Origin of the sequence: Caloramator mitchellensis (assembly GCF_001440545.1) — a bacterium.
Taxonomy (GTDB): Bacteria; Bacillota; Clostridia; order Clostridiales; family Caloramatoraceae; genus Caloramator; species Caloramator mitchellensis.
This window is the reverse complement of the sequence record NZ_LKHP01000002.1, coordinates 1-230,686: the sequence shown is the minus strand read 5'-3', so window position 1 is coordinate 230,686 and position 230,686 is coordinate 1. Positions and strand designations below refer to the sequence as shown.

The following is a 230,686-nucleotide window of genomic DNA, read 5'->3' as shown; positions in this document are numbered from 1 at the left end:
AATCCAGGATGAGATTTTAAGACTTTTAGATTTGCTTGTTAGAAACGATAGGATAGATGATTTTAGGTATATATATAAGGACTATAGAAAATTTGCACTTGAACACAAGGGGATAAAAATTGCACTTGTTAAAACAGCAGTTCCCTTAAATGATGAAGAAAGAAATTTAATAAAAGTAAAATTTTCAAAGATATATGATAGCGATATAGAAATTGACGAGATAATAGATGAAGAAATAATAGGTGGAATATGGGTCAGAGTTAAAGATGATGTTTATGATGGAACAATAAAGAGCAAATTGGATACGATGAAAAAGACGCTTCTTTCAAATAGCGAGGTGGAAATAGGATGATTAAAGTTGATGAAATAAGCTCAATAATAAAAGTTCAACTTTCAAAGTATAAAGATGAGATTCAAACAGCAGACACTGGAACTGTAGTTCAAGTAGGTGATGGTACATCAAGAATTTATGGGCTTGCAAATGTTATGGCTGGAGAACTTTTGGAGTTCCCTAACAATATTTTCGGGATGGCTTTAAATCTTGAAGAAAACAATGTAGGAGCAGTTTTGTTTGGTTCCGACCAAGGAATAAAAGAAGGCGATATTGTTGTTAGAACTAAAAAGGTTGTTGAAGTTCCAGTAGGTGAGGAACTTATAGGCAGGGTTGTAAACCCACTTGGTATGCCAATTGATGGAAAGGGACCGATTAAGACCTCAAAAACAAGACCAATTGAGAGGAATGCACCTGGAGTTATAGATAGAAAATCAGTTAAGGAACCGCTTCAAACAGGAATAAAGGCGATAGACGCCATGGTTCCAATTGGTAAGGGACAAAGAGAGTTAATAATAGGAGATAGGCAAACTGGGAAAACGGCTATTGCGATAGACACTATAATTAATCAAAAGGGAAAGAATGTTATTTGCATATATGTTGCAATTGGACAAAAACAGTCTACAGTTGCAAATATAGTTAATACCCTTGAGAGCTTTGGAGCTCTTGACTATACGATTATTGTATCAGCAACTGCCTCAGAGCCTGCACCGCTTCAATATCTTGCACCATATGCTGGATGCACGATGGGCGAAGAATTTATGGAAAATGGAAAGCATGTTTTAATAATTTATGATGATTTATCAAAGCATGCAGTTGCATATAGAACCATGTCACTACTATTAAGAAGACCACCAGGAAGAGAAGCTTATCCTGGAGATATATTTTATATTCATTCAAGGCTTTTAGAGAGAGCTGCAAAACTAAGCGATAAATTAGGTGGGGGTTCTATGACGGCGCTTCCAATAATAGAAACGCTTGCAGGTGACGTTACCGCATATATCCCAACAAATGTTATTTCAATAACAGATGGACAGATATTTTTAGAGGCTGACCTATTCTCATCAGGGGTAAGACCTGCTATAAATCCAGGTATTTCGGTATCAAGAGTTGGAGGCTCTGCACAGATTAAAGCTATGAAGCAAGTTGCTGGTATGTTAAGACTTGAACTTGCACAATATAGGGAACTTGCAGCCTTTGCACAATTTAGCTCCGACCTTGATAAGGAAACAAGACAGAGAATTGATAAAGGAAAGAGGCTTGTTGAAATTTTAAACCAAGCACAATATAGTCCAATGCCTGTTGAGGACCAGGTAATAATACTCTATGCTGCCATAAACAACTATATAAACGAGATACCGGTTGAGATGGTTAAGGATTTTGAAAAGGAATTTTTAGAATACATGAGAACACATGAAAATGATTTAAGAAAAATGATTATAACTAAAAAGGAACTAGATGATGAAATAAAGACAAGACTAAATAGCGCAATTGAAAAATTTGCGTCTTCCTTTAAAAATAAGGAGTGATGTGAATGTCAAAGGGAGAGTTGCTTGAAATAAAGCGAAGAATAAAGTCTATACAGAACACACAAAAAATAACAAAAGCCATGGGACTTGTAGCAACTGCAAAATTCAAAAGGATAAGAGAAAATGCAGAATATGTAAAAGTTCTTAGTGAAGCTACAAAAGATACATTTGAAAAAACACTTTGCGAAGAATCAGTTTACACTAAATATTTTACTGTAAACGATGCTAATAGTGATTTGTATGTAATAATTACATCAAATACAGGTCTTTGTGGAAACTATAATTCAAGCGTTATAAATAGCACTTTAGAATTTTTAAAAAATGAAGATAGGCTTATAACTATAGGAGATAGAGGAAGCAATTTTTTTAAACGGAGAGGATTTAATATAGTTAAGTCTTTTCAAATGAGTAGGGTTCCAATATTTGAAGAGGCAAGTGATATTTTTAATATAATTGAGGAATGCTTTTTGCAGGGAAAAGTCAAAAATGCATATATAGTATATACAAGATTTATTAACCCTGTAAGACAGGAGATTGAAAAAATAAGACTTCTTCCTTTTACAGATATCAAGAAGAATAAAGATATTCTGATGGAGCCTTCTAATTTACAGGTTTTTGAACATAGCGCAAGATATTATTTGATAACAACTATTTTTGATTGTTTATCTTCATCATTAGCATCTGAATATGCAATGAGGATGACTGCGATGGACAATGCTACTAAAAATTCAGGTGAGCTCTTAGAAAAGCTTCAATTGAAATATAACCGAATAAGACAAAGCTCTATAACGCAAGAGGTAACGGAAATCGTTAGCGGTGCTGAGGCATTAAACTCACAATAGTGGAAGGTGAAAATATGAACAAGGGTAAGATAGTCCAAATAATAGGACCAGTTGTAGATATTAGGTTTCAAGCTGGAAAGCTTCCAGAAATATATAATGCAATTCATATAAAAAATGGAGATAAAATATTAGTCTGCGAGGTTATGCAGCATCTTGGAGATGAAATTGTAAGAACTGTTTCAATGGAATCTACCGATGGACTTGTAAGGGGGATGGAGGCTATTGATACTGGAAATCCAATTATGGTTCCAGTTGGGGAAAAGACGTTGGGTAGGCTTTTTAATGTTTTAGGACAGCCTATTGATAATAATGAAGAAATTGGAGAAACTGAATTTTATCCTATTCATAGGCCTGCACCAAAATTTGAAGAACAGGCAGTTGAGCCTGAAATATTTGAAACTGGTATTAAAGTTATAGATCTTATTTGCCCATATCAAAGAGGTGGGAAGATAGGTCTTTTTGGTGGTGCCGGTGTTGGCAAAACAGTTTTAATCCAGGAGCTTATTAATAACATTGCAAAGGAACACGGTGGGCTCTCGGTTTTTACAGGAGTCGGAGAAAGAACAAGGGAAGGAAATGACCTTTATTATGAAATGAAGGAATCAGGAGTTATTGAAAATACTGTTCTTGTTTTTGGACAGATGAATGAGCCTCCAGGAGCTAGAATGAGGGTTGCTTTAACGGGTCTTACAATGGCGGAATATTTTAGAGATAAGGGAAACGATGTTCTTTTGTTTATAGATAATATATTTAGATTTTCACAGGCAGGCTCAGAGGTTTCAGCCCTTCTTGGAAGAATCCCTTCAGCCGTTGGCTATCAGCCAACTCTTGCAAATGAAATGGGGGCGCTGCAGGAGAGAATTACATCAACCAAGAATGGCTCAATTACATCTGTTCAGGCGGTTTATGTTCCTGCGGACGACTTGACTGACCCTGCACCGGCAACCACATTTACTCACCTTGATGCCATTACGGTTTTATCAAGATCGATTGCTGAACTTGGAATTTATCCTGCAGTTGACCCACTTGAATCTTCATCAAGAATACTTGATCCAAGAATTGTTGGTCTTGAACACTATGAAGTTGCACAGAGAGTAAAGAGTATACTACAAAGATATAAGGAACTTCAGGATATTATAGCAATACTCGGAGTTGATGAACTTTCTGAAGAAGACAAGCTAATAGTGTCAAGAGCCAGAAAGATACAAAGATTCTTATCACAGCCATTTAACGTTGCGGAGCAATTTACAGGTATGAAGGGGAAATACGTTCCAATTAAAGAAACTGTAAGGGGATTTAAGGAAATATTAGATGGACTTCACGACGAACTACCTGAATCAGCCTTTTATATGGTTGGTAGTATAGATGAAGCTGTAGAAAAGGCAAAAACATTAGTATAAGAGGTGATTTTGTGGCTTTTAAATTAGAAATTTATACACCTCAGGAAAAATTTTTTGATGAAGAAGTTGAGTCTATTAATTTGGATACTATAGGTGGTAAAATTCAAATATTATCAAGACACATACCTGTTATAGCAGGAGTTAAACCCTGCATTTTGAAGATTGTGCAGGGTGAAACTTTGCTAAAGTTTAAAATATCTGATGGAATAATGGATTTTGAAAAAAACAACTGCAAAATATTTGTTTCAAAAGCTGAAAAGGTGGAGGTTTAATCTCCACCTTTTTTCATGGGAATTAAATATTAATGATGAATAAAAAAGAAAATACATGGTAATAATTGAAAAAAGAGGGGTGAAATAGCATGAAAAGAATTATTTTGATAATTTTATTTGGAATATTTTGCATATATGCAACTCAAATAAAAATTGACGCTCAGGATAGAATAATTAGGTTCTTTAATGAAAATGGGATTGAGTACTTAGAAACAAATGTAGAATATATTTTTACTATAAAGTCAAAAATAAATTTAGAGGATATCGAATATATTATTTTATCAAAAATTGGTAAAAATGCAACTGAGACTGTTAAGGGAAATGATTATATTTCTGCCAAATTTGATAATGGAAATATTAATATTTCAATTAATAAAAGCGACGATTTGCAATTGCTAAGGATTTTTTATTCACAACAATCAAGGGATATGAATATTATAGAATATATAAGAAGGTCTGTTGATGATTTGAATTTGGTAAATGAAAAAAGACCTTCATTTTATAGTTTAATAGAAGGGAAAATCAGTTATAAATTAAGTAAAAAGGAAAAAATAAATTTGGCAAGGCAGATTCTTAAAAGATTATATGGAAGAGAAATAAATTTAATTGAAGATGACAGATATATTAGCTTAATCGGATATTCTAATTGTTATAACAATAATTTGAAAACAAATGGCAAGGTCTTTAATGTTAATATAGCAGTTAGGGATGGCAGCGATGGCTGCACTTACATACTTATTGGCAATCCTATTATAACAGTTGAGTATTGATGAATGGAGGAATTAGAATGAGCAAGATAGTTATTCAAGGCGGCAATAGATTGAATGGAAGAATTAAAATAAGTGCAGCAAAGAATTCTGTATTGCCAATTATTGCAGCATCGCTACTTACATCTGAAGAATGTGTATTAGAGGATATTCCATTTTTAGAGGATGTTAATGTAATTCTAAATGTTTTAGAATCATTGGGAGTTGGACTTTCAATATACAATAACAAAGGAAAGGTTAGGATAAATGCAGGTGAAATAAATTCATTTGAGCCATCCTATGATTTAGTTAGAAAAATGAGGGCATCATTTTTAGTTATGGGTCCAATTCTTTCAAGGCTTGGGAGGATAAAAATAAGCCTTCCAGGTGGTTGTAATATAGGCTCAAGGCCAATAGATTTACATCTTAAGGGTTTTAGTCAATTAGGTGCAGAAATAAATCTTGGACATGGATATGTTGAAGCAAGTTGTAAAAGGTTAAAGGGGGCCAAAGTATATCTTGATTTCCCTTCAGTTGGTGCTACAGAAAATATCTTGATGGCTGCGGTATTGGCTGATGGAGAGACTATAATTGAAAATGCAGCCGAAGAGCCTGAAATTGTTGATTTGGCAAGCTATTTAAATAAAATGGGGGCACAGATAAGCGGCGCAGGGACAGATACTATTAAAATACAAGGTGTAAAAGAGTTAAAGGGAACAGTTCATCAGGTTATTCCTGATAGGATTGAAGCTGGAACATATATGGTTGCTGCTGCAATTACAGGAGGAGAAGTGATTGTTGAAAATGTTATACCTGAACATGTTAGAGCTGTAACTGCAAAACTGCAGGAAATAGGTATACATGTTAAAGAAGAACAGAATAAGATAAAGGTTAAGGGCGGTGGAATAATTAAGCCTGTGGATATCAAAACAATGCCTTATCCTGGTTTCCCAACGGATATGCAGGCACAGTTTATGGCTCTTTTGAGTATTGCCGATGGTGTTTCTATAATTACTGAAACCGTTTTTGAAAACAGATTTATGCATGTTACAGAACTTAAAAGAATGGGAGCAAATATTAAAATAGATGGAAGAAGTGCTGTTATCGAAGGAGTTGAAAAATTAAGCGGAGCAGAAGTAAAGGCAACTGATTTAAGGGCAGGTGCAGCATTAGTTCTTGCTGGGCTTATATCAGAAGGAACTACAGAAGTTTCAGAAATTTATCATATAGATAGAGGTTATGTTGACATGGTTGGGAAGCTACAAAAATTAGGTGCTGATATTCAAAGGGTATAAAACCTTTGAATATTTTTTTTATTTTGATAATAAAATGTAGTAGGCTTTTTTGTGGGGTGAGGGATTTGAAGCACGTAGGATATTATATTATTTTAATTGTTTTTATTTTGATTTTTATTCCTCTTTTGATAATTGGAGGAATTGGTGAAGGAATAAAGATACCTGGAGTTTTTAATAAATTTACAATTCCAATAGAACGTGTTGAAAGGGAGGAGCCTGATAAAAAGGATATTACTATTAAGATGTTCGATGTTAAAAAGGGAAAAATTGTAGATATAGAGCTTGAGGAGTATGTTGCAGGGGTTATTGCAGCTGAAATGCCTGTGTCTTTCAATATAGAAGCTCTAAAGGCGCAGGCAATTGCAGCAAGGACATTTGTACTTGCAAATAAGATTGAATTGGGCGGAGGTGGTTGCAATAAACATCAAGGTGCAGATGTTTGTTCAGATGTCCATTGTCAGGCATGGATTTCAAAGGAAGATAGATTGAAGCTCTGGGATGCAAGGTTAGCAGTTGATAATTGGAATAAAATAGTTGAAGCCGTAAATTCAACTAAGGGTATTGTTATTACATATAATAATCAAATTGCAAGGCATATTAAATATCACTCGACTAGCGGAGGTAAGACTGAAAATAGCCTTTATGTTTTTGGCTATCAAGAACCATATCTTGTAAGTGTTGAGAGCCCGTATGAAGATGAAGCCCCTAATTATACAACAAAGGTTGTCATGAGTAAAAAGGAATTTATAAATAGAATTAAGACATTGAATTCTGCTGTTAAGATATCTGAAAAGGGACTTGCAACTCAAGTTAAAATATTGGATTGGACAGAAGGGGGAAGGGTTAACAGAATTAAGGTAGGAGATAAGGAGTTTACTGGAATAGATATAAGGTGGGCTATGGGCCTTAAGAGTGCTGCCTTTTCAATAAAGATTGACACTAAGAATGTTACTTTTACTGTTAAAGGTTATGGTCATGGAGTTGGGATGAGCCAGTGGGGAGCTAATGAGATGGGGAAAAGAGGTAAAAAATACGATGAGATAATAAAACATTACTATAGGGGTGTTGAATTAAATAGTATTGAAGAAGTTATGAAGAACAAATAAAATTTTTTATTTTTCATAAAAAAATTAGGGCAAAACCCTAATTTTTTTTTATAGACATGTATAAAATGGGATAATTTGGACAAAACTATTTTACAGGAGGTGTAGATATGGGATTTAAAGATAATTTAAGAAAAACGGTTCAAAGGGAAATGTTTTATGTGGTGCTCTTTATCTGTCTATGCGTGGTAGCTGTTGCTGCTGTTTATTTTACAAGAAATAATGCAAATATTGATAAGAACCTAGCAAAGGCTCCTTCTCAAACAGAACAAAAGGCTACAGAACCAAACAATGAGCCAACCTTGGTTGAAGAGAAGAATGTTGGTGAGGCACCTGTAGCTCAGGTTCCACAATCTACGGTTAATAAAAACGATTCTAATACTTCAGATAAAGGGCAAGCCAAGCAGGACAAAGCAACTTCAAAAAGCGATAACGCACAACCAACTATAAAAATGATAATGCCAGTAGATGGAGAAGTTACAAAGAAATTTGATAAGGAAAATTTGCAGTATTCGGCAACTCTCCAACAATGGGAAACACACGAAGGAATAGACATTGCGTGTGATATAGGAACGGAAGTTAAAGCTGCCGCTGACGGAAAGGTAGTAGATGTTATTACAGACGACAAAGTAATAGAAGGACTCAATTTAAAAACAGGATATGGAGTAACCGTAATCATAGAACATAATAATGGAGTGCAAAGCATTTATGGCAATTTAGCAAGCGATTTAAAGATTAAAAAAGGAGATAGGGTTAAAAAAGGAGACATTATAGGATTTGTTGGAGATACATCAATTAGAGAAGCAAGCAGCATCGAAGGAAGCCATTTACATTTTTCACTTATAAAGAAGCATGGTAAAGACGTTACAACTTTGAACCCACTTGATTTTATTAAGTAATCGCAAAAGGCTTGCAGAATAAGCCAATGTTTTGCAGGCCTTATTTTTTTAGATTATATTTGTTCTAATTTATTCATATATTTAATTAAGTGCTAAAGGGAGGTCGTCTGATGAAGGATTATATAGAAGAAAGGGTTTTGGAGGTTGCACAGTATATAATAGAAACACGAGCAACTATAAGAAAGGCAGCAAAAACATTTGGCGTTAGCAAAAGCACCGTTCATAAGGATATAACCGAAAGGCTTCCTAAAATAAATCCTCAAGTTGCAAAGGAAGCCAAGGAGATACTGGATGTAAATAAGGCAGAAAGACATATAAGGGGTGGAAAAGCCACGAAATTAAAATATAAACCAGCAAATGCATAAAAATTTTCCCTACCAAGCAGGAATTTGTTATTTTTTATCGAATATTATATATGCAGTATATAGGTAGGGAGTGAAAATATGTGGTGGTTTGGTGGAACAGACCTTGGAATTGATTTAGGAACAGCAAGCGTATTAGTTTATGTTAAGGGCAAAGGAATAGTTTTGAAGGAACCTTCTGTTGTTGCAATAGACAAGAATACAAACAAGGTGCTTGCGGTAGGAGAAGATGCAAGGCAGATGATTGGAAGGACTCCAGGAAATATTGTAGCTATTAGACCTTTAAGAGATGGAGTTATTTCTGATTATGATGTAACAGAAAAGATGCTTAAGTATTTTATAAAAAAAGCATATGGGTATAAGAAACTATTAAGACCTAGAGTTGTTGTATGTATACCCTGCGAGGCAACAGAGGTTGAAAAAAGAGCAGTTCAAGATGCAGCATATAATGCAGGGGCAAGAGAAGTGCATTTGATAGAAGAGCCTATTGCTGCCGCTATAGGAGCAGGACTTGACATATCGAAGCCAACAGGGTGGATGGTAGTAGATATCGGTGGCGGAACAACAGATATAGCTGTTATTTCTTTAAGCGGAATTGTTGTAAGAAATTCAATAAAAGTAGCTGGTGATAAGTTTGATGAATCCATAGTTGCTTATATGCGAAAAAAATACAAGCTTATGATAGGTGAAAGAACAGCAGAGGATTTAAAGGTGAACATTGGTTGTGCGTTTAAGAGGGACGAGGATATATCCATGGAGATAAAGGGGAGAGACCTTATTAGTGGCCTTCCAAAGAATATCCTTATAACATCAGAGGAAATAAGAATGGCATTGCAGGAACCAGTTAACGCTATAGCAGATGCTGTTCACCAGGTATTGGAAAAAACACCGCCGGAACTTGCAGCTGACATAAGTGATAATGGAATTTTAATGACTGGAGGAGGTTCACTTCTTTGGGGACTTGATAAATTTATAGAGGAGAGAACGAAAGTGCCTGTTAAAGTTGCAGAAGATGCTATTTCATGTGTTGCAAAGGGGACAGGCGTCTCATTAGATTACATAGATGTTTTGGAAGATAGCTCAATAAAAAGAAGAAAAAAGGCATGAAGTCATGCCTTTTTATTTATGCTCAAAATTATGCTTTCGGCAATAATTTTTGCCATTTCCCAAATGAAATGTAACCTTATGTTTTTTAACATATAACTATCTGGATTATCTATTGAATCTACAACTCCAACGATTGAGATGTCTCCAATCGATGGAAGTATTTTCCCAACTCCTTTTCCTGGATGAACTGGGCCTAATTTTACTTGTATGTCCCCAATTGTGTCATCAAAACCTAAACAAGCATCTATAGCTATTATAAAGTAGTCAAAATAATCAAATGATATATCTAATATCACATCTTCGAGATTAACAGCATGTGCGGGAGATTCTAGTGTGCCTATTACTGGAATAGGGCAGCAAGATTCCTTTAAAAATGTTCCTACCAATGGACCGAGGCTATCACCAATGCATTTGTCTGTTCCTATACAAACTATAAGTGTTTTCTCTTTAATAAACTTTGAAATGTAGTCCGAAAGCCTTTCCTTTGCATTATTATCCATATAATTTACAACAAGTCCGACAATTTCGAAGTTTTTTGCTGACAATAAACCACCCCCTTTAATTCATATATACAAGGTAGGGGATGCTTTTATTACTTTTTTGAATAATTTTTGGAAATACATGAAAAAATATAAATGATATTGAAAGGGGTGGTTAAATGAAGAAATATTTTGAAATGATATTAGTTTTAATCGTCACCTTTATGACTCTTGTTGCTATGTATACATTGAGACCTAATTATTCCCAAGCTACATTATATACTCTGGATGACGAGATGCATAACTATGATGATGAAGCAAAATTTATTTTTGACAATTATTATGATGTAAATTTAAAGTTTAAGTAATTGTGCTTTTTATTTTCATAAAGAACTGTTGCAGAGTTTTGCAACAGTCATATTTTTTTATTATCGCAAATCTTTCTTATAGCATCTTTATCCCAGACATTTAACTGCTGCAAGTTAGTTATTGCGCCTAATATATTGTCTTTGATTCCTGGAATTTGTTTTTCAAGTTTCCAAATCAATTCCTTCATGTTTTGTCTTTGGGTATTACCATTAGCAGGACAAGGGTTTTTGATTACAGGCAGATTGTTCTTTTTAACTAAACTTCTTATATCCTTTTCATATACATAAACAAGAGGTCTTATTAAATAAATATCCTTTTTTTCAAGGTGAGTTACTGGTGAAAATGTGCTAAGTCTCCCCTCAAAGAACATCGACATTAAAAAAGTTTCAATAACATCGTTCAAGTGGTGGGCGAGCGCAACTTTGTTGCAGCCTAAATTTTTTGCTGCATCATGCAGAGCTCCACGTCTCATTTTTGCGCAAAGGGAACATGGATTTTTTTCTTTTCTAATATCAAATATTATTTCAGCTATACTTGTTTTTACAACATAGTGGGGAACATCAATTTTTTTAGTAAATTCGATTAGAGGGGTAAGGTCTAATTCCTTTAAACCCATATCTATTGTTATAGCGCAAAGCTCAAAAGGTTGAGGACTAAATCTTTGGTATTGCTTTAATGCGTATAATAAAAGATTGCTATCCTTACCACCAGAGAGACCAACCGCAATCCTGTCACCATCCTGTATCATATTAAAGTCCTGGATGGATTTTCTGAGTTTGCTCAAAAGTTTTTGCATAGGGCTCATCCTCCAAGCATTAAATATTATCCATTAGAATTGTTATAAATTATTTTGTATAGTGAAATACTAATATAAGATATAATAACAAATAAGGCTGAGAGAATCTATAAAATTATATTAAACTGCTAAAACATTTAATAAAATAATTTTGATATCAGTAGCTATTTAGAGAATAATGCAGAATAGACGGATAATAAAGAGATAATCTCTTATAAACGACAAATACGATGGTTGAAATATTGAGTAGATTTATGTATACTTAATAATGTCGCTGGTGAGCGATGAGAGAAAACAAAATAAAGTATATGGGCGCATAGCTCAGCTGGGAGAGCATCTGCCTTACAAGCAGAGGGTCATAGGTTCGAGCCCTATTGTGCCCACCATATACGCCGGCTTAGCTCAACCGGTAGAGCAACTGACTTGTAATCAGTAGGTTGTAGGTTCAAGTCCTATAGCCGGCTCCACATGGAGTGGTTCCCGAGTGGCCAAAGGGGGCAGACTGTAAATCTGTTGGCAGACGCCTTCGGTGGTTCGAATCCACCCCGCTCCACCAAAAAGACGCAAATTGCGTCTTTTTTATTTTGTAAATTTGTATTGACATCGACATACTATTGTGCTATTATCTTTTATTGTCAAGAAAACAGAATATGATAAGTAAAACTTATCCAGAGAGGTGGAGGGACGGGCCCAATGAAACCCGGCAACCTGCATAATGCAAGGTGCCAATTCCTGCAGAATGATTACATTCTGGGAGATGAGGATAGAAATTGTGCCTCTTCTTGTCAGAAGGGGTTTTTTTAATGTAAAAAAGTAATATACATATCGATTTTAGAGAAATATAATAATGTAAACTTATATTAATCCGGTAACAACAGTTACCTTTATATAAACAATAACATAAAGAAGGAGGTTTCAAAATGGTAAAAAGATTATTTACATCAGAATCAGTTACAGAAGGACATCCAGATAAGATTTGCGACCAGATTTCAGACGCAGTTCTTGATGCTATTTTAGCAGAAGACCCAGAGGCAAGAGTTGCTTGTGAAACAGCCGTTACAACAGGTATGGTTTTAGTTATGGGAGAAATCTCAACTAAATGTTATGTAGACATTCCAAAAATAGTTAGAAAGACAGTAGAAGAAATAGGATATACAAGAGCTAAATATGGATTCGATGCTGACACATGTGCAGTTTTAACAGCTATAGATGAACAATCACCTGATATAGCTATGGGTGTTGATAAGGCTCTAGAAGCAAAAAAGGGAGAGATGGATGCTATTGAAGCAATAGGTGCTGGAGACCAAGGCATGATGTTTGGATTTGCTTGCACTGAAACACCAGAATTTATGCCACTTCCTATTGCACTTGCACACAAACTATCAAGAAGACTTTCAGAAGTTAGGAAGAATGGAACAGTTGATTACTTAAGACCAGATGGAAAAACTCAAGTAACTGTTGAATACCATGATGATAAGCCAGTTAGAGTTGACACTATAGTTATTTCAACACAACATAGCCCAGAGGTTACAAGGGAACAAATCGAAAGAGACATGATTGAACATGTTATAAGAAAGGTTGTTCCTGCTAATCTTTTAGATGAAAACACAAGATACTTAATAAACCCAACAGGAAGATTTGTTGTTGGAGGACCACACGGAGACTCAGGTTTAACTGGAAGAAAGATAATAGTTGACACATACGGCGGATACGGAAGACACGGCGGTGGCGCCTTCTCAGGAAAGGACCCAACAAAGGTTGACCGTTCAGCAGCTTATGCAGCAAGATGGGTTGCTAAAAACCTTGTAGCAGCAGGACTAGCAGAAAAACTTGAAATTGAAATTGCATACGCTATAGGTGTTGCAAGACCAGTTTCAATAGAAGTTGAAACATTTGGAACAGGAAAACTTCCTGATGATAAGATTGTTGACATAGTAAACAAGGTATTCGACTTAAGACCAGCTGCAATAATAAAGAATCTTAACTTAAGAAGACCAATCTACAGACAAGTTGCAGCATATGGCCACTTTGGAAGAACAGACCTTGACCTTCCATGGGAAAGATTAGACAAAGTTGAAGAAATCAAAAAAGCAGTAGCTGAAATGTAAATAAGCTGCCTCATATGAGGCGGCTTATTTTTTTTTAGGGACGGTTCTCAATTTTTTTACATCTGCAACAATTTAAATGTGTAATATTATTTTCTACCCCCTATTTATATGGTGAAAGGGGGTGAGAGAATGGCAGTTAGTGCATTACAACTTACTTCAAATGTAGTTTTAAGAGTTAAAATTGGAGTTGACCAGAACGGAAGCGACATCGAAAGAGCTATAACTTTAAGAAAAGTTAAGGCCAACGCTACAAATGATGATGTGTTTGCAATAACGCAAGCGTTAGCAGGGATTTTAGAAGGACCACTTAACAACGTTATAAGACAGGATTTTGCAGAGCTTGTAAATCTATAATTTAAATTTAATCTAAGTGGGAGGTGAGTAGATTGAAGACTCTTCAAATGGTTTTTCAAAACCAGGCAGGAAAGAACGTATCCGTTAACATACCTTATGTAAAGGATGGAATTACAGTTGAAGAGATACGAAGCCTTATGCAGCTTATAATTTCAAAGAATATATTTGAAACAACAGGAGGAGATTTAATTGCAGCAATGAGTGCTAATGTTGTTGCAAGGGATGTTACTGAATTTAACGTAAGATAGAAGGTGATTGAGTGGACACCATAATGAATCAGATAGCTAATTTTGGATTTCCTATAGTTTTATCGATTTACCTTCTTGTAAGGGTTGAGGGTAAATTGGAAAAATTAACGGATAGCATAAATGAGCTATCAAGAACAATTGAAGGATTTAAGAATTAAAGCTCAGGGCAAATGCCTTGAGCTTTTGTTTTGTCGAAATTTTCGTGGATTAAAATAAATTGAGAACCGTCCCTAAGAAGATAAAATTGAGAACCGTCCCTAGGTGATTTTGTGGCGGTGGAGGAATACTAAGCCAGAGAGTATTCTTAAAAAGCCTACTATAATGAAAGCGGTTTTGATGGATGTAATATGGGAAAGTTGCATCCCAATCCAAGGAGAAATAAAAAGGGTTATGTTTGTAACCAGGTTGTAAAAGGCGATGTAGGAGGTTCTGTTTTCCCTTGGAGCAACTTCGTAGAGTGAGTTTATAAGAAGAAGCAGAACTCCTGAGACACTAAAGCCTGTAATTGCTACAAAATATGTTACATGGTAAATCTTAGTAGAGATTGAATATAAAAATGGTGCAAGTGAAATACCGATTGCAGATATAGTTAGAGCAATTGAATTTCCCTTATTTCTTGAGAACCGTCCCCAGAATCTATATCCAAATGCCATTGCAAGTCCGTTTATAGTCGAAATAATAGAAGTCCAAAATTCATTTGTATGAAGATAATCGACTTCGTAGGTTAAAAATAATGGCCATGCCATTTGCCATGTGAAATGGAATATAATGACGCTTATTATAAATATAAGATATTCTCTTTGATGCTTAAGATTTTTAATAAAGTCAATTGAAATCCTGTTTTGTTCGGTTGAAATTTCTGCAAACTGCGAGTGCTTGCTATCTCTGTGCATTAAAAGGGTAAAAACCTCTATAATTCCAAATATAAATGCGATTATAAATACAACCTGGTAAAAGCTAATGAGCTGGGATTTTGATTTGGAAAGAGAAGATAGCAAAAATCCGGCAATAAGGGTAGTAGCTGTTCCTGCAATTGTTGCAATGCTATTTCTTGATGATAGGCTCTGTTCCCTTTCTCCAGGTGGGAATATATCTGCTATGAAGGATTGCCATAGGAAAACAGCAATTGAGTTAGGAAAGCTCATTGCACTGTATAAAATTACAAACAAAAGCGCCCTATAATTTTGATTTAGAAATGGAACAAGCGCCATTAGAAGATAAAATGACCTTGTGGTTAAAAAGGCATATGAGGTTGCCTTTTTTTTATTTTTTGTCGAGCTTAAAACCATTCCACCGATAAAAATAGCCAGTATGCTGAAAAAGGCAGGCAGAGAATTAAAAAGCGATACAAGCTCATCCCCTGCGTTTAATCGCTTCAAAAACAATCCAGCAAATCCCGTGGCTAAATTAACTGCAATTATTTGCAAAACTCCATTTAAATTATTGAGAAAATAGTTATTCTTAAATCTTGTCAAATTAACACCCCCGTCCCCTAATAAAGATTATAACAAAAAATTAAGTTTTAGCCACCCTGAAAAATTAATTTTATGGATTTGACACCGAACACATGTTCGTATTATAATTTTGTGTAAGATAATGGAAGGGGTGGGAATATGTTATTGTATGTTATACCTCAATATATGAAAAACATAGGCGATGGATGCATAGTAAAAGAGGATGGTGTTGAAAAAATGTATGAAATTAAGATAAATCAGGTATTGAAAAATATATGCAGGGAAAGGATGCTGGATTTTAAAGAAGTTAAAAGAAAAAGCAGAAAAACTGTTGGGCAAAGCAATATTATTCCTCTATTATTTAGTAAAGATGAAATAATGTTTCCAATTAAAATTAGAAAACCAAAAGTTTCAAGAGATGAAGTTTATGGCTATATTAATTTCAATTTTATTGATAAAATAGAAGAGGGACATATAGTTTTAAAGGATGGACAAAAAATATATTATATAGAAAGCCAAAGGGCTGTTTTGAAAAGAACAAATTTGGTAAGAATCTTAAAAAGGGAGATTAAATCAAGTGATTTATGCGTAAACTTTGACCTTAAACTTCCTGCAACTAAAGAAGACGTATATTTACTTTTAAGGGAGATTTACGATATCAAAAAGTTATTAGAATAGGTGATGCTATGGTTGAAATTGAAGGAACTGTCGAGAGCGTTATTTTTAGAAATGAAGAAAATGGCTATACTGTTATAAAGCTAAGATATGACAACGACCTTATCTCTGTGGTTGGAACTATGCCCTATATAAGCGAAAACATTAGGATAAAGGTTCAAGGGGAGTGGGTAGTTCATCCTACCTTTGGGCAGCAGATTAAACTTACAACCTACGAAGAGATTAAGCCTAACACGATAGAAGGAATAGAAAAATATCTTGCATCAGGTCTAATACCTGGGATTGGTCCTGTTACTGCCAAAAGAATAGTTGAAAAATTTGGCAAGGACACGCTTGATATAATGGAAATGAACCCTGAAAGGCTTACAGAAGTAGAGGGAATTGGCGAGAAAAAGGCGCAAAGGATTGCCGAATCATTTGTAGAACAGAGGGAATTAAGGAGCGTTTTGATTTTTCTTCAGAGCTATGGAATAACAACAAACCTTGGAATAAAAATTTACAAAAGATACGGAAACGAAACTGTGAAGGTCGTTAAGGAAAATCCATACAGGCTCTCGGATGAAATTTCAGGTATCGGATTTAAAACAGCAGATAAGATTGCAAGAAACATTGGAGTTGATTTAACTTCGGTTTATAGAATAAGGTCAGGTATAAAATATGTCCTTGCAAGCTGCATTTCAAATGGACATGTTTACCTTCCAAAACTTGAACTATTAGATGAATGCAGCAAACTACTAAATATACCTTCAGAGCTTATAGAAAATCAACTTGCAAGCTTAGAGGAATCAAAGGATATAAGATACGATAAAATAAACGGTTCTGACGCATATTATCTAAGTTCCTACTACAATGCAGAAACAAAAGTTGCAAGAAAAATAATAGAATTATCGCTTCAAACGGTTGAAGAGGATGAAGAATGGATAACGAATGAAATAGCTGAGTTTGAAAAGGAAAGCTGCATTAAACTTGCTGATGAACAAATTGATGCTGTTAAGGAAGCACTGATAAATGGAGTTTGCGTAATAACAGGAGGTCCTGGAACAGGAAAGACAACTATTATTAAGTGCATTATAAGGCTATTCAAGAAAAAGGGAATGGAGGTTGCACTCTGTGCACCAACTGGAAGGGCGGCAAAGAGGATAACAGAAGCAACAGGAGAAGAGGCTAAAACACTTCATAGACTGCTTGAGATGGAATTTTTAGAATCCGATGATGGACCAATCTTTTCAAGGGATGAAAAAAATCCACTTGATGAGGATGTAATAATAGTAGATGAGGCTTCTATGGTTGATATTCTTTTGATGAACAGCCTTTTAAAGGCAATTACGATTGGCAAAAGGCTTATAATAGTTGGGGACGTTGACCAGCTGCCTTCAGTTGGACCTGGAAATGTTTTAAGGGATATAATCGATAGCAAAGGTATTAAAGTAAAGAGGCTGAATAGGGTATTTAGACAAAAAAATGAGAGTCTTATTGCAATCAATGCGCATAAAATAAATAGTGGTGAAATGCCATATCTGAATGAGAAGGACAAGGATTTTTTCTTTATATCAAAAAGCAATCCTCAGGACATATTAGAAGAAATATTAAACCTCGTTGATAGAAGGCTGCCTTCCTTTAAAGAAGGCTTTGACCCGTTAAGGGATATACAGGTCCTATCCCCTATGCGGAAGGGGGAGAATGGCATAATTAATTTAAACAAAGAACTTCAAAGGATACTGAATCCTCCATCCAGCACGAAGGAAGAGAAGGAAGTAAGGGATATAATATTTAGAGAAGGCGACAAGGTCATGCAAACCAAAAACAACTATAACATAGAATGGACCAGCTTAGTTTCATTAGAAGGTGAAGGACAGGGGATAGGGGTTTTTAATGGTGATATAGGATTTATAGAAAAAATTGATAATGAAGAGCAGAAGGCAACAGTTATATTCGACGATGAAAAAAGGGTAACCTATGATTTTACTAGCCTTGATGAGCTTGACCTTGCCTATGCAATTACTATTCATAAAAGCCAAGGAAGCGAATTCCCTGTCATAGTCGTCCCAGTAAGTTTCGGACCTCCTATGCTGATGACAAGAAACCTAATATATACGGCTGTGACCAGGGCTAAAAAACTTGTTGTTCTTGTTGGAATGAAGCAGGCACTTCAATTTATGATTGAAAATGAAAAGATTGCAGATAGATATTCAGGCCTGAATGAAAGAATAGTTAAGATTATAACCGAGCTAAAATGAGGTGGTATTGTGGAAGTTTACCTGTATAGGGCAGATGGCAGCAGAGGGACTGTATATGATTTTTCCTTTAATCCACTCGTTGATTATGAAATATTAAAGAAAACAAGAAGGATTGATAATTTTGAAGTTTTAGGGTTGATGGACATCGATAAGGCAAAGGAATCGATTGAAAACATGTATTCAACGAGGTTGTTTGATAAAATTTTTAAGATAAGTGGAAAAAGAACAATCCCTATGCTTCAAAAACAGTCCATAGAAATGTGGAAAAGAAGGTTAAAGGAAGGGTATAATCTGCCTTCTAAAAAAGATGTTGAATTAGTTGAAGGCGCTATAGTTGGTAAAATACTTACATTTAGAGAATTGGTTGAATTTGCAAAGCAAAATTTTATTCAATATGAAACTCTTTTGGATATAGTCCAAATGCTATACTGCGAAAGAAGAATACAAATATCACCTGCATTTTTAGAAAACAAGGGCAAACCGCAATGTTATTTTTGCAAGAGAAAACCATGTGAAATGTGTCTGTTTGGCTTTAAACAAGATGATGTTCTACTATATGCGGCGGACAATTACAATTATTTGATGCTAAATGATTTTTCATACAAAAAACCGTCATTGAACTTAATTGAAGAAGAGGCTTCACAGGAAATATTAAAATTTACAAAATCAAAAAAAGTTAGCAGCATTATTTTTAGTGCTCCACATTCATTTTCTATTAAGATGCTTTTTTCATCATTTGCTGAAGTATTTAAAAGAGGCGGAAGGGTTTTATACGTTACAAGTTTTAATGAAATAAATGAGGTTTATACTATACTGTCAAATACATTTACTAAAAAAAGAATAGGAATTGCTAACAAAAATATAGAGGACTATAGAAATTTTGATATAGTTATAGCCTATAAATCAAATTTAATTAGGTTTTATAAATCATTCGACCTTGTAGTATTGAACGATTTAAATAGTGCTTTTGAAGAAAATATTGACTTTGGCTATGTTGTAAAAAGGTCAGCTAAGGATAAGGCAAAATTTATTTATATTTCAGCAAACCCACTAAGAAATAAAGAACATTTCAATGAATTAATATATATTCCATTTGCACATGGGAGCCATCTTATATCCGAACCTAGAGTGGAAACTGCAAGATTTTTAAGCGAATTTGAAGTTTTTGTCCCTCAAATGGCTGTAGATGTTTTGAAGTTTTCGATTAAAGAGGGAACAAAAACTGTAATATTTTACCCGGATGAAAGTAGGCATCAGGAAATATTAAATTTTTTAGTCTCCTGTGGAATTGATATGGATTTAATTGAAAAAGATATTAAATACGACGACTTTGCAAGGGCTTTAAGAAGCAGCAAAAACGTTTTTATAACGAGCGACATAAGATGTTCAAGACAATTGGTTGAGGACATAAATGTTATAGTTTTAAATGCACATTCAAATTATTTTAATGCAGAAAAATTAATCTATATTTCAGCAATGGCGTCAACGGGAAGGAACAAAAGAATAGGGGAGGTTTTATTTGTTGCCGAAAATGAAACGGAGGAGATATCCTTAGCAAGGAAATGTATACGAAGTTTAAACAAAGTTTCCTGGGAAAAGGAATATGTGAAGCTATAGATGGGCTTTTAGAGATAATTTTTCCGTCAGAAAGTGTTTGTGCAAACTGCGGAAGGATTGAAGTTTATGATTATGGATTATGCAAAGAATGTTATTTTGAGGTTTTAAACAAATCAATATTTTCCAAGGTGCAAAGAAATTATCCAATCAAAGTAGAATTTGACGAAGTTTATTCAGTATGCAGATACGAAGGACTACCAAAGGAAATGATTAGAAGGTTAAAATACAAGGAAAAGGTTGAACTTGCAAATGTATTTGCAAAATTTATGGTGGATGTTATAAATAATTTTAATATAGATTTTGACATAATAGTTCCTGTTCCATCTTCTAAAAAAAGAATAAGAATAAGGGGCTATAATCAGGCAAGTTTAATTGCCAGGAACATATCCAATTTAACAGGAAAAAAAGTTTTAGAGTGCGTTGAAAAAATAAGGGATACTAAATCACAAACACTATTCAAAGACCAAAATAGATGGTATAATGTAAAAGGAGTTTTTAAGTGCAGCACTGATTTGTCTGGTAAGAACATTTTGCTTGTTGATGATGTATTTACAAGCGGTGCAACAGCCCACTTCAATTCAGTAGCTCTTAAAAAATCAAATGCAAAAAAAATAATAGTTTTAACATTTGCAACATAAAGGATATGGCGCTGATTAGGTCTGTGGTTGAAAGTCGATGCCAGCCGCAGGCGAAACGATCCACGTAAGTCAGATAAGGTCTGATGAGCATGGTGCGGTTTAGAAGTAAGTCCTGCCGGGAAAACCGAGAGAAGGATTAGTGAGAGGCATACCACCTTGAGCAAAACTTCCAGCAGGCGAGTGTGGGGTCAAAGACCAGGTCAGCTAATCAGTGCCATGTCCTTTTTGTATTTATTTTTTTAATTTGCATAAAATAATATCAATAATCATAATTTTTACTACTAACAAATGCTGTGGATACAAAACCATTGAAATTCAAGTTATGCACAAAGTTATCCACACTATCCACAGACATTTATCAACATATTCACATATTTCACATTTTGACAAAAAATACTTGATTAAATTGTCAGAAAATATTAAAATTATTATAAGAAAAATATTTTTCCCTTATCTTACTTTGAAAGGGGTAGATCTTATGAAATTCATGATCACTGGGAAGAACATAATGTTAACAGACGCTTTAAAGGACACAGTGGAAAAAAAGCTTGGCAAACTTGAAAGGTATTTTAGTCCAGAACAGGAGGCTCACGTTTTCCTTTCAGTTCAAAAGAACAAACAGATAATCGAAGTTACAATTCCATTCAATGGAATGATTTTAAGAGGTGAAGAATCAACAGGTGATATGTATTCATCTATAGATAATGTAGTTGAGAAGATAGAAAGACAAATTATAAAGCAAAAGACAAAGCTTCAAAAGAGGGTTCACAATGGTGAAACTTTAAGATTCTTAGATATTCCAGAATACAGGGATAGAGATGTTGATGAGGAAGAAGGAAAGATTGTAAAGAGAAAGAGATTTTCAGTTAAGCCAATGGACCTTGAAGAAGCAATGCTTGAGATGGAACTTTTAGGACACAGCTTCTTCGTATTTAGAAATGCAGATACTGAGGAAGTCAATGTAATTTACAAGAGAAAAGATGGAAATTACGGCATAATAGAACCAGAAGTATAATAAAGGCACCCAATCGGGTGCTTTTTCTTATGTAAATTTTCAAATTAATTGTTTAATTGATGAAATTATGCTAAAATATTAGTATTGTTTTGAAGGAAGGTGGTAGTGTGGGTTTACTTGAAAAAATATTCGGTAGCCATAGCGAAAGAGAAATTAAAAGGCTTATGCCGCTTGTTGATAAAATAGAAAGTTTGGACAGCAAAATGCAAAGCCTTTCCGATGAGGAATTAAGAAACAAGACATTTGAATTTAAAGAAAGACTTCAAAGGGGAGAGACACTTGATGATTTGCTTCCCGAAGCATTTGCAGTTGTTAGAGAAGCTGCATGGAGAACTTTAGGAATGAAGCACTTCAGGGTTCAGCTTATAGGTGGAATAGTCCTACACCAAGGAAGAATAGCTGAAATGAAAACAGGTGAAGGTAAAACTCTTGTTGCTACTTTGCCTGCCTACCTTAATGCGCTAACTGGCAAGGGAGTTCATGTTGTTACAGTTAACGACTATCTTGCAAAGCGTGATAGGGAATGGATGGGAAAGATTTATGAATTCTTAGGGCTAACTGTTGGAGTTATTACACATGATTTAGACGCAGAGGAAAGAAAGAAGGCATACAATAGCGACATAACATACGGAACTAACAACGAATTTGGTTTTGACTACTTAAGAGACAACATGGTTATATACAAAGAAGAAATGGTTCAAAGGGATTTACATTTTGCAATAGTCGACGAAGTTGACTCAATACTTATCGACGAAGCAAGAACCCCGCTTATAATATCCGGTCAGGGAGAAAAGTCAACTAAGCTTTATTCAGTTGCGGATATGTTCGTAAAGACTCTAAATAAAGAAGGGGACTTTGAAGTTGATGAAAAGCAACATGCAGTAACTCTTACTGAAAAGGGTATTGAGAAGGCTGAAAAATTCTTCAATATCGAAAACTATGCTGACCCTCAAAACATGGAAATACAGCACCATGTTATTCAGGCTCTAAAGGCAAACTACCTTATGAAAAGGGACATAGACTATGTTGTTAAGGACGATGAAGTAATAATAGTTGACGAGTTTACTGGAAGACTTATGTATGGAAGACGTTATTCAGATGGTCTTCATCAGGCAATTGAGGCAAAGGAAGGAGTTAAGATTGAGAGAGAATCAAAGACTCTTGCTACAATAACATTCCAGAACTACTTCAGATTATATGAGAAGCTATCCGGTATGACAGGAACAGCTCTTACTGAAGAAGTAGAATTTAGAGAAATATATGGTCTTGATGTTATTGTAATTCCTACAAACAGACCGATGATTAGAAAGGACCTTCCAGATATAGTTTTCAAGACTGAAAAGGCAAAGTTTAATGCGCTTGTTGATGAGATAGTTGAAACATACAGAACAGGTCAGCCTGTATTGGTTGGAACTATCAGCATTGAAAAATCAGAACTTATTTCTGATATGCTAAAAAGAAAGGGAGTTCCTCACCAGGTTCTTAATGCTAAGTATCATGAAAAGGAAGCTGAAATAGTTGCACATGCTGGTGAAAGGGGCATGGTAACAATAGCAACTAATATGGCAGGTCGTGGAACGGATATTAAACTTGGCGAAGGTGTTGCTGAACTTGGCGGTTTGAAGATAATAGGAACCGAAAGACATGAATCAAGAAGAATCGATAACCAGCTAAGAGGTCGTGCTGGACGTCAGGGAGACCCAGGTAGTTCAAGATTTTATATATCCCTTGAGGACGATTTGATGAGACTATTCGGTTCAGATAGAATTAAGGATATAGTTTCAAAGCTTGGGCTTCCAGATGATGAACCTATCGAGAGCGGAATGGTTTCAAACGCTATAGAGCAGGCTCAAAAGAGAGTAGAAGCCAACAACTTTGAAATAAGAAAATCATTACTGCAATTTGACGACGTATTAAATAGACAAAGAGAAATAATATATAATCAGAGAAGAAAGGTTTTAGAGGGTGAAAACCTAAGAGAGAGCATAAGAGATATGATAAAGGATGTTGTTACATCCATAGTAAATGCCCACGCTACTGACGACAGGCATAGAGAAGAGTGGGATATCAAGGCGCTTATAAGATATATAGAAGATGTATTCATGTTGAATCATGAATTCGATGCAGCCGAACTTGAAAAGCACTCAAAGGATGAGATACTTGAAAATATATTGAATCATATTTATGCTGACTATGAAGAGAAGGAAAAGGAATTCGAAGAAGACATGTTCCGAGAAATTGAAAGGGTTGTTCTTTTAAGGGCAGTTGATACAAAGTGGATTGACCACATCGACGCCATGGAACACTTAAAGCAGGGAATTGGATTAAGGGCCTACAGACAGCAGGACCCTGTTCGTGAATACCAGATAGAAGGTATGAACATGTTTGATGAGATGATTTACAGCATAAAAGAAGAAACTGTAAGATTCCTATTTAGAGTAAGACCGGAAAGAAAGGTTGAAAGAGAAAGGGTTGCTGAACCTACTTCAACTAACTATGACGATTCGGTTAAAAAACAGCCAGTTAAAAAGAGCGACAAAATAGGAAGAAACGACCCTTGCCCATGCGGCAGCGGCAAGAAATATAAGAATTGTTGCGGAAGAAACATGTAAAGGAAGGTGATTAGGATGCATTTACAATTCGAAGAACATTATTCAGCGATTGAACCAATGAAGAAAATCCTAAACGAAGTGGGGGCTTCTCTTTGACATCGCTAAGTTAAAGGAAGAACACGCAAAGCTTGAGGAAAAAATGCAGGACGCAGACTTCTGGGGCAATGTAGAAGAGGCTCAAAAGGTTGTTCAAAGAGCAAAGAGCATTAAGGATAAGATAGACAGGTATGAGAGCCTTCTTAAGAGGGTTGAAGACCTTGAGGTTCTTATTGAACTTTGTGATGAGGAAGAGGATTATTCACATCTTGAAGAAATAACAAATGAGAGAGTGGACATAGAAAAAAAGATAGAAGCATTTAGAATTGAAACAATGCTCTCTGGTGAATATGATAAAAACAACGCAATATTGACTATTCACGCTGGTGCAGGCGGAACAGAAGCCTGCGACTGGGCATCGATGCTCCTTAGAATGTATACAAGGTGGGCAGAAGGAAAAGGATACAAGGTTGAGACAGTGGATTTTCTGCCTGGTGACGAAGCAGGGGTAAAGAGCGTTACTCTTGAGATAACAGGAGAATATGCCTATGGTTATTTAAAGGCAGAAAAGGGAGTTCACAGGCTTGTTAGAATTTCTCCTTTTGATGCAGCAGGAAAGAGGCACACTTCCTTTGCATCAATTGAAGTTTTGCCTGAAATTACAGAAGAACAGGATATAGAAATAAGGGATGAGGATTTAAAGATTGATACCTACAGGTCAGGCGGTGCAGGTGGTCAGTATGTAAACAAGACTGAATCTGCGATTAGAATTACCCACATTCCAACCGGAATAATTGTATCCTGCCAGACAGAAAGAAGCCAGCATTCCAACAGGGAAATGGCTATGAAGATGCTAAAGTCAAAGCTCATTGAAATGAAGGAAAGAGAAAGAAAAGAAAAGATTGAGGACTTAACAGGTGACCAGAAGGATATAGGATGGGGAAGCCAAATTCGAAGCTATGTATTCCAGCCATACACCCTTGTTAAGGACCACAGAACAGGCGTTGAAATAGGTAACATCCAGGCAGTAATGGATGGAGAAATAGATGAGTTCATAAACGCATATTTAAAATCCGAAAGCCAGAAGTAATTTAAGCCTCTATTGGGTGAAAAAGATATCCCAATAGAGGCTTTTAAAGTTGTAATTGATTATGCTATATATTATAATTGAAATATATGGAAAATAATGGTGGTGAAAAAATGAAGTTTACTTTTGTGATAATAGCTTATGGCTTATTTATTTGTATAATGACTATTCCGAATCTATTCATTGGCTTTCTGAATAAAGATATAGACATATATAGTCTTCTGATTTTTATATTTGGGCTTATGACTGCAATTAATGGGGTAGGAATTTATAAAAGAAAAAGCAGGGCATTTTTTTCTTTGCTTTCAATGAATGTTTTAGTATTGGTATTGCTTATATTAATACTTGTTCTAAATTTTCTTGCTGAGGGTATAAATGTAGTTACAATTTTAAGAGCAATACTAATTTTGTTGCCACAAATAATAGTGTTGTATTATCTATGGAGAAATAAATGCAAGTTATATTAAATAATAAGCTATATTTGAAATTTTTTTCTATTGATACCAATATATACACCTGCAGCAAGAATAGGGATTAGTGCTACATAAATCAAATATGTGTTTTTAGCATTTTCCTGTTCTTCAGGTTTCGTCAATAAGATGCCTCGCTCTAATAAATATTTTTCTATAGTTTCGAATGCCTCTTCTATTTTCTTAACATCTATATTTTCAATGGTATCAAATGTTGTATGAATCTTTTCCATATCGTCATGTATGAGCGTAACAGCGCTTATGTTTCTCATGTTGAATGGAGCATGGTCGCTGTTGTCTTCGTATAATCTGTTAAGGTTTTGCTCATTAACAAATGCACTAAGTTCATCGCTTCTTTGGCTGGAGCTCAGGGCAGATAGAGGAATTTCCTTTGGAGAGCCAATCATATCAAAGTTTATACATTCTGCATTTTCAATGTTTATTGGTGGCCTGTTAACAAAATAATATGAGCCGATAAGTCCTTCCTCTTCAGCGTTAAATGCTATAAAAATTATATCTCTATTAGTTTCAACGTCCTTTAAAACGTTTAATATTTCAAGCATGAATGCAACACCTGAGGCATTATCAAGGGCACCAGGGTATATTCTTCCTCCTGCATCGTATCCCACATGGTCTATATGGGCGGAAAAAATTATAGGTGGTTTTTCAGAGGATGCAGCTTTTTTAACTCCAATTATATTTTTTGTTTTAACTTTTTTAACTTTTACAGGGCTTTTTATTTCAAATATGTATCCCTTATCTGAAAAATCTCTTATTTCTTCATATAACCTTGAATCAATCAATAGCTTAATGAGCCCTTCTTTATATTCATTTTGAATTTTATATGTGCTTTTAAAGTTCATAGGCCTTTCAGAAAAATAGAGTGCAGCTTTAATTCCCTTTCCTGCAAGGGTCTTATCAAATTCATAGGTCGACATCGTTTCATAGGGATAATCCACTCCAATATAAATCTCACCCTTTGAGGTTTCATCTGAATATAATTTGCCTCTTACAAACCCTCCAACGGATGCCCCTGTATATATTTCCTTATAATCAATACCATAGGCGTATTCCTTAACTAATTTTTCACCATTAAAAACTTTGAAGGAAATATCCCCCTCAACAAAAGGAACATATGCGGTAAAATATTGATAGAAGGATTTATTATCCCCAAGGGGTTGCAATTTAGCTTCTAAAAATTTTTTATTCACATATTCACAGGCAAGTTCATTTCCTTTATCCCCAGCAAGTCTTCCAGCATACTTATCCTGGGTTAGTTCTCTTATCGTGTTATACACATTCTGTGGATTAAATGCATTTGCATATGCAATGCTTTGGAAAAACAGCATTAGGGTAAATATTAAGCTCAAAATGTTCTTCATTTCCTCACCCCATCATTTACATATATTACTATTATATTCCAATATCAACAAGTTTATCAACAGTATGTGGATAAACTTGTTGATTGTTTTGTGGGTTTTTTGTGAATTTTAATAGAAAACCATTATTCGTTAATAGTTTTGAGATTTATAAATGGCTTGTATTTTTTGTTTCATTGTTGTAAAGTAAAATTAGTGAAAATTTTTTGCATATGAGGTGTTATGTATGGATGATTTACCCGTCAGGAAGAAGAAATTAATATAGAGTTCTCTAAGGCTTCCTCGAGCCTTAGAGGCTCGAGGAAGGAGTGGGAGAATGTTAAAGATATACAAGACCAATGTCGATGGTCAGACATTTGAAATCGATGGCATCGAAAACGGCTGCTGGGTTAGCCTTACAAATCCAAATGAGACTGAGCTTGAGTATGTATCGCAAAAGACTGGTCTTTTGATTGAATTTTTAAGAGCTCCGCTTGATGAAGAGGAGAGCTCAAGAATTGAAATCGACGGAGACCAAACTTCAGTCATAATCGACATACCTGTTATGGATGTTAAGGATAAGTCTTTGCAATATTATACTATTCCATTAGGTATTGTTTTAAACGATAAGTTCATCGTAACTATCTGCTTAAAGGAAAACAAGGTGATTGATGATTTTGTGGCAAAAAAAGTTAAGTCATTCTATACGTTTAAAAAATCAAGATTTATACTTCAAATACTTTATAAAGTAGCATCCTATTATCTATGTTATCTTAAGCAGATAGACAAAACAAGCCATATTATAGAAGCAAGGCTTCACAAATCAATGAAGAATAAAGAGCTTATACAGCTATTATCTCTTGAAAAGAGCCTAGTTTACTTTTCAACTTCTTTAAAATCCAACGAAATAACTCTTGAAAAGATGCTTAAACTTGAGATGATGCAAAAATATCCAGAGGACCAGGACGTTTTAGAAGAGGTTATCATTGAGAACAAGCAGGCTATTGAAATGGCAAATATATATAGCAATATATTGAGCGGAACTATGGATGCATTTGCTTCGATTATTTCAAATAACCTGAATATAGTAATGAAGTTTTTGGCTTCAATTACTATAGTTCTTTCAATTCCAACTATGGTTTCTGGACTTTTTGGAATGAATGTTCCTGTTCCATTTGGAGATAATCCGTTCGGTTTTTACCTTGTATTATTGATTATTGCTATCATGTCTGGTGGCGTAACATACCTTCTTGCTAAGAAGGATATGTTTTAATACTAAAGGTTAGGAAGGATGTCTATGGAGATTGCTGCTGCAATTATTGCGATATTGTTTGCGATATATTTAATCGTAAATAATATGAAACTTAAAAGTGAATACCAAAGGACTGAAAAAATAAAAAATACTCTTATCGACGTTGCAAAGGAAATAGAGGATTTTAAATCAATTGACGATTTGTATCAAAGGATTCTAGAGTATACGATTGATTTGATTGAAAATGCTCAAAGGGGTAGTATTTTAATCTATGATAGAAATAAAAATCACATGGAATATAAAGCGGCAGTGGGTTTTGACATCGAATCTTTAAAAAATGTTCATCTTAGAAAAGAAGAGTTGTATTTATACAGGACGACAAAACTTAAAGAGCCAAGCATAATTAAGAACCCAAGGGTATTTGATGATGAGCATTTAAGTAAAAAAAGTTTTAAAAAACTTGTTGAATCAAATGCTCTGGATATTAAATGCACCATTTCTGCACCTATTTACATCGATGGAGATTTTTATGGCGTTATAAATCTAGATAATAATATTAGAGAAGATGCGTTTAATAAGAGGGATATCATACTATTAAAATATATAGTAATACAGCTCGAGGCAGCTATTAAAATTGTAAAGCTTATGAATGAACTCAAGTTTATCTCATCGTATGACCATTTAACGGGGTTATTGAACAGAAGAAAATTTGAGGAATTATTAAATGATTTATTGAGCACAGGGGAAACATTATCTATTTGCCTTATAGATTTAGATGATTTTAAATATATAAATGATACCTTCGGACATAAAAAGGGAGATGAAGCTTTAAAGCACTTTACAAATGCGATAAGGAAGCAATTTGATGATAATGCGTATATCTGCAGATATGCTGGGGATGAATTTGTAATTGTATTTAAGGGAAGTAAAAAAATATTAAGAGAAAAAATAGATGAGATAAAGGAATTTTTAGACACAAACCCTGTGGATGGAATTAATGTTAAGTTTAGTGCAGGGTATAGCAGCACATTTGAAACAAGAAACGCTGATAAGCTTATAACAATTGCAGACAATGAGATGTATGAGCAAAAGAAAAAAAACAAGCTTGAGGTGAGATGATGGATATTATAAGTATTTTAGCACGCGAGCTGAATATTAGAGAAAATCAAGTTAAAAATACAGTAGAGCTTATAGACGAGGGAAACACTATTCCTTTTATAGCAAGGTATAGAAAAGAAGTTACCGGTGGACTTGATGATGTTACACTAAGACAGCTCTTTGATAGGTTAAATTATCTAAGAAACCTTTTTTCTAAGAAGGAAGAAGTTAAAAGGCTTATTGATGAACAGGGCAAGCTTACGGATGAAATAGTTAAGGCTATAGATGAGGCAAATACTATAACTGAAGTTGATGATATTTATAGACCGTTTAGACCAAAGAAAAGAACAAGAGCCACGATTGCAAAGGAAAGAGGACTTGAGCCGCTTGCTAATATAATACTTGAACAAAATTACGAAGGGGCAATTTATGATATTGCAAAGCAATTTGTCGATGCTGAAAAGGAAGTTGCAACAGTTGAGGACGCTATTTCGGGGGCACTTGACATTATTGCCGAGGAAATATCAGACAATGCCGAATTTAGAAAATATATTAGAAATATAACTTTCAAAGAAGGAATTATACTTACAAAGGCCCTTAAGGAAGAAACTTCACCCTATGAGATGTATTATGATTATAAAGAGCCGGTTAAGAGCATACTTCCGCACAGGGTTCTTGCGATTAACAGAGGCGAAAAGGAAGAATTTTTGTCAGTCAAGATTGAGGCACCTGTCGAAAGGATAATTAGCTTTTTAGAAAATAAGCTCATCAAAAGGGAATATGAAAAGGAATATATTCAAAGGACGGTAAAGGATAGCTATCAAAGGCTGATATCCTCTTCGATTGAAAGGGAAATAAGAAACGAATTAACTGAAAAGGCGGAAGAGCAAGCTATTAAGGTTTTTGCAGCAAATCTCAAAAATCTATTGATGCAATCCCCGGTTAAGGGTAAGGTTGTTTTAGGTTTTGACCCTGGATTTAGAACCGGATGCAAGGTGGCGGTTGTCGATGAAACTGGAAAGCTTCTTGATACTGCAACTGTTTATTCAACAGCTCCTCAAAACGATATCGAGGGCAGCAAAAAAGTGTTGAAGCAGCTTATTTATAAGCATGATGTTGATATAATATCCCTTGGGAATGGAACTGCTTCGAGGGAATCGGAAATATTTATTTCAGAGCTTATAAAGGAAATACAGGATGAAAAAGGCAAAAAGATTTATTATGTTGTAGTTTCAGAGGCAGGTGCTTCTGTGTATTCAGCATCGGAGCTTGCAAGCAAGGAATTCCCAGATATAAACGTTTCATTAAGGGGAGCGATTTCAATTGCAAGGAGACTTCAGGACCCTCTTGCGGAACTTGTTAAGATTGACCCTAAATCAATAGGGGTTGGGCAATACCAGCACGATGTGTCTCAAAAGAGGCTTGATGATACATTAAAGGGAGTAGTTGAGGATGTTGTTAATAGCGTTGGAGTGGATTTGAATACTGCTTCGGTTTCGCTGTTATCATATGTTTCGGGAATAAATTCTGCGATAGCTAAGAATATAGTTGAATACAGGGAGCAGAATGGAAAGTTTAAGGATAGAAGGGAAATTCTAAAGGTAAAGAGGCTCGGAGAAAAGGCGTTCGTGCAGTGTGCAGGATTTTTAAGAATTCCAGAGAGCAGCAATCCTCTTGACAATACTGCAGTTCATCCTGAGTCCTACGATGTTTGTAAAAGTTTTTTGGAAAGATTAAACCTATCTTTAGATGATGTTAAAAATAGAAAACTTGAAAATTTGGATGCTTTAGTTGAGAGAAATGGAGGAGTTGAGAAAATAGCAGATGAGATAGGCTGCGGCATTCCAACTTTAATGGATATAATTAAGGAAATTAAAAAGCCTGGAAGGGACCCAAGGGAAGAACTTCCGCCACCAATATTTATGTCAACAGTTATGGAGATGGAACACTTAAAACCTGGAATGATACTTAAGGGGACTGTTAGAAATGTAGCAGATTTTGGAGTCTTTGTCGATATCGGAGTTCACCAGGACGGTCTCGTTCATAAGTCGGAGCTTGCGAATTTCTATGTAAAACATCCTATGGAGGTTGCAAAGGTTGGAGATATAGTTGACGTTAAGGTTCTTGATGTAGACTTAAAGCGAAAAAGAATAGCACTTTCAATGAAGGATTTGAAGTAAAAGGTTATATTAGAATATAAGTATCTTGAAAGCCCCATGATTTGATTTTTAAAAGCGCATTTCATAAACCATAGTAATTCTTGCTTTTCGAAAACAAACAAAAGTTTAGAATTACTTGGCAAAATGAGCGAAACCAAGGAAATCAATCATGGAGCTTTAATTTAATGTAAACTTTTTAGTGTAGAGGTCGATAAAATTAGTGATAGAACACTATAAAGGGGCAATTATTTATGAGCGTTTTACAAAAAGAATTGCTTTTCATCAAGATGGGGGAGAGCAATAACTATAGGAAACTATTTGATAAGGAATTAAAGGGACACTATAAAAAAATAATATATTTTAAGGGCGAAGATATAATAAAAGAAGGTTATAGGGATGAATATATATATTATCTTGACAGCGGGAAGGTAATCATAATAAAAAAGGACAAAAAGGGTGATGAATATTCAATTGGATATGTTATGCAAGACGAGTTTTTTGGATATTCGTCATACTTTGAGCTTCCTGAAATAGCTACGTATAAGGCGTTGAACGGTTGTATTATCTACGCTGTTGATGCAATATACCTACGAAGAAAAATAGATGAATCTAAGGAGTTGCGTAAACTAGCTGCGCATATAGTTATGAATTCGGTAAGAACTCAGGGAAATAGAAATTCAATGTTGATGCTCAATGATGCAAAGGAAGTATTATTAAATTTTGTCCTTGAAAATGTTCAGAAGTTTGGAAGAATCGAGGCAAATGGAGATGTATCTGTTGAATTTGATGTGAATATGGGAGATATTTCAAAGGCATTAAACTTAACTAGAGAAACTGTTTCAAGGATTTTTTCTAGCCTTAAAAGAAAAGGAATAATCGAAACTCAAAGAAAATACATTAGAATTAGGGATATGAATGGTTTTTTAAAACAATTTAGGGAATAGATATTGAATATTTGTTGATAATTTGATAACATATATTTAGATATCTTCAGGGCAGGGTGAAATTCCCGACCGGCGGTAAAGCCCGCGAGCCGAAAGGCAGATCTGGTGTGATTCCAGAGCCGACAGTAAAGTCTGGATGGAAGAGGATATTTATTTATTCTCCTGCCCTGAAAAAAAGGGGAGGTTTTTTTATGGAAAAAATTAAATCAAAAAATCTATCAAAGACGATCAAAGTTTCACTTCTTTCGGCTTTTGCACTAATTTTAATGTTCTTTGAATTTGCATTGCCAATTTTCCCGGACTTTTTAAAAATCGATTTAAGCGATGTTCCTGCACTGATTGGTGCATTTGCATTAGGACCAATGGCGGGAATTATGATTGAGTTTGTAAAAAATTTAATTCATTTTGCTGTTAAGAATCAAACGGCTGGAATAGGTGAGGCGGCAAATTTTTTAGTTGGTGTATCTTTTGTATTGCCTGCTGCATTGATTTACAGAAAGAATAAAACGAAGACAGGTGCAATTTATGCAGTGATTTGTGGAATTATTTCAATGGGAGTTACAGCTTCACTTTTAAACTATTATATATTCCTTCCATTATATGAAAAAGTATTACATTTTCCTATTGATGCTATTGTTGGTATTGCAGCAAAGGTTAACCCTGCAATTAAGGATATAAACACTCTTATCGTTTATAGCATATTGCCTTTTAATCTCGTAAAGGGTCTTATAGCATCCGCAGTAACAATTTTAATTTACAAAAGGGTTTCGCCTATATTACACAAATAAAATAATCAGTCCCAAGATATATTTTTTAAAAATTTATCTTGGGACTTTAAAGTGTAATGGCTTAATAAATTAAATGCTTCTAGATAAAGGCAGCTTACAAAACTTTTTTCAGATATTCAAGCGCTATGGGGCAGACTTCATTTAAATCTACCATCTTCTTAAGTATTTCAATTGCTCTGTCGTTTGACATACCTTTTCTGTAGGGTCTGTCCGATGTCAATGCTTCATAAATGTCGCAAACAGCCATTATTCTCTCTTCCATCGAAAGTTTATCAGCGGATAAGCCTAAAGGATAGCCATGTCCATTTAATTTTTCGTGGTGGTTTGACGCCCAATCTGTTATATCTTCAAATCCTTTAATTCTTGATAAAATTAACCTTGTATAATAAGTATGGCTTTTCATTATCAATACTTCCTTTGGATTTAATGGACCTTCTTTATTGAGGATAGAATTGGGTATTGCAAGTTTTCCAACGTCGTGCATTAGAGCAGCTATCTCAAATCTTATCTTTTTGTTTTTATCAAAATTTAAGTAATCGGCAATTCTCAATGCTATTTTTGTAAGGTTTTTCGAGTGTGTATAGGTAAATGGGCTTTTCTTGTCAATTATGTCTGCAAATACATAGGCAATTTTTCTTATTTCCTGCATTGAGAATGTTTTAGTTATTTCAGGCTTTATTGAATCGTATATTTCTGGAATATGACCTATGTTTTCAACATCCCACCAGAATTTTTCCTTTGATTGCAATTCGAAAAGTATGTCGATAAGGTGGGGGTTAAAGTAAATACCCTTATGTGTTTTAAAAAATTTGGATATAAAGTCCCTCTGGATATAATTTGGGATATTTTCATCATATATAAGCTCAAATGAATCTGATATCCTCAAAACTTGAGAGATTAGTGGAATTTCATCATTTTTTAAACCAAATGGACCAGTTCCGTTATAGTTTTCATGATGATATTTAATAGCCTGTGAAATTTTATAGTCCATAGGTAATTTATCTATTAGGAAACTTCCTTCTTCACTATGCCTTAATATATATTCACTTTTCAAATGTGCATCTAAAAGGTCTGCAGTTCCAGTAACGCCTATGTCATGAAGAGCGGCGCTTATAAATAAAAATTTCAAGAATGATGTATCATTGGATATATTTTTCCCAATGCTCATTGCAACATAGGTTGTCCTCTTAGAATGGTTTATGAATTTGTGCTGAGATAAATTTATATTAAATGTAGGTTCATAATATTTTTCCTCACAATGTGAGCTGCATTCAGATAAATCAATTGCCAAACTTAAAGCTGAAAGTAAATCGTGAGAATCAAGTTTAATCATTTAATCACCCTTTTTCTTTTCTTAATATTATTATATTGCAAAACATTGTTAAAATCTACACTAAGAAAAAGTGTTTTAAAAAAATTAATCAAATCATGTCAAAGATAATAATTATCTGTTGAAAGGTGGTATAATATATTCTATAATTGAATTGGGGGTGTTAAAATGAAAGGAACTGCGGTTTCGACATGGATTAGAACATGCAGAAAGATTACTAATGATGATATAGTCAATAGAGCTCTTGAAGAAGTTGGGTTCAGCAAAGATAAAATTTTCTCGCCTATCGAGGATGTTGAAGATAATAAAATATTTAAAATAGTTTCAACAATAGCTTCGCTTTCAGGTAAACCATATGATAAACTTTGGAGAGAGATAGGGATAGATAATGTGTTAACATGGTCAAAGGACTATCCGGCATTTTTCAACCATGATTCACTTTACGGTTTTCTAAAATCAATGAACGATGTTCATAAGCAAGTTACAAAAAGAATACAGGGTGCAAAGCCACCTGTTCTTGACCTAGAGCCTATATCTTCACATGAAGCTACTTTCACTTATCGTTCACACAGAGGGATGTTTGACTATTTCTTAGGACTTTTAGAAGGGGCAAGCAAGCATTTTAAAGAGGATATAAGCGTAGAAGAACTTGAAAAGAAACCAGATATGTTAAAGCTTAAATTGACTTTTAAGAATGAGATTTATTATAAAAAAAGTTATGTGCTTAATAGGGCATTAGGCTTTGTTAAGAATATAAACGCAAAAATTGCAATACTTGCATTCTTTATATTTGCAATTTTAAATGGAGCAACATTGTTTATAAATAAAGAAATTGCATCATATGCATCATTTGTATATGCATTCATTTCTCCAATGGTAGCTTCTATATTGTTAAACAGACCATTTGAGTCAATTAAAAGGGAAATTGAAAATTTGAAAAAACTTAATTATGCAGAAAAAGGAAAGATTTTAACAGGCGATATATTTGAGGACATATTCAATGAAATAAACGATTATAAAAGAAGAATAAGAGAGGATTTTGTTTCATTTAAGGGAATGACTGATGAGATGAACACCTTCTCAGGCAAGTTGAACGAAATTGCCGGCAAGATGAATGTAACTTCAAATGAAATATCCCAGGTTGTAGAACAAGTTGCTCAGGCTGCTATGACTCAGGCACAGGAGACTGAAACCTCTGTTTCATTGTTAAATGACAATGTTGAGTCAATAAAGCAGGTGGTTGAGATTGAAGTAGAAAACAAAGAGGAACTTGAAGGTGCTGTAGGAAAAATCGAAGAAACGTTTAAGGATGTATCAAGAACAGTAGAAAAATTAAACGATATATTAACAAAATTTGCAGACGTTATGGACCATAGCCAGGAAATGCAGAAAAGAGCTAAAAATATTACAGAAATTGTTTCAATGGTTTCAAACATCGCAGCACAAACAAATCTATTGGCTCTTAATGCTTCAATTGAGGCTGCAAGGGCAGGAGAGGCAGGAAGAGGCTTTGCTGTTGTTGCAGATGAAGTTAGAAAGCTTGCAGAACAATCACAAAAGGCCGTTGATGACATAAACAATAATCTAAATAGTTTTATATCTGATATTGACAACCTTGTCATGGGAGTTGGGACACAGTTTGATGACTTAAATAACGAGAATATAATACTTCAAGAGGCAATAGAAAAAAGTGGAGTTGCAAAGGACAAGATAGTTCAAGTTGCAAATAAGATGATTGAAACCTCCGTAAAACTTGAAAGGGAAACAAATTCCATTGCAACTATTTATGAAAAGATTGAGTCTTTGGCAGCGATTGCTGAAGAAAATTCGGCGTCATCAGAAGAGGTAAGCGCTAATGTTTCAACTTATGCTGAAGAAATTAAAAAACTTACAAACAGCATAACCGACTTTAAAAAGATAACTGAACAATTTAAAGAGGATATTGGAGTATATAAGCTTTAATCAAAACCCTGCGAAATTTCGCAGGGTTTAATATATTAATTGACTGAAATGCAACTTGTGATAAAATATAAATGAAATTTACTAAAGGATGTGGCCATATGAAGATTATTACAAATTCGCCAGAAGAAACAATGGATATTGGATTTAAAATAGGGAAGACATTAGCGAGAGGTGATATAATAAACTTAAATGGGGACTTAGGAGCAGGAAAAACCCATCTTGTAAAGGGTATCGCTAGGGGGTTGAATATATATGATGATATCACAAGTCCTACTTTTACGATAGTAAATGAGTATATGGGAGACATACCTTTATATCACTTTGATGTTTACAGGATAGATGATTTATTTGAATTATACGAGATAGGATTTGAAGAATATATATACGGGAACGGGGTTTCTATCATCGAATGGGGGAATTCAATTAAGGATATCCTGCCTAAAGATGTGATAGATATAGAAATGAAGGTTGTGGGTGAAGAAAGAAGAGAAATTGAGATAATAAATTTTAACAGGGAGTTGATTTAATGAGGGTTTTGGCTATTGAATCGTCCTCAACTGTAGCTTCGGTTGCTGTTGTTACAGATGAAAAGGTTGAAGGTGAAGTTTACATAAACAATAAATTGCAGCACTCTGTTCTGCTTTTCCCAATAATAGAAAATCTATTTAAAACTTTGGGGATTAAGGTTGATGATTTGGATGCTGTTGCAGTATCAGGAGGGCCGGGGTCATTTACAGGACTTAGGATAGGCGTTTCGGCTGCAAAGGGAATTGCTCAGGGCAGAGATTTAAAATTTATTGGAGTATCAAGCCTTGATGCCTTGGCTTTTATGCAGAACAGTTTTGATGGGGTGATAGTTCCAATGATGGATGCTTTGAGGGAAAATGTTTATACTGCAATTTATAAATTTGAGAATGATGAATTAATAAAATTACATGATTATGATGCGCTTCATATAGATGAATTGGTAGAAAAGCTTATAGAATATGACAAAGTATTATTCTGTGGCGATGCTATTAAATTGCATGCAGAAAAACTGAAGAATATTTTAAAAAACATTTATTTATCGAAAAATATTTCAACATATCCAAGGGCAGCAGCTATTGGAGAAATTGCACTGAAAAGGTTAAAGGATGGTATATCTGATAATATAAATACATACAGTCCTATTTATATTAGAAAGTCCCAGGCTGAAAGGGAATATGAAAAGAGGGTGGGGATAATTGAATGATTTTGTTATTAAGGATATGCACCTTGGGAACATAGATGATGTCGTCAAAATAGAATATCTAAGCTTTAATACCCCATGGACTTATGAGGCATTTATATCCGAACTAACTCGTAATAAGGTTGCAAAATACAGAGTTCTTTTAAAGAATGAAAGAGTTATTGGATATTATGGACTCTGGCTTTTATATGGTGAGGGGCATATAACAAATATAGCAATTCATCCTGAATTCAGGGGAATTGGACTTGGTAAAATGCTGCTTGACGATATATTGTCGGTTTCAAGAGAAAACAAAATGCACGCATTAACGTTAGAGGTCAGGGTCAGCAATCATATTGCTATCAAACTTTATAAAAAGTATGGCTTTATTGAGGTTGCTAGAAGAAAAGGATATTACTCAGATACCGGAGAAGATGCTATTATTATGTGGAAGTATGATATCTAAAGTTGTTTTAAGCCCCATGAATGATTTACAAGGCTTTGCTCATTTTACCAGTAATTTCTTTGTTTTTTGTGAGAGTCTTTTAGAAATCATTCATTGGGCTTTTATAAAAATGAGTCGACTAAAGACATATGAAATTTTGTTTTTTAAATAAAATTTCATATGTCTTTAGTTTTTTTATGTTGAAATAAAATATAAGCTGTGATAAAATAAAATTGAACATATGAACAATTATTCATATATTGAGGTGATGACATGGAATTTGAAAGCTGTTCTTGTAATGTAGTCCATGAAGATGTGGTAGAAAAGGTCAAGCATTTGATGCCACAGGAGGAAATTTTATATGATTTAGCAGAATTATTTAAGGTTCTTGGAGATACTACAAGGATTAAAATAATATGTGCGCTTTTTGAATCTGAAATGTGCGTTTGTGATTTAGCAGCAGTATTGAACATGACGCAATCAGCAATTTCTCATCAATTAAGAGTTTTAAAAAGTGCAAGGTTGGTTAAATATAGAAAGGAAGGAAAAGTTGTTTATTATTCCCTAGATGATGAACACGTTAAAAAGATATTTGATTTAGGTCTTGTTCATGTTAATGAGAAGTAGGGGGGGTTAACTTGATTAAAAAAATATATATTTTGGATGGTCTTGGTTGTGCAAGCTGTGCTTCAAAGATGGAAGGGAAGATAAATGAGCTTGAGGATGTTGAGAACGCTAATATTGATTTTGTAAATAAGACATTAAGTTTAGAACTGTCAAAAGATGCTTCTGTTGAAAGTATATTGGATGAAGTTAGCAGGATTGTCAAATCTATAGAACCAGATGTAGTTTTAAGCGAGAGAGTTGAAGATGATTTGGATGTTAAAACGATGGAATATAATAAAAAGGAGTTAATACCAACTTTAGCTGGATTATTAATTTTTATAGCTGCTTATATGTTTAAGGGTCTTTCAAGTTCAATCCTATTCATTGTTTCTTATTCAATTATTGGATATGATGTAATATTTAAAGCAATAAGAAACATTAAAAACAGAGAGGTTTTTGATGAAAACTTTTTGATGACAATAGCTACTTTAGGGGCTTTTAGTATTGGAGAAATGCCAGAAGCCGTTTCAGTTATGCTGTTTTATAAGATAGGGGAATATTTGCAGGATTTAGCTGTAGAAAAATCAAGGCGTTCTATAAAGGCACTTTTAAATATAAGACCTGACTATGCAAATTTGTTAGTTGGTGGAAAAGAATTTAAGGTAGAGCCAAGGCAGGTTAGGGTAGATAATATTATAATTGTAAAACCTGGAGAAAGAATACCTCTTGATGGCGTTATAATTGAAGGTGAGTCTACAGTAGATACCTCAGCATTGACTGGTGAATCCATTCCGAGAGATGTAGAAGTTGGAAGCGAAGTATTAAGTGGATTCATCAATAAAAATGGGCTTTTAAAAATAAAAGTTACAAAGAATTTTAAAGATTCAACCGTGAATAAAATACTTGAACTTGTTGAGAACGCAAATAGCAAAAAATCTAGAACAGAAAATTTTATTACAAAGTTTGCAAAAATATACACTCCAATTGTAGTTGCTATAGCTGCATTAATAGTAATTATTCCAGTTGTATTTTACGATGGTAGTTTTCAAGTGTGGCTGTATAGAGGATTAATATTTTTAGTAGTATCATGCCCATGTGCTTTAGTTATATCTATTCCATTAGGATTTTTTGGCGGTATTGGTGCTGCTTCGCGTAGAGGAATTCTAATTAAGGGAAGTAATTATCTTGAAGCTTTAAAGGATGTATCAACTGTAGTATTTGATAAAACAGGAACTTTAACGAAAGGGAAATTTAGGGTTAATAAGGTTATAAGTAGTGAAAATTGGAATGAAGCGTATGTATTAGAATTTGCAGCTTTAGCTGAAAGCTATTCCAATCATCCTATAGCAATTTCAATATTAAATGAATTTAATAAAGAGGTTGATAAATCAAGGGTAAAAGATTATAAAGAAATTTCTGGCTTTGGTGTAAGTGCAATAATAGATAATAAGAAGGTTCTAGTTGGAAATGCTAAGCTTATGATACAAAATGGAATAAAAATCAATGAAAGTTCTGATGTTGGAACGTTAGTATATGTGGCAATTGATGATGAATTTGCAGGATGTTTGGTAATAAGCGATGAAATTAAAAATGAAGCAATTGTTGCAGTTAAAACATTAAAAGAAATGGGAATTAAGACTATAATGCTCACAGGTGATTCTAAGGAAATTTCAAAAGATGTTGCAGAAAAGGTATGTATAGATAAATTTTATTATGGTTTATTACCTAATGACAAAGTAGAAAAGTTAGAGGAACTTGAGATTGAAAATGAAAATGGAAAAATACTATTTGTTGGAGATGGAATAAATGATGCGCCTGTTATCGCAAGAGCTGATGTAGGTGTAGCTATGGGAGCATTAGGCTCAGATGCAGCTATTGAAGCAGCAGATGTAGTCTTAATGGATGATGACATTAGAAAAATAATAACTTCAATTGAAGTTGCAAGAAGAACTAGAAAGATAGTTTATCAGAATATAGCTCTTGCAATAGGAGTTAAAATAATCGTTATGGTGATAGCTACCTTTGGAGTTGCAACAATGTGGGAGGCCGTTTTTGCAGATGTTGGAGTGGCACTTTTAGCTGTTTTAAATTCTATAAGAGTATTAAAAACAAAACCTTAAGTGGAAGCACTTAAGGTTTTGTTTTAGCAATCTCTGTTATCTCGCCTTGCTTCGATTAAGTCTAATATATTTTGAAATTTAAAATCAAGGAGCATTTGTTGTTTGATTACATCATCCAGTATTTTACTCACTTCCCTGTCGAGCCTAATCATATCGTCTATATTTGCAGGCCCTCTTGCTGCGAGCAATTCTTCGATTTTACTAGCTTCAGCACTTAGTATTTGTGCAAGGCTTATTTCTTCTAATGCAATTGAAGCTAAAAGTAGGTTAATAATATCTCTGTTTTTTAGGTCGATAACTGGAGTAATATTAGGAATAGTAGGTGAATTAGCTGACACATTAGAATTTACCACGGTTTTCTCCCCCCTTAGTATTATCATATGAAAAACAAATCAAATTGTTCGATAAGTTTCAACATAAAATAATTGTTTAGACCTATTCAATATTTGTAATATTTTTAAATAAATATAAATATAAATTTAGTAGCCTGATAGGCATATATTAAGGGGGTGGAAAGATTGAAAAAAATTATCAACAACCCTGAAAGGGTTGTAGAAGAAATGATGGAGGGTATAGTTGCTGCTTATCCTCAATATGTTAGAAAACTTGAAAATTATAATGTTCTTGTAAGAAAGAACTCTCCTGTTGAAGGCAAGGTTGCTCTTGTTAGCGGCGGAGGAAGTGGACATGAACCTTCGCATGGTGGATTTGTTGGGGAAGGCATGCTTGATGCAGCTGTTGCGGGTGCGGTTTTTACATCACCAACTCCTGATGCAATTTATGAAGCAGTTAAGAATGTCGCATCAGATAAAGGAGCTCTGTTGATAATAAAAAATTATACAGGGGACGTTATGAACTTTGATATGGCAAAGGAAATGGCAGAAATGGATGGAATTAGGGTTGAAAGTGTTATAGTAAATGACGATGTAGCAGTTGAAAATAGCACATGGACTGTCGGAAGAAGAGGTATAGCAGGGACTGTATTTGTCCATAAGATAGCTGGGGCAAAGGCGGAAACAGGTGCAGAGCTTGATGAGGTAAAAAGGGTTACTGAAAAGGTCATAGCAAATGTAAGAAGCATGGGAATGGCCTTGACACCTTGCATAGTTCCAGCAGCAGGTAAACCTAATTTTACATTGGACGAAAATGAAATGGAAATAGGTATGGGAATTCATGGTGAGCCTGGAACGCATAGGGAAAACTTAAAAACTGCGGATGAAATAGTTGAACATCTAATGTCAAAAATTCTTGGTGATATTAACTTAGAGGAAAAGGATGATGTCGCAGTAATGATAAACGGTCTTGGTGCAACTCCTCTTATGGAACTTTTTATTGCAAATAGAAAAGTAGATGAGATTTTGAAAACAAGAGGAGTTAGAGTATATAGAACATTTGTTGGTGAATTTATGACTTCACTCGAGATGGCAGGATTTTCGATTTCTATATTAAAACTTGATGATGAACTAAAGGAACTTTTAGATGCTAAGGCTGATACACCAGCACTTAAAGTTTTATAAAAAACAAGAAGGTGACAAGGTATGAGCCTCAATGTAGAACAAACCTTAAGAATTATTTATAAAATTGGAGATAAAATTGAAGAAAACAAACAGTATTTAACTGAACTCGATGCTGCGATTGGAGATGGCGATCATGGAATAAATTTGAGCAAGGGTTTTAGAGCAGCAGTTGAAAAACTAAGGAATACTCAAGTAAAGGATATAGGAGAAACAATGAAAATAGTTGGTATGGCGCTGGTCTCAAATGTAGGAGGTGCTTCAGGCCCGCTTTATGGGACAGCATTTATGAAGTCTGGACAGGCTATGATAGGAAAAACAGAAATAGATATAAACGACTTTTATAAAATGTTATATGAAGCGCTTTCGGGAATAAAACTAAGGGGAAAAGCAACTGTAGGTGAAAAGACTATGGTAGATGCAATTGAGCCTGCTTTAAATGAACTTAAGAATGCTATAGATGAAGGATTTGGTGCTATTTCAGCACTTGAAAGGGCTAAGAATGCCGCACTTAGTGGGATGCATTTTACAAAGGAAATTGCAGCTACAAAGGGTAGGGCTAGTTATTTGGGAGAAAGAAGCATTGGACATCAGGATGCTGGTGCTACTTCAAGTTATATTATATTAGACTGCATATATGAAGAAGTAAAAAATATTTTAGAGGGAAAATAATATGATAGGTTTGGCGATTATTTCCCATAGTGAAAAATTAGCTGAAGGGGCAGCAGAGTTAACCCGCGAAATGGCACAGGATGTCCCGGTTTCTTTTGCGGGTGGAACTGTCGATGGTAGGTTGGGCAGCAGTCTTGAGAAAATTATCTGTGCTATTGAAAGTGTCTACTCGGATGATGGCGTAATAATATTATTTGATTTGGGAAGCAGCGTAATGACAGCTGAAGTTGCAATTGAAAATATGGAAGAATATAAAAGAAGTAAAATTCATATTGTTGATGCTCCCTTAGTAGAAGGTGCGATAGTTGCGGCAATAGAGATTAGCAGCGGTAAATCTATACAAGAAGTTTTGGATACTTTAAAGGCCTATAAACTAAATAAATATTAAAAAGCTCTGGAAAATTCCAGAGCTTAATTTAGTCCGTTTTTAGTCCGTTTTTATTTTTAAAAGTGGCAGGGGCAGAGGGACTCGAACCCCCAACCAACGGTTTTGGAGACCGCTACTCTACCAATTGAGCTATACCCCTAAGACAATATATATTATATAATGATTATTTATAAAATGCAATACCTAATTTATGACATTATAAACAAATCTCCAAGCAACATATGCCTGGAGATTTGTTTATATAAAATTGGCTAGTTTGAGCTCATTTTTGAAACAGCTTCATCAAACAATTGCTGTATAATCTCTCTAAATTTATCTTTACTGATAATTAGTTTAATGAAAACAGGCAGTTTATCGTATTGCGAAACTACCCATTCAAATTTTTGCTTGCCTTCATTTATTGCTAATTCCTCGGCCTTTTTTTCAACGTAGAACATAAACTCAAGTGTAAGTTTTTTGGCATATTCTTTATTGATATAGTAATAGGCAATGATGATGATTATGAATAGTCCAATACCTAAAAATACCATAGACGTTCCCCCCTTCTAACATTAATATATGTCAGATTATTAATAGGGGATACAAATTATTTAAGTCTAGCTCCGCAGTGTGGACAATAGTTGAAGTCGTCATATAATACAGATTTACAATTCGGACATAAGAACCTGTTGTATCCATATTTGACTTCATTAAGTTTTGAATCATCAATTACTGAATCTTTTTCTTTTTGAAGCCTTGAAGCATATTCTTCTGAAATTTCAAAGACAGCATCGCAACAACGCGAAACAAGATAATACTTTTTATTCCATTTATATATTGGTATAAAGAATAAGTGAAAAAAATTATACTGACACATAAGTCTATAAGTTGATATTCTTCCACACGATTTGCAGATTGTATTATATATGTCCTTAATAACTTCTTCCTTTGTTTCAACTCCTAATATTCCAACGAAGAACATATCTCTCCCCCCTAAAGTTAACTATAAAAAATTTACTGTAGTCACCTGCCATTTATCATCTAATAAATTATATGATAGTTTTTTTGTTATGTAAATATAGTAAAGTATTATTTAAGTGCATTAAAGGTATTTCATCATTTCCAAAAATTTAATATAATATACATAATTAAATTAATCTATATGAGGGGAGAATAAACATGAGCTGCGTTGAAAAAAATATTAAAGGATGCACTTGCACATATACGGCTTGCTTAAGGAGAGGGAAATGTTGTGAATGCGTTGCATACCACAGGGATAAAGGCGAAATTCCAGGTTGCTTCTTTACAAAGGAAGGAGAAGCTATGTGGGATAGAAGTGTGGCTAATTTTATAAAAGACAGAGGTTAGATTATGAAATTAATGATTATATTGGAGGTATAGATGATTAACAGGGTTAAGAAATTTTTAGGTATTTCATTTGGCTTGATTTTTGTGGTTTTAGGTTTCATAGGAATTTTTTTACCAATACTTCCGACAACTCCATTTTTACTATTAGCAGCTGCTATTTTTTTAAGAACTTCAGATAAACTATATACATGGCTGATTAACAATAAATATCTTGGGGAATATATAAAAAATTATCAGGAGAAAAAAGTGATACCTAGAAGGGTAAAGGTTATAGGTATTCTTATACTCTGGTCATCAATTATTTACTCTTATATTTTTATTGTGAAACATGTTTTTCTGCAAATTGTTTTAATCATAGTAGCAATTTTTGTATCCTATCATATTTTATCTCTTAAAACTCAAGAAAAAGATGAAGAAATAGAAAACATATAAAGTTTATATAGACGGTAATGTATATAAAATTCCGGGCTGCCTAAGTTTAAGGCAGCCCGGATATATATGAAGTCTGTAATTTAAATCGTTCACTTGATTTTTGAATTGTCAAACAACTCAAGAAGTCAAGAAATCAAGTGAATGTCACTTAACGGCAGCAAGGACCTTTAATAGGTAATTCCACATTCTTTGAACAGATGAGATGCTCATGTGTTCATCTGGAGTGTGGACATCAAATAGATTTGGTCCAAAGGATATCATGTCAGCACCGCCAAGTTTTTCTCCAAGAAGACCGCATTCAACGCCTGCGTGAATTGCATAAATTTCTGGTTCACTTCCAAACATGTCTTTATATATTTCTATCATTACGTCTCTAATTTTGCTATCTGGGTTGTATTGCCATTCTGGGTAATCAGAATCTGCGATTAGCTGTAATCCAAGAACCTTTGCAACCATTTCAGCTTCGTTAAGTATAGCGTATTTTAAGCTTCTTACTGAACTTCTAAGGGCGCTTTCAAATCTTATTGTATCGCCTTCTGTTGCAACAACGCCAAGGTTTGTTGAACTTTCAACAAGGTCCTTTATATGCATTGACATTGTTTTTATTCCATTTGGAATTAAAACAAGTGCTGCTATTGCCTTTTCCTTAGTTTCTTTTGAAAATACCTTTTGGATTTTGTTTTCTAATTTGCTGAATAGAACAGAAACTCCAGCATCTGAAGCCCTAAGTTCATTTTTTAGAATTTCATCCCATTCCTTTATTTTTGCTTCAAAGTTTGTTTTATCTTCTTCGTTGATTAACACAACTGCGTCGCATTCTCTTGGGATTGCATTCATCTTTGAGCCGCCGTTTATTTCAGCGATTTCAAAGTCGAAGCTGTTTGAAAGGTCATTAAGTATTCTTCCCATTATTTTGTTTGAGTTTCCTCTTCCCTTGTCAATTTCCATACCTGAGTGACCACCCTTTAGACCTCTTATTGCAATAACGTATGGAACAAGGTTTGAAGGTGCATCCATCCATTCGATGTTTAAAAGGTGTCTTGTTCTAACACCACCGGCGCAACTTACAAGTAGCTTTCCTTCTTCTTCAGAGTCCATGTTTATCATTATTTTACCATTTAAAAGTGAACCATCGATAGCCATTGCTCCACCCATACCCGTTTCTTCTTCAACTGTAAGAAGAACTTCAAGCGGTGGGTGTGGAATATCCTTTGATGCAAGTATTGCAAGGGCATATGCCATAGCTATACCATTGTCTGCACCAAGAGTTGTTCCTGTAGCATATATGTAATCTCCTTCGATTCTAAGCTTTAGTGGGTCTTTTTCAAAATCATGTGATGTGTCCTTGTTTTTTTCACAAACCATGTCCATATGGCCTTGTAGTATAACTGTTGGAGCATTTTCGTATCCTTGAGTTCCACTCTTTTTGATTATGATGTTATTTGCTTTGTCTTGAATAACTTCAAGATTGTGTTCATTTGCAAATTTCACAAGCCAATCGCTTATAGCTTTTTCATTGCCTGAACCGTGTGGAATCTTTGTTATTTCTTCAAAGTAGTAAAAAACGTCCTTTGGTTCTAAATGTGATAAAACACCCATTTTGGTCACCTCGCTATTTATTTTCAATATTATTATAATCCAGCTTAAAATAAATTAAAAGTTTTTTATTAATTAAAATTAACTTTTGTCATTTGAAATTTTTTTGTATTTATATAAAATCATACTCAATAAAAATCTTATCACTAAATCGAATGCCATGACAATCCAAATATAAACTATTGGAAGCTTAAAAAAGCTTGAGATTAGAATTACACCAGGGACTCTAATACCCCAAAGTCCGACAAATGCAACATACATAGGGATTTGAGTAAATCCTGCACCCCTAAGTGCACCAGTGAAAACCATGGCAGTGTTTTGAGGTATTTGAACAAGTCCCATAATGAATAGATAAAGTGCACCTATTTTTATAACTTCAGGTCTGTTCGTCAGCATCATCATTATTTTATTTGGGAAAAATACAAGTAAAGCAGTTGTAAAACTTGTTATAAGAATGGAGCCCTTCAATATTTCTTTGAGGTAAATTTTTGACGACTTAAAATCCTTTGCACCTACTGCCTGTCCAATAAATGAAGTTGCAGCTATTCCAAATCCAATTGCAGGCATATATGAGATTGATTCTGCTTGGAGCCCAACCTGATATGCTGCAAGGCTTGTTTCACCGTATTTTAGGACCATCCTTGTTAGTATTATCGCAGCTACCTGCCAGAAGACTGATTCAAATGAAGATGGCAAGCCTAATTTGTATATATTGAGTGTTAACTGTTTATCAAGTTCAGGTTTTAATGATAATCCCTTTACTATATTTGTTTTCTTGAAAAGTATGAAAAGTCCAATAAGTGATGCTAAGAAGTATGATAAAACAGAAGAAATAGCAGCACCTATAAGTCCTAATTTTGGAAAGCCAAAATGTCCGAAAATCAATATGTATCCAAATATTATATTAAATGCGTTCATGGATAAAGTTACATACATAGGCGTTTTTGCGTTTCCCATTCCCTGCATAATCCCTGCGATTAGAAGTATTATTACCATAAAAGGAAGGCTCAAAGTGGTGATTCTAAGATAAAGATTGGCATGACTTAAAAGATTATCTTTAGGGTTAAAAATCATTAGCAATGGTTTTGAGTTTAGTAGTATTATTATTTGGAACATCAAGACAAAAAATATTGAAGTTATAAAGGCTTGCTTAACGCTTTTTCTTAATTTTTCAAAGTCTTTTGCTCCAAAACTTTGGGCTATTATTACAGTAACTCCAGTTGCAACTCCCTTAAAAAGTGCCCATATTAAATTATAAATTCTGCTTGAAAGTCCTATTGCAGAAATTGAAACCTCATCAATTCTACCTATCATTGCCATGGTTATAAGTCCAGCCGTCATTTGAAGAATATTTTCAAATGTTATAGGCAATATCATTGATATTATTTTCTTTCTAATATTTTTTATATCGTTCATAATTACCTTCCTTTATTTTTCTATAGAATAATTTAAAGCCATCAAGTATAATTATAATACAAATAGTTTAATTTGATAGCTTATTTTAAAAATTTTTAAGGGGGATGGAATTTGAAGAGAAGAGAATATGCTCTATTAATTTTAGTGAATCTATTCTTTTTTGTAATTGCCTTTTCATTTGATTCATTGAGGGAAGTAAGTAAAGGAATATTAAGCATTATCAATCAATCGGATTTGTTAATTACAGATTATATAGCTGTTGGAGGAGTTGGTGCAGCATTTTTCAATGCAGGTCTTGTCGGAGCAGGTATAATTTTTCTATATTTTATTAATAAACTTGAAATAAATGGTGCACTTATTGCAGCCTATTTTACAACAGTTGGATTTTCTTTGTTTGGGAAAAATATAGTCAATATTTGGCCAACTATAATAGGGGTATATATTTTTTCGCTGTTTAATAAAGATAAGTTTAAAAACTATATTTTGATTGCTCTTTTTGGAACGACATTGTCCCCTGCTGTAGTGGAATTGGCATTTTTAAATATACTTGGCAAGGTTCCAGGACTTATGCTTGGAATTGGGATAGCAGGATTTATAGGTTTTATACTGCCACCTATAGCAAAATATTCATTAAAGCTTCATCAAGGTTACTGCCTATACAATATGGGACTTGCAGGCGGATTGATTGCAACGATGATGATGTCAAAGTTTAGGGCTTTTGGAATTGATTTTGAGAGAAGGCTTATATTATCTACAGGAAATAATCAAATGTTCACATTTATATTTTTAAGTCTTTTTGTTTTGCTTGTTGTATTCGCATTGATAATTGATGAAGAAGCTATCAAGCAATACACTTGCATATTGAAAACTACAGGAAGACTTTATATGGACTATTACACTGATTTTGGAGTAGGGGCTACTCTTTTTAACATGGGAACAATGGGAATATTATTTGTTGTTTATGTTTTGGGTATAAAAGGAGAGCTTACAGGACCTGTTTTAGGGGCTATTCTAACAATTGTTGGATTTGGAGCTTTAGGGAAACATTTAATTAATACTATTCCTGTTTTGATTGGAACATATATATCAGCATATCTAAATATTTGGGAAATTAATTCTCAATCTATAATATTAGCATCTTTGTTTGGGACTAACCTTGCTCCTATTGCTGGAGAGTTCGGATGGTTTGCGGGAATAATAGCTGGATTTTTTCATGTATCCGTAGTTATGAATATGAGTTATCTACATGGAGGATTAAATTTATATAACAATGGTTTTGCAGGTGGTATTGTAGCAATAGTTTTGGTACCAATACTATCTGCAATAATGAGAAAAAAAGTTGAGTATAAATATTAAGTTTGTTGTATTTTTTGTTTTTATAAGCAAATAATAAATGTATAAAATATTATTTTTATAAAAACAATTTTAAGGGCTGTCGCAAAATATATGCAAAGCATTAGCTTAAGGAATCATAGGTAATTTTGCGGCAGCCTTTTTATATCGTGTATAAATATGCAAGTGCTTTTGCAAAATTGTTTGAATATTTATAAATTTTTAACGATTTTTAAAGCATACTAAAGAATAAGAGACTTTAAGGGATAAAGCTTGAACTAAAATCATAAAACGACCGCTTTTGACAAAATTTTAAATTTTCTAACAGTTTGATTTATTATACATTCGATGTATAATGTATATGTAGTTTAACGACTAGGAGGAGTTGGGATGAACCAGTTTGTTAATGTAACTTCCGAAATTGGAAAGTTAAAAAGAGTTATGCTCCACAGACCTGGATACGAAGTTGAAAATTTGGTTCCAGAGTATCTTGGGAGACTCCTTTTTGACGATATTCCTTTTCTTAAGATTGCTCAGCAGGAACATGATAAATTTGCCCAGGTTTTAAGGGAAAATGGAGCAGAGGTCTATTATCTTGAAGAACTTGTAACAGAAGTTTTGAAGGATGAAAAAATAAAAAATGAGTTTTTAGATGAGTTTTTAAATGAAAGTGAAATAACCTCGCATTCTTTGAAGGAGGCTTTAAAGGGATACCTTCTCGGGTTTGATACAAGAGGAATGGTTGATAAGATAATGGCGGGTGTTAGAAAGAAGGAAGTTGAGATTAAAGAGCCTACTTCATTGGTTGAATTGATGTTTGATGACTATCCATTTTATCTTGACCCGATGCCTAATCTTTACTTTACAAGAGACCCAGGGGCATCAATTGGTAATGGTATAACATTGAACAAAATGAGGATGGATGCAAGAAAAAGGGAAACTCTTTTCTTGAAGTATGTAATTAAATATAATAAGCTATTTAATAATCCTGAAACTCCTCTGTGGTATGAAAGGTCAATGCCTTTTGCCCTTGAGGGCGGGGATGAACTTGTTTTATCCGACAAGGTTGTAGCAATTGGCTGCAGTGAAAGAACATCAGCAGAGGCAATTGAAATTGTTGCAAAAAATTTATTTAATTCAAATACAAGTTTTGAAAAGGTTTTGGTTTTTGAGATACCAAAATGCAGAGCATTTATGCATCTTGACACTGTATTTACTATGGTTGACTATGACAAATTTACAATACACCCTGGTATTCAAGGACCTCTTAGCGTGTATGAAATAACAAAGGGTGCAAATAATACTCTTAAGTTTAAACACAATACAAGCCCTGTAGATAGAATTTTGGCTGATGCTCTAAATTTATCATCTGTTGAACTCATACAATGCGGAGGCGGTGATTTTATAATTGCAGGAAGGGAACAGTGGAATGACGGTTCAAATACTCTTGCAATTGCACCTGGAGTAGTAGTAACATATGAAAGAAATTATGTTACAAATGAAATACTAGATAAGAAGGGTATTAAAGTTATTTCAATACCAAGCTCAGAATTATCAAGAGGACGTGGCGGTCCAAGATGCATGAGTATGCCGCTTTACAGAGAAAAAATTTAATTTTAAGGGAGGAATAAATTATGCCAGTTAATTTAAAGGGAAGAAGCTTTTTGACACTAATGGATTTCACACCAGAGGAAATCAGATACATGCTTGATTTATCACACGATCTAAAGTCAAAGAAGAGAGCAGGAATAAGAAATAATCTACTTGCAGGAAAGAACATAGTATTATTATTCGAAAAGACTTCAACAAGAACAAGATGTGCATTTGAAGTTGCAGCACTTGATGAAGGAGCACACGTAACATTCCTTGATTCAAACAGCTCACAAATGGGTAAAAAGGAATCGTTAGAAGACACTGCAAAGGTTCTTGGAAGATATTATGATGGTATCGAATACAGAGGATACGAACAAAAGGTAGTTGAAGATTTGGCAAAATACTCAGGAGTTCCTGTATGGAACGGTTTAACTGACGTTGACCATCCAACTCAAATACTTGCAGACCTTATGACAATAGAAGAACATGTTGCAAAGCCTCTTAACAAGGTAAAAGTAGTATTTGTAGGAGATACAAGAAACAATATGTCATATGCTTGGATGTATGGATGCGCTAAGATGGGAATGCACTTTGTAGCATATGGTCCAAAGGAATTATGGCCAGATTCAAAGATTTTAGCAGAAGTTAATGAAGTTGCAAAACAAACAGGTGCAGTTATTGAAGTTTCAGATAACATAGAGAGCTTAAAGGGAGCAGATGTAATCTATACTGACGTTTGGGCATCAATGGGAGAAGAGGCAGAACTTCCAAAGAGAGTTGAACTTTTAACTCCTTTCAGGGTAACTATGGATATGTTAAAGGCAACAGGTAATCCAGATGTTATATTCATGCACTGCTTACCATCATTCCATGACTTTGAAACTAAGATGGCAAAGGATGCTAAGGAAAAAATGGGTCTTGATATCAGAGAAGTTACTGACGAAGTATTCAGAAGCAGACATTCAGTAGTATTTGATGAAGCAGAAAACAGAATGCATACAATAAAGGCAGTTATGGTAGCAACATTATAATTTGAATTACATAGAAGGCTGTCTCAAATAATAAATTTTTAGAGGCAGCCTTTTAAAAAATAATGAATTAACAAGGGAGGCAAATTTATGGCAAGAATTGTAGTTGCTTTGGGGGGAAATGCTCTTCAAGCAAATCCAAAGGATATATCAGCTGAAGCGCAGCTTTTAACAGCTCATCATACAGCAAAGGCTATAGTTGACCTTATAGAAGATGGTCATGAAGTAGTTATAGCGCATGGTAACGGACCACAGGTTGGCCAAATAGTTGCTACATATGAAGCAGCAGCTACTGTTAACGAAAACAACCCGGTTATGCCATTCCCAGAATGCGGTGCGATGAGCCAAGGATATATTGGCTATCACCTACAACAGGCAGTTAGGGAAGAAATGGTTAGAAGAGGTTTAAATAAGAGTATAGCAGCTGTTGTAACTCAAGTTGTTGTTGATAAGAACGACCCTGGATTTAAGAATCCAACAAAACCAGTAGGCTCATTCTTCACAGAAGAACAAGCTAAAAAGCTTATGGCTGAAAAGGGATATGTTATGAAGGAGGATGCAGGAAGAGGATGGAGAAGAGTTGTTGCATCACCTATGCCTATAGATGTTGTTGAAAAGGAAGTTGTTAAGACTTTAGTTGAAGCTGGCCACGTTGTTATAACAGTTGGAGGTGGCGGCGTTCCTGTTGTTCAAAAGGAAGACGGTTCATTAGAAGGCGTTGCAGCAGTTATAGATAAGGACCTTGCTTCAGAAAAGATTGCTGAGATACTTGACGCAGATGAGCTTATAATATTAACTGCAGTAGAAAAAGTTGCTATAAACTTCAATAAGCCAGACCAGAAGGAACTTGATACGATGAATTCAAAAGAGGCTAGAAAATATATTGAAGAAGGTCACTTTGCGCCGGGCTCAATGCTTCCAAAGGTTAAGGCAGCTTTAATGTTTGCTGAATCTAAGGAAGGAAGAAAGGCAGTTATAACTTCACTTGAAAAGGCAAGAGAAGCTCTTAAAGGTTTAACTGGAACTGTTATCACTAAATAGGTGACATTCACTTGATTTCTTGAGTTCTTGAATTGTTTGACAATTCAAGAACTCTTTTTCATACAAAAAACTTAATCTTAAGTGCCTGGCACTTAAGATTTTATTTGTCTGCTTTTTTTTCATCCTTATACTGTTTTTCTATTACATCTAATATTGAATTATCAATCAAATTTTCATCCTTTAGCTTTTTAAGTGCTGCAAGTCCTATTATTTGAAAAATTGCTGTGTATTTTCCAATATCTAATATATTTTTGTTGCTGTTTTTTACTTCATCTGCATCCTTTTGAACTAATAAAATCCAACCTGTGTCATTTATATCGAAGTAGCATCCATATACATCCTTGCCCCTGTAGTCCTTGTAGGGAATTGTTTTGGAAAAATCAATGCTCGTTTTAATCTTTTGGATATCGATTTTAAGATTTCCAATCGCGTCAGGGTAGTATCGTGATTCGGTTAAAAAAATACCATCTTTACTTACTATAAACGATTCTATCCCATCATCCTTTTCGATTGCTTTCATCAAGATACTGAGATACATTAGGTCTATTCTTGCACATATTGCTCCAACAATTTCTTCTTCTTTAAATATTGGTGTTCCAACGTCAAAATATAGTTTGCCGTCTGATTTAAAAACATCTGATATTTTTTCCACTCCCCCGAGGGCGTTTCTAACTACAAATGAATTAATGAATTCTTTTTTATTATTTATATATCCATATATAAAGTTTCCATTTTTATCGATAACGTAGATTTCTCGAAAAACTGGTTTGTTGAATTTGACATATTCAAGCACCTTAGATATATCGTCTTTTTCAAGATTAATAAAACAATCAACGTGGGCAAGCGTGTTTAAATCATAAAAAAATTCTTCCTTCCATTCAATTATTGTAGATACCTGCCTTCGTCCAATCATTTCTAATGTCTTTGCAATGCTTTCTGAATCCGAGTTGAAATTTATTTTATAGAAAGTGAAACTTGTTATTACAGTTGGTATAAGTGAAATAAGCAGCAGTATTACATAGCGGATTAAACTTTGTTTTTTAATTTTTTTCTTCATATTTCAACACCTCTAGTATATAATATTTATTAGATACGATTATTGACATAAAATGGGACTATTTGGGGGTGCGCTATGAAAAATATTAATATTAGCGAAGTGAATTACAAAAATTTCGGGCGTTGTGTAAAAATTTCAAATGGCGTTGTTGATTTGCTTGTAACCATCGATGTTGGACCGAGAATTATAAGGTTTGGATTTGAAGGAAGGGAGAATATGCTCTGTGAAAACACTGACTATAAAGTTAAGTCTGGCGATGACTACTGGTATATTTACGGAGGCCACAGGCTATGGCATGCTCCTGAGGCAAATCCAAGAACTTATTACCCTGACAATTCTCCTGTTAGTTACGAGATTATTGAAAATGGGATAAAGGTTACGGGAAATGTTGAAAAGTGGAGACAGGTGATAAAGGAAATTGAAATTGTTCTAAATCCAGAGGATAATAAAGTTAGAGTATTGCATAGAATAACAAACAAAAATGCCTGGGATATTAAACTTTCTGTTTGGGCGCTTACTGTTATGGACAAGGGTGGAGTTGAGATAATTCCTGTTAACACTCAGCAGACAGACCTTTTGCCGAACATGAATTTAGCTATTTGGCCCTATACTAGATTAAATGACAAGAGAGTTAACTGGGGTGAAAAATATATTGTTATAAAACAGGATGAAAATGAGAGCCAACCATTTAAAATTGGGATTAGCAATAATGAAGGATGGGCTGCGTATGTCAACAAAGGAGTTACATTCATTAAAAGATATAAACATATTGAAGGGGCAAATTATCCCGATTATGGTGTTTCATATGAGACTTATACAAACTATTTTATGCTTGAGATGGAGACTCTTTCACCCTTAACAGAGATAAAGCCTGATGAATGCATCGAACATATCGAGGAATGGGAATTAATTGATAACGATTATATGATGAGAAACTTAATCTAAAGTGCCAGGCACCATAACTTAAGTTGACAATTTGTCAACTTATTTATTATAATGATAATAGAAAAGGTTTTCTATAAGGGGGAATAATATGTCAGAGTTAAGGTGGAATCCGCTACTAAAGACGTGGACTATGGTAGCTTCAAATAGACAGGCAAGACCAAATATGCCAAAGGATTGGTGCCCATTTTGTCCTGGTTCAGGCAGGGTGCCGGATGATTATGATGTTTATAAATACGATAACGATTTTCCAGCTCTAAAGCAAAATCCTGATGTTCCAGACTTAGAAGGAACAGAGCTTTATAAAGTTGCGGAAAATTACGGAAAGTGTGAGGTTATTTTATATTCTCCAGAGCATACTAAAACTCTTCCTGAACTTTCAGTTGAGCATATTTATAAGCTTGTAAATCTTTGGACTGAAAGATTTAGGGAGCTTTCAAAGGACGAGAGGATAAAATATATTTTTGAGTTTGAAAATAGAGGAGAAGAGGTAGGGGTTACAATGCCTCATCCTCACGGACAGATTTATGGGTATTCCTATGTTCCACTAAAGCTTAAGGTTGAGCTAGATAGTTGCAAAGAATATTATCAGGATAGTGGAAAGTGCATGATTTGCCAGATGAATCATGAGGAAATAAGTTTTAATAAAAGAATAGTAACAGAGAACGATAGCTTTTTAGCATATATACCTTTCTTTACTGATTATCCTTATGGTGTATTTATAGTCAGCAAGAATCACAAGGGGAATTTTACTGAGTTTACAGATAAGGAAAAATGGGACCTTGCGGAAATATTAAGAAACGTTACGGGGGCATTTGATAATTTATTTGACAGGTTATTCCCATATATGATGTGCATTCATCAAACTCCGGTCAATTCGGAAGAATATAAGGATTCAGACAAATACTATCATTTTCATATAGAATTTTATCCTCCGCTAAGGGACAAGGATAAGATTAAATTCTATGCATCGTCTGAGATGGGAGCATGGGCTGCGGCGAATACTATGGCGGTTGAGGATGCTGCTGAAAGGTTAAGAGAGGCACTTGAAAAGTTTAAGGCAAAGATAGGGAGATAAGCACAGAGGGGTGAGCATTTTGGATATTAACTTATTGAAGGAAGAATTTAATAATGCATTTGGTTATTCTAATGATTTAAATTATTTTTTCTCTCCGGGAAGAGTTAATTTAATCGGAGAGCATATAGACTACAATGGAGGACTTGTTTTTCCATGCGCCTTATCAATAGGTATTTATGCAGCGGTAAGATACAGAGACGATGATATTGTAAACTTAAGGTCAAAGAACATGAACAATATAGTTAGCTTTAAACTTGATAATATTAAATATGACGATAGCGATGGATGGGGTAATTATCCTAAGGGAGTTGTAAAGTATCTATTAGACGGAGGATATAATCTTAAAGGTGCTGATGTATATTTTGTAACTACGCTGCCTGATGGAGCAGGGCTTTCAAGCTCTGCTGCGCTTGAGGTTTTAACCGGCTATTTAATGCTTTATCCGAGCCTTGGAGAGAAAATAGATAGAGTTGAGCTTGCGAAGCTCTGCCAAAGGGTTGAGAATGAGTTTGTCGGCGTAAACTGTGGTATAATGGACCAATTCTCAGTTGCGATGGGCAAAAAGAATAGTGCAGTTTTATTGGATTGCAATACGCTTGAGTATGAATATGCGCCGCTCGAGTTAAATGATTACAGCCTTGTTATTATGAACACAAACAAGAGAAGGGAGCTTGCAGATTCTAAATATAACGAAAGAAGAAGTGAATGCGATAAAAGTTTGGAAATTATAGGACAGCATAAATCAATCAGGAATATTTGTGAAGCGGACATTGATGATTTAAAGTATTTGAACGATGAGGTATTAAGGAAAAGGGCAAGACATGTTATTACTGAAAACGAAAGAGTTAAAAAAGCTGTTGAAGTTTTAAAAACAGGAAATGTAGAGGAATTTGGAAATCTTTTAAAACAGTCCCACGATTCATTAAGGGATGATTATGAGGTAACAGGGCTGCACCTTGACGCGATAGTTGAGGAGGCTCTAAAATTTGACGGCTGCATAGGTGCAAGGATGACGGGAGCAGGATTCGGAGGTTGTGCCATTGCACTGGTTGAAAAAAATAAAATAAAAGAGTTTACAGATTTTGTAGGCAAAAATTACTTGTATAGAACGAATATAACTCCAAACTTCTATATGTGCAGCGTAGAGGACGGAGTTAAAAAAATAGGGTAGAGGTGGAAATATATTGTAAACTATTAAAAGGATAATTAGTAAATTTTATATTTTAATTTATTAATTAAAATAATATATTATTAGAAAAATTTTCTTGAAATTTGCATATAATTGTAATAGAATAGTTATAGAAAAGGTTTTCTATAATCTTTATATAATCTACACAAGGGGGGATGAATTGAGATTGGGTTAATATTATTCTAAAATAAATAAAATTTAGGGGGGTCCTTATGAAAAAGTTATTAGCAATGTTAATGACTTTAATTTTGATTGCTGGATTATTTGCAGGTTGTTCTAAGTCAACAAGTAATAAGCCTACTGAATTTAAAAATGTTCAACTTGAATTCTGGAATGGGTTTACTGGTCCAGATGGAAAAGGAATGCAAAAGATTATAGACCAATTCAACAAAGAATATGAAGGAAAAATCAATGTTAAAACTCAAGTTATGCAGTGGGGACAATATTATGACAAGATTATAACTGCAGTTGCAAGTGGAAATGCTCCTGATGTCGGTATAATGCATGTTGATACATTGCCAAAATATGCAATGAAGGGCGTTATAATTCCACTTGATGAGCTTGCTGCTAAATTGGGATTGCAAGAATCAGATTTTATTTCTGCAGTTTGGAAGGCTGGAATTTATGAGGGTAAAAGATACGGAATTCCGCTAGATGTTCATCCACTCGGTTTATACTATAATGTTGACCTTTTAAAACAAGCAGGATATGACCATCCTCCAACAAATATGGAAGAATTCTTGGAAATGGCTAAGGCTATGACAAAAGATACAGATGGAGATGGAAAAATTGACCAATGGGGATTTGCAATGCCAACTCTTTGGCCAAGCCATCAAATTTATTGGACAGTTCTTCATCAGTTTGGTGGTAAAGCAACAAGCGATGATGGAACAGAACCTTTATATACATCACAGGAGGCTGTTGACGCACTTCAATTTTTAGCAGATACAATATTTAAGTATCAAATATCACCTAAAAATATAACTCAAGATGGTGAAGTAACTTTATTTAAGCAGGGTAAACTTGGATTCCATTTAAACGGAATTTGGATGATTGCTGGATTTGAAGAACAGCAAGGTTTGAATTTTGCAACAGCACCAGTTCCTCAATGGGGTAAACAAAAGGCTGCATGGGCTGGTTCACATCAATTTGTAATCTTTAAGCAGAAAAATGAAGACCCTGTAAAAGTTGAAGCTGCTATGGTATTTGCAGACTATATTACAAAACATAGTATGGAATGGGCTAAGGCAGGCCAAGTTCCTGCAAGAAATTCTGTAAGAGAAAGCGAAGAATTCAAGGCATTAAAGCATCAAATGGGATTTGCTGAACAGGCAGATTATCTTGTATTCCCTGTGTCTTCGCCATATTTCCCAGATGCATGGGGTCCAAGTGGTGAGGCAGTAACTAATGTTATGTTAGGCAAGGATACACCAGCATCAGCGCTTGAAAAGGCTGCTGATAAGGGAAGAAAGCAGGTTCAGGCTAATAAACAGTAATAGAAGGAGGCTTTTTGCCTCCTTTTTGTAAAGAGAGGTGTTTATATGGACAAAAAACTTGACAAAATTCAACCATATCTATTTATACTGCCACAGTTTGTTTTCTTTTTAATTTTTATGATAATTCCAACAGTTTTAGGAGTTTGGATAAGTTTAAACAGATGGGATTATCTAACGCCACCAAAGTTTGTAGGCTTAAAAAATTATATGGATTTATTTTCAAAGGATACAATTGATTATCTTGAATTTTGGAATTCGTTTGGAAATACATTTAAATTTGTGATATTTAGTGTTCCATTCTTGATTATTATAGCGCTAGCCTTGGCACTTTTAGTAAACTCACCAAACTTAAAACTAAGAAATTTTTTCAGAGGAGTTTTTTATACATCAAATGTTCTTTCAGTCTCATGCGTGGGTTTAATATGGCTGTGGATGCTCGATACAAATGCTGGGTTAGTAAATTATTATTTAGAAAAGTTAGGTTTTGATAGAATACCGTGGCTTGCGGAGCTTCCATGGGCATGGATATCCCTTGTATTAATGACTGTATGGTGGACTATTGGTGGAAATATGATTTTGTTTTTAGCTGGATTACAGGATATACCTCAAGTTCTTTATGAAGCAGCAGATATTGATGGCGCAAGTGCCTGGCAGAAATTTAAATATGTGACATTACCAGGACTTAGAAGGCCTCTTCTTTTTATAATTATTATGACAACACTAGCTCAATTTAATATTTTTGGACAACCATATATGGTAACAAGGGGTGGCCCAGGAAATGCGACTAAGGTTCTTTTGATGTATATTAGGGACGTTGCTTTTGGACAATATAGAATGGGCTCGGCATCGGCTATGGCCATAATGATGGGACTCGTTATGATTACCTTTAGTATTATTCAATTTAAGTTGTTGACACCAAAGGAATAGGGGTGATTTTATGCAGGAATTGGTAAAGAATAAGGAAGTAAAATACAGTATTTTTAAAAGCTATAAAAATAAAAAACAGATTAAACAGATTTTGATATTTTCAGTAGCAGTGATTTTAGCCATTATTTGGCTCGTTCCATTATTGTGGATAGTATCTACTGCATTTAAGCCAGAAAGTGACGTTATTGATAGTGTGGTAAGATGGATTCCTAAGAGAGTAACCCTAGACAATTTTAGGCATATATTCAGCGATAGAGAAAATGCACCTATAATTAGATGGTTTTTTAACAGCCTTTTTATTGCAACCTCTCATACGATATTAATTCTTTTATTTGATTCTCTTGCAGCGTTTGCTTATGCCAGGTTGAAATTTAAGTATAAGGAAACAATATACTGGATTATGATGGCTACAATGATGATTCCGACGATAATTAATTTTATTCCTGTATATGTCATAGTTGATAAGTTTGGGTGGATTGATACTCCGGCTGCTATGATATTTCCAGGTTTAGGTGGAGTGTTTGGAGTCTTTTTATTAAGGCAATTTTTTGAAGGTATACCTAGGGATTTAGATGAAGCTGCCAAAATAGATGGTGCTGGATATTTTACAATTTATTTTAGAATAATACTGCCTTTAGCAAAACCAGCATTAATGACGCTTGCTATTTTTACATTTATGGGCAATTGGAACGATTTTCTTTGGCCGATACTTGTTACAAATAATGCGGCAAATAGAACGTTGCCAGCAGGTCTTGCAATCTTTCAAGGAGCATACATCCATAATTATGGTATTTTAATGGCAGGTGCTCTTATGTCTGCTGTTCCACCTATTATTTTATTCTTGGCAGGTCAAAAATATTTTGTCAAGGGAATTGCATTGAGTGGTTTGAAGGAATAATCCTACAGGAGTGATTAGTTTGAAAAAATCATTGATTTTGTTTTTTGTAGCGATTATCGTAACAGTTTTTAGTTACTACAATTGGTCGAAACAGCAAAGCACGAATTCTGATACAATTTCTATGGATGTTAATAAATATAAGAATCCAGTTTATGTCCCAGATGGAGCCAGCGTTATCAATATAGCAGACCCAACAGTAATTAAATATAACGGAGAATACTATCTTTATGGGACATCTGATATTCCAGGATTTAATGTATTTAAATCAAGGGATTTAGTAAATTGGGAATACAAAGGGGTAGCATATTTAGGGCCTCCTGCCAATGGGATATTTGAGGGCGTTTGGAATCTCGATTGGTTCTGGGCCCCAGCCATTTACTATGATAATGGTAAATTTTATATGTATTATTCAGCTGGAGACCCCTCAAAGGGTGCAGAAAGCAGGAATATTGGAGTTGCAATTAGCGATAATCCATTAGGTCCATTTAAGGATTATGAAAAGAACCCCATAATTACGGATGTTAATTCAATAGATGGATTTGTTTTTAAGGATGAAGATGGAGAAAAATATTTTTATTATAATCAGGTAGGTGCTGGATTTAACGGTATTGCTGTAAGACATATGAAGGATATGTTTAGTTTTGACACCGAAGAAACAAGGGTTATTTCAATATCCGAGCCGTGGGAAGGAGTTATTAATGAGGGACCGGTCGTTTTAAAAAGAAACGGTAAATACTATTTGATGTTTTCTGGAGGAGATTATGCAGATAAAACATATGCTGTAGGGTATGCTACTGCAGATAGGCCTATGAGCGATTTAGGAATGGCTGATAACGTTACCTGGAAAAAGTATGACAAAAATCCAATTATAAAAACAACTGATAAAGTAATATCTCCAGGTCATCATGATTTAGTGTTAGCACCTAATAATTTAGCTTATTATATTATTTATCACACTAAAAGATACGAAGAAATAGGCCCTCAAAGGCAAATTGCAATAGATAGACTGTTCTTTAATTATGATAAATTGTTTACGTTTGCTCCTACCTCTACTGAAATGCCTTATCCCGAAAAGCCTGACTTTCAAGATTGGTTTGACGGTGATGAAAGTTATGCAAATGAAAATTGGAGAATAGTTAAAGGAGAATTCAGAGTAAAAAACGATGAACTCGTTTCAAAGTCTGAAGAGGGTTTTATATTAAATAAAAAAAGCTATGGAAACAACTATATTTATGAAGTAAATATGAAAGTAAATGAATTTAAAGAAAATTCTACCGCAGGATTTGTTGCTTCTTATATAGATGCAAACAACTATATTAAATTTTATTTAAAACCTTCTGAAAATAATTTTGTTTTAGAAATTATTGAAGGTGGCAACAGAAAAATTATTAAGTCAAAAATCAGCAAATATTTTAATTTAAAAGCTTATCACCAATATATTTTAAAGAAAAATGGAAAGCGAATTGAAATTTATGTTGACAATATAAAGTATTTTGAAGATGAATGTCAGTTAGATAACGGTTCATTTGGATTATGCAGTAAAGATATTGAAACAGCATTTGATGGAATTGCTTTTACATCTTCATTTGAGGATAATTTTGAAGCAGATACAGGAATTTTCAATGGGATGCAAAGGCAAAACGGTGAATTAATATTAAATAAAGATTATAAAGCAATTTTTGGAGATAAAATTAAAAATTATGAATTTGGTTTTGATTTTAAGTTTGAGAATTTAGGAGGGCATTCTTTTTACTCATCATATGAAGATGAAGAAAACAACGTAAAAGTTTCAATTGAGGGTAAAAAATTAAAAATCGAAAAGCTTTTGAATGGGAAAAAAGAAGTGAAAAAATACCAAATCAATAATTTGTCATATGGTGACTTCAACCCGACGGAATATAATAGCTTTAGAGTTGTAAAGTATAATGATATCTTTATTTACTATATAAATGGCAATGAAATTGCGATTGATAGGGCTGACTTACAAGAATCATGTGTAGGTTTTATAAATCAGGACAGTAAAATATTAATAGACAATGTTTATTTGTTTGGACTTAATTATTAACGACGGGAGGATTTTGTATGAATATATTTAGAAATGAATACCCAAGACCAAATTTTAAAAGAGCTAATTGGACAAATCTTAATGGTGAATGGGATTTTGAATTTGATGATTTGGATTTAGGCGAAAGAGAAAAATGGTATCTGGGAAAAAAATTTAGCAAAAAAATAAATGTTCCATTTTGTTATCAGAGTAAACTATCGGGAATTGGTGACAAGTCAATTCATGATGTTGTTTGGTATCACAAAAATTTAAAATTTGATAAAAATAATTTAGATAAAAGAGTATATATAAATTTCGGAGCGGTTGACTATTTTACTAAACTTTATGTAAATGGTAATTTTGCCGGAAGCCATAGGGGCGGGCATGTAGCATTTAGGTTTGATATTACTGATTATTTAGTTGAAGGTGATAATGATATATTCTTAAGAGTTGAGGATAAGAGTTTTGACTGTTCTCAACCGAGAGGTAAACAAACCTGGAAAAAGGACAATTTTGCATGCTGGTATACAAGAACAACTGGAATTTGGCAAACTGTTTGGTTAGAATTTTTAGATGAATTTCATTTAGAACGAGTAAAGATAACACCTGACATAGATAATAGATTAATAGATGTTGAGGCATATTTTAACAAGATAAGCGATGGCGGTTTATTAGAGGTTGAAGTAAGCTTTGAAGGGAATTTGGTTAAAAAAATTTGGACAGATATTAAGCATGAAAGAGAAAGATTTTCCATAGATATTGCCTCTGATGAAATTCAATTTAAAGTATACTATTGGTCGCCCGAAGAACCAAAACTTTATGATATCAAATTTAGAGTTTTATATAATGGGGAAGTAAGAGATGAGGTAGAATCTTATTTTGGAATGAGAAAAATTAGCATTAGAGAAGATAGGATATTGCTAAACAATCGTGAATATTATCAAAAATTGATTTTAGACCAGGGGTATTATTCAGATGGGTTATTAACTGCACAAAGTCAGGATATGTTTATTGAAGATATTAAAAAGATTAAATCAATGGGATTTAATGGTATTAGAAAACATCAAAAAATAGAAGACCCCGTTTTTTTATATCACTGCGATAGAATGGGTCTTTTAGTATGGGCAGAAATGCCATCGACGTATGAATTTAATGATAATGCAATTGAAAATATTATTTATGAATGGAAGCAGGCAATTAAACAACAGTATAATCATCCATGCATTATAACATGGACATTGTTAAATGAATCATGGGGAGTAAATGAGATATATAACAATATAAAGCAGCAAAGTTTAGCTAATGCACTATATTATTTAGTTAAATCAATGGATAGTTCGAGACTCCTGATTTCTAATGATGGATGGGAACACACAATTAGTGATATATTGACTATACATGATTATATTGAAGATGGTGATTTGTTTTATAAAATTTATGAAGATAAAGAAAAGATAAGCAATGGAGCACCATCTATAATAAATCCAAAATACAATTACGCAGAAGGCTATGAATATAACGGACAACCTATTATCATAAGTGAATATGGTGGAATAGCATTTTCGAACGTTCATGGATGGGGATATGGAAATAAAGTTAAAAACGAAGAAGAGTTTTTAGAAAGATTTAAGAAAATAACCAGAGCTATAATGAATACAAAATATATATGCGGATTCTGCTATACACAGCTTACAGATGTAGAGCAAGAGATGAACGGACTCTTGGACTGGAACCATAATCTTAAGTTCGATGTTGATAAAATAAGAGAAATATTAGATTAATTTAATGTCTGTTTTACTATGCTAATTTTTAGGGAGGCTGAAATGATGTATTATAAAAACCCACTGACTATTAAGGAAATAGGAGACCCGTTTGTATTAAAGGATATAGATGGAAAATATTATTGTTATGCCACATCTGCAAGCGATGGATTTAAAGTTTGGATTTCAAAGGACTTAGTTAACTGGGAGTTATTCGGTTATTGTTTTAAAGCAGATGAAGACTTTTGGGGATACCAGGATTTCTGGGCGCCAGAGGTAGTTTTTTATAACGATAAATATTATATGTTTTATACAGCAAGATGGAAAAAGAATGATAGCCTTAGAATAGGTGTTGCTATTTCAGACAAGCCTTATGGTCCATTTAAAGATATGTTTAATGGGCCAATGTTTGATTTTGGATTTGCAGCAATAGATGCACATGTCTTCTTTGATGATGATGGAAGAAAATTTATGTATTTTTCAAGAGATTGTTCTGAAAACATAGTAGAGGGAAGACATGAGAGCCATTTATATGGGGTAGAATTAAACGACGACCTTGTTAGTTTTAAAGGAGATATAGTTTTATTGACAAAGCCTGAACAGGACTGGGAATTAAAATCTGGACCAGAATGGAGATGGAATGAAGGACCTTTTATGCTTAAGAGGAATGGGATATATTATTTAATGTATTCGGCTAATTTTTATGCAAGCAGAGATTATTCTGTGGGGTATGCAACCTCTAAAAGTCCGCTTGGTCCCTTTAAAAAGTATGAAAAGAATCCTGTATTATTTTCAAATAAAGATGAAATTTCAGGACCGGGGCATCATAGCATAACTAATTCTCCTGATAATAAAGAGATGTTTATAGTATATCATACCCATACTTACCCTGATAATCCAAGTTCAAACAGGCAGGTATGTATTGATAGAATTGGATTTGACGATTCTGGAAATATAATCGTATATGGGCCTACTAATACTTTGCAACCATATCCTTCTGGTGTAGAAATTTGATGACGAAAAAACAAATTAAGTGTATAATAACATTATAGATTTTGTCTTTTTGGAGGCCTTGTTATGAAATATACTATTGAGGACGTTGCAAAGGAAGCTGGAGTATCAATAACAACTGTATCAAGGGTTATAAATGGGAACTATCCTGTTAAGAAGGAGACAAGGGAAAGGGTTGAAGCTGCAATAAAGAAGCTTAATTTTCAACCAAACCTTCTTGCAAGAAGCCTTATAAATAAAAAGACTTTTAGCATTGGTGTTGTTATACCTGGCCTTACTAATATGTTCTTTACTGAGGTTGTCCAGGGGATTGAAAGCTATATGAGAAAATATGATTATGATGTGTATATAAGTGACTCAAGAGGCCGAGTTGATTCTGAAAAAAGAAGAATAAATAAGTTTATAGACAGATATGTTGACGGAATAATTCTTATTGACCCTCAAACAGAAAACATGAAGAATGGATTCATTGAAGAAGTATCAGGAAAAATACCGATTATGTGCATAAATGGATATCATGTAGGAGTTAGGACTAATTTCGTGTTGAGCAATGAGGGAAACGGAACAAGGCAGGCGCTTAAATATTTATCTGAGCTTGGTCATGAAAATATAGCATTTATAAGAGGAGAGAGCAGTTTTTCCTATGATTTAAAGGAAGAAATATATAGGGAATTTTCAAAGGATAAGGAACCTCTTGTATTTTTTACACAAGATGGGAACAACATAGATGTTGTTGAAAACACTTCTAAGCTATTAATGGAGATTTCAAATGCCTATGAGATTGGGAAAGAAATAACAGCTTTTTTTGCCTGCAACGACCTTATGGCAGTAGGTATTTTAAACGGTTGTCGTGAACTTGGAATTAATGTTCCAGAGGATGTGTCTGTAGTTGGTTTTGATAATATAATATTATCCCAGATGGTCAATCCAAAACTAACAACAGTTGACCAAAACATGAGACTGCTTGGGGAAAAGGCAGCTGAAAATTTAATCAACCTTATACAAAATGGCAGTTTAAGCTGCAATGTTGAAACAATAGATACAAGGCTCATAATTCGAAGCAGCGCTAGTAAATTAAATTATTAATATGCTGTAGATTTGATTTTAGCGAGTCCCGTGAAATATCTCATGGGACTCGCTTTTGCGCTTGATATAATTTCTATTCATTACTTGCTTTTTACTATCTTAAATTCCTTTACCAAATTAACAAATAGATTCTTTTCAAGGTCGCTGATATTTTCAAAACCATATCTTGCCTTGATATAAATTTCGCGTATTATTGCATTTTTTTCTTTGTCTACAAAATTATCTGATTTAGACTTAATCGATAATGATGTGTCATATGGCATAATTTCTATACTTCTTTTAAGTTTTGATATATATTTTGAGTAATAATATCGTATCAATTCGTTATTATTTCTTGGTTTTAGAAAAGATGATAACTTATTTATATACTTTTTATTTGAATCAAACAAAAATTCTCTCTCTTCCCTATAAATCTGACTGTTTGAAAAATCAACTTTATTTTCTTTAAGAATTAGCTTATAAATGATATACATAAATAGTGCAAAAACTAAAATTTTTGCCGTAAAGGCTAATGCAAAATTTACCGTGGTATTTTGCATAACATCCTGTGCTACTTTTTTTGCATCCTCAGAGCCCATTTTTTGTGTGATAATATTTATATTCTCGCTGCTAATGGCTCTATAAAGTAGTCTTCTTACTTGTTCGAGTAAAATTGCTATAACAAAAAACAACCAGTAGAACAAATAAAAAAACAAATCTATAAACTTATTATAAATAAAAGTCAATGAGATTAATAAATATCTTCTAAAACCTTCTATGCTCAGTATTATAGATAAAAATATTATCGATAAGTTAAAAAACATATTATATCTTGATGGACGCTTAGCTTTTTTTTCTGTTTCTTCATACCTTAACGTTCTTAATAAAATGGTTCCGGTTGTTAAATAAACAATAATAAATCCCGATATAAAGCTATTTAGAATGTTAAAACTAAATGTTATTAAAAATACAGCAACGATTCCGGAAATCATCTTAATTCCATTTTCGAATTTTTCAGTAAATAAGCTATAACTTGTCATTTCTTCTTTTTGAATTTTAGTCATTAAAAATGAAAGAATTATGAATATTAACGCCTCGAAAAAAGACTTGGACGATATTGCTGGGATAAATAGTAAAGCAATGAAAAAAATATTTTTACCATATTTTTTAATTGCAATCTCTGAAATAAAAAGAGCTATGATATAATAAAAAAATTGAACTTGTCCTATTGATCGTGATAGTATAATTGAAATTGTATTAAAGGTCATATATAGAAGGGATAATCTATTAAGCAAATAAACATATCTCATTTAATCATTCCCTTCAAAATAGATTTCTATATTTTTCATTAATTCAACATTGTTTTTTTCTAAAGTTATTAATACAACTTTTTGATATATATCTTTTAATCTATTTATTTCAGCGACATATTCATTAAATATAGATGGTGTAATCACAACAGCAGTTGTATAATTCATTGACCTATTATTTTTCAATATTTCTTCAAATGGTGTAAATATGCTGTAATCGATTCTTCCAAGCGATTCAAGTATGCTCATATAGTGTTTTTTCCCAAGTCCAGTGTTTGAAAGATTTATATTCATGTAGTTTTGCGCATTGCATTTTATACCATAAGGAATTTTTTCACTCTCTAATTTATCAATAATTGCTCGAGTTATTGAAATAACTTTTTCTATTTGTCGGCTATCGATTTTTTCCCAGAAGGGTTTGCTTGTTTCAATGTTTAGATAAAGCAATATATTGTTATCTGTCGTGTAGTCGAATTCTTTAACCATCAACCTCTGATTTTTCATGCTTGTTGGCCAATGAATATATTTTAATGGCTCATTTCCTGTATATTCACGAAGTCCGACTGTTAATATAGGGTCCTCGATTATCCAACGTTTTACAGATAAATCTCCCAGAAATGAACCGATTGGTTTTAATTTGTTTTTTAAATCATATGGCTTTGGCAAAACAATTATTTCCCTACTAAATTCAAAATCCCTTGAAAACTGTTTTAAACCTAACAAATCTCCGCATATTAAATTTGCATTGTATAAAAGATATCTTCCTCTACTACTGCACTTTACTAAAAAAGAACGTTTTATCCTCTGGTAGGGTAAAATCGATAGTGTAGTCTTAAAAACATTTACATCGCTGTCTATATTAATGAATTGAAACTCTTTGGGATAATTTTGATTAATTTGCAAATATGTTATGGGCAATATTTTTTTGTTTTCAATAATAAATGAAATCTCAAATTCCTCATGGCATTCGAGCACGGATTTAGAAAATTTAATGCTGTAGAATAAATTATAAAATGAATATTTTTGGGATAGGTTGTTTATATACAGGGCTAATACAACAATCAATAACAATGCTAAAAACATAATAGCACCTCAAATTTTTTCTAATGGAACGGGTATTTCATTTAGTATTGAATTAATCAGACTAAAATTATCGGAAGCATTCTGTTTTGATATTATCCTGTGATTTAAAACATATGGAGCTAAGAATTTTACGTCTTCTGGAATTATAAAATCCCTTTTATTTATTGCAGCATATGCCTGACAAGCTTTAAATAACGCTAAAGTTCCTCTTGGGCTTACACCTAAATCTATTTTATCGCTTTTTCTTGTTGCTTCAACTATATCCATTATATAGCTGAGAACATCCTCAGTAGCCTTGACATGCACATAATTTTTCTTTACATATTCAATTTCGTCTATATTGACTACTGATTCTAACTCATTTTCAAAAAATCCTTCTGAAAATCTATTTATTATTTCGATTTCTTCATTTCTAGCAGGATAACCCATGCTTATTTTCATCAAAAATCTATCAAGCTGTGCCTCAGGAAGAGGGAATGTCCCAAATGTTTCAACGGGATTTTGAGTTGCAAGGACCATAAATGGGAATCCAAGTCTTCTTGTAACTCCATCAACAGTAATCTGTCGCTCCTCCATTGCCTCAAGAAGGCTTGATTGAGTCCTTGGAGTAGCTCTGTTTATTTCATCTGCAAGGATTATGTTTGAAAATAAAGGTCCCTTTCTAAACTCAAAGTCGCTGATTTTAGTGTTGTAAAAGTTAATACCTGTAATATCTGACGGCAAAAGGTCGGGTGTAAATTGGATTCGTTTAAAATCAACCCCTACGCTCCTTGCGAATGATTTAACAAGGGTGGTTTTACCAACGCCCGGCACATCCTCGATTAGTATATGTCCACCGACGATAAAGGATACTATTACTAGTTCTATCTCTTTTTCTTTGCCTATAATGACCTTTGATATGTTTTGCTTAATTTTATTATTAAAGTTTGAAAAAATAATAACGTTCATAATTAATCCTCCAAAATGTTTACTACAAGTAATTATACTACAAATTATTATATTTTAAAAATTTAAAAAATTCTATATATCCAAATTATACTATATTTTGACAATAAAATCACATAAAGGTTAATATATTGTAATATTCAAAATATTTACAAATATTTCATAAAGTTTTATAATGTTATATACATCGATAAAACCAAAATTTTCTAAGGGGGGATAGCTTTGAAAAAGCACTTTAAAATTTTGACCTCATGGTTATTGACGTTCTTGATGATTTTAACAATTTTAGGACCTGTAAGTGTAAGTGCTGATTCTAACACTGTGGAAATTCAAATCCTTGCAACAAGCGATTTGCACGGAAAGTTCCAGGCGTATGATTATGCAACAAACTCAGTATCAAAATCGGGTAGTTTAGCTCAAATATCTACAGCCATAAAAAAATTCAAAGCCCAGAATCCAAATACATTAATAGTTGATAACGGCGATACAATTCAAGGCAACAGTGTCCAAATATTTAACAATGAAGATAGTCATCCAATGATAACAGCAATGAATGAAATTGGATATGACACCTGGACATTTGGAAACCATGAATTTAACTATGGCGTTCCAACTCTTGAAAAGATTGCAAAACAATTTAAAGGGACGGTTCTTGGAGGTAATGTTTATAGACCTGATGGAACAAGACTTGGAGCTCCATACGCTATAATCGAAAGAGGCGGAGTAAAAATAGGTATAGTTGGTATGGTAACTCCACATATAACAAAGTGGGATGCTGAAAATCTTAAAGGATATAAAGTAACAAGTCCAATCGAAGAAACAAGAAAAGCAGTAGACGAGATTAAGGATAAAGTTGATGTAATAATAGCTGTTGAACATATGGGTCCCACACCGGAATACGGTGATGATGGTGCAGACCTTCTTGCTAACAAGGTTCCAGAACTTGCTGCAATCGTTGCAGGCCATGCCCATATGAAAGTCCCAAAGAAGGAAGTTAATGGAGTAATAATAGTTGAACCTGCAAATGCGGGAACTCAACTTGCAAGAATAACAATCAAATTGACTAAAGATGCTAAGGGTAAATATAAAATAGCTAATAAAGCCAGCGATGTTAACTCAGAACTTATAGATATGGCAACTTATGAAGAAGACCAGGAGCTATTAGCTAAATTAAAGCCATTCCACGACAAAGCTCTTGCTGATGCTAATACAATCATAGGAAAACTTGTAGGTGGAGATTTAGCACCAGCAAATGAAATCAACGGAATTCCTCAGGCGCAATTGCAGCCAACTGCAATGATTGAACTTATTAATAAAGTTCAGATGCATTATACAAAGGCTGATGTTTCAGCAGCAGCTCTTTTCAATGCTAAATCTAACATTAAAGAAGGGGACATTAAAAAATCAGATTCATCTTTAATTTATCAGTATGACAATACCCTTTATATGTTAGAGGTTACAGGAAAGCAACTTAAAAAATACATGGAATGGTCGGCTAATTATTATAACACATTTAAACCAGGAGATTTGACAATTTCATTTAATCCAAATATAAGAATGTATAATTATGATATGTTCTACGGAGTTAAGTATGAAATAGACATATCACAGCCAGAAGGAAGCAGAATAAAGAATTTAAGATACATGAACGACGTTCCTGTAAAGGATGATGACATAATTAAGCTTGCTGTAAACAACTACAGAGCAAACACGACGCTTTTAAACAAAGACACTGGTTTGTTTAAAGGTGAAGACGTAAAGGTATTATTTAATTCAGATCTTGACTTTAAAGAAGCTCCACAAGTTAGGGACATGATTGCTAAGTATATAAAAGAAGTTAAAGGTGGAGTAATTTCCCCTGAATGCAGCTACAATTGGAAATTGACAGGATATTCATGGGATTATGGAAAACACTCAAAAGTTGTTGAGATGATTAATAGTGGTTTGATGAGTCTACCAACTTCTGCTGATGGAAGGACACCAAATGTAAAATCAATAACTTGGGATATGGTTCCAGATATAAAAAACACTATTAATGTTTTATCATTTAACGATTTCCATGGAACATTAAAATTTGAAGGTAAAAATCCTGGAGCTGCTAAATTTGCTGGATTTGTGAAGAAATATATTAAGGAAAATCCAAATTCAGTAGTCGTTTCAGCAGGAGATATATATCAGGGAAGTGCAATGTCTAATCTTTTATTAGGAAAACCTGTTTCAGAAATGTTAAAATCAATAGGTATCGCTGCTTCTGCAGTAGGCAACCATGAATTTGATTGGGGTGCAAATAATTTTGAAACATGGTCAAAAGAAGGTGGATTTGAATTCCTTGCTGCAAATATTTATGACAAAAAGACTGGTAAACCAGTTTCTTGGGCAAAGCCATATAAATACGTTACTATAAATGGAAAGAAAATTGCATTTATTGGTATTGCTACACCTGAGACGTTATATAAGACAAAACCTGAAAATGTAAAAGATTACGACTTCAAAGACCCATATCAAATCGCTTTACCTCTTGCATATGAATTGAAGATGGGAATGGTTCCAGAAGGTAGAGCAGATATAGTAATTGCACTTACTCACCTTGGTTCAGATGTTGACGCATCAAAGAATATTATTGGCGAATTTGAACCTCTAACCAAGATTAGTTATATTGATGCTATAATTACAGGCCATTTACACAAGTCCGTTTCGGGATACTTAAATGGGAAACCAGTAGTTCAAGCTTATTACAATGGAAGAACTTTAGGAAGATTAGCTTTGGAATTTAATTATGATGGAAAGTTTATTGGGGCAAGACCTTCGTTGATAAACGTTCCTATTACTGGAAGTGAAGTAGTTGAGGATGCTGAGGTTAAAGCAATGTATGAAAAATATGAAAACCAATTAAAGCCTATACTTGAGGTTGTTGTAGGAAAAACAACTGTTGAACTTCCTCATGATAGATTTGCTGGACCTTCACTCCTTGGTGAATGGGTAAGCGATGTTATGAGAAAAAGAGCAGGAGTTCAAATTGGTATTACAAACGGTGGGGGACTAAGAACTTCTATTCCAGCTGGAGATATTACAATGGGCAAGATGTATGAAGTAATGCCGTTTGACAATACTCTTGTTAAGATGGAACTTACAGGTGCAGACCTTAAGAAGGTTTTAGAAAACGGTATAATGAATCAAACAATTGGCTGGGTTCAAGTTGCAGGTGTAAAGGTTTATTATAATCCTAAGGCAAATGCTGGTGAAAGAATCACATCCATGAGACTTAATGATGGAACTAAGGTTGAAATGGATAAATATTATACAGTAGTTACTAACGATTTTATGTTTACAGGTGGAGATAACTATGATTTCAAAGGAGCAAAAAATGCCGTAGACACTAATATTCCAATAAGAGACGCATTAGTTGAAGAGCTGAAAAATGTTAAAACTATTTCGCCTGTTAAAGTAGGATATCTAATCGAAGGAGAGGACCCAGTAAAGGACACAAATAATAATAATTCTAATCCTCAGGTAAAGAAGTTTGTTACGGTAACTGCAAGCAGCCTTTATGTAAGAAGCTCATACAAAAAGGAAGCCAGGGCGATCGGTTCACTTAAGAGAGGAACAAAGGTTGAAGTTGTGGGTCAAGTTGGTAACTGGTTAAAGATTAAGTATAAAGGCAAGGATGGTTATATTTACAAGGCTTATACAAAATAATTTATTTATATTAAAATAGTTGGGATGGGCAAATGATAAAAAGCCCATCCCTTTTTAATAACTACAAATTACTTAATAAGCTTAACAACATCTTCAGAGAAAAACCAATAGTTTAAGTCTGATACTTTTTCGAGATTTGTGCAGATAGTTATTCCAGATAATTTGATTTCTTTGTTATTTAATATAGCATAATCTTTATAAACTGGTAATATAATTATCTTGTTTGAATTAGTAGTTATTTTCAATACAGGATTATTTGCATCAGTTGTATCGATGTTGACGCTTACCACTTTATTTTCTATAGATTTAGCTGAAACGAATAATTTTTTAGAAACGGAATCTAGACTAACATTCATAGCTTCGGCTATATATTTTGCAAGGTCTGTATTTTGAACTACTCCGGAAAGTCTGACATTTCTTGGGTGATAAACATATAATGGAACATCTTCTCCAGTATGACCAGTTGTTGTCCATCCAATACAAGCACGTTTACTAATCATTGGACCAACAATGTTTTCGAAATATACACCTTTGGGAGGCGATTTCAGGTAATCTAATATCTTGTTTGCTTCTTCGTCGGTTAAATCTATGATACCATAGTTTTCTCCTACTATTGTTTTTATTTCTGAAATGGACATATCTTTATTCAACAATTCATAAAGTTTTGTTGCAGTTATCTTTGCTTTTGTTAACGTGTCAACCACGTCACTAAGAGGCATTTTGTCATATTTACTATTGCTTTCAGAACTACCAATAGATAGACCACCATTTCCGTGATCAGGAGCTACAATAACTAAAGTATTTTTATCTCGTTTTGCAAAATTCAAAGCATATTCAACAGCTTTATCAAATGCTAAAAATTCACTTATGACTCCTATTGGATCATTACTATGAGATGACCAGTCAACCATACTGCCTTCAACCATTAGGAAAAAGCCATCCTTATCTTTTGACAATATTTCAATAGCTTTCTTAGTCATATCATATAAAGAAGGTTGCTTACTTGGATCCCTATCAAAATCCCTATTAAGATTTACAGGTGCAAATAATCCCCATAGTTTTTGTGATTTAGCATTACTTAATTCTTCAGGAGTAGTTACGACCTGATATCCTCTTTTCTTTAGAATATTTAATAAATCTTCTTTATCCTTACGCTTTGCTGGATCAAGAAAATCTAAACCTCCACCAAGAACAACATCAATATTTTGATATACTTGTTGTTCTACTAAAGTATATTCATCGCTTCTTGAGTAATAATGGCTTGAAAATGAAGCAGGGGTAGCATGTGGAATTTCGCATGTAACTACTAGGCCGGTAGATTTACCAGCCAATTTTGCAGCTTCTAAAACAGTTGCTATTGGCTTTTGAATATCATCAGCTTTAACAGCCGGAATGCCAGGCATTGATATTTTTTCGGGAAGAACGGAGATATATTTATTGTAAGTTTTAAATCCAGTCGCCATGGCTGAACCAGCTGGAGCAGAGTCAGTTATTATTCCATCTGACCAATATGTTTTTACTAATCCAGTTGCAATTTCATCAACTGCAAGTTTATTTTTACCATACTTAGCAAAGTTATACCAACGAGTTAATGTAATGTGAGAGATTGAAGTTCCATCAGGGATCAAAAATATTACATTTTTAACTAATTTGGGGTTAACAGTTTGCGGAACAACAATTGGTTTCTTTTTAATTTTGCTTGGAGTAGCAATTACTGTTGAAGAATAAGCAAATATTAAGACTGCAGAAAGAAGTAAAGAAAGAACTTTTTTGAATTTGGACATAAAATCCCTCCCGAATATAATTTTTACAATAGCAATAATATCATAAAATTGGAAATATTACAAATATTTAGTTTAGACAAGTTTTTTTGCAAAGCTGTCTTGTTCTTATCCCTTGTTAAAATAAGTCGAATTTGACAAAAAAATTTGAATTGAAAAAATTTAAAATTTTTTGTATAATTATATTGTTCAAACGTTTTCACAACTTATGAAGTTGTGAAAAATTTAGGACGGTGTCGTCCAAGCTATAAAACTTTTAAAAGGGGGATCTTTATGAAAAAATTATTAAGTGTCTTGTTGGCACTAACATTAGTAGTGTCATTGTTTGCAGGATGCTCAAAGAAACAAACAGAACAAACATCAAATGAGCAAACTCAACAACAGGAAGAAATTAAGCCAGAAGAAGGTGCAAGCCTTGTTGTTTGGGAAAGCGATGGACCAGAACTTGAGTTCATGAAGTATGTTGCTCAAGAATTTGAAAAGAAATACGGCGTTAAGGTTAAGGCTGAGCCAGTTGGACATACTGATGCATCAGGTAAGATTCAGCAGGATGGTCCTGCAGGTGTTGGTGCAGACGTTTTCGCAGCTCCACATGACCACGTTGGTAAGATGGTAGCAGCAGGATTGATTCAACCAGTCGGAAATCAAGATGATATTAGAAATAGATTTGTTCAAGCGGCTATCGACGGTGTTAGCTATGAAGGAACAGTATATGGTTACCCAACAGGTATTGAAACATATGCTTTATTCTATAATAAGGCAATAGTTAAGGAAGTTCCAAAGACTTTTGAAGAAATAGTTGAATTTGCAAAGACATACAACAATGCTAAGGAAAAGAAATATGCTCTTATGTGGGATGTAGGAAACTTCTATTTCACATATCCTTTCTTAACTGCATTTGGTGGTTATGTGTTTGGAAATAACGGAACAAACAAGGATGATATTGGTTTAAACAATGACGGTGCAGTTGAAGGTATGAAGTATTATAAAGAATTAAGAAAGATTTTTGATGTTATGCAAAAAGACGCTAACTATCAATTTATGGATGGACAATTTGCTGCAGGAAAGGCAGCTATGATTATAAACGGACCATGGGCAGTAGCTGGTTATCAAAACGCTAAGGTAGATTTTGGTGTTGCACCACTTCCAACAATGAACGGTAAGCAACCAATAACTTTCTCGGGTATTAGAGGACTTTATGTAAGCTCATTTACAAAGTATCCAAATGCAGCAAGATTATTTGCTGAAATGGCTACATCAGATGAAATGCTTGCAAAGAGATTTGAAATAACTAAGCAAATTCCACCTGCAAAGGCTGTTATGGAAAGACCAGAAATTAAGGATGACCCAATCGTATCAGGATTTATGGCACAAGCTCAAAATGCAGTTCCAATGCCATCAATTCCACAAATGGGTCTTGTTTGGGACCCAGCAGCTGCAGCACTTTCAACTATTTGGGATGGAAAGGCTGAACCAAAGGCAGCTCTTGACAAGGCAGTTAAGACAATTCAAGATGCAATAGCAGCACAAAAATAATATGCAAAGAGGCATGGGGAATTTCCCCCATGCCTTAAGTATAATTTTTATTTTTAACAAGCATTTAGGAGGGGGAAGGATGGAAAAAAGTAAAAAGGCGATGCTGCTATCCCTTCTGTTTATGGGAATAGGACAATTTTATAATAAACAGTATATAAAGGGAGCAATATATGCACTAATAGAAGTCATAACATTAATCTTTGGTATTCCTTATTTTAAAAAGTCAATTTGGGGACTTGTAACTCTAGGTGAAGTAAAATTTCATTATGTGAATGGAAAAGCTGTTTTTGACCATTCATTGTTTTTAATGTTACAGGGTATTATTGCTTTATTAATTTTGGCAATTATTATAATCGCTTATATATCTAATGTTTATGATGCAAAGAAAAATGCAAACAGAATGGAATATAAAAAAACTACAATACATGATGTTTTAGACAGAAATTTTCCTTTTATAATTTTAGCACCTGCAGCTGTTTTTGTAATGTTCATTGTTTTGTTTCCAATTATATTTTCAATTTTGATTGCATTTACTGATTTTTCTGGTCCTTATCATTTACCGCCAAGGGCGCTTTTAAATTGGGTTGGTTTAAATAATTTTAAGGATTTGTTTAAGCTTGAAATTTGGAGTGGAACGTTTTACGGTGTATTTGTTTGGACTGTAATTTGGGCAATTCTCGCTACAGTAACAACCTATTTTGTAGGGTTGTTTTTGGCGTTACTTATAAATTCTAATGAAGTCAAATTTAAAAAGTTTTGGAGAAGTATAATTATATTACCATATGCTGTTCCAGGATTTATTTCACTATTAGTTTTAAGACTTATGTTTTCAGGCCCTGGACCTATCAATGACTGGTTAGAAGCTATAGGACTACAAAGAGTTGGCTGGCTAACTGAACCAGGTCCAGCAAAATTTGTTTTAGTTCTTGTAAACATGTGGCTTGGAGCTCCATATTTTATGGCGCTTATGTCAAGCGTGTTGACAAATATATCAAAGGAACTTTATGAATCGGCTGATATAGACGGAGCAACTGGAGTTCAAAAATTTAGATTTATAACATTGCCAATGGTCTTGTATGCAACAGCTCCATTACTAATAACAAGCTTTGCATTTAATTTCAATAATTTTAATATTATTTATTTCCTTGCAGATGGGGGTCCTGTTAACCCTGAATACCAATACGCAGGTCATACTGATATATTGATTAGCTGGATATACAAATTGACATTAAATCAACAGCAATATCATATGGCATCTGTTGTTTCGATTATTATATTTATTATAATTGCGTCAATTTCTGCTTATAGCTTTACTCAGACCAGATCCTTTAAAGAGGAGGACTTGATACAATGATGAGTGCACCTAAGGTTGTAATTCCAACTAAAAAGAATAAAATATCCATAGGAAGAATTTTGGGAAAGATTGTTTTATATGCTATGCTTATTACTTCAAGTATAGTTGTTCTTGTTCCTATATTATGGATTATAGGCTCGTCACTAAATCCAGGGGACAGCTTATATACATCAACGATGTTTCCTAAGAATCCTACCTTTATTCACTATAAAGAATTATTTACAAAAACTGATTTTCCAATCTGGTATAAGAATACTTTAAAAATAGCATTTGCTAACATGATTTTATCAGTTATTCTAACAACAAGTTCATCCTATGTTTTTTCAAGATTTAAGTTTAAAGGAAAAAAACAAGGATTGATTACAATACTTGTTTTGCAAATGTTCCCAAGCTTTCTTGCTATGACAGCGCTTTATGTTTTATTGATGCAAATTAACCTGTTAAATACTCATTTAGGTTTAATACTCGTTTATGCAGGCGGTCAAATACCCTACAACACTTGGTTAATAAAGGGCTACTTTGATTCAATTCCTAAGAGCCTCGATGAGGCAGCAAGAGTTGACGGAGCCTCGAATTTCACTACTTTTACAAAAATAATACTTCCGCTTGCAAGACCTATTATAGTATTTATAGCCCTTACAAATTTTATAGGACCATGGATGGATTTTATATTCCCAACTTTAATATTAAGAACAGCAGAGAAAAAGACATTGGCCATGGGATTATTTGCTATGGTTACGGGTCAGACTAATACAAAATTTACAACATTTGCTGCTGGAGCCATTTTAGTTGCTGTTCCAATTACACTACTTTTCGTTTATCTACAAAAACATATAATAGCTGGACTTTCTTCAGGTGCAGTTAAAGGTTAAAAGTTATGCACCCTACAAGGGAAACCTTTTAGGGTGTTTTAAATTTTGCAGAAGGTGGTGGCGTTATGAATAAATGGTGGAAGGAAGGCGTGGCCTATCAAATATATGTCAGAAGTTTTAAGGACACTAATGGTGACGGAGTTGGGGATTTGAAGGGCATAATAGAAAAATTGGATTATCTTAAAGATTTGGGAATAGATATAGTATATCTAAATCCAATCAACAAATCCCCTAATGATGACAATGGGTATGACATAAGCGATTACTACGATATCATGGATGAATTTGGAGGGATGCACGATTTTGAACTTTTAATTGAAGAACTACATAAAAGGGGCATGAAAATTATAATGGACATGGTTATAAATCATACTTCGGATGAACACCCTTGGTTTGTAGAGAGCAGAAAAAGCAAGGATAATCCGTATAGAGATTATTATATATGGCATCCTGGTAAAAATGGAGGACCACCTAATAACTGGGGTTCATTTTTCGGAGGAAGTGCATGGGAATTAGACGATACAACAGGTGAGTATTATCTTCATATATTTTCTAAAAAGATGCCGGATTTAAATTGGAGAAATCCAAAACTAAGAGAAGAAATAAAGGATATGATAAGGTTTTGGATGGAAAAGGGAGTTGACGGATTTAGATTTGACGCTATTAACCACTTAGAAAAGAATTTTGATTTTCCAGATGCTGAAATTAAAAACGGACAGATATACGGAGACTTTATTAAACACGTTCAAAATCTTCCAAAAGTGCACGACTATATTAAGGAAATAAGAAGAGACGTGTTTAATAGGGATTATCATGTTCTTATAGGTGAAACAGGCGGAATTAGCTATCACAATGCATATATTTATACCGGTCTTGACAGGCAGGAGCTGGATATGACATTTCATTTTGATATGCATAGCGTAGGTAGAGGTGAAAATGACTGGGAAAGAAAAAGGATTGACCTTGTTAAGGATATTAAAGAAAAGATGAGCGGATGGCAATTAAGGGATGAAGGACAAGGCTGGTGCCCTTTATTTTACTCAAATCACGACACAACAAGGACGGTTTCAAGGCTTGGGAACGATAGCCGATACCACAGAGAAAGTGCAACGATGCTTGCAACACTGCAGCTTACCCAAAAGGGAACTCCTTTTATTTATTATGGTGACGAGATAGGAATGACAAATGCCTGGGATTACAAATTAGAAGATTACAGGGATGTCGCTGTATTTAACAAGTATAAGGATTTTGTTGAAACTGGGCTTGTGAGTGAAGAGGATTATTTAAAGGGGCTTCACTACATGTCAAGGGATAACTCAAGGACACCTATGCAGTGGAATGATGACAAAAATGCAGGTTTTAGTGAAGCTGAGCCCTGGATAAGAGTGAATACAAATTACAAAACTATAAATGTTGAGTCACAACTTAAGGACGAAAATTCAATCTTAAATTACTATAAGAAACTAATACAGATAAGAAAAAACAATAAGGAACTTATATATGGAGATTTTATAGAGATAAACAGGGAGCACGATGAAATTTATTCATATATAAGAAGAATGGAGGATTCAGCATTTTTAGTAATTGTAAACTTTTTTGATAAAAATCCAGAATTTATTCTGCCTGGGGATATTAAATTAAATGATGTTAAACTTGTGTTGTCAAATTATGAATGCGATGATGCTGATAATATCAAAAAAATAAAATTGCGTCCATATGAAGCAAGGGTATATAGAGTCAGATTATTAACTTGCTAAAATAAATTGTAGAATTATTATTATCTGTTGTTCTAACGAAACTGAATCAAATATATTAAAAACACAAATATAAAGCCCTATGATTTGAATTCATATCATAGGGCTTGTTTGTGTCATAGAAAGCGAAATATTTTATTTGAGACAGTTCAAACAAAATGACATGTCTGTATTGAATATTTTACCTATATTATGTAATATTAAATTAAAAGTTTTAGGGAGCTGATTTTATGGGTGAATCTGCGAAAAAAATTGATAGGAAGTTTACCTATAGAGACTATCTAAACACCAAAGAAGGGGAGAATATTGAAATAATAGATGGCATTATATACAATATGGTTGCTCCATCAAGAATACATCAGGAAGTTTCAATGAATTTTTCCAGGATAATTTCTACTTACTTGTTGAATAAAGAATGTAGGGCATATGCTGCACCTTTTGATGTAAGATTTATTAAGGAAGGGCAGACTGAGGATGAGATAGACTGTGTTGTGCAGCCAGATATTTCTATAATATGTGATAAAACAAAGCTCGATGACAAGGGATGCTTAGGAGCCCCAGACATGATAATTGAGATAGTTTCACCATCAAGTGCCTCCGTAGATTATATTAGAAAATTGAACCTTTATGAAAAACATAAGGTTAAGGAATATTGGATTGTCAATCCTGTTGATAAAATAGTAATGGTCTTTATTTTAAGCAAGAATGGGGAATATGGAAAACCTTTTATATATAGTGAAAATGATTTAGTAAAGGTTAATATATTTGATGACTTGAATATTAATTTAAAGGAAATTTTTAATTTTTGAGGGGGAACTATGAAAAAAAGAATATTTGAAATAGATATATTAAGGTTTATTGCAATCGTTTTAATGGTTTTATATCACCTAGCATATGACATAACATACTATCTCGATAAGAACATAAATTTTGAGGGATTAGGATGGACAATTGTAGGAAAGACGGCAGCATTTTTGTTTATTTTTGTATCAGGAATTTCAAGTGGTTTTAGCAAAGATACATTTAAAAGAGGATTAAAGGTTTTTGGATTTGGAATGATAATTACATTAGCAACTTTTATTTTTATAAGAGGTGAGTATGTCAGGTTTGGGATACTTCATTTTCTTGGCGCTTGCATGATGCTGTATCCATTACTTTATAGATTAAACAATGGTGTTTTGCTTATACTTGCTGTTTTTTCATTCTTTATGGGATTAGTATTTGACAAAATGTTTGTTGATACGTTTTTATTGATTCCATTTGGGCTTTATTACAGGAGCTTTGCTTCGATAGATTACTATCCAATTTTCCCATATATATCAATTTTCATTGTTGGAATTTTAGCATACAAGTTATATTATTATAAAAAACAGAGCATATTTAAAATGTATTTTGATTTAGTATTTATTAACTTTATAAGCAGAAATTCATTGGTTATTTATTTGATTCATCAGCCAATACTATTAGCTATAATTTTTATTATTAAATTGCTATACAAATGATTTAGGAGGTCGGATGATGATATATTTTGACAATAGCGCGACAACTAAGCCATATAAAGAAGTAGTAGACGAGGTAATGGATTGTTTGACTAATTATTTTGGAAATCCTTCGTCGGCACACAGATTAGGAATTGAAGCAGAAAAAAAGCTGAGCAGTGCAAGGGAAAGAGTAGCGAGGATTATTAATGCAGGTCCTAATGAAATATTTTTCACATCTGGCGGAACCGAGGCAAATAATACAGTTATCAAAGGGCTTTTGAAAAAAGGCGACCATGTTATAACGACTAAAATAGAGCATAAGAGCGTCATTCAGGCCGTTAAACAGTTAGAAGAAGATGGGATTGAGGCTACATATTTATCGGTCGATAAGGATGGAATAATAAATTTAGATGAACTGAAAAATTCTATAAAGGATAACACAAGGCTTGTGACCATTATGTATGTTAACAATGAAATAGGGTCAATTCAACCAGTTGAGGATATAATCAAAATTGTAAGAGAAAAGAGCAAGAAGGCAAAAATACATTTTGATGCTGTTCAAGCATTGGGGAAGATAAAAATAGATGTAAAGAAACTGGATGCCGACTTTTTATCCTTAAGTGCCCATAAAATACATGGACCTAAGGGAGTTGGTGCTCTGTATGTAAAAAAGGACTTGAAATTGAAATCCCTTTTAACAGGGGGCGGACAGGAGAAGGATTTGAGGTCGGGAACAGAAAACGTTCCGGGGATATCTGGTTTTGGTGTAGCCTGTGATTTTGCATATAATAATATTGAGAAAAATATAGAAAAAGTTAAAGAAATTAAAATGCATTTCATAAAGAGGTTAAGTGAAATAGATGATTGTATAGTCAACAGTCCATTTGATGATAAACATATAAACAATGTTTTGAGCGTTTCGTTTTTAGGGGTAAGGGGAGAGGTGCTGCTTCATGGGCTTGAGGATTATAAAATTTATGTTTCGACAGGCTCAGCATGTTCTGCAAAAAAAGCAGGGCATAAAAACTATGTTCTCCCAGAAATAGGACTTAATGAAGATGCTATTGAAGGAACCATTAGATTTAGCTTTTCGCACATGAATGAAATCCAAGAGGTCGACAAAACAATCGATGCACTAAAGAATTTGTTAAAGTTTTTGAGGAGGTTCAAAAGATGAAAAAACTACTAGTGAAGTATTCCAGCGAGATAACATTGAAGGGTCTTAATAGAAAGGTTTTTGAGGACCTTCTAATTAGAAACATTAGAAACAAGATAGGAAGAGAGGCAAAGATTACAAAGGAGCAGGGGAGAATAATAATTGAGAATTATACAGAAGACATGCTTGAAAAGGTAAACAAGGTTTTTGGAGTTTTAGGAGTTGCGGAGGCTGTTGTAGTCGATAAGGATATGGAAAGTATTGCAAAGGCAGCTGTTGATGTTTTAAAGGATATTCAATTTAAAACATTTAAGGTAGAGTGTAAGAGGCAGGACAAAAAATTCCCTCTAAATTCTCTTGAGGTTTCAAAGAAAATAGGGGGAGAAATACTTAAAAACATAAAGGATATATCAGTTGATGTTCATAAACCTGAGGTTGTTCTTACTGTAGAAATAAGAAACGACGCATATGTTTATTCTAATTTTATTCAAGGGCAGGGTGGAATGCCGTATAAGAGCGCAGGAAAGGGAGTATTGCTTTTATCTGGAGGAATAGACAGCCCGGTTGCTGGATATATGCTTGCTAAAAGAGGACTTGAGCTTATCTCGGTTTATTATCACAGCCACCCGTATACAAGCGAAAGGGCTAAAGAAAAAGTTATAAGCCTTGCTAAAAAATTAGCTGAATTCACTGGAAATTTGAAACTATATGTTGTTCCATTTACAAAAATTCAGATGGAGATTATTGAAAAATGTAGAGAAGATGAACTTACTATCATTATGAGAAGATTTATGATGAGTATTGCCGAGGAAATAGCGAAAAAAGAGGGTGCGATGTGTCTTGCGACAGGGGAGAGTTTAGGACAGGTAGCAAGCCAGACTCTTGAGAGCATGTATGTTACAAACAATGCTGTCTCAATGCCTGTTTTTAGACCTCTTGTTGGTATGGATAAGGTTGATATTATGGACATTGCAAGAAGAATAGACACTTATGAAACATCAATTCTTCCTTATGAGGATTGCTGCACTATATTTGTTCCAAAGCACCCTAAAACAAAACCAAGGCTTTGCGACATACAAAAATCTGAGGAAGTATTGGACATCAAAGGACTTATAGACGATGCTGTTAGCAATGCTGAAATAATTATAGTATAAATTCTGTTAAATTGGAGGATATTTATGGGGGAGTATGAGGCCATATTTAAAAGAAGGTCAGTTAGAAAATATCAGGATGAGGAGATAGCATTTGCACTTTTGGAAGAGATTAAGGAACTTGCAAAGTATCCTAATAAATTATTCGACATTGACTTTGACATACACGTTGTCGAAGATGGAAGTAAGATGCAAAACGTGTTAAAAGGGCTTATAGGAAGCTATGGGAAAATAATTGCGCCCCATTATTTAGTAGTTACTTCTGAAAAAAGAGAAGGGTATCTTGAAAACGTTGGATATGCACTTGAAGACTTGGTTCTAAAAATGACTGAAATGGGCCTTGGAACATGCTATATAGGTGGATTTTATGATAAAAATAAAGTTCAGGAAGTAATAGAGGTTAAAGATGGTCATGAAACAGTTATAGTTCTTGCATTTGGATACCCTTCTAAAGGGATAGATTATATTAAAATGCTTGTAGGAGCAAAAAGATTAGGAATAGACGAATTTTGCGATGGGGATTTTGACGAGCAGTGGAAGTATGTAATGGATGCTGTAAGGGTTGCGCCTTCTGCAATGAACAGCCAGCCTTGGAGATTTATTAAATACAATAATATAGTCGATGTATATATAAAGACTAATAAAAAATCTCAGCATATTAAGGATATGAATAAAATTGATATAGGCATTGCCCTTCAGCATTTGAAGGTAGCAGCTGAATATTTTAAACTAAGCGTAGATTTTAAAAGGTTAGACAAAGAGGATAAGGATGATTTGACTTATATCCTGAGCATTTTAGAAGGATAGTTTAGATAAAAAAAAGTCCCGGGGGGATCCCGGGTTGATTGGGTAAATGGGTTGGGGTTTTTTGTTGCCGCAATATTATTATAGCACCATTTTTAATTTTGTGTGTTAAGATTTTGTAAAAAACTAATATTTTTTGACGAAAAATGTAGAAATTTTTGTCGACATGATATAATAATTATATCGAAGTCATTAATAGTAACTAAAGGAGCGAAGTTATGGAGAGATTTTTAACATTAGGAATTGAAACAAGCTGCGATGAAACTTCTGCAGCAGTTGTGTTAAATGGAAGGGAAGTTCTTTCTAATGTAATCTATTCTCAGATTGATATACATAAGAGATTTGGGGGAGTTGTGCCCGAGGTTGCTTCAAGAAAACACGTTGAGATAATTAGCTTGATAGTTGAAGAAGCAATAAAAGAGGCTGGTATTAAATTTAGCGATATTGATTTGATTGCCCCAACTTATGGTCCGGGGCTTGTTGGTGCTTTATTAGTAGGTTTATCCTATGCAAAGGGGCTTTCATTATCATTGAAAAAGCCACTTATTGGAGTTAATCACATAGAAGGGCATATCAGTGCAAACTATATTCAACATAAGTATTTGGAGCCTCCTTTTTTATGCCTTGTTGTTTCGGGAGGACACAGCCATTTGGTTTACATAGAAGATTACGATACATATGAGATAATAGGAAAGACAAGGGACGATGCAGCTGGTGAAGCATTTGATAAAATTGCTAGGGCATTAGGGCTTGGATATCCAGGAGGACCTTTGATAGATAAAATTGCAAGGCAGGGAAATGAAGATGCAATTGACTTTCCAAGGGCTTATCTTGAGGAGGAATCATTCGATTTTTCATTTAGCGGCTTAAAATCAGCTGTCTTAAATTATTTGAATAAAATGAGCATGCAAGGAATAGAAATAAAAAAAGAGGATGTTGCTGCAAGTTTTCAAAAGTCCGTTGTAGAGGTTTTAGCGAATAAGACAATAAGAGCAGCTAAACTTAAAAAGATAAATAAGGTTGCACTTGCAGGAGGGGTTGCGGCAAATTCAAGGTTAAGGGACGAATTAAGTTTGTTATGTAAAAAATATGGATTTGAGTTTTACTATCCATCTATAGAGTTATGCACGGATAATGCAGCAATGATTGCAGCTTCGGGTTACTATGCATACAAAAAAGGAAGGGTGTCGAGCTTGTCAATTAATGCCTATCCAAATCTAAAAATTGGGGAAAAGCTGTGAAAAAAATGTAGATAATTTTCGAACCTTTGTGGATTTCTTTGTAATTAATAAACCGATTAACTGTGGATAATGTGGAGAAAAATATATAGTAATTGAAAATACTAACACAAAAATGTGGATAACCCTGTGGATGGTGTGGATAATTTACATAATATTTTAAAAAGTCAACTAAGTATCCATAAATTATATATTGCAAATTGTTACAAAAATGTAGTAATATCATTGTAGAATATTGTAGAATTGGGAGGAAAAAATGCAACTGGATAAATATTTACGCGATGGGGTCAGATATCATTTAATATCTTCAGATGACGATAATGTGACGGATATAATTGCACTATATTTTGATTGGGCGCTTAGAAACAACAAAAAGTGCATATTATATAAACATGCCCAAAATTTAAAGGAGCTGGAATTTTTCCTTGAACAATATGGGTATTGCTTTGATGCGCTCGTTAAGAGCGGAAAACTTTTGATAGATTCGGCGTATAATTATTTTGTCGAAAATAAGGTTTATTTAAATACTGAGATACTCATCAAAACTATTAATAATGCAATTGAGGAAGGTTTTAATGGAGTTGCAGTGGTGGCTGATAGAGAATGCTTCTTTGAAAGTGAATATGGAGAAGAAATATTGTATCAATATGAGAAAAAACTGGATGATATCTTTAGTAATAACCCTATATCAGCGTTAAGTATTTACAATCTTGATAAATTTGGTGTTGATGGCTTCTTTGCTATTACACACTTGAATCCCAATTTTATTTATAAAGTAATCAACGAGATTTTCATACATAACAAAGACATTGTTAGTTTTTCCTATGAAGAAGCTTTGGGCATAGTATATACATTTTTGAAACGAAGAGAAAAATCAGTTAGAGAAAGTAAAATATATAATTTCATAAGCAATATAGCAACTGAAGTATCTTATAAAAAGAATGAAGGCGAAATAATCGAAACTACATTAAAATATATTTGCAACACATCCTATGCAAATTTTGGATTTGTCGATATGAATGCAAATGAATCTGAAGGGATTACTGATTTGATTTCATATAATGTTCCTAATGAGATCATAGAAATTTATTTCTCAGATAATTTAAAGAAGAAGACTAGTGTTAATTTCGATAGGCTTAAATATTGGCTAATAAATGTAAATGAGTTGGATAAACATTATAAAGAAATTTTTAACAGATATAATATAGCATCAAGTGTTGTTATACCCATTAAATATGATGATAACATATTTGGATATATGTGGCTAGCTTCAAGAGATACAAATAATTCACTGTTTGATAATGCAGAATTTTTATATAAAGTTTGTGAGACTGTAGCAAAGATTATACTGCAATTTAAGAAATATAAAAAGATTCAGGATAGCATGGTTTTAACAAGCAAACTCCAGGCTTTAGGAGAACTAACAGGTGGAATTGCACACGAATTCAATAATATTTTGACTCCTATTTTAGGTTATGTTCAGGTATTAAGGGAGAAAATTAGGGACAGTGAGCTTTGTAATTATTTAGATATGATTGAGGAGAGCGCCAAGGACGGAGCCAAAATTGTTAAGAGGATTCAGGATTTTTCAAGCAAAAGAAATAAGGCAGTTGAGCAGGTTGATATAGACAAGGCAATACTTCACTCGGTGGAAATCACTAAGCCTAAGTGGGCATATGAAGCTCAAGTAGAGCAGAAAAAGATTGAAATGAGGTTGAATTTGCGTTCAGGTTCATTTATTGAAGGGATAACTACAGAGGTTAGAGAAATATTCGTAAACTTAATTTCAAATGCTGTTGATGCGATGCCAAATGGAGGACAAATCGAAATTGAGTCATATAATGAAAAGGATGTCGTGATAATTAGAGTTAAAGATAATGGAATAGGAATGAATAATGAAGTGCTATCAAGAATATTCGAACCATTCTTCACTACTAAGAATGAACGCGGAAATGGATTAGGGTTGCATATTGTTTACAATATAATTAATTCTATGAAAGGAAATATAGAAGTAAACAGCGTAGAAAATAAAGGAAGTGAATTTATTATCCGATTCCCAAGAAGGGCGAGAATGCTTAATGATGAAGAAAAGATAATTAGTTCAATAAATCAGAAAAGACTAAACATACTAGTAATAGATGATCAAAGTCAGGTTGCAGCTGTAGTTTCAGAGATGCTTGAGGTGCTTGGCCATAACACACAGGTTGTAAACGATGATGAGAAAATAATCGAAACATTCGATAAAAATAATTTTGATGTTGTAATATGCGACCTTGCAATGCCTAATATTACAGGCGTTCAGATATCAAAGATGATAAAGCAAAGAAAAAAAGATGCAGCATTTATTTTAATGACAGGCTGGCTAGGAAAGCTGAAGAACGATGACCTTGATTGTGTAGATTATATTATCAACAAGCCTTTCTCAATTGAAGAATTAAAGAAAGCATTAAATGAAATTCAAAAATCAATAGATGAAGAAGAAGCTGTCTCTTAAAGGAGACAGCTTAATTTATCTATTTAATAGTTTTCTGAAAACTCATTTAAACATTGATATCAAAGTTTTTTGGTATTGTAAAATAAAATAATTCTTGGGATTAATTCAATAGTTCTTCCCATTTCTCATATAATCTACTTAATAAGTCTTTATTAGAATTAAGTTCCTTTGTGATTTGGACAACCTTATCCGGTTCAGAATAAATATCTGGCTGGCAAAGAAGGCTTTCAAGGTCGCTTATTTTTGATTCAAGTGATTCGATTTGCTTTTCAATATCCTTTATTTCGTTTTCTTTTGCCTTTTGCTGTTCCCTTTTTTCGCGTTCTTTTCGCCTTTCGTCCTTTATTTGTGTTTTAGTTTTCCCAACAGTGTTTATAACAATTTCATCCGAATTGGTATTCTTTTTTTGAATATAGTAATCGAAATTACCGATAAATTCAGAGAAGGTGCTACCGTCAAACTCTATAATCTTGTTGAATATTTTGTTTAGAAAGTATCTATCGTGGGAAATAGCAAATATAGTTCCTTCATAATCCATAAGGGCATTTTCAAGAGCTTCCCTTGATAGAATATCAAGATGGTTTGTAGGCTCGTCTAATAAAAGTAGGTTAGGTTTTTTAAGCATGACCTTCAGCATTGAAAGCCTTGCCTTTTCTCCACCGGATAGCGTCGATATAGATTTAAACACATCATCCTTAGTAAATAAAAATGCTGCAAGGTAATTTCTGATTTGAGTGGTTGTAAGGTTTGGATATTCATCCCAAACTTCATCGATTACCGTTTTATCTTCTGATAAATTGCTCTGTTCCTGGTCATAGTATCCTATCAATACATTTTTTCCTAGTCTAACAAACCCTGCGTCTGGCTCTATAAGTCCACAAATTATCCTAAAAAGGGTAGTCTTTCCCTTTCCATTTGAGCCTATTAGAGCAACTCTTTCACCACGCTTAATAAAAAGCGATAAATTCTCAAACAGAGTTTTATCTCCAAAGGATTTTTTAATATTTTCAAGGCTTATTACATCATTTCCACTTTGGAATTTAATTTCAAATTTGATTTTAACGCTGTTTTGGAATACTTGAGGTTTTTCTATTCTTTCTATTCTATCAAGCATCTTTTCTTTGCTCTCGGCCTGCTTTATGCTTTTTTCTCTGTTGAAGGACCTAAACCTTTCAATCATCTCCTCAAGTCGCTGTATTTCTTTTTGCTGTAGCTCATAATGTTTTAGTTTTTCCTCTAACCTGTTTTGTCTTTCATTTATAAAATATGTGTAATTGCCGTTGTATTCTTCAATTGTTCCATTTATAAGCTCAAATGTTTTTGTGGTAATAACGTCTAAAAAGTATCTGTCGTGTGAAATTATTATACAGGCGCCTCTATATTCCTTAAGGAATTCTTCTAAAAATTTAATTGCCTCTAAATCAAGATGGTTGGTAGGCTCGTCAAGGAGCAAAATGTCAGGATTTTTTAAAAGGAGCTTTGCAAGTGATAATCTTGTCTTTTGACCGCCTGATAGATTTACCACGCTCTTAGTAAAATCTGAAGATGGTATTCCAAGACCTGTTAAAATTCTTCTTACTTGATTTTCAATCGAATAACCATCGAGCATGTCAAATTTGTCTAATAAAATTCCATATTCATTTAAAAGCTCGCTATGCTTTTGCTCATCCTTTTCACTGGAAATCAACAATTCAAGTTCTCTCAATCTATTTTCGATATTTTTGACATTTTCAAATACCTTTAGCGCCTCTTCAAATACATTGTTTGTTATTTCGAATTCAATGTTCTGGCTTAAGTAGCCTATTGTCTTATCGTTAGAAATAAAAAGAGCTCCATTATCAGGCTCGATTTGCTTTGATAATATTTTAAACAATGTGGTTTTACCTGCACCGTTCTTACCAACGAGTCCAACCTTTTCGCTATCTTCAATTTTTAAATTTATATCTTTTAAAATAACATCTGTTCCGTATGATTTTGAAATATTTTGGGCTTCTAATACTACCATTTTTCCACCTCAGAATTAAATTTACGAGTATATTATATAATTACGAAGAAATAAAGTCAAAATATAGAATTTAAAGGCATAAATTATTTCACAAGTATTCACAAAATTTTAATTTTGCTATATAATTAAATAAAAATGCTACAATTTTTTTTAAGAACAAATGTTAAAATATAAACAATGGGTTAGGTGATATAATGAGTAAAAAAACAGTAATATCGATGGCTGTTATCAGAAGGCTTCCAAAGTATTATAGGTATTTAGGAGAGTTATTAAGAAATGACATTGAAAGAATATCATCAAAGGAATTATCTGAAAGAATAGGTTTTACAGCTTCTCAAATAAGACAGGATTTGAATAATTTTGGTGATTTTGGCCAACAGGGATATGGATACAATGTCAGAGCGCTAAGGGACGAAATAGGAAAAATACTAGGACTTAATAAGGAATATAAAACAGTTATCGTTGGGGCCGGAAATATAGGTCAGGCAGTAGCTAATTACACAAATTTTGAAAAGTTAGGTTTTCACCTGATAGGTATATTTGATAGGAATCCTAAATTGATTGGGATGGGAATCAGGGATATAGAAGTTCAGGATGTTGACAATCTTGAATCATTTTTAAAGAATAATCCTGCAGACATTGGTATTATTTGTGTTCCAAAGGAACAAGCACAAAGAATAGCAGATGCATTTGTAAAGTCGGGAATTAAAGGCATATGGAACTTTGCACCTACTGATATTGCTGTTCCAGAAGATGTAATAGTTGAGAATGTTCATCTTAGCGAAAGCCTTTTGACACTTAGCTATAGACTTAATGAAAGTGAATTGTTTAAGGAAAAAATTGGGCGTTGAATTACGCCTTTTTTTTATTTATAATTAACGTAAATATATGTCGAAAATTTAAAAAATAAGGGGGTAGTGGGGAGTTGAAGAAAATTTCGTCGAAAATATCGTTCTCTCTCGTCATTTTTTTAATCGTTACACAAGTCTTATATATTGATGTTAAGTCTGCTACAACAAGCTTTAAGCAGTATAAGGTTCAGATAATTGCTAATTATTTAAACATTAGGAGCAGTGCAAGTACTTCAGCAAAGATAGTCGGCAAGTATACAAAAGGGACTGTTGTTACCGTAATAGGAAAGTCTGGAAGCTTTTTAAAAACCTCAAAGGGATATATTTATAACAGTCCAAATTATTTAAAGACTGTATCGACAAATTCTGGGGCAAGCTTTAAGCAATATAAGGTTCAGGTAATTGCTAATTATATCTATATAAGAAGCAGTGCAAGCACTTCAGCAAAGATAGTCGGCAAGTATACAAAAGGGACTGTTGTTACCGTAACAGGGAAATCTGGAAGCTTTTTAAAAACCTCAAAGGGATATATATATAACAGTTCAAGTTATATAAAAAATTATATCCAAAGCACTTCGACCTTTACTTCTTACAAAGCAGTAGTAACTGCTTCAACATTAAATATTAGACAAGCCCCTTCTACAACAGCCGCCATAGTTGGGAAGTATTACAAGGGCAATATAATTGCTATCATAGGAAAATCAGGAACATTCCTAAAGACAAACAAGGGATATGTTTCTTCACAATATGTTGCAAAATATACTCCAAGCAGGGAAGAAAATCCTTTGGTTGGAAGATTTATAAGGCTTAAAGAAGATGTCACGATGTTTAAGACATTGGATGGAACGCTGGATGACAGGCTTTTGCTTGCGAATGAATCATTCAAAATACTTGGAATAGAAGGCGATTTTTATAAAATTATAAAGGGAAGTTCAATCGGATACGTCCACAAAGATAAGGTGGATTTACTTGACAACATTCCAAATGATAAGTTCACATTAGCATGGCAGTATATATACGACAAGAGTAGAAACTCAAGAACCTATGATGAAGACACCGATTATATAAATATTAAATCTTCACAGACAGGGCTTGATGTTGTTTCACCTACCTGGTTTGATATGACAGGAGATTATAGAAATGTTTCAAGTATAGATGTTATAGACAATGCAGACCCAGAATATATAAAAAGGGCTCACAACAATGGCTATGAAGTTTGGCCAAGGTTTGTTGAATTTGATGCCGATAGAGCTTACGCAATGTTTACAAATGCGACAGTAAGGAAAAAAGTAATTAGCAAGGTTGTTTCGCTTGCCAGAAGTTATAACGTAGATGGAATAAACATTGACTTTGAAGCATTAGGAACGATAAGCGCAAACAAGGATTTGTTCACTGCATTTGTAAGGGACCTATCTGCTGAGCTTAAAAAATATAACATGGTTGTATCAGTAGATGTTGTTAGAATTTCAACTTCCCAGACATGGTCAAAGTGGTATGATAGACAAGCCCTCATAAACTATGTTGACTACATGATTCTCATGGCTTACGACGAACATGTTGCATCATCAACGACAGCTGGTTCAGTAGGGTCTTATCCATGGGTTAAGGATTCAATAGAAGAGTTAATAGAAATTGGAATACCAAAGGAAAAATTAGTTCTTGGGGTTCCATTTTACCTAAGATTATATAAGCTAAAGGTAGTAAATAATCCGTATGATTCAGTTGTCTTTACAAAGGCTAATTACTATGTGTATTCGAGTAATTCAACTTCAAGCACAAAGCTGCAACCGGCTAATATAGGTGATTCCTATAAATTGTTGGGAGAAAGTTCAAATTGGTATAAGGTTGAATTTAATGGAGGTATTGGATATATTCCAATGACTGTTTCAATAAAGGTGCCAGCTAATACTATTAAAGAATTTGTAGTATCCTCTTCGGCTATATCAACGAATACAGCCATGAATTATATGCAACAATATGGTGGACGAATGTTTTTTGACAGTAAGGCACAGCAAAACGTTGTTACCTATAATGCAGATGGATATAAGTATATAGTTTGGCTTGAGGATAATACTTCTATGGGCTGGAGAATGGACCTAGCAAATCAATTTGATTTGCCTGGAATTGGTGCCTGGAGCCTTGGATGGGAAGATAGAAGCATCTGGGATGTTATTAAAGAAAAAATAAAATAGGTGCCTGTCACTTGATTTCTTGACTTCTTGAGTTGTATGCCAATTTGGACAAATAATTATAGAAAATTAGTTTAATTGTTAAAGTGGTATAATTCGTTAGCTCCCAAATATCAGAATTTATACTTTATATAGTTTATAATACCGTGCAGAAAATTTTACTGGATTTTCTGCAATGAAAAATAGTTCAAGTTTTATTCACTGCAAAAGAATAAATTTTCAAGACGTCAATCGGAAGATTATGATTGACGTTTTTTTTGTGGCGCGGAATTCGCGATAGCTTGGTGTTGAAAGTTCGCTGTGGCTGCGGAGTGGAACATATAAAAAGGTGCCTATCGTAAGGTATAACCTGAAGAAAACGCGCACTTAAAGTCCAGGTTGCATTTTTGCTTGTTTAATTAAACAACATGCTATCACTTGTTTAAAGAAAAATGTATAATAAAGATAATAATTTGCAAAGGAGGCGAGGATGATGACACAAAAGACAAATGTAAATTGTCAAACAATTCAAGAACTCAAGAAATCAAGTGAATGTCACTTAGAGCATATTTTTGAATGCGGTCAGTGCTTTAGATGGAATAAATATGAGGATGGATATATAGGAGTTGCTGGAGGGAAGGTAGTTTATGCATACGAGAAGGATGATGTTATTTGCCTTGAGGGGGCTAAAGAGGAGGATAAAAATTTCTGGTGGGAATATTTTGACTTGGGTAGAGATTACGGTGAGATTAAAAGAGAGCTGGAAAAGGATGAAATTTTAAAGGAAGCTATCAAGTATGGATACGGAATTAGGATTTTAAAGCAGGAACCATTTGAGACGCTTATTTCCTTTATAATTTCTGCTAACAATAGAATTCCGATGATTAAAAGGGCAGTTGAAAATATTTCAATAAGATTTGGGGATAGAATTGAGTTTAGAGGGATGGAATTTTATGCTTTTCCGACAGTTGAGCAATTAGCCAGAGCAACAGTTGGGGATTTGGAAGATTGTGGGACAGGGTTTAGAGCACCGTATATTGCTGAAGCTGTAAGAAAAATTATTGATGAGAAAATTGATTTAGAGGAGATTAAAAAATTAGATACGGATGAGGCAATGAAAAAGCTTATGGAGTTTAAAGGGGTAGGTCCTAAGGTAGCTGATTGTGTCCTTCTTTTTTCAATGCAGAAGTTTGATGCATTCCCTGTAGATGTTTGGGTTAAGAAAATAATGCAAAAATTTTATTTAGCGCCCGATGTAAGTTTAAATAAAATAAGGCAGTTTGGGAAAAATAAATTTGGTGACTTAGCTGGTTTTGCACAACAATATCTTTTTTATTATGCTCGAGAAAACAAGGTTTAAAATTTTAGTTTTTTGCTAATAATTTTAGATAGCAAACTTAGGGGGTGCTATCGCATGAAAAAGATAAACTTAAATGACACAATCTGCCCTGTTAGTTTCGATTTTAATAATGACAGAATTGTTTATTTTGACAAGATTAATAAGCATGAAGGTATATTCTGCCTTCAGGAAGATAACAAAAAGATTTTCTTAAAGGAAGTTTTTGACAATTTTGGTATTGTAAGAAATCAAAGACTTATCTACTATAATCTATTTGATGGAAAGACTAGTTTGCATATCAATGATTTAGTTGAAGAAAAAAATTTATTACTCAATGGAATATTTTTTGATTTTAAGTTTGACGATAACGATAATTTATGTTGTTTAGGAAGCACAGAAGAAGGTTCAGTTATTCAAATATTCAATAATGAGTTGAAAAAAATCAGGGAGATTTTTATAACAGAACTATTATTCTGTAGCAGTTTTGAAATATCAGGAGAAAAATTATATGCAGCTGGGTTTGATAAGAACAATGTATTTAAAATATTAAGGATTAATTATTATGGGATTGTTGAACAAATATATAATTTAAATTACAAAAGCAACAGTGATATTGTAGCAAGTTTCTTTTGCCTTGATGATTATATAATACTGCACATAACGGGAAGGGTTGATAAGATTTTAATTTTTAACATTAATACAAGGAAACATGTGCTCATAAATCCATATAAAATTGGGTTAGATGAATTGGCCGATATTAAAAAAATTGATAATAACATAGCTATCTTAGAGAAGAAACATTTGTTAGTTTATAAGCTAGATGAACTATTGAAGTTTGATAATAAAATCGAATTTAAAGTAGATACTAATATATTAAAATACAGATATCTTCTTTATTCTAATGCTCTAATTAATAATCTCAAAGTCGATGTTTCGCTGGCTATGATTATCGTTATTTTAGTATACTTAATTTATGACATTAAATATAGTTTTAAATTTATATTTTCGTTATTTGGAATTAACTATTTTATTGTTTCCAGCATTAATAATTTCTTTAAGCTTAAAAGGAAGTCCAAAAGAGTTGAAGTTTTGCTTAATGTCTTTAAGAGAAGGAATTCTTTTACTATCATACCTATAGTGATTGTTTTGTATTTTTATTCAGTATTATCTATATATTTCAAACTTGACTGGAAGATAGTTTTTCTTTTTTTAATTGCAAGTTTTGGGGATTATACTATATGCAAAACTATTAACAGCAATAACATTAATTATTCAGTTGAGCTGCTAGAGTATAACAATGAAGGTTTAAGACTATATCTTAAGGACAGAATTGCTGAACTAATGGAAAATGAATGTGAAAAAGTTGAAATTAATATACGAGTGAAGAATTTTGAAAAAGATTACATAAAAAAATGGAAGAATACAAGAGATGCGATACTGTATAATGGATTTGATTATAGGATCATAAAAAATGATATACTAGCACATATAGACTTTAATAAAAGAGACATTAAGTATTCGAGATATTCAATTTTAATGGACTTTATTACATCCATAAAAGAAAATTATGAAATTGATGAGATTAAAATTCAACCGATTTTAATAAAAAACAGAGAAAAAAGCTAAAATAATAAGATAAAATGAAATAATCGCCCATATTGTCAAAATTCAACCAATTGCTATAATTATAGAAATTTGATTATATTATGGCATTTAATTAATATTAAAAGTGTGATTAGCACTCACATGAGTTGAGTGCTAACAAAATAAAATACATAGTTAATATTACAATTAATATAAATACACAAGGAGGGGTAATGATGAAATTAAAACCACTTGGTGACAGAGTTGTTATTAAGAAAATCGAAGCTGAAGAAACCACAAAAAGCGGTATTGTTCTTCCAGGAAGTGCTAAGGAAAAGCCACAAATGGCTGAAGTTGTTGCAATTGGACCAGATGTAAACAGAGACGACAAGACAGTGTTAAATGTTGGAGACAAGGTTATTTTCTCAAAGTATTCAGGAAACGAAGTTAAGCTTGATGGAGAAGAGTTTACAATTCTTAACCTAAGCGATATTCTTGCAGTAATAGAATAATTTACTTGAAGGGGTGATTAGAATGGCAAAGGAAATTATGTTCGGCGAAGACGCAAGACGTGCTATGCAAAGAGGTGTAGATAAGCTTGCTAATACTGTTAAAATAACTTTAGGACCAAAGGGAAGAAATGTTGTTCTTGATAAGAAGTTTGGAGCACCACTTATAACAAACGACGGTGTTTCAATAGCAAGAGAAATAGAACTACAAGACCCATATGAAAACATGGGAGCTCAGCTTGTTAAGGAAGTTGCTACAAAGACTAATGACGTTGCAGGTGACGGAACTACAACAGCTACATTGCTTGCACAAGCAATAATAAGAGAAGGTTTAAAGAACGTAACAGCTGGTGCTAACCCAATGCTTGTAAGAAACGGTATTAAGAAGGCTGTTGATGTTGCTGTTGAAGAAATTAAGAAGATATCACAACATGTTAACGGCAGAGAAGATATAGCAAGAGTTGCAGCAATTTCAGCTGCTGATGAAGAAATAGGCCAGCTTATAGCTGATGCTATGGAAAAGGTAGGCAGCGAAGGCGTTATAACTGTTGAAGAATCAAAGGCAATGGGAACTGAACTTGAAGTAGTTGAAGGTATGCAATTTGATAGAGGATATGTAAGTGCATACATGGTAACTGATGCTGAAAAGATGGAGGCAGTTCTTGATGACCCTTATATACTTATAACTGACAAAAAGATTTCAAATATACAAGATATTCTTCCAATACTAGAACAAATAGTTCAACAGGGAAGAAAACTTCTTATCATAGCTGAAGATGTAGAAGGCGAAGCTCTTGCAACACTTGTTGTTAACAAGTTAAGAGGAACATTTACATGCGTTGCAGTTAAGGCTCCAGGATTCGGCGACAGAAGAAAAGAAATGCTACAAGATATAGCTATCTTAACTGGCGGCCAAGTTATCTCAGAAGAACTTGGAAGAGATTTAAAGGAAGCAGACATAACAATGCTTGGTCGTGCAGAAAGAGTAAAGGTAACAAAGGAAAACACTACTATTGTTAACGGAAGAGGAGACAAGGAAAACATCCATGCAAGAATTGCTCAAATAAAGGCTCAAATCGAAGAAACTACATCGGACTTCGATAGAGAAAAATTACAAGAAAGACTTGCAAAACTTGCTGGTGGTGTTGCAGTTATAAAGGTTGGTGCTGCAACTGAAACAGAACTTAAGGAAAAGAAGCTAAGAATAGAAGACGCTCTAAATGCTACAAAGGCAGCTGTAGAAGAAGGTATCGTTCCAGGTGGTGGAACTGCATACATCAATGTAATTCCAGCTGTTGCAGAACTTGCTGAAAAGATAGATGACACTGACGTTAAGGTTGGTGTAAACATTGTCAAGAGATCCCTTGAAGAACCACTAAGACAAATTGCTGAAAACGCAGGTCTTGACGGTGCCGTTGTTGTTGAAAAGGTTAAAGCAAGCGATAAGGGAGTAGGATTTGACGCTCTACATGAAAAGTATGTAAACATGATTGAAGTTGGTATAGTCGACCCAACTAAGGTTACAAGATCAGCACTTCAAAATGCTGCATCAGTAGCTGCTACATTCCTAACAACTGAAGCTGTTGTTGCTGACATCCCAGAAAAGAAGGATGCACCAGCAATGCCAGGCGGAATGCCAGATATGTATTAATAAAAAGGGCTGTCTCAATAGAGGCAGCCTTAAATTTTGCGATTCAATATTCTATATAAAATCAATATTAGATTAGGAATTAGTGACTTAACCTTTGAACAAGACTTCTTGACTACTCTTAATATTCCCCACATACCCTGCTCTATTTCCCACCTAATATTTCCTGAGCGATAAAGATAATCGCCTACAAATTTCTCTTTTCCGCCAGCAATAAGTTCAATATTCAAACTACTTCCGACAGAGAGTGCTCCTTGAACTCCAATTAGGTTAGAATAGGGGTTATTCAATTGCTGTAGCCAATTATGACCATGAATGACAATAGTTGTGTTTCTTGGTTTATCTGAAGGCATGGCATAACGAAAAGTAATCTTATCACCTGCGTTTGCGATAAAAATTGGAGTTGCTGGGTCTCCGTGAATACAAGAATCAAAAACTAGGTCTCTATTAGGATTAATTTGCAATCTATTTTCAAATCTTTCACATCGGTAGTTGAATGCCTTATGCCCTTGGTCCTCGAAATCAAGATGTTCTGCATGATGAACTTCAGGGATTCTATTTCCATTCTTATCTAGTAGGTCAATTCCGTTGTGTGACAATATGACAAACTCTCTAAAGGACTCTTTAAATCCAGGTATTATAATAGCTTGTTCGCCTGAGTTTGTTTTAATTCCATTGAATGGATTTATATAAATTGAATCCTGTGGTTCAATAATCAATGCGCCAAAGAGACCTCTGTGTCTATGATTTCTAATATCTCCAAAACTGGATAAAATTATTGTTCCATATTCATCATCTGCAAAATATCTATAGGTTATGCTTTCATTTGGACCTATGGTCTGGTCGTTGTTAAAACCAACAGTAGCACCGTCAGAGCCACGGACGTCATAATTTAACATCTGAGCATGGATTGACACCCTGTTTGATGGAGGATAAGGCACTTCAACGGGAATGTGCGGGTATTCTGTTTCCGTTAATTTTTCTGGCAACAGGTTTGTAAGCATAATTTCAATACATTCCCCAGCATTTGCTCTTATTATAAGCGGCTTTGGATGAATTTTATCATTTAAAACTCTCTTCAAGTCTTGCTTGAGGACAAACAGCAATCCGTTTGGGTCGTTGTCTCCAAATTTATTATAAATTATTTTCTTTTGAATAGCATAAATTTCAAATCGCCTAATTTTAGAACATGATTTACAAGGCGTGCCCGGGTCTTGTGCCTTTGGAGGTGGAGAACCAGTAGGAGTTGGAAAGGCTTTTGTTCTTTCAGGCGGTGCTGGCCTATCGTTTAATGGAACAAGATGCGGCATTTTTGAACCATATACCCTTAAAATGCCCCAAAGACCAAGCCATAAATCGTCAAGCCCTGCAAAATAGTATAATACATCCTGGTCATCCTCTGCTTCTGCAGTAAACTCAATGTTGAAAGCCTCTGAAATCCCAATAACCTGCGAACAAACAAGGGGTGCTTGAGGGTTAGTTATTTCCTTATGCCATTTATATCTGTGAAGATTAAAAATATGCTGTTCTTCATGAGCACCATCGATAAGCCTTATTATTATTCTATCTTTTGAATAACATTCGAGAAGTGGTGTCTCTGGGTCGCCATGAAGATAGGAACTGAATACATATGCAGGGTCTCCAGGCCTAAATTGTAGCGGTGCACATTTATAATTTATACCCATCACTCCAGGGTCCTCATGGGAATCTGGAAAGGGAGGTGGATTTATTTCTTTGTCATTATCATCAAATAACAGGGCAAAATCATGAACAAACAATGCAAATTCTCTGAAGCTGCCATGGGGTGATTCTATAATGGCTTTTGTTCCACTATTGATTGGAAGGCCAGTAAACGGCGAAATATAATTTGAACCTGGTGGCTCTACAATTAGTGAAGCAAACAAACCATGTTGCTGATGAGTGTTTGCGAACAAGTGATCATGGAAAAAGCAGGTATGCAGTTCTTCATCAGCATACCATCTGTAAATTATAGTTTCACCTGGTTTTACCCCGCTTGAGTAATTCCAACCGTTGCCACCACCGTCGGAACACAATACATCAAATTTTACCAAGTGAACGTGACATGTGCATTGTGTAGTAATGTGAACTGATTGAAATAGGTTGCCTCCAATGGTCAAAGGAAGTTTATTAGTAAATTTTATTTCGACGCAGTCACCTGCATTTACTCTAATAACAAGCGGTTCAGGTTCCTTTATTCCGTTTAAAATATCCTGCTCATCCTCGGCAAGGCAGTATATCCTTCCAAATGGGTCGTGCCAGTTTTGGTTATTATATTTAATGGGCAGTTGTATTGCAACAATCTCAAACGTTTTTAAAGGTGCATTTGGTGGACAGGGGTTTGCAAAGGCTGCTCCAGGTGCAGCATTTGGATGAAAACTATTTATCTCAAGTTGTGTTGGGGTTCTTCCTCCAATTATACCAAGTGGAGGGTCGGGCGCTTTCTGACCAACTACCCCAGGAATAAACAATGGGAAACCGGGTTTTTGGGGTGTCGGTATTGGTGGCGGAGTTCTATCTGGAAGTGGTATTAAAGCTTTTATTTTTGTTCCGTCAGGGTAAAATCTTGTTCCATCTTCGAGGACGTCATGGACTCTAAAAAGACCCCACATGCCGGCTTCGAAATGAGGATACAAATGACAGTGGAATATAGAGTCACCAAATGATTTTTGTAAACTTCCTGCTCCGTATAGAGGAACAACTGTATAGGATTCCTGAGGACCTATGGAAATGGAATCAATAATTGTTGAGTTGGGGTCCTCAGGGTTTAATCTCCATTGATGGACATGAAAGTGAAAAACGTGGGTTTCTTTAATTCCGGCATTAATTACTCTAATTTTAACCGGGTCACCCGTATAAGCATGAAGAACAAGCGAAGGGTCGCCCCAAACCCATGAAGAGTGCATACAGTCTTCATCAGTGCAATTGCTTAAGGGTTCTGGTATTCTATTTCGCATCGGTTCTGAGCGATAATTTATAGAATGAGTATCTTCTTCATGTCCATTCAATGGATTTATCGGAGGTAAACCCTGAATATTTAGAACTGGTGATTCGTCATGGAAAAAAAGAACATATTCTCTAAATGAATTATTATATTTATGGTGTATATCTGCATATAATCCTGATTTTATTTCCTCGCCGGTTTCAGGATGCGTCCAACTTGAGCCTTCCTCTTCAACAATTAATGCGCCAAACAATCCATGGACATTGCTCCCAGTTTCGTCTGCAACCGGATTTCCAAGGTCGCTGAAAAAATATATCCCTTGCTTTTCGGCATAAAATTTGTAGGTTATTTTATGATTGGGCTGTGCAACCGATGTAGGATTAAAACCAACGTTTGCACCATCTGAAGTTACATCGTAATGCAATCCTTGAATATGAATAGAAGCAGGAAAATCGAGTTTGTTGTGAAAATTTATTATTACCAAGTCTCCTTCGTTAGCTCGTATAACGAGTGGAGAGACTATTTCTACCGGTATATTTGTATTATTTTCAACTTGATTTAGAAGTTCATCTTCATCTTCTGCAAGGACATATAAAAGTCCATTAGGGTCGTGGTCGCCATATTTATTATAGACTATCTTTGCTTTGATTGCATTTATATTATAAATTCGTATTTTAGAACCAATTGAACTGAAATCGATATCGGTCATACTATTTCACCTCCATAATACATTATATGCAGAAAAATCTAAATGCGTTTTTAGGAGAAATAGTAAAGATGAATATTAAGAGCAAAGGGTGCTTCCACAGGAAACACCCTTTGCTTTATCTTGAATATCTTAAAGTTAATCTAATTATTCTTCTTACAAGTCTTCGTGCTATAGGCATTGGCATACCAAAGGAACGCATGATGGCAAAAACTTGTGGTTCATTCTTCTCAATTTTTTCAAGTATTTCTTCAACTGTTATTCTTTCTGGACTTCTATCATCATCGTCATCCTCATCATCCATTTCCATTAGCATTGGCACCATCGGAATCATTTGGTGCATGGGCGTTATATAATGCATAGGCATCATGTGCTGCATTGGCATCATTGGCATGTTTGGCATCATTTGATTAGCGTAAGGACACATAGGCATGTAATTATTCATATATTCCCTCCATAAAAAATATTAATCTAATAAATCTTGAAAATTTGTAAATAGCTCAAACATAAATCTTTGTTCATGGGTTATATGCTCAAGCAACTCCTGCCATACCATATCATCTTTTCCGTATTGTTTAACATCAGGAATTAACATCAAGAAATGTCCATCATGAAGCAAGAACTCTTCGATTAATTTTTTTACATCCAGATAAATTAAGCTAGTTTGTCTGCAAGCTGCTTTTAAATCTCTTGCCCTTTCATTAATAGGTTTAAACATATTGCTTACTTCATTCAGCCTATTAACTATAGACTGGCTCAAATTTTTATTCGTGAGTGCTGCTACTGTTTTAATAAATACCGGATGTTCGCTTGAAATTTCACTCCATAGGATTATCTCATTTATAACACAGCAGAGATTGTTAAAATAGCATTTACAATACAATTTTTTCACCTAAAAAAATACTTACATTACATATTATACGTTTTAGCTTTTCAAGTGTTACAAAGATAATTAACAAAAGTATTATTTATTAAATTGTAACAAATCTAAATTTTAAGTATATTATATTATTGTGAATAATATTTATGGGGGTTTGTATGTTCTATTGTCCTTACTACTTTATGTGGCAATATTGGAGAGAACATGAAAATGAGGGAGCTTATAATTTGCTAAGAGGAGAAGATGATGAACAAGACATTAATTATGATGAATTTAATGCAGAATTTGAGGGCGAAGAAGAAAATCAAGATGATGAATTTTTCAGACAGAATATTCAAGAAGTTAACAGGATAATGAGACTCGTGGATCAAAGATTTGAATCCACATATGCTGAACTCGAAAGATATAGAGTACCAAGAAGGATTTCAAGACCAATCTTTAGGGCGGTTGTTTCTTATGTTGTAAGAAATGCAAATAATTATTCAGGAACAATTGAGCAGAGAACAAACGCTTTATTTAATGCGATAAGAAGGGACATCCCATGGATTTTTGCAACGCTAATAGGGTTCAGAGTTCCGATTGCAAGAATAAACGATATAATAAGAAGTATAATTAGATTCACCCTTGAAAATTTAGGAGGAACAATGCCTTCAGGATGGAGTAGATGGGAAAGCCTTGGAGGAGTTTTAACATCAGGTCCTGGTGCATCATCCTGGGCAAACAATAGGATTGACGTGTTTGCAAGAGGGACAAACGATGCACTCTGGCATAAGTGGTGGGATGGCCGAAGGTGGAGCGACTGGGAGGACTTGGGAGGAGTATTAACCTCCAGCCCAGATGCGGTATCCTGGGGACCGAATAGAATAGATGTTTTTGCAAGAGGAACGGACAACGCTCTTTGGCATAAATGGTGGGATGGCTCAAGATGGAGCAATTGGGAAAGCCTCGGAGGGGTTTTGACTTCTGCCCCTGCAGCAGCTTCATGGGCAAGAAATAGGCTGGATGTATTTGTGCGTGGAACAGATAATGCACTTTGGCATAAATGGTGGGACGGTTCAAGGTGGAGCGATTGGGAAAACCTTGGTGGAGTATTAACTTCAGCTCCTGCGGCAGTATCTTGGGGACCAAATAGAATTGATGTATTTGCAAGAGGAACAAACAATGCTCTTTGGCATAAATGGTGGGACGGTTCAAGATGGAGCGCTTGGGAAGACCTTGGAGGAGTTTTAACATCAGACCCAGCTGCATCATCAAGAAGAACAAATAGTATCGATGTGTTTGCAAGAGGAAATAACAATCAATTAATCTACAAGTCTTGGGACGGTTCAAGGTGGAGCAATTGGAGCAACTTGGGCGGAGTTTTAACATCTGAGCCAGCATCTGTTTCTATGAGGTCAAACAGGATAGATGTATTTGCAAGAGGAACAGATAATGCATTGTGGCATATTTTTAGAGAATAAAATAGGTGGAGATATAACAAGAGTTTAAACTTTGGCCCCATGAATGATTTCACAAGTATATGCTCATGATTCCAACCTAGGCTAAGGTTCATGAAATATGTTAATTTGAAATCATATCATGGGGCAACTTAAATAAAACATTATTAAGTATAATTTTCCAAAAGCTTGTAAAACTCCTATTTAAAAAGGAAAATTATTATTATATAATTATTATATAATAAATACAAAGGTTAAAGAGGTGATGGCATGATAAAGAAGTTTTTCAAGGAGCACTTTGCGGGAGGGCATACTCCAAATCTTATGGCAAGGGATTTTTTTAAATATATAGGACCAGGCCTTTTGGTAACGGTAGGATTTATTGATCCGGGTAATTGGGCATCAAATGTAGCAGCCGGTGCCGATTACGGATATAAGCTTTTGTGGATGGTTACTTTATCAACAATTATGCTTATTGTTCTTCAACACAATGCAGCTCACCTTGGAATTGTAACGGGAAAATGTTTATCTGAAGCTGCAACTGAACATTTAAGCCCAATAACAAGCAGATTTGTATTATTCAGTGCAATATTAGCAGCTATTTCAACTGCACTTGCTGAAATTTTAGGCGGGGCGATAGCGCTTAATATGTTGTTTAAAATACCAATAAAAGCTGGAGCGATAATGATTACATTGCTTGTAAGCTATATGCTTTATTCAAATTCATACAAAAAAATTGAGAAGTGGATTATTGGATTTGTTTCAATAATTGGACTTTCATTTATATTTGAACTAACACTTGCGGACATTGAGTGGGGGAAGGCACTTGCAGGATGGATTACTCCTTCTTTTCCAGAGGGTTCAATGCCAATCATTATGAGCGTTCTTGGTGCTGTTGTTATGCCACATAATTTGTTTTTGCATTCTGAAATTATTCAAAGCCGTCAATGGAACTTAGAGGATGAAAAAGTTATGGAAAAACAGCTCAAGTTTGAATTTATGGATACACTTTTTTCAATGCTCATTGGATGGGCAATAAACAGCGCGATGATACTGGTTGCTGCATCAACATTTTTTAAGAATGGTATCGTGGTAACAGAGCTCGAACAGGCACAGAGTATGTTAAGGCCATTGCTTGGAAATGCAGCATCATTAATATTTGCAATTGCACTTTTGTTTGCCGGAATATCTTCAAGCATAACTGCTGGAATGGCAGGTGGTTCTATATATGCTGGTATATTCAATGAACCCTATGATATTCACGACAGCCACACAAAGGTTGGCGTGGGATTAACTTTAATTGGGGCACTCTTAATAATTTTCCTTATTAGCAACCCATTTAAGGGGCTTGTAATATCACAAATGCTTTTAAGTATTCAGCTACCAGTAACAATATTTTTACTAATTAGCCTTACATCGTCAAAAAAAGTGATGAAAAGTTATGCAAATAGACCTTCTTCTAAGATTGTGCTTTGGATTATAGGAATAATAGTTTCTATTCTGAACATAATGCTGCTTCTAAGCTCAATATGATTATTGTAAATATTTAAAAATAAAATATAATTAGATTAGGAGAAAAGATTAGGGGTTGGTTTTATGTTACCTACACCAAAGAAGTATACTTACCAAGAATTTCTTGAAATAACAAAGGACAAGAGGGCAGAACTTATAGATGGTGAAATTTATTTATGGACCTCTCCATCTACAGAACATCAAAGAACTGTAGGAAGGTTGTTTGCAAAGTTTTTAGATTTATTTTCCGAAAGAGAGTGCGAGCCATTAATTGCTCCGTATGATGTCATATTTGAAAATGAAGCTACAAACGAAAAGCATGTTGTTCAACCTGATATCGCAGTCATTTGCGATAAATCAAAATTGACAAAAGATAATTATCGGGGAGTTCCAAAGCTTATTGTAGAAGTTTTATCTCCTTCAAATGCATCTTTTGACTATATACGAAAAATGGATTTGTATGCACGTTTTGGTGTAGGGGAATACTGGATTGCAAGTCCTAAAAGTAAAACTATACAAGTTTTTGTTTTGCAGGATGGCGTATATTTTGAGTATGCTACATTTTCAAAGGACGACCTGGTAAAATCGTCCTGTTTTGATAATGTCGAAATGAAATTAAATGAGATTTATGATTAATACCCCCTTTAGGGGTTTTTTTATAATAGAAAGGGGAATTGATGTGGAAACCAATGAAAAATTGCAAAGATTAAAAGATATATTAAAGGACATGGGAAGTGTTATGGTTGCACTTTCAGGTGGCATAGATAGTTCTTTTCTTTTAAAGGTTGCTCATGATGTGTTAGGAAACAGAGCCGTAGCGGGGACTGCTGTTTCATATATTTATCCGTCGTGGGAGATAAATGAGGCAAGGGAATTTGCTAAAGAAATAGGTGTGGAACATGTTGAAATTGAGTATGACCCTCTTTTGGATGTAGAGGAGTTCAAGTATAATCCAATAGACAGGTGCTATATTTGTAAGAAGGCGGTTTTTTCAAGGCTTGTTTCCTTTGCAAATGAAAGTGGAATAAATTATGTTGTAGATGGAACAAATGCGGATGACTTAAAGGATTACAGACCTGGTCTTAAGGCAGTCGAGGAACTTGGTGTCAAAAGTCCTCTATTAATGGCGGGATTAACTAAACAGGATATAAGAGAAATTGCAAGAAAGATGGGGCTTAAATTTTATGACAAGCCATCCTATGCATGCCTTGCAACAAGGATACCATACAATGAAGAGGTTAATAAGATTAAGCTTAAGATGATAGATATGGCGGAAATTTATTTGATAGAAAAAGGATTTAAGAACGTAAGAGTAAGATGTCATGGAGATATTGCAAGAATTGAAGTTCCAAAATCAGAAATTCCAAAGTTTTTCAACATGAATTTAATCGAAGATGTAGAAAATAAATTAAAGGAATTGGGATTTAAGTATGTAAGCCTTGATTTGACGGGTTATAAAACAGGCAGTTTAAACTTGGGGGTAAAAGGATGAACAGGGACGATTTAAAGAAAATTTTAAGTGATGTAAAGGATGGAATAATAGAAATTGATGACGCTGTAAATTCATTAAAGGATATACCTTACAAGGACTTGCATTTTGCAAAACTTGATTACCATAGAGCCTTAAGGGTTGGCTACCCCGAAGTTGTGTTTACTGAAGGTAAGGATATAGAGCATTTAAGAAGAATTTTGATAGATATGTTAAATAGGGATGCGAATATTCTTGCGACAAGGATGAGTGAGGAAGTATTTGAAAATATTAAAGATATTTCGGAAAATATGATATACAATAAAATTGCAAGAATTTGCATAATAAATCCAAAGGATGTTGAAAAGGTTGGAAAGGTTGCTGTAGTAACTGGAGGAACAGCTGATATAAAAGTTGCTGAGGAAGCTGCAATTACTTTGGAGGCTTTCGGCAATAATGTAGAAAGAGTATATGATGTTGGTGTTGCAGGAATACATAGGTTGTTTTTAAATTTAGATAAAATCAGGGATGCTAACTGCATTGTAGCTGTTGCAGGAATGGAGGGGGCTCTTCCATCAGTTGTTGCAGGGCTGGTGGATGTTCCTGTTATTGCAGTTCCAACAAGCGTAGGTTATGGTGCAAATTTCAATGGATTGTCGGCATTATTAACAATGCTAAACTCCTGTGCAGCGGGAATTTCTGTAGTTAACATAGACAATGGTTTTGGGGCAGGTTATTTGGCATCAATGATAAACAAAGGTTTTACAAAGAACGGAGGAGAAAGATGATACTTTACTTTGATTGCTTTTCAGGAATAAGCGGTGACATGGCTGTTGGGGCACTTTTAGATGTTGGAGTTCCTAAGGAATACTTGATTGAAAACCTTAAAAAGTTAGACTTAGATGATGAGTATGATATTGAAATTAAAAAGAGCATAAAAAATGGAATAGAAGGAACAGACTTTTACGTTCATATAAAGGAAGAGCATATACATCACCACGGAAGAAATTATTTTGATATAAAGAAGCTGATAGATAATAGCAGCTTAAACGAAAATACAAAGAATATTGCAAATAAAATATTCAGGATTGTTGCAGAGGCAGAGGCAAAGGTTCATGGCAAGACAATCGAAGAGGTTCATTTCCATGAGGTGGGAGCAGTTGATTCGATAGTCGATATTGTTGGGGTGGCAATTTGTATAGACTACCTAAAGCCTGCGAGGATAGTTTCTTCATATGTTAATACAGGGAGCGGATTTGTTAAATGCCAGCATGGAATCCTGCCAGTTCCCGCACCTGCTACAATAAATATACTTAGGGATGTTCCTATATATTGCGATGATAGAAAATTTGAACTTACAACTCCAACAGGTGCAGCAATATTAAAGGGGCTCTGTGATGAGTTTGTTGAAAGTTTTAATATGAAGGTAAAGGTTGTAGGATACGGTTGCGGGAAGAAAAACAGCGATAAGCCTAACGTTTTGAGGGTTATGCTTGGCGAAGAGGATAGAGAAGAGGTTGTTTTGCTTGAAACAACAATAGATGATATGAATCCACAATTTTATGGATATGTTATGGATAAATTATTTGAAAAAGGTGCACTTGATGTATATTTAACACCTGTTTATATGAAAAAAAACAGACCAGGAATTGTGATTTCTGTTTTGACAAAGTCTAACAATGAAAAGTCAATTATTGAAACTTTATTCAAAGAAACAACGACCATTGGAATTAGAAAATTTAACATAAAAAGATATGAGCTTGAAAGAGAATTTAAAAATGTAAGGACTGATTTGGGCGACATTAAAATTAAAATTTCAAAGCTAAACGATGAAGTTGTAAACGAGTCCTTTGAATTTGAAGACCTGAAAAGAATCGCTATTGAAAAAAATATCCCATTGAAGGAAGTATATTTTCATTTAAAAAATGTTAAATCTTAATCTTAAGTGCCTGGCACCTAAGGAGTGATTTTATGTTTAGCATAGAGGAAAAAATTCCAAATTTAATTGAGTATTTTGAAAGAGATAAAAATATATTGGCAGTATACCTAATAGGTTCTTATGGAACTGAATATCAGCGAGAGGAAAGCGACATCGATTTTGCTGTCCTTTTCGAAAAAGATATAGACTTTTTTGAAGAAACGAAAATAGTTGCTAAAATTTCAGAAATACTTAGTTTTGACGAAGTCGATCTGGTGAATTTGATAAAGGCACCTACAGCTCTTCAAATTATAGCGGTAAATGAAGGAAGAGAGCTTTTTGTAAGGGATTATAATAAATTAAGCGATTTTGTTGAATATGTTTATAGAAAATACAGAGATGAAAAGTATTTTATTGATTCATTTAATAAAGATTATTTTTATAGTTTTAAAAATCGAGGTGTAAGTTCATGATTTTAAATATTGATTTCGAAAAAATAAAGCAAAAGATTATTTTTGTTGAAGATAATTTAAGGAAAATTAATGAACTTAAGAGATTATCAAAAGATGAATTTCTAAAAGATTTCAGAAATATTGATAGTGCAAAATATCTGCTGCAGACATCAATAGAAGCAATGCTTGATATAGCAAATCATATTATAGCAAGAAATAGATGGGGAAAAGTTGAAACTAACAGGGATTCATTTGAGATATTAAGCAATAAAGGGATAATAGATAAAAAAGACATAGAAAAATACTTTTTGATGGCAAAATTCAGGAATAGAATTGTTCATATGTATATAGATATCGACGATGAAACAATTTATGGTATTTTAATTAATAATACCGATGATATAAAAAGATTTATTGAGAATATAGCAATAAATATATAATTTTATAGTTAACTTATTGACGAAGCTACTTATTAAGTATATAATACTAAAAAACGATAAATTTTGACACGAACCTACTCATATAATCCGAAGGATGTGGCTTTGGAGTCTCTACCGGGTGGCCGTAAACCACCTGACTATGAGTAAGGCTTAATATGCTTTTTTTGGCATACTACGCTTTACTCGTAGTATGCCTTTTTGCTTGTATAAAATAAATTTTTTATAGTTATGCTAATAAAGTAAATATTTAACCTAAGAAAAGGGGGATATTATGGCAATAGTTTTAAAACAGGCATATACATTTGATGATTGTTTATTAGTTCCACAGAAATCAGAGGTTTTACCAAAGGATGTTGAAACATCGACATATCTGACGAAAAAGATTAAACTAAACATACCAATAATGAGTGCAGGAATGGACACTGTTACTGAGGCAAAAATGGCGGTTGCAATGGCAAGGGAAGGCGGCATTGGAATAATTCATAAAAACATGTCTATAGAAGAACAAGCCCTTGAGGTTGATAAGGTTAAGCGTTCAGAGCATGGGGTTATTACAGATCCATTTTACTTATCACCAGACGATACAATTCAAGATGCAGACAACCTTATGGCAAGATATAGAATATCGGGTGTCCCAATTGTTGTGGATAAAAAGCTTGTTGGAATAATCACAAACCGAGATATAAGATTTGAAAAGGATTTTTCAAGAAAAATAAAGGATGTAATGACAAAGGAAAATTTAATTACAGCTCCTGTTGGAACAAGCATGAAGGAGGCAGAAGAAATACTTAGAAGACATAAAATTGAAAAGCTTCCGCTTGTAGATGAAGAATTTAATCTAAAGGGACTTATAACTATTAAGGATATAGAAAAGACGGAAAAATTCCCAAATGCTGCAAAGGATGAAAAGGGAAGATTATTAGTTGGTGCAGCAGTTGGAGTATCAAAGGATATGCTTGATAGAGCAAAGGCACTTTATGAAGCAGGCGTAGATGTTTTAGTAATAGATACTGCTCACGGACATTCAATGGGAGTTTTAGAGGCGGTTAAGACGATTAAGAATAAATTCCCTGAGATGCAAATTATAGCAGGAAATGTTGCAACGGCGGACGCTACGAGGGACTTAATCCATGCAGGTGCTGACTGCGTTAAGGTAGGGATAGGGCCTGGGTCAATCTGCACTACAAGAGTTGTAGCAGGCGTTGGAGTTCCACAACTATCTGCTGTTATGGACTGCGTTGAGGAAGCGAGAAAGTTTGGTGTTCCTATAATTGCGGATGGAGGAATTAAATACTCAGGGGATATAGTCAAAGCACTTGCTGCAGGTGCAAGTGTTGTTATGCTTGGCTCCCTTCTTGCAGGCTGTGCCGAAAGCCCAGGAGATGAAGAAATATATCAGGGAAGAAGATACAAGGTTTATAGGGGTATGGGCTCATTAGGAGCTATGCAAAAAGGAAGCAAGGACAGATACTTCCAGGAGGATAGCAAAAAACTTGTGCCAGAGGGAGTAGAAGGAAGAGTAGCCTATAAAGGACCAGTAAGTGACACAATTTATCAGCTAATAGGCGGCCTTAAGGCTGGTATGGGCTACTGCGGTGCTAAGAATTTAAAAGAGCTATACGAAAAAGCAGTTTTTGTTGTCCAAACCTCAGCAGGACTAAAAGAGAGCCACCCACACGACATACAAATTACTAAAGAATCACCTAACTATACATCCCTATGAGTGACATTCACTTGATTTCTTGACTTCTTGAGTTGTTTGACAATTAGGACAAGAATAAATGATATTTATTTTAAAGTTTATTTTATAAATGTATAAAAGTATTATGCTTAATAATCAAAAGATACTTCAAAAAATATTTAAATGGAGGATTATATGGAAAAAGAATTGATTTATATAGTCGATTTCGGAGGACAGTATGCCCAGCTTATAGCAAGGAGAGTAAGGGAAAACAACGTCTATTGCGAAATAATTCCATACGACGAAGCAGTTGATAGAATAAAGAAAAATAATCCTATGGGTATAATATTTTCAGGTGGACCTAACAGCGTATATGAAGAGGGAGCACCAAGGGTTGATGAAGAAATATTCAAATTGAATATTCCAATATTAGGCATATGCTATGGCGACCAGCTAATTGCCCAGAGTCTTGGCGGAAGAGTAGATAGGGCTGAAGTCAGGGAATATGGCAACACCCTTATAAATTTTGATACGGCATCTTTAATATTTAAGGGAACTAAAAAGGAAAGTATATGCTGGATGAGCCATACAGACCAGATTGTAAAGCTTCCTGAAGGGTTTAAAATAATAGCATCAAGCGAAAGCTGCCAAATAGCTGGTATGGCTGACGAGGAAAGAAAAATATATGGGCTTCAGTTCCACCCAGAGGTTCATCATTCCCAGTATGGCAAGGAGATTATAAGAAATTTCCTGTTTGAAGTTTGTAAAGTAAGCGGCAATTGGAATATGTCTTCCTTTGCAGATGATAAGATAAATGAAATAAGAGAATTTGTAGGAGACAAGAAGGCCATTTGTGCTCTTTCAGGCGGAGTAGATTCTTCTGTTGCAGCAGTTTTGGTGCATAAAGCAATAAAAGATAACTTGACTTGCATATTTGTAGACCATGGACTTTTAAGATTAAACGAAGCAGAAGAAGTTTACAATACATTTAGAGAAAAGTTTAATATGAATCTTATTATGGTCAATGCAAGGGAAAGATTTTTAGGAAAGTTAAAGGGGATTTCTGACCCTGAAAAAAAGAGAAAGATAATAGGAGAAGAATTCATAAGGGTTTTTGAAGAAGAAGCAAAAAAGATAAAGGATGCTGAATTTTTAGTACAAGGAACCATTTATCCTGATGTAGTCGAAAGTGGAACAAAAACTTCAGCAACTATAAAGAGCCATCATAATGTTGGAGGGCTCCCAGAAGATTTAAAATTTAAACTAATAGAGCCTCTAAGGGAGCTTTTTAAAGATGAAGTAAGAGAAGTTGGAAGAAAACTTGGAATACCAGAAGAATTGGTTTCAAGGCAGCCATTCCCAGGACCAGGGCTTGCTATCAGGGTTTTAGGTGAGATTACAGAGGATAAGCTGAATATACTAAGACAAGCAGATTTTATTTTCAGAGAAGAGATAAAGAGGGCAGACCTTGACAAGGAAATCTGGCAGTATTTTGCTGTGCTGCCTGACATAAAGAGCGTTGGTGTAATGGGTGATGAAAGAACCTATGCCTATACAATTGCATTAAGAGCAGTGGAGAGCGTTGATGGAATGACCTCCGACTGGTTTAGAATACCATATGATGTTCTTGCAAAGGCATCATCAAGGATTGTTAATGAAGTAAAAGGAGTTAACAGGGTTGTATATGATATAACAAGTAAACCACCTGCAACGATTGAGTGGGAATAAAGTGCAGCAATTGCTGCACTTAGTTTTTTACGACTTTATAAGGATATGATACCATTCAATTATTTAATAAATAGATATTAGATTAATAAGAAGTTACGAGCTATAAATCAAACTATTTTCAATATAATTAATTGCTATTAGTTTAGCTTCATCATATTTCAGGAATATTTCTTTTGCCTGCTCAACATCATAATATACTTTCCAATAACCACAAAATTTGCAAGGAATGTTGTTTGAAATAAAAGCCATTACATCTTCTTTAGGAATACCTAAGAAAATACCGATTTCATGGGGACAACGGTATGAAAATTTTTGTTTAAGCAGAGAAAAAACATCACTTAATTTCATATTTCGGTCAAACCCAAATGCAGTTAAGAAGTTTATATTATTATTGAAGGCATTAAGTAATAAATCTTTTTTATAAAATAAAATAACGCATCTATTATCCTTTCTAAGAAGTTCAAACGAAAGCAGATGGTATTTTTTGAATAGTTCAAGTTTAACAGAAGGCAAAATGGCATAAAAGGAATTTTCTATATTGTTGAAATTAATGATTGTTGACGGCTTATCTGAAAAAATAGTAGGTGCAGCATGATATAGTATTTGGCTTAGGGTATACAATTTATAGTCATTTGTAATTTTAATAGATTCAAATACATGAGTAATAAACATTATCATACCTCCAAAGAAAATGATGTTAGTTTTTCTTCTATTAAAGGCCATGAACGTTTGCAATAAATTACATTGCAATTTTTACATTTACAAGTTTTGTTTTTTAAGTTTGTGCATAAGCAATGATTTACATAATCTGTTAAGACCAAAATAATATCATATTTATCAAGCTTTAAAAGAGAAGTAATTACTTTTTCACATGGTTTTCTTCCGCTTATATGCTTTATTTCATTAAAACCTTTATTTCTTAGTCCTTTTATAATAGTTTGCACTTTATCTCCACCTATTATTAATGCAGACATAATTTATCCTCCAGATAATGAAAATAATTATCAATATCATTTTAATTAAATATCCGCCCTCATGTCAAGTGTTTAATTCTATAAGTTGAATTTAAATTGAATTATGTTTCAATTTTATCTAAATTTTTACCTGAAAATGTTTGTAAACAAATTTTTAGTGCAACGATAATTTTTTTTGTGGTAAAATATAGAAAAAATATATCTTATATTTAGTTTTTTAAGGTTATCATTAAATACCAATATATATCTCCAAAGTATTTAATTGTTTAGGGGTGATGGGATTGAGAAGGAAGAAAGTGAGGATTGTCTATTTAATTGCAGTGGCTGTTACACTGTTCGTGTTTTTTCAATTGTTATTATATAAGAACATAACTACTGTTAAATTAAAAGTATCAAGTTCTGATTTAAAAGAATTATCTTCTAAAGAAAAATTAGAAGATCTTGATTATTTGTATAATGCAATAAAAAATAATTATCCTTATTTAGAAGTTTCAAAAAGAAAGACAGGATATGACTGGCTTAAACATAAAGAGGATTTTGATAAGATGGTTTTAAAGTCCAAGAACAATATTGAATTTTATAATGCTGTTGAGGAAATATTATGCCTTTTGCAAAATGCTCATACTAATATATTGGAGCCCTCTGCCTATAATTACTATAAAGATGCTTATAAGGGATTGTATAATACTGCATGGAGACAAATTTTGACTAATAAAAACGTGGAGGGAAAATATTCCGAGTGGAATAAGATAATTAAAAATTCGAAAAAAGTAATTCCAATTTCGTTTAAATATGTAGAAGGAAAGTATATAGCTTATAGAAATTTGGGAGATGAAGACAGCTTTAAAAAACATGATATTCCCAAGTATTCAATCCTTAATAGAGTTAATGATATTTCAGTTGATGATTATATTCTTTCTAATATGAATAGGCTTTATTTAACTTATGATTTTAAAAGAAAAAAATTGATGGTTAAAGATTTAGTTCTTTATAGTAAAGAAGATAAACCTCTTAAACTTGAGCTTAAGACAATGGATGGAAAGATATTAACAAAGGAATTATATGCTCTTGATTTTAATTGGGATACAAGATATAGTGCAAATTTAGAGAAAGTATACGAAACTAAAATAATAGAAAAGGATAAATTAGCCTATTTAAAAATTTGGTCGTTCTCATATGATTATGTTGATAAGGATAGAGAAGGGATATATTCATTTTTAAAAAGCATAAAGGATTATCCATACCTTATTATTGATATTCGTGGCAATGGAGGAGGCAGTGAAGATTATTATAGAAAAAATATTGTTCCTCCACTAATTGAGAAAAAAATATCAGCACAATTTTATGCTTTATTTAGAAATGGAGATGAGATGAAACCATTTTTGAAGACAAGGGGTATTTTTACAAAGCCTATTGAAAAACTACCAAAAGGTTTAAATTATCCAGAAGAAACAATGAGACTTTTTTCGGGTTTTATTGATTCGACAACAGAAATTAGGCCTGGAAAATCTGTAGGATTCAATGGGAAAATATATTTACTTGTTGATGATTATGTATATTCATCAGCTGAAGCTTTTGCTGCATTTTGTAAGGCAACGGGATTTGCAACCCTTGTTGGAACTACAACTGGAGGCGATGGCATAGGGATGGATCCTGGACTTTTAGCTTTACCTAATAGCGGTCTTATAATTAGATTCCCTATAGAGATGGGATTAAATCCAGATGGAACTTCAAATGAGGAATATCACACTCAGCCGGACATATACGTTGAGAAGACAATAGAGTATTTTATTAAATATGATGAGTATAGGCAAAATAATAATGAAATAATTAACCCATATGATGAGCTTCTGAACAATGTTATAAATATGATAAGTTAATATAGAGTTTTACACTAAAAAACTACCGTGTATTTTATATGGTCTAAGATAATATTGTATAAATTAGAAGAATTATATATACAAAGAAGGATATCAAAATATAATTAAGTGAATTTTTTATTGCAGTCAAATGAGAATTGAATTATAATCAAAATAGAAACAATCGAATAATAAACCACAAGGGGAGATGGAAAAGGCCATCTGAGAGTAAGGTCCAATTAACCTTAGACCCTTTAACCTGATCTGGGTAATGCCAGCGTAGGGATGTGGGGAGAAATTTAGCCATTCCCACAGGAATGGCTTTTTTTGATGAACCACCCTATCTGGGTGGTTTAACTTTTTGGAGGTGTAATAATGAAAAAGGTATTGACAATTGCTGGTTCAGACAGCTGTGGCGGTGCAGGGATTCAGGCTGATTTAAAAACTTTTTCAGCTCATCTTGTTTATGGGATGAGCGTTGTAACTTCTGTTACTGCCCAAAACACTCAGGGCGTATTTGGAGCATTAGACATGCCAAGGGACTTTATAGAGCTACAAATCAAAGTTGTTTTTGAAGATATTAAAGTTGACGCTGTAAAGATTGGAATGCTATCGAGCAGTGAAATTATTAAGACAGTATCACAAAGTTTAAAAAAATATGGAGCCATAAATGTAGTTCTTGACCCTGTTATGATTTCAAAAAGTGGTTTTAAGCTTTTAAAGTATGAAGCAATAGAGACATTAATTCAAGATTTAATCCCTGTTTGCACAATAATAACCCCTAATATTCATGAAGCAAGTTTACTTGCTGATATGGAAATAAAAAATATAAATGAAATGAAGGAAGCTTGTCAAAGGATACATAAATTAGGTGCAAAAAACGTTCTTGTAAAGGGAGGTCATCTTGATGATGACGCAATAGATGTTCTTTTTGATGGGAAAGAGTTTTACTACTTTAAAGGACAAAGGATAAACACTATAAATACCCATGGAACAGGCTGCACTTTATCTTCTGCAATTGCATCAAATTTAGCCTTAGGATATCCAGTCCCTGATGCAATAAAAAACAGCAAAGAGTATATTCAAAGGGCAATTGAAAATTCGTTTAGCATTGGGCATGGAGTAGGGCCTGTTGACCATTTATATGCTTTTAGAGGAGGAAAACAAAATGAAAAATAAGAATTATTTCTATTTTTTCTTTCTGTGGTTTGGTGCTGCAGTATCCGTCGCAGAAATAATGGCCGGGGCTTATTTAGGACCATTAGGAATGAAAAAGGGAATTCTTGCAGTTCTCATCGGACATTTGATTGGATGCTCGATTTTAGGCATTACAGGGATAATTGGACAAGAAAAGGACATGACTGCTATGGAGACAATAGGAATATCGTTTGGACAATATGGTAGATATATATTTTCATTTTTAAACCTTATTCAGCTTGTCGGATGGACAGCAATTATGCTTATTACTGCATCAAATGGATTAAACCAGATAAGTAGGAGTATCTTTGGATTTGAAAACTTTAATTTGTGGGTAGTGCTTGTAGGCATCCTAGTTTACATATGGGCAGAGTATGGTGTTGGAAAGTATGAATATATAAACAATATATCAGTTATTTCGCTTATAATTCTTTCTGTTTTAATGATATTCGCTTTAATAAGAAAGGATGGTGTTTTAAGTGTAAACAGCGATGGAATGAGTTTTGGTGCAGCAATTGAATTAAGTGCAGTAATGCCAATCTCATGGCTTCCTCTTATTTCTGATTATACTAAATTTGCAAAGGATAAGAAGTCATCCTTCTTAGGAAGTTTTGCAGGATATTTTATTGGAAGCAGCTTTATGTATATAGTTGGGCTTATTTGTGCAATAAAATTTAATGAAATAGACATTATAAGTGTCCTTATAAAAGGAAACTTTGGTGTTGTAGCACTTTTGATAGTTGTATTATCAACTGTAACAACAACCTTCCTTGATGTTTATTCAGCGACTATATCTGTTTTAAATATTAAATTATTTAATAGGAGAAAAACTACGATACTTGTGGTAATAGTAAGTATATTATTTGCAATGTTTTTCAAAATGGAGCAATATGAAAGCTTCTTATATTTAATTGGGGCAATTTTCTCACCACTTTTTGCAGTTTTAATAAGCGATTATTTTATACTTAAGATACAAAATAAAAATAAAGATTATATAATCTCATTTATAAGCTTTATTTTAGGCTTTGTATTTTACATGATGATAAAGGATAAAGGGACTGCTTTGGGAGTTACAGTCCCAGTTATGATACTAACTTCATTTGTTTCGATAATACTTAAGAAAATAGGAGGGGTAGTCTATGGAAATGTTAAAGAAAGCATGTGATGGATTATCAAAGATTAGAGAAAAAAGCCCACTTGTTCATCACATAACAAACTATGTTTCAGTAAACGATTGTGCCAACATAACTCTTGCAATTGGGGCATCGCCTGTTATGAGCGATGAAATTGAGGATATTCTGGATTTAATTAAAATTGCAAACTCACTTGTTTTAAACATTGGAACTTTAAACAAAAGAACTGTTGAATCGATGATTTATTTAGGCAAAGAAGCTAATAAATTAAATATTCCAGTAGTTTTAGACCCAGTTGGAGCTGGTGCAACAAAGTTAAGAACTGGAACTTCCCTTAAAATTTTACAGGAAGTTAAGGTGAGGGTATTAAGAGGCAACATGTCAGAAATAAAATCACTTTTAGGTTTGTCAGGAAACACTAAAGGTGTTGATTCAACAGAAAAAATGGATGATGCTGAAGATGTAGCGATATTAGCTGCAAAGAAATTCAACTGCACAGTTGGGATTTCAGGAGAAGTTGATGTAATAAGCGATGGGGAAAGAGTAGTTAAGGTTTTTAATGGTAACAGCATATTAACAAGGGTTACAGGGACAGGTTGCATGGTTACATCCTTAACAGGCTGCTTTTTAGGAGCAGGATGCGACGGTCTAACATCTTCAACTGCAGCATATCTAATTATGGGACTTGCTGGAGAAAGGGCATATAAGGAATCAGGCGATAATATAGGAACATTTAAAGTGAGGCTTTTTGATGAAATATTTAATATAAATGAAGATAGATTAAAAGAAGGTGGAAAGGTTGAAGAATGTTAATTACAAATTATACCTTGTAACTGATAGGGATGTAATAGGAAACCGCAGCTTTTTAGAGTGTATTGAAGAGGCACTAAAAGGAGGCGTAAGCATACTGCAGCTAAGGGAAAAGAAAATATCATCCCTGGAGTTTTATGATTTGGCATTAGATGCTAAAAAGCTGACTGAAAAATATGATGTTCCTCTTATAATAAACGATAGAGTGGATATAGCACTTGCAATTGATGCAGATGGAGTTCATGTTGGACAAGAAGACCTTCCTGTAAAGGTAGTAAGAAAAATAATTGGCGATGCTAAAATACTCGGTGTGTCTGTAACAAATTTAGAAGAGGCTAAAAGGGCAATTGAGGACGGTGCAGATTATTTAGGAGTTGGAGCAGTATTTCCGACAGTCACAAAAAAGGATGCAAACTTTACTGGGATAGAACTTTTAAGGGAGATAAGAGAAAAATACAGCATTCCAGTTGTTGCAATAGGCGGAATAAATGAAGGCAACATAGAAAAGCTGAATGGACTTTGTGATGGTGCTGCTATAATATCTGGTATATTAGGACAGAAGGATATTAAAAAAGCTGCTGAAAAAATAAACTCCAAGCTTATTTGGATAAAATAGAGCTGTTGCACACTTTAAGAATATTAATTCATTCAATTGCAATATTAAACCTCTAAAGCCGTATAAAAAAAATAATAGGATACATACTAACCTTGAGGTGAGATTATGGATAAAAACAGAGCAAAACAGATATTAAATTCAACAAACACAGTAGAGGTTCAGTATGAAAATAAACCTGTTTGGATTGAAGATGTTGACGGTCCTAGTAATGTTGCAAAGGTAAGAAGGCTTGATAATGGAATGCATTTGACGGTATCGGTTAACGATCTGCACGAGACGGGAAGGTAAAAAAAGCTGCCATGCAATACGCTGTGGCAGCTGCTTTTTACATTATCCTCAAACTTAAATCCATCGATTTATATGAATGTGTAATAGCACCGGTTGAGATAAAATCAACTCCTGTTTTCGCGATATCTGAAACAGTATCTAGATTTACATTGCCTGAAACTTCAATTAGAGCCCGGCCGTTTATCAATTCAACAGACTGCTTGATTAATTCAAGATTCATATTATCAAGCATTATAATATCAGCCTTGCAATCCAGTGCCTCTTTAACCATGTCCAAACTTTCTGTTTCAACCTCAATTCTTTTTAAATTGGAATATCTCTTTCTTACAAGTTCAACTGCTTTTGTTATGCTTCCTGCAGCTTTTATGTGGTTATCCTTTATAAGTATCCCATCGGAGAGATTAAATCTATGATTTACAGCACCGCCGATTCTTGTTGCATACTTTTCAAGTATTCTAAGGTTTGGAGTTGTTTTTCTTGTATCAAGCAATACTGCTTTTGTTCCTTCTATTCTTTTAACAAATTCACTTGTCAGGGTGGAAATACCGGACATCCTTTGAATAAAGTTTAGTGCTGTTCTTTCGCCAATCAGCATATTCTTTGTATTTCCATTTAATCGGCATATTACATCGCCATATTTTACTGCTGCACCATCGTTAAATAAAGTTTCTACTTCAACACTGCCTAATAGTTCAAAAACCCTTTTAAAAACAAAAATTCCTGCTATGACCCCATCCTGCTTTGCTATAAGTTTTGCCTCTGATACTGAATCATTTGGAATTATAGCTTCAGTAGTTAAGTCCTCGGACGTAACATCTTCATTTAGAGCGTCTAAAATTATTTTATCAATAGTATATAAGTTCATCCTTCAAATCCCACCTCTTCTTCTTTATTTCTTCTACAATAATATTTATATTTTCTCTCTTTGCTTTTTCAAAATCATATATTATTTTGGGGTTAAATATATTGATTTCAATAGAATTAATCTCTTTATTTATGCTTTCAGCAGCTCTTTTAGAAAATACCAATCCTTCTAAAAGAGAGTTGCTTGCAAGGCGATTATCACCATGAACTCCTGTGCAAGCTACCTCGCCAACTGCATAAAGATTTTTCATAGATGTTTTTGAGTTTAAATCCACATCAATTCCACCCATAAAATAATGTTGTGCAGGAGCAACAGGAATATAATCCTTTGTAATATCTATTCCTCTTTTTAAACATTCGGAGTATATTTTGGGGAATCTGTTTTTAACATAAGAATCATTTAAATGGGCTACGCTAAGATAAACGTGCGGAACATTAGTTTTTTTTATCTCATCATATATCTTAGCTGAAACTTCATCCCGTGGCAAAAGCTCATCTACAAACCTTTCACCTTTTGAATTTAAAAGGATAGCCCCTTCGCCTCTAAGGCTCTCAGAAATTAAGAATCTTCTGTCATCCTTATTATCATATAGGGCAGTTGGATGAAACTGAATATATCCTAAATCTTTTACTCTAACACCATTTTTAATTGCAACAGCTAATCCATCTCCAGTCAAGGTTCTCTGATTTGTTGAGTTTTTAAAGAGACCACCAATTCCACCTGTTGCAAGAACTGTTTCCTTTGAAAAAATGTTGATTTGTTTATTTTCTTTAGTAAATATTCCGCCTATACATTTATTGTCTGAAGCAATTAAATCAACTAATACTGTTTCCTCAAAGACATTTATATTCTTCTTCTTTTTAATTTTATTAATTAGAGAATCTGCGACAGCTTTTCCGGTGTAATCTTTATGGTGAACTATTCTATTTGTGCTATGGGCACCTTCCTTTGTATATAGAAGGACACCACAAGACCTGTCAAATTCAACTCCAAGCTGGAGTAATTTATTAATATTATCAATTGATTCAGTTGCAAGAACATTTACTGCCTCAATTTTGTTTTTGTAGTTTCCAGCCCTTAGAGTATCTTCTATAAAAAAAGGAATATCATCCACATTCTTTGCTGTAGCAATTCCTCCCTGAGCTAAGTATGTGTTTGTATCTGTAAGTTTTGACTTTGAAACAAGTATTATTTTTAAATCTTCTCTCAAATTAAGTGCAGTATAAAGCCCTGCTATTCCTGTTCCAACTATAAGAACGTCGCATTCAATATTCATCATATCACCTTGCTAATTCAAGCATTTTTTCTAAAGCTTTTCTTGCTTTAGCTGCTATATCTTCATCAATATTTATTTCATGCTTCATAAAAAGAAGGCTCTCATATACGTCCTCAAGCCTTGTCTTTTTCATATTTGGACAAGTAGCTGATAGCCCAGGAACATAAAAATTCTTATCTGGGTTCATTTTCTTTAAAGAGTGGATTACGCCTTCTTCAGTAGCAATCAGGTAATTCGTATAGTTTGTATTTGTTGCATAATCAATTATTTCCTTTGTGCTGCCTACAAAGTCGGCGATTTCCCTGACTTCTTTTTCACATTCTGGGTGAGCGAGGACAACTAAATCTTGAACAATTCTTTTCATTGATATTATATTTTCCTTTGAAATCCTTCTATGGGTTGGGCAAAATCCAGCCCAAAGAATAATGTCCTTTTCTGGAACATTTTCTTTAACGAATTCACCTAAGTTTTTATCAGGAAGAAAGACAATTTTTTTGTTTGGGATTTTCTTAATTATTTTTACTGCATTGGATGAAGTTACGGTTACATCACATAGGGCTTTTATATCAGCATTTGTATTTATGTAACAAACAAAGGCAGCGTCAGGGTGTTGCTTCTTAAACTTTTCAAGCTCGTCTATATCCACCATTTCGGCAAGTGGGCATCCTGCATCCTTTACAGGAAGAAGAACTGTTTTTTCAGGAGAAAGAATTTTTGCACTTTCAGCCATAAAATGGACACCGCAAAATACAATAACCTTTTTATCTGATTCCTTTGCAACCTGACTAAGATAAAATGAGTCTCCAACATAGTCAGCTACATCGATGACTTCTGGAATCTGATAATTGTGGGCAAGTATTAAGGCATCCCTTTCATCTTTTAATTTCTTGATTTTATCTATCATCATTACACCATCCTTTACAACTGTATATACAATATTATAAATTAGCTACATTCAATTGACAACTTTACTACTTAACATTTTGCTGTAAAACTTTGGGCAATTATTATATTTACAATATATTCTTTGCATGAAATAATTGTATTATGAGTAAAAATGATTGGGGTGATGGTATGGGAGGTTTTGTTTTAACAATAGCTTTTATAATAAGCAACATGTTTATAGCCTATTTTATAATTTACCATGCAGTAAAGAGGGCAATAGAAGAGAACCTTTTTACTATGGAGGATGTCTTAAAAAGAGCTATGAGGGATGAACTTAAAGAGTATGAATACAAAAAGAAGAATAATCTTTTCTAAGGAGGCTAACTATGGGTAATTGGTGGAAGGAAGGCGTTGTATATCAGGTTTATCCAAGAAGTTTTTATGATTCAAACGGGGATGGAATTGGAGATTTAAAGGGAATAATTCAAAAACTCGATTACCTTAAGGAGCTTGGGGTGGATATCATCTGGCTGAATCCAATTTACAAATCACCTAATGCAGATAATGGCTATGATATAAGCGATTATTATGATATTATGGATGAGTTTGGAACTATGGAGGATTTTGAAAATCTTCTTGATGAAGCCCATAAAAGAGGGATTAAAATCATAATGGACCTTGTTGTCAATCATTCATCAGATGAACATATATGGTTTATAGAATCGAGAAAATCAAAGGATAACCCGTATAGGGATTATTACATATGGAGAAAAGGAAGAGGCGAAAATGCTCCAAACAATTGGACATCATTCTTTTCAGGTTCTGCGTGGGAGTATGATGAAAATACTGATGAATACTATCTTCATTTGTTTGCAGTAAAACAGCCGGATTTAAATTGGGAAAACGAAAACTTGAGAAAAGAAGTATACAAGATGATGAAGTGGTGGCTTGATAAGGGAATAGATGGGTTCAGGATGGACGTTATAAATTTCATTTCAAAGGTTGATGGGCTTCCTGATGATGAAGATAACAAAGGGCTTGTAGGGTTTAAATACTATGCTAATGGCCCAAGGGTTCATGAATACCTTCAGGAGATGAATAGAGAGGTTTTATCTAAATATGATATCATGACAGTTGGAGAAACTCCTGGAGTCACGCCTGAAATAGGAAGGCTTTATGTTGATAATGATAGAAATGAGCTTAATATGATATTCCAATTTGAACTTATGGACATAGACTCTGGAAAGGGCGGAAAATGGGATGTTGTGCCATGGAAACTTACTGATTTTAAGAGGATAATGTATAAATGGTATGAAGGTCTTAAGGAAAAGGGTTGGAATTCGGTTTATCTTAACAACCACGACCAGCCAAGGCTTGTTTCAAGGTTTGGAAACGATAAAGAATATAGGGTAGAGTCAGCCAAACTACTTGCAACATTTATTCACACATGGCAGGGAACGCCATATATTTATCAGGGTGAAGAAATTGGAATGACCAATGTTGCATTTGATAGTATCGATGACTATAGAGATATTGAAACAATAAACTGGTATAATGAAATGCTTGAAAAGGGTTTAACTCCAAAGGAGATTCTTGAGCCGATTTATAAAAAGGGAAGGGATAACGCAAGAACTCCAATGCAGTGGGATGATACAGAAAATGCAGGATTTACAAAAGGAATTCCTTGGATTAAAGTAAATCCTAATTATAAGGAGATAAACGTTAAAAAGGCTCTTGAGGATAAGAACTCGGTTTTTTATTATTATAAAAAGCTTATTGAACTTAGAAAAAAGTATCCTGTTATTGTATATGGGGATATAAATCTATTGTTTGAGGATGATGAAAAGATATTTGCCTATACAAGAAGCTTTGAAGGACAAAATATTTTAGTTTTAATGAATTTCTCAAAGGATGAAGTTGAAATTGAAATACCAAAGAAATTAATAGAAAGTAAAATGGAAATTTTAATAGGCAATTATGAAGTTAAAGATTGCTTGCAGGATAAGGTTATTTTCAAGCCTTATGAGGCAAGGGTGTATAAATATTGATGTAAAAGCACGCACATGAATTAGTTAACTAATTCATGTGCGTGCTTTTTTGTTTAGTCTTCACTATTAATTGGTTTTGAGTGAATATATATAGAATCATTGCAAATATCAATTCTGTTGTTCCAGTTAACAGAAGAATCTAAATTAGGATTTTTATCCCAAGCAATATTTCCTGATTCATCAATGAATACACGTTTGAAGTTATTTATATCTCTCAAAAACTCAAATACTCCATAAAGTTTGTCACTCATATTAAATATTCTTTTCTCGTTATTATCAAAGGTTATTATAAGAGAATAATCATCGGTAGCTAAAACGTTGATTATTTTTTTCGTTCCTTCTTCGTAATATTTCTCTACTTCTTTTGGAAGGCGATATGAATTCATATCTCACTCCTCCTTAAAATCATTTAAGAGGTTTATTCAAAATACACCGGTTTTCCGGTCCTTGATGATTCGTAAATAGCATCTATAATTTTTGTAACAACAAGAACCTCTTCAGGTTTTACATAGGGTTCCTTGTCGTTTATGATAGAATCTATAAATAGGCGTGTTTCCATTTCTGCTGCACTTTCTAGAGGACCTTTGTAAAATTTAACTGAATTTTCTTCAAGCGCAGGCTTTAATGTATATAACTGACCATATTTTTCTCCATTTATTCTAACCCCATCAAGCATGTCAGCTCCAGCCTTTGTTCCACATAGGGTGACCTTTGCCTCATCTTCCTGCAAAATATTAAGTGCCCAGCTGCACTCTAAAAATATTGTCGCTCCATTTTTCATAGTTACATACCCAAACCCAGACTCTTCAACAGAGAAACTTTTTTCCTTCCAACTTCCCCATACATTGAAGGAATCCGCATTTTGGCTGATTTTATTATACACATTTCCAACTACATATTTTACATCGTAGTTGTTCATAAGCCAAAGCGTTAAATCAAGAGCATGAACACCTATATCTATTAAAGCTCCTCCGCCTTGCATGTCCTTGTTTAGAAATTCACCCCAAACAGGAACAGCTCTTCTTCTTAGGGCATGAGCCTTAGCAAAGTATATTTCTCCAAGCTCTCCGTTTCTGCATAACTTGTGCAAATATTGTGAATCAGGTCTAAATCTATTCTGAAGTGCTATCGAAAGCTTTTTTCCAGACTTTTTAGAGGCTTGAATCATCCCTTCGGCTTCCTTTGAATTAATCGCCATAGGCTTTTCACACATAACATGTTTTCCGGACAATAACGCTTCTATTGTTATACTTGAATGAGTCTTGTTAGATGTCAACACATATACAACATCTATGGCTTTATCATCTAAAAGTTGTCTGTAATCTTCATAAACCTTTGCATTATCAGCTCCAAACTGCTTTGCAGCAATGTGTGCCTTTTCAATATTTCTATTGCAAAATGCTGCTATTTCAACATTATCAAGTTTTTTAAGAGCAGGCAGATGTTTGTTAAACGCTATTGCCCCACAACCTATAATTCCAACCCTTAGTTTTGTTGACATAAAAATTCCCCCTGTTAAATTAATCGGCATGAACTTCTTTCTATAAATTTTGTTTTTAAAATAGTTCTTTTTTCAACTTCATTTTCAGAAATAATATCAAACAGCTTGTTAGTAGCAACAATTCCAAGTTCCCTTATTGGAACATCTATTGTTGTAAGCTGAGGAGTTAATATTTGAGAGATTTCGTAATTATTGTGGCCAATTATAGAAATATCATCTGGAATTGTTAAATTCATTTCATATGCTGCACGATATACTCCAACAGCTTTCAAATCATCATTAACAAAAATTGCTGTTGGAGGAGTTTGGGAGCTCAATATTTTTTTCGCAGCATTATATGCTTCCTGGATAGTGTAGCCACCATCTTGAATTATCGTATAATCAACAGGCAGGGCAGCTTCTTTATGAGCTTCAATAAATCCATTTAACCTATCGTAGCTTACAACATATTTTAACGGACCGTGGATATATCCAATTCTTCTATGGCCTAATTTAAAAAGGTATTCAACTGCTTCTTTTGAATCTGTGAAATTATCCGTATCTACAGTATATATTTCATCTGCGATTCTATCGTTAGTCTCCCTTCCGAGCAAAACAAATGGGAATTTAATCTCATGCAGCTTTTCAATCAAATGGTCATTTATCCTTGAACTTAAAATTATAATTCCCTGAATGATTCTACTCTCGATTAAAGAAAGGCACTTCTTAATTTCCTGGTTTTCATCCTTTGCTGTTGTTAAAACGATTTCAAAATTCTTTCTATCAGCAACTTCGCCTATGGATTGAAGAATTAAAGGCAAGAAAGCTTCATTAGAAAACCTTGATGATGAAACAATTCCTATTGCAGGAAAAGCATTTGCCCCTAAGCTTTGTGCGATTCTATTTGGTTTAAAATTTAATTTGTTTATTGCATCTAAAACAGCTTTTTTTGTTTCAGGGTTTACATTACTGGCATTATTAATAACTCTTGATACAGTAGATATAGAAACGTTTGCAAGCTTTGCAACGTCTTTAATAGTAACAGGCATAAACATTCCCCCATCAGTGTAAATGGAATAATTTTATTACATTATATCATAAAATATTTACTATAACAATCAATAATGAAAACATTTTCACTATAAATGCAAAATATTCAGAAAAATTAAGAAAAACATAGCAATATTAAAATAAACAAACATAAATACATATAAATACGGTTTGATATATAAAATAAAATATTTTAATATTATTGTAGAGTCAAAAAAACGTTTTCATAGTTTTAAGGGGGATAAGAATGACGGATAAAATAAAAGAAAAATTAATGCTTTTGTATCCCGACAGCGATATTGATAAAATTTATTCACGGATTATTGAATTGATAACTGATTTTAAAGGCAATAAAAAAAGAATTAAAGATTTTTCAGAGGAAGATGTAATTTTAATCACATATGGAGACCAGTTTAGAGGTAATGAACAAAAACCTTTAAAAAACTTAAAAATGTTTTGCGATGAATATTTAAAAGGAGCTGTAAACACAATTCATATACTTCCATTTTACCCTTATTCGTCAGACGATGGATTTTCGGTTATCGATTACGAAAAGGTAGATGATAATTTGGGAAGCTGGGAGGATATAGAAAGCTTTTCTCAAGAATATAAACTTATGTTTGATTTTGTATGCAACCACATATCATCAAAAAGCATGTGGTTTCAAGAATACTTAAAGGGCAATCCTATATATAAAGATTATTTTATAGAAGTTGACAAGGAAACGGATTTAAGTCAGGTCGTAAGGCCGAGGGCATTGCCTTTGCTTACCGAATTTGATACTGTTTATGGGAAAAAATATATTTGGACAACATTTAGTGATGACCAAATAGATTTAAACTACAAAAACCCTGATGTATTGATTAATATGATAAAAATACTTTTGTTTTACATAGAAAGAGGAGCAGATTTAATTAGATTAGATGCAATAGGATATCTTTGGAAGGAAATTGGGACAAGATGTATTCATTTAGAGCAGACCCATGCTGTCGTTCAGCTTTTCAGGGATATTTTAGATAAAGTAGCACCGGAGGTTAAAATAATCACAGAGACTAATGTCCCGCATGAAGAAAATATATCATACTTTGGAGACGGACATAATGAAGCTCAACTTGTTTATCAATTTCCACTTCCACCACTGATTTTGTATACATTTATCAATGAAAATTCTAAAGTTTTTACAAATTGGGCTAAAACTATTAAGCCAGTTTCAGATGAAACAACTTATTTCAATTTTTTAGCATCTCACGACGGTATAGGGTTGAATCCATTGAGAGGAATAGTTGACGAAGATGAAATAAATAAATTAGTCTTTACTACTATAAAGCGTGGTGGATTGGTTTCGTATAAAAACAATAGCGATGGAGGACAAAGTCCATATGAACTAAACATTTCATATTTCAATGCCCTAAGCGATGCATCTGAAGATGTAGATATCAAAATAAAGAAGTTCTTAAATGCTTATTCAATTATTTTAGCCATGCAAGGAATACCGGGAATATATGTCCACAGTATATTAGGCTCCAAAAATTATTGTGAAGGTGTTATTCAAACAGGCCAGAATAGGAGCATTAACAGAGAGAAATTCTACTTAGAAAAAATAGTAGAAGATTTAAATAACGATTATATAAGAAATAGAATTTACAATGGATTTATAAAATTATTAAATATAAGAAAGAAGTCTAAAGCATTTAGTCCAAAATCAGAACAAAAAATATTGGATATCAGCAGCGATGTGATTGCCATAATAAGGTCATTGGACAAGCAAAAAGTATTTTCGATTAACAATATTACTTCAAAAGAGGTTAAATTGATATTAGACATAGAGGAAATTGGTGCTACTAAAAAGGAATTTGAAAGCTTAAGCGATAAGGTTGATATAATAACGAATGATAAATATATAATGCTTAATTTAAAGCCATATGAATTTGTATGGCTTGCATATGAATAGGGGGAATATTGATGGGAGTAATGCTTAATTTTGTTGGTCCAAGAGAAGTAGGATTTGAAGAGTATGATGAGAGGAAACTTAATCAAAATGAGATAAGATTAAAAACTTTGTATTCAGGAATCAGTGCCGGAACCGAGCTTACTGCTTATAGGGGTTCTAATCCTTATTTGAGCAAGAAATGGAATGCTGACCTTAGAATATTCGAAAATACAGAAACAACAACATATTCATACCCTTTAAAAGCATGGGGTTATGAAGAAGTTGGACAGGTTATTGAAGTTGGAGAAGAGGTTAAAGATATTAAAATAGGGGACATTATATTTGGAACATGGGGGCATAAATCAACCCACATTATAGAGGAGAGTTTTGCTAAAGACAGAAAACTAATAGAGGGATTAGAACCAATCTGTGGAATATATTCACATATTGGTGCAATTGCTCTTAACTCGATACTGGATGCAAACATACACGTTGGTGAAACAGTTGCTATATTTGGACAGGGTGTTCCAGGGCAAATCGTTACCCAGCTTGCAAAATTGAGCGGAGCTAAAGTTGTTGCAGTTGACCTTGATGATGAGAGATTGAAATTCTCAAAGGAATCAGGGGCTGATGTAGTATTAAATCCTAAGAATGATGATGTTCCAAGAATGATTAAGGAAATTACAAAGGGCAGAGGTGCTGATGTTTCAATTGAAATATCAGGCTCTACTAAGGCACTGCACGAAGCTATAAGGGCAACTGCGTATTCAGGAAGAGTTGTTGCAGCAGGATTTTTCCAAGGAGAAGGAGTAGGATTGTATTTAGGGGAAGAATTCCACCACAATAGAATAAATGTTGTATGTTCGCAAATTTCAGGAGTTTCACCAGAGCTTACATATAGATGGAACAGGCTGAGATTAAATCATACTATTATGGAGCTGCAGCATGAAAACAAAATAAATCTAAAAAAGTTAATAACGCATGAATTTAATTTTAGTGATGCAAAAAAAGCCTTTGAAATGTTAGATACAAGAACTGACTGCATGCAGATGGTTTTGAAATTTGACTGATGGAGGGATAAGATGAAATTTGCTATTCAGAGTAAATGGCTTATGTCTGATGACTATAATATTATGTTCGAAAATGCTAAAAGCATTGGTTTTGATGCAGTTGAGATAACTTATTTTGATAATGTTTTTGATGGCAAAGTTGTCGACGATGTAAAAAGTGCTATGAATAAGACAAAAGTTCCTGTAAGCGCATTATGCGGTGGATACAGGAACTGGATTGGTGATTTTGACGACAATAAAAGGCTTGAGGCAGTTGATGGAATTAAAAAAAGCCTTGAAAATTTAGCATCAATAGGGGCGGTGGGCCTGATTGCACCGGCGGCATATGGTATGGCTACAAAGAGACTTCCGCCATACACTGTTGCAAGGAGCGTAGAAGATGATAAGAGGGTTTTAGTCGATTCACTATCAAGAATTGCAGAGACGGCAGAAAAATATGGTATGTATCTGTTGTTTGAGCCGCTGAATAGATATGAGGACCATATGATAAACAGAGTTGAACAGGCAGTTGAGATTATCGACTTAGTAGGAAGCAAATATATAAGGGTAATGGCTGATTTTTATCATATGAATATTGAAGAGGCCGACATTTCAGTTACGATTTCAAAATATAAAGATTACATAAAGTATTATCATCTTTCAGACAGCAACAGACATCAACCTGGTCTTGGACATATTAATTTTAAGACATACCTTGGTCTCATTAACTCGTTTGGATTTGACGGATTTTTATCTATTGAATGTGCATTATACGGCGAAGGGAGGGAACCTTTAGAAAAGTCTATTTCATATCTTAAAAGTATTTTATAATAAAAATCAGGGGGGAGTTAAATGTTTAAAAAGTCAATATCCATTCTAATTGCATTACTTATGGTTATTAGTTTAGCATTGACAGGATGCGGCAAGAAGGAAACTGCTGAAACAAATAATCAGGAAACCCAAACTACTCAGGAAACAAAGCAAAAAGTGACTATTGAGTTTATGCATAGCCAGCCGGAGGAAGAACGTGTTTCTACTATTCAAAAAATTATTGACGATTTTATGGCAAAGAATCCAGACATAGAAGTTAAACAGGTTCCAGTTCCTGAAGATACTTACATGACCAAGCTTACAACATTGATTTCATCACAACAATTGCCTGTTTTAATGGAATCAAATATAGATTGGGGAAGATTGCTCTATGCGGAAGGCGTATTGGATACTGCAGCTCACACTGAAGTTATAGACGCAAAGGGAAAGGATGCCTTCTTTAAAGGTGCATTAGAAATATTACAGGCACCGGATAAGCCAGAATACATTGGAGTTCCTGTATCAGGATGGGTAGCTGGAATATGGTATAACAAGGCATTGTTCGAGGAGAAGAAACTTGCACCTCCAACAACATGGGATAATATTTTAAAGGCTGCAAAGGCTCTTCATGACCCATCAAAGAAAAAATATGGTATAGTTTTTGCAACTGAAGAATCAGATTTTACAGAACAAACATTTACTCAAATAGCACTTTCAAATAATGCTGAACTATTTGATGAAAATGGTAATCCTAAGTTTAATTCACCAGAGATGAAGGAAGCTATAAAATTCTATAAAGAGCTTTATAAATATTCTCCAAAGGGGTCAAACGGGGTAACTCAGGTTAAGGACGCGTTTGTTGGAGGAAATGCCGCTATGGCAATTTACTCTACTTATATAATGCCAGCTCTTTATGAACAAAAGATGGCGGATAAAATAGGTTTTGCTGTTCCTGAGAAAAAGACTGCCGCTGGATTTGGTATGCTTACGACTATTGCAATTTCAAACATGGCAAAACCGGAAGAAAGGGAAGCTGCTAAGAAATTCATAAGCTTTATGCTTGAGAAGGAAAGCAATATAACATGGCTGCATATGTCACCTGGTGGTGCTAATCCAGTATTAAAGGAAATTGCAAGCGATGAACAATACAAGTCACATGAATTGCTGAAGGCATTTGGAGAAACATCATCGAAGGTTCCTGAAGCATTTAATGAATTAAAAATGCTCGGATTCCAAAATGGAAAATCTCATCCTAAGATGGGAGTAATAACTTCAAAATTAGTAATACCTAAGGCGCTAAACGCAATATTAGTTCAAAATGCTAATCTTGATAAGGAAGTTGAAAAGGCTCAAAAGGCTATGGAAGAAATTTGCAAGGAATGATAAATATTAGCCGATGTTTCAAAGAGACATCGGCTAAATTTTGATAGTAGAGGGGATATTTATGTTGGAGACATCAAAAAAGGTAGGCTTTGGGAAAAGTTCATTTAAGAAAAATGAAGCAAGATTGGGGATACTATTCATTTTACCTTCCGTATTGCTGATTTCCTCAATTATTATTTATCCTGTTTTATACAATTTATATTTGAGCTTTCACAAGGTAGCTCTAAATCCCAGAAAACAGCCAAAGTTTATTGGACTTGGCAACTATACGGCACTTTTTAGCGATGGGGAATTTTTTAAATCATTGCTTTTAACCTTTTTGTATGTGATATTAACCGTAACACTTTCGACAATAACAGGGCTTTTGGTAGCTCTGCTTATGAATAGAAAATTCAAGGGAAGAGGAATTGCGCGTTCCCTTGTGATTTTGCCATATGTTGCACCAGTTATTGCATCAGTTTATGTTTGGCAGTATATGTTCAACGGTATATATGGCGTTTTTAACTATATAACAGTTGATAAAATTCATCTTTTTAAAGAAGTTCCACCATGGTTTGACCATCCAATTTTATCGCTTGTATTGGTTGTTTTGTATGATGTCTGGAGGGTGTTCCCTTATAGTTTTATGATGATACTTGCAGCCCTGCAGGCTATAGATGAAACATTATATGAAGCTGCAAAAATTGATGGAGCAGGAGCAGTAAGGCAGTTTTTTGCTATAACTTTACCCGAGATAATGCCTGTCGTAGGCTCGCTTGTTATACTGCGTTCTATTTGGAATTTCTATAAATTTGATGATGTATACCTACTTACAAAACAGGTGCCTATTATGGGGGTATATTTATATCAAACTGCCTTTTCAGTCAACGACTTTGGACTTGCAGCAGCAATAACTGTTGTATTATTCTTTATTTCAATGTCCTTCGTTGTATTTGCAAGAAGGAGGGTCAGATAGTATGAAAAAGAAGTTATTAATTAACATATTTCTAAATATATTAGTAATTATTGTTCTTTTAATTACTTTGATGCCTTTTTATTTTATGGTTACAACTGCTTTGAAAACATCAGCAGCTTCAGTTGCTTATCCGCCTGAGATAATACCAAAGGAAATAACATTTCAGCACTTTAGAGATATTTTTAATCCAAAGCTCTTTCCATTTTTAAGATATTTTTCGAACAGCTTCAAGATAGCATTTTCGACTGCATCGTTAGCAGTCATAGTTGGAAGCATGGGTGCCTATAGCCTTGCAAGGCTCGACTTTCCGGGTAAAAAATATATTCAGGAAAGCACACTGGTTGTATATATGTTTTCTGGTATATTGCTTGTTGTTCCTTTGTTTAGAATTATTTCAAAACTTGGGCTTTATAATAATAAATTAGCTGTTATAATTACATGTCTGGTAACGACATTGCCAGCCACATTGTTTATGTTAAGCAGCTATTTTAAATCAATTCCTGATTCCCTTGAAGAAGCAGCCATGATTGATGGGCTTAGCCGATTCCAGGTAATCTATAAAATTGTTATCCCCCTTTCAATTCCAGCTATTGTTTCAGTATTTGCATATGTTTTTATGATTGCCTGGAATGACTTTTTATTTTCATCGATATTTTTATCAACACCGGACAATATGACGTTATCTATAGGATTAAGACAGCTATTCAGTTCCAAAGACTATGTATGGGGAAGAATGATGGCAGCGTCGTTTCTAACTGCTGTTCCTGTTATTATCATTTTCTCGCTCGTTGAGAGGTTCATAACAGGTGGCTTAGTTGCTGGTGGTGTAAAAGAATAATAGTCTAAAAATATTTAAAGGGCAACTCTCAAATTAAAAGTTTTGAGGGATGCCCTTTAAAATAATTATTTATTTGAGGTATAAGCTGCAAATTCAGGCTCTTGCTTCTACAACATTGCTCAGTGTTTTATATAAGCAATATACAATAAATATATTTAGAAACGGAAAGATAACGATTACAGGAAGTGGAACTGCAACTCCAGCCATTATCTGGCCAATTATCATAGCTGTTAAAGCAGTTCCCATAGTAAGACCTTTGATTATCATTATGGAAGTTAGTAGATATCCAAATGGTTTTTGTTTAAGGAGCAATAGCCCAGCAATAATTGAAACAGGGACTATAAAGCCTAAATCCATCGCTTGAATTACAAGGGTTGTGTAGTGTTCAAGGACTGGTGGAATCGTTTCATTTAAAGCCGTTGGAACTGTCAATCCAAGCCACATAATACCCAGTATGAACGCAATCAAAAACATTAGGCTGCTCAATAATTTTACAGGGAGTTTTTTATTGAATTGAGAAGGCAATTTTTCTATGTCTATTGACATTATTGAAATAATAAAAGCAAATAGACTTGATGACATTAAAGCTACGTAAATTAAAAAGAATCGGTTATACATACTAAGAAAAGTATAGGAAACGTATGTGTATAAAAAATATCCCAATGTTCCAGAAAGAAGAAGCTTACCTTTTAGATAACCTTTTCTATAAGAGTATAAAGAGTAAATTAAAAGAGGTATTCCAAGTATCATAGTTATTATATCCTGTGCTTTTCCTTGTGATACTATAGATACAGAATCATTTTTATACAGTCCATCTCCATAAATCTTAACTACATGTCCATTCAAAGATTTAAAATCAAAAGCATTTTGTCCATTACCCGAAAAGATACCAGTTAAAGCTGCAACTGATGAGAGCAAAACAATGATAAAGACTAAAATTGTTATGGATTTTTTAAATTTCACGCAACCATCCCCTTAAATTTATTTAATTATGTATATGTTACCATTCTATAAAATATTATGCAAATGCTTTTATTAAGATTTAAGAAAAATAATTCTTAATATGATATAATAGTTATTGATATTTTATCTGAGGAGGAGAAGTAATTGTTTAAAGCAATTTTATTTGATTTGGATGGAACGTTGATTGATACAAACAGACTTATAATTGAATCTTATACTCATACTATAAAAAAGCATTTGAATTTTACCCCTGAAGAAAAGGATATTGTAAAATATTTTGGTGAACCTTTAAAAATAACTCTTTCAAGGTATGATAATGATAAATATGAGGAGATGTATAAAACATATATTGAATTCAATGAGATGAATCACGACAGCATGGTAAAGGAAATGGATTATGCAAGGGATGCTCTGACAGAGCTTAAAAAAAGAGGATTGCCCCTTGGAATTGTTACATCAAAAAGAAAAATAATGGCCGAAAGAGGCTTAAAGCTATTAGACCTACTAAAATATTTCGATGTGTTAATAACCCCAGAGGATACGGATAAGCATAAACCTAACCCGGAGCCTATATTAAAGGCCTGCGAAAAGCTGAACATAGAGCCGAGAGATGTGCTGTTTGTTGGTGATTCTCACTATGATATATTATGCGGCAAAAATGCCGAAGCAAAAACCTGCATTGTAAAATATACTATGTTGGATTTAGAAGAATTATTAAAATTTGAACCGGATTATGTTGTTGAGGATTTGAGGGAGATATTGAGATTACAATAAATTAATATTTTGATTTGTAACCACTGTTTGTAATAATAATATTATAAATAGTGGATTATTCTTTTTTGAGGTAAAATATGTGCGGAATAGCGGGTTGGTTAAATTTTAAGAGAGATCTGTCCGGTGAAATGGACGTAATAAAGCAAATGACAAAGACTTTAAGTCGTAGAGGTCCTGATGATGAAGGATATTATATTAATAAAAACGCACTTTTAGGTCACAGAAGATTAGTTGTAGTAGACCCATCAGGTGGAAAGCAACCTATGATTAGAGAAAAGGATGGCAATAGATATGTAATTGTTTATAATGGAGAATTATATAACACAGAAGAGCTAAGAAAAATTCTTAAATCTTATGACTATGTATTTGAATCCTATTCTGATACTGAAGTGCTATTGATGAGCTATATCCATTGGAAGGAAGAATGCGTAAAATTTTTGAATGGTATTTTTGCGTTTGCTATTTGGGATGAAAATGAAAAACAAGTATTTCTTTGTAGGGATCATCTAGGAGTGAAACCTTTATTTTATTCAATAAAAGATAATGCCTTAATATTTGGTTCGGAAATAAAAACAGTTTTAAAGCATCCGGAGGTAACTTCTATAGTAGATTTGAATGGATTAGGGGAGCTTATGGCATTAGGACCTTCAAGACCACTTGGAAGTGGAATATTTAGAGATATCAAAGAAGTTCCACCTGCAAATTATTTGGTGTTTAACAAAAATGGGGCAAGACTTGTTGAATATTGGAAACCAAGGGCCGAGCATCATAAACAGTCCCTAGATGAGACAATCGAAAATGTAAGATTTTTAGTTCTAGATGCTATAAATAGACAGCTTGTATCAGATGTTCCAGTATGTTCTTTTTTATCTGGTGGATTAGACTCAAGTGCAATTGCAGCAGTTGCGGCTATGGAATATAAAAACTCAGGAAAACAACTCCACACCTATTCAGTTGATTATTTTGATAATGAAAAATATTTTAGAAAAAATGAGTTTATTCCTTCATCTGATGCTCCTTATATAGAATTAATGAACAAGTTTATAAATAGTAAACATAAGAATGTAATTATCGATAGCTCAGAACTGGCATCTAATTTGTTTGATTCACTAATTGCAAATGACCTGCCTGGTATGGCTGATATTGATTCGTCACTGCAAATTTTTACTAAAGAAATAAAGAAAGATGCAACAGTTGCATTATCTGGTGAATGTGCAGATGAAATATTTGGAGGTTATCCGTGGTATATTAGAAATGAGGACATATGGTTTGATTCATTTCCATGGATGAAATCGCTGGATTTAAGAAAATATTTTATAAAACAAGAGCTTTTGAAAAAAATAAATCTTGATGAAATAGTTAAAAAGAACTATGATGAAACAATAAATAAGGTAGAGATATTAGACGAAGATAATAAAATTCAAAAAAGGATGAGGGAGCTATTTTATTTAAATATTAAATGGTTTATGCTGACTCTTTTAAACAGAAAAGACAGGATGAGTATGTATAATAGTCTTGAGGTAAGAGTTCCTTTTGCTGATTACAGAATTGTAGAGTATTTATACAATGTTCCTACAGACTTTAAGTTTTATGGTGGAAGAGAAAAGGGCCTTTTAAGGAAGGCACTTGAAGGAATCTTGCCACAGGAGATAATAAACAGGAAAAAGTCCCCTTATCCTAAAGTTCATAATCCTTTGTATGAAAAGATAGTAGTAGAAAGATTGAGAAAAGTATTAAATAGTAAAAATGAGCCATTAAACTCAATTATTGAAAGAGTAAACGTATTTGATTTCCTTGATAAAAAAGATGAAAATTACAACAAAACTTGGTTTGGACAGTTAATGACAGGTCCACAAATTGCAGCCTATCTGCTACAAATAAATGAATGGATAAAAATTTATGATGTAAAGTTTGAAGTATAGATAAGGCACTCAAATTTAGAGTGCCTTATTAAAGGCTTTAATCAACCTAAATATTTTTTCTGTAGTTTTGCTTATAAGTATAGGTGCTGAAGCGATTGCCTCATCAAGAGACATTGGCTTATCCACTATCGAAAATATACTGCTAATTCCCATTTCATAAAGATTTTCTGAATCTTCAGCTGTCCCTGCAATTACAATTAGAGGTTTACTGTGTTTTTGGCATAACCTTGCAACACCAGAGATTGTTTTGCCAAATTCTGTTTGATAATCAATTTTACCTTCACCTGAGATTACTATATCACATTGTTTTATTTTCTCTTCAAGCTTTAGCGTTTCCATAACTATTTCAACTCCGCTTTTAAGCTTCGCATTTAAAAAGGCCAAAAGGCCTGCACCAAGACCGCCTGCAGCTCCTGAACCTGGGACATTGATAATTCTTTTATTATATTTTTTTTCTAATAAAGCTCCATAGTGTTCTAATCCTAAATCCAGCATTTTTATCATTTCATTTGTGGCTCCCTTTTGAGGGCCAAAAACTTTTGAAGCTCCATTTTCACCTACCAATGGATTGGTTACATCGCAGGCGATGATGAATTCACTTTCTTTAATCCTTTCATCAATGAGAGTATCGTCAATATAATGTATTTTTATAAGTTCCTTGCCACCAAACTCAATTTCTTGATTAAATACATCATAAAATTTAACCCCAAGAGCCATCGCCATACCAACGCCGCCATCGTTTGTAGCACTTCCACCAATACCAATAATGAATTTTCTGCATCCTTTATCAAGAGCATCTTTAATAAGCTGACCTGTCCCATATGTTGTTGTTAACAAAGGATTTCTTTCATCTTTATTTAAAAGATATAATCCAGAAGCAGCTGACATCTCTATAACTGCTGTCTTATCATCTCCTAAAATTCCATAAAAGCTTTCAATATCACGCATTAAAGGGTCTTTAACAATTGTTTTTATTATTTTGCCACCTGTAGCATCGATTAATGATTCTACAGTTCCTTCACCTCCATCAGCCATAGGTATTTTTTCAATTTTAGCAGATGGAAAAATCTTCAGGATTCCTTTTTCAATGTTTTCTGCAACTTGTAAGGCAGATAAACTTCCTTTGAATTTGTCAGGAGCTATTAATATATGCATAAAACCACCACCATTTTATATTTTATAAAAACCTACAGTAATATTTTAAATAAAATATACAAAAAATAAAATGAAAAAATTTTGAAAATTGATATTGACATATTATAAAAACTTCATTAATATTATTCTAAATATATAAAATCGATGCGTGAGAGAAGTAGGCATATTTGATAGTGTCAGCGAGTTGGGGATGGTGTAAGCCCAATACGATTCAGTATGCTGAATGGGGTCACAAGATGCAGGGCGAAATTTAGTAGCCCGAGCCGTATTTCCCACGTTACAGGGATAGGATGTGATGGCATCCGAAAAAGATGAGTTTTTATGCTCAATTTAGGTGGCACCGCGAAGGCACTTCGCCCTAATTTAAGGGTTAAGTGCCTTTTATATTTTTAAAGGGAGGTTATGTTTATGAAAAGAGAAAGATTTTCATCGGGGCTTGCAGTATTTTTGGCAACATTAGGGTCAGCTATAGGGCTGGGCAATATATGGAAATTCCCTTATATAACAGGGATGAACGGAGGAGGTGGCTTTCTATTAATCTATTTAATCTGTGTTCTGTTTGTTGGGATTCCAATAATGATTAGTGAATTTTTCATAGGAAGAAGAACAAGAACAAACGCAGTTACGGCATTTGAAAAGTTAAAGGGTAAAAGGTGGAATATAATCGGTTACATGGGAATAATAGCTGCACTTTTAATTATGTTCTTCTACAGTGCTGTAGCTGGATGGGTATATTCCTACACATTTAAAGCTTTATTAGGACAGTTTAAAAATATTACTATAGATGATTCACGAAACATATTTATAAATACTATTACAAATCCATTAAGCGTAATATTATGGCAAATATTTGCGCTTTCGATAGTTTCAGCAATATTGATTTTTGGAGTTAAGAAAGGTATTGAAAGAGCTACGAAAATATTAATGCCTATTCTATTTATATTGATTTTAATTTGTGATATCAGAGCGTTAACTCTGAATAATGGCATTGAAGGGGTAAAGTTTTTGTTTGCAATAGATATTTCAAAGGTTAAATTGCAAAGCCTTTTAACTGCTCTTGGACTTGCTTTTTTTAAATTAAGCCTTGGTATTGGAACTATGATAACCTATTCAAGTTATTTTACAGAAGATACTGACATGATTTCAACATCATTTAAGGTAGCAGTTTCAGATACTATTGTATCCTTGCTTGCAGGGCTTGCCATATTTCCAGCTGTATTTTCCTTTAATATGGAGATAGGTTATGGACCGGGGCTGCTTTTTATAACTGTTCCTTTGATATTTTCCAAAATACCATTTGGAGAAGTTTTGCTCTTTATGTTTTTCCTATTGACCTCAATTGCTGCAACTACTGCAATGATTTCAATAGTGGAAGTTCCTGTAGCTTATATAGTTGAAAAAAGAAATATAAATAGAAAAGCAGCTGTTTTATTAACGACAATTATAATAGCATCGATAGGAAGTCTTGCAGGGCTTTCAATAGAAGGAAATGTGCTTAATAGTATAAAGATTTATGGAAAAACATTTTTTGATTTATTCGATTACCTATCATCAAATATTTTGCTGCCCATTGGAGGATTATTAATAACAATTTTTGTTGGTTATTTTGTAAATAGAGACATGATTGAAGATGAATTATCAAATAAAAATTTATTAAAAAACAAAAACTATGCAAAGGTATATTTATTTATTTTAAGATATATAACTCCAGCCCTAGTTATTATAATATTTTTAGCCTCTGTTGGAATAATAAAATAATTCATTGCCAGCTTACTTATGTGATATAAATTACATTATTATCCATAATAAGTGGTATAATAAAATCATCAAATAGAAAAGTGGTGATTTTATGAAGGTATTGGATTTAAAAAAATCCTTAAAGGAAATCGTAGAAGAGCATCCAGAGGTTTTAGACATAATGAAGGAGCTGGGCTTTAATGAGATAGTAAAGCCTGGGATGATTAATACAGTTGGAAGAGTTATGACAATTCCAAAGGGTGCGCTTATGAGGGGAATTGATTTAGACAAAATAAAAGAAACATTTAAAAGCAAAGGCTTTGAAATAAAAGATTAGGAGGCGATTTTATGAGCGGACAATTTATTAAAAACATCGACCATAAAACAATACTTGTAATGGAAAATCTTGTTCAGTATCAGGAAGGGACAGTTGTTAGCAAAACGCTTGCACAGAGCAAAGCCCATAGCGTGACATTATTTGCATTTGACAAGGGAGAGGAAATATCAGCTCACTCAGCACCTGGAGACGCACTTGTATATATTTTAGATGGTCTTGCAGAAATAACAATTGGGGACGAAAAGTTTGATGTTAAAAAGGGCGAGACAATTGTTATGTCAGCTAATATTCCACATGCACTCCTTGCAAAGGAAAGATTCAAAATGATGCTGATAGTAATTTTTCAATAGGTGACATTCACTTGATTTCTTGACTTCTTGATTTGTTTGGCAATTAGGACAAACAGCTAGCCTATGAAAGTTTAAACATTATAGCCTCAGGAAGTTTATTGATGGACAATACTTTAGTAAAGTTGAAGTTCATTTATAAACTTCATGGGGTTATATTATTTTAACCTCAAAACTATTTTATATTGCTATATCAAATCATGAATTCAAACAGCTTATATTTCATATAATTTCTTGACTAAGAAAAATTTTACATTCATAATAAGTATAAGGCATTATTTTTTAGGGGGAGTTTTGTATGTCAGAAATTGAATTAAAAAAGCAAGAGATGAAGGAATATATATCCAGGATGGAATATGTTCAAAGTTTACTTGGATTAGTTCATTGGGATATGAGAGTTAATATGCCACCCAAAGCTGTAAACTTTAGAGGAGAGGTTTCAGGATATCTTGCCGGCGAGCTTTACAAAATGACTACTTCAGAAAAAGTAAAAGAATTTATTGATTATTTTTTACCGATAGATGATTTGGATGATATAACAAAGGCTACTGTAAGAAAGATTAAGAAGGAATATGATAAAACGGTTAAGATTCCAGAAAAGATGTATACAGACTTTGTTAACCTTATTTCAGTTGCTGAGAGCGTTTGGGAAGAGGCAAAGGCAAAAAATGATTATGGTTTATTTAAGCCATATTTGAAACAGATAATTGATTACAACAAGCAGTTTGCAGATATTTATGGATATAAAAATAAAAGATATGATGCACTTTTAGATGATTATGAGATGGGAATGACAGAAGAGGAGCTTGATAGGATATTTAATCCTTTAAAGGAAGTTTTGATTAATTTAATTAAAAAGCTCAACGAAAGAGGGGACAAACCGAAGGACCATATATTAAAGGGTAAATATCCAGTAGAAGCACAAAATCAATTTGCAAAGATAATCGCTAAAAAACTAGGTTATGATTTAGAATCAGGAAGAATAGACACAAGTGCTCATCCATTTACAATTGAGCTTGGACCTTCTGATATCAGAATAACAACAAGATATGATGAAGAAAACTTCATATCAGGATTGCTATCCAACATACACGAAATGGGACATGCAATCTATGAGCAGAATATCTCTAGGGATTTAAGAGGAACCATGTTAATGACTGGAGCATCGATGGGAATACACGAATCCCAGTCAAGATTTTATGAAAATATAATAGGAAGGTCAAGGGAATTTTGGAAGCACGTTTATCCTGATATAAGCACTTTATTCCCATCATTAAAAAAACTTTCTGTCGATGAAATCTATCAGGCCGTAAACTCCATTAAACCGTCCCTTATAAGAGTAGACGCTGATGAGATAACATACAGCCTTCATATAATAATTAGATACGAGATGGAAAAGATGATGATAGATGAAGATGTTGATGTAGATGAATTACCTTCTATTTGGAACAAGAAGTATAAGGACTATTTAGGAGTAGAGCCATCAAATAATTCAGAAGGAATACTTCAAGATGTTCACTGGTCAGGAGGTTCAATTGGATATTTTCCATCATATGCTCTTGGTAATATTTACGGTGCCCAGATATTAAACACTATGCTAAAACAGATGCCGGACTTCTATGAAAGAATAGAAAATGGAGATTTTTTGAGCATTAAAAATTGGTTGAGCGATAATATTCACAAACACGGTTCAATATACACTCCATCTGAATTAATTGAAAAAGTTTCTGGTGAAAAACTTAATCCTGAATATTTTATAAAAAGGTGTGAAAAAATAGTTGAAGAAAAGCTGAAGTAGAAGATTTAGCCAATATTCTTTTTATAGGATATTGGCTTTTTGTGAAAAATTGAGTTTGTGACATATGTTACATATTTGATGCTAAATTATAGTTATAATAAAACCATAAAGAAAATGAAGGGAAGGATAAACATGAGTGAAATGATAAACAACAGAGAATATAGACAGAAGGTTTTAAAGGAGCTTATAATGGAACTTCACGATGGCAAACCATTTGAAGAAGTAAAGGCTAAATTTGAAAAGATTTTTAGTGGTGTGGCAGCTACTGAAATTTCAGAAATGGAACAGGCTCTTATAATGGAAGGAATGCCAGTAACAGAAGTTCAGAGGCTTTGCGATGTTCATGCAGCAATTTTTAAGGGAACAATTGAAGAGATTCACAAACCTAATGACCCTAAGGACATCCCAGGACATCCGGTTAACACATTTTTTAATGAAAACAGAGCCATTGAAAAGGTGCTGGATAAAATAAGAGTTGAAGTTGAAAACTTTAAGCGAAATGATTCGAACGAAAATGCGCTAAGTCTAGTTACACTTATAAATGAACTATGGGATATAGATAAACATTACTTAAGAAAAGAAAATTTGATTTTTCCGTATCTTGAAAAATACGGAATCACTGCCCCTCCAAAGGTTATGTGGGGAGTAGATGATGAAATAAGAGGACTTATCAAAGAAAGCAAGAGGATGCTCGTTAACTATGAAGGAAACAAAGATGAAGTAGTGGCCAAAATAGATGAGATGATGACAAAGGTTGATGAGATGATATTCAAAGAGGAAAATATATTGTTCCCAATGACTGTTGACACGTTTACTGAAGATGAATGGGTTAATATAATGGAAGAGTCGGATGAAATAGGATTTTGCCTTGTTGAACCTATCGCAAAATGGGTTCCTGAAAGAGTTAATGTAGAAAAAGCCGAAAAGGAAGATATTCAAAAGGGATATGTTAAGTTTGATACAGGAATACTTTCGATTAAAGAACTATCAACCATTTTAAACACACTGCCATTCGATATAACATTCATCGACAAAGACGATGTTGTAAAATACTTCTCACAGGGTAAAGAAAGAATTTTTGCTAGAACAAAGGCTGTTATCGGAAGAACAGTTCAAAACTGCCATCCTCCTGCAAGCGTTCATATAGTAAACAAGATGCTCAGCGATTTCAAAGAAGGTAGAAAGGACCACGAAGATTTTTGGATAAATATGGGCAAGATGTATGTATATATTAGATACTTTGCAGTAAGAGACGAAAATGGGGAATACTTAGGGACATTGGAGGTTACACAGAATATTAAACCTATAAAAGAACTTGAAGGCGAAAAAAGAATATTAAATTAGTGACATTCACTTGATTTCTTGACTTCTTGATTTGTTTGACAATTAGGACAAGAAGCCCGATGGATGATTTGATGGGAATTTGCTCATTTAACTTATTTTAAAGAGAGTTCCCATATAAAATCATACCATTGGGTTTTTTTATATGCTTTTTTATTCTTTTTTAAATAATTAAATTTTTAGCTTATAGAATATTAGTATTTTTAAATCATATAAATGTAACAGAAAGAAAAAAGGAGGTGAAACTTTTTACATAGGACTAGCTATTTAAAGTCCAAAAAATATTTTAGGGGGGTATTATTTATGTCACCATTCTTAGGTGAAGTTTTAGGAACAATGCTACTCATTTTACTTGGTGATGGTGTTGTAGCAGGCGTAGTATTAAACAAATCAAAATCACAAAACAGCGGATGGATTGTTATAACAGTTGGCTGGGGTCTTGCAGTTGCGATGGCAGTTTATGCAGTAGGAGCAATTAGCGGTGCTCACTTAAATCCTGCAGTTACAATTGCTCTTGCTTCAATTGGCAGGTTTGAATGGTCGCAGGTTCCAGGTTATATAGTTGCTCAGATGGTAGGAGCATTTTTGGGTGCTGTGCTTGTATGGCTGCATTACTATAAACATTGGGAAGCAACTGAAGATAAGGGAGCAAAACTTGCAGTATTTTCAACAGGACCAGCAATTAGAAGCACATGGGCAAACCTTTTGAGTGAAATAATTGGAACATTTGTATTAGTATTTGGAATACTTGCTATTGGAGCAAACAAATTCGCTGATGGTTTAAACCCATTCATAGTTGGAACTTTAATTATAAGCATTGGTATTTCACTTGGCGGACCTACAGGTTACGCTATTAACCCTGCAAGAGACTTAGGACCACGTATAGCTCACGCATTGCTTCCAATACCAGGAAAGGGAGACTCAGACTGGGGATATTCATGGATTCCAGTATTAGGACCTATAGTAGGTGGCTTGATAGCTGCTTTCACTTATATCACACTTTTCTAATATAGAGGGGGATAAAAATGGAAAAATTTATATTGGCTTTAGACCAGGGAACAACAAGCTCAAGAGCCATCGTTTTCAACAATGATGGTAAGATAGTTGGTGTTGCGCAGAAGGAATTTACTCAAATTTATCCAAAACCAGGCTGGGTTGAACACGACCCACTTGAAATTTGGGAAAGCCAAATAGGCGTTGCAAGAGAAGTTTTGGATAAGACAGGCATCAAACCAGAACAGATAGCTGCAATAGGAATTACAAATCAAAGAGAAACCACAGTTGTTTGGGATAAGACAACTGGAAAGCCAGTTTACAATGCAATTGTTTGGCAGTGCAGAAGAACTGCTCCTATTTGCGACGAATTAAAGGCAAAGGGACTTGCAGATTCAATCAGAGAAAAAACTGGACTTGTTATAGATGCATATTTCTCAGGAACAAAGGTTAAATGGATACTTGACAATGTTGAAGGAGTCAGAGAAAGAGCAGAAAATGGAGAAATTTTATTTGGAAATATAGATACATGGCTTATTTGGAACCTTAGTGGAGGAAAGGTTCATGTAACTGATTATTCAAACGCATCAAGAACAATGCTTTTCAATATAAATACTCTTGAATGGGATAAAGAAATTTTATCAGAATTAAACGTTCCAGAATCGATGCTTCCAAAGGCACTTCCATCAAGCTATGTTTATGGATATACAGCTAAGGAAGTATTTGGAGTAGAAATTCCAATAGCTGGTGCTGCAGGAGACCAGCAGGCTGCATTGTTTGGCCAGGCATGCTTTAAACCAGGTATGGCAAAGAATACCTATGGAACAGGATGCTTTATGTTGATGAATACAGGAGAAAAGCTTGTTCATTCAAATAACGGGCTTTTAACAACTATCGCATGGGGACTTGATGGAAAGGTTGAATATGCTCTTGAGGGAAGTATTTTTATAGCTGGCGCATCAGTTCAATGGCTAAGGGACGAGTTAAAGGTTATTGAAACGGCAGCAAAGTCAGAAGAATTGGCAACAAGCGTCCCGGATTCAAATGGTGTTTATGTTGTTCCTGCGTTTGTTGGAATGGGAGCACCATATTGGGATATGTATGCAAGAGGAGCAGTTTTAGGCTTAACAAGAGGTGCAAACAGAGCTCATTTAGTTAGGGCAACTCTTGAATCCATTGCATTCCAAACAAGAGACGTATTAGAGGCAATGCAGGAGGACTCAAAGATTAAGCTAGAAGAATTAAAGGTTGACGGCGGAGCCGTTGCAAATAATTTCTTAATGCAATTCCAGTCAGATATACTTGGTGTTAACGTTGCAAGACCAGTTATAACTGAAACAACTGCTCTTGGAGCAGCATATCTTGCAGGGTTGGCTGTTGGATACTGGAATGGTAAAGAAGAAATTGCAAAGAAGTGGAATGTTGACGTTGTATTCAATCCAAGCATGGATGAAGAATTAAAAGAATCTAAATATGCTGGATGGAAGAAGGCAGTTAGCAGAGCGTTAAAATGGGAAAATGAATAACAAGTTCAAAACCCCCAGGTTCAACTTCGAATCTGGGGGGATTTTAAGGTGCCAGGCACTTAAGATTAAGTTTTGTGCCTAAGGGGGGAATAAAATGTTTGATGTTGCAATTATAGGTGCGGGAGTTATAGGGTGCAGTATTGCAAGGGAATTGTCAAAGTATAATTTAAATGTTGCGCTTATCGAAAAGGAGAACGATGTAGGAAATGTAACAACAAAAGCAAATAGTGCGATAATACACGCAGGTTATGATGCCAAACCTGGAACTTTGAAGGGAAAGTTAAATGCAAAAGGCAACTTGATGTTTGATGAACTTTGCAGGGAATTGGAGGTTCCATTTAAAAGAGTGGGCTCTCTCGTTTTAGCATTTGATGATGACGAAATGAAAACATTGGGTAAGCTGTATGAGCAGGGAATTCAAAATGGTGTTCCTGAATTGTATATTTTGAGCAAAGAAAAAGTTTTGGAAATGGACCCTAATATTTCAGATAATATTAAAGGGGCATTATACGCAAAGACTGGAGGTATAATCGGGCCATGGGAATTTACAATTGCTCTTGCGGAAAATGCTGTTGAAAATGGGGTAAATATTTTTCTTAGCAACGAGGTTGTTGATATAGAGAAGAAGGATTTTGGATACAGAATTATTACTAATAAGGATACATACGATACAAAGTATGTTGTGAATTGCGCAGGGCTATATGCTGATAAAATAAACAATATGGTTTCTAATAATAAAATGGAGATAATTCCAAGAAGAGGTCAATATTATTTGCTTGATAAAACTGTAGGAAATTTAGTTAAGTATGTGATTTTTCAATGCCCATCAAAGCTTGGAAAAGGAGTCTTAGTAACTCCCACAGTTCATGGAAATTTATTAATAGGACCGGATGCAGAGGATTTGATCGATAAAACTGCACTAAATACAACGTCTGAAGGGCTTAATTTTATTGTAGAAGTTGCTAGAAGGTCAGTTAAAACGCTTCCATTAAATATGGCGATAACTAATTTTGCAGGTCTTAGGGCGAGGACAGAAAGGGATGATTTTATTATTGAAGAAGCAGTGGACGCAAAGGGGTTTATTAATGTCGCTGGAATAGAATCTCCAGGGTTATCTTCGGCTCCTGCAATTTCACTATATGTTATCGATATTTTGAAAAATATTGCTAAAAAGATTGAAAAGAAGGAGAATTTTAATCCATATAGAAGAGCTATTCCTAAATTCATTGAGTTATCTGAAGATGAAAAAAATGAGCTAGTTAAAAAAGACAAAAGGTTTGGGAAGATTATCTGCAGATGCGAGAGCATAACAGAAGGAGAAATAGTTTCAGCAATTCACAGAAATGTTGGGGCTAGAACAGTTGATGCCGTAAAGAGAAGAGTTAGGGCAGGAATGGGAAGATGCCAGGGAGGATTTTGCAGCCCAAGGGTTATTGAAATTCTTGCTCGGGAACTTGGAGTTGAAATGACGGAAATTGAAAAAGACCATGAGGGTTCATATATTTTAACTGGACCTACGAAAAGCGAGGTGCAATGATATGAAATATGATTTGGTTGTAGTTGGTGGAGGTCCAGCCGGTCTTGCAGCAGCGATTGAGGCGAGAAAAAATGGGGTAGAAAGGATAGTGTTAATAGAAAGGGACAGGGAACTTGGGGGAATATTGCAGCAGTGCATACACAATGGATTTGGACTACATGTATTTGGTGAACAATTAACTGGGCCGGAATATGCCGAAAGGTTTATAAATGAATTAAACAATTTAAAAATTGAATATTTAACGAATACTATGGTTCTGGAGATAAACGATAAAAAGGAAGTCTATATTTTGAATCAAGAGCTTGGATTTAGAAGGATTGAGGCAAAGGCAATAATTCTTTCTATGGGCTGCAGGGAAAGAACAAGGGGAGCAATTGGAATTCCAGGATTTAGGCCCGCAGGTATTTTTACAGCAGGAACAGCCCAAAGATTTATTAACATTGAAGGTTACATGGTTGGAAAGAAGGTTGTAATACTTGGCTCTGGAGACATAGGACTTATAATGGCGCGAAGACTTACGTTAGAGGGTGCAAAGGTTCTTGCGGTAGTAGAGCTTATGCCATACTCAACAGGACTTACACGAAATATTGTTCAATGCCTGCATGATTATAATATTCCTTTGTTTTTTGAGCATACAGTAATAGATATTAAGGGTAAAAACAGAGTAGAAGGAGTTACGATTGCAAAGGTTGATAATAATAGGGTTCCAATAAGGGGAACAGAAGTTTTTTATGAATGTGACACGTTGCTCTTATCCGTCGGGTTGATACCCGAAAACGAACTTTCAAGGAATGCAGGGATTGAAATAGATGCAAGGACATCAGGGCCATTTGTAAACGAGTCTATGGAGACAAGCATTGAGGGAATATTTGCCTGTGGAAATGTCGTCCACGTCCATGATTTAGTTGATTTTGTTACACAGGAGGCTCAAAGGGCAGGAAGGGGAGCAGCAAGATATATAAAGGGAGAAGCAATTGATAATGGAGTAGTCATTAGGACCGTTAATGGAAATGGAATAAGGTATATTGTCCCACAAAAATTAAGGCTTGAAAATTTAAACGATGAGATAAACCTGTTTATGCGAGTTGATAATATTTATAACAACTGCAGATTAGATGTAAAACTTGACGGAAAAATAATTAAATCGTTTAAAAAGAGGAAGGTTACACCCGGGGAAATGGAAACTGTTAAGCTGAAAAAAAGCGACTTATCAACTTATAATGATTGCAGCTTAAGCATTGAGGTTGTGAAGGAGTGAGTATCATGAAAAGGCATGAATTTGTATGCATCATGTGCCCAATGGGGTGTAATTTAGAAGTTTTAGAGGATGAAGATGTTATATTGGTAAAGGGAAATCAGTGCAAAAGAGGATATGAATATGGAGTGAAAGAAATTTCAAATCCTACAAGAGTTTTAACTTCTACAGTTATTTTGAAAAACTCGTATCTGAGAAGACTTCCAGTTAAATCAGATGGCGAAATTCCAAAAGGAATGATTAAGGATTGTGTTAAATTTTTGAGCAAAATAGAAGTATCTGCTCCGGTTAAAATGGGAGATGTAATCCATAAAAACATATTAGGCACTGGAGTCGACATCGTATCAACAAGAACTGTTGAGTGACATTCACTTGATTTCTTGACTTCTTGATTTGTATGACAATTTGGACAAGAGCCCCATATGATTTTAAAAGGTGTGCACATCAACCTTTACCTATTTTATGTAAGGATTGAATGGGCAATTTATTTAAAATCATTTATGGGGCCTTATTAATGGGTCAAACTATATTTAAAATTATTGTTATAATATTTTAATTATGTGGAATATTATTCATCTTTTAACACTATATTCAACAGGAATGCGGTTATTGTCCCTGTGCTAATTCCTGAACCAAAGAACATTTTAAGTCCTTGTGGAAGATGTGCTATAAAATCTGGTCTTACTGTAACCCCAAGTCCAAGACCGATTGATACAGCAAGTATTAATAAATTCCTTGTATTTAATTCACATTTTGAAAGCGTTTTAATTCCGGCAGCAGCTACCATTCCAAACATTACAATTCCAGCACCTCCAAGAACAGGGTTAGGCATTATTGCTATTAATGCACCAATTTTAGGGAATATACCAAGTAGCATTAATAAAATTGATGCTACAATCATAACATATCTGCTTGCAACTCTTGTAAGAGGAATTAATCCTACATTCTGGCTGAAGGAAGTATTAGGTCCTGCTCCGAAGAATCCAGCAATAAAGCTTCCAACGCCATCTGCAAGTATCCCAGCTGAAATTTCATCGCTGTTTAAAGGTTTTTCTGATGCTTCTCCAACCGCAATCAAGCAACCAACGGTTTCAATTGTAGTAACAAGATATGGAGCGATGAATGGCAAAACTCCTACTAAGCTAAACTTTACTCCATACTTGAATATTCTTGGAAGTTCAATCCACTTAGCATCTAAAACAGGCTTTAAATCAAGAATTCCAAGGAATGAGCAAATTATATAACCAAAGAAAATGGCGATAAGAACTGCTGCGCTGCTAACAATTCCTTTACCATATTTGTTTAAGAAAAGTGCAATTAACAAAACTGTTATTGCAATAGAAATGTTTTGCAAACTGCCGTAATCAGCAGCTCCGAATCCACCAGCTGCCCAGTCTATAGATACAGGCAATAGTGTTAGACCTATTAATGTTACAACTGTTCCAGTAACAACCGGAGGAAAATATTTCATTAATGGTCTTATGAATCTACTTAATATAATTTCGATAAAAGAACCTAATATTGTTGCACCAAAATATCCTGCAAGTCCCATAGTTTGACCAACAATTATACCGGCACTTACAAATGAAAAATCAGTTCCCATCATACAGGAAACTCTTGCACCGCATTTTCCTATTCCCCTTGCTTGTATAAATGTAGCAAGCCCAGCCATGAAAATTGCTGCACTTACAAGATAGGATAAGTCCTGAATATTTACACCAATTGCTTGACCAACAATCAGCGGAACAGCAACTATTCCACCAAATGCAGCTAATATGTGCTGAAGTCCCAAAACTATGCTCAATGCAAGCGGCGGTTTGTCTTCAACCTTGTAAACTATCTCGTTTCTTACATTTGTAGATTGGTTAACAATCTCGGCCATAGAAAACCCCCCCTAAATTTTATCTATAATTATTTATGCAAGGGGCATTATTTATCCTTTATAAAAAAACCACAATAGAAAAATCGGATAATTTGTCGTATTTAAAACTTAGATTCCCAAAAATTAAAAAGGCTAAGGAATTCAAAGTAAAATAAATGTAAAAAGTATACAAGATGATAAAATGGCTACAAATTAGATAAGTTTATTGAAATTTAGGGGGCTACAAAAAAGGGTTGCCAAACTAAAGGCAACCCATTATCTTATACATTATTTATATTTATTCCATAGAATATTTCAGTCATTTCTCTGTTTAACTTTTTAGCTATGTCGTCCTTTTCAAATTCTGTTAATTCTTCTTCTTTAATGTCGAATAAGTAATTAGACAAATCAAGGTTTTTAATCTTCATTTTTGTATGGAAAATGTTTGATTGATAAACATTCATGTCAATCAAGTCATATCTTCTAAGTATATCACCATCTATATAATTTTGAATAGAAGATATATCATGGTCAATAAAATGTTTTTGACCATGAACATCTCTTGTGAATCCTCTTACTCTATAATCTATCGTGATGATATCTGAATCAAAACTTTGAATTAAGTAATTTAAAGCATTCAGTGGCGAAATAGTTCCGCAAGTAGAAACATCTATATCAACTCTAAAGGTGCAAATTTCATTCTTTGGATGGCTCTCAGGGTATGTGTGAACTGTTATATGGCTCTTATCCAAGTGCGCAACTATATTTTCCCTTGTTGGAGTCATTATCCCCCTGTTGCAACTTGGGTCAAGAACATAAAGAGGAACCTCCTCTTCAGAAATCAAAATAGTTACACTTGCTCCCTGTGGATCATAATCCTGCTTAGCGATATTCAACACGTTTGCTCCAATCATTTCGGTAACATTAGTAAGAATTTTAGTCAATCTTTCAGAATTGTATTGCTCATCGATATAATCGATGTATCTTTTTCGCTCTTCATCATTTTTTGTGTAGCAAACGTCATAAATGTTGAAGCTTAAAGACTTTGTTAAGTTGTTAAACCCATATAATTTAATCTTGCTGTTGCCTGTCTTTGCCAATTTCATCCCCTCTTCACATGTATTCTCATATGATTATATAACTTCTACATTTTTTGTCAAGGAAAAATGTTAATAATTGCTATTTTGACAAAGATTTTTTGTAGTAGGATATACAAATAATGTTTTCAAATATTAAGGGTGATAAATCATTATATCTTTATTTTTACTCCAAATTGTCATTTAATACTTAGCTAAATTAAGATGATGCATTACTTTACCTTAGCAAAAATAAATTTTATAATTAAATTGTCAAACAATTCAAGAAGTCAAGAAATCAAGTGAATGTCACTAATGGGGGGATATGTGTGGCAAGGCAGAATGGGATTACAATAGAAGATGTGCTTAATATGGAATGCATGAAAAACTGCAAAATTATTGCTGGGCATGGGGGGCTAAAAAATACAGTTTCAAGGGTAAACATAATGGCGGATATGGACATTTTAAATTGGGTGAGTCAGGGAGAACTTTTGCTGACTACTGCATATTCATTGACGAACGATTTGGAATTTCAAAAAAGATTTATATTAGATTGCAGTAAAAAGAATTTAGCTGGTCTTGGAATAAAGATTTATCCTTATAAAGAAAAATTGGATGATGAGATTTTAAAATTGGCTGATGAGATTTCATTTCCTATTATTGAGCTTTATTATTCTACACCTTTTTCAGAAATTATGACACCTATTTTTAAGGAGATTTTTAATAAACAGGCTATACTACTTCAAAGGGTTGAAAGCGTGCATGAAAATTTGATGAATATAATGCTAAAGGGGGGTAGCATTGAAGAAATTCTAGATGTTGTTCAAAATAATATAAAAAATCCAATAGTTTTAAAATTAAAATATCCAGAAAAAGTGATATATAAGTTTAACGATGTAGATGAACATATTAAAAACAAACTAATAAAAAATTGCGATGATTTTTACAATAGGGGAATTTCAAAGATTAATGAGAGAAGGCTTCATGAATCCGTTGAAAAGATTGATAATAAAAACATAACAAGGATGATTATGCCTATTGTTGTTAAGGATAGTGTTTACGGGCATATTTTTTCATGGGCTGTAAATACACCTTTAGGTGGGTTCGACCTTTCGGTTTTGGAAATTTCATCAACGACCATGGCGCTTGAGATATTAAAGTTACTATCATTAAGAGAGGCTGAAAACAGGCACAGGATAGAGTTTGTTGATGATTTGTGCTCAAATGATAATAGAAGAAGAGAAAAGGCATTATCAAAGGCTAATGTTTATAACTTGAATCGTGATGACTTATACTGCTTTGCTAGTATAAAGTTAAAGGCATGCAATAAAAGACTAATTAAGGAATCTATCATTGATAACTTATATTTGACATACATAATTGAAGAGACCTTAGAAAAAAACAATATAAATGGAATAGTAATAGGTAAAACCGATAAAATTGATATTATTTTATCCTTTAAGAATAATAATTACAACAAGAAAATAATAGAATTTAAAGATAGAATATCAGAAATTTTTAGCAAAAAAATATTTATTGATTTTAAAATAGCATTTGGTAGATGTTATAGAGGCATAGAAAAATTAGAAAAAAGTTTTCAAGAAAGTCAAAAGGCGTTAAATGCAATCAATATTATTAATTATGGTAATACAATTTTTTATGATAATATGGGAATATATAAGATACTTTGCAATGAAAATATTAAGGAAGAAGTTGAAGATTTTTATTTTTTAACTATACATAGATTAGAAGAATATGATTTGAAAAAATCTACAGAGTTTGTAAAGACACTTAAGGCATATTTTGAATGTAATGGCAATCTGAAGAAAATGTCTGAAAGCCTTTTTACGCATTATAATACCATACTCTATAGATTGCAGAGAATAAAAGAAATAACAGGGATGGATGTAGAAAAAGAAGAAGATAGATTAAACCTTCAAATTGGGTTAAAAATAATGAATATCATTTCTAAAAGGGAATAAATAGAAGGGATGTTTTGAATGAAGCAAGTATTAGATTTATTTAAAGCTATTTTTACTGGTCTTATAAGTGGAATTGTTTTTGCTATTCCTCTTGGGCCTGCGGGAATTGAATCTGTAAAAAGGACATTAAATTCTGGTTTCAAAGATGGAATACTAGTTGCAATTGGAGCTGTTGGTGCAGATGCATTGGATTTAATTATGATAAATTTTGGATTGTTCAGCTTTTTTGATGAAAGTAAAAAGCTGGAAGGTTTATTTTTTATATTTTGTGGCATATTGATATTGTTTTTTTCGCTCGAAGATATTATAAAAAGAAAAAGAAACAAAAAGGAAAAGTATGCTAAATTTGAGTCTAATCCATTGCTAAAAGGATTTATACTGGCTATTACAAATCCACTTACTCATTCTGTTTGGCTGACGGTTAGCGGGACAATAATTCATCAATGGAGAGACAATGGATTTTTTCAGTATATTCTTTTTATTTCTTTTTTAATAATTGGTATGTTAGTATGGTTCGTTATGTTAAATTATTCTGTAATAAAAGGAAAGCAAAAATTTAATGATTTAAAGGATAGCAAGGGGTTAGAAAGAACAATTGATATGGTGCTTGCATTCACTGGTTTACTTTTCATTATATATGGGATAATAATGTTATATAGATATTAGCAAATTATGATTTTGGAATCTGCGTTTAACGATGCAGCAGGAGCAATTGCTACATTTGCAATAATAATGTTAACATTGACATTACAAGCAAGTTCAGCAAAATGGCTTGCTAGGGTATTAAAAATTGAAAATTAAAAAAGCATTAACAGCAAGTAAATATTCTTCGAAAAACGAATAATAGTATTAAGAAATAAAGTATAGTTTTTAATTGTTCTTCTTTTTTGAAACAATGTTGTGTAGTTCTGTATAGGCAGTTTGCTGAGTTAATTAAATCAGCCATAGCCTTTTCTTTGCATGAATAGGCCTCAACTACTTCGCTTGTTAAAGAAACTCTTTTTTCAATTGGATTAGTATATTTTAATTCATCGGCAATATTGCAGAATAAGCAGCTAAGACATTCAGCAATTTTTGCCTCTGAGTTAATAATGCTTTCAATTGATTTATCAATTTCATTCATAGCAATACTCCTTAAAATTGATATGTAAATGCTGCCCAATGGACAGCATTTTATTTTTCACATTTTAGACACTTGCAAAGCAGTGCTGGAGGTATATCCTTGTCAACAGCTTCTTTTTTGGCAACAGATTTGATAAGTTCTGCAATTGCACCTTCTTTTACTGTAAAGGCACACAGAGTTTGTTTAAGCAATGAAATTTGTTCTTTAATTTGCTGAACATCTTCAGGGTCTTCTACCACATTTTCAATCGAGGGCTTCAGAACATTGCAGAAAAACCATGAAAGTCCTTGCAATTCGTTTGCTGTTGCATCCATAATTTTTTCCATTGATTGAAGGTCGGTAAGGGTAGGTTCTATTGCAGGCATATTATTCCCTCCATTTTATTAATTTAGTTAAAGCAACAAACATTCCTATCTTCCTTATCGTGTTTAATGATATCTTTTGCTACAGCAAGCTTACAAGCTAGAGCATTTATAATATCAGCTACAGCAAATTCCTTGCATGCATAGGAAAGTATTAGTTGAGTTATAAGTGAGGCAATTTCAGGGGTCAAAGGTAAGATTGTCGAATTTTCTTTCAATAATTGATATAGGTTAAATAATAATGAAGGAGTTGTAGGCGTAGGATCATTGGGTGAAGTAGGTTTATACAATAACTGGCTTAAACAGCTTAATATCCCTGCTTCTGCTTCAGCTATAGCATCGATGCTTTCAAGTTGAGTTAAAGTATCGTTTATTTGATTACTCATAGTTACTCCTCCTTGTTTAATGATTTAAAGCACAAACTCTTTTTATTAAAACAGATGCATTAACGCTCTGTGGTTCGTTTTGCTGCGTTTTATCAAGTGTAACATCCTTTAAAACGTGTATTGTTAAAGTAGTATTTGGGTTTGTAACCTCAATCAAAGCTTGACCGTATATAAATTGGCTTGCAGCATTATTTTTATAAGTGTGCTGCGGCAAGACAGTTTGAGAATTAAGTTGAATTGCTACAATAGATCTTGATTGACAATTTAAATAAAATGTTACTTTATAAACACCAGGAGTATTTATAGTAATGTCAGCAGGTGAATTTGGATTGAATCCAATACCTCCTCTTACAATTGCATTTTGAAATTCAATGTTTTCTCCTTCGTCAAAAATAACAAAATCATTGCCTTCCAATCTGTAAATATAACCAACGTCGCAAGAAATTTGCGGAACTTCTCCATTGCCATTTTCGTCTGGTTGTTTGCATAGCAAATTCATGCACCAATCCAAATAATTTTTACTAGGGAAATTAGAACAGTTCATATACTTCACCTCTAAATGATTTAAATAATATCTACTATTAACGTATGCTTATTTTTTTGAATTGTTACAAAAATCTACATAGTTTATTTGTTACTAAAATCACATTGTTGAAATTTAGAAATTTTTAGGCTATAATTAAATAGCAAAAATGTATTTTTTACGACAAATTTAAATTGAGTTCATTTGAACTCAATTTATTATACTGCGTTATGTCAAAATTTGTTGTAAAATCAGAATTTTTGTAAATAAGAATTCAAAGGAGCTTTATGAATGAACTTTTTCGATAAGAACAGAATTATAAATTATACTAGTATGCTGATTTTTCCTCTTGCGACTGTTTTTCTATCTATTGTTGCGATGGGATATTTCACATATAGTATTGGCAAACAAATTATTCTTGAGATTATTCATAGATATGGAATAGAGATTACTAACATATCTACATTAAGAAGTATTCATGAAATGATTTACAAGTATTCTATAATATCTATATTTATAGCTATAATTCTTATATTAATTATTATTATTAATATAAGAATTACTATTGTTAAGCCATTGGACATATTTATAGATGAATTGAAAAAAATTGATGTTGAAAAAAATATATCGTATAGACTAAAGATATCAGAAGATGATAGATTTGCAGGTTTGAAGTTTATTATTAATTCATTGTTAGATAGAATTGAACTCTATATATCTCGTATACAAGAACAGCAGGCGGAAATGGCTGCATTTAATGATGAACTTAGTGCAACAGTTCAACAACTAACAGCTACAGAAGAAGAATTGAAGATGCAGAACGATGAATTGCAAAGCTATGTTGAAAAATTAGAGGAACTTCAACAGAAGTATGATATAGCTATTCACGGAAGCAATAGTGCAATATGGGAAATAGATTTAAAAGACAATACAATAGAGGTTTCACAAAATTTTAAGGAACTTGTAAATACAAAATATAGCAATTCCAAGAATGTTCATGAGTTTTTGGATATGCTTCTTATGAAAGAAGATAAAGAAATATTAATGAAATGTTATAATAAATATAAATCAAATGAAAGCAATCATATATATTCAAGAATAAGAATTATAGATGATAACAATAATATCAGATGGTTCTTGGTTACAGGTAGAGGGTTAAAGGACAACAAAGGAAAGTTAAAGAAGCTCCATGGAGTTTTAGTTGAAGTTACTAAACTAAAAATACAAGAAGAGAAGATAGAGTTTCTAGCTTATAATGACCATTTAACTGGATTACCCAATAGAATAAAATTTACAGAAAGATTAAATGGTGAACTTAATAATGGCAAAAAAGGAGCAATATTGCTTATAGACCTAGATAATTTCAAAAATATTAACGATACATTAGGGCATGTTTATGGGGATACTTTATTGGAAAAATTAGCAAAGGCATTTAAAACGATGTCTAATGAAAATATAGAATTTTTTAGGTTTGGTGGAGATGAATTTTTGGTTTTATACAAGAATCAATGTGATGTAAATATTATATTAGCATTTGCTAGAAAAATACTAGAGCTATTTGAAGATGATGCTCAATTTAAATTTAAGGACAATTATCTTACGGCAAGTATAGGAATTGCAATTTATCCAGAACACGGTAATAGCATTGATGAGATTTTGATGAATGCCGATACAGCTATGTATCGTGCAAAATATTCAGGGAAGAATAAGTATGTTTTATTTGAGAGTCAAATGTCGATAAAGCTAAAGGAAAAGATTGAACTTGAAAATATATTAAGAAAAGCCATTGATGGAGACGGATTCATGCTTCATTATCAGCCTATAGTCGATGTAAAGGATGGTAGAATTGTTTCCTTTGAAGCATTGACAAGGATGAAGAATAAAAACATTTCTCCCGCTAAGTTTATACCACTTGCAGAGGAAACAAATCTTATAGTGGTGATTGGTAAATGGGTAATAAAGAAAGTAGCAGAGCAATTGAACTATTGGAAAAGTAAGGGCATAGAGGTAAGGCCTATTGCAATAAATATTTCACCAAAGCAGATTAAGGATGAAGGATTCATTTATTATATTCAAGATACATTAGATGAATACAATATTGAGCCAAGATTATTAGAAATTGAAATTACAGAGAGCATAATGGTTGAAAACAAAGAGGAGATTCTAAAGATACTTCAAAAATTAAAAGAGATTGGCCTTACAATTGCACTTGATGATTTTGGAACAGGGTATTCATCGTTGAATTATCTGACATATATTCCTGTTGATAAAATTAAGCTTGACAAGTCTCTTAGCGATAAATTTTTAGAACTTGATAATTTGAGCGTCATGAGCAGTATCATTATGCTTGCACATAGCTTGAATTTAAAGGTTACAGCTGAAGGAATTGAAACAGAAAGCCAGTATCAGAAATTAAAAAATATTGGATGTGATTTTGTCCAAGGATATTTCTTTAGTATGCCATTGCCACATGAAGAGGCAGAGAGAAAACTACTTGATTAAACCCCAAAATATGATTTTTCAGCTTTGCTCACTGCACCAAGTAACTCAAAGCTTTTCTTTATTTCAAAGGACCCACCTTTACGAATTTTTACTTGTGAAGATTACTTAGCTCTGTAAATCTTAAATAGGATTACAGTCCTTTGAAAAACTGAAAAGCAAGAGTTACTACAGTTGGTGAGAAGAACTTTTTGAAATCATATCATGGGGTTAATTTTATACCCCTAATATTAATCGTGGTGTAATGAAAAAACTTGAAAATCAATGGTTTAATTTATTCTTCCAAAAGTGCAATGGCCCTTATTGGCGAGCCGGAGCCATCCCTAATTTTCAGTGGAAGGCCAAAATACAAAAATCGCCTGTTTACAACCTTATCTAAATTACAAAGGTTTTCAGTATTTGTTATATTATACTCACCGCAAACAAGGTGGCCTGAAAAATCCAAATCCTGTGGATGGTCTATTGCAGGAGCATCAACCCCTATATTGACAACTCCAAGCTCGGCTAAGTATTTTGCAGCACTGTAGCTAAGACCTGTATATTCAGTCTGCCACTTTTCTGTTCCAAAATTCCTGTCAAAATGTCCGGTATATAATAGTAATATGTCGCCCTTTTTTATTTCCTGCTTTGAATTCTTTATAGCCTTTTCTAAATCAGAAATTTCTATGTATCGTGTCGCCGGAACAAAGGATACATCTATGCACACAGCGCTCCCATAAAAATATTCAAGAGGCATCTTATCGATAGTTTCACCACTTGGCTTATATTCCCATACAGCGTCAGAATGGGTTCCTCCATGTTCACTTATAAGTAGATTTCTTGCTGAAAAACCAAGAGTTTTGCTCCCTGTCTGTCGCATATTCTCCTCATGCGTCATATTTACCATAATAAATGTTTTTTGGTGCATTGGAAAAACCGACATTCCTTGATAAATTTCCTGCGAAAGGTCTATCAATTTAAACGGCACATCAATCCCCCCTCAAATATCTGCCTTTATATTCTAATTTTAGTTTTTTATAACTCAAATTTAATTATTAAATTTATACAAAAATATTAAAAGTTTTTATTTTGAGAATATCATTTCTTTGTAGAAATTATATAAAGGTTTTGATTAATATTTATTGAAATTATTAATAAAAATTGTAAGGGGGGATTATTTTGTCTGAGAGCAAAAAATATGTCCTTGCTGTTCCAAATTTCAGCGAAGGAAGAAGAAAAGACGTTATTGAGGCCATAGTTGATAAGGTTAGAAACGTTGATGGGGTAAAACTTATAAGCTATGAGCCTGAGTATGATTTTAATAGAACAGTTGTAACAGTCATAGGTGAGCCAGAAAGCCTTAAGGAAGCCCTTCTTAATATGGCAGGCAAGGCTTATGAGCTTATAAACATGGAGGAGCAGACAGGAACACATCCAAGAATTGGAGCACAGGATACCATTCCGCTTTTCCCTTTTAGAAATATAACTATTGATGAAGTGATTAAGCTTGCTGAAGAGATTGGTGAAGAGGTTTTCAAAAGATATAATGTCCCAGTATATTTTTCGGGAAAGAATGCAAGGAACGAGTTCAGAAAATCAATATCAAACATAAGAGAGGGTCAGTATGAAGGACTTAAAAAGGTTGCTCATACAGAACTTAGAAGACCGGATATAGGACCTGCAGCTTTGCATCCAACAGCTGGAGCAACCATAGTTAGCGCTGATTTTGAAGGGTTGACCGCTTATAATGTTTTCCTTGCAACTGAGGATGTAGAAATTGCAAAAAAGATTGCAAAGGGAGTAAGAGGTCCAAGCGGTGGATTCTCAACTGTAAGAGCAGTGGGAATAAAGTTCCCAGAAAGAAGCGGAGTTGTAGTTTCAATGAATATGTTCGACTGCGGCGCCACACCACTTTATAGGGCGTATAACTTTATAAAGAGTGAGGCTGCAAGATACGGAGTTGCTGTAACAGGCTCAGAGCTTGTAGGGCCAGTAAAACTTGATTATCTTTTGAATTCTCTTGAATATTTCCTTGGACTAGAAAACTTTAGAAAAGAACAGATAATTGAATATCATTTAATGGATTAAGGGGGATAAATTATGAGGTATGATTTAATCGTTAAAAACGCATTGATTCCACACGGGGATGAGACAGTATTGACAAACATACTTGTTAAGGATGAGAAGATTGCAGGATTTGTTGACAAAATCGAAGGAATCGAAGCTGACAACGTAATCGACGCAGAAGGACATTTGACTTTACCTGGATGTATCGACTCACACACCCACTACATGGACCCAGGATTTACCCACAGGGAAAATTTCTTGACAGGAACAAGCGGAGCGGCAGTTGGCGGAGTTACAACTATAATAGACATGCCATGCTGTTCAGTTCCATCGGTAAGAGGAGTTGCAGAACTTCACAACAAGGTAAACGCAATTAAGGACAAGGCTATTGTTGACTATGCTATGTGGGGCGGTGTAACAGGAGAAGACGTAAGAAATAAGAATTTGAAGATTGTTAAAGAGCAGGCAGACGAAGGAGTTGTTGCTTTTAAGGTTTATATGACTCCATCAGTTCCTTCATATCCAAGAGTAACTGACCCTGAAATGCTTGAGATATTCTATGAAGTATCAAAGACAGGGCTTCCTGTTGGTGTTCACGCAGAAAACTTTGCAATCTGTGATTATATGGTTCAAAAGCTTAGAGAAGAAGGAAGAATGGATGGGCCTGCATGGGCAGAGGCAAGAATGGAACTTGCTGAAAAGGTTGCAATTCAGCTTTGTATAAGCTATGCAGAGGAAACAGGTGCAAGATTCCACGTTGTTCATATGTCAACAGGAATTGGCGCAAAGCTTGTTAAGGAAGCTAAGATGAGGGGTATAGACGTTACATCGGAAACTTGCCCACATTATTTAACTTTAAATTATCAAGAACACATGACAAAGTTTAAGCAGTTTGTAAAGATTGCTCCTCCAATAAGAACTAAGAAGGATAATGAAGAATTATGGCAGGGACTTATTGATGGAAGCGTTGATTTTATAGCAACTGACCATGCGCCATATGAAATACCAACTGAAAAGGATGCTCCAGGAATGACAATTTGGACTGCATTCCCTGGAATACCTGGAACAGAGACTATGGTTCCTATTATTGTTAGCGAAGGTTACAACAAAGGAAGATTATCATTATCAAAATTAGTTGAAATTTTATCGACAAATGCAGCTAAGCATTATGGAATTTACCCAAAGAAGGGTGCTATGATGATAGGTTCAGACGCTGACTTTACTATAATCGACCTTAATAAGGAATGGACTATTGAAAAGGAAAAGATGCAGTGCTTGAATAAGTATACTCCATTCGACGGAATGAAGCTAAAGGGTAAGGTAGCAAAGACAATCGTTCGTGGAACACTTGTTTATGATGATGAAAAGGGTATAGTAGGAAAGCCAGGCTATGGTCAATGGATAAAGAGACAGAACATTCAAAAGCTTGAGAGGAAGATTAAGTTTTAATTGTGAGGGGGATTAAAATGCCAAGACATGCTATTTTGGTTATAGATATGCTAAATGACTTCGTTGGAGAAAAGGCAACTTTAAGATGCCCAGGTGCTGACCTTATAGTTCCTAATCTTCAGAGACTATTTAAGTGGGTTAGAGAAAGAGGAAAGGACGATATTCAGCTTGTTCATATTCAAGAGGCTCATAGGAAAAATGATGCAGACTTTAGAGTAAGACCAAGACATGCAGTTAAAGGAACATGGGGCTCAGAGTTCATCGATGAGTTAAAGCCAGAGGGAGAAGAGTATGTAGTTCCAAAGAGAAGACATTCAGGATTTGCATATACAGACCTTGATTTGTATTTAAGGGAAGAAAATATTGACACAGTTGTTTTGACTGGAGTTTGGACAAATGTTTGCGTAAGAAGCACAGCTTCCGATGCGCTTCATCATGCATATAAGGTTATAGTTTTATCAGATGGAACTCAGTCAAAGACACAGGAAATGCATGAATCAGGACTTAGGGATTTGAGCCTGTTCTCAAAGATAATGACGATTGATGAATATATAGATGCATGGGAAAAGGGAATTGACCCATGGACAGGTGCTGGAGATACACAAAATAAAGTTGAATGATAAAAATAGCCCTGGGGGTTTTAGGAGCTTATCCTGAAACCCTTAGGGGATTTTATAATTTAAGATGAAGAGTGGTGCTTATGAGGCTTATAGTTGGAATTTCAGGTGGAAGCTGTGCAATATATGGAATAGGTCTTTTGAAGGTTTTAAAGGAACTTAATATAGAAACTCATCTTGTGGTTACAACTATGGGGGAATACGTTGTAGAGCATGAATGCGGGTTTAATTTAGAGGAATTAAAAAAATTAGCAACATACTATCACGATAACAAAAATCTTGCTGCACCGATTGCCAGCGGTTCCTTTAAAACTGATGGAATGGTTGTTGTTCCATGTTCAATGAAAACATTGTCTTCGATTGCAAATGGATATTCAGATAATCTTCTGACTAGAGCTGCAGATGTTTGTATAAAAGAAGGGAGAAGGGTTATTTTAGTGCCGAGGGAAACACCCTTAAGTGCAATACATCTTGAGAATATGTTAAAGCTTGTGAGGTGTGGTGTTAAAGTAATGCCTGCATCCCCGGGATTTTATAACCAGCCTCAGACTATAAACGATTTAGTAGCTTTTATGGTTGGAAGGATTCTTGATCAGCTTGATATTGAGCATAGCCTTTATACAAGATGGGGTGAATAGAATGGAAAGGCAGATGCTAAGATTTGAACTTGAAAGGCTAAGACAAATGGGGCTTTTATTAGAGACCGATGTTGAGGTTGATGCTAAGTTTGAGCTTGGGGGAATTTTGAAAAAGTTAAAGAACAAAAGACCAGTCCTTTTTAACAGGGTTAAGGGATATAAAATGCCTGTCTGTGCAGCACTTTATACTGACAGAGAGGCAGTATACAAACTTTCTAATATAAGCCACGAGGATAGAATATATAAACTCATGGATGCAATTGCAAACCCAAAGCCATTTAAAGTAGTAGATAGAGGTCCTGTTATGGAAAATATAATAACAGGGAATATAGATATTAGAAAATTTCCACATCCATATTTTCATGAGAAGGATTCATCTACATATATAACAGCAGGAATGCTTGTTGTTAAGGATATAAAGACCGGGAGAAGATATACGTCAATAAGAAGATTTCAAGTTATAGATAGGAATAAAATAAGTGCACTTATCGCATCACCCTATCTTATTAATCAGTTTCTTGAGATGGAAAAAATGAATAGACCCTTGGAAGTTGCAATAGTTATAGGATACGATGTGCCATTTTTGCTTGCATCTCAGGTAAGCAGCGAACTTTATGGGGTTGATAAATATGAAATAGATAGTGCATTAAGAGGGGAGCCATTAGAGGTTGTAAAGTGTAAGACCATCGATTTGGAGGTTCCTGCCCATGCAGAGATAGTATTGGAAGGCGTAATGGTTCCAAATAAAAGAGAGATGGAGGGACCGTTTGGAGAGCTTATGGGGTATTACGGGGAGCAGAAGATGCATCCTTATATAGAGATTAAAGCTATAATGCATCGTAATAACCCAATTTATCAAGCAGCATTCCCTTGCAGGGAGGAGCACTTAGCAAACGGACTTTTAAGGGAAGTTGAGCTATATTATGCATTAAAGAGGCTTGTGGACGTTAAGGATGTTCATGTAACATTATCGGGAGGATATAGGTTCCATGCAATAGCATCTATTAACAAAAAACAGGAGGGGGATGGGAAGACTGCAATAATTGGTGCTCTGAGCAGCATTAAGGATTTGAAGCACGTTGTTATAGTTGATGACGATATAGATATTTTTGACAATGAGGATGTAGAACTGGCTATTGCTACAAGATTTCAATCCTCAAGGGATTTAGTGCTAATTCCTGAAGCATGCGGTTCGGGACTTGACCCTTCGCATACAACAAGGGGTGTTTCGGATAAGATGGGATTAGATGCTACAAGGCCTTTAAACAATGAGAGATTTGAAAGATGCAGAATTCCTGGACTAGAAAATATTGATTTAAGAAAATACTTTTAGCCTGAGGTGATAAGATGAAGGAAGCAATAGGGATAATAGAAACAAGAGGATTAGTTGCGGCAATTCAGGCGGCAGATACTATGGTTAAGACTGCAAATGTTAGGATTATGAACTTTCAAGTTGTGGGTTCGGGGCTTGTATCTGTAACTGTATCTGGTGAAGTTGCTGCTGTAAAATCTGCTGTTGAAAATGGAAGGCATACAGCAGAGGCTATTTCAGAAATAATTTCTGTAAATGTAATTCCAAGACCTCATGATGAAGTTGATAAAATGTTTTAATTGGTGGGATTTGTATGTCATTGAATAGAGTTGCGTTCAACAATTTTATTAATAAGGCACTGCCGGATAAAAAAATAGAATATTCTGAAAAGAAAGCAGGAAATATTGGACCCGATGAAGAAATGATATTAAAGGAGATCTTATATAAAAAGGATTTCAAGGTTAGTGAAGTTAAGAGTGTTTCAAATTTTGTTACTTTAGATGAAATCGAAAAATTATTAAGATAACCCAAGGGGGTGTTAGAGTGAGAAGAGCACTTGGGATTGTTGAAACTCTTGGATTTAGCACAGCGGTTGCAGCGATGGACGCAGCAAGCAAAGCTGCGGATGTAAATTTAATTGGAATGGATAGAGTTATAGGAGTTGAGAAGGCTGTTGGAGTTTCAATTCACTTTGAAGGTGAGGTTGCAGCAGTTCAGGCAGCGGTAGATGCTGCTGTTGAGGCAGGAAATAGAGTAGGCAGAGTGGTTTCTTATAAAGTTATTCCAAGACCGCATGAAGAACTTGATAAAATATTGGATTTACTTTCAAAAAATATTAAAAGTGTTGAATAGGAGGTTTTATTTATGGGTCAAGCATTAGGTTTAGTTGAAACTAAGGGGTTAACAGCTGCAATTGAAGCAGCAGATGCAATGGTTAAGGCAGCAAACGTTGTTTTGTGTGGATATGAAAAGATTGGATTTGGTCTTGTGACTGTTATGGTTAGGGGAGATGTAGGCGCTGTTAAGGCAGCTGTTGATGCTGGTGCTGAGGCAGCAAGACAAGTTGGTGAATTACACGCAGTTCACGTAATCCCAAGACCACACGCAGAAGTAGAAAGGGTTATATTAAAAACTGAAAATTAGGGACGGTTCTCAATTTATTCTTATCTAAATCAATTTGGACAACCTAAGGGACGGTTCTCAACTTATTTATATCTACAACAATTTGGACTACCTAGGGACAGCTAATATTGTTAAATGAATTAACGGGTAAATAAGTCAAGTGTTATACGCTTGGTAAGGGTGAAAAATATGGATAAACATGAATTTGCAAACAATATTTTGAATGATTTAATGTCAAAATTAAATAAAAGGAAAGTAGAAAAAAGAAATTTTAAATTAACAAGCTTAGAAAATATGGTTGATTTAAATAATGTAAGAAAGGATGAAAACAAATACATAGAACAAGCTAAAAAAAAGGTGGAAGAGAAGATTGTTTTGACTGAAAACGATGTGTTGAAGTTAAATGAAAAACAAATAATACTTCACCCTGGCTCAATCATAACTCCTCTTGCTAAAGAAGCAGCAAGGCGAAAAGGTATAAATATAATCATTAGTAACTCAAATTGATTGGTGGTAATGCTGCTTAACGAAATTTTAAAGTGGCATTACTGCAATCTTGTTTACAACAGTTGGAGGTAATGGCTATGAATTTAGGTAAGGTAATCGGAACAGTAATTGCAACAAGAAAGGACGAAAGGCTGGTTGGAAGTAAACTTATGATAACACAACCTCTAGATTATGATTATAAGCCTATTGGCAATCCATTTATTGCAGTTGATACGGTTGGCGCTGGCATAGGTGAAGTTGTTATATACACAACTTCTGGAACAGCTGCAAGGCTTGCAGCAAGAAAAATGGAGGCTCCAATTGATATTGCAATTGTTGGCATAGTCGACAAAGTAGACATTGAACCTTAGGGACGGTTCTCAACTTATTCTTATCTAAATCAATTTGGACTACCTGGGGGACGGTTCTCAATTAATTCTTATTTAAGATAATTTGGACAACTCAATATAAAAAATTTTAAATATTAATTTAAAAACAATAATGTGAAGAGCTGTGCAATCATTGAAATCGAGATTAGTAATAGTTAAAAAGCGGTGGTTATATCGACTTTTTAGCCATAGAAGAAGGGGCGAGAACAAAGTTGTCCAAATTGACAAACAAATCAAGAAGTCAAGAAATCAAGTGAATGTCACCAAAGGGGGTGGTGATTTGAAGGCACAGGATGTAAAAAGGGCAATAGAATATAGACAGCTTATTGATGTTTTGATGGGAAATGGATATGCGGATATAGTTTTGTATAGAGGGAATGTTATAAATGTTGTTTCAGGTGAAATCTACAGGGCGGACGTTGCTATAAAGGGTAAATACATACTCATGGTTGGGGATGCTGAAAATCTTATTGGTGAAAAAACACTTGTTGTTGACCTTCAAGGAAAGTATGTATCACCAGGATTTATTGATTCACATATGCATTTTGAGAGCAGTATGTTAACTATTACGGAGTTTTCAAGGCTCTCAATTCCTTCAGGGACTACGACTTTAGTTGCTGACCCACATGAGATAGGAAATGCATTAGGTCCAGTTGGAATAAAGGCTATGGCGGATGAGATAGCCAATGTTCCAAATCATGTGCATCTTGTAATTCCATCTTTAACTCCAGACTGCCCAAAACTTGAAACTGCAGGATACGACATAACTTCAAAGGATATGGAGGAGCTTTTGAATTACAAAAATATTATTGGTATCGGCGAATTACAGGGATTTAGCAATGCAAAGCATGTTTATAGAAACACACCAGAGATAATCGATGACCTTTTGGCATCAACAAGTTACGCTAAATCCATAGGGAAAATAGTTGATGGCAACGCTCCTGAGTTATTTGGAGCTGAGCTTGCAGCTCATATAATAACAACTGGAGGGAAATGCTCCTGCCATGAAACAACAACAAAGGAGGAGTGCGTTGAAAAAATCCGCCAGGGAGTTTATGTGTTTATGCGTGAGGGTTCAACCCAGAAGAATATGGCAGAGTGTATAAGAGCCTATACAGAAGAAGGGCTTGACACAAGAAGAATGATTCTTGCAACCGACGATATGGTTGCAGCCGACCTTGAAACGTTGGGACATATGAATGAAATAATTAGAAGAACAATAAAACAGGGCATAGAACCCGTAAAAGCTATACAAATGGCAACGATTAATCCAGCGGAATATTTCAACCTTCAGGATAGAGGGGCATTATTGCCGGGAAAACTTGCAGATATTGCGGTGATAAGCGACTTAGAAGAGATGAAGGTGGATGCAGTTTTTATAGAAGGAAAACTTGTATCAGCAAAAGGAAAGCTTCTGATAGACCTTCCAAAGTATGTTTATCCCGAATCGGTAAAAAATTCAGTTAAGTGTGAAAAGATATCTGAAGTGGATATTATGATAAAGACTAATAAAAATATGGCAAGAGTAAGATGCATAGAACTTATCCCAGACCAAAACTTAACAGGTGCACTTGAAGAAGAAATGAGGGTAAGTTCAGGAGTCATATTGCCAGATACATCAAAGGATGTTCTTGAGATGATATGTGTTGAGAGGTATGGAAGAAGGGGGACAATCGGTAAAACATTTGTCAAGGGATTTGGTCTTAAACAAGGAGCCTTTGCGGAGAGTGTATCCCATGACGCACATAATATTATTGCAGTAGGGTGCAACTTGAGGGATATCGTTAGCGCTGTTAACAGGGTGATTGAGATTGGCGGCGGAATAGCTATTTCAAACAACGGTAGAATTTTAGAGGAATTGAGGCTTCCAGTAGGTGGGTTAATAACTGATGAACTTAACGGACATGAAGTAAGCGAAAAGATAATGCAAATGGAGAGAATAGCAAGAGAAACATTGGGATGCAGGGTTCATGCTCCTTTTATGCATTTATCATTCCTTGCACTTACAACAAGCCCTAAGTGGAAAATAACTGACATGGGACTTGTTGATGTAAATAATTTTAAGATACTCGAAACTGTAGTGACATAATTATTAAGGCATTTAATTATCCCGGGGTCAGTAAGCTATCACAAATATAGTTAATATTTTGTGATAGCTTCACAAAATATTAACAGGCTGACACTATCAAAGGGGGGATTTTTGTGTCAAGCAAAACTCAAACAGTAAACCAAAACTCTGGCTTTGCAGGTTGGGCAGAAAAAATTTTTAAGCTAAGGGAGAACAAGACTGACGTTAGGACAGAAATCATCGCAGGGTTTACAACATTTATGACCATGGCTTACATTTTAATCGTAAACCCACTGATATTAGGCGAAACTGGAATGGACAAAGGAGCTTTATTTACGGCAACAGCACTATCAGCTGCAGTTGCAACTCTTGTTATGGCTTTCCACGCCAATTACCCATTTGCACTTGCACCTGGTATGGGGCTTAATGCATTCTTTGCGTTTACAGTTGTAATAGGAATGAAATATTCCTGGGAAGTTGCATTAACCGCAATTCTTATCGAAGGTATAATATTCATAATACTTTCAGTTACAAGGGTTCGTGAAGCAATAGTTAATGCCATACCGTTAACAATCAAGCATGCTGTCAGCGTAGGTATTGGTCTTTTCATCGCCTTCATAGGCGTTAGAAGTGCAGGTATTGTTGTTAATTCAGATGATACTGCTGTGACATTAGGGAATTTGACAAGTCCTCAGGTAGCAGTTGCACTTGTAGGTTTGGTTGTTATTGGTTATTTGCTTGCTAAGGGAGTTAAGGGTGCCATATTGATTGGAATATTAGTAGCAACAGTTGTAGGAATACCTTTAAAGGTAACCCCAATGCCAAGCGCATTAATAAGCGCTCCGCCATCATTATCACCTATTTTCTTTAAATTTGACTTTAGCAAAATATTAACTGGTGAATTTTTGATAGTTATGTTTACATTCCTGTTTGTTGATATGTTTGACACAATAGGAACGCTTGTTGGAGTTGCATCAAAGGCGGATATGCTCGATAAGGAAGGAAAACTTCCAAGGGCAAAGCAGGCACTTTTAGCTGATGCTATTGGAACAACATTTGGTGCTGTTGTAGGAACAAGCACAGTAACAACTTATGTTGAAAGTGCGGCAGGTGTGGCAGAAGGCGGAAGGACAGGGCTTACTGCTTTAACAACAGCAATTTTAATGCTTTTGGCACTATTATTCTCGCCAATACTTACAATAGTTCCTGGTGCGGCTACTGCTCCAGCATTGATAATAATAGGTTTATTCATGATGACTCCAATTACAAAGATTAACCTTGAAGACTTTACTGAAGGTATCCCAGCCTTCTTAACAATAATTATGATGCCATTTGCATACAGCATAGCTGAAGGATTGGTATTTGGTATCGTATCGTATGTTGTTTTGAAGGTTATAACAGGAAAGGCAAGGGATGTCTCAATAACAATGTATATATTGGCAATACTATTTGCAATAAAGAGCGTTATGTAAAAATGAATAGATAAAATGATTTAAAGCTTAATAGGGTGTCCAATATCTTTTTTGGGCACCTAAATTTTCACAAAAAGCATGGCCAAATTGACAAACAAATCAAGAAGTCAAGAAATCAAGTGAATGTCACTTATGGGGGGATAGTATGCTTATTAAGAATGGAACTGTTGTTACTATGAATAAAAAAAGGGAAATAATAAAGGCTGATATATTGATAGAGGGAAATATTATTAAGGAGATAAGACCTAATATTGATATACAAGATGATAAAGTTATTGATGCAACGGGAAAGGCAGTTATTCCAGGGCTTATTCAAACGCATATTCATTTGACACAAACCCTTTTTAGAGGTCAGGCGGATGATCTTGAACTTCTGGATTGGTTGAAATTAAGGATTTGGCCATTAGAGGGAGGACATACACCTGAATCAAATTATTTATCTGCAAAGCTTGGGATAGCAGAGCTTATAAAGGGTGGGACAACTTCTATCATCGATATGGAAACTGTTCATCATACCGATAGCGCAATTGAAGCTATTTATGAAACGGGATTTAGAGCAGTTACAGGAAAATGTATGATGGATTATGGAACTGAAGTTCCAAGCACTTTGATGGAAAATGCCGAGGACAGCATAAATGAAAGCGTTGAGCTGTTGAAAAAGTGGCACAACAAGGGGAATGGAAGGATTAAATATGCCTTTGCCCCAAGGTTTGTTGTATCCTGCACAGAGGATTTGCTTCTTAGGGTAAGGGACCTTGCAAAGGAATACGATGTAATGATTCATACCCATGCTTCGGAAAACAGAGGAGAGATTGAATTTGTTGAAAAGGACAGAGGGATGAGAAATATTATATATCTTCATAAATTAGGTATGACGGGTGAAAAATTAATCCTTGCCCATTGTATATGGCTGGATGATGAGGAGATGAGGATTCTTTCTGATACCGGAACTAAGATTTCACATTGTCCAAGCTCTAATTTAAAGCTTGCTTCGGGTATTGCTAAAATTCCAGAGCTTATTGATATGGGTGCAAATGTATCGATTGCAGCAGACGGTGCGCCGTGCAATAACAATCTTGATGCTTTCACAGAGATGAGAATGGCTGCACTAATTCAAAAGGCAAGGCTCTTAAGCCCTACAGCAATGCCTGCTATGAAGGTGTTTGAACTTGCAACTATAAACGGTGCAAAGGCTATGTGCATGAAGGACAAATTAGGAAGCATTGAAGTTGGTAAGATTGCAGATATTGCAATAGTAAATCTTAATAAATTGCATAATGCTCCAAATGAAGAAGTGGATATTATTTCACAGCTTGTTTATTCAGCTAAGGCAGAAGATGTGGAAACCACAATAATCGACGGTAAGATAGTTATGAAGGATAGAAAATTAACAACTATAGATGAAAAAGCTCTTTTGGAGGATGTAAATAAAATAATTAAAACACAAATAGACAGAGCTGGGGTAAAAAAGTGAGGGGTTTTTATGGAATGCTATAGGGCAACTAAAATTCAAGAAGCATTGAAAATCTTGAATCAACATAAGAATTGTAAATTGATTGCTGGTGGGACGGATTTCGTGATAAAGATGAGAAAAGGGCAGCTTAATTGTGATTTTGTTATAGATATAAGCTCAGTTGAGGAGCTTAAGGGGATTAGAGAAGTAGGAGAGTATATTGAGATTGGGGCAGCGACAACATTTTCTGAGATTGTCGATTGCGTGTTAGTGAGCAATAGGTTAAAAGGCTTAAAAAGTGCAGCAAAAAGCGTTGGTTCACCTCAGATTAGAAATAGAGGAACAGTAGGGGGAAATATTTGCAATGCATCTCCAGCTGCAGATATGGTTCCAGCACTTCTTGCACTTGATAGCAGTATAATTTTAGAGAGCGTAGATTCAAAAAGAGAGATATCACTAAGGGATTTTTTCGTAGACAAGGGTAAAACTATAATACAACCTAACGAGATATTGACAACTATAAAATTTAAAAATCCAACCAAAAATCAGGCACTTGGATTTTATAAAATTGGTCTTAGAAAGTCTCTTGCAATTTCAAGAATTAGTTTTGCTGTATTTTTAGAAATCGACAGCATTAATAGAATTGAAATGTTTAGAGCAGCAAGTGGTTCAATCGGTAAATTTCCTATGAGGGAATACAAATTGGAAGAATTTTTAATTGGAAGAATATTTGATGAAGATGCCTTGAATATGGCCTGTAGATTATTAGAAGAAGATGTTTTTGATAGGCTAAGCGGAAGAAATACAGCAAAATTTAAGAGCATTGCATCATCCGGGTGTTTTAAGAGGGCAATTGAATTGGGTATGGATGAATGCAGGGGGTGATTGAATTTGAAAAAAATTAGTATAAATATAAATGAGATTAATTACGAATGCGAAGTTGAGGAAGAGTTAAGGCTAATAGACCTTTTAAGGGACAGACTTCACCTTACAGGAAGCAAGGAGGGCTGTGGCGAGGGCGAGTGTGGCGCCTGCACAGTGATTATGAACGGAAGAATAGTGAATTCTTGCCTTGTTCTTGCCTTTCAAGCGGACGGAAGCAAAATAACAACCATAGAGGGCGTTGAGGAGGATGATCATATTAAGAAAGCATTTTTAGAGGTGGGAGCTGTTCAATGCGGATTTTGTTTCCCAGGGATGGTTTTGGCGGCTAAATCACTTCTTGATAAAAATACAAATCCTGATGAACATGAGATTAGAGAGGCAATCTCGGGGAATCTTTGCAGATGCACAGGATACAATAAAATAGTTGAGGGCATAAAATTGGCGTCAACCTTTATAAGGGGTGATAAAGGTGAATAGCTTAAATGTTGTCGGGAGGAGTATTACAAAGGTTGATGGTAAGAATAAATTGGATGGAAGAGCAATATATCCTCAGGATATATATATTGAAGGGATGCTGTTTGGAACTACAGTTAGGTCAACTAAACCACACGCATTTATAAATATAGATATAACTGAAGCGCAAAAGGTTGATGGAGTTGTAAAGATTTTAACCTATAGTGATGTTCCAGGGAAAAATCACCATGGAGTTGTATTAAAAGACCACGAGGTTTTTGCATCTAAAAAGGTCAGAAGGATTGGAGACCCGATAGCATTTGTAATTGCAAAGACTAAGGAAATAGCAGAATATGCTGCTAAATTAGTTAAGGTTGAATATGATGAGCTTCCTGCGGTGTTCGACGCAGAAGATGCAATGAAGCCTGAAAGTCCAAAAGTTCAAGATAGGGATAATCTTTTTTATCATTTTAAAATAAGACGCGGAGATGTTGATATAGCCTTCAAGGAGTGCGATGTAATAGTTGAAAATGTGTATAAAGTTCCTATGGTTGACCATGCTTTCCTGCAGCCGGAGGCGGGAGTTTCATATATTGATGAACAAGGAAGGATAGTTGTAATTGCATCTACTCAATATCCACATTTTGACCAGGAGGAGATTGCTGAAAGTCTAGGGGTTGAAAAGGATAGGGTAAGGGTTGTAAATCCTACTGTTGGTGGTGCATTTGGGGGCAGAGAGGATATAACACTGCAAATTCACCTTGCAATTGCTGCATATTTGACAAAGAAACCCGTAAAGGTTGTTTATTCAAGGGAAGAGTCATTTGTCGCCCATTCAAAGAGACATTCAATGAAGATGTATTATAAAACAGGTGCAACTAAGGATGGAAGGCTTTTAGCGCTCGAAGCAAGGATAATAGGAGACTCAGGAGCCTATGCATCATGGGCAATGAACGTCTTAAGAAAATCGGCGGTTCATGCTACAGGACCCTATGAGATACCCAATGTGAAGGTTGACTCCTATGCAGTTTATACAAACAATCCATTTACAGGGGCGATGAGGGGATTTGGTGCTACTCAGGTTGCTATTGCCTATGAGCAGCAGATGGATATTTTAGCTGAGAAATTAGGTATTAGCCCAATTGATATTAGGCTAAAAAATGCCTTTAGAGTAGGCTCAATTACAGCTACTGGGCAAGTTTTGAACGAGGGAGTCAAGGCAGTAGAGTGCATTGAAGCGATAAAAGATTAATTGGGGACGGTTCTCAACTTATTCTTATTTAAGAAAATTTGGACAATAAACAACAAGAACAATAGATAATTAATAAAATGATAAAAAGAGAGATTCTTATAATTAAACTAAATGATAGCTTATAATTGTAAACAGTAAATGTTGAAATTGATTTTTTGATAAGAAAATCGCCGTGAGCTTGAAACCTGGAAGGGCTAATTTATCAATATTTGGGGACGGTTCTCAACTTATTCTTATCTAAGACAATTTGAACAACCAACATCAAAAACCTGATATTAAAATAAATATAAAGTAATAAAATAAAGCTGTATAATTATAGAACTTAAATTGGCTTGGAGTATCTATATGTTGGAGTTTCTATACGTTGCAGTATCCTGACGGAGAGAAAAAATAGTAGAAATTGAAACTTAGCTATGAATCTTGCGAATTGTTTAATTGAATTTTGGTAAAATACGTGGACGTGAGAATTTATTTAGTTCTAGAAAACCTGCTGTTTTGGCGGTAATTATAAATTAGTTGACTGTAGTTTTTTAATAAAGTAATGAAAAATGAATTTGAGAAAATGAATTTAATAAAATGAGTTTGAAAAATGAGTGTAAAAAATGATGTAAAAAGTTAGCGCAAAAAATTAGTGTAAAAAATTAGTATGATAAATGAGTGTTAAAATGAGTGTTAAAATGAGTTATAAGTTGTAGCAAACAGTTTGTCTAAATTGACAAACAACTCAAGAACTCAAGAAGTCAAGTGAATGTCACTCATGGGGGTGGTAGTTTGAAGAAGAGGGGAAAGGGGATTGCGAGCATATTTTACGGAACAGGATATGGTAATGGATTCCCGGATATTTCAAGGGCGAAGGCAAGGCTATTGAAAGATGGACGGGTTGAGGTTTCAATAGGGGCAACAGAGGTTGGACAGGGTGCTAAGACGGTTATGATTCAAATTGCTGCAGAGGCGTTGAATATGGATGTGAATGAGATTGTTCTTATTAATGAGGATACATCTATAACGCCTGATTCGGGAACTGCTGCAGCGTCAAGGCAGACGTATAATTCAGGCAATGCAGTAAAATTGACTTGTCAGAATTTAAGAAATAGATTGATATTAGAAACTAAAAAATTGCTTAAATTAAATGAGGATGTGGAATTGGAGGTAAAGCAGGGGAAAATTTTTGCTAAGGGAAGCGAAGAGTTGTTAGGTTTTGATAAGCTTGCAAAGGATAGTGAGAAGGAAATAGTGGAATGCGGTGAATTTAAGGCAAATACAACTCAAATGGACGAAAATGGACAGGGTAACCCCTACTGGCCCTACACATTTGCTGCATGTGCAGTTGAGGTTGAAGTGGATACTGAAACTGGTGAAATAGCTGTGGTTGATGCTAAATTCTCTCTCGATTGCGGTAAGGCGGTTAATCCATCACTTGTTGAGGGGCAGATAGATGGAGGGTTTGCTATGGGCGTTGGCTATGCATTGATGGAGGATATTGGACTTAATAGTGGCAGGATAACTAATGGAAGTTTTGAAAAATACATTATACCAACTTCTCTTGATATTCCAAAAGTTAATAAGGTCATAATTGAAGATGCTGAAACCACAGCCCCCTTTGGGGCAAAGGGCATAGGCGAGCCTGTTATGATTCCTGTTGCTCCAGCAATTTTAAATGCCATTTATGATGCAATAAAGATAAGATTTTTTGAAATACCAGTAACTCCAGATAAAGTGCTGCTGGCTATTAATGAAAAAAGGGTGGTTTGATGGATGAATTAAAAAAATTCGTAAATATAGCAAGAGGAAAACAAAAAGCTGAACTTGTAATTAAAAACTGTAGAATAATAAATGTGTTTTCTCATGAAATAATCGAGGGTGACATTGCTATAGAAGATGGAAAAATAGTAGCAGTAGGAGATTATGAAGGATTGAATGAATTAGACGCAAAAGGCTTATATGCAGCTCCTGGGCTTATTGATGCTCATGTTCATATTGAATCTTCCCTTGTAACCCCTGGAGAGTTTGCAAAGGCCATTGTTCCAAGAGGAACTACTTCGATTATCGCCGACCCTCATGAGATTGCAAATGTTTGCGGTATAGATGGTATTGAATACATGCTCAAGGCAAGCGAAAAACTGCCTCTTGATGTGTTTTTGATGTTCCCTTCATGCGTTCCTGCGACTGATTTTGAAACATCGGGTGCTACTCTTACCGATGAGGATATAAAAAGCCTTATAGACAACCAAAGAATTTTAGGGCTTGGAGAACTAATGGACTTTCCATCTGTAATCAATGCTGAAGAGAAAATTTTAAAAAAGATTGAGGCTTCCAAGGGAAAGATAATAGATGGGCATGGCCCTTCTATTATTGGAAAAGATTTGAACGCCTATGCTGCAGCAAAGGTAAGAACGGAGCACGAATGTTCCACAGTTAATGAACTTGTCGAAAGGCTGCGGCTTGGTATATATATATTAATAAGAGAAGGTTCAGCAGCAAGAAATCTTGCTGAACTTGCTAAGGCTGTAAACCCATACAATTTAAGAAGATGCCTGTTTTGCACAGATGATAGGCACCCAGAGGATATTATCAATTTCGGACACATAAACAACAACTTAAAGATTGCTGTAAAAAATGGAATTGATGCTATTTCTGCAATAACTATGGCTACTTTAAACGCAGCAGAGTGCTATGGTTTAAAAGATAAGGGAGCAATAGCACCAAATTTTGATGCTGATATTGTTCTGTTTAAGGATTTAGTAAATTTTGAAGCCATCTATGTATTCAAGAATGGTAAACTTGTTGCAAAGGACGGAAATGCTTTGTTTGAAGCTCCTAAGCATTATGATGAAAGGGTTTTAAACAGGATAAATATAAAAAATATTAACTATGACACGCTAAAGATAATGCTAAGAGAAGAAGTTGCAAGCGTAATAAAATTAATGCCATTTAGCCTTGTAACCAAGAACAACAAAAGAAGAATAAATTTAATTGACGGTGAATTCAGATGCGAGAACAACGAAAATCTTTTAAAGCTTGCAGTAATAGAAAGGCATAGGGGAACTGGAAATGTTGGACTTGGTATAGTTGAGGGATTTGGACTTAAAAATGGAGCCATTGCAACGACAATAGCACACGACTCCCATAATTTAATAGTTATAGGTGACAACGATGAGGATATGATAAAAGCAGTCAAGGAGATTGAAAAAGTTAAGGGCGGAATAACAGTTGTTTCAAGGGGAGAAGTATTAAATACACTCCCGCTTCCAATTGCAGGGCTTATGAGCGATGAGGATATTGAAACTGTTAATAGAAAACTAACCGAGATTATTGAATTAGCTTATGAACGATTAAATGTATCAAAGGACTACGACCCTGTTATGACGCTTGCATTTTTGGCCCTTCCAGTAATACCGGAATTGAAGCTTACAGATAAAGGGCTATTTAATGTGATGAACTTTACATTCGAAGTGTAAATAGTATTTTGAGAGAAATTAAATACTGTTTTAAAAAAGATTGGCATTTTGTTATGCACATCAAAGAGTTGCTTAAAAATAAAGCAACTCTATTTTTATTTGTGCTATTAATTTAAGCAGTGTAGTTAAAAAATACATTTGAATTAATTCATAAATTTTTTGTTTTCAAATTGTTCATTATTTTGGACACACAATTGACACAATAGGGGTTTAGAATATAATCAAGAAAACAAGAGAAAGGAAGTGCATATATGTTTTTAATTGACATTTTAATAATCTTTGCTTTGGTTTATTTATGCAGAGACAAATTTAATTTTGGTAAGAATTCAGCGGCTCAGGAAAAACTTGACATGATGCTTGTAAATGGAGAAATTAGCGAAGAGGACTACATAACTAAGAAAAGAATTTTAAACGAAATGAGGTGATTAAATGCATAGAGGTTTTGGAAAGGGGTTCCCTGTTGGACCTGGATTTGGATTCGACGGAAGAATGATTGAAAGAGGATTTGGATACCATTGGATTGGGCCCTTAGTAATGCTTGGATTAATAATTCTACTATTAATTGCAGCATATTTTATATACAAAAGATATAAAATAAATAACAACATAGCGCTTCAAATACTTAACAGAAGATTTGTAGCAGGTGAAATCAGTGAAGCAGAATACATTAGAAAAAAAGAACTATTGCTTGGTAAAAAGATAAAGAAAAATAGATACTCATCGTTTGATGTTGAAGAATCAAAGCCTGACAATAAAGATGATTCAAATACAAATGACAAAACTAACGAAAAGTAGAAGATGAAAAATAGTGAGAGTAGTTAATATAAGTTTGAGAGTTTAGCATATGGATACCCCTTAAATATAAAAGCCCGGCATTGCCGGGCTAAAATATTATGCAGCTTTTTCGCCTTTGTTTGCAGCTATTTTCTTTTCATATCTTGCATACATAAGAACAGCTACTATTCCGAAGAATATTGGACCTGCTACTGACCAGAATGTAGTCTTCATATCTCCAGCAAGAGCTGGTTCAAGTATTGTAAAGAAGTTAGCAAATCCAACTGTTAGAGTAACTAATACTGTCCAGATTAATGCACTGTTGTAAGTCTTGAATATTTCAAATGGCTTGTGTATTTCAGTCTTCTTCTTAAATGGAGCAAATGCTATTGAGATAAACATATATGGTAAAGTCATACCTACGTTAGTCATCATAACAAGTATTTCGAAGAACTTAGCCATTGAATCTCCACCGATAGCTATAAGAGCAATCATAACAACAACAATTGCACATTGAACCCACATAGCGAATGTTGGCATACCGTCTTTAACTTCTCCAAGTCTTCCTGGCCAAAGTTCAGATGGTGTTCCTTCAATCATTTGCTTCAATGGAGCATAAGTTAATGTAAAGAATGCACCCATAAGGGCAAAGAACATTGAAAGACCAACGAATCTTGAAATCCATTGTCCAAGAGCTACAGCTGCTGCTTCGCTCGCGCCAAATGCAAGTCCCATTTGATATCCTAAGTTACCCATTACAACGTAACCAGCGTTTCCAAGGTGAACGCCTTCAACGTTTATAACCTTTGTCCAGTTAGTGAATATACCAACAAGAAGTATACCTAATGAATAACCGATTGTTATAATAATAGCTGAAATAGTAATTCCTTTTGGAAGAGTCTTTTCTGGGTTTTCAGTTTGGTCAACAAGACCACTTGCAACTTCAATTCCACCATAAGCGAATATTGCGTAAACAACGAAAGCAAGTCCTGCTATCATATTTCCAGCAAATTTTGGATTTGGTGATTGAGTAAATGATGCAAGTCCAACTATTGGTTCAGCAAGTTGTCCTTTGTTTAATACTAATATTAATAAAGCTCCTACCCATAAAAGTATGTTAAGTCCTGCTACAGCTGTTCCACCAAGTGATGTTATCTTCTTTATCTTGTCAAGACCCTTTGATGAAAGATAAGTAACAAGTATTATCCAAGCTATACCTAATACAGCAAGTGTTTGTGGAGCTGAAAGTCCTAACAATGACCATGTCTTAGTTGTATCCTTACCAAATATTGCATTTGATAGAGGAATCCACATACCCTGTGATACGTTAACCATCCAGATGATGTATGATACATACCACATGAATGTTCCGATGAATGCAAACTTAGGTCCTATTGATTTTTCCATCCATGAGTAGATACCACCCTTTTCGTTTTTGAAGGCAGCACCGAATTCAGCCATCATGAATGCAAATGGTATAAAGAATGTTATACCTGAAAGAATATACCATGGAATAGCTGCGTATCCCATCTTGTAGAATGATCTTGGAATGTTGTTAAATCCATACACTGAAGTAAAAATCATAAGAATTAATGATACCAGTGTGAGTTTTTTTGAACTCTTTGGGCTTGATGCCATGATTTTTCTCCTCCCCGTATTAACATATTTTTTACAATATCCATTATATCGTTATCGACAATAAATGCAATCATTCTACAAAAAGTAGTAAAATTCTGTTAATTCAATATATTGTGAACAATGGTGAAATATTTGAAATGCCTTCAGTCAATGTCGTTAAAAAGCATTAAAAATCATATATTATGGGCGTTTTTTCAGAATTATGATATGCAAATATTTTCTATAAATTAATTTTAAGAAAAAAGAGAAATAAAAAAATTTTTATTTTAATATAAAAATATTTTAATAGAGATTAAAAATAAATCACAAATTATAATATAGCGATTTTTAGACGATTTTTAGACACTCAAATGTTAAAATTATATTAACTACAAATGAAAGGGGTTATAAACATATGGAAGTTAAAGTTCCAAGCGATATCGAAATAGCACAGAGTGCTAAAATGAAGCCAATAGCAGAAATTGCAAAAGAATGGGGAATTGAAGAGGACGAAATCGAATTATATGGAAAGTATAAGGCAAAAATCTCACTTGATATTTATAAAAGACTAAAGGATAAGCCTGATGGAAAGCTTGTTTTAGTTACTGCAATAAATCCGACACCGGCAGGGGAAGGGAAATCAACAACTACAGTAGGTCTTGGCCAGGCTTTAAATAAAATAGGCAAAAAGGCAGTTATCGCATTAAGAGAGCCTTCTTTAGGACCTGTATTTGGAGTTAAAGGCGGTGCAGCAGGTGGTGGATACGCTCAGGTTGTTCCGATGGAGGATATAAATTTACATTTTACAGGGGATATGCACGCTATTACTGCAGCTCACAATTTAGTTGCAGCAGCTATAGATAACCATATCCATCAAGGGAATGCATTAGGAATAGACTCAAGACAAATAGCTTGGAAAAGAGTTCTTGATATGAACGACAGAGCACTAAGACACATAGTTGTGGGACTTGGTGGAAAGGCCAATGGATTTGTTAGAGAAGATGGATTTATGATTACTGTTGCATCTGAGGTTATGGCAGCACTTTGCCTTGCAAGCGACCTTATGGACCTTAAGGAAAGATTCGCAAGAATGGTTGTTGCCTATACTTATGAAGGAAAACCAGTTACAATAAGAGATTTAAACGTTCAAGGTGCAATGGCGGTTTTAATGAAGGATGCAATAAAGCCAAATCTTGTTCAGACGCTTGAAAACACACCAGCTCTTATTCATGGAGGACCGTTTGCAAATATTGCCCACGGCTGCAATAGTATAATGGCTACAAAGCTTGGATTAAAGCTTGGGGATTATCTTGTAACTGAAGCTGGATTTGGTGCAGACCTTGGCGCTGAAAAGTTCCTCGACATCAAGTGCAGATATGCAGGATTTAACCCAGATGCAGTTGTTATTGTAGCAACGATAAGAGCGTTAAAGATGCACGGCGGTGTGTTAAAGGCTGACCTTGGAAAGGAAAATTTACAGGCTCTTGAAAGAGGATTTGAAAACCTTGAAAGACATGTAAACAACATAAGAAAATATGGATTGCCAGTGTTGGTTGCAATAAATAGATTCGTGAGCGATACTGAAGCTGAAATAGAGCTTTTACAAAAACTTTGCCAGAAGATAAATGTTGAAGTATCACTCAATGAAGTTTGGGCAAAGGGTGGAGAAGGCGGAATCGACATGGCTCAAAAATTAGTAAACCTAATTGAAAACAACAAGCCAAACTTCAACTTCCTATACGATGTAAATGAGTCAATTGTAGAAAAGGTAAATAAGATTGCAAGAAATATATATGGAGCAAACGGAGCTGTGTTTACTCAACAGGCAATGAAGCAGGTTCAAAAGATTGAAGAGATGGGACTTGATAAGCTTCCAATCTGTATGGCAAAGACTCAATATTCATTCTCAGACAACCCAGCCCTTTTAGGTGCACCAAAGGACTTTGATGTAACAGTTAAGGAAGTCAGACTTTCAGCAGGAGCAGGATTTATAGTTGTTCTAACAGGCGACATTATGACAATGCCAGGACTTCCAAAGGTTCCATCAGCTGAAAAAATAGACATTGACGAAAACGGAAATATAACTGGATTGTTCTAATTTATTAAGAGGTGATATAATGATTAGCAACTTGGATATAAAAGATGCGATGAAAATAAAACTTGATGAGATACCTGAATATCCTAAATTCGTAGAAGGAATCAGAAGAGCTCCTAATAGAGGTTTTAGACTAACAAAGGAGCAGACTGAAATAGCACTTAAAAATGCCCTTAGGTATATTCCAGAGGAATACCACGAAATGCTTGCGCCGGAGTTTATGGAGGAGCTTTTAACAAGGGGAAGAATATATGGATACAGATTTAGGCCAGAAGGAAACATTAAAGCCAAGCCAATCCATGAATACAAGGGCAATTGCATTGAAGGCAAGGCATTTCAGGTAATGATAGACAACAATCTTGATTTTGATATAGCGCTTTATCCGTATGAACTTGTAACTTATGGTGAAACAGGTTCGGTATGCCACAACTGGATGCAATATAGACTTATAATAAAATATCTTGAGGTAATGACACAGGACCAGACATTGGTAGTTGCATCAGGACATCCTGTTGGACTCTTTAAGTCAAGACCTGAAGCTCCAAGGGTAATAATAACAAATGCACTTATGGTAGGTATGTTTGACAATCCACACGACTGGGAAATTGCAGAGGAAATGGGGGTTGCAAACTATGGACAGATGACTGCAGGAGGATGGATGTATATAGGCCCACAGGGTATTGTTCATGGAACCTTCAATACTATTTTAAATGCTGGTAGATTAAAGCTTGGACTTCAGCATGATGAGGATTTAAGGGGAAGACTATTCATATCATCAGGTCTTGGTGGAATGAGCGGCGCTCAGCCAAAGGCAATTGAGATTGCAAACGGAGTTGGAATAATCGCCGAGGTTGACTATTCAAGAATAATGACAAGATACAATCAAGGGTGGGTTAAGCTTGTATCTTCAGATTTAGAGGAAGTATACAGAGTAGCTCAAGAATATATGGCAAAAAAGGAGCCTATTTCAATTGCTTACCACGGAAATGTAGTTGACCTTTTAGAATATGCTGTTAAAAACAATATTCATGTGGACCTTTTATCAGACCAGACATCCTGCCATGCTGTTTATGAGGGAGGATACTGTCCTCAGGGCTTGACCTTTGATGAAAGAACTAAACTTCTTGAGACAGACAGGGAAAAATTCACTGAACTTGTTGATAAGAGTTTAAGAAGACATTATGAGCTTATAAAAACTCTTGTTGAAAGAGGAACCTACTTTTTTGACTACGGCAACTCATTTATGAAGGCTGTTTTTGATGCTGGAGTAAAGGAAATAGCAAAGGGCAATGATCCTAAGAATGGATTTATTTTCCCTTCATATGTTGAGGATATAATGGGACCTATGCTTTTTGACTATGGTTATGGTCCATTCAGATGGGTATGTCTTAGCGGTGACGAAGAGGATTTGAGAAAGACAGACAGGGCTGCTATGGAATGCATTGATCCTAATAGAAGACCACAGGACAGGGACAACTGGGTTTGGATAAGGGACGCAGAAAAGAACAAATTGGTTGTTGGAACCAAAGCAAGAATACTGTATCAGGATGCAGAAGGAAGAACAAAGATTGCGCTTAAGTTCAACGAAATGGTAAGAAGAGGAGAAGTTGGCCCTATAATGCTTGGCCGCGACCACCACGATGTATCAGGAACAGATTCTCCATTTAGAGAAACTGCAAATATAAAGGATGGAAGCAATATAATGGCGGACATGGCAACCCACTGCTTTGCAGGAAATGCAGCAAGAGGAATGAGTCTTATAGCACTTCATAACGGAGGCGGAGTTGGAATTGGAAAATCTATAAACGGTGGATTTGGCCTTGTGCTTGACGGAAGCTATAGAATAGATGAGATAATAAAGAGCGCTATGATGTGGGACGTTCTAGGAGGAGTTGCAAGAAGAGCTTGGGCAAGAAATGAACATGCAATTGAAGTTATTGTTGAACACAACAAAAAAAGCTCAACTGATCATGTAACGTTGCCATTTGTTGCGGATGATAATCTTGTTAAGGATGCAGTTGAGAAGGCACTTAAAAGACATGGATTAGAAAGATAAAAAGGGGGGATTTTGTCCCCCTATTATAAAGACTAAAGAAAGGGATGATACTATGGGCATGACAAAAATTGTTGAATGCGTTCCAAATTTCAGCGAAGGAATAGACCTTGATAAAATTGAAAAAATAGTAAATCCATTTAGAGGCAAGGATAATGTTAAACTTCTTGATTATAAAAGAGATGCAGACCACAACAGAGTAGTTGTAACTGTTGTTGGAGAGCCACAGGCAGTTAAGAATGCCATGCTTGAAGCTATGGGAGTTGCAATAGAAGTTATAGACATGAGAAATCATAAGGGAGAACATCCAAGAATGGGGGCAGTTGATGTCGTTCCATTCATCCCCGTAAAGAATATGACTATGACAGAGGCAGTTGAGCTTTCAAAGGAATTTGCAAAGGAAGCTGCAGAAAGGTATAATGTTCCAATATTCCTATATGAAAAATCAGCTTCTTCACCAGATAGGGAAAACCTTGCAAATATTAGAAAAGGCGAATATGAAGGAATGTTTGAAAAGATTAAACAGCCTGAATGGAAACCTGACTTTGGACCAACTGAAGTTCATCCAACAGCTGGAGTTACTGCGACTGGCGCAAGAATGCCCCTTGTTGCATTTAACGTTAACCTTGGAACTAACAATATAGAAATTGCAAACAAAATTGCAAAGAATGTAAGATTCCTAAATGGCGGTTTAAGATACTGCAAGGCAATTGGTATTGAACTTAAGGATAGAGGAATAGTTCAGGTATCAATGAACATGACTGACTATACAAAGACCGCACTTTACAGAGCCTTTGAACTAATAAAGGTTGAGGCAAGAAGATATGGTGTTCCTGTAATAGGAAGCGAAATTATTGGTCTTTTACCAATGGAGGCATTGATTGATACAGCAGTTTACTACCTCGGAGTTGAAGATTTCTCAATGGATCAAGTTTTAGAAAACAGAATAATGGAGTGAGGATATGAAAAACAAGCTTCTTATTAAAAATGCAAGCGAGGTTGTAACCTGTTCAGGCTTTGAGGCAAAAAAAGGCCAAAACATGAATGAACTTAATATAATTGAAGATGGTGCAGTTGTTGTTGAGGACGGAATAATCAAACTTGTCGGGAAAACTCAAGAAGTTTTAAGAAATATTGATGAAAAAGAGTATGAAGTAATCGACGCAAAGGGAAAGGCAATTTTACCAGGGTTTATAGATTCCCATACCCACTTTGTATTTGGAGGTTATAGAGCCGATGAGTATTACTTAAGGCTCAAGGGTGCAACCTATATGGAGATAATGCAAAAGGGCGGAGGAATAATAAACTCTGTAAGAGGAACAAGACAAGCTTCGAAGGAAGAATTAGTTGAACTTGGACTTAAGAGATTAAACTCAATGCTCAGCTTTGGAGTTACAACAGTTGAAGGAAAATCAGGCTATGGACTTGATTTTGATACTGAAGTAAAGCAGCTTGAGGTTTATGAGGAGCTAAATAAAATACATCCTGTTGATATTGTAAAAACATATCTTGGGGCTCATTCTGTTCCAACTGAATACAAAGGAAGAGGAATGGATTATATAGAATATATAATAAAAGAGGTTCTGCCATATATTAAGGAAAAAAATCTTGCTGAATTTGTTGATGTGTTCTGCGAAAAAAATGTATTTTCAATTGAAGAATCAAGAAGGCTTTTACTGGCAGCAAAGCAAATGGGATTCAAATTAAAGATGCACGCAGATGAAATAGTGTCATTAGGTGGTGCCGAACTTGCTGCAGAGGTTGGAGCAACTTCTGCTGACCATCTTCTGCAGGCCAGTGATGAGGGAATAAAGAGTATGGCAGAAAAAGGTGTTATTGCAACATTGCTCCCTGCAACTGCCTTTAGTCTAAGGGAACATTACGCAAGGGCAAGACATATGATAGACAGTGGTGCATCAGTTGCTCTTGCAAGCGATTTTAACCCAGGAAGCTGCTTTACAGAAAATTTAGCCTTTGTCGTTGCACTTTCTACTTTATATATGAACATGACTTTAGAAGAGGCTATTACTGCAATAACGATAAATGCAGCAGCAGCTATAGGAAGGGAAAAGGAAATTGGGAGCTTAGACCAAGGCAAGCAGGCGGATATTGTTATTTTGGAACATCCATCGTATAAATTTATACCATATCATATTGGAATAAGTTCAGTTGAAAAGGTTATCAAAAGAGGTAAATTGGTATTTGATAAGGAAAGGGATGATAGATATGCTTATTGAAAAAACTGTCAGAGGTTTTGTTGAAGAGACTGCAAGTTCTGCACCTGTTCCAGGCGGCGGAAGCGTAGCGGCTTTATCAGGCTCGATTGCAGCGGCACTTTCTGAAATGGTTGCAAATCTTACTGTAGGTAAAAAGGGTTATGAGGAAGTTCAAGATGAAATGAAGACAATTATAGAAAAGGCAAAGGCATTAAGAGAAAAATTATTAGAAGATATAGACAGGGACTGTAAGGCATTCGATAAAGTTATGGATGCGTTTAAAATGCCTAAGGAAACTGACGAAGAAAAGGAAGCAAGAAAGAATGCTATCCAAAGTGCTCTAAAGGAAGCTGCACTTGTTCCTCTTGAAGCTGCAAAGGATGCGTTCAGGATATTCGAACTTGCGGATGTAGTTGTTGTAAAGGGAAACAAGAATGCAGTAACAGATGGTGCAGTATCCTGTATGATGGCAAGAACGGCAGTTTTATCAGCACTATTAAATGTAAAAATAAACCTTGCATCGATAAAGGATGAGGAATTTGTAGAAAAGCTTTCAAAGGAAGTTGCAGAACTTGAGAGCAAGGTAAATGAAGTTGAAATGGAAATACTTAAAAAGGTTGTTCTGTGATATTCATAAAAATTAATAATTTATGCAAAAATAGCTACCGAGATATAGTCAGGTAGCTATTTTTAATTAGGTTAACTTGTTTAATTATCGTTTTACTACATCAAAATTATTCTCAATAAGTAGCCAATTTTGTGGGAATGAAATTCCGAGCTTCCAATAACTTACACCTCTAAGGTTCAATTCTTTTACAAGGTTAAATTTTGCTTGAATTGAACGGGCATCCTCAAACCATACTGTATGGCGTCTTCCATTTGCATCGGTATAATCAAAATGTGGAGCCTGAGCTGTTGTATCATAGCTTATAGGCACATTGTTTTCTGCAGCCAATAAAATAGCTTCTTGCGGACTGATTGCTCTTGCAACACTTCCAGGAACAAAAGGAAGAGTCCAATCATATCCATACAAATTTTGCCCCATCATAATTTTAGAGGCGGGCATCTCAGTTAAAGCATATTCAATAACCTTTCTAACTTCAGGCAATGGAGATACTGGCATTGCTGGTCCTCCACTATAGCCCCATTCATAGGTCATTATGACAACAAAGTCAGCAATTTCACCATGGGCTCTATAGTCATGGGCTTCATACCATTCACCTGTCTGTGCAGCACTTGTTTTTGGTGCAAGAGCAGTTGACATTAATAGGCCCTGTGCGCTCAATCTTGCTTTGGCCTTTCTCAGAAAGGCGTTATAATTTTCTCTAAGTTCTCGAGGCAGATGCTCTAAATCAAAATGTATATCCTTGAAGTTAAGCCTTTTTGCAGTAGAAATAATATTGTTGAGCAGAGTGTCTTGTAACTGCTGATTTGTTAAAATAAGTCTTCCAAGCTCTGTGCTGAATTGCCCGCCCTCAAGATTAGTAACCGCCATCAATAAAACTGCACCGCTGTTATCCGCAATACTTCTGAAATTATTTAATGGTGGCTCCCTTAAAGTTCCATCCCTCTGAATCTGGAAGCTAAAGGGTGAAAGATAAGTTAAATGCGGTGCTACTCTCCTAACAGACTGTTCCAACTCAGGCGTAACTCTCCCGCCTAATGGCTCAACGTATGCGTTAATTTCTGCTTTTCTTCTTGGCATTGGGGGAATATACAATCTTAAACCAATAGGAAGAGGTCTGTTAGGAGGGATGCCATTAATCCTGGCAAGTGTAAGATAGTTAATTCCGAATTTTCTTGCAATACTGTATAAACTATCTCCCGGCTGAACCCAATAGAAGCTTCCCACTATTGGAATTACAAGAGCTTGGCCTACTACTAGCTGGTTTGGATTTGGAAGTTCATTAGCCCCCGCAATTGCGCCAATTGTTGAATTATATATTCGTGCAATTTCAAATAAAGACTGTCCTGGTCTAACAACATGAATTTGCATAGTATCTCCTTTCACTTATGAATTCATCCATTATTATTTTATGAATTAGAAGGAGAATTGTACCATTTTTCTAACAGATATTATATCTAAGTTTTAGATCTTTTATTAATTTGCATTCCAATATAAATGCTTCAAATTCTATGTCTGTAATAGTGAACAAAGTCATAATTAAGCTAATATAGAGAAATTAAATTTGTGCCAGGTATAGAAGCAAACATTCTTGAAGATACGAATTTTTCACCATCCAAGGATAGCAGGTTTTCAATCAATGGGAACAGTTAAGAATAGTTTAGTGGAAGAGGATATTGGAAAATTATTTAAGGATCAATACAAAGTAACTTAAAAGGAAAATAAAGTAAAAAATTACTAAAACGAAAACACAATTGTTGAAGTACAATCAACGGGTTCAATATGGTATTTTAATCCTTGTGAACTAAATGACATAAGAGAAAATGGTTTACAGGAATAACGAGACAGAACAACAAACAAGCAGCAGTGCCATAATAATATTAATGACTTTATAATTTTATACAAGGGACTTTTGGAACATAGAGCCAAACAATGCCAGCAGCAGGTTTCTACAAAGCCAATAAATGCAAGAATTACAGAAGCTCACCAACAAGGTAGACAGGAATTCACCACTGTATTTTAGGCAGGCTTACTATCAATATAAATGGCCAAGATTTTGTTGTAACAAAGGGTAATTCTATACGATTTAAGGCAGATAGCCCTCATGTTTATAAAAATACAGGTGATACAATTTGCTCATTAAGTGCGGTTATTTATTATCCAATGTAGGAGTTCATTTGGCTTGTTAATAAGGTTATGATAATGTAGCTTAATTATAGGTAGATATTTTGTACTATTGGAATTTATTAAGTGTTGAGAAGTTTTTGAATACATTAGATTAATAGTTCTTACTGATATATGTAGGTGTTTATAGGATAAATGTTGCTATAGAGATGAAGTTAAAATAATTGAAAAACCGCAGTTATAGCGAAACGGAGAACCGTATCATAAGTGGCGGAGGTTTTTAGATTTAACCATTGATAAAATAATAATAATAAAACCATGGGAATGAGGAAGATTTAGAGAATAAGAAGAAAATAAATTATGATGATAATTTTTTAAAACCACCATTAATTGGTAAATTAAGGTATAATCATTATATCAACTAGTTGTGACGCAATAGTAAAATACTGCGAAGCAAATATTATTAATTGAACTTTGCTTATGCGGAGAAAGGAGTTTAAGCATGGCAAATATTTACTATACAAATGTATTTTTTGAACCATCCACATTAAACCCATTTAGCGAAAACAGATGGTATGATAGAAATTGGATAGTGTTGAAACTACTTGACGATGCAGACTACTTTCTTTTTACAGGTGGTGGTCAAGAAAGCGTTTTTCAGGTTATAGTTACAAAGAAATGTTCTGATTGGAAATATAGAATTATGGATTTTATAGAGTATGAAACGTCACATAATAAGTATATAATCGTATCAGTTTCAAGGGGTGATTTAGATACTGCTAAAAAAGAGTATAGTGGGCATAGTTATATGGATAGATTTTTAAGACCATATGAATGGAAGGTGTTGGTTCATAGCACTACTTGGGATTGTTGGCAATCCATAAAGAAAGATGGTTGCTTGAAATCGTTGAATACCTTGAAATTAGAAGATTTCATTAAAGAATAAAGACCTATCGGCGAGAAGCTGGGTGACCCCACTGATTATAGTGATTATATCATGTTTACAAACGGAGGAATTGCATGAGAAATTGTTGTATCTTCCAAACAAAAAGGTCAAATAGAAATGAATGTAGATACATTTTATAAACCTGGGGCAAGGTTATATTTTGATGCCCAAAAGATTGCCAATGATGGTTTATTAGTTCGAGATAGTAACATTTCATGCATAGAATTAATATAATGATATTAGTGAGTAATTGTTATATTAAGGAAGGTTAACTATGCTATCTAGCATTGAATTTGTACGACAATCTTTAGAGTTACATCTCTTTTTTGCAAGGATTATGAAAGAACATTCATTTTTTCTAGAAATAGGTTTTACACAAAAGGACTCAAATCTTATACTTAAAGCAGATACCCTTAGAATGGAGTTTGACAACCTTTTAGCAGATACCATATCGCTTTCAAATGGCGTTGTAAGTAGTAGTGTTTTACAGTCTGGCGAAGTAATAACACCATTTACACTAAAAGCTGAAATTGCTTCAGCATATTTTACAGGAATAGACATTCCAACTGATTTGACGGAAGCAGAAGAAGCATTAATGGGCGATGAATTAATGGTAGTTAATCCTATGCTAGAACAAGAAGTATTTATGCTTAATCAGAGAGCTATGCGTTTGGTTTCAGCTTTAGTACAATTTAAAACTAGGCTATTATCAGGAGTTATATCATGTAAGATATTTACAAGTAACTACCCTTTACTTATAGACCATATTTTAAGAGAAGCAAAGTTTTATTATCAGCTGATTCAAAGACTTCAGAATCGTGAAGATATAAACTTGGAAAAAGAGGCTTATGAGCAAGAAGTTTTCTGGAACAGAATTATGGCTGAACACTCCAAATTTATTCGTGGACTTCTTGATCCCACCGAAAATGAGCTTATAAATACAGCAAATAACTTTGGAAATGAGTTTGATAAACTGACTAAAGAGGCAATAGAAGCGATGGATGCTGCAATGCCAATTGCAAAAGTTACAGAAGATAGCTTGAAAGCAACTATAGAAATTAAAAAGTTTAAGCAACAAGGTACCCAAGGATTAGTAGATTGTAAAATTAAATCCATAATAATACCGTTATTGGGTGACCACACTTTACGGGAGGCAAATCACTATTTGCGATTATTAAAAATATTTAAAACAGCAAAAAAATAATAAAGCATTATTAGGAATTGTGTGCCATTATGTTATAGGGGATTGTAGATCGTTTATGGTTATCGAAAATGTAATTGTTTCAATTGACTATAGGGGATTAGGAGTAGGAAAGAAGCTTAGGTGTGAAACACAAGGTGTTTCACACCTTTTTTGTGTGCGCCCGGCATGGGCGACAGCTTGGCGGTGAAAGTCCGCTGTGGGCTTGGTAGTGGGAACCACTAGCCAATGGCAAGGGTGTCCATCGTGAGGTGGAATCTGAAGGAAGCCGGAGGCAAAGTCCCGGCTCGATGAACAAGAACCACATAAGAGGCTGATTTGAGGCGGACGAGTTTGCGCAACAAAACAAAGTCCTACACTACCCGAACCTCATACAGTAAATGTGGCGAGTTTATGGGATGAAAGCGGTCGTTCTTACCCGGGGAGGTCTAACAGATATACCATTAAAAGAATGAACTTTCTAAATGGTAACCTATCCAGTGATGGATAACTGAACTGTTAGAAGTCAGCAGACGTCATAGTAGCATGAGAAACGCGTTATCATGTGAAGGACCGAACGTTAGGAGGTTTGAATTTTGAAGACTTCGAGAGATATCCAAAGACTGCAGAAAACTGAATATACAGACTACCTTGTTGAGAATAGTGTGGAACACGAAGGTAAACAAGGAGTGCATAGAATATCTCCGGCAATCCCAAAAGGAGAAACCAATGCAGAAGAATACGAAACCTTGGAAAGAATACTCTCAAGAGAAAACATGCAAAGAGCATATAAGAGAGTAGTTGCTAACAAAGGAAGCCATGGAGTAGACGGAATGACAACCGATGAACTTCGGGACTTTCTAATACAAGAGTGGCCAGGAATAAAATTAGCAATACTACAAGGTAAATACAAACCACAACCAGTTAGAAGAGTTGAGATTCCTAAACCTAACGGTGGAGTTCGACTACTTGGGATACCGACTGTGCTTGACAGATTAATACAACAGGCGATAGCGCAGGAACTAACATTAATATTTGATAAGGAATTTTCTAATAGAAGCTATGGATTCAGACCAAATAGGAGTGCAAAGGAAGCAGTAAAGAAAGCAAATAAATATATAAACGAAGGATATACATGGGTAGTAGATTTAGACCTTGAGAAATTCTTCGACAAAGTAAACCACGATATCCTGATGAGCCGAGTAGCAAGGAAAGTAAAGGATAAGAGAGTGCTAAAACTAATAAGAGCATATCTAAAATCTGGAGTAATGCTAAACGGGATAAAGGTTAAAACTGAAGAAGGCACTCCACAGGGAGGCCCATTAAGTCCACTTTTAGCGAATATAATACTCGACGACTTAGATAAAGAATTAGAGAGAAGAGGGCATAAATTTTGCAGATACGCAGATGATTGCAACATATTTGTTAAAAGCGAAAGGGCAGCCCATAGAGTTAAAGAAAGCATAACTGAATACATTGAAAAAGTCCTTAAACTAAAAGTAAATAGAGAGAAAAGTGCAGTTGATAGGCCATGGAAGAGAAAGTTTCTAGGGTTTTCATATTATGTAATCCGAGGAGAATCAAACATAAGGATAGCCGAGGAAAGTATAAAGAAATTCAAGGATAAAATAAGGGAAATAACAAGTCGAAGGAAACCTTTGAGCACAGAAGAAAGAATAAATAAACTTAATCTAATAATCATCGGATGGGTAAACTACTTTTCACTTGCAAAAGGGAAGAAACACATGGAAGAATTAGACCGATGGATAAGAAGAAGATTAAGGATGTGCGAATGGAAACTATGGAAAAAGGTTAAAACAAGAATAAGGAATCTAATAAGATTAGGAGTAAAGCCAAAGATTGCATACATGTATGCCAATACCCGAAAGGGATACTGGCATACTGCAAATAGTTACATCTTATCGACAACTCTAACTAACGCATATTTTAATCAATTAGGTTATAAAAGCCTAGTCTCACAGTATTCTAAAATGCATGAAAACTAACGAACCGCCGTATACCAGGCCGGTATGTGCGGTGGTGTGAGAGGACGCTGAATAAAATAATTATTCAGCTCCTACTCGATGGCATTTACTTGGCTTCTTGACAATATGAGTTGATGAAACAAATTTTTTCTTTAGATACACTTGTCTTGAGACTGGCTCTTTTATTATATTCTCAAAAGGTGCAGTAATGATATAATAAAAAATAGCAAAACAGGAAATGTATTATAAAATTTATCTGTTATTATAGTATTAGCAAATTTGAAGTCTGAATTGTCGTCTTACGAATTGGCAGAAAATGCAGGATTCTCCTTGTTTCACTATTATCGTTTATTTCAAAGCGTAGTTGGTATGCCTGTTATGCAGTATATATTAAAGCGAAGGCTTTGTCATGCAATATATGAAATAAGTTGTGGAAGAAAAATAATTGATGTTGCTTTGAGTTATGGTTATGACACTCATGCAGGATTTTTCAAAGCTTTTAAACGTGAATATGACTGCTCTCCAACTCAGTATCTTAAAAAGTATTATGTATTGCATATTTTAGTAGTATGGATAAATATGCTGAACTTGCAAAAGTTAATCAAAAAATGCTTGAATGGTTATATGACAATAAAGATGCATTAACGCTTTAGTTAAAAGTGCCAGGTTCCTTTATTTTAGGGGGGAATTATGAGTAATACAGAATTATTTATACAAGTCTTAGAAAACAGAGATATGGGATTGCTGAAGAGAGTACCAAAAACTGACTCGGATAAACATAGTATTAATGGATGTTTAAGAAGATGCATTTGAGGTATTCGAACTTGAGGATGTAGTTGTTGTTAAGGGAAATAAAAACGTTGTAACCGACGTTGCAATATCCTGAATGATGGCAAGAACAGTAGTTTTATCAGCATTTTTGAATGTTAACTAAACCCTGCATCAATCAATGATGAGGAATTTGTAAATAAAGTTTCAAAGGAAGTTGCAGAACTTGAAGGCAGGGTAAACGAAATTGAAAAGGAGATTCTTGTAAAGGTTCAATTATAGGTGTGAAACACTAGGTGTTTCACACCTAACTATTGACATACAGCCTTATTTAAAAAACCTCAATTTTAATATTTTTATATGGAATTAAAACATATTCAAATCCATTATCCCATTTTACTTTGATTTTTACACCTTTCTTAAAACCATTTCTTATTTTTTCCACGTAAGTATCTTTATATAACCATGTAGTTCTTCCTATAATTAACCCCTTATTATTTTTACTATTTGTATTTATTTCTTGTTTGTCAGTTATATCATTACCAAAATAAGGATAGGATTTAACAGCCATCATGTCAAAAATTAATTTATCAATAAATACTGTCACTAAAATATCTCTATAAGGTTGATTATTCTTAGGTTCTATTGTAACAATATATTGTAAAGAAGTATAATTAGAGCTATCTTTTGTTTTAATTTTGTTTATAAGGATATCAACCTTATAATAGAAATTTTTACTTTTAATTGAATCAATAAATTCTACATTTTCAGGTAATTGTGCATCATAAATTAAAGGTTTAATTGCATTTTTATTAAAATTAATCTTATATAAGATAACTACAAGTAATATTAGGATAACTGAAATTACGCTAACCAGAACTTTATTTTTCATAGATATTACTTATCCTTTCAATTATAATTAAATCTAATCATTAATGTGTCCATGCATCAACATAATTAGGACCACTAGTTATATAAATATATTGTGTCTTATCCAATATCCATTGATCATCAAAAAAGTGATTTTTATATTCTGCTTTAAAATAACTATATCCATTAGATGGAATAAAATCATAAGTTCCTGTGTGTGTATATCCTCCTGAAGAAAATGATGCATATTCATGTCTATACCATTCTCTTGCTTCTAAATCAACTTTAGTAACCCAGCTGCCTGCAGTATATACTTGTCCTAAGTGATCATAATAAGAGTATGAATGACTTAACCTTGCTTCACCAGGTGAGCTTACAGAAACTTCATTCCATGAAATAGAAAATACCAATGAAGCTACGTCTATAACTATATTTTGGACAGTTGTCATAAAATATCCAGCAATTGTTAAAGAAACATTTAGAATTGTTGACAAAATAGAAGAAGATTCGCTATCGTCTAAATATGTGTATCCTGATGACCATCTAGAAGTATATGTTGTTCTTAATGCACCTTCACCTGGATCAGCTCCATTTGGAACTATTAAGCCATTATCATATTTTTCGCTTTTTGTTTCATATGATGAATAATCCATGACTCTTTTTTCAAATTTCTTAATATTTTCATTAGTAAACGGAACATTTTTTGATTGGCTAAAAGTTGCGAAACTTCTATCTTGTGCATTAACCATGCCATTTAAAATAAATACCGAAAAGCATAAAAAAAGTACCAATGCAGTAACCATTCTTAATTTTCTCATATTATATCTCCCTTCTTTTTAAAAATTCTTTGAAAACATATAAAATTTTAATTTCATCCCCTTTGGTATATTATGGTAAAAACAATATATTTCCATTTTGAAGATGGAATTATATATAAACCTACTAAGTGTCTTAAATGAGCAATCATAAAGCCTTAGTTATTATTTCCTTTAGTTTTTTTACAAAATCTCTAACCTATATTAAGTATTTAACTGAATGAACTCTAGGTTCTTCTTCACTTGTAATAAATGTTCTTTTATAATTCATTGTAGCAATTTTTGCAATGTTAAATGTAAACCAACTTAAAACTAAAAAAAGCAAAATACAAATTTTTATTTTTTTCATTAACACTCACCTCCTTTATTAAGATTGAACCATATTTTACATATTAAATCAAAATATGTATAATTTAATTATCATATATAATGATTTCCAAATTTTATTTATCAAATTAATACTTCTAAATTCTTAAATTTATATGCCCATCTAAAATAAGCTAAAAAAAATGTAACTTTAAGTTACATGTAGCAAAAGGTGGTGAAAATGAGTTTATGAACATTTCAATTGGAGAAAAGATTAAAAATTTAAGACAACAAAAGGGATTATCGCAGGAAGAACTTTGCGGAGAATATTTAAGCAGAGTTGTTTTAAGCAGAATTGAAAATAATAAGATGCTTCCTTCTATTCCTCAACTACAATATATATCTAATAAATTAGATGTTTCTTTTCATTATTTTTTTATTGATATAGATTGTGAATATTCTCGCGATAGTGACTCAAACAATCAAATAGAAAATTCAATTTTAAAAATACTTTATTTACAACAAGACTATTACAGCATCGTTAAAATTAAAGAAACTGATATTGAAACATTTATTAAATTTAACGATTTTAATAAGTATTTCTATTTAGGAATATCTTATTTCAATTTAAATATGCTCCATAAAGCTCTAATATTTTTAAAAAGGTACATAAATGAATATACAAAGTCAGATAAAATAAACCAGAAGATAAATGTAATTACCTTTGTTGAAGCTTTAAATACTTTATTTAAAATAATGTTGAAAAATAAAAATTATGCAAAGTGTGAACATTATCTTTTAATGGCAATCAATCACCTGAAAATGCACAATGCTATGGATTCTAAAATCAGTTATATAGTCCATAATAATTTAGCATATATCTTTCTTCAAACCTGTAAATTTGATAAAATCATTAATCTACTTGAGGATTTTTTGAATAAGTGCAATAATTTCAATTATATTGATATTATGCCAGATATTTACCTGTCTTTAAATATAGCTTCTTATAACACCCAACAATACGAAAAAGCAATAAAATATGCTAAAAAGGCAATTTATTCTTATTTATATCTTGATGATGAAATATCTGCTGGAAGTTGTTACCTGAACTATATTAATGCTTTAAGATATTCAGGAAAGATTAATGAAGCAATAACAACTTTAGAGTTTTGTAAAAATAATTTTAAGGATATTATTGTTTTGAACAAGCTCTTATATCAAGAAATGGTAATTTATTTTAACCTGAACGAATATAGTAAAGTTCAAAACATTGTAAGTAATATCAAACTCAAATATTTACCAGCAAGGTTTAAGCATAATATAAATTTTATGTTAGGACATATATATTATTTAGGTGGTAAAAGAGAAAATTCAATTAAGTATTTAAAAAAATGTGAAACATTTTTTATATCCCATAATTATTTTTATGATTTAGTTTTACTTTATGAAGATTTATATACGATAACAGGTGATGAAAATTACAAGGTAAAAAAGAAAGAATATAAGAATAAAATTGGAAGGAAGAATATTTTAATATGATAATATTGCAATTGACTTACAAGTATAAGAAGCAGATATTTTCAACATATAATTCTTATCCTGTTCAAAAACTATAGAATTATATTGTTTATAAACAGAGCATTAAAGCAAAAGCAAGAGTTGACAATTATATAAATTAGTGTTAACTTAGAGTAAAGAAATTGAATAATCTTCAGGGCGGGGTGCAAGTCCCCACCGGCGGTAAAGCCCGCGAGCCGAAAGGTTGACTCGGTGAAATTCCGAGGCCGACAGTATAGTCTGGATGGGAGAAGATTAAAAAAATAAAGTTATTTATCAATAATCTATTTGGTAAATAAATCTTGCTTTCATAGTAAGATAAGCCCTGAATTTATTCAGGGCTTTTGTTTTTGCCAAAATCTTAAAATTTTTGTTAATTGGAAATATTATATTTGAGGTGGTCTTATGGACGAAAAATATATGAGGAGAGCTTTAGAACTTGCAAAAAAAGGTGCTGGCTTTACAAATCCTAATCCTCTTGTAGGAGCAGTAATAGTCAAAGAAGGCAGGATTATTGGAGAAGGGTATCATCAGATTTACGGGAGCCACCATGCGGAGGTAAATGCATTTAGAAATGCTATAGAAGATGTGAAAGGTGCAACAATGTATGTTACCCTGGAGCCTTGTTCCCACTTTGGTAAAACTCCCCCATGTGCCAATGCGATAGTTGAAAAGGGGATTAAAAAAGTTGTTGTAGCGATGGAGGACCCTAACCCAGAAGTATCAGGAAGGGGCATCAAAATATTAAGGGATAATGGGATAGAAGTAATAACAGGAGTATTAGAAGAAGAGAGCAGAAAGCTTAATGAAATATTCATCAAATATATAACGACAAAACTTCCATTTTGCATTTTAAAAACTGCAATGACGCTAGATGGTAAAATTGCAACAAGGACAGGTGATTCAAAATGGATTACTAATGAAGAATCAAGGGAATATGTTCATAATCTAAGGCAAAGAGTTGCAGCGATAATGGTTGGAGTAGGAACAATAATTAAAGACGACCCAATGCTTACAACAAGGCTTGAGAAGGGGAATAATAGTGACCCAATAAGAATAATCGTTGATACAAGGGGAAGAACACCATTAGATTCCAAAGTATTAAATATTAAATCAAATGCACGAACTATTATTGCAACAACCGAACTTGCTGAAAAAGAAAGACTAAAAGAATATGAAAAAAAGGGGGCTGAAATAATCATAACTCCTCTTAAGGATAATAAAGTTGATTTAAAATTTCTGATGCAGGAGCTTGGAAAAAGAAAAATAGATAGCGTTCTTTTGGAGGGTGGAAGCGAACTGAACTACTCTGCTATTGAAGAAAGAATCGTTGACAAGGTAAATATATTTATTGCTCCTAAATTTATAGGCGGAAATGAGGCCAAAACCCCCATTGGAGGAATAGGAATACCCCTGATGAAGGATGCACTTTTGTTAAAAAACTTAGGTTTACATAGATTTGGTGATGACATAATGATTGAAGGCTACTTAGGGCAGGAGGGATAAATTTTATGTTTACTGGACTGATAGAAGAAGTAGGTAAAGTTAAATCAATAATTAAAACAAATAATGCAGCAAAGATTACAATAAATGCAAGAAAGGTTTTAGAAGGCGTTAAACTTGGTGATAGTATAAGCACAAATGGAGTTTGCCTTACTGTAACTGAGTTTAATCTGCAAAGCTTTACAGTTGATGTTATGCCTGAAACCATGAGAAGAAGTAACCTTCATTTATTATCTTTAGGAGACGCGGTAAACCTCGAAAGAGCTTTAAGAATTGGAGATAGATTAGGTGGGCATTTTGTAAGTGGACACATCGATGGAATGGGAACTATAACAAATCTTGAAAGCGAAGATAATGCAGTTTGGCTTACTATAGAAACTTCAAATGAGTTACTAAAATATATAGTTTATAAGGGTTCGATTGCAGTAGATGGTATAAGTTTAACAGTAGCATATGCCGATGATAATAGCTTTAAAGTGTCTATTATTCCTCACACAAGGGAAGTTACAACTTTGCATAGAAAAAAGGTAGGTGATGTTGTAAATTTAGAATGCGATATGATAAGCAAATATATAGAAAAACTGCTTAATTTCAAAGAGGAGTTACCTAATAAAAAAAGTTTGGATATTAATTTTTTAAAAGAACATGGGTTTGTGTAAGATTAGAGGGAGGAAAGAAAATGTATAAATTTAACACTATAGAAGAAGCTTTAGAGGATATTAAATCGGGGAAGATGATTATAGTCGTAGATGATGAAGATAGGGAAAATGAAGGCGACCTTCTGATGGCTGCTGAAAAAGTTACCCCAGAGGCCATAAATTTTATGTCTAAGTTTGGAAGAGGATTAATTTGTATGCCAATAATAGAGGAAAGGATTAGAGAGCTAAATATAGGATATATGGTGGAAAGAAACACCGATTCATTTCAAACGGCATTTACAGTATCAATTGATGCTATTGACACTACTACTGGAATCTCAGCATATGAAAGGGCACATACTATTAAAAAGGTTCTTGAAAAAGATGCCAAGGAAGAGGATTTTAAAAAGCCAGGACATGTCTTCCCGCTTATTGCAAAAAAAGGAGGAGTGTTAAAAAGAGCAGGGCATACGGAAGCTGCAGTCGACCTGGCAACTTTAGCTGGTCTTTATCCTGCAGGGGTTATATGCGAAATAATGAATGAAGACGGAACTATGGCAAGGGTTCCGCAGCTTATGGAGTATGCCAATGAGCATAACTTAAAGATTATAACGATAGCAGATTTGATAGCGTATCGCAGAAGTAAGGAAGTTTTTATTAAAAGAGCGTCAGATGCCGATATGCCCACCAAATATGGAGGTTTTAGAATATATGGATATGAAAATACTCTAAATGGTGAGCACCATGTAGCACTTGTTAAAGGAAATGTTTCAGACGGAGAGCCTGTTCTAGTCAGAGTTCATTCAGAATGCTTGACGGGTGATGTATTTGGCTCATTAAGATGTGATTGCGGCGAGCAGTTTGCCGCAGCAATGAAAAGGATTGAAGCTGAAGGCAGAGGAATACTTCTTTATATGCGCCAGGAAGGCAGGGGGATAGGACTTATTAACAAAATAAAGGCCTACGCACTTCAAGATAAGGGAATGGATACGGTTGAGGCAAACATTGCTTTAGGTTTTCCAGAGGATTTAAGAGATTATGGTATTGGAGCACAGATACTTGCCGATCTTGGAGTGAAAAAGATAAAGCTTATGACTAACAACCCCAAAAAGTTAAAGGGATTATCTGGTTATGGTATTGAAATCGTTGAACGAGTTCCTATTCAGATGAACCACAATGAAAGAAATGAATTTTATTTAAGAACCAAGAAACAAAAACTTGGACATATGTTAAATTTTAATGAGGAGGAGTAATTATGAAAATTTTTGAAGGAAATTTGATTGCACAAGGATTAAGGTTTGGAATTGTTGTTGGAAGATTTAACGAGTTTGTTGGAGGCAAGCTTTTATCAGGAGCAATGGACGCTTTAAGAAGGCATGGAGCAGATGAAGAAAATATAGACGTTGCTTGGGTTCCTGGAGCCTTTGAAATACCGCTTGCTGCTAAGAAAATGGCAAAGACAAACAAATACGATGCTATTATCTGCTTAGGAGCAGTAATCAGAGGAGCAACACCTCATTTTGAATATGTATCAAGTGAAGCATCCAAGGGAATAGCACATGTTTCACTTGATACAGAAGTTCCAGTAATATTTGGAGTTTTAACAACGGATACAATTGAGCAGGCAATTGAAAGGGCTGGAACGAAGGCGGGAAATAAAGGATATGATGCTGCAGTTACAGCCATTGAAATGGCGAATCTATTAAAACAATTTTAATAGTGGAGTGTGTGTAAATTGATTCCCTTAAATAAGATAAAAACTGTATTTTTCGATTATGATGGGACTTTGCATGATAGCATAAAAATATATGCTCCTGCCTTTAGAAGTGCATACGATTTTCTTGTAAATGAAGGCCTTGCTAAAGAAAGAGAGTGGTCTGACAAAGAGATAAGTTATTGGCTGGGATTCACTCCACAAAACATGTGGAAATCTTTCATGCCTTATCTTCAGGATGAATTAAAGGAAAAGTGTAGCAGTATAATATCTGAGGAGATGAAGATGTCGATTTCAGAAGGTAGGCCAGTTCTTTATGATGGTGCCATAGAGGTTTTAGAGTATTTAAAAAATAAGGGCTATCGACTAATTTTTATAAGCAATTGCAAAATTTATTATAAAGAAGCTCATAAAAAATTATTTAATTTAGACAAATATTTTGAAAGGCTAATTTGTTCAGAAGAGTTTAGTTTTATTCAAAAGCATGAAATACTAAGAATAATAAAAGATGAATATCCTAAGGATATGGTTATAATTGGAGATAGATATCAAGATATAGAAGCAGGAAAGAAAAACGGTATTTACACCATTGGATGCAGCTATGGCTATACTCAGGATGGCGAACTTAAAGAGGCAGATTTAATAATTGATAATATTATGGAATTGAAAAAATGTTTATAAAAATAAAACCGCGTGGTTCGGCTCTTTGCCTATTACGCGGTTTTTATTTCAGGGATATTTTGAAATTTATATCTTGAGCATTTTTTTGTTTCAATTTCAAAAATATGGTATAATCATATATGATTTAGTTGACATTAGGGGGCAAGATTATGAACGAGGTTATTAATCAAATAAAGAAAAGAAAATCTGTAAGGATTTTTGAAGAAAAGGAAATACCAAAGGAGATTAAGGAAGAGATTTTAAACGCAGCGTTTGAGGCACCAACGGCTGGTGCAATGATGCTGTATAGCATTTTGGACATTACAGATAATGAACTTAAGGAAAGGCTTTCTATTCTATGCGACAATCAGCCCTTTATCGCAAAGGCACCTATGGTTTTGATATTCCTTGCTGATTATCAAAGGTGGTATGATGCCTATTCCCTTACAAATTGCAGTCCAAGAAAGCCGGGCGAAGGGGATATTTTGCTTGCATGTGCCGACGCAATAATTGCAGCTCAAAATACAGTTGTTGCTGCTGAAAGTCTTGGAATTGGTTCCTGCTATATAGGAGATATACTTGAAAATTGTGAAAAGGTTAGAAAAGTATTAGACCTTCCTGATTATGTTATTCCTGCTGCTATGCTTGTTTATGGATATCCTACAGAGTCGCAAAAAAATAGAAAAAAGCCTGCAAGGTTTGACAAAGAATATATTGCTTTTGAAAATAGATATAAAAGATTATCAAAGGATGAGCACATTGAAATGCATAGTAAAAGACTTAAAAAATCGGGGATAGAGGGAAAAGATGCTGTTGAGGAGATTAGGTCAACCTGCAAAAGAAAGTTTATGTCGGATTTTTCACTCGAGATGAATAGGTCAGCAAAGGAGTATATGAAAAGTTTCAGGTAATGATAAAAATATGCTATAATATTCTTGTCCAATTTATTAAAAAGGGGTTATTACGGTGAGGGTAAAGGTTAAGCTATTTGGAATTCCAGCGGTTACAGTTGAAAATAGAAATATTAATTTTGCATTCAAAAAGGCAGAGGTTCTCTTTTACTATATGGTTTTAAAAAGGGAGGCTACAAGGGATGAGCTTATAAATCTTTTGTGGCAGGGTCATGAGGATGATGTTGCAAGGAAAAATTTACGAAATGCAATATATAGCGTAAAAAAGGCCTTTGGATTTGACGTTTTTATTTCAAACAATAAATCTACCCTTGCTTTAAATCCGGCTATTATATTGGAATGCGATGTTTTAAATCTGGTTAACTCAAATAAATTGAATGAATACAATGGCGAGTTTTTAGAAGGAATTAATATAAAAGAGTGTGTTGCATTTGAAGAATGGCTGCTTTCAAAGAGGCAAGAAATCAGTGAAATGTATATTAAAAGGCTGTATAAGTTTATTGAAGAAGCTTTGAAAAGTAAAGACATAAAAAACGCTGAAGAATATACTAAAAAAATTATTGAAATTGATGAATTTGATGAAAAAGCTTTAAGAATACTTATGCAGATTTATTATAAGAAGGGCGAAACAAAAAAGGCAGTGGAAATTTATAACAACTTTAAGCAGAAACTTTATAAAGAGCTTGGAGTTTTGCCGGATGCAAAAACTATAAGTTTGTATGAAAGATTAACTAAAACAAGGCTTAAGGAAGAAGAAAAATTTTTTTACGGAAGAGATTTTGAAATTTCTAAAATTTTAGATAATTTTAATAAATTCATGAGCGATTTACAATACAAAAATATATTTATAATCGGAGAGGCGGGAATTGGAAAATCAAGACTAACAGAGGAATTTTTGCAAAGATGTGAACATGAGTTAAGCTTTGTAAAAGCAAATTGCTTTGCAGTTGAAGAGAGCTACATATTAAAGGTTTGGGGAGATGTATTAACAGGGCTTTCGGAGTATATATCAAATGAATATATCCCTAAGTCATGGAAAAACATACTTTCATCATATTTTCCATCATTAGCAGGTATTTTTGAAACAGGGGAAAATATTAATTTTGACGCTAATAGATACAAACTTTTGGAAGAGATAATTATTGAATTAATTTCAACAATCGCTAATAAACACAAGCTGATTATAATATTAGAAGATGTTCACTGGATGGATGATGTAAGCCTGTCAATACTTAAAAAGATAATGCTCAGCAAGAAAAATATATTTTTTATTCTGAATTCAAGGTATGATAAAAAGATAAATGAATTTTGTGCAAGAGTAACAAGATATGACAGGATGGAAAAAATAGAGCTTACAAGATTTACAAGAGAGGAATCTTGGGATTTTGTTCAAAAGGCGCTAAATGGCCTTGAAATATCTCATGAAGTGCTGAACAATATATACACAGAAACAGAGGGAAATACCTTTTTTATAGTTGAATATATAAATTTAATTAGGAATAATCTAGACGTATCTTATTTAAATACAAGGCTTCAGGAAATACTAAATAGCAGATTTATCGACATTTCAATTGAAGGCAAAAAGCTATTGAATATTATTTCAATGTTTTATGATGAGGCTCCTTTAAATTATATAATCAAACTTGTGGAACTTGATGAAGAAACGTTATTGGAAACTTTGGAGGAACTTGTTGCAAAATTTATAATAATAGAAGTCAATGATAAAAATTTAGGTTATAAATTTTCGCACCAAAAGCTGAGGGAATTTGTGTATTGCAACCTTTCGAATGCGAAAAAAAGAATAATGCACGGAAGGATTGCACTGCTCATGGAAGAAAAATTAACTGGGGACAGGACTGATTTTTACCTTTATAGCGGCTTGATTTACCATTTTGAAAGAGCCGGAGAAATTAAAAAGGCTTTAAAATACAAGATGAAAAACATAACTGAACTTTTGAATTTCAGCAACGAACTTTTCCCAGAGGTTCCCTATGAAGAAAAACTGTTGGAGGAATGCAATAGTAAATCAATATATTCAAAGCTTGATGAAATAAACAATCAACTTACTGAGATAAAGGAAAACTCAAAAGATTATAAGTGGCTTTGCGCATTTTTTAGCTATGTAAGGGGAAGGCTTCTTATTTGGGAAGGCGAATACGAAAGAGGTATTGATGATATAAAAAACTCAATTGAATTAACAAAAGAATTAGGGGATGAAATATTAGAACTAAAGGCTATTAGACAAATTATATATTACTCAATACAGGTGCATGATGTTGAATCCATGACAAAATATGTCGAGGATGGGATAAGGATTGCAAACAAGTTAAAGAATAAGAAGGAACTTGCAATTCTTTTTAGGCTTAAAGGCCTCAATCTTATTATGCAGGAAAAATTTAATAGAGCAGAGGAAGTTATTAAGCACTCACTCATGATTTTTGAATCCCTAAACAATAAAGAAGCAAAATACCACTTTAATATTGCAGCCTCTTTAAATTACCTGGGAAATATCAGGAGGCTTAATACTGACTTTAAATCTGCTTTAAACTATTACGACAAGGCAATTGAAATATGTAGTAGAATAAAAACAAATGTAGGATTAACAGTTTTCTTGACAAATGCTGGACAAGTCTCCTATGAACTGGGGGACTACGTAAGGGCAAAGGATTATTTAAAAAGAGCAGTTGATTTATACAAAAAATCCGATGCTCACTGGTTAAGACCGATTGCCGAAGGATATTTTTCATTAACACTCATAAAAGAAGGGAGATATGAGGAATCCTTAAAATATTTAAAGATGGCTGATGTGGATGCACAAAAATTAAAAAGCCCATTTGAAAATGGGATTGTTTTAAGGGTTAAGGCTGAGATAAAAAGGAATATGGATAATAATGCAAGATTAAACTATGTATTTAAGGAATATTTAAAAGAAGATTTATATTATTACAGTAGTTTAGGAGAAGAACTTTTAAGTAAAGTAAAGGAAAGATATCAAGTGGATATATTAAGGGCGTTATCAAGGGGAGTTTAGAATGAATATTGTTGAGAAACTGGGAATAAATAACGAAGTAATTACCATTGTTGGAGGCGGCGGTAAGACAAGCATAATGTTTAAAATAGCAAGTGAATTGAAAAGCCAAAATAAAAGGGTGCTTGTAACTACTACTACTAAAATGTATTATCCAACTGAAGGGCAATGCGACCAGTATTTTAATTTTGATGATTTTGATATTAAAAATATAAAGTGCAATATAATTGTTGTATGCAAAGAGGTTTTAAGGCAGGATAAGGTCTTAGGGCTTGATGTGGAACAGATTAAGCATTTGCTGGATTTAAATATTTTCGATGCATGTATAATAGAAGGCGATGGTTCCAGGGGAATTTCAATTAAGGCACCTGAGGAATTTGAGCCGGTTGTTCCAATTTTCTCGAAAATGGTTATTGGAGTTATTGGAGCGGATGCATTGTATAAAGAAATTAATGACAAAAATGTTTTTAGGGTTGTAAAATTTTGTAAAGTTACGGGGTCTAATAAGGGCGATTTGCTGGATGAAAAAGTTGTCTCAAAGCTGATTAATTCAGATAATGGGCTTTTTAAAGAAACACCATCGATGGCAAGAAAAATAGCGGTTATAAATAAGGTTGATGATGAATATAAAGTTGATATTTGCAAAAAAATATTTAGCTTGACTGACTGTGAATTTGCTATATCTTCCATTAAAAACGATTTATTTGAAAAATGGAGATGATTTGATTGGTTTCTATTGTTATATTGGCATCTGGTTTTTCTAATAGAATGGGAAGGGATAAGCTTATTATAGAATTTAAAGGAATAAAAATTATTGAACATACCATCTTAAACGCTGTTAAATCAAAGGCGGATGAAGTTTTAGTTGTTTACAGGGATGAAATTATAAAAAAAATTGCTGAAACATATGGTGCAAAGGCAGTAATTAATGAAAATGCTCACAATGGTCAGAGCCAAGCTGTAATTTGCGGCATTAAAAATTTAAATATCAGGGACGGAGTTTTATTTTTGCCCGGGGATATGCCCTTTTTTGATGTTGAGAGCATAAATAGGCTCATCGACGAATATGAAAAAACTAAAAAAATAGTTTGTCCAGTGTGCCTTTTTAAAAGGAGGGCGCCGGTTATTTTTCCACAGGGCTATATTAATGATTTGCTTAGTTTAACTGGGGATATCGGAGGAAGAGCTATTCTTGAAAAGAATAATGATGTCAGTGAAGTTGCATTTAAAAATTTAAAGCTGTTTTGGGATATTGATGAGTTAAATGATTTGAAATATTCGTCTGGGGAAACAGTTATTATTAGAGGGGCAGGGGATATTGCATCAGGAGTGGCGCTAAGGCTTTTTAGATGTGGGTTTAATATAATTATGCTTGAAACAAATAATCCTTCTGTAATTAGAAGAAGGGTAGCATTTGCTTCGGCTGTTTTTAACAAAGAAGCTGATGTTGAAGGGGTTAAAGGTATATTGGCAGGCTATTCTGATATTGAAAGCATATGGAGGATTGGAGCCATCCCTGTCATAATTGATGAAAATTTAGATATATTGAACCATATTGAGGTTGATATTTTAATAGATGCAATACTTGCGAAGAAAAATCTCGGGATGATGAAGAGCATGGCACCTCTGACTATTGGACTAGGACCGGGATTTGAGGCGGGTGTGGATGTTCATGCTGTGATAGAGACAAACAGGGGACATAACCTTGGAAGGGTTTATTATAAAGGATTTGCTGAAAAGAATACGGGGACTCCGGGAGACGTTTTAGGATTTAAAGAAGAAAGGGTATTAAGAGCACCCTGCAATGGGAAAGTAATATTAGTAAAGGATATTGGAGACTTTGTTAAAAAGGGAGAAACATTGCTAATGGTTAATGAATTAGAAGTGAAGTCAAAGATAGATGGGATTGTAAGGGGAATTATTAAAGATGGTTATGAAGTTTTAGAGGGAATGAAAATAGGCGATGTTGACCCGAGGGGAAAGAAAGAATATTGTTTTACTGTTTCTGAGAAAGCCCTTGCAATTGCGGGCGGAGTGCTGGAGGCTATTTTAAATTTTAGGATGAATAAAAGAGGTGGGGAAAGTGGAGGAAAAGGTTATTCAAAAAATACTTGAAGCTACTCGAAAAAACAAGGGAGCAGCTCTTTGCACAATTACGAATACATACGGTTCATCACCAGGCAAGGAAGGATTTATGATGGCTGTATTTGAAGATGGGAATATTATTGGAACTGTAGGCGGAGGGATATTAGAGGGGCAGGTTACAAAAGACGCAGTTGAGGCGATAAAATTAGGAAAAAGCGTTAATAAGACATATATCTTGAGCGATGCGGGTTTAAAATCCAAGTGCGGTGGCAAGGTAGATGTATTTATTAAAACATTTTCAAGAAGGAATAAGCTGATAATTGTAGGCGGAGGGCATGTTGCTTTGGAAATATACAAATTTGCAAAGCTATTAGATTTTTATATAGTTATATTTGAAGATAGAGAAGAATTTGCAAACAAGGAAAGATTTGAAGATGCAGATGAAATTATAGTTGGAGATATAGGAAAAGAACTTGAAAACTACAATATAGATGAAAACTGCTTTATAGTTATTGTAACAAGGGGCCATGAACAGGATGAAATTGCGTTAAAAAGTGTAATCAATAGCAGCGCAAATTACATTGGAATGATAGGAAGCATCAATAAGGTTAGGTTTATCTTTGATAGATTAAAGCAAGAAGGATTACAAGAGCAAATAAAAAGGGTGTATGCTCCAATAGGATTAAGACTTGGAGGTGATACACCTTCGGAGATTGCCCTTAGCATTTTGTCTGAGATAATGCTTGTCAAAAATAAAGGAAGACTAGAACATTCAAAGTTTGTAGAGTTTTAGCAATTTAATAGTTTTATCGATTATAAAATCTGGGTCAAGGGGTTTGGCTGATTTTCAAGTATAATTTCATTGCTTATTGGTAGTGTAAAGGTAAAATTGCTTCCAACATTAACAGAGCTCTCTACCCAAATTCTTCCTCTATGATATTCAACAATTTGTTTGCAAATTGCAAGGCCAAGTCCTGTCCCACTTGGTTTATATTGTAAGTTATTATTATAAATTTGGTTAAATTTATCGAAAATTTTCGGGATATTTTCTTCTGCAATTCCAATGCCTGTATCAATCACAGATATATAAACATATCTATCATCAAACTTCGATTCAATAGTAATTGAGCCATTGTTTGTAAATTTTACAGCATTAGAAATAAGGTTAATCATAACTTGAATTATCCTATCTTTATCTCCATATACATATGGGGTATTATGAGCTATTTTTTTAATAATGTTGAGCCCCTTCACCTCATATAATAAAGATGTTGCACTTAATGAATGATTAATAGCTTCAACAATTGAAAAGGATTTCATGTCCCAATCTATTTTTCCTGATTCAATTTTTGACAAGTCTAATACATCATTTATCAGGTTAGTAAGCCTTTTACTTTCAGATATTATTATTTCTACGTTATCTATAATTTGTTGTATAGACTTAGCTAGTTTAATATCATCTTTATTAATTAAGGGAAAAATTATATTATTTATTCTTTTCTTGACCAAATTTGAAAACCCGAGGATTGATGTAAGGGGTGTTCGTATCTCGTGTGAAATCATATTAATAAAGTCAGTTTTTAATCTGTCAATCTCTAATAGCCTTTGATTTGTTTCTATTAAACTAAGTTCGGCACGCTTAATTTTATCGATATCCAAAATTGAAACAATAATATTTCTAGTATTAGCTATCGTTGCCAAATTCATTATTACATATCTCTCTTTTTTTTGGTTCAAAATCAGTTTAAACTCATTGCTATATATTATAAACTTAGAATCAGAAAAGATATTGCTAAAATCCGCTTGAAGTTTTTTAACATCATTTTCATGCATAAAATCGCAAAGCCTAAGTTTATTTTCAATTTCTTCCTTACTATATCCTGAAAATTTTGTAAATTCAGTATTTGCAAGATTTATTATTCTATCATTATTAATTATCAACATCGGAGTAGCTGTGCATTCAAAAATAGATTTATACATTTTTTCACTTTTTAATAAATCTTGTTGATATTCTTCTATAGTATTTAGTAGTTTGTTAATAGATAAGGCAAGCTCAGAAAGTTCATCATTTCCTTTATAATAGATTTTTTGCGTCACATCTAAATTTTTTGTAATATTAATTACATCATCCTTCATTTTAAACACTTTCTTTAACACAAATTGATTTATTAAGTTTATGAACAATATGATTGAAAAAAGAGAAAGAAGTGAAACCGCAATAAGAAAATAATTTACAGTTCTTTTGCCTTCAATGTATCCATTTCGTTTTGTTTGAATAGTAATGACAATGTTTGGATTGTTCCAGATATCATTGTATAGTGAAAATAAGTTAATATTATTTCCATTTGAAATGCAAGTGAAGGTCTCTTGTTCCGAGGGGAGTTTTAATTTTTGAGGTGAATTTAATTTCATATATGAATAGTTCAATACATCAAAACTTAAGTTAATTGTTTTGGATAATCTTTCTATCTCATATTTATCTAGATACCGAATCATTATAAAAATACCAGCTGGTGGTGAATTTCCAGTATTATCCCTTATAGGTTGTGAAGAATATAAAGCTGGAATTTCATTTATAAAAAAAATTCCTTTTATATTTTGGTTTAAATTTATTAAATTGGAATCTCTGTTGTTTATTTTATCTAACAAAGATTCAGGTATTTCTAATATCATATCGTTATTAAAATCATAGTATTTTTGATAAAGTATATTATAATTTGAATCTAGGATTAATATTAAATTTGTCCTTATTCTTTTAATAGTTTCTTTTGGAAATTCATTTTCAAAGTCTTTGTTTTTCCCGAGAACGTAGTCATAAGCCTGATCCCAATTAGCGTAGTCTTGATTTGTGAAGTCAAGGTCAGTTAAATCATCATCAATTATCTGCTCTACTGATTTTATTCTTGAAATCATCGATTCATTTTCTATATCCTCAAAACGTTTTAATATGATATTATATGAAGAAAAATAGAGTATATGAAGTATAGTCAGGTAAAATATAAACGTAGATAATAAAATTTTGGTTTTTATTTTCATTTTAACCACCTCGTTTGTTAATAGTATATGAAGAAAGAGGTGGATTGGATAAAAAAAGAGCCATGAAGGCTCAATCTCATGGGATTATTCTTTTATTTTGGAGCAAATCGATATTTTCCATAGGTGTATTTGGATTTTCTGGGACAGTAGATACCTCATAAATATCGTCAAGGTCAATTCTACCCTTTGGCATTTCAGGCCAAAAAAGTGCATTGTTTGTTCTCTCCAAAATTGGGTAGCCAAGTCCCGTAGGATGATAGATGTCAGTTACATGTTCATCTATTTGTCTTTGGTCAGCATCATCGTTTTTTGGTGGTCTTGTCATAAAATCACTCCTTTTGCTGAATTTTTATATATTATGTGTGATTTTTTGGGAAAAAATACAAAAATAAAAAGTAAAAAATAAAAAAATTATATGCTATAATATTTTCAGGTGGTGGTTAGATGAAAATAGATGAGGCGGTAAGATTGATACAAATAATGATGATGCAGCAATTGACTCAGCAATCCAGCATAGATGGGACTAGCCAGAACACAGAGCTTTTCAAGAGCATTTTAGAGGGCCTTTTGAAGGCACAGACTAATGAAAATTCTGTAAACCAGCAACAAACTGGCGCAGCCAGCAGCAACTTAGATAAGCCTGAGGAGCAATCGGATGGGCTAAAGTCGACTACAATTGAAGCTGCAATTAAAGAGGCTTCGAGAAAATATGGGGTTGATGAAGCGCTTATAAGAGCGGTTATAAAGCAGGAGTCTGGATTTAATCCAAAGGCAGTATCTTCTGCAGGCGCCATGGGGCTTATGCAGCTAATGCCTTCGACAGCAAAATCGCTTGGAATTGATAATCCATTTGACCCTATTGAAAATATAGAAGGTGGAACAAAATATTTGAGAAGATTAATTGATTCATTTAAAGGACAAAAGGAACTTGCCTTGGCAGCATATAACGGTGGAATAGGCAGAATGAATAGACGCGGTGTGGATACTGTTGAAGAAATCGTAAAAATGCCTAATGAAACTGTTAATTATGTTGATAAAGTAATGAAAAATTATCAAAAATATAAATCTGTAGATAGAAAGGCTTGATTCCTGAGGGGGGATTTGTTTTGGAACCTTATGGTTTAGTTCTAGGTGGCGGAGGAGCCAAAGGCGGTTATGAAATTGGGGTATGGAAGGCCCTTAGGGAGCTTCAAATCCCAATTAAGGCGGTAACGGGAACATCTGTAGGTGCATTAAATGGTGCTTTGATTGTTCAGGGAGAATTTGAAAAAGCTATTGATATTTGGACAAATCTTTCAATAGAAAACGTTGTAAAAGTAGAAAAGGAAATTGAAGTTGCAAAAGAATCAGATAAAAAATTTATTTCAATTTTTAACACTATAAAAAATTTGATAACAAATGGGGGATTAGATGTTACTCCCCTAAGAGAGCTTATCAACAATATTTTAGATGAAGAAAAAATAAGAAAGTCTGATATAGATTTTGGGATAGTGACATTTTCGCTGTCCGATTTTAAACCGGTTGAACTTTTTAAGGATGAAATCCCAGAGGGAAGCCTTGCTGATTATTTATTAGCAAGCGCATGTTTTCCTGCCTTTAGACCCCATGAGATTGGAGAAAAGAAGTTCATAGACGGTGGTATTTACGACAATATCCCTTTAGGACTAATGCTTAAAAAGGATATTCGTAATATTATAGTTGTTGATATCTCAGGTGTTGGATTGGTTAGAAAGGTTAATAAAAAGGGAGTCAATATCGTTGAAATTAAGAATTCAGATGATTTAGGTGGAACGCTTGATTTTAATGGAGAAAGGTCGATTAAGAATATAGAATTGGGATATCTTGATGCAATGAAGGCCTTTGGAAAATTTAAGGGCTATAAATATTTTTTCAAACCAAACGAAGAATTCGATGAAACAAAGGAAATGTTTAGGAATTTAGATATAGTTTACTTGAAAAAATTTTACTCCTTTTTAGGATTGGACTTTGGAGCTAAAAAGAATACTACTAATAAAATTGTTTTGGACAAGGTTATAAGGACTATTCAACAATATTCTAATGGTAAATTATCTATGGATAGTATTTTTCCAGCAATGCTTGAAATTACCGCAGAACAACTTGGAATAGATAGAAGAAGGCTTTATACATTAAATGAACTTACTGATTTGATTCTTGAAGAATATCAAAGGACTATAAGCAGCGATAATTTTAGGGAAAAGATGCCGTGGATTAACAAGCTATTGACAAGCAGAACACAGCTTGAGTTCGATAGAGAAATTTTGAAGAACGGTTTTGAAAAAAAATATTTGATTTCATTTGATGCCAATGCTTCTGAACTTGACGATAAAATAAAACGCTTTAGAAGATTTGTTGCAATGGCATTCCCCAAAATAATGATTTCAAATATGCTCATTGCATTCTTGCTTGAAAAAAGAACTATTGAATCCAGCAAGAACGAAATAGTAAGCGAATCGGAATAAAGAGCAGAACTAAAACCCTATGAAAGATTTCTAAAGTCGCTTCATCTGCCTTAGTAACTCTTGGCGTTTTCCTTTTCAATAGTCTGTATTTTTGATTGGACTATTGAAAAGGAATAAAACTTTGTGCCGTGGTGAAATGAGTTCGACTTAGAATATCATTCATAGGTTTTTTAATTTGATGTGATTTTTATCCTGCTTGTAATTTTACTAGGTGTGATGATATACTAATAGCGAATGGAGGGAGAAGAGTGAAAAGAGAAAGAATAGATAAGGTTCTTGCAAATTTAGGATATGGAACAAGAAAAGAAATAAAAAAGATGTGCAGAAACGGTGAGGTTGAGGTCAATGGGGAAATCGTAAAGGACAGCTCCGAACATATAGACCCATTTAATGATGCCATTACAGTTAACGGAGAAAGGGTTGAATATAAGGAATTTATATATTTGATGCTTAATAAACCACAGGGCGTTATCACTGCTACATACGACGAAGTTGAAAGAACGGTTATCGATTTGATCGATGATGAGTATTTAGTTTTTTCACCATCACCCGTTGGAAGGCTTGATAAGGATACAGAGGGACTTTTACTTATAACAAACGATGGAGAACTTAATCATCTTCTTTTATCGCCTAAAAGGCATGTTCCTAAAAAATATTATGCAAAGGTAGAGGGTAGAGTAACTTTAGAGGATGTTGAACGGTTTAAGGAAGGTGTTGTTCTTGATGATGGATACAAGACAATGCCTTCAGAACTTGAAATTTTAGCAAGCGGTGAAATATCCGAAATTGAGCTTATTATATACGAAGGAAAATATCATCAGGTAAAAAGAATGTTTGAGGCAGTAGGCAAAAGGGTAATTTATCTTAAAAGGATTGAATTTGGACCTTTAAAGCTCGACGAGAATTTAGAGGCTGGGGAGTATAGGGAGCTTTCTGAAGAGGAGCTATTAATGTTAAAAGAGGCTGTTAAGAAAAAATGATAGACATGTTTAAAATATATTTGTTTTAGGATATAATTATAGTGAAGGGAGTTGAGTTTATGGAGGAGATGTTGAAGCTCATCCTGCAGGAAGTTAGAAGCATTAACAAACGACTTGATAATGTAGAGAATGATGTTGCAGGATTGAGAGCCGATGTAAGCGGAGTAAAAGCAAACCAAGAACGCATGCAGGAAGACATAAGCAGCTTAAAGGCGAACCAAGAGCGCATGCAGGAAGACATAAGCAGCTTAAAGGCGAACCAAGAGCGCATGCAGGAAGACATAAGCAGCTTAAAAGCAAACCAGGAACGCATGCAAGAAGACATAAGCAGCTTAAAAGCAAACCAGGAACGCATGCAAGAAGACATAAGCAGCTTAAAGGCGAACCAAGAGCGCATGCAGGAAGACATCGATATGATGAAGACAGACATAAGCAGTCTAAAAGCAAACCAGGCTGAAACCAACTTAAGGCTTGAAAGGCTGGAGGAAGGACAGAATAGAATGGAAAAGAAGTTAGATGCAGTTTTTGACCAAACAGCTAAACTAACTGAATTTAAAACATATGTGATTGAAAAGATTGAAGATATTTCAAATGACATTGAATTTCTAAAATACAAAGAGAAAAAGAATGAAGAGGATTTGTTTATAATAAAGAGAAATTTTAGAGCAATAAAAGGCATTTAGCCTTTTATTTTTTTGTCTAATCAACTTATTGTTTGGCAATAATTTATTAGTAATGATATAATATATAGGAAATTGGATTTGAGGAGGATTTTATGCTTAATCTTGATTTATTAAATAAGGAGCAATACGAAGCTGTAGTTTCAATAAATGGACCACTTTTGATACTTGCAGGAGCAGGCTCAGGTAAGACAAGGGTTTTAACTTTTAGAATAGCTTATCTAATAGAAAACGGGGTTCATCCGGCCAATATACTTGCGATTACATTCACAAATAAGGCTGCAGATGAAATGAAAAATAGAGTCATTGACCTAGTAGGCCCAGAGGCAAACTATATGTGGATAAGCACCTTCCATTCAGCCTGCGTAAGAATTTTAAGGCAGGAAATTGAAAGATTGGGTTACGGCAAGAACTTTGTAATATTTGATACAAACGACCAGGAAAAGCTGATGAAGGATGTTTTAAAGGAGCTGAATTTGAGTGAAAAGGTATATCCTCCAAAGGAGATGCTCGGAAAGATTGGAAGCGCTAAGGATAAATTGATAGATGCAAATGAGTTTTATAGAAGAAACGCAAAGGATTTCAGGAATCAAAAAATTGCAGAAATATATGCATATTACCAGAAAAAATTAAAGGATAACAACGCACTGGATTTTGATGATTTGATATTTAAAACCGTTCAGCTATTCAGGGAAAATCCAGACATATTGAGGTATTATCAAAAGAAGTTTAAATACATATTAGTCGATGAGTATCAGGACACAAACAAGGCACAATATGAGCTAATAAATCTTCTTGCAAAGGAGCACAGAAACCTTTGTGTAGTAGGCGATGATGACCAGGCGATTTACACGTTCCGCGGTGCAGATATATCAAATATACTCGATTTTGAAAGCGATTATAAAGATGCAAAGGTGATAAAGCTCGAACAGAATTACAGGTGCACAAAGAGAATACTCGACGCTGCAAACTATGTGATAGCAAATAATGAAAACCGTAAGAACAAAAGGCTCTGGACACAAAACAAATTAGGCGATGAGATAAAACTATTCAGGGCTGATTATGATACAGAAGAGGCACAGTTTATCACTAACGAAATAATAAAATTAAATGCGAAGGGATATAGCTTCAGGGATTTTGCAATTCTATATAGAACTAATGCGATGTCGCGTATATTAGAAGAAGCGTTTGTAACAAGCAGTATACCATATAGAGTTATAGGGGCTTTTAAATTCTATGATAGGAAAGAAGTAAGGGATATACTTGCATATCTCAAATTTATAAACAATCCTCAAGATAGCATAAGCCTCGAAAGGATTATTAATACACCAAAAAGAGGCATAGGTGATGCTACAATATTAAAATACAAAGAATTTGCTGCAAGAAACGATTTGAGCCTTTTTGAAGCTTTTAAAAGAAGCAACGAAGTTGATGGAGTTGGTGCAAGAGCTGTTAGTGCAATAAATAGATTTGTAACATTGATTAACTATTTCATCAATTCAAAGGACCAAATTTCAGTTGCAGAGCTTATAAACGAAGTATTAGAAAAATCAGGTTATTTAGCTGAGCTGCAAAATGAAAAGACCGAAGAGGCAAACGCAAGGATTGAAAACCTTCAGGAACTTTATTCATCTGCTGTTGAATTTGAGCAGAAGGCTGAGGTTAAAACACTTGATGCTTATTTAGAAAGAATTGCCCTTGTATCCGACCAGGATAATCTAGATGAAAAAGGCGGAGTAACTTTAATGACGGTTCATGCTGCTAAAGGGCTTGAATTTCCTGTTGTATTCATAGCAGGAATGGAAGAAGGCATATTTCCACACTTTTCTGCAAGGGATGATGAGGATGAACTTGAGGAAGAAAGAAGGCTTTGCTATGTTGCAATAACAAGAGCAAAAGAACAGCTCTATTTAACCTGCGCAAAGCAGAGGATGTTATTTGGAAGAACTTCATTTAATCCTATATCTTCATTTGTTGAAGAAATACCAGAGGACTTAATAGACGATATTTCACAATATAAGAAGAAAAAACCTACTTCTTCGCTTTATGAGCCAGCATTTCAAAGCAGTTTGACAAGAACTAATTCCAGCCATGGCATTGAGGCAAGGGTTAGTGTAAATGCTGAGGTTAAGGCATATTCAAATGTTCAAATAAAACTTGGTGATAAAGTTAAGCATAAAATATTTGGACATGGAATTGTAGTTGCGATAAAAGATGTAAAGCAGGATAAACAGGTGACGATAAGTTTTGATAAAAGCGGAGTTAAAACACTTCTATTATCAACAGCGCCTCTTGAGGTAGTTTAGGGGGGAGAATATGGAAGATATAAGAAAAAGGATTGAGGATTTAAGGGAATTGATTGAATACCACAATCACAAATATTATGTAGAGGATAGTCCTGAAATTAGCGACTTTGAATACGACAATCTTATGAGGGAACTTAAGAAACTTGAAGAGCAGCACCCTGAGTTCAAGTCTCCAAATTCACCTACTGAAAGGGTGGGAGGTAAGCCTTTAAAGGAATTTAACCAGGTAGTTCATTCAGTTCCGATGTTGTCACTTCAGGATGTGTTCTCATTTGAAGAGCTAAGGGATTGGAACAATAGAGTTGTATCTGCTGTTGGTGAAGTTGAATACGTTGTAGAACTAAAAATAGACGGACTTTCGGTATCCATTCTTTATGAAAATGGTGAACTTATAAGGGCTGCCACAAGAGGAGATGGGAATGTTGGAGAGGATGTTACATTAAACATTAAAACAATAAAATCGCTTCCACTAAGAATTAAAGATAATAATTTGCTGGAGGTTCGTGGCGAAGTATACATGCCTAAAAAGGAATTCGAAAGGCTTAATGAAGAGAGGGAAATATTAGAGCTTTCTTTATTTGCAAACCCAAGAAACGCTGCAGCAGGTTCTCTAAGGCAGCTTGACCCTAAAATAACTGCGCAGAGAAAATTGGATTTATTTATATTCAACATACAAAGGTATGGCGGAGATGAATTAAAAACTCACAAAGATGCTCTTGAATACTTAAAGGACTTAGGGTTTAAGGTTAGCCCGGTGAGGTTTGTAAGCAGCGATATTGAAGAAGTGATAGAAAAAATAAAGGAGCTTGGAGAGACAAGGGGAGATTTGCCCTACGATATAGACGGTATTGTAATCAAGGTAAACGAGCTTCAAAAGAGAGAAATATTAGGTCAAACAGCTAAAACTCCAAGGTGGGCTGTAGCCTACAAATACCCTGCTGAGAAGAAAAAGACAAAACTTAAGGATATAGTTTTGCAGGTTGGAAGGACTGGAGCTATAACTCCAACGGCTATATTAGAGCCTGTAAGAATTGCAGGAACTGTAGTTTCAAGAGCAACACTTCATAATGAGGATTATATAAAGGAAAAGGATATTAGAATAGGGGACAGCGTCATAATTCAAAAGGCAGGCGAAATAATACCAGAGGTTTTAGAGGTTGTATTCGATGATAGGGATGGAAGCGAAATAGAGTTTACAATGCCAAATATATGCCCAGAATGCGGGGCAACAGCTGTTAGGGAAGATGGTGAGGCGGTATTAAGATGCACAAACATATCCTGCCCAGCTCAGATTAAAAGAAGCATTGTTCACTTTGCATCGAGGGATGCGATGAATATTGAAGGGTTAGGTCCTCAGATTGTTAACCTGCTCATTGAAAACAATATAATTAAAGATGCTGCTGACCTTTATTTTATAAAAGCTGATGAGCTTGAAAGTTTACCGAGGATGGGTAAAAAATCTGCATCTAAATTAGTAGAAGCGATACAAAACAGCAAAAATAACGATATAGACAAATTTGTTTTTGGACTCGGAATACGTTATGTGGGTTTAAAGTCTGCTAAAAATTTAACAAGATATTTTAAAAGCGTTGAAAACATAATGAATGCAGGGATTGAGGAATTAACTCAGGTAGAAGAGATAGGTTCAACAATTGCAAGAAGCATTTATGATTTTTTCAGGGAGGAACATAATATTAAATTAATCGAAAAGTTTAAAAGTGCAGGTGTTAATTTTAAACTCATTCAGCAGGAAGATAGCACAAATAAAATATTAGAAGGAAAAACAGTAGTAGTAACTGGAACACTAGAAAATTATACAAGGGACGAAATTCAATATTTAATAGAAAAATTGGGTGGCAAAGTTTCGGGCAGCGTTTCAAAGAAAACCAGCTTTGTAATAGTTGGCGAAAGCCCGGGAAGTAAGCTTAAAAAAGCTCAGGAACTTGGCGTTAAAATTTTAAATGAGACTGAATTTAACGAATTGATAAAAGAAGGTAATGCGTTATGAGGTTTATAGAATATGCAATGTGGTTTATAATTCTTTTGACTACGGTAATAACCTTTTTAACCATAATGGTAAGCTACGGATTATTCTATATATCACATTTCACAACTCTTTTACCGTTTGAAGTTTCAATGGTTCTTGTATTACTGCTTTGGGGAATTTATAATATATACAATAACTACCGCCAAAGTAGAAATGCTGTTATCATAAGTTTTCTGCTTGGCGGAATAATGCTCTTATTTATATTGTTTGGAATATATTAAGAAAGGATGTGCAGTATGTCAGTTGATAAAAAGCAGGTCGATTATGTTGCAAAGCTTGCAAGGCTTGAATTCTCAGAGGATGAAAAGGAAAAATTCGTCCAGGATTTTAATAACATACTTCAATTTGTTGAGCAGTTGAAGGAAGTAGATACAGAGAATGTTGAAATAAGCATCACAAATTATGCAGCGTTTAATGTATTAAGGGAAGACAAGATAGAAAAGTCTATGGACAGAGAAGATGCCCTATTGAATGCTCCAGACAAAGAAAATGGTTACTTTAAAGTTCCAAAGGTTGTAGAATAGGAGGCGGTTTCATGCATTTTAAATATGCACACGAGATTAAGGACCTTTTAATAAAGAAAGAAGTTAGCGCCGAAGAGGTTGTTAAATCATCAATAGAAAGAATCAAAGAAGTTGACGGTAAAATAGACGCTTTTTTAGAGGTTTTTGAGGAAGACGCAATTGAAAATGCTAAATCAGTTGATAAAAAGATTGCAAATGGAGAAGAAGTAGGCGCCCTTGCAGGTATACCTATGGCTATCAAGGATAATATTTGCTTAAAAAACCAAAAAACAACATGTGCATCAAAAATACTTGAAAATTTCACATCTCCTTATGATGCAACTGTTGTTAGAAAGTTAAAGGAAAGCGATGCTATAATAATTGGAAGATTAAATATGGATGAATTTGCGATGGGCTCATCTACTGAAAATTCATCCATCAAGAAGACAAAAAATCCATATGATTTAGAAAGGGTTCCAGGAGGCTCCTCAGGTGGTTCAGCCGCATCTGTTGCTGCTGGAGAAGTATATTTTTCACTTGGCTCTGACACAGGCGGTTCAATAAGACAACCTGCATCATTGTGTGGAGTAGTAGGATTTAAGCCTACATATGGAAGGGTTTCAAGATATGGACTTGTAGCATTTGCTTCATCACTTGACCAGATAGGGCCATTTACAAGGGATGTAGAGGATTGTGCATTGGTTCTTAATACAATATGCGGAAAGGACAATTTAGATTCAACTTCTGCGAACGTAGATGTTGAGGATTTCACTACATATTTAAACAAGGATATAAAGGGAATAAGAGTAGGACTACCAAAGGAATATTTTGGAGAAGGTATTGATGAAGGTGTGAAAAGGGAAGTTGAGAAGGCCGTGGAAGCTTTAAAACTTTTAGGAGCAGAAGTTAAGGAAATAAGCCTTCCGATGTCAAAGTATTCCCTTCCAGTTTATTATATACTGTCAAGTTCAGAAGCAAGCTCAAATCTTGCAAGATTTGACGGCATAAGATATGGATATAGAGCTGATGAATTTGAAGATTTAGTCGATTTATATGTAAAATCAAGAAGCATAGGATTTGGCAGTGAAGTAAAAAGAAGAATTATGCTTGGAACATATGCTCTTTCATCTGGATATTACGATGCATATTACAAGAAGGCATTAAAGGTTAAGCGACTTATAATAGAGGAATTCAAAAGAGCCTTTGAAGAGGTTGATTTAATAGTTTCGCCAACTTCTCCGTCAGTTGCCTTTAAATTTGGAGAAAAGGCTGACGACCCATTAAAGATGTATTTGTCAGATGTTTGCACAGTTCCTGTCAATATTGCAGGACTTCCTGCAGTTTCTATGCCTGTCGGACTATCTGAGGGGTTACCAGTAGGACTACAGATAATAGGTAATTACTTCCAAGAAGGAAAAATACTAAGTCTTGCAAGTTCAATTGAAAAGATAGTAAACTTCAATGCAAGACCTTTAATATAGGAGGTGCAGTTATGGAATTCGAAGCAGTTATAGGTCTTGAGATACATGCCGAACTTTCAACAAAATCAAAGATATTTTGCGGTTGCACAACTGAGTTTGGAGGAGAAGTAAACACACATTGCTGTCCTGTTTGTTTGGGACTTCCAGGAGCCCTACCTGTCTTAAACAAGGCTGTTGTAGATTATGCGATAAAGGCAGGGATTGCTTTAAATTGCAATATTAATAAAGAGACATATATGGCAAGAAAGAATTATTTCTACCCAGATGCACCAAAGAACTATCAGATTACTCAGCACGAAACTCCTCTTTGCAGCGAAGGGTTTGTTGAAGTTGAAACTGAAGAGGGTTTAAAGAAGATAAGGATTGAAAGAATCCATATAGAAGAAGATGCAGGAAAAGCCCTTCACGAAGGTGATGCTTCTTTTATTGATTTCAACAGGTCGGGGGTTCCTCTTATAGAAATAGTAACTCGCCCTGACATGAGAAGTCCACAGGAAGCAAGGATGTTTTTTGAAAAGCTAAGGTCGATTCTTTTATATACCGAAGTTTCCGACTGCAAGATGCAGGAGGGTTCATTAAGATGTGATGCAAATGTTTCTATAAGGCCAAAGGGTTCCAAAGAATTTGGTGTAAAAACCGAAATAAAAAACATGAACTCCTTCAAGGCGCTAGAGAAGGCATTGGAGTTTGAAATAGAAAGACAGATTAACGCAGTAAGAAATGGAGAGAGGATTGTCCAGGAGACAAGAAGATGGGATGAATCTAAAGGCCAGACTATAGTTATGAGAAGCAAGGAAGAAGCACATGATTATAGATACTTCCCAGAGCCAGACATGGTTTATCTTGTTGTAGATGATAATTGGATTGAAGATATTAAATCAAATATGCCTGAACTTCCTGACCAAAAGAGAAAAAGATACATAGAAAACTATAACCTTCCTGAATACGATGCGGAAATAATAACAGCTTCAAAGGAGCTTGCGGCATTTTTTGAGGAAGCTGTAGCAAATGGAGGAAATCCAAAGTCAATAAGCAACTGGATAATGGGAGAAGTATTGAGAACATTAAACGATAGAGAGATGGAAATAACAGATGTAAAATTTAAACCTGCAGACCTTGTAAAGCTGATTGAACTTGTTGAGAAGGGAACTATTTCAAATACAATCGCTAAGAAGGTATTTGCAGATATGTTCGAAACAGGAAAGCAGCCTGAAAAGATAGTTGAAGAAAAGGGACTTGTTCAAATTTCAGATGAGGGTGCTATAAGAGATATAGTAAACAAAGTTTTAGACGAGAATCCACAGTCGATAGAGGACTTTAAAAACGGCAAGACAAAGGCTATGGGATTCTTAGTGGGACAGATAATGAAGGCTTCAAAGGGTAAAGCAAATCCACAATTAGTTAATAAGTTGTTAGATGAGGAGATAAGAAAAAGATAAAAGCATGCCTATGGCATGCTTTTTTATTATATATCATATAATTCAATAGACATATAATTCAAAAAATTTATAAAATTAAATAAATAAATTAATTCATTCGCAAGATAATTCAAACAATTGATATTGTGAGTTTGATAAATTACTAACATGTTATAAATATTTAATGATTATTGATTTTTCTTGTTTAAAATGTATAATAATGCACTATAGTGAAAAAATGAATTTAATTATATTTCAAAAAAAAAGTTCTTGAATTAAAATTTGGAATACATTATAATTATTTCATGATTTTGAGTTAATTTAAAATATTTTTGCAAATGTATTATGTTAATCTAAATCCTTTAAAAATAAAGAAAAATGAAAAAAAACACACTTTATAGCATTTTAAATTTAAAAGAACGGAATTTTTAAATTTGTGCAAAAATTTAATATGATTTAAAATTAATCTTACCATAAGCAAAAGAGGGGAGAGATCATATGCTAAATTACATCATCAAAAGACTCGTAGCCAGCATAGTAACCCTTTGGGTAATTGCTACAGCGACATTCTTCTTAATGCATGCAATTCCAGGGGGACCATTTGATGGTGAAAAACCACTTCCACCACAAATTAAAGCAAATCTTGAACAAAAATTTGGCTTAAACAAGCCAATATCAGAACAGTATTTTATGTATCTTAAGAATCTTTCAAAGGGAGACTTAGGACCATCGTTAAAGTATGAGGGAAGAACAGTTAATGATATTATCGAATATTCATTCCCAACATCAGCTAAACTTGGACTTGTAACTGTATTATGTTCATTAATATTAGGGACTTATTTGGGTGTTACTGCTGCACTTAACCAAGGAAAATGGCAGGATAGTTTAGTTATGGTAATAGCAACACTTGGAGTTACTGTTCCAAGCTTCGTTTTGGCAACAATGCTTATATACGTTTTTGCAGTAAAATTATTGCTTTTACCATCGATTGGGCTTGAAGGACCTGCCAACTATATAATGCCTGTATTGGCTCTTGGAGGGTATTCTTTATCGTTCATTTCAAGATTAACAAGGTCAAGCCTTCTTGATGTTATTAGACAAGACTATATAAGAACAGCAAAGGCAAAAGGTTTATCAAGAAATGTTGTTATTTATAAACATGCCCTAAGAAACGCACTTATTCCTATAGTTACTTATTTAGGACCACTTATGGCAGGTATATTAACAGGTAGCTTCGTTATCGAAAAGGTATTTGGTATTCCTGGAATGGGTAGAGAATTCGTAACAGGTATATACAACAGAGATTATAGTATGATCATGGGTCTAACAGTATTCGACAGCTTCTTGCTTATATCTTTCAACTTTATAGTTGACTTGTTATATGCAGTTATCGACCCAAGAATCAAACTCGAAGGATAAGGAGGCTAAAATATGGAATACACAAATCTAGAAATATCAAAGGAATTATTTGAAAAAGTTCCTGCTGATGAAAAAAATATAAATGAGATTGTCAGACCAAGCGTAACGTATTGGCAGGATGCATGGAGAAGACTTAAGCAGAACAAACTTTCAATGGGTGGATTAATTTTTGTTGTATTCATTACATTGATTGCTATAATTGGACCATATATATCGCCATATAATTACTTTTCACAGGACTTCAGCATAGCAAACCAAGGGCCAAGCTCGGCACACTGGTTTGGAACTGACCCATTTGGTAGAGATATATTTACAAGAATACTTTATGGAGCAAGAATTTCACTTATTGTTGGTTACGCAGCAAGTATTCTTAATTTAACAATTGGTATTCTTTACGGCGGTGTTTCAGGTTACTTTGGTGGAAAAGTAGACAACCTTATGATGAGAATTGTAGATACACTTTATGCAATTCCAATGCTTCTTTACGTAATTCTTATAATGGTAGTTATAGGTGCCGGATTAAAGAGTATAATTTTTGCCCTTGCAATAGCATACTGGCTCTCAATGGCCAGAATAGTTAGAGCACAGGTTCTTTCACTAAAACAACAGGAATTTGTTCTTGCTGCAAAGACGCTTGGTGCTCCTCATATGAGAATTATATTAAGACACTTGATTCCAAATAGTATGGGACCAATTATTGTTACATTAACATTATCAGTTCCATCAGCTATTTTTACAGAAGCTTTCTTAAGCTTTATAGGTCTTGGGGTTTCTGCTCCTATGGCTTCTTGGGGTGTATTAGCATCAGAGGCAATGGAAACGCTCTATATTTATCCATACCAGATGCTTTTCCCAGCGCTTGCGATTTCATTAACAATACTTGCATTCAACTTCCTTGGTGACGGATTAAGAGACGCGCTCGATCCAAAGATGCGTAAGTAGGAGGTATACTATGGAAAAATTACTTGATATAAAGAATTTGAAGACGTCTTTCTTCACACATGTAGGAGAAGTAAAAGCAGTTAGAGGAGTTTCCTTTCATCTTGATAAAGGTGAAGCTCTTGGAATAGTTGGGGAATCAGGTAGTGGTAAAAGTATTACCATGATGTCTGTTATGAGACTTCTTGCAGACAACGGAAAGATAATAGATGGAGAAATAATGTTTGACGGAAGAGACCTTGCAAAAGTATCTGAACAGGATATGCAAAAAATTAGAGGAAATGAAATTGGAATGATATTCCAGGACCCAATGACTTCATTGAATCCTGTTTTAACAATTGGTGACCAATTAACTGAACATCTTCTTAAGCATAAAAATATTTCAAAGCAGGATGCTATGAAAAAAGCTGTAGAAATGCTTAAACTTGTTGGTATTCCAAGCCCTGAAAAGAGAATATCTCAATATCCACATGAGTTTTCAGGTGGTATGAGACAAAGAGTTATGATAGCTATGGCACTTATAACTGAGCCAAAGCTTCTTATAGCAGATGAGCCAACGACAGCACTTGACGTTACAATACAGGCTCAGATTCTTGAACTTATGAAGGATTTGAAGGATAAAATTAATACTTCTATTATTCTAATAACCCATGACCTGGGTGTTGTTGCCGATGTATGTAACAGAATTAACGTAATGTATGGCGGATTAGTCGTAGAAACAGGAAAAACCAGTGAAATCTTCTACAATCCAAGACATCCATATACATGGGGGCTTTTAAGAAGTATACCTAATCCAAAGGCAAAGGAAAGGCTAAAACCAATCGATGGACAGCCACCAGATCTTTTAAAACCACCTGCAGGATGTCCATTTGCTCCAAGATGTGAATATGCTATGAAGGTTTGTATGACGCATATGCCTCCATTATTTGAAGTAGGCGATAATCATAGAGCGGCTTGCTGGTTAAATCACAAGGACGCTCCAAAGGTTGAAGCACCGGTTGGAAGGAGGCACGTATAATGGAACAAAATAAAACTTTAATCGAAATAAAAAATTTGAAAATGTATTTTCCAATAAAAAGAGGACTATTTGGAAAACAAGTAAGTTATGTTAAAGCAGTTGACGATGTTTCATTCAGCATTAAAAAGGGGGAAACGTTAGGCCTTGTTGGAGAATCGGGCTGTGGGAAGACAACAACTGGAAGAACAATTATAAAGTTATATGAACCAACTGATGGTCAAATAATATATGATGGTGTAGATATAGCAAAGTATTCACCAAACCAAATGCTTCCTTATAGAAAAAAGATGCAGATGATTTTCCAGGACCCTTATGCATCGTTAAATCCTAGAATGACTGTTGGAGATATAATAGGTGAAGCAATTGATATTCACAAACTTATGAGTGGCAAAGAAAGAATGGAAAGAATTCAATATCTATTGAATGTTGTAGGCTTAAATAGCGAACATGCAAACAGATATCCACACGAATTCTCCGGCGGTCAAAGACAAAGAATAGGTATTGCAAGGTCGCTTGCAGTTCAACCTGAATTTATTATATGCGACGAGCCAATATCAGCGCTTGACGTTTCAATACAGGCGCAGGTTGTAAATATGCTTGAGGATTTGCAAAGAGATTTTGGTTTAACTTATTTATTCATAGCACATGATTTATCCATGGTTAAGCATATATCAAATAGAGTAGGAGTTATGTATCTTGGAAAGATGGTAGAGCTTGCAGAGAGCAATGAGCTATATGCAAAGCCAAT

The 230,686-nt window shown here is 34.2% G+C and carries 211 protein-coding genes, 4 tRNA genes, 5 riboswitches and 1 other annotated feature (1 of these 221 cut by a window edge); of the genes, 172 read left to right on the top strand and 43 right to left on the bottom strand.

Annotated elements, in window-relative coordinates; all coding sequences use genetic code 11:
* The 11 genes from ABG79_RS02680 to mreB form a co-directional block, all read left to right on the top strand.
* On the top strand, positions 1 to 352 hold the 3' portion of the coding sequence (locus ABG79_RS02680) for a F0F1 ATP synthase subunit delta (protein WP_057976852.1). 203 nt of this gene lie to the left of the window's left edge; the window shows 352 of its 555 coding nt (coding positions 204-555); its start codon lies beyond the left edge, outside the window; it ends in the stop codon at positions 350 to 352.
* A complete protein-coding gene (gene atpA, locus ABG79_RS02675; RefSeq protein ID WP_057976850.1) occupies positions 349 to 1,860 on the top strand; it encodes a F0F1 ATP synthase subunit alpha in 1,512 nt (503 codons plus the stop codon). The genes ABG79_RS02680 and atpA overlap by 4 nt, the downstream gene beginning before the upstream one ends.
* A gap of 5 nt (positions 1,861 to 1,865) precedes the next feature.
* A complete protein-coding gene (atpG, locus tag ABG79_RS02670; protein WP_057976848.1) occupies positions 1,866 to 2,702 on the top strand; it encodes an ATP synthase F1 subunit gamma in 837 nt (278 codons plus the stop codon).
* Between the two features lie 14 nt (positions 2,703 to 2,716).
* Positions 2,717 to 4,102, top strand: coding sequence for a F0F1 ATP synthase subunit beta (gene atpD / locus ABG79_RS02665; RefSeq protein WP_057976846.1), 1,386 nt, complete (start codon positions 2,717 to 2,719; stop codon positions 4,100 to 4,102).
* A gap of 11 nt (positions 4,103 to 4,113) precedes the next feature.
* Positions 4,114 to 4,374 carry a FoF1 ATP synthase subunit delta/epsilon gene (locus tag ABG79_RS02660; protein WP_057976844.1) on the top strand — a complete coding sequence of 87 codons (261 nt, stop codon included), beginning with the start codon at positions 4,114 to 4,116 and terminating at the stop codon, positions 4,372 to 4,374.
* Between the two features lie 89 nt (positions 4,375 to 4,463).
* Entirely contained in the window at positions 4,464 to 5,144 is a 681-nt protein-coding gene (locus tag ABG79_RS02655) for a YwmB family TATA-box binding protein (protein WP_057976842.1), read from the top strand.
* A 17-nt stretch (positions 5,145 to 5,161) separates the two neighbouring features.
* A complete protein-coding gene (gene murA / locus ABG79_RS02650) occupies positions 5,162 to 6,415 on the top strand; it encodes a UDP-N-acetylglucosamine 1-carboxyvinyltransferase (RefSeq protein WP_057976841.1) in 1,254 nt (417 codons plus the stop codon).
* Positions 6,416 to 6,480: 65 nt separating this feature from the next.
* A complete protein-coding gene (gene spoIID, locus ABG79_RS02645; protein ID WP_057976839.1) occupies positions 6,481 to 7,521 on the top strand; it encodes a stage II sporulation protein D in 1,041 nt (346 codons plus the stop codon).
* A gap of 107 nt (positions 7,522 to 7,628) precedes the next feature.
* Positions 7,629 to 8,417, top strand: coding sequence for a M23 family metallopeptidase (locus tag ABG79_RS02640; RefSeq protein WP_057976837.1), 789 nt, complete (start codon positions 7,629 to 7,631; stop codon positions 8,415 to 8,417).
* Between the two features lie 110 nt (positions 8,418 to 8,527).
* Positions 8,528 to 8,782 carry a sporulation transcriptional regulator SpoIIID gene (gene spoIIID, locus ABG79_RS02635; protein ID WP_057976835.1) on the top strand — a complete coding sequence of 85 codons (255 nt, stop codon included), beginning with the start codon at positions 8,528 to 8,530 and terminating at the stop codon, positions 8,780 to 8,782.
* Positions 8,783 to 8,860: 78 nt separating this feature from the next.
* On the top strand, positions 8,861 to 9,886 hold the full coding sequence (mreB, locus tag ABG79_RS02630) for a rod shape-determining protein (RefSeq protein WP_057976833.1): 1,026 nt from the start codon (positions 8,861 to 8,863) through the stop codon (positions 9,884 to 9,886).
* Positions 9,887 to 9,888: 2 nt separating this feature from the next.
* On the opposite strand, the gene yyaC is transcribed toward mreB, so the two are convergent.
* Positions 9,889 to 10,431 (bottom strand): spore protease YyaC, encoded by a 543-nt coding sequence (gene yyaC, locus ABG79_RS02625; RefSeq protein WP_242859296.1) that lies wholly within the window; start codon positions 10,429 to 10,431, stop codon positions 9,889 to 9,891.
* A 113-nt stretch (positions 10,432 to 10,544) separates the two neighbouring features.
* Between yyaC and ABG79_RS02620 the strand changes: the two genes are divergently transcribed.
* Positions 10,545 to 10,733, top strand: a complete 189-nt coding sequence (locus ABG79_RS02620; RefSeq protein ID WP_057976831.1) for a hypothetical protein — start codon at positions 10,545 to 10,547, stop codon at positions 10,731 to 10,733.
* Between the two features lie 47 nt (positions 10,734 to 10,780).
* On the opposite strand, the gene ABG79_RS02615 is transcribed toward ABG79_RS02620, so the two are convergent.
* Positions 10,781 to 11,530, bottom strand: coding sequence for a tRNA 2-thiocytidine biosynthesis TtcA family protein (locus ABG79_RS02615; protein WP_057976829.1), 750 nt, complete (start codon positions 11,528 to 11,530; stop codon positions 10,781 to 10,783).
* Between the two features lie 310 nt (positions 11,531 to 11,840).
* On the opposite strand from ABG79_RS02615, the gene ABG79_RS02610 reads away from it, so the two are divergent.
* The 7 genes from ABG79_RS02610 (at position 11,841) to ABG79_RS12210 (ending at position 14,398) form a co-directional block, all read left to right on the top strand.
* A tRNA-Val gene (locus ABG79_RS02610) sits at positions 11,841 to 11,916 on the top strand.
* A gap of 5 nt (positions 11,917 to 11,921) precedes the next feature.
* A tRNA-Thr gene (locus ABG79_RS02605) sits at positions 11,922 to 11,997 on the top strand.
* A gap of 3 nt (positions 11,998 to 12,000) precedes the next feature.
* Positions 12,001 to 12,086 (top strand) — tRNA-Tyr (locus ABG79_RS02600).
* A gap of 105 nt (positions 12,087 to 12,191) precedes the next feature.
* Positions 12,192 to 12,294, top strand: a riboswitch (SAM riboswitch).
* Positions 12,295 to 12,450: 156 nt separating this feature from the next.
* A complete protein-coding gene (gene metK, locus ABG79_RS02595) occupies positions 12,451 to 13,638 on the top strand; it encodes a methionine adenosyltransferase (RefSeq protein WP_057976827.1) in 1,188 nt (395 codons plus the stop codon).
* Between the two features lie 129 nt (positions 13,639 to 13,767).
* Positions 13,768 to 13,992 carry a DUF1659 domain-containing protein gene (locus ABG79_RS02590; RefSeq protein ID WP_057976825.1) on the top strand — a complete coding sequence of 75 codons (225 nt, stop codon included), beginning with the start codon at positions 13,768 to 13,770 and terminating at the stop codon, positions 13,990 to 13,992.
* 32 nt (positions 13,993 to 14,024) lie between these two features.
* On the top strand, positions 14,025 to 14,240 hold the full coding sequence (locus tag ABG79_RS02585; protein WP_057976823.1) for a DUF2922 domain-containing protein: 216 nt from the start codon (positions 14,025 to 14,027) through the stop codon (positions 14,238 to 14,240).
* Between the two features lie 11 nt (positions 14,241 to 14,251).
* The gene (locus tag ABG79_RS12210) at positions 14,252 to 14,398 is read left to right on the top strand and encodes a YvrJ family protein (protein ID WP_083490297.1); all 147 of its coding nucleotides are present in this window, start codon (positions 14,252 to 14,254) and stop codon (positions 14,396 to 14,398) included.
* Between the two features lie 99 nt (positions 14,399 to 14,497).
* On the opposite strand, the gene ABG79_RS02580 is transcribed toward ABG79_RS12210, so the two are convergent.
* Positions 14,498 to 15,715: an MFS transporter gene (locus tag ABG79_RS02580; protein ID WP_057976821.1), complete on the bottom strand. Its 1,218-nt coding sequence runs from the start codon at positions 15,713 to 15,715 to the stop codon at positions 14,498 to 14,500.
* 138 nt (positions 15,716 to 15,853) lie between these two features.
* On the opposite strand from ABG79_RS02580, the gene ABG79_RS02575 reads away from it, so the two are divergent.
* The 8 genes from ABG79_RS02575 (at position 15,854) to ABG79_RS02540 (ending at position 26,078) form a co-directional block, all read left to right on the top strand.
* Positions 15,854 to 16,372 (top strand): hypothetical protein, encoded by a 519-nt coding sequence (locus ABG79_RS02575; protein WP_057976819.1) that lies wholly within the window; start codon positions 15,854 to 15,856, stop codon positions 16,370 to 16,372.
* Between the two features lie 8 nt (positions 16,373 to 16,380).
* Complete coding sequence (gene recD2, locus ABG79_RS02570) at positions 16,381 to 18,606, top strand: SF1B family DNA helicase RecD2 (protein ID WP_057976817.1); 2,226 nt, start codon at positions 16,381 to 16,383, stop codon at positions 18,604 to 18,606.
* A gap of 9 nt (positions 18,607 to 18,615) precedes the next feature.
* Entirely contained in the window at positions 18,616 to 20,223 is a 1,608-nt protein-coding gene (locus ABG79_RS02565; RefSeq protein WP_057976815.1) for a hypothetical protein, read from the top strand.
* Complete coding sequence (locus ABG79_RS02560; protein ID WP_057976813.1) at positions 20,169 to 20,861, top strand: ComF family protein; 693 nt, start codon at positions 20,169 to 20,171, stop codon at positions 20,859 to 20,861. The genes ABG79_RS02565 and ABG79_RS02560 overlap by 55 nt, the downstream gene beginning before the upstream one ends.
* Before the next feature lie 478 nt (positions 20,862 to 21,339).
* Positions 21,340 to 21,876, top strand: coding sequence for a ribosome hibernation-promoting factor, HPF/YfiA family (gene hpf / locus ABG79_RS02555; protein ID WP_057976811.1), 537 nt, complete (start codon positions 21,340 to 21,342; stop codon positions 21,874 to 21,876).
* A gap of 107 nt (positions 21,877 to 21,983) precedes the next feature.
* Positions 21,984 to 24,488 carry a preprotein translocase subunit SecA gene (secA, locus tag ABG79_RS02550; protein WP_057976809.1) on the top strand — a complete coding sequence of 835 codons (2,505 nt, stop codon included), beginning with the start codon at positions 21,984 to 21,986 and terminating at the stop codon, positions 24,486 to 24,488.
* Between the two features lie 15 nt (positions 24,489 to 24,503).
* Positions 24,504 to 25,614 (top strand): peptide chain release factor 2 gene (gene prfB, locus ABG79_RS02545; protein ID WP_341408288.1). Its coding sequence is split into 2 segments (ribosomal slippage): positions 24,504 to 24,569 and positions 24,571 to 25,614, totalling 1,110 coding nucleotides; the frame shifts between segments, so codons are not numbered across the junction.
* 110 nt (positions 25,615 to 25,724) lie between these two features.
* On the top strand, positions 25,725 to 26,078 hold the full coding sequence (locus ABG79_RS02540) for a hypothetical protein (RefSeq protein WP_057976806.1): 354 nt from the start codon (positions 25,725 to 25,727) through the stop codon (positions 26,076 to 26,078).
* A gap of 8 nt (positions 26,079 to 26,086) precedes the next feature.
* Here the strand turns inward: ABG79_RS02540 and ABG79_RS02535 are convergent, their stop codons facing one another.
* Positions 26,087 to 27,463 carry a M28 family metallopeptidase gene (locus ABG79_RS02535; RefSeq protein ID WP_057976803.1) on the bottom strand — a complete coding sequence of 459 codons (1,377 nt, stop codon included), beginning with the start codon at positions 27,461 to 27,463 and terminating at the stop codon, positions 26,087 to 26,089.
* A 313-nt stretch (positions 27,464 to 27,776) separates the two neighbouring features.
* On the opposite strand from ABG79_RS02535, the gene ABG79_RS02530 reads away from it, so the two are divergent.
* The 5 genes from ABG79_RS02530 (at position 27,777) to ABG79_RS02510 (ending at position 33,680) form a co-directional block, all read left to right on the top strand.
* Positions 27,777 to 28,712 carry a magnesium transporter CorA family protein gene (locus ABG79_RS02530; protein ID WP_057976801.1) on the top strand — a complete coding sequence of 312 codons (936 nt, stop codon included), beginning with the start codon at positions 27,777 to 27,779 and terminating at the stop codon, positions 28,710 to 28,712.
* 24 nt (positions 28,713 to 28,736) lie between these two features.
* Positions 28,737 to 29,810 carry a sensor domain-containing diguanylate cyclase gene (locus ABG79_RS02525; protein ID WP_057976799.1) on the top strand — a complete coding sequence of 358 codons (1,074 nt, stop codon included), beginning with the start codon at positions 28,737 to 28,739 and terminating at the stop codon, positions 29,808 to 29,810.
* Positions 29,807 to 31,969: a Tex family protein gene (locus ABG79_RS02520; RefSeq protein WP_057976797.1), complete on the top strand. Its 2,163-nt coding sequence runs from the start codon at positions 29,807 to 29,809 to the stop codon at positions 31,967 to 31,969. Before ABG79_RS02525 ends, ABG79_RS02520 begins: the two co-directional genes overlap by 4 nt.
* A gap of 230 nt (positions 31,970 to 32,199) precedes the next feature.
* Positions 32,200 to 32,892: a Crp/Fnr family transcriptional regulator gene (locus tag ABG79_RS02515; RefSeq protein ID WP_057976795.1), complete on the top strand. Its 693-nt coding sequence runs from the start codon at positions 32,200 to 32,202 to the stop codon at positions 32,890 to 32,892.
* Positions 32,893 to 32,930: 38 nt separating this feature from the next.
* A riboswitch (FMN riboswitch) is annotated at positions 32,931 to 33,044 on the top strand.
* Between the two features lie 48 nt (positions 33,045 to 33,092).
* Positions 33,093 to 33,680 carry an ECF transporter S component gene (locus ABG79_RS02510; protein WP_057977046.1) on the top strand — a complete coding sequence of 196 codons (588 nt, stop codon included), beginning with the start codon at positions 33,093 to 33,095 and terminating at the stop codon, positions 33,678 to 33,680.
* Positions 33,681 to 33,774: 94 nt separating this feature from the next.
* Here the strand turns inward: ABG79_RS02510 and ABG79_RS02505 are convergent, their stop codons facing one another.
* Entirely contained in the window at positions 33,775 to 35,013 is a 1,239-nt protein-coding gene (locus ABG79_RS02505; RefSeq protein WP_083490294.1) for an HD-GYP domain-containing protein, read from the bottom strand.
* A gap of 165 nt (positions 35,014 to 35,178) precedes the next feature.
* Between ABG79_RS02505 and ABG79_RS02500 the strand changes: the two genes are divergently transcribed.
* The 6 genes from ABG79_RS02500 to ABG79_RS02475 all read left to right on the top strand — a co-directional run bounded on the left by ABG79_RS02500 (position 35,179) and on the right by ABG79_RS02475 (position 41,350).
* Complete coding sequence (locus ABG79_RS02500) at positions 35,179 to 36,972, top strand: heme NO-binding domain-containing protein (protein WP_057976791.1); 1,794 nt, start codon at positions 35,179 to 35,181, stop codon at positions 36,970 to 36,972.
* 98 nt (positions 36,973 to 37,070) lie between these two features.
* Entirely contained in the window at positions 37,071 to 37,499 is a 429-nt protein-coding gene (gene tsaE, locus ABG79_RS02495) for a tRNA (adenosine(37)-N6)-threonylcarbamoyltransferase complex ATPase subunit type 1 TsaE (protein ID WP_057976789.1), read from the top strand.
* A complete protein-coding gene (gene tsaB, locus ABG79_RS02490; RefSeq protein ID WP_057976787.1) occupies positions 37,499 to 38,203 on the top strand; it encodes a tRNA (adenosine(37)-N6)-threonylcarbamoyltransferase complex dimerization subunit type 1 TsaB in 705 nt (234 codons plus the stop codon). Before tsaE ends, tsaB begins: the two co-directional genes overlap by 1 nt.
* The gene (gene rimI / locus ABG79_RS02485) at positions 38,196 to 38,645 is read left to right on the top strand and encodes a ribosomal protein S18-alanine N-acetyltransferase (RefSeq protein ID WP_242859294.1); all 450 of its coding nucleotides are present in this window, start codon (positions 38,196 to 38,198) and stop codon (positions 38,643 to 38,645) included. Before tsaB ends, rimI begins: the two co-directional genes overlap by 8 nt.
* Positions 38,646 to 38,897: 252 nt before the next feature.
* Positions 38,898 to 39,251: an ArsR/SmtB family transcription factor gene (locus ABG79_RS02480; protein WP_057976785.1), complete on the top strand. Its 354-nt coding sequence runs from the start codon at positions 38,898 to 38,900 to the stop codon at positions 39,249 to 39,251.
* An 11-nt stretch (positions 39,252 to 39,262) separates the two neighbouring features.
* A complete protein-coding gene (locus ABG79_RS02475) occupies positions 39,263 to 41,350 on the top strand; it encodes a heavy metal translocating P-type ATPase (RefSeq protein ID WP_057976784.1) in 2,088 nt (695 codons plus the stop codon).
* Positions 41,351 to 41,373: 23 nt separating this feature from the next.
* Here the strand turns inward: ABG79_RS02475 and ABG79_RS02470 are convergent, their stop codons facing one another.
* Positions 41,374 to 41,703 carry an alpha-helical endospore appendage domain-containing protein gene (locus tag ABG79_RS02470; RefSeq protein WP_242859293.1) on the bottom strand — a complete coding sequence of 110 codons (330 nt, stop codon included), beginning with the start codon at positions 41,701 to 41,703 and terminating at the stop codon, positions 41,374 to 41,376.
* A 165-nt stretch (positions 41,704 to 41,868) separates the two neighbouring features.
* Here ABG79_RS02470 and dhaK point away from each other — a divergent pair, with 165 nt between their 5' ends.
* Genes dhaK through dhaM form a run of 3 tightly spaced genes read left to right on the top strand, consistent with a single transcriptional unit; the run spans position 41,869 to position 43,924 of the window.
* Complete coding sequence (gene dhaK, locus ABG79_RS02465; protein ID WP_057976780.1) at positions 41,869 to 42,867, top strand: dihydroxyacetone kinase subunit DhaK; 999 nt, start codon at positions 41,869 to 41,871, stop codon at positions 42,865 to 42,867.
* 21 nt (positions 42,868 to 42,888) lie between these two features.
* Positions 42,889 to 43,536 (top strand): dihydroxyacetone kinase subunit DhaL, encoded by a 648-nt coding sequence (gene dhaL, locus ABG79_RS02460; protein ID WP_057976778.1) that lies wholly within the window; start codon positions 42,889 to 42,891, stop codon positions 43,534 to 43,536.
* 1 nt (position 43,537) lies between these two features.
* Positions 43,538 to 43,924 carry a dihydroxyacetone kinase phosphoryl donor subunit DhaM gene (dhaM, locus tag ABG79_RS02455; protein ID WP_057976776.1) on the top strand — a complete coding sequence of 129 codons (387 nt, stop codon included), beginning with the start codon at positions 43,538 to 43,540 and terminating at the stop codon, positions 43,922 to 43,924.
* A 63-nt stretch (positions 43,925 to 43,987) separates the two neighbouring features.
* On the opposite strand, the gene ABG79_RS02450 is transcribed toward dhaM, so the two are convergent.
* From ABG79_RS02450 to ABG79_RS02440, 3 genes are all read right to left on the bottom strand, one after another.
* Positions 43,988 to 44,063, bottom strand: a tRNA-Trp gene (locus tag ABG79_RS02450).
* A 112-nt stretch (positions 44,064 to 44,175) separates the two neighbouring features.
* Positions 44,176 to 44,454 carry a hypothetical protein gene (locus tag ABG79_RS02445; protein WP_057976774.1) on the bottom strand — a complete coding sequence of 93 codons (279 nt, stop codon included), beginning with the start codon at positions 44,452 to 44,454 and terminating at the stop codon, positions 44,176 to 44,178.
* 56 nt (positions 44,455 to 44,510) lie between these two features.
* Entirely contained in the window at positions 44,511 to 44,885 is a 375-nt protein-coding gene (locus ABG79_RS02440) for a zinc ribbon domain-containing protein (protein ID WP_057976772.1), read from the bottom strand.
* A gap of 197 nt (positions 44,886 to 45,082) precedes the next feature.
* Here ABG79_RS02440 and ABG79_RS02435 point away from each other — a divergent pair, with 197 nt between their 5' ends.
* Positions 45,083 to 45,271, top strand: a complete 189-nt coding sequence (locus ABG79_RS02435) for a DUF6485 family protein (protein WP_057976770.1) — start codon at positions 45,083 to 45,085, stop codon at positions 45,269 to 45,271.
* A 33-nt stretch (positions 45,272 to 45,304) separates the two neighbouring features.
* Positions 45,305 to 45,703, top strand: coding sequence for a YbaN family protein (locus ABG79_RS02430; protein WP_057976768.1), 399 nt, complete (start codon positions 45,305 to 45,307; stop codon positions 45,701 to 45,703).
* 144 nt (positions 45,704 to 45,847) lie between these two features.
* On the opposite strand, the gene ABG79_RS02425 is transcribed toward ABG79_RS02430, so the two are convergent.
* Together ABG79_RS02425 and ABG79_RS02420 are read right to left on the bottom strand one after the other, a co-directional pair.
* Positions 45,848 to 47,302: an aminoacyl-histidine dipeptidase gene (locus ABG79_RS02425; protein ID WP_057976766.1), complete on the bottom strand. Its 1,455-nt coding sequence runs from the start codon at positions 47,300 to 47,302 to the stop codon at positions 45,848 to 45,850.
* A gap of 78 nt (positions 47,303 to 47,380) precedes the next feature.
* Positions 47,381 to 48,715 carry an MATE family efflux transporter gene (locus ABG79_RS02420; protein WP_057976764.1) on the bottom strand — a complete coding sequence of 445 codons (1,335 nt, stop codon included), beginning with the start codon at positions 48,713 to 48,715 and terminating at the stop codon, positions 47,381 to 47,383.
* Positions 48,716 to 48,826: 111 nt separating this feature from the next.
* Here ABG79_RS02420 and ABG79_RS02415 point away from each other — a divergent pair, with 111 nt between their 5' ends.
* The 4 genes from ABG79_RS02415 (at position 48,827) to arcC (ending at position 53,709) form a co-directional block, all read left to right on the top strand.
* Entirely contained in the window at positions 48,827 to 50,071 is a 1,245-nt protein-coding gene (locus ABG79_RS02415) for a DUF1576 domain-containing protein (RefSeq protein WP_057976762.1), read from the top strand.
* 366 nt (positions 50,072 to 50,437) lie between these two features.
* Positions 50,438 to 51,661 (top strand): arginine deiminase, encoded by a 1,224-nt coding sequence (gene arcA / locus ABG79_RS02410; RefSeq protein ID WP_057976760.1) that lies wholly within the window; start codon positions 50,438 to 50,440, stop codon positions 51,659 to 51,661.
* Between the two features lie 20 nt (positions 51,662 to 51,681).
* Complete coding sequence (argF, locus tag ABG79_RS02405; RefSeq protein WP_057976758.1) at positions 51,682 to 52,671, top strand: ornithine carbamoyltransferase; 990 nt, start codon at positions 51,682 to 51,684, stop codon at positions 52,669 to 52,671.
* Between the two features lie 87 nt (positions 52,672 to 52,758).
* Positions 52,759 to 53,709 (top strand): carbamate kinase, encoded by a 951-nt coding sequence (gene arcC / locus ABG79_RS02400; RefSeq protein WP_057976756.1) that lies wholly within the window; start codon positions 52,759 to 52,761, stop codon positions 53,707 to 53,709.
* A 100-nt stretch (positions 53,710 to 53,809) separates the two neighbouring features.
* On the opposite strand, the gene ABG79_RS02395 is transcribed toward arcC, so the two are convergent.
* On the bottom strand, positions 53,810 to 54,766 hold the full coding sequence (locus tag ABG79_RS02395; protein WP_057976754.1) for a cache domain-containing protein: 957 nt from the start codon (positions 54,764 to 54,766) through the stop codon (positions 53,810 to 53,812).
* 75 nt (positions 54,767 to 54,841) lie between these two features.
* Here ABG79_RS02395 and ABG79_RS02390 point away from each other — a divergent pair, with 75 nt between their 5' ends.
* The 10 genes from ABG79_RS02390 to ABG79_RS02345 all read left to right on the top strand — a co-directional run bounded on the left by ABG79_RS02390 (position 54,842) and on the right by ABG79_RS02345 (position 67,197).
* On the top strand, positions 54,842 to 55,711 hold the full coding sequence (locus tag ABG79_RS02390; RefSeq protein ID WP_057976752.1) for a hypothetical protein: 870 nt from the start codon (positions 54,842 to 54,844) through the stop codon (positions 55,709 to 55,711).
* An 88-nt stretch (positions 55,712 to 55,799) separates the two neighbouring features.
* Entirely contained in the window at positions 55,800 to 56,786 is a 987-nt protein-coding gene (gene galT, locus ABG79_RS02385) for a galactose-1-phosphate uridylyltransferase (protein ID WP_057976750.1), read from the top strand.
* Positions 56,787 to 56,805: 19 nt separating this feature from the next.
* The gene (locus tag ABG79_RS02380; RefSeq protein ID WP_083490293.1) at positions 56,806 to 57,957 is read left to right on the top strand and encodes a galactokinase; all 1,152 of its coding nucleotides are present in this window, start codon (positions 56,806 to 56,808) and stop codon (positions 57,955 to 57,957) included.
* A gap of 230 nt (positions 57,958 to 58,187) precedes the next feature.
* The gene (locus ABG79_RS02375; protein WP_057976749.1) at positions 58,188 to 59,471 is read left to right on the top strand and encodes an ABC transporter substrate-binding protein; all 1,284 of its coding nucleotides are present in this window, start codon (positions 58,188 to 58,190) and stop codon (positions 59,469 to 59,471) included.
* 45 nt (positions 59,472 to 59,516) lie between these two features.
* Positions 59,517 to 60,398, top strand: coding sequence for a carbohydrate ABC transporter permease (locus ABG79_RS02370; RefSeq protein ID WP_057976747.1), 882 nt, complete (start codon positions 59,517 to 59,519; stop codon positions 60,396 to 60,398).
* 10 nt (positions 60,399 to 60,408) lie between these two features.
* Positions 60,409 to 61,296, top strand: coding sequence for a carbohydrate ABC transporter permease (locus tag ABG79_RS02365; RefSeq protein ID WP_057976745.1), 888 nt, complete (start codon positions 60,409 to 60,411; stop codon positions 61,294 to 61,296).
* 19 nt (positions 61,297 to 61,315) lie between these two features.
* Positions 61,316 to 63,361 carry a glycoside hydrolase family 43 protein gene (locus tag ABG79_RS02360; protein ID WP_057976743.1) on the top strand — a complete coding sequence of 682 codons (2,046 nt, stop codon included), beginning with the start codon at positions 61,316 to 61,318 and terminating at the stop codon, positions 63,359 to 63,361.
* A gap of 17 nt (positions 63,362 to 63,378) precedes the next feature.
* Complete coding sequence (locus ABG79_RS02355) at positions 63,379 to 65,121, top strand: glycoside hydrolase family 2 protein (RefSeq protein WP_057976742.1); 1,743 nt, start codon at positions 63,379 to 63,381, stop codon at positions 65,119 to 65,121.
* A gap of 45 nt (positions 65,122 to 65,166) precedes the next feature.
* Positions 65,167 to 66,114, top strand: coding sequence for a glycoside hydrolase family 43 protein (locus ABG79_RS02350; RefSeq protein WP_242859291.1), 948 nt, complete (start codon positions 65,167 to 65,169; stop codon positions 66,112 to 66,114).
* 63 nt (positions 66,115 to 66,177) lie between these two features.
* A complete protein-coding gene (locus tag ABG79_RS02345; RefSeq protein WP_057976738.1) occupies positions 66,178 to 67,197 on the top strand; it encodes a LacI family DNA-binding transcriptional regulator in 1,020 nt (339 codons plus the stop codon).
* 80 nt (positions 67,198 to 67,277) lie between these two features.
* Here the strand turns inward: ABG79_RS02345 and ABG79_RS02340 are convergent, their stop codons facing one another.
* The 3 genes from ABG79_RS02340 to ABG79_RS02330 are packed head-to-tail and all read right to left on the bottom strand — an operon-like array spanning position 67,278 to position 70,517.
* Positions 67,278 to 68,486 carry a hypothetical protein gene (locus ABG79_RS02340; RefSeq protein WP_057976737.1) on the bottom strand — a complete coding sequence of 403 codons (1,209 nt, stop codon included), beginning with the start codon at positions 68,484 to 68,486 and terminating at the stop codon, positions 67,278 to 67,280.
* Positions 68,487 to 69,569 (bottom strand): DUF58 domain-containing protein, encoded by a 1,083-nt coding sequence (locus ABG79_RS02335; protein ID WP_057976735.1) that lies wholly within the window; start codon positions 69,567 to 69,569, stop codon positions 68,487 to 68,489.
* Between the two features lie 9 nt (positions 69,570 to 69,578).
* Positions 69,579 to 70,517 (bottom strand): AAA family ATPase, encoded by a 939-nt coding sequence (locus tag ABG79_RS02330; protein ID WP_057976733.1) that lies wholly within the window; start codon positions 70,515 to 70,517, stop codon positions 69,579 to 69,581.
* Between the two features lie 219 nt (positions 70,518 to 70,736).
* Here ABG79_RS02330 and ABG79_RS02325 point away from each other — a divergent pair, with 219 nt between their 5' ends.
* Positions 70,737 to 74,210, top strand: a complete 3,474-nt coding sequence (locus ABG79_RS02325) for a 5'-nucleotidase C-terminal domain-containing protein (protein ID WP_057976731.1) — start codon at positions 70,737 to 70,739, stop codon at positions 74,208 to 74,210.
* Between the two features lie 68 nt (positions 74,211 to 74,278).
* Here ABG79_RS02325 and ABG79_RS02320 read toward each other — a convergent pair whose 3' ends face one another.
* A complete protein-coding gene (locus tag ABG79_RS02320) occupies positions 74,279 to 75,994 on the bottom strand; it encodes an alkaline phosphatase (RefSeq protein ID WP_057976729.1) in 1,716 nt (571 codons plus the stop codon).
* A 270-nt stretch (positions 75,995 to 76,264) separates the two neighbouring features.
* Here ABG79_RS02320 and ABG79_RS02315 point away from each other — a divergent pair, with 270 nt between their 5' ends.
* The 11 genes from ABG79_RS02315 to ABG79_RS02265 all read left to right on the top strand — a co-directional run bounded on the left by ABG79_RS02315 (position 76,265) and on the right by ABG79_RS02265 (position 89,831).
* Positions 76,265 to 77,527: a sugar ABC transporter substrate-binding protein gene (locus tag ABG79_RS02315; RefSeq protein WP_057976727.1), complete on the top strand. Its 1,263-nt coding sequence runs from the start codon at positions 76,265 to 76,267 to the stop codon at positions 77,525 to 77,527.
* A gap of 79 nt (positions 77,528 to 77,606) precedes the next feature.
* Complete coding sequence (locus ABG79_RS02310) at positions 77,607 to 78,881, top strand: carbohydrate ABC transporter permease (protein ID WP_057976725.1); 1,275 nt, start codon at positions 77,607 to 77,609, stop codon at positions 78,879 to 78,881.
* Positions 78,878 to 79,753, top strand: coding sequence for a sugar ABC transporter permease (locus ABG79_RS02305; RefSeq protein WP_057976722.1), 876 nt, complete (start codon positions 78,878 to 78,880; stop codon positions 79,751 to 79,753). Before ABG79_RS02310 ends, ABG79_RS02305 begins: the two co-directional genes overlap by 4 nt.
* Positions 79,754 to 79,818: 65 nt before the next feature.
* Positions 79,819 to 81,510 carry a glycoside hydrolase family 13 protein gene (locus tag ABG79_RS02300; RefSeq protein WP_057976720.1) on the top strand — a complete coding sequence of 564 codons (1,692 nt, stop codon included), beginning with the start codon at positions 79,819 to 79,821 and terminating at the stop codon, positions 81,508 to 81,510.
* Between the two features lie 227 nt (positions 81,511 to 81,737).
* On the top strand, positions 81,738 to 82,316 hold the full coding sequence (locus ABG79_RS02295) for a Uma2 family endonuclease (protein ID WP_057976719.1): 579 nt from the start codon (positions 81,738 to 81,740) through the stop codon (positions 82,314 to 82,316).
* 9 nt (positions 82,317 to 82,325) lie between these two features.
* Complete coding sequence (locus ABG79_RS02290; protein ID WP_057976717.1) at positions 82,326 to 83,009, top strand: heparan-alpha-glucosaminide N-acetyltransferase; 684 nt, start codon at positions 82,326 to 82,328, stop codon at positions 83,007 to 83,009.
* A gap of 13 nt (positions 83,010 to 83,022) precedes the next feature.
* On the top strand, positions 83,023 to 84,165 hold the full coding sequence (locus ABG79_RS02285; RefSeq protein WP_057976715.1) for a cysteine desulfurase family protein: 1,143 nt from the start codon (positions 83,023 to 83,025) through the stop codon (positions 84,163 to 84,165).
* Complete coding sequence (thiI, locus tag ABG79_RS02280; protein WP_057976713.1) at positions 84,162 to 85,298, top strand: tRNA uracil 4-sulfurtransferase ThiI; 1,137 nt, start codon at positions 84,162 to 84,164, stop codon at positions 85,296 to 85,298. Before ABG79_RS02285 ends, thiI begins: the two co-directional genes overlap by 4 nt.
* A 24-nt stretch (positions 85,299 to 85,322) precedes the next feature.
* A complete protein-coding gene (locus tag ABG79_RS02275) occupies positions 85,323 to 86,102 on the top strand; it encodes a nitroreductase family protein (RefSeq protein ID WP_057976711.1) in 780 nt (259 codons plus the stop codon).
* A gap of 215 nt (positions 86,103 to 86,317) precedes the next feature.
* Positions 86,318 to 87,340, top strand: coding sequence for a tRNA (adenosine(37)-N6)-threonylcarbamoyltransferase complex transferase subunit TsaD (tsaD, locus tag ABG79_RS02270; RefSeq protein WP_057976709.1), 1,023 nt, complete (start codon positions 86,318 to 86,320; stop codon positions 87,338 to 87,340).
* A 253-nt stretch (positions 87,341 to 87,593) separates the two neighbouring features.
* A complete protein-coding gene (locus tag ABG79_RS02265) occupies positions 87,594 to 89,831 on the top strand; it encodes an ATP-binding protein (RefSeq protein WP_057976706.1) in 2,238 nt (745 codons plus the stop codon).
* A gap of 100 nt (positions 89,832 to 89,931) precedes the next feature.
* Here the strand turns inward: ABG79_RS02265 and abc-f are convergent, their stop codons facing one another.
* Positions 89,932 to 91,836, bottom strand: coding sequence for a ribosomal protection-like ABC-F family protein (gene abc-f / locus ABG79_RS02260; protein WP_057976704.1), 1,905 nt, complete (start codon positions 91,834 to 91,836; stop codon positions 89,932 to 89,934).
* Between the two features lie 194 nt (positions 91,837 to 92,030).
* Here abc-f and ABG79_RS02255 point away from each other — a divergent pair, with 194 nt between their 5' ends.
* From ABG79_RS02255 to groL, 6 genes are all read left to right on the top strand, one after another.
* Entirely contained in the window at positions 92,031 to 92,687 is a 657-nt protein-coding gene (locus ABG79_RS02255; protein ID WP_057976702.1) for a redox-sensing transcriptional repressor Rex, read from the top strand.
* A 74-nt stretch (positions 92,688 to 92,761) separates the two neighbouring features.
* Entirely contained in the window at positions 92,762 to 94,879 is a 2,118-nt protein-coding gene (locus ABG79_RS02250) for an SH3 domain-containing protein (RefSeq protein ID WP_057976700.1), read from the top strand.
* A gap of 469 nt (positions 94,880 to 95,348) precedes the next feature.
* Positions 95,349 to 96,215 carry a DNA-3-methyladenine glycosylase family protein gene (locus ABG79_RS02245; protein ID WP_057977038.1) on the top strand — a complete coding sequence of 289 codons (867 nt, stop codon included), beginning with the start codon at positions 95,349 to 95,351 and terminating at the stop codon, positions 96,213 to 96,215.
* 54 nt (positions 96,216 to 96,269) lie between these two features.
* Positions 96,270 to 97,820 (top strand): hypothetical protein, encoded by a 1,551-nt coding sequence (locus ABG79_RS02240; RefSeq protein ID WP_057976698.1) that lies wholly within the window; start codon positions 96,270 to 96,272, stop codon positions 97,818 to 97,820.
* A gap of 194 nt (positions 97,821 to 98,014) precedes the next feature.
* Positions 98,015 to 98,290, top strand: a complete 276-nt coding sequence (locus ABG79_RS02235; RefSeq protein ID WP_057976696.1) for a co-chaperone GroES — start codon at positions 98,015 to 98,017, stop codon at positions 98,288 to 98,290.
* Positions 98,291 to 98,312: 22 nt separating this feature from the next.
* A complete protein-coding gene (gene groL / locus ABG79_RS02230) occupies positions 98,313 to 99,938 on the top strand; it encodes a chaperonin GroEL (RefSeq protein ID WP_057976694.1) in 1,626 nt (541 codons plus the stop codon).
* 29 nt (positions 99,939 to 99,967) lie between these two features.
* On the opposite strand, the gene ABG79_RS02225 is transcribed toward groL, so the two are convergent.
* From ABG79_RS02225 to ABG79_RS02215, 3 genes are all read right to left on the bottom strand, one after another.
* Positions 99,968 to 103,606 carry a multicopper oxidase domain-containing protein gene (locus tag ABG79_RS02225; RefSeq protein WP_057976692.1) on the bottom strand — a complete coding sequence of 1,213 codons (3,639 nt, stop codon included), beginning with the start codon at positions 103,604 to 103,606 and terminating at the stop codon, positions 99,968 to 99,970.
* 115 nt (positions 103,607 to 103,721) lie between these two features.
* Entirely contained in the window at positions 103,722 to 104,048 is a 327-nt protein-coding gene (locus ABG79_RS02220; RefSeq protein WP_057976691.1) for a hypothetical protein, read from the bottom strand.
* A 21-nt stretch (positions 104,049 to 104,069) separates the two neighbouring features.
* Positions 104,070 to 104,495, bottom strand: a complete 426-nt coding sequence (locus tag ABG79_RS02215) for a DUF2935 domain-containing protein (RefSeq protein ID WP_083490292.1) — start codon at positions 104,493 to 104,495, stop codon at positions 104,070 to 104,072.
* Between the two features lie 146 nt (positions 104,496 to 104,641).
* Between ABG79_RS02215 and ABG79_RS12815 the strand changes: the two genes are divergently transcribed.
* The 10 genes from ABG79_RS12815 (at position 104,642) to guaA (ending at position 115,118) form a co-directional block, all read left to right on the top strand.
* Entirely contained in the window at positions 104,642 to 105,943 is a 1,302-nt protein-coding gene (locus ABG79_RS12815) for a PLL family lectin (RefSeq protein ID WP_057976685.1), read from the top strand.
* Between the two features lie 246 nt (positions 105,944 to 106,189).
* Positions 106,190 to 107,452, top strand: a complete 1,263-nt coding sequence (locus tag ABG79_RS02205) for an Nramp family divalent metal transporter (RefSeq protein ID WP_057976683.1) — start codon at positions 106,190 to 106,192, stop codon at positions 107,450 to 107,452.
* Positions 107,453 to 107,515: 63 nt separating this feature from the next.
* On the top strand, positions 107,516 to 108,067 hold the full coding sequence (locus ABG79_RS02200; protein ID WP_057976681.1) for a Uma2 family endonuclease: 552 nt from the start codon (positions 107,516 to 107,518) through the stop codon (positions 108,065 to 108,067).
* Positions 108,060 to 108,923 carry an ATP-dependent sacrificial sulfur transferase LarE gene (gene larE, locus ABG79_RS02195; protein ID WP_057977036.1) on the top strand — a complete coding sequence of 288 codons (864 nt, stop codon included), beginning with the start codon at positions 108,060 to 108,062 and terminating at the stop codon, positions 108,921 to 108,923. Before ABG79_RS02200 ends, larE begins: the two co-directional genes overlap by 8 nt.
* Positions 108,920 to 109,687: a nickel pincer cofactor biosynthesis protein LarB gene (gene larB / locus ABG79_RS02190; protein ID WP_057976680.1), complete on the top strand. Its 768-nt coding sequence runs from the start codon at positions 108,920 to 108,922 to the stop codon at positions 109,685 to 109,687. Before larE ends, larB begins: the two co-directional genes overlap by 4 nt.
* Entirely contained in the window at positions 109,684 to 110,838 is a 1,155-nt protein-coding gene (larC, locus tag ABG79_RS02185; protein WP_057976678.1) for a nickel pincer cofactor biosynthesis protein LarC, read from the top strand. The genes larB and larC overlap by 4 nt, the downstream gene beginning before the upstream one ends.
* Positions 110,839 to 110,870: 32 nt before the next feature.
* Positions 110,871 to 111,290 carry a type VII toxin-antitoxin system MntA family adenylyltransferase antitoxin gene (gene mntA / locus ABG79_RS02180; RefSeq protein ID WP_057976676.1) on the top strand — a complete coding sequence of 140 codons (420 nt, stop codon included), beginning with the start codon at positions 110,871 to 110,873 and terminating at the stop codon, positions 111,288 to 111,290.
* Positions 111,287 to 111,709 carry a type VII toxin-antitoxin system HepT family RNase toxin gene (hepT, locus tag ABG79_RS02175; RefSeq protein WP_057976673.1) on the top strand — a complete coding sequence of 141 codons (423 nt, stop codon included), beginning with the start codon at positions 111,287 to 111,289 and terminating at the stop codon, positions 111,707 to 111,709. The genes mntA and hepT overlap by 4 nt, the downstream gene beginning before the upstream one ends.
* Positions 111,710 to 111,767: 58 nt before the next feature.
* A riboswitch (purine riboswitch) is annotated at positions 111,768 to 111,869 on the top strand.
* Between the two features lie 111 nt (positions 111,870 to 111,980).
* Positions 111,981 to 113,432, top strand: a complete 1,452-nt coding sequence (guaB, locus tag ABG79_RS02170; RefSeq protein WP_057976671.1) for an IMP dehydrogenase — start codon at positions 111,981 to 111,983, stop codon at positions 113,430 to 113,432.
* Positions 113,433 to 113,585: 153 nt separating this feature from the next.
* The gene (gene guaA, locus ABG79_RS02165; protein WP_057976669.1) at positions 113,586 to 115,118 is read left to right on the top strand and encodes a glutamine-hydrolyzing GMP synthase; all 1,533 of its coding nucleotides are present in this window, start codon (positions 113,586 to 113,588) and stop codon (positions 115,116 to 115,118) included.
* Between the two features lie 93 nt (positions 115,119 to 115,211).
* Here the strand turns inward: guaA and ABG79_RS02160 are convergent, their stop codons facing one another.
* A complete protein-coding gene (locus tag ABG79_RS02160) occupies positions 115,212 to 115,790 on the bottom strand; it encodes a DUF3793 family protein (protein WP_057976668.1) in 579 nt (192 codons plus the stop codon).
* 2 nt (positions 115,791 to 115,792) lie between these two features.
* Entirely contained in the window at positions 115,793 to 116,092 is a 300-nt protein-coding gene (locus ABG79_RS02155) for a DUF2325 domain-containing protein (RefSeq protein WP_057976666.1), read from the bottom strand.
* 281 nt (positions 116,093 to 116,373) lie between these two features.
* Between ABG79_RS02155 and ABG79_RS02150 the strand changes: the two genes are divergently transcribed.
* From ABG79_RS02150 to ABG79_RS02125, 6 genes are all read left to right on the top strand, one after another.
* Entirely contained in the window at positions 116,374 to 117,972 is a 1,599-nt protein-coding gene (locus ABG79_RS02150) for a S41 family peptidase (RefSeq protein WP_057976664.1), read from the top strand.
* Positions 117,973 to 118,142: 170 nt separating this feature from the next.
* Positions 118,143 to 118,254: riboswitch (TPP riboswitch) on the top strand.
* A 72-nt stretch (positions 118,255 to 118,326) separates the two neighbouring features.
* A complete protein-coding gene (thiD, locus tag ABG79_RS02145; RefSeq protein WP_057976662.1) occupies positions 118,327 to 119,130 on the top strand; it encodes a bifunctional hydroxymethylpyrimidine kinase/phosphomethylpyrimidine kinase in 804 nt (267 codons plus the stop codon).
* Positions 119,120 to 120,313, top strand: a complete 1,194-nt coding sequence (cytX, locus tag ABG79_RS02140; RefSeq protein WP_057976660.1) for a putative hydroxymethylpyrimidine transporter CytX — start codon at positions 119,120 to 119,122, stop codon at positions 120,311 to 120,313. Before thiD ends, cytX begins: the two co-directional genes overlap by 11 nt.
* Complete coding sequence (gene thiM, locus ABG79_RS02135; protein ID WP_057976658.1) at positions 120,288 to 121,094, top strand: hydroxyethylthiazole kinase; 807 nt, start codon at positions 120,288 to 120,290, stop codon at positions 121,092 to 121,094. Before cytX ends, thiM begins: the two co-directional genes overlap by 26 nt.
* Complete coding sequence (gene thiE / locus ABG79_RS02130; RefSeq protein ID WP_057976656.1) at positions 121,081 to 121,707, top strand: thiamine phosphate synthase; 627 nt, start codon at positions 121,081 to 121,083, stop codon at positions 121,705 to 121,707. Before thiM ends, thiE begins: the two co-directional genes overlap by 14 nt.
* Positions 121,708 to 121,812: 105 nt before the next feature.
* Positions 121,813 to 121,995 carry an H-type small acid-soluble spore protein gene (locus ABG79_RS02125; protein WP_057976654.1) on the top strand — a complete coding sequence of 61 codons (183 nt, stop codon included), beginning with the start codon at positions 121,813 to 121,815 and terminating at the stop codon, positions 121,993 to 121,995.
* A gap of 37 nt (positions 121,996 to 122,032) precedes the next feature.
* Here the strand turns inward: ABG79_RS02125 and nadC are convergent, their stop codons facing one another.
* Genes nadC through nadA form a run of 3 tightly spaced genes read right to left on the bottom strand, consistent with a single transcriptional unit; the run spans position 122,033 to position 125,043 of the window.
* Positions 122,033 to 122,860, bottom strand: a complete 828-nt coding sequence (nadC, locus tag ABG79_RS02120; protein ID WP_057976652.1) for a carboxylating nicotinate-nucleotide diphosphorylase — start codon at positions 122,858 to 122,860, stop codon at positions 122,033 to 122,035.
* Positions 122,841 to 124,136, bottom strand: coding sequence for an L-aspartate oxidase (locus ABG79_RS02115; RefSeq protein WP_057976650.1), 1,296 nt, complete (start codon positions 124,134 to 124,136; stop codon positions 122,841 to 122,843). The genes nadC and ABG79_RS02115 overlap by 20 nt, the downstream gene beginning before the upstream one ends.
* 4 nt (positions 124,137 to 124,140) lie before the next feature.
* Positions 124,141 to 125,043: a quinolinate synthase NadA gene (nadA, locus tag ABG79_RS02110; protein WP_057976647.1), complete on the bottom strand. Its 903-nt coding sequence runs from the start codon at positions 125,041 to 125,043 to the stop codon at positions 124,141 to 124,143.
* Between the two features lie 167 nt (positions 125,044 to 125,210).
* Here nadA and ABG79_RS02105 point away from each other — a divergent pair, with 167 nt between their 5' ends.
* Positions 125,211 to 125,396: a hypothetical protein gene (locus ABG79_RS02105; RefSeq protein WP_057976645.1), complete on the top strand. Its 186-nt coding sequence runs from the start codon at positions 125,211 to 125,213 to the stop codon at positions 125,394 to 125,396.
* Between the two features lie 11 nt (positions 125,397 to 125,407).
* Positions 125,408 to 127,069 carry a glycoside hydrolase family 13 protein gene (locus tag ABG79_RS02100; protein WP_057976643.1) on the top strand — a complete coding sequence of 554 codons (1,662 nt, stop codon included), beginning with the start codon at positions 125,408 to 125,410 and terminating at the stop codon, positions 127,067 to 127,069.
* Between the two features lie 53 nt (positions 127,070 to 127,122).
* Here the strand turns inward: ABG79_RS02100 and ABG79_RS02095 are convergent, their stop codons facing one another.
* Genes ABG79_RS02095 through ABG79_RS02085 form a run of 3 tightly spaced genes read right to left on the bottom strand, consistent with a single transcriptional unit; the run spans position 127,123 to position 129,598 of the window.
* Positions 127,123 to 127,455: a DUF2442 domain-containing protein gene (locus tag ABG79_RS02095; RefSeq protein ID WP_057976641.1), complete on the bottom strand. Its 333-nt coding sequence runs from the start codon at positions 127,453 to 127,455 to the stop codon at positions 127,123 to 127,125.
* A 32-nt stretch (positions 127,456 to 127,487) separates the two neighbouring features.
* Positions 127,488 to 128,570 (bottom strand): Gfo/Idh/MocA family protein, encoded by a 1,083-nt coding sequence (locus ABG79_RS02090; protein WP_057976638.1) that lies wholly within the window; start codon positions 128,568 to 128,570, stop codon positions 127,488 to 127,490.
* 14 nt (positions 128,571 to 128,584) lie between these two features.
* Positions 128,585 to 129,598 (bottom strand): LacI family DNA-binding transcriptional regulator, encoded by a 1,014-nt coding sequence (locus tag ABG79_RS02085; RefSeq protein WP_057976637.1) that lies wholly within the window; start codon positions 129,596 to 129,598, stop codon positions 128,585 to 128,587.
* A 248-nt stretch (positions 129,599 to 129,846) separates the two neighbouring features.
* Between ABG79_RS02085 and ABG79_RS02080 the strand changes: the two genes are divergently transcribed.
* From ABG79_RS02080 to ABG79_RS02055, 6 genes are all read left to right on the top strand, one after another.
* A complete protein-coding gene (locus ABG79_RS02080) occupies positions 129,847 to 131,550 on the top strand; it encodes a sugar phosphorylase (protein WP_057976635.1) in 1,704 nt (567 codons plus the stop codon).
* An 11-nt stretch (positions 131,551 to 131,561) separates the two neighbouring features.
* On the top strand, positions 131,562 to 132,599 hold the full coding sequence (locus tag ABG79_RS02075) for a zinc-binding dehydrogenase (RefSeq protein ID WP_057976634.1): 1,038 nt from the start codon (positions 131,562 to 131,564) through the stop codon (positions 132,597 to 132,599).
* Positions 132,600 to 132,611: 12 nt separating this feature from the next.
* Positions 132,612 to 133,409: a sugar phosphate isomerase/epimerase family protein gene (locus tag ABG79_RS02070; RefSeq protein WP_057976632.1), complete on the top strand. Its 798-nt coding sequence runs from the start codon at positions 132,612 to 132,614 to the stop codon at positions 133,407 to 133,409.
* Between the two features lie 21 nt (positions 133,410 to 133,430).
* Positions 133,431 to 134,771, top strand: coding sequence for an ABC transporter substrate-binding protein (locus ABG79_RS02065; protein ID WP_057976630.1), 1,341 nt, complete (start codon positions 133,431 to 133,433; stop codon positions 134,769 to 134,771).
* A 61-nt stretch (positions 134,772 to 134,832) separates the two neighbouring features.
* Positions 134,833 to 135,726: a carbohydrate ABC transporter permease gene (locus ABG79_RS02060; protein ID WP_057976628.1), complete on the top strand. Its 894-nt coding sequence runs from the start codon at positions 134,833 to 134,835 to the stop codon at positions 135,724 to 135,726.
* Between the two features lies 1 nt (position 135,727).
* Positions 135,728 to 136,564 (top strand): carbohydrate ABC transporter permease, encoded by an 837-nt coding sequence (locus tag ABG79_RS02055; RefSeq protein WP_057976627.1) that lies wholly within the window; start codon positions 135,728 to 135,730, stop codon positions 136,562 to 136,564.
* A 93-nt stretch (positions 136,565 to 136,657) separates the two neighbouring features.
* Here ABG79_RS02055 and ABG79_RS02050 read toward each other — a convergent pair whose 3' ends face one another.
* A complete protein-coding gene (locus tag ABG79_RS02050) occupies positions 136,658 to 137,527 on the bottom strand; it encodes a hypothetical protein (protein WP_057976625.1) in 870 nt (289 codons plus the stop codon).
* Positions 137,528 to 137,671: 144 nt separating this feature from the next.
* Here ABG79_RS02050 and ppaX point away from each other — a divergent pair, with 144 nt between their 5' ends.
* Both ppaX and asnB read left to right on the top strand, forming a co-directional pair.
* Positions 137,672 to 138,301 carry a pyrophosphatase PpaX gene (ppaX, locus tag ABG79_RS02045; RefSeq protein WP_057976623.1) on the top strand — a complete coding sequence of 210 codons (630 nt, stop codon included), beginning with the start codon at positions 137,672 to 137,674 and terminating at the stop codon, positions 138,299 to 138,301.
* Positions 138,302 to 138,378: 77 nt separating this feature from the next.
* Positions 138,379 to 140,223, top strand: coding sequence for an asparagine synthase (glutamine-hydrolyzing) (asnB, locus tag ABG79_RS02040; RefSeq protein WP_057976621.1), 1,845 nt, complete (start codon positions 138,379 to 138,381; stop codon positions 140,221 to 140,223).
* A gap of 15 nt (positions 140,224 to 140,238) precedes the next feature.
* On the opposite strand, the gene ABG79_RS02035 is transcribed toward asnB, so the two are convergent.
* On the bottom strand, positions 140,239 to 141,378 hold the full coding sequence (locus tag ABG79_RS02035; protein WP_057976619.1) for a glycerate kinase: 1,140 nt from the start codon (positions 141,376 to 141,378) through the stop codon (positions 140,239 to 140,241).
* A gap of 135 nt (positions 141,379 to 141,513) precedes the next feature.
* Positions 141,514 to 141,742 (top strand) — a binding site (T-box leader).
* Between the two features lie 38 nt (positions 141,743 to 141,780).
* Between ABG79_RS02035 and ABG79_RS02030 the strand changes: the two genes are divergently transcribed.
* The 10 genes from ABG79_RS02030 (at position 141,781) to ABG79_RS01985 (ending at position 152,614) form a co-directional block, all read left to right on the top strand.
* Positions 141,781 to 143,136 carry a sodium-dependent transporter gene (locus ABG79_RS02030; RefSeq protein WP_057976617.1) on the top strand — a complete coding sequence of 452 codons (1,356 nt, stop codon included), beginning with the start codon at positions 141,781 to 141,783 and terminating at the stop codon, positions 143,134 to 143,136.
* A 91-nt stretch (positions 143,137 to 143,227) separates the two neighbouring features.
* Positions 143,228 to 143,452: a DUF1858 domain-containing protein gene (locus ABG79_RS02025; protein WP_057976615.1), complete on the top strand. Its 225-nt coding sequence runs from the start codon at positions 143,228 to 143,230 to the stop codon at positions 143,450 to 143,452.
* 11 nt (positions 143,453 to 143,463) lie between these two features.
* Positions 143,464 to 143,802 (top strand): cupin domain-containing protein, encoded by a 339-nt coding sequence (locus tag ABG79_RS02020; protein WP_057976612.1) that lies wholly within the window; start codon positions 143,464 to 143,466, stop codon positions 143,800 to 143,802.
* A 295-nt stretch (positions 143,803 to 144,097) separates the two neighbouring features.
* A complete protein-coding gene (locus tag ABG79_RS02015) occupies positions 144,098 to 145,597 on the top strand; it encodes a carboxypeptidase M32 (protein WP_057976610.1) in 1,500 nt (499 codons plus the stop codon).
* Between the two features lie 132 nt (positions 145,598 to 145,729).
* The gene (locus ABG79_RS02010) at positions 145,730 to 146,941 is read left to right on the top strand and encodes a DUF438 domain-containing protein (protein ID WP_057976608.1); all 1,212 of its coding nucleotides are present in this window, start codon (positions 145,730 to 145,732) and stop codon (positions 146,939 to 146,941) included.
* A gap of 300 nt (positions 146,942 to 147,241) precedes the next feature.
* Complete coding sequence (locus ABG79_RS02005; protein ID WP_057976606.1) at positions 147,242 to 147,946, top strand: MIP/aquaporin family protein; 705 nt, start codon at positions 147,242 to 147,244, stop codon at positions 147,944 to 147,946.
* Between the two features lie 17 nt (positions 147,947 to 147,963).
* A complete protein-coding gene (gene glpK / locus ABG79_RS02000; RefSeq protein ID WP_057976604.1) occupies positions 147,964 to 149,457 on the top strand; it encodes a glycerol kinase GlpK in 1,494 nt (497 codons plus the stop codon).
* A gap of 94 nt (positions 149,458 to 149,551) precedes the next feature.
* A complete protein-coding gene (locus tag ABG79_RS01995; protein WP_057976602.1) occupies positions 149,552 to 150,994 on the top strand; it encodes an NAD(P)/FAD-dependent oxidoreductase in 1,443 nt (480 codons plus the stop codon).
* A 1-nt stretch (position 150,995) separates the two neighbouring features.
* Positions 150,996 to 152,252, top strand: coding sequence for an NAD(P)/FAD-dependent oxidoreductase (locus ABG79_RS01990; protein ID WP_057976600.1), 1,257 nt, complete (start codon positions 150,996 to 150,998; stop codon positions 152,250 to 152,252).
* Positions 152,253 to 152,257: 5 nt separating this feature from the next.
* Positions 152,258 to 152,614, top strand: a complete 357-nt coding sequence (locus ABG79_RS01985; protein WP_057976598.1) for a DUF1667 domain-containing protein — start codon at positions 152,258 to 152,260, stop codon at positions 152,612 to 152,614.
* 203 nt (positions 152,615 to 152,817) lie between these two features.
* Here the strand turns inward: ABG79_RS01985 and ABG79_RS01980 are convergent, their stop codons facing one another.
* Together ABG79_RS01980 and speD are read right to left on the bottom strand one after the other, a co-directional pair.
* Positions 152,818 to 154,131 carry a nucleobase:cation symporter-2 family protein gene (locus tag ABG79_RS01980; RefSeq protein WP_057976595.1) on the bottom strand — a complete coding sequence of 438 codons (1,314 nt, stop codon included), beginning with the start codon at positions 154,129 to 154,131 and terminating at the stop codon, positions 152,818 to 152,820.
* Between the two features lie 260 nt (positions 154,132 to 154,391).
* On the bottom strand, positions 154,392 to 155,216 hold the full coding sequence (gene speD, locus ABG79_RS01975; RefSeq protein ID WP_057976593.1) for an adenosylmethionine decarboxylase: 825 nt from the start codon (positions 155,214 to 155,216) through the stop codon (positions 154,392 to 154,394).
* A gap of 299 nt (positions 155,217 to 155,515) precedes the next feature.
* Here speD and ABG79_RS01970 point away from each other — a divergent pair, with 299 nt between their 5' ends.
* The 3 genes from ABG79_RS01970 to ABG79_RS12740 are packed head-to-tail and all read left to right on the top strand — an operon-like array spanning position 155,516 to position 157,969.
* On the top strand, positions 155,516 to 157,168 hold the full coding sequence (locus ABG79_RS01970; protein WP_057976591.1) for a PucR family transcriptional regulator: 1,653 nt from the start codon (positions 155,516 to 155,518) through the stop codon (positions 157,166 to 157,168).
* Between the two features lie 18 nt (positions 157,169 to 157,186).
* On the top strand, positions 157,187 to 157,834 hold the full coding sequence (locus ABG79_RS01965) for a LysE family translocator (RefSeq protein ID WP_057976589.1): 648 nt from the start codon (positions 157,187 to 157,189) through the stop codon (positions 157,832 to 157,834).
* Between the two features lie 6 nt (positions 157,835 to 157,840).
* Positions 157,841 to 157,969: a hypothetical protein gene (locus ABG79_RS12740; RefSeq protein WP_278287112.1), complete on the top strand. Its 129-nt coding sequence runs from the start codon at positions 157,841 to 157,843 to the stop codon at positions 157,967 to 157,969.
* Positions 157,970 to 157,976: 7 nt separating this feature from the next.
* On the opposite strand, the gene ABG79_RS01960 is transcribed toward ABG79_RS12740, so the two are convergent.
* The 4 genes from ABG79_RS01960 to ABG79_RS01945 are packed head-to-tail and all read right to left on the bottom strand — an operon-like array spanning position 157,977 to position 159,583.
* On the bottom strand, positions 157,977 to 158,291 hold the full coding sequence (locus ABG79_RS01960) for a hypothetical protein (protein WP_057976588.1): 315 nt from the start codon (positions 158,289 to 158,291) through the stop codon (positions 157,977 to 157,979).
* Positions 158,292 to 158,341: 50 nt separating this feature from the next.
* Complete coding sequence (locus tag ABG79_RS01955; RefSeq protein ID WP_057976586.1) at positions 158,342 to 158,656, bottom strand: hypothetical protein; 315 nt, start codon at positions 158,654 to 158,656, stop codon at positions 158,342 to 158,344.
* A 23-nt stretch (positions 158,657 to 158,679) separates the two neighbouring features.
* A complete protein-coding gene (locus ABG79_RS01950) occupies positions 158,680 to 159,039 on the bottom strand; it encodes a hypothetical protein (protein ID WP_057976584.1) in 360 nt (119 codons plus the stop codon).
* Positions 159,040 to 159,055: 16 nt separating this feature from the next.
* On the bottom strand, positions 159,056 to 159,583 hold the full coding sequence (locus tag ABG79_RS01945) for a hypothetical protein (protein ID WP_057976583.1): 528 nt from the start codon (positions 159,581 to 159,583) through the stop codon (positions 159,056 to 159,058).
* Between the two features lie 270 nt (positions 159,584 to 159,853).
* Between ABG79_RS01945 and ABG79_RS01940 the strand changes: the two genes are divergently transcribed.
* Entirely contained in the window at positions 159,854 to 162,064 is a 2,211-nt protein-coding gene (locus ABG79_RS01940; protein WP_057976581.1) for an EAL domain-containing protein, read from the top strand.
* Between the two features lie 271 nt (positions 162,065 to 162,335).
* Here the strand turns inward: ABG79_RS01940 and ABG79_RS01935 are convergent, their stop codons facing one another.
* Positions 162,336 to 163,028, bottom strand: a complete 693-nt coding sequence (locus ABG79_RS01935; protein WP_083490286.1) for a cyclase family protein — start codon at positions 163,026 to 163,028, stop codon at positions 162,336 to 162,338.
* Positions 163,029 to 163,219: 191 nt separating this feature from the next.
* Here ABG79_RS01935 and ftcD (ABG79_RS01930) point away from each other — a divergent pair, with 191 nt between their 5' ends.
* The 21 genes from ftcD (ABG79_RS01930) (at position 163,220) to ABG79_RS01835 (ending at position 181,956) form a co-directional block, all read left to right on the top strand.
* A complete protein-coding gene (gene ftcD / locus ABG79_RS01930) occupies positions 163,220 to 164,128 on the top strand; it encodes a glutamate formimidoyltransferase (protein WP_057976579.1) in 909 nt (302 codons plus the stop codon).
* A 12-nt stretch (positions 164,129 to 164,140) separates the two neighbouring features.
* Positions 164,141 to 165,556 (top strand): allantoinase AllB, encoded by a 1,416-nt coding sequence (gene allB, locus ABG79_RS01925; protein ID WP_057976577.1) that lies wholly within the window; start codon positions 164,141 to 164,143, stop codon positions 165,554 to 165,556.
* Positions 165,557 to 165,573: 17 nt separating this feature from the next.
* Positions 165,574 to 166,176 (top strand): cysteine hydrolase family protein, encoded by a 603-nt coding sequence (locus ABG79_RS01920; protein WP_057976575.1) that lies wholly within the window; start codon positions 165,574 to 165,576, stop codon positions 166,174 to 166,176.
* An 80-nt stretch (positions 166,177 to 166,256) separates the two neighbouring features.
* Positions 166,257 to 166,811: a UbiX family flavin prenyltransferase gene (locus ABG79_RS01915; RefSeq protein ID WP_057976572.1), complete on the top strand. Its 555-nt coding sequence runs from the start codon at positions 166,257 to 166,259 to the stop codon at positions 166,809 to 166,811.
* A gap of 1 nt (position 166,812) precedes the next feature.
* Complete coding sequence (locus ABG79_RS01910) at positions 166,813 to 168,144, top strand: UbiD family decarboxylase (RefSeq protein WP_057976570.1); 1,332 nt, start codon at positions 166,813 to 166,815, stop codon at positions 168,142 to 168,144.
* A gap of 14 nt (positions 168,145 to 168,158) precedes the next feature.
* On the top strand, positions 168,159 to 168,422 hold the full coding sequence (locus ABG79_RS01905) for a BMC domain-containing protein (protein ID WP_057976567.1): 264 nt from the start codon (positions 168,159 to 168,161) through the stop codon (positions 168,420 to 168,422).
* Between the two features lie 14 nt (positions 168,423 to 168,436).
* Positions 168,437 to 168,649, top strand: a complete 213-nt coding sequence (locus ABG79_RS01900; protein ID WP_057976566.1) for a hypothetical protein — start codon at positions 168,437 to 168,439, stop codon at positions 168,647 to 168,649.
* A 17-nt stretch (positions 168,650 to 168,666) separates the two neighbouring features.
* Entirely contained in the window at positions 168,667 to 168,975 is a 309-nt protein-coding gene (locus ABG79_RS01895; protein WP_057976564.1) for a BMC domain-containing protein, read from the top strand.
* A gap of 12 nt (positions 168,976 to 168,987) precedes the next feature.
* Positions 168,988 to 169,266, top strand: a complete 279-nt coding sequence (locus ABG79_RS01890) for a BMC domain-containing protein (RefSeq protein WP_057976562.1) — start codon at positions 168,988 to 168,990, stop codon at positions 169,264 to 169,266.
* A 168-nt stretch (positions 169,267 to 169,434) separates the two neighbouring features.
* Positions 169,435 to 169,752, top strand: a complete 318-nt coding sequence (locus tag ABG79_RS01885) for a hypothetical protein (protein ID WP_057976560.1) — start codon at positions 169,435 to 169,437, stop codon at positions 169,750 to 169,752.
* Positions 169,753 to 169,829: 77 nt separating this feature from the next.
* Positions 169,830 to 170,102 carry a EutN/CcmL family microcompartment protein gene (locus ABG79_RS01880; RefSeq protein WP_057976558.1) on the top strand — a complete coding sequence of 91 codons (273 nt, stop codon included), beginning with the start codon at positions 169,830 to 169,832 and terminating at the stop codon, positions 170,100 to 170,102.
* Positions 170,103 to 170,400: 298 nt separating this feature from the next.
* Positions 170,401 to 172,209 carry an adenine deaminase gene (gene ade / locus ABG79_RS01875; RefSeq protein ID WP_057976556.1) on the top strand — a complete coding sequence of 603 codons (1,809 nt, stop codon included), beginning with the start codon at positions 170,401 to 170,403 and terminating at the stop codon, positions 172,207 to 172,209.
* A 113-nt stretch (positions 172,210 to 172,322) separates the two neighbouring features.
* Positions 172,323 to 173,660, top strand: coding sequence for an NCS2 family permease (locus tag ABG79_RS01870; RefSeq protein WP_057976554.1), 1,338 nt, complete (start codon positions 172,323 to 172,325; stop codon positions 173,658 to 173,660).
* 145 nt (positions 173,661 to 173,805) lie between these two features.
* On the top strand, positions 173,806 to 175,134 hold the full coding sequence (locus ABG79_RS01865; protein WP_057976552.1) for a 5'-deoxyadenosine deaminase: 1,329 nt from the start codon (positions 173,806 to 173,808) through the stop codon (positions 175,132 to 175,134).
* Between the two features lie 9 nt (positions 175,135 to 175,143).
* A complete protein-coding gene (locus ABG79_RS01860) occupies positions 175,144 to 175,998 on the top strand; it encodes an FAD binding domain-containing protein (protein WP_057976550.1) in 855 nt (284 codons plus the stop codon).
* 6 nt (positions 175,999 to 176,004) lie between these two features.
* Positions 176,005 to 176,475 (top strand): (2Fe-2S)-binding protein, encoded by a 471-nt coding sequence (locus ABG79_RS01855; RefSeq protein WP_057976548.1) that lies wholly within the window; start codon positions 176,005 to 176,007, stop codon positions 176,473 to 176,475.
* The gene (locus ABG79_RS01850) at positions 176,468 to 177,703 is read left to right on the top strand and encodes a xanthine dehydrogenase family protein molybdopterin-binding subunit (RefSeq protein ID WP_057976546.1); all 1,236 of its coding nucleotides are present in this window, start codon (positions 176,468 to 176,470) and stop codon (positions 177,701 to 177,703) included. Before ABG79_RS01855 ends, ABG79_RS01850 begins: the two co-directional genes overlap by 8 nt.
* 771 nt (positions 177,704 to 178,474) lie before the next feature.
* Positions 178,475 to 179,455, top strand: coding sequence for a xanthine dehydrogenase family protein molybdopterin-binding subunit (locus tag ABG79_RS01845; RefSeq protein ID WP_057976544.1), 981 nt, complete (start codon positions 178,475 to 178,477; stop codon positions 179,453 to 179,455).
* Positions 179,455 to 181,161 (top strand): adenine deaminase, encoded by a 1,707-nt coding sequence (gene ade / locus ABG79_RS01840; RefSeq protein ID WP_057976542.1) that lies wholly within the window; start codon positions 179,455 to 179,457, stop codon positions 181,159 to 181,161. The genes ABG79_RS01845 and ade (ABG79_RS01840) overlap by 1 nt, the downstream gene beginning before the upstream one ends.
* Positions 181,162 to 181,412: 251 nt before the next feature.
* On the top strand, positions 181,413 to 181,586 hold the full coding sequence (locus ABG79_RS12360; RefSeq protein ID WP_152978181.1) for an SHOCT domain-containing protein: 174 nt from the start codon (positions 181,413 to 181,415) through the stop codon (positions 181,584 to 181,586).
* A gap of 4 nt (positions 181,587 to 181,590) precedes the next feature.
* Entirely contained in the window at positions 181,591 to 181,956 is a 366-nt protein-coding gene (locus tag ABG79_RS01835; protein WP_057976540.1) for an SHOCT domain-containing protein, read from the top strand.
* Between the two features lie 96 nt (positions 181,957 to 182,052).
* On the opposite strand, the gene yjeM is transcribed toward ABG79_RS01835, so the two are convergent.
* Positions 182,053 to 183,573 (bottom strand): glutamate/gamma-aminobutyrate family transporter YjeM, encoded by a 1,521-nt coding sequence (gene yjeM, locus ABG79_RS01830; protein ID WP_057976538.1) that lies wholly within the window; start codon positions 183,571 to 183,573, stop codon positions 182,053 to 182,055.
* Between the two features lie 394 nt (positions 183,574 to 183,967).
* On the opposite strand from yjeM, the gene ABG79_RS01825 reads away from it, so the two are divergent.
* The 5 genes from ABG79_RS01825 to ABG79_RS01805 are packed head-to-tail and all read left to right on the top strand — an operon-like array spanning position 183,968 to position 190,544.
* Positions 183,968 to 185,650: a formate--tetrahydrofolate ligase gene (locus ABG79_RS01825; RefSeq protein ID WP_057976536.1), complete on the top strand. Its 1,683-nt coding sequence runs from the start codon at positions 183,968 to 183,970 to the stop codon at positions 185,648 to 185,650.
* Between the two features lie 19 nt (positions 185,651 to 185,669).
* Entirely contained in the window at positions 185,670 to 187,703 is a 2,034-nt protein-coding gene (locus tag ABG79_RS01820) for a urocanate hydratase (protein ID WP_057976534.1), read from the top strand.
* Positions 187,704 to 187,755: 52 nt separating this feature from the next.
* Positions 187,756 to 188,658, top strand: a complete 903-nt coding sequence (gene ftcD, locus ABG79_RS01815; protein ID WP_152978180.1) for a glutamate formimidoyltransferase — start codon at positions 187,756 to 187,758, stop codon at positions 188,656 to 188,658.
* A 4-nt stretch (positions 188,659 to 188,662) separates the two neighbouring features.
* Complete coding sequence (hutI, locus tag ABG79_RS01810) at positions 188,663 to 189,937, top strand: imidazolonepropionase (RefSeq protein ID WP_057976532.1); 1,275 nt, start codon at positions 188,663 to 188,665, stop codon at positions 189,935 to 189,937.
* Positions 189,927 to 190,544, top strand: coding sequence for a cyclodeaminase/cyclohydrolase family protein (locus tag ABG79_RS01805; protein ID WP_057976530.1), 618 nt, complete (start codon positions 189,927 to 189,929; stop codon positions 190,542 to 190,544). Before hutI ends, ABG79_RS01805 begins: the two co-directional genes overlap by 11 nt.
* Before the next feature lie 84 nt (positions 190,545 to 190,628).
* Here the strand turns inward: ABG79_RS01805 and ABG79_RS01800 are convergent, their stop codons facing one another.
* On the bottom strand, positions 190,629 to 191,912 hold the full coding sequence (locus ABG79_RS01800; RefSeq protein ID WP_057977031.1) for a glycoside hydrolase family 18 protein: 1,284 nt from the start codon (positions 191,910 to 191,912) through the stop codon (positions 190,629 to 190,631).
* Positions 191,913 to 192,132: 220 nt separating this feature from the next.
* Here ABG79_RS01800 and ABG79_RS12735 point away from each other — a divergent pair, with 220 nt between their 5' ends.
* The 6 genes from ABG79_RS12735 to ABG79_RS01780 all read left to right on the top strand — a co-directional run bounded on the left by ABG79_RS12735 (position 192,133) and on the right by ABG79_RS01780 (position 197,421).
* Positions 192,133 to 192,255 (top strand): hypothetical protein, encoded by a 123-nt coding sequence (locus ABG79_RS12735; RefSeq protein ID WP_278287111.1) that lies wholly within the window; start codon positions 192,133 to 192,135, stop codon positions 192,253 to 192,255.
* A gap of 290 nt (positions 192,256 to 192,545) precedes the next feature.
* On the top strand, positions 192,546 to 192,710 hold the full coding sequence (locus tag ABG79_RS12810; protein ID WP_423230084.1) for a cupin domain-containing protein: 165 nt from the start codon (positions 192,546 to 192,548) through the stop codon (positions 192,708 to 192,710).
* 457 nt (positions 192,711 to 193,167) lie between these two features.
* Positions 193,168 to 193,611, top strand: coding sequence for a hypothetical protein (locus ABG79_RS01795; RefSeq protein ID WP_057976528.1), 444 nt, complete (start codon positions 193,168 to 193,170; stop codon positions 193,609 to 193,611).
* A gap of 274 nt (positions 193,612 to 193,885) precedes the next feature.
* A complete protein-coding gene (locus tag ABG79_RS01790) occupies positions 193,886 to 194,815 on the top strand; it encodes a DUF2935 domain-containing protein (protein ID WP_057976526.1) in 930 nt (309 codons plus the stop codon).
* Between the two features lie 572 nt (positions 194,816 to 195,387).
* On the top strand, positions 195,388 to 196,797 hold the full coding sequence (ltrA, locus tag ABG79_RS01785) for a group II intron reverse transcriptase/maturase (RefSeq protein WP_057976524.1): 1,410 nt from the start codon (positions 195,388 to 195,390) through the stop codon (positions 196,795 to 196,797).
* A 258-nt stretch (positions 196,798 to 197,055) separates the two neighbouring features.
* Positions 197,056 to 197,421: a helix-turn-helix transcriptional regulator gene (locus ABG79_RS01780; protein WP_341408287.1), complete on the top strand. Its 366-nt coding sequence runs from the start codon at positions 197,056 to 197,058 to the stop codon at positions 197,419 to 197,421.
* A gap of 454 nt (positions 197,422 to 197,875) precedes the next feature.
* On the opposite strand, the gene ABG79_RS01775 is transcribed toward ABG79_RS01780, so the two are convergent.
* Positions 197,876 to 198,436, bottom strand: coding sequence for a hypothetical protein (locus tag ABG79_RS01775; protein WP_057976521.1), 561 nt, complete (start codon positions 198,434 to 198,436; stop codon positions 197,876 to 197,878).
* A gap of 40 nt (positions 198,437 to 198,476) precedes the next feature.
* Positions 198,477 to 199,205, bottom strand: a complete 729-nt coding sequence (locus tag ABG79_RS01770; protein ID WP_152978179.1) for a hypothetical protein — start codon at positions 199,203 to 199,205, stop codon at positions 198,477 to 198,479.
* 579 nt (positions 199,206 to 199,784) lie between these two features.
* On the opposite strand from ABG79_RS01770, the gene ABG79_RS12200 reads away from it, so the two are divergent.
* From ABG79_RS12200 to ABG79_RS01715, 11 genes are all read left to right on the top strand, one after another.
* Entirely contained in the window at positions 199,785 to 201,074 is a 1,290-nt protein-coding gene (locus ABG79_RS12200; protein WP_083490284.1) for a helix-turn-helix domain-containing protein, read from the top strand.
* A gap of 164 nt (positions 201,075 to 201,238) precedes the next feature.
* Positions 201,239 to 201,352: riboswitch (FMN riboswitch) on the top strand.
* A gap of 145 nt (positions 201,353 to 201,497) precedes the next feature.
* On the top strand, positions 201,498 to 202,598 hold the full coding sequence (ribD, locus tag ABG79_RS01760; protein ID WP_057976517.1) for a bifunctional diaminohydroxyphosphoribosylaminopyrimidine deaminase/5-amino-6-(5-phosphoribosylamino)uracil reductase RibD: 1,101 nt from the start codon (positions 201,498 to 201,500) through the stop codon (positions 202,596 to 202,598).
* A gap of 5 nt (positions 202,599 to 202,603) precedes the next feature.
* The gene (gene ribE, locus ABG79_RS01755) at positions 202,604 to 203,254 is read left to right on the top strand and encodes a riboflavin synthase (protein ID WP_057976515.1); all 651 of its coding nucleotides are present in this window, start codon (positions 202,604 to 202,606) and stop codon (positions 203,252 to 203,254) included.
* 20 nt (positions 203,255 to 203,274) lie between these two features.
* The gene (locus ABG79_RS01750) at positions 203,275 to 204,486 is read left to right on the top strand and encodes a bifunctional 3,4-dihydroxy-2-butanone-4-phosphate synthase/GTP cyclohydrolase II (RefSeq protein WP_057976513.1); all 1,212 of its coding nucleotides are present in this window, start codon (positions 203,275 to 203,277) and stop codon (positions 204,484 to 204,486) included.
* Positions 204,487 to 204,488: 2 nt separating this feature from the next.
* Complete coding sequence (ribH, locus tag ABG79_RS01745; protein WP_057976511.1) at positions 204,489 to 204,950, top strand: 6,7-dimethyl-8-ribityllumazine synthase; 462 nt, start codon at positions 204,489 to 204,491, stop codon at positions 204,948 to 204,950.
* Positions 204,951 to 204,968: 18 nt separating this feature from the next.
* Positions 204,969 to 205,628 carry an HAD family hydrolase gene (locus ABG79_RS01740; RefSeq protein ID WP_057976509.1) on the top strand — a complete coding sequence of 220 codons (660 nt, stop codon included), beginning with the start codon at positions 204,969 to 204,971 and terminating at the stop codon, positions 205,626 to 205,628.
* Between the two features lie 149 nt (positions 205,629 to 205,777).
* Positions 205,778 to 206,518, top strand: a complete 741-nt coding sequence (locus tag ABG79_RS01735; protein ID WP_057976507.1) for a nitroreductase family protein — start codon at positions 205,778 to 205,780, stop codon at positions 206,516 to 206,518.
* A gap of 55 nt (positions 206,519 to 206,573) precedes the next feature.
* A complete protein-coding gene (locus ABG79_RS01730) occupies positions 206,574 to 209,549 on the top strand; it encodes an AAA family ATPase (protein WP_057976505.1) in 2,976 nt (991 codons plus the stop codon).
* Position 209,550: 1 nt separating this feature from the next.
* The gene (gene yqeC / locus ABG79_RS01725) at positions 209,551 to 210,267 is read left to right on the top strand and encodes a selenium cofactor biosynthesis protein YqeC (protein ID WP_057976503.1); all 717 of its coding nucleotides are present in this window, start codon (positions 209,551 to 209,553) and stop codon (positions 210,265 to 210,267) included.
* A 5-nt stretch (positions 210,268 to 210,272) separates the two neighbouring features.
* On the top strand, positions 210,273 to 211,661 hold the full coding sequence (gene yqeB / locus ABG79_RS12770; protein WP_083490283.1) for a selenium-dependent molybdenum cofactor biosynthesis protein YqeB: 1,389 nt from the start codon (positions 210,273 to 210,275) through the stop codon (positions 211,659 to 211,661).
* On the top strand, positions 211,630 to 212,424 hold the full coding sequence (locus ABG79_RS01715) for an XdhC family protein (protein WP_057976501.1): 795 nt from the start codon (positions 211,630 to 211,632) through the stop codon (positions 212,422 to 212,424). The genes yqeB and ABG79_RS01715 overlap by 32 nt, the downstream gene beginning before the upstream one ends.
* A 20-nt stretch (positions 212,425 to 212,444) precedes the next feature.
* Here ABG79_RS01715 and ABG79_RS01710 read toward each other — a convergent pair whose 3' ends face one another.
* Both ABG79_RS01710 and ABG79_RS01705 read right to left on the bottom strand, forming a co-directional pair.
* Positions 212,445 to 214,667: a sensor histidine kinase gene (locus tag ABG79_RS01710; RefSeq protein ID WP_057976499.1), complete on the bottom strand. Its 2,223-nt coding sequence runs from the start codon at positions 214,665 to 214,667 to the stop codon at positions 212,445 to 212,447.
* A 76-nt stretch (positions 214,668 to 214,743) separates the two neighbouring features.
* A complete protein-coding gene (locus tag ABG79_RS01705) occupies positions 214,744 to 214,992 on the bottom strand; it encodes a hypothetical protein (protein ID WP_057976497.1) in 249 nt (82 codons plus the stop codon).
* A gap of 119 nt (positions 214,993 to 215,111) precedes the next feature.
* Between ABG79_RS01705 and ABG79_RS12730 the strand changes: the two genes are divergently transcribed.
* The 14 genes from ABG79_RS12730 to ABG79_RS01635 form a co-directional block, all read left to right on the top strand.
* Positions 215,112 to 215,753 carry a lytic transglycosylase domain-containing protein gene (locus ABG79_RS12730; RefSeq protein ID WP_057976494.1) on the top strand — a complete coding sequence of 214 codons (642 nt, stop codon included), beginning with the start codon at positions 215,112 to 215,114 and terminating at the stop codon, positions 215,751 to 215,753.
* Between the two features lie 20 nt (positions 215,754 to 215,773).
* The gene (locus tag ABG79_RS01695; RefSeq protein ID WP_057976492.1) at positions 215,774 to 217,147 is read left to right on the top strand and encodes a patatin-like phospholipase family protein; all 1,374 of its coding nucleotides are present in this window, start codon (positions 215,774 to 215,776) and stop codon (positions 217,145 to 217,147) included.
* Positions 217,148 to 217,395: 248 nt separating this feature from the next.
* Positions 217,396 to 218,127: a pseudouridine synthase gene (locus tag ABG79_RS01690; RefSeq protein WP_083490280.1), complete on the top strand. Its 732-nt coding sequence runs from the start codon at positions 217,396 to 217,398 to the stop codon at positions 218,125 to 218,127.
* Between the two features lie 59 nt (positions 218,128 to 218,186).
* A complete protein-coding gene (locus tag ABG79_RS01685; protein WP_057976490.1) occupies positions 218,187 to 218,810 on the top strand; it encodes a hypothetical protein in 624 nt (207 codons plus the stop codon).
* A gap of 92 nt (positions 218,811 to 218,902) precedes the next feature.
* On the top strand, positions 218,903 to 221,113 hold the full coding sequence (gene pcrA, locus ABG79_RS01680; RefSeq protein ID WP_057976488.1) for a DNA helicase PcrA: 2,211 nt from the start codon (positions 218,903 to 218,905) through the stop codon (positions 221,111 to 221,113).
* Positions 221,114 to 221,123: 10 nt separating this feature from the next.
* Complete coding sequence (gene ligA, locus ABG79_RS01675; protein WP_057976486.1) at positions 221,124 to 223,121, top strand: NAD-dependent DNA ligase LigA; 1,998 nt, start codon at positions 221,124 to 221,126, stop codon at positions 223,119 to 223,121.
* Positions 223,118 to 223,381 (top strand): hypothetical protein, encoded by a 264-nt coding sequence (locus ABG79_RS01670; protein WP_057976484.1) that lies wholly within the window; start codon positions 223,118 to 223,120, stop codon positions 223,379 to 223,381. The genes ligA and ABG79_RS01670 overlap by 4 nt, the downstream gene beginning before the upstream one ends.
* 15 nt (positions 223,382 to 223,396) lie before the next feature.
* The gene (gatC, locus tag ABG79_RS01665) at positions 223,397 to 223,684 is read left to right on the top strand and encodes an Asp-tRNA(Asn)/Glu-tRNA(Gln) amidotransferase subunit GatC (RefSeq protein ID WP_057976482.1); all 288 of its coding nucleotides are present in this window, start codon (positions 223,397 to 223,399) and stop codon (positions 223,682 to 223,684) included.
* A gap of 11 nt (positions 223,685 to 223,695) precedes the next feature.
* Positions 223,696 to 225,144 (top strand): Asp-tRNA(Asn)/Glu-tRNA(Gln) amidotransferase subunit GatA, encoded by a 1,449-nt coding sequence (gene gatA, locus ABG79_RS01660; protein ID WP_057976480.1) that lies wholly within the window; start codon positions 223,696 to 223,698, stop codon positions 225,142 to 225,144.
* 11 nt (positions 225,145 to 225,155) lie between these two features.
* Positions 225,156 to 226,583 carry an Asp-tRNA(Asn)/Glu-tRNA(Gln) amidotransferase subunit GatB gene (gatB, locus tag ABG79_RS01655; RefSeq protein WP_057976478.1) on the top strand — a complete coding sequence of 476 codons (1,428 nt, stop codon included), beginning with the start codon at positions 225,156 to 225,158 and terminating at the stop codon, positions 226,581 to 226,583.
* Positions 226,584 to 227,060: 477 nt separating this feature from the next.
* Positions 227,061 to 227,981, top strand: a complete 921-nt coding sequence (locus ABG79_RS01650) for an ABC transporter permease (RefSeq protein ID WP_057976476.1) — start codon at positions 227,061 to 227,063, stop codon at positions 227,979 to 227,981.
* Between the two features lie 12 nt (positions 227,982 to 227,993).
* Positions 227,994 to 228,923: an ABC transporter permease gene (locus tag ABG79_RS01645; protein ID WP_057976475.1), complete on the top strand. Its 930-nt coding sequence runs from the start codon at positions 227,994 to 227,996 to the stop codon at positions 228,921 to 228,923.
* 10 nt (positions 228,924 to 228,933) lie between these two features.
* Positions 228,934 to 229,938, top strand: coding sequence for an ABC transporter ATP-binding protein (locus ABG79_RS01640; RefSeq protein WP_057976472.1), 1,005 nt, complete (start codon positions 228,934 to 228,936; stop codon positions 229,936 to 229,938).
* Positions 229,938 to 230,686 (top strand): ABC transporter ATP-binding protein (locus tag ABG79_RS01635; protein WP_057976469.1); only part of this gene is annotated, 749 nt, incomplete at its 3' end. The genes ABG79_RS01640 and ABG79_RS01635, both read left to right, overlap by 1 nt.

What these genes read in the sequence shown, in the direction of transcription:
- larE (WP_057977036.1), top strand. Translation starts at nt 108,060, where the DNA reads ATGATTAATACCCCCTTTAGGGGTTTTTTTATAATAGAAAGGGGAATT.
- ABG79_RS01955 (WP_057976586.1), bottom strand. Translation starts at nt 158,656, where the DNA reads ATGCCTGCAATAGAACCTACCCTTACCGACCTTCAATCAATGGAAAAA.
- ABG79_RS01995 (WP_057976602.1), top strand. Translation starts at nt 149,552, where the DNA reads ATGTTTGATGTTGCAATTATAGGTGCGGGAGTTATAGGGTGCAGTATT.
- ABG79_RS01800 (WP_057977031.1), bottom strand. Translation starts at nt 191,912, where the DNA reads ATGCAAATTCATGTTGTTAGACCAGGACAGTCTTTATTTGAAATTGCA.
- ABG79_RS12200 (WP_083490284.1), top strand. Translation starts at nt 199,785, where the DNA reads ATGAACATTTCAATTGGAGAAAAGATTAAAAATTTAAGACAACAAAAG.
- ABG79_RS01990 (WP_057976600.1), top strand. Translation starts at nt 150,996, where the DNA reads ATGAAATATGATTTGGTTGTAGTTGGTGGAGGTCCAGCCGGTCTTGCA.
- ABG79_RS02540 (WP_057976806.1), top strand. Translation starts at nt 25,725, where the DNA reads ATGAAGTTTACTTTTGTGATAATAGCTTATGGCTTATTTATTTGTATA.
- ABG79_RS02310 (WP_057976725.1), top strand. Translation starts at nt 77,607, where the DNA reads ATGGAAAAAAGTAAAAAGGCGATGCTGCTATCCCTTCTGTTTATGGGA.
- gatB (WP_057976478.1), top strand. Translation starts at nt 225,156, where the DNA reads ATGGAATTCGAAGCAGTTATAGGTCTTGAGATACATGCCGAACTTTCA.
- recD2 (WP_057976817.1), top strand. Translation starts at nt 16,381, where the DNA reads ATGGTTGAAATTGAAGGAACTGTCGAGAGCGTTATTTTTAGAAATGAA.
- ABG79_RS02105 (WP_057976645.1), top strand. Translation starts at nt 125,211, where the DNA reads ATGGGAGGTTTTGTTTTAACAATAGCTTTTATAATAAGCAACATGTTT.
- yqeC (WP_057976503.1), top strand. Translation starts at nt 209,551, where the DNA reads ATGAATATTGTTGAGAAACTGGGAATAAATAACGAAGTAATTACCATT.
- atpG (WP_057976848.1), top strand. Translation starts at nt 1,866, where the DNA reads ATGTCAAAGGGAGAGTTGCTTGAAATAAAGCGAAGAATAAAGTCTATA.
- ade (WP_057976542.1), top strand. Translation starts at nt 179,455, where the DNA reads ATGGATGAATTAAAAAAATTCGTAAATATAGCAAGAGGAAAACAAAAA.
- ABG79_RS02295 (WP_057976719.1), top strand. Translation starts at nt 81,738, where the DNA reads ATGGGTGAATCTGCGAAAAAAATTGATAGGAAGTTTACCTATAGAGAC.
- ABG79_RS02615 (WP_057976829.1), bottom strand. Translation starts at nt 11,530, where the DNA reads ATGCAAAAACTTTTGAGCAAACTCAGAAAATCCATCCAGGACTTTAAT.
- galT (WP_057976750.1), top strand. Translation starts at nt 55,800, where the DNA reads ATGTCAGAGTTAAGGTGGAATCCGCTACTAAAGACGTGGACTATGGTA.
- groL (WP_057976694.1), top strand. Translation starts at nt 98,313, where the DNA reads ATGGCAAAGGAAATTATGTTCGGCGAAGACGCAAGACGTGCTATGCAA.
- gatA (WP_057976480.1), top strand. Translation starts at nt 223,696, where the DNA reads ATGCATTTTAAATATGCACACGAGATTAAGGACCTTTTAATAAAGAAA.
- ABG79_RS02080 (WP_057976635.1), top strand. Translation starts at nt 129,847, where the DNA reads ATGACGGATAAAATAAAAGAAAAATTAATGCTTTTGTATCCCGACAGC.
- ABG79_RS01905 (WP_057976567.1), top strand. Translation starts at nt 168,159, where the DNA reads ATGAAGGAAGCAATAGGGATAATAGAAACAAGAGGATTAGTTGCGGCA.
- thiD (WP_057976662.1), top strand. Translation starts at nt 118,327, where the DNA reads ATGAAAAAGGTATTGACAATTGCTGGTTCAGACAGCTGTGGCGGTGCA.
- ABG79_RS02115 (WP_057976650.1), bottom strand. Translation starts at nt 124,136, where the DNA reads ATGAATATTGAATGCGACGTTCTTATAGTTGGAACAGGAATAGCAGGG.
- gatC (WP_057976482.1), top strand. Translation starts at nt 223,397, where the DNA reads ATGTCAGTTGATAAAAAGCAGGTCGATTATGTTGCAAAGCTTGCAAGG.
- ABG79_RS02430 (WP_057976768.1), top strand. Translation starts at nt 45,305, where the DNA reads ATGATTAACAGGGTTAAGAAATTTTTAGGTATTTCATTTGGCTTGATT.
- ABG79_RS12730 (WP_057976494.1), top strand. Translation starts at nt 215,112, where the DNA reads ATGAAAATAGATGAGGCGGTAAGATTGATACAAATAATGATGATGCAG.
- ABG79_RS02305 (WP_057976722.1), top strand. Translation starts at nt 78,878, where the DNA reads ATGATGAGTGCACCTAAGGTTGTAATTCCAACTAAAAAGAATAAAATA.
- ABG79_RS02055 (WP_057976627.1), top strand. Translation starts at nt 135,728, where the DNA reads ATGAAAAAGAAGTTATTAATTAACATATTTCTAAATATATTAGTAATT.
- ABG79_RS01735 (WP_057976507.1), top strand. Translation starts at nt 205,778, where the DNA reads ATGAACGAGGTTATTAATCAAATAAAGAAAAGAAAATCTGTAAGGATT.
- ribE (WP_057976515.1), top strand. Translation starts at nt 202,604, where the DNA reads ATGTTTACTGGACTGATAGAAGAAGTAGGTAAAGTTAAATCAATAATT.
- tsaB (WP_057976787.1), top strand. Translation starts at nt 37,499, where the DNA reads ATGAGGGTTTTGGCTATTGAATCGTCCTCAACTGTAGCTTCGGTTGCT.
- ABG79_RS02655 (WP_057976842.1), top strand. Translation starts at nt 4,464, where the DNA reads ATGAAAAGAATTATTTTGATAATTTTATTTGGAATATTTTGCATATAT.
- ABG79_RS01860 (WP_057976550.1), top strand. Translation starts at nt 175,144, where the DNA reads ATGGAATGCTATAGGGCAACTAAAATTCAAGAAGCATTGAAAATCTTG.
- ABG79_RS01705 (WP_057976497.1), bottom strand. Translation starts at nt 214,992, where the DNA reads ATGACAAGACCACCAAAAAACGATGATGCTGACCAAAGACAAATAGAT.
- ABG79_RS01940 (WP_057976581.1), top strand. Translation starts at nt 159,854, where the DNA reads ATGAACTTTTTCGATAAGAACAGAATTATAAATTATACTAGTATGCTG.
- guaA (WP_057976669.1), top strand. Translation starts at nt 113,586, where the DNA reads ATGGAAAAAGAATTGATTTATATAGTCGATTTCGGAGGACAGTATGCC.
- ABG79_RS02285 (WP_057976715.1), top strand. Translation starts at nt 83,023, where the DNA reads ATGATGATATATTTTGACAATAGCGCGACAACTAAGCCATATAAAGAA.
- ABG79_RS01865 (WP_057976552.1), top strand. Translation starts at nt 173,806, where the DNA reads ATGCTTATTAAGAATGGAACTGTTGTTACTATGAATAAAAAAAGGGAA.
- ABG79_RS02155 (WP_057976666.1), bottom strand. Translation starts at nt 116,092, where the DNA reads ATGTCTGCATTAATAATAGGTGGAGATAAAGTGCAAACTATTATAAAA.
- cytX (WP_057976660.1), top strand. Translation starts at nt 119,120, where the DNA reads ATGAAAAATAAGAATTATTTCTATTTTTTCTTTCTGTGGTTTGGTGCT.
- argF (WP_057976758.1), top strand. Translation starts at nt 51,682, where the DNA reads ATGCCAGTTAATTTAAAGGGAAGAAGCTTTTTGACACTAATGGATTTC.
- ABG79_RS02375 (WP_057976749.1), top strand. Translation starts at nt 58,188, where the DNA reads ATGAAAAAGTTATTAGCAATGTTAATGACTTTAATTTTGATTGCTGGA.
- allB (WP_057976577.1), top strand. Translation starts at nt 164,141, where the DNA reads ATGAGGTATGATTTAATCGTTAAAAACGCATTGATTCCACACGGGGAT.
- ABG79_RS02275 (WP_057976711.1), top strand. Translation starts at nt 85,323, where the DNA reads ATGGGGGAGTATGAGGCCATATTTAAAAGAAGGTCAGTTAGAAAATAT.
- ABG79_RS01795 (WP_057976528.1), top strand. Translation starts at nt 193,168, where the DNA reads ATGGCAAATATTTACTATACAAATGTATTTTTTGAACCATCCACATTA.
- nadC (WP_057976652.1), bottom strand. Translation starts at nt 122,860, where the DNA reads ATGAACTTATATACTATTGATAAAATAATTTTAGACGCTCTAAATGAA.
- ABG79_RS01775 (WP_057976521.1), bottom strand. Translation starts at nt 198,436, where the DNA reads ATGAAAAATAAAGTTCTGGTTAGCGTAATTTCAGTTATCCTAATATTA.
- atpA (WP_057976850.1), top strand. Translation starts at nt 349, where the DNA reads ATGATTAAAGTTGATGAAATAAGCTCAATAATAAAAGTTCAACTTTCA.
- ABG79_RS02065 (WP_057976630.1), top strand. Translation starts at nt 133,431, where the DNA reads ATGTTTAAAAAGTCAATATCCATTCTAATTGCATTACTTATGGTTATT.
- asnB (WP_057976621.1), top strand. Translation starts at nt 138,379, where the DNA reads ATGTGCGGAATAGCGGGTTGGTTAAATTTTAAGAGAGATCTGTCCGGT.
- ABG79_RS02265 (WP_057976706.1), top strand. Translation starts at nt 87,594, where the DNA reads ATGCAACTGGATAAATATTTACGCGATGGGGTCAGATATCATTTAATA.
- ABG79_RS01645 (WP_057976475.1), top strand. Translation starts at nt 227,994, where the DNA reads ATGGAATACACAAATCTAGAAATATCAAAGGAATTATTTGAAAAAGTT.
- ABG79_RS01685 (WP_057976490.1), top strand. Translation starts at nt 218,187, where the DNA reads ATGGAGGAGATGTTGAAGCTCATCCTGCAGGAAGTTAGAAGCATTAAC.
- ABG79_RS02620 (WP_057976831.1), top strand. Translation starts at nt 10,545, where the DNA reads ATGAAGAAATATTTTGAAATGATATTAGTTTTAATCGTCACCTTTATG.
- hepT (WP_057976673.1), top strand. Translation starts at nt 111,287, where the DNA reads ATGATTTTAAATATTGATTTCGAAAAAATAAAGCAAAAGATTATTTTT.
- ABG79_RS01750 (WP_057976513.1), top strand. Translation starts at nt 203,275, where the DNA reads ATGTATAAATTTAACACTATAGAAGAAGCTTTAGAGGATATTAAATCG.
- ABG79_RS02435 (WP_057976770.1), top strand. Translation starts at nt 45,083, where the DNA reads ATGAGCTGCGTTGAAAAAAATATTAAAGGATGCACTTGCACATATACG.
- ABG79_RS02085 (WP_057976637.1), bottom strand. Translation starts at nt 129,598, where the DNA reads ATGCCTGTTACTATTAAAGACGTTGCAAAGCTTGCAAACGTTTCTATA.
- ABG79_RS02370 (WP_057976747.1), top strand. Translation starts at nt 59,517, where the DNA reads ATGGACAAAAAACTTGACAAAATTCAACCATATCTATTTATACTGCCA.
- dhaM (WP_057976776.1), top strand. Translation starts at nt 43,538, where the DNA reads ATGATAGGTTTGGCGATTATTTCCCATAGTGAAAAATTAGCTGAAGGG.
- ABG79_RS02330 (WP_057976733.1), bottom strand. Translation starts at nt 70,517, where the DNA reads ATGAACGTTATTATTTTTTCAAACTTTAATAATAAAATTAAGCAAAAC.
- larC (WP_057976678.1), top strand. Translation starts at nt 109,684, where the DNA reads ATGATACTTTACTTTGATTGCTTTTCAGGAATAAGCGGTGACATGGCT.
- ABG79_RS02020 (WP_057976612.1), top strand. Translation starts at nt 143,464, where the DNA reads ATGAGCGGACAATTTATTAAAAACATCGACCATAAAACAATACTTGTA.
- ABG79_RS01670 (WP_057976484.1), top strand. Translation starts at nt 223,118, where the DNA reads ATGAGGTTTATAGAATATGCAATGTGGTTTATAATTCTTTTGACTACG.
- thiM (WP_057976658.1), top strand. Translation starts at nt 120,288, where the DNA reads ATGGAAATGTTAAAGAAAGCATGTGATGGATTATCAAAGATTAGAGAA.
- ABG79_RS02100 (WP_057976643.1), top strand. Translation starts at nt 125,408, where the DNA reads ATGGGTAATTGGTGGAAGGAAGGCGTTGTATATCAGGTTTATCCAAGA.
- ABG79_RS01920 (WP_057976575.1), top strand. Translation starts at nt 165,574, where the DNA reads ATGCCAAGACATGCTATTTTGGTTATAGATATGCTAAATGACTTCGTT.
- arcC (WP_057976756.1), top strand. Translation starts at nt 52,759, where the DNA reads ATGGCAAGAATTGTAGTTGCTTTGGGGGGAAATGCTCTTCAAGCAAAT.
- ABG79_RS02015 (WP_057976610.1), top strand. Translation starts at nt 144,098, where the DNA reads ATGTCAGAAATTGAATTAAAAAAGCAAGAGATGAAGGAATATATATCC.
- ABG79_RS02535 (WP_057976803.1), bottom strand. Translation starts at nt 27,463, where the DNA reads ATGAAGAACATTTTGAGCTTAATATTTACCCTAATGCTGTTTTTCCAA.
- pcrA (WP_057976488.1), top strand. Translation starts at nt 218,903, where the DNA reads ATGCTTAATCTTGATTTATTAAATAAGGAGCAATACGAAGCTGTAGTT.
- ABG79_RS02005 (WP_057976606.1), top strand. Translation starts at nt 147,242, where the DNA reads ATGTCACCATTCTTAGGTGAAGTTTTAGGAACAATGCTACTCATTTTA.
- tsaD (WP_057976709.1), top strand. Translation starts at nt 86,318, where the DNA reads ATGGAGAGATTTTTAACATTAGGAATTGAAACAAGCTGCGATGAAACT.
- thiI (WP_057976713.1), top strand. Translation starts at nt 84,162, where the DNA reads ATGAAAAAACTACTAGTGAAGTATTCCAGCGAGATAACATTGAAGGGT.
- ABG79_RS02240 (WP_057976698.1), top strand. Translation starts at nt 96,270, where the DNA reads ATGAAAAAGATAAACTTAAATGACACAATCTGCCCTGTTAGTTTCGAT.
- ABG79_RS01900 (WP_057976566.1), top strand. Translation starts at nt 168,437, where the DNA reads ATGTCATTGAATAGAGTTGCGTTCAACAATTTTATTAATAAGGCACTG.
- murA (WP_057976841.1), top strand. Translation starts at nt 5,162, where the DNA reads ATGAGCAAGATAGTTATTCAAGGCGGCAATAGATTGAATGGAAGAATT.
- spoIIID (WP_057976835.1), top strand. Translation starts at nt 8,528, where the DNA reads ATGAAGGATTATATAGAAGAAAGGGTTTTGGAGGTTGCACAGTATATA.
- ABG79_RS02340 (WP_057976737.1), bottom strand. Translation starts at nt 68,486, where the DNA reads ATGAGATATGTTTATTTGCTTAATAGATTATCCCTTCTATATATGACC.
- ABG79_RS01915 (WP_057976572.1), top strand. Translation starts at nt 166,257, where the DNA reads ATGAGGCTTATAGTTGGAATTTCAGGTGGAAGCTGTGCAATATATGGA.
- mreB (WP_057976833.1), top strand. Translation starts at nt 8,861, where the DNA reads ATGTGGTGGTTTGGTGGAACAGACCTTGGAATTGATTTAGGAACAGCA.
- ABG79_RS02355 (WP_057976742.1), top strand. Translation starts at nt 63,379, where the DNA reads ATGAATATATTTAGAAATGAATACCCAAGACCAAATTTTAAAAGAGCT.
- ftcD (WP_152978180.1), top strand. Translation starts at nt 187,756, where the DNA reads ATGGGCATGACAAAAATTGTTGAATGCGTTCCAAATTTCAGCGAAGGA.
- ABG79_RS01820 (WP_057976534.1), top strand. Translation starts at nt 185,670, where the DNA reads ATGATTAGCAACTTGGATATAAAAGATGCGATGAAAATAAAACTTGAT.
- ABG79_RS02160 (WP_057976668.1), bottom strand. Translation starts at nt 115,790, where the DNA reads ATGTTTATTACTCATGTATTTGAATCTATTAAAATTACAAATGACTAT.
- ABG79_RS01980 (WP_057976595.1), bottom strand. Translation starts at nt 154,131, where the DNA reads ATGGCCGAGATTGTTAACCAATCTACAAATGTAAGAAACGAGATAGTT.
- ABG79_RS02255 (WP_057976702.1), top strand. Translation starts at nt 92,031, where the DNA reads ATGAGTAAAAAAACAGTAATATCGATGGCTGTTATCAGAAGGCTTCCA.
- ABG79_RS02440 (WP_057976772.1), bottom strand. Translation starts at nt 44,885, where the DNA reads ATGTTCTTCGTTGGAATATTAGGAGTTGAAACAAAGGAAGAAGTTATT.
- ABG79_RS02445 (WP_057976774.1), bottom strand. Translation starts at nt 44,454, where the DNA reads ATGGTATTTTTAGGTATTGGACTATTCATAATCATCATCATTGCCTAT.
- ABG79_RS01960 (WP_057976588.1), bottom strand. Translation starts at nt 158,291, where the DNA reads ATGAATGAAATTGATAAATCAATTGAAAGCATTATTAACTCAGAGGCA.
- metK (WP_057976827.1), top strand. Translation starts at nt 12,451, where the DNA reads ATGGTAAAAAGATTATTTACATCAGAATCAGTTACAGAAGGACATCCA.
- ABG79_RS02300 (WP_057976720.1), top strand. Translation starts at nt 79,819, where the DNA reads ATGAATAAATGGTGGAAGGAAGGCGTGGCCTATCAAATATATGTCAGA.
- ABG79_RS02530 (WP_057976801.1), top strand. Translation starts at nt 27,777, where the DNA reads ATGTTAAAGATATACAAGACCAATGTCGATGGTCAGACATTTGAAATC.
- ABG79_RS01890 (WP_057976562.1), top strand. Translation starts at nt 168,988, where the DNA reads ATGGGTCAAGCATTAGGTTTAGTTGAAACTAAGGGGTTAACAGCTGCA.
- ABG79_RS02125 (WP_057976654.1), top strand. Translation starts at nt 121,813, where the DNA reads ATGGATAAAAACAGAGCAAAACAGATATTAAATTCAACAAACACAGTA.
- ABG79_RS02525 (WP_057976799.1), top strand. Translation starts at nt 28,737, where the DNA reads ATGGAGATTGCTGCTGCAATTATTGCGATATTGTTTGCGATATATTTA.
- ABG79_RS02220 (WP_057976691.1), bottom strand. Translation starts at nt 104,048, where the DNA reads ATGAATAATTACATGCCTATGTGTCCTTACGCTAATCAAATGATGCCA.
- ABG79_RS02520 (WP_057976797.1), top strand. Translation starts at nt 29,807, where the DNA reads ATGATGGATATTATAAGTATTTTAGCACGCGAGCTGAATATTAGAGAA.
- ABG79_RS01710 (WP_057976499.1), bottom strand. Translation starts at nt 214,667, where the DNA reads ATGAAAATAAAAACCAAAATTTTATTATCTACGTTTATATTTTACCTG.
- ABG79_RS02090 (WP_057976638.1), bottom strand. Translation starts at nt 128,570, where the DNA reads ATGTCAACAAAACTAAGGGTTGGAATTATAGGTTGTGGGGCAATAGCG.
- ABG79_RS02025 (WP_057976615.1), top strand. Translation starts at nt 143,228, where the DNA reads ATGAAGGTATTGGATTTAAAAAAATCCTTAAAGGAAATCGTAGAAGAG.
- ABG79_RS01885 (WP_057976560.1), top strand. Translation starts at nt 169,435, where the DNA reads ATGGATAAACATGAATTTGCAAACAATATTTTGAATGATTTAATGTCA.
- ABG79_RS02315 (WP_057976727.1), top strand. Translation starts at nt 76,265, where the DNA reads ATGAAAAAATTATTAAGTGTCTTGTTGGCACTAACATTAGTAGTGTCA.
- ABG79_RS02395 (WP_057976754.1), bottom strand. Translation starts at nt 54,766, where the DNA reads ATGAAGAAAAAAATTAAAAAACAAAGTTTAATCCGCTATGTAATACTG.
- ABG79_RS02095 (WP_057976641.1), bottom strand. Translation starts at nt 127,455, where the DNA reads ATGAATTCATATCGCCTTCCAAAAGAAGTAGAGAAATATTACGAAGAA.
- ABG79_RS02575 (WP_057976819.1), top strand. Translation starts at nt 15,854, where the DNA reads ATGTTATTGTATGTTATACCTCAATATATGAAAAACATAGGCGATGGA.
- ribD (WP_057976517.1), top strand. Translation starts at nt 201,498, where the DNA reads ATGGACGAAAAATATATGAGGAGAGCTTTAGAACTTGCAAAAAAAGGT.
- ABG79_RS01945 (WP_057976583.1), bottom strand. Translation starts at nt 159,583, where the DNA reads ATGAACTGTTCTAATTTCCCTAGTAAAAATTATTTGGATTGGTGCATG.
- hpf (WP_057976811.1), top strand. Translation starts at nt 21,340, where the DNA reads ATGAAATTCATGATCACTGGGAAGAACATAATGTTAACAGACGCTTTA.
- ABG79_RS02640 (WP_057976837.1), top strand. Translation starts at nt 7,629, where the DNA reads ATGGGATTTAAAGATAATTTAAGAAAAACGGTTCAAAGGGAAATGTTT.
- ABG79_RS01880 (WP_057976558.1), top strand. Translation starts at nt 169,830, where the DNA reads ATGAATTTAGGTAAGGTAATCGGAACAGTAATTGCAACAAGAAAGGAC.
- ABG79_RS02390 (WP_057976752.1), top strand. Translation starts at nt 54,842, where the DNA reads ATGAAAAATATTAATATTAGCGAAGTGAATTACAAAAATTTCGGGCGT.
- dhaL (WP_057976778.1), top strand. Translation starts at nt 42,889, where the DNA reads ATGAGCCTCAATGTAGAACAAACCTTAAGAATTATTTATAAAATTGGA.
- ABG79_RS01825 (WP_057976536.1), top strand. Translation starts at nt 183,968, where the DNA reads ATGGAAGTTAAAGTTCCAAGCGATATCGAAATAGCACAGAGTGCTAAA.
- atpD (WP_057976846.1), top strand. Translation starts at nt 2,717, where the DNA reads ATGAACAAGGGTAAGATAGTCCAAATAATAGGACCAGTTGTAGATATT.
- ABG79_RS01790 (WP_057976526.1), top strand. Translation starts at nt 193,886, where the DNA reads ATGCTATCTAGCATTGAATTTGTACGACAATCTTTAGAGTTACATCTC.
- ABG79_RS02335 (WP_057976735.1), bottom strand. Translation starts at nt 69,569, where the DNA reads ATGTTTTTAGCATTGTTATTGATTGTTGTATTAGCCCTGTATATAAAC.
- ABG79_RS01805 (WP_057976530.1), top strand. Translation starts at nt 189,927, where the DNA reads ATGCTTATTGAAAAAACTGTCAGAGGTTTTGTTGAAGAGACTGCAAGT.
- ABG79_RS02205 (WP_057976683.1), top strand. Translation starts at nt 106,190, where the DNA reads ATGATAAAGAAGTTTTTCAAGGAGCACTTTGCGGGAGGGCATACTCCA.
- ABG79_RS01835 (WP_057976540.1), top strand. Translation starts at nt 181,591, where the DNA reads ATGCATAGAGGTTTTGGAAAGGGGTTCCCTGTTGGACCTGGATTTGGA.
- ABG79_RS02290 (WP_057976717.1), top strand. Translation starts at nt 82,326, where the DNA reads ATGAAAAAAAGAATATTTGAAATAGATATATTAAGGTTTATTGCAATC.
- ABG79_RS02365 (WP_057976745.1), top strand. Translation starts at nt 60,409, where the DNA reads ATGCAGGAATTGGTAAAGAATAAGGAAGTAAAATACAGTATTTTTAAA.
- ABG79_RS01985 (WP_057976598.1), top strand. Translation starts at nt 152,258, where the DNA reads ATGAAAAGGCATGAATTTGTATGCATCATGTGCCCAATGGGGTGTAAT.
- ABG79_RS01950 (WP_057976584.1), bottom strand. Translation starts at nt 159,039, where the DNA reads ATGAGTAATCAAATAAACGATACTTTAACTCAACTTGAAAGCATCGAT.
- ABG79_RS02060 (WP_057976628.1), top strand. Translation starts at nt 134,833, where the DNA reads ATGTTGGAGACATCAAAAAAGGTAGGCTTTGGGAAAAGTTCATTTAAG.
- guaB (WP_057976671.1), top strand. Translation starts at nt 111,981, where the DNA reads ATGGCAATAGTTTTAAAACAGGCATATACATTTGATGATTGTTTATTA.
- ABG79_RS02070 (WP_057976632.1), top strand. Translation starts at nt 132,612, where the DNA reads ATGAAATTTGCTATTCAGAGTAAATGGCTTATGTCTGATGACTATAAT.
- larB (WP_057976680.1), top strand. Translation starts at nt 108,920, where the DNA reads ATGAACAGGGACGATTTAAAGAAAATTTTAAGTGATGTAAAGGATGGA.
- glpK (WP_057976604.1), top strand. Translation starts at nt 147,964, where the DNA reads ATGGAAAAATTTATATTGGCTTTAGACCAGGGAACAACAAGCTCAAGA.
- ABG79_RS02350 (WP_242859291.1), top strand. Translation starts at nt 65,167, where the DNA reads ATGTATTATAAAAACCCACTGACTATTAAGGAAATAGGAGACCCGTTT.
- tsaE (WP_057976789.1), top strand. Translation starts at nt 37,071, where the DNA reads ATGAAGATTATTACAAATTCGCCAGAAGAAACAATGGATATTGGATTT.
- ABG79_RS01640 (WP_057976472.1), top strand. Translation starts at nt 228,934, where the DNA reads ATGGAAAAATTACTTGATATAAAGAATTTGAAGACGTCTTTCTTCACA.
- mntA (WP_057976676.1), top strand. Translation starts at nt 110,871, where the DNA reads ATGTTTAGCATAGAGGAAAAAATTCCAAATTTAATTGAGTATTTTGAA.
- ABG79_RS12815 (WP_057976685.1), top strand. Translation starts at nt 104,642, where the DNA reads ATGTTCTATTGTCCTTACTACTTTATGTGGCAATATTGGAGAGAACAT.
- ABG79_RS02505 (WP_083490294.1), bottom strand. Translation starts at nt 35,013, where the DNA reads ATGATTAAACTTGATTCTCACGATTTACTTTCAGCTTTAAGTTTGGCA.
- abc-f (WP_057976704.1), bottom strand. Translation starts at nt 91,836, where the DNA reads ATGGTAGTATTAGAAGCCCAAAATATTTCAAAATCATACGGAACAGAT.
- ABG79_RS02035 (WP_057976619.1), bottom strand. Translation starts at nt 141,378, where the DNA reads ATGCATATATTAATAGCTCCTGACAAATTCAAAGGAAGTTTATCTGCC.
- ABG79_RS02425 (WP_057976766.1), bottom strand. Translation starts at nt 47,302, where the DNA reads ATGGGTGTTTTATCACATTTAGAACCAAAGGACGTTTTTTACTACTTT.
- ABG79_RS02200 (WP_057976681.1), top strand. Translation starts at nt 107,516, where the DNA reads ATGTTACCTACACCAAAGAAGTATACTTACCAAGAATTTCTTGAAATA.
- hutI (WP_057976532.1), top strand. Translation starts at nt 188,663, where the DNA reads ATGAAAAACAAGCTTCTTATTAAAAATGCAAGCGAGGTTGTAACCTGT.
- ABG79_RS02480 (WP_057976785.1), top strand. Translation starts at nt 38,898, where the DNA reads ATGGAATTTGAAAGCTGTTCTTGTAATGTAGTCCATGAAGATGTGGTA.
- ABG79_RS02245 (WP_057977038.1), top strand. Translation starts at nt 95,349, where the DNA reads ATGACACAAAAGACAAATGTAAATTGTCAAACAATTCAAGAACTCAAG.
- speD (WP_057976593.1), bottom strand. Translation starts at nt 155,216, where the DNA reads ATGAAATTGGCAAAGACAGGCAACAGCAAGATTAAATTATATGGGTTT.
- ABG79_RS12360 (WP_152978181.1), top strand. Translation starts at nt 181,413, where the DNA reads ATGTTTTTAATTGACATTTTAATAATCTTTGCTTTGGTTTATTTATGC.
- ABG79_RS02030 (WP_057976617.1), top strand. Translation starts at nt 141,781, where the DNA reads ATGTTTATGAAAAGAGAAAGATTTTCATCGGGGCTTGCAGTATTTTTG.
- ABG79_RS02345 (WP_057976738.1), top strand. Translation starts at nt 66,178, where the DNA reads ATGAAATATACTATTGAGGACGTTGCAAAGGAAGCTGGAGTATCAATA.
- ABG79_RS02075 (WP_057976634.1), top strand. Translation starts at nt 131,562, where the DNA reads ATGGGAGTAATGCTTAATTTTGTTGGTCCAAGAGAAGTAGGATTTGAA.
- ABG79_RS02010 (WP_057976608.1), top strand. Translation starts at nt 145,730, where the DNA reads ATGAGTGAAATGATAAACAACAGAGAATATAGACAGAAGGTTTTAAAG.
- ABG79_RS12740 (WP_278287112.1), top strand. Translation starts at nt 157,841, where the DNA reads ATGATTTTGGAATCTGCGTTTAACGATGCAGCAGGAGCAATTGCTACA.
- ABG79_RS02500 (WP_057976791.1), top strand. Translation starts at nt 35,179, where the DNA reads ATGAAAGGAACTGCGGTTTCGACATGGATTAGAACATGCAGAAAGATT.
- ABG79_RS02225 (WP_057976692.1), bottom strand. Translation starts at nt 103,606, where the DNA reads ATGACCGATATCGATTTCAGTTCAATTGGTTCTAAAATACGAATTTAT.
- ABG79_RS02515 (WP_057976795.1), top strand. Translation starts at nt 32,200, where the DNA reads ATGAGCGTTTTACAAAAAGAATTGCTTTTCATCAAGATGGGGGAGAGC.
- ABG79_RS02590 (WP_057976825.1), top strand. Translation starts at nt 13,768, where the DNA reads ATGGCAGTTAGTGCATTACAACTTACTTCAAATGTAGTTTTAAGAGTT.
- yjeM (WP_057976538.1), bottom strand. Translation starts at nt 183,573, where the DNA reads ATGGCATCAAGCCCAAAGAGTTCAAAAAAACTCACACTGGTATCATTA.
- ABG79_RS02320 (WP_057976729.1), bottom strand. Translation starts at nt 75,994, where the DNA reads ATGTCCAAATTCAAAAAAGTTCTTTCTTTACTTCTTTCTGCAGTCTTA.
- ABG79_RS02235 (WP_057976696.1), top strand. Translation starts at nt 98,015, where the DNA reads ATGAAATTAAAACCACTTGGTGACAGAGTTGTTATTAAGAAAATCGAA.
- ABG79_RS01910 (WP_057976570.1), top strand. Translation starts at nt 166,813, where the DNA reads ATGGAAAGGCAGATGCTAAGATTTGAACTTGAAAGGCTAAGACAAATG.
- ABG79_RS02420 (WP_057976764.1), bottom strand. Translation starts at nt 48,715, where the DNA reads ATGAACGATATAAAAAATATTAGAAAGAAAATAATATCAATGATATTG.
- ABG79_RS02560 (WP_057976813.1), top strand. Translation starts at nt 20,169, where the DNA reads ATGTATACGAAGTTTAAACAAAGTTTCCTGGGAAAAGGAATATGTGAA.
- nadA (WP_057976647.1), bottom strand. Translation starts at nt 125,043, where the DNA reads ATGATGATAGATAAAATCAAGAAATTAAAAGATGAAAGGGATGCCTTA.
- ABG79_RS01965 (WP_057976589.1), top strand. Translation starts at nt 157,187, where the DNA reads ATGAAGCAAGTATTAGATTTATTTAAAGCTATTTTTACTGGTCTTATA.
- ABG79_RS01650 (WP_057976476.1), top strand. Translation starts at nt 227,061, where the DNA reads ATGCTAAATTACATCATCAAAAGACTCGTAGCCAGCATAGTAACCCTT.
- ligA (WP_057976486.1), top strand. Translation starts at nt 221,124, where the DNA reads ATGGAAGATATAAGAAAAAGGATTGAGGATTTAAGGGAATTGATTGAA.
- arcA (WP_057976760.1), top strand. Translation starts at nt 50,438, where the DNA reads ATGAACCAGTTTGTTAATGTAACTTCCGAAATTGGAAAGTTAAAAAGA.
- ribH (WP_057976511.1), top strand. Translation starts at nt 204,489, where the DNA reads ATGAAAATTTTTGAAGGAAATTTGATTGCACAAGGATTAAGGTTTGGA.